This is a genomic window from Helicobacter pylori, from assembly GCF_006440215.1.
Taxonomy (GTDB): domain Bacteria; phylum Campylobacterota; class Campylobacteria; order Campylobacterales; family Helicobacteraceae; genus Helicobacter; species Helicobacter pylori_CS.
The window spans coordinates 114980-299607 of record NZ_VEZH01000001.1 but is presented as its reverse complement, the minus strand read 5'-3'; the positions used below and the strand labels follow the sequence as shown (position 1 = coordinate 299607).

Here is a 184628-nt window from a genome sequence, read left to right as displayed (position 1 = left end):
AAATATTTGCTGATATTAATAAAGAAATAAAAGTAGTTGCTAATACCGAGAAAAAAGCAGAAAAAGCGGGTTATGGTTATAGTAAAAGGGTGTAGCGCTTAAAAACATTAAGTTTTTAATTATCTGTCGGCTTTTGAGATCATTTTTTATGGTATTTTACAAATGGGAGGTTAAAACGCGCAATAAAACTCCAAAGAGCCGACTTTTTTAATCGTAATTTGCTTATGATTTAATAAAGTTTCTAAATGCTTAAAGGTGTTAGGATCTAGTATTAGGGGGGCTTCTTCTGCGCTTAAAGGACGCCTAGAAATTAAAGCGAGTAATTCGTCTATACCGCAAGAAATCAATTTTTTGGCTTGAGCAATAGATCGTTTGGGCAAACTCACGCAAAGCCCTTCAAAAAATAAAGAGCATTTTAATAATTCATCTTCGCTTAATTTAGGGGCTTTAAAGCTTGAGGGCCTGTCTATGGTGCTTAAATCCACTCTAGCGGTATTGATTTTTTTTAAAAAGTCAGCGATGAGTTTTAAGTTGTTCGCGCTATCATTCACGCCCTTAATCAACAGCACTTCAGCCACCAGTTGCCCTTGATAAATTTGAGAAAAGCTCAAAATCCCCTCTAAAATCTTGTCAATGTCTTTAGAATAGGGCTTATCCACTCTTTCAAAGGCTTTCAAATCAACAGCATCTAAAGAAAATTTAACGATGTCAAATTCCTTTAAGGCTTGCTGGACTTTTGGCTCATAAAAGAGTGAGCCGTTGCTTAAAATCAAAGTTTTAACGTCTCTTAAAAAAGGCTTGATGCTTTGGATAAGTTCTAATAAATGAGGGTATAGAGTGGGTTCGCCATTAGCGGTAATGGTTAAAACATCAATGGGGGTAGCAAGGTTGTTTAGGGCGTTTTGAATGGCGTTAATCAAGGTTTCTACTTTGATCACTTCTTCCATGCACTCAATGGGCTTGGCTTTACCCAACTCGCAATAAATGCAATTGTAATTGCATTGTTTTTTAGAGGGCGATAGATCCACGCCCAAAGACTTCCCAAAACGCCTGGATAAAACAGGCCCAAAAACGACAGGCGGATTTTCTTTAGCCATTATCTTCCTCTAAAAACACGCGCTCTTTGCATTGGATGCATTCATGCGCCTTTTTTTTGCGATAGATTCTTTCACTCATCAAATAATGGCATTTCTCGCAACGCTTATTGATGGGCTTATGGTTGGATAAAAAATTGCATTTAGGGTAATTGTTACAGCCATAAAACGAGCCTTTCTTGCTCCTTTTTAAGGCAATATCCCCCCCGCATTCTGGGCATTTCACGCCTTCTATTATTTCTTTTGCGTTAGGGGTGTTTTTTAACGATTTGGTGTTTTTGCATTCAGGGTAGTTGTTGCAAGCTAAAAACGCCCCGTTTCTGCTGAATTTTTGCACCATTTCCCCTCCGCATTTTTCACACAATTCTTGTTCGGCTTCATTATTAGCATTTTCAGTTTGTTTGACATATTTGCATTTAGGGTAATTGTTGCAAGCGATAAACTCCCCATAACGGCTATTTTTTTTGACTAATTCCCCACCGCATTTAGGGCATGATTCGCCGGTTTTTTCATGCACTTTTTGAGAGATGATATTCTTTTTCCCGGCTTCAATTTTATCCATAAAAGGGTAGTAAAAGTCCTTTAAGACTTGCTGGTAGTCGGCTTTATTTTGAGCGATATTGTCCAGTTCCTCTTCTAAAGAAGCGCTGAATTTGGAATCCACGATTTCTTCAAAATGCTTTTCTAAAATTTCTATCACCTTAAAAGCGCTCTCTAAAGCGCTGATTTGCTTTTTTTCTACCTTGATGTAGTCTCTGTTTTGTAAGAGGGAAATCGTTGGGGCGTAGGTGCTAGGCCTGCCTATGCCTAAACTTTCTAAAACTTTAATCAAGCTCGCTTCTGAATAGCGTGCTGGAGGTTCTGTAACATGGGCGTTGCTCTCTAATTTTTCTAATTTAATGGGGTCGTTTTCTTTCAAATTGGGGAGCAATTTGTCCTTATCGTCATTGCCTAAAATTTTATAATAGCCATCAAAAAGGAGTTTTCTGCCACTGGCTTTAAACTCGCCTTTTTCGCAAGCCACAACCACGCTTTGGCTTTCAAAAAGAGCGTCTTGCATTTGAGAAGCTAAGAAGCGTTTGTAAATTAAGGTATAGAGCTTTAATTCTTCAGGCTTAAGGTAGTCTTTTAAAGCGTTTGGCTCTAAAATAATAGAAGTGGGCCTGATCGCTTCATGGGCTTCTTGGGCGTTTTTATTCTTGCTAGAATAGACTTTGGCTTTAGGGGGTAAGTAGTCTTTGCCATAGTCTTTTAAAATCTTAGCCCTCGCTTCTTCTAAAGCCTCTTTAGCGATATTCAAGCTATCAGTTCTCATGTAAGTGATCACCCCCATAACCCCTTGCGGGGTGGCTACGCCCTCATACAATTTTTGAGCGATACTCATGGTTTTTGTGGGCGAAAAGCCTAAAAGACTGGAAGCGCTTTGCTGTAAAGTGGAAGTCATGAAAGGAGGCGGTGTGGGGGATTTTTTAGATTTTTTAACGATACTGGAAATAGCGTAGCTTTCTTTTTCTAATTCGTTTTTAATCTCTTGAGCTTTTTTTTCATCAATGAGTTCTTGGGCTTTGAGTTTGTTACCCTTATAGCTAATGAGTTGCGCTTCTAAATGCGACTCAAAATAAGCGTCTAGCGTGAAGTAGGTTAAAGGCTTAAAGGCTTTGATTTCCCTCTCTTTATCAACCACAAGCTTTAAAGCCGCGCTCTGCACCCGCCCAGCGCTCAAACCTTTAGTGATTTTTGATGAAATCAACGAGCTGAGCTTAAAACCCACGATCCGATCTAAAAAGCGTCTGGCTTGTTGGGCATTGACCTTAGACATGTCAATTTTTCGTGGGGTTTTTAGAGCGTTTAAAATCGCATTTTGCGTGATCTCATGAAAAACAATCCTAGGATAGCTCTCTAATTTCCCCCCAATCAAACATGCCACATGATAGCCTATCGCTTCCCCTTCTCTGTCTTCATCGGTAGCGATATAGGTGGTAGATGCCTTTTTAGAAAGCTCTATGATCTGTTTGACAAGCTCTTTATGGTCTTTATCCACGACATAGTTAGGAGTGAAGCCTGTTTCATCAATCTTAATGCCTAAAGCGAATTTGGATAAATCCCTAACATGCCCTTTAGAGGCGATGACTTCGTAATTTTTATCCAAAAAATTTTTAATGGTTTTGGCTTTTGCTGGGGATTCTACAATAATAAGGTGCTTCATTGAACGCCTTTAATGAAATGTTTATACCTATTAGTGAATGATTGTAGCACAGAATTTTGACTGAACGCCCTATTAAACCATAAAAACGATAGCGGCGCTAAAAATCAAAGAGTTGGAACACCCTTTGCTTGATTAACAGCAAATATCTATGCAAAGGATGCAAACATGAGTTTTAGGATAAATACCAATATCGCTGCTTTAACCTCTCATGCGGTAGGGGTTCAAAACAACAGAGACCTTTCAAGCTCGCTTGAAAAGTTAAGCTCAGGGCTTAGGATCAATAAAGCCGCTGACGATTCTAGTGGGATGGCGATCGCTGATAGCTTAAGGAGTCAAAGTGCGAATTTGGGTCAAGCGATCCGCAACGCTAATGACGCTATTGGTATGGTTCAAACCGCAGATAAAGCGATGGATGAGCAAATCAAAATCTTAGACACCATTAAAACCAAAGCCGTTCAAGCCGCTCAAGACGGGCAAACTTTAGAAAGCCGAAAAGCGCTCCAGAGTGATATTCAAAGGTTGTTAGAAGAACTAGACAATATCGCTAACACCACAAGCTTTAACGGCCAACAAATGCTTTCAGGAAGTTTTTCTAACAAAGAATTTCAAATTGGTGCGTATTCTAACACCACGGTTAAAGCGTCTATTGGCTCCACGAGTTCGGATAAGATTGGGCATGTGCGCATGGAAACCTCTTCTTTTAGCGCTGAAGGCATGCTCGCTAGCGCGGCAGCGCAAAACTTGACTGAAGTGGGATTGAATTTCAAACAAGTCAATGGCGTGAATGATTACAAGATTGAAACCGTGCGCATTTCTACGAGCGCTGGCACTGGGATCGGAGCGTTAAGCGAAATCATCAATCGTTTCTCTAACACTTTAGGCGTTAGGGCTTCTTATAATGTCATGGCTACCGGCGGCACTCCCGTGCAATCAGGAACCGTGAAAGATCTTACTATTAATGGCGTAGAAATTGGGACCGTGAATGATGTGCATAAGAACGACGCTGACGGGAGATTGATTAATGCGATAAACTCCGTCAAAGACAGGACCGGCGTGGAAGCGAGCTTGGATATTCAAGGGCGCATTAATTTACACTCCATTGATGGGCGTGCGATTTCAGTGCATGCAACGAGTGCGAGCGGTCAGGTTTTTGGGGGAGGAAATTTTGCAGGGATTTCTGGGACACAGCATGCGGTTATTGGGCGCTTAACCTTGACCAGGACCGACGCTAGGGACATTATCGTTAGTGGTGTGAATTTTAGCCATGTGGGCTTTCATTCCGCTCAAGGGGTGGCAGAATACACCGTGAATTTGAGAGCGGTTAGGGGCATTTTTGATGCGAATGTGGCTTCAGCAGCTGGAGCGAACGCTAATGGCGCGCAAGCTGAAACCAATTCTCAAGGTATAGGGGCTGGGGTAACAAGCCTTAAAGGGGCGATGATTGTGATGGATATGGCAGATTCTGCGCGCACGCAATTAGACAAGATCCGCTCGGATATGGGTTCGGTGCAAATGGAATTGGTTACAACCATCAATAATATTTCTGTAACCCAAGTGAATGTTAAAGCGGCTGAATCTCAAATCAGAGATGTGGATTTTGCTGAAGAGAGCGCGAACTTTTCTAAATACAATATTTTGGCGCAAAGCGGGAGTTTTGCTATGGCGCAAGCGAATGCGGTGCAACAAAATGTCTTAAGGCTTTTACAATAACAGCCTTTTTCATTCAAAGGGGCGTTAGCCCTTTTTATAAGCTATTTTTATAAGTTAGAATGATGGATATTTATCAAAAAAACTTACAAGCTCTTTTCAAAAAAGACCCTCTTTTGTTCGCAAAGCTCAAAGCCATTAAAGAAAACAAAAAATACGAAGTGTTTCTAGGGAATGATAGCGCGAATTTCAATCTATTAGATAAAGAAACGAACACGCCCTTATTTGAAAAAAGCCCGCTAGATTCAAGCTTAGAGCTATACAAAAATAGCGAAATTTACATGCTTTATCCTTATTTGTATTATTTTGGCTTGGGTAATGGGGTGTTTTATCGCTTGCTTTTAGGCAATGATAATTTAAAACGCTTGGTGGTCATTGAGCCTGAAATAGAGGTTATTTTCATTGTGTTGAATCTTTTGGATTTTTCCACTGAGATTTTAGAAAATCGTTTGATTTTATTGCATGCAAGTTTTTGCAATTACAACATGATCGCTTCATTATTTGATATGGATAAAAAGTCTCGTTTATACGCAAGAATGTATGATTTAAAACTTTTTAACGCTTATTATGAACGATATTCTGATCAAATGATAGGAATCAACCAGCATTTCATCCGCGCTTTAGAGCATGGCGCCATTAGCGTAGGCAATGACGCTAAAGACGCGCTTATAGGCATCAAACAGCATGCCGCTAATTTGCCTGAAGTCGTCAAAAGCCCTAGTTTAGTGGATTTTGTGAACGCTTTAAAAAACAGAGATACCGCTATTATTGTTTCAACCGGGCCCAGTTTGAACAAACAGCTCCCCCTTTTAAAAGAGATCGCTCCTTACGCCACGCTTTTTTGCATAGACGCTTCTTTCCCTATTTTGGCTAAAGCCGGTATCAAGCCTGATATTGTGCTGTCTTTAGAAAGGGTGGATTTAACGGCGAAATTTTACGAAGAAACCCCCTTAGATTTTCAAGAAGGCGTTATTTTTGCTCTGACTTCCATTGTGCATAAACGATTGATTCAAGCGATTAAAAAGGGGGTTAAGCAATTCAGTTTCCGCCCCTTTGGTTACACCAACCTTTTTGATTTGCACCAGTATGGTTATGTGGGCATAGGCATGAGTGCAGCGAACATGGCGTATGAATTAGTGGTGCATTCTCGTTTCAAAAGGTGCGTGTTTATTGGGCAAGATTTGAGCTTTTCACAAAGCGGTAACAGCCACGCTAGTGGGGCGATTTATGGCGATAAAGAGATCAAGCCTAAAAAAGATAAAGATAAGATTTTTATAGAAAAATACGGGGGTAATGGGGAAGTAGAAACCACTTTAGTGTGGAAACTTTTCTTAGAATTTTTTGAAAAAGATATTTTCAACACGCCCTATAAATTAGAAGTCATTAACGCTACTGAAGGGGGGGCTAGGATTAAAGGGACTAAAGAAATGCCCTTTAAAGAAGTGTGCGAAAGAATAGATAAATCCAAGCCAAAGTCTCCTATCAATCTTATTTATCCCACTCAATCAGAACAGGCTAAAAATTTAAAGATCGCCAAGCAAAAATGCGAAGAGATCATCAAATACGCCAATGAGAAAAAAACGCAAGTTGAAGGAGCGTTTTTAAAGGTGGCAGAATTTTTAGAAAAAGTGGAAAAGCTTCATGAAGAAAAAAAATTAGAAGAGTTGGATTTTAAGGAATTAGAAAATCTGAGCGCTGAAATTGATAACATTAAAGAGCTTTTTGATGACAAGCGATTCAATTCGTATTTTATGGATGCGATACAATCTTACATTTTCCACCAGGAATTGCATATCGCTGAAATCGTGTGCAAGAAAACGAGTAATGAAGACGAATTAAGGGCTAAGCAATTAGAATATATTTATGCGCACAAATATTGGCTTTTTAGTTTAGCGGGTGGGATGGATTGCGTGATAGAAGCGATCAAAATGGCTTTGAAGGAATGGTAAAACCCCTTTTTTTAAGCGTATGTGTCTAGGCTGGAATAAATTTCAGGGGTATTTTCGCCATCAATAAGGCTTTTTTCAACTTGGGATTTATCTTTAATCTCGCCGTCGTTATTGATAGCGTTTAAAGCTTGCAGTCGGTCAAAATTAGGGGCGTTTTGCGTATTGTCTTGGCTGAAACCATCTTGAACGCTGCTTTGTTGTAAATCTTGCTCTACTTGATTCCTGTCCTTTATGGTTGCATCATTATTGATATTGTTCAAGGTTTGGAGCTGTGTGAAATTAGGGGTGTAATGGGTGTTGATGGTCATGTTTTATCCTTTTTAGCTTTTTACACGCTCAATCGTGGATCATCATTATAGCAATAATCCATTAAATCGCCCAATCGTAAAACCTTGCATGAGTTTTCAATCAAATCAAAAACTTCCATGAGTTTAGAAAGCTCTCTGTGGTAGGCAAAAATCCCACACCCCTTAATGAAAACAAAATATTTTTTGCTCTCTTGTAATTGGCGTAAAATTTCTGTATCCGCTCTTTCTTGCCAGCTGTCATAGTCTTTGGGGTTAAAAATGGAAATTTCTTCACCCAAAGAACGATACCCTAAATAATCCCTAGGGAGCAATCGGTTGTGGCGCAAGGAATACGCCAAACTATAAGGAGGGCGCGCGTAAGCGATGAATTTAGCGTCCAAAAACTCCCGATACACGCTCGCATGAATGGGCGAATCCAGGCTCGCTTCTTTCCAGCGGTAATCTATCTTGTCATGCAAAACCAGTAAGGTGTTTTCATTCAATTGATCAAAAACAGCGTTTCTTTTGTTGATCACAAACTGGTTAGTGCCAATGCGCGCTGAAATAGAGCCTTGATAAAGCCCAAAAAAACCCTTTCTAAACATGGATAATGAAATGCTTTTGAGCGAATAAATCAGATTGCTGTCAATGCCTCTTGTGTGTGTGTTCATGTTTAGCATGATAACAAGTTTTTTTAATAAAAGATAGATAATAAAATAGTAAAGAGCTTGCGTCAAGCAAGCGATAACTTTACTAAAAAAGCGGTCTTCTTGGGTTAGGGGGATTTTAAGGGGGTTAAGGGGGGTGTTATCGCAAAATACCCCCCTATCCCCTTAAGAGAATGAGTTTCATTATAAAACAAAAAGGATTATCCATATTTAAATGAGATCAGATCTAAATTAAATCAATTCTATAAAAAATCCTAATTTAATGCTAGTAAATAAATTTAGTGATATAGACTAAACTTTAAAGAAAAATCGGATAATTTTTATCACTTTTTTAAAACAAGTGATAGATTATTAACTTTTTGCGCTATAATGCGAGAGTTCTTTCATCAAGAATGGTGATTGACGAGATTTTTCAAATAATGATGTTAAGAAGAATTAAAGTAGGTTCTAATTTGAATAAAAAAGAGAGTTTGTTAGATGCGTTTGTTAAAACCTATCTGCAGATTTTAGAACCCATTAGTTCTAAACGCTTAAAAGAGTTGGCAAACTTGAAAATATCTTGCGCGACGATCAGGAATTATTTTCAAATCCTTTCTAAAGAGGGCATGCTTTATCAAGCCCATTCTAGCGGTGCTAGATTGCCCACTTTTAAAGCGTTTGAAAACTATTGGCACAAGTCGTTGCGCTTTGAAGTTTTAAAGGTGAATGAAAAACGCTTAAAAGGTGCGAGTGAAAATTTTGGGCTTTTTGTGCTGTTAAAAAAACCCAGTTTGGAGCGTTTAGAAAGAGTCATTGAGTGCGAAAAACGCTTTTTGATTTTGGACTTTTTGGCGTTTTCTTGCGCGCTGGGTTACAGCGTTAGAATGGAGAAGTTTTTACTAGAGCTTGTGGGCAAAAGCGTTAAAGAAGTGCGTTCAATCGCTGCTTCTGTCAATGCGTTGAGTTTGGCCAGACAATTAGAGCGCTTGGAGTATTCCAACACGCAAATCACACGCTTTAATCTGATGGGGTTAAAAACGCTTTTAAACAGCCCTTTATTTTTTGACATTTTAGGGGGTAAGGTTTTAGAGCGTTTGAGTAAGGGTTTGCATTTTATAGAGCCTGATTGCATGCTAGTAACACGCCCCATAGAATTTCAAAACGAGCGGATGCAACTGCTTTGCGTGGGGAAACTAGAATGCGATTATGAAGGGTTTTTTCAAACGATTTCTAAGGAGGAATAATGAAAGATGAACACAACCAAGAACACGATTTAAGCCAAAAAGAGCTAGAGTCTTGTGAAAAGACCTGCGCTTGCAAAGAACAACAAGATGAAGAAATGCAAGAAGCGAGCGAAAAAGAATGCGAGATCAAGGAAGATTTTGAGCTTAAATACCAAGAAATGCGCGAAAAATACTTAAGAGCGCATGCGGATTTTGAAAATGTGAAAAAGCGCTTAGAAAGAGATAAGAGCATGGCGTTAGAGTATGCGTATGAAAAAATCGCATTGGATCTATTGCCGGTGATTGATGCGCTTCTTGGGGCTCATAGAAGCGCTATAGAAGTGGATAAAGAGAGCGCTTTAACCAAGGGCTTGGAGCTTACGATGGAAAAGTTGCATGAAGTTTTGGCAAAGCATGGCATTGAAGGGATTGAATGCTTAGAAGAATTTGATCCCAATTTCCACAATGCAATCATGCAAGTCAAAAGCGAAGAAAAAGAAAACGGGAAAATCGTGCAAGTTTTGCAACAGGGCTACAAGTATAAGGGTAGGGTTTTGAGGCCGGCAATGGTGAGCATTGCTAAAAACGATTAAAAACATTTATTTTAAAAGAAAGGATAACACATGGGAAAAGTTATTGGAATTGATTTAGGGACAACCAACTCCGCAATGGCGGTTTATGAAGGCAATGAAGCAAAGATTATTGCTAATAAAGAGGGTAAAAACACCACTCCTTCTATTGTAGCCTTTACGGATAAGGGCGAGATTTTAGTGGGCGAGAGCGCCAAAAGACAAGCGGTAACCAACCCAGAAAAAACCATTTATTCTATTAAAAGAATCATGGGCTTGATGTTTAATGAAGATAAGGCTAAAGAAGCCGAAAAACGCTTGCCTTATAAGATTGTGGATAGGAATGGGGCTTGCGCGATTGAGATTTCGGGTAAAGTTTATACCCCTCAAGAGATTTCAGCCAAAATTTTAATGAAGCTCAAAGAAGACGCTGAAAGTTATTTAGGCGAGAGCGTTACTGAAGCGGTTATCACGGTTCCGGCTTATTTTAACGACAGCCAAAGGAAAGCGACTAAAGAAGCCGGCACGATTGCGGGGCTTAATGTTTTAAGGATCATCAATGAGCCTACAAGCGCGGCGTTAGCTTATGGCTTGGATAAAAAAGAGAGCGAAAAAATCATGGTTTATGATTTGGGTGGGGGGACTTTTGATGTTACCGTTTTAGAAACAGGCGATAATGTCGTAGAAGTTTTAGCCACAGGGGGCGATGCATTTTTAGGGGGCGATGATTTTGACAATCGTGTGATTGATTTCTTAGCGAGTGAGTTTAAAAGCGAAACGGGCATTGAGATTAAAAACGATGTGATGGCGTTGCAACGCTTGAAAGAAGCGGCTGAAAACGCTAAAAAAGAACTGAGCTCTGCGATGGAGACTGAAATCAATTTGCCCTTTATCACAGCGGACGCTACCGGGCCTAAACACTTGGTTAAAAAACTCACTAGGGCTAAATTTGAAAGCTTGACAGAAGATCTCATGGAAGAAACGATTTCTAAAATTGAAAGCGTGATCAAAGACGCAGGGCTAACCAAAAATGAGATTTCAGAAGTGGTGATGGTGGGCGGATCCACTCGTATCCCTAAAGTCCAAGAAAGGGTGAAAGCGTTTATCCACAAAGAATTGAATAAAAGCGTCAATCCTGATGAAGTCGTAGCGGTGGGCGCGAGCATTCAAGGGGGCGTGTTGAAAGGCGATGTGAAAGATGTGCTTTTATTAGATGTTACGCCTTTAAGCCTTGGGATTGAAACTTTAGGGGGCGTGATGACTAAAGTGATTGATAGAGGCACGACTATCCCAGCGAAAAAATCTCAAGTGTTCTCAACCGCTGAAGACAATCAGCCCGCTGTGTCCATTATGGTTTTACAAGGTGAGAGAGAATTGGCAAGGGATAATAAATCGTTGGGTAAATTTGATTTGCAAGGCATCGCTCCAGCTCCAAGAGGTGTGCCGCAAATTGAAGTAACCTTTGATATTGACGCTAATGGGATTTTAACCGTGTCAGCGCAAGATAAAAATACCGGTAAAAGCCAAGAGATTAAAATTTCTGGCTCTAGCGGGTTGTCTGATAGCGAGATTGAAAAAATGGTTAAAGACGCTGAATTGCACAAAGAGGAAGACGCTAGGAAAAAAGAAGTGATTGAAGCGAGAAACCATGCCGATAGTTTGGCGCACCAAACCCAAAAGAGCCTTGATGAGCATAAAACGAATTTGAATGAAAACGACGCTAACGAGATCCAAAACGCCATTAACGCTCTTAAAGATTGCGTCAAAAACGATAACGCTACTAAAGCGGAGCTTGAAGACAAAACCAAAGCGTTAGCGCAAGCGGCTCAAAAATTAGGCGAAGCCATGGCGAATAAAAATAACGCCGAGCAGCCCAAGAAAAAAGACGACGATGTGATTGATGCGGAAGTGGAGTGAAGTGCTTTTAAAAACTTCTTTCAAGCGGGCGGTTTTAATGAAAACTCGCTTGCTTTTTGATATTCATTAATGGGATACTGATTGCGAAATCTAAAAAACACTCAAAGCGTTTTTTAATCCAAATACCAAAGCTTGATTTTAATCAAGCGATAGTTTTTTGATCCATCTTAATAAGCCAACATTTTATCCTAAACTTATTCCATTTAACGAGTTTAGGCATAATCGCAAAATTGAGTTATTGTTATAGGAGGAATGATGATTATCACCACAATGCAAGACGCTATAGGCCGCACTCCCGTTTTTAAATTCACTAGCAAGGATTACCCCATTCCCACAAAGTCTGCCATTTACGCCAAACTGGAGCATTTAAACCCGGGAGGGAGCGTTAAAGATCGCTTAGGCCAATACCTTATAGAAGAAGGGTTTAAAACAGGCAAAATCACTTCTAAAACGACCATCATTGAGCCTACCGCAGGCAATACCGGCATCGCTCTAGCCTTAGTGGCAATCAAGCACCATCTCAAAACCATCTTTGTTGTCCCGGAAAAATTCAGCACAGAAAAACAGCAAATCATGAGGGCTTTGGGGGCTAAAGTGATCAACACGCCTACTAGTGAAGGGATTTTGGGCGCCATTAAAAAAAGTAAAGAGTTAGCCGAAAGTATCCCTGATAGCTATTTGCCCTTACAATTTGAAAACCCTGATAATCCTGCCACTTACTACCACACCCTAGCCCCTGAGATTGTCCAAGAATTAGGCACAAACCTTACGAGCTTTGTAGCCGGGATAGGGAGTGGAGGCACTTTTGCAGGCACAGCCAGATATTTGAAAGAACGCATCCCTAATATTCGCTTGATTGGGGTGGAGCCGGAGGGTTCTATTTTGAATGGGGGCGAGCCTGGGCCTCATGAGATTGAGGGTATTGGCGTGGAGTTCATCCCCCCTTTTTTTGCAAACTTGGATATTGATGGCTTTGAAACGATCTCAGATGAAGAGGGTTTTAGCTACACTAGGAAGTTGGCCAAGAAAAACGGCTTATTAGTGGGGAGCTCTAGCGGGGCGACTTTTGTGGCAGCATTGAAAGAAGTGCAACGCCTCCCCGAAGGCAGTCAGGTTTTAACCATTTTCCCGGATGTTGCCGATCGTTATCTTTCTAAAGGTATTTATTTATAAATCCATAAAAAGGAAAAATCATGCGCATGCAAACAAAACTAATCCATGGGGGCATTAGTGAGGACGCGACAACGGGGGCGGTGAGCGTGCCTATTTATCAAACTTCCACCTACCGCCAAGACGCCATAGGCCGCCATAAGGGCTATGAATACTCTCGCTCAGGTAACCCCACGCGCTTTGCTTTAGAAGAACTCATCGCTGATTTAGAAGGGGGGGTTAAGGGGTTTGCTTTTGCCTCTGGACTAGCTGGGATCCATGCCGTTTTTTCCCTCTTGCAATCAGGCGATCATGTGCTGTTAGGCGATGATGTCTATGGGGGGACTTTTCGCTTGTTCAATAAAGTGCTTGTCAAAAACGACCTTTCTTGCACCATTATAGACACTAGCGATATATCCCAAATCAAAAAGGCTATCAAGCCCAACACCAAAGCCCTTTATTTAGAAACCCCTAGTAACCCCTTGCTTAAAATCACGGATTTAGCGCAATGCACTAGTGTTGCTAAAGATCATGGTTTGCTCACTATTGTGGATAACACCTTTGCCACCCCCTATTGCCAAAACCCGCTTCTTTTGGGGGCGGACATTGTAGCACATAGCGGCACCAAATACTTAGGCGGTCATAGCGATGTAGTCGCTGGGCTTGTAACCACCAATAATGAAGCGCTAGCCCAAGAGATCGCTTTTTTCCAAAACGCTATCGGTGGGGTTTTAGGCCCTCAAGACAGCTGGCTGTTGCAAAGAGGGATTAAAACGCTGGGATTGCGCATGGAGGCCCACCAAAAAAATGCCCTTTGCGTGGCTGAGTTTTTAGAAAAACACCCTAAAGTAGAAAAGGTTTATTACCCGGGTCTTCCCACTCACCCTAACCACGAACTGGCCAAAAAACAGATGCGTGGCTTTAGCGGGATGCTCTCTTTCACTCTCAAAAATGACAGCGAGGCGGTTACTTTTGTAGAAAGCCTTAAGCTATTCATTTTAGGCGAGAGTTTGGGCGGAGTGGAAAGTTTGGTGGGGATTCCAGCGCTTATGACCCATGCGTGTATCCCCAAAGCGCAACGAGAAGCTGCCGGGATTAGAGATGGTCTGGTGCGCTTGTCTGTGGGGATTGAGCATGAACAGGATTTGTTAGAAGATTTAGAGCAAGCGTTCGCTAAAATAGGCTAAAGTTTAACATTTATAAACTAAAGGAGTTAAAAACATGAAAACACCAAAAATGAATGTAGAGAGTTTTAATTTGGATCACACCAAAGTCAAAGCCCCTTATGTGCGTATCGCTGATCGCAAAAAGGGCGTTAATGGGGATTTGATTGTCAAATACGATGTGCGCTTCAAGCAGCCCAACAAAGATCACATGGACATGCCAAGCTTGCATTCTTTAGAGCATTTAGTCGCTGAGATTATCCGCAACCATGCCAGTTATGTCGTGGATTGGTCGCCTATGGGTTGCCAAACGGGATTTTATCTCACGGTGTTAAACCATGACAATTACACAGAGATTTTAGAGGTTTTAGAAAAGACGATGCAAGATGTGTTGAAGGCTAAAGAAGTGCCTGCCAGCAATGAAAAGCAATGCGGTTGGGCGGCTAACCACACTTTAGAGGGCGCACAGAATTTAGCGCGCGCTTTTTTAGACAAACGCGCTGAATGGTCTGAAGTGGGGGTTTGATTGGTGGGGGAATGATTTTTACCCCCCTACCCCCTTACCCATTTTGCCCATAAGCGTTAAATGCCAATCAAAAATCATCGCATCAGTGTTAATATTATGTAAAAATTAATGTTATGAATCTCTTTTATGGAAGGATTTCAATGAGAAAGTTAATTTTAGTCATCTTTTTAACGCTAACACTTTCAGTATCTGCAAAAGAAGTAAAAATAGTGTTTTTAGAAACTTCAGACATTCATGGGCGGCTTTTTTCGTATGATTATGCAATTGGCGAACAAAAACCCGATAACGGCTTGACAAGGATTGCGACTTTAATCAAAAAGCAAAGGGCTGAGAATAAAAATGTGGTTTTGATTGACAGCGGGGATTTGCTGCAAGGTAATAGCGCGGAGTTGTTTAATAATGAGCCAATTCATCCGCTAGTTAGAGCCGAAAACGATTTGAAATTTGATGTTCGTGTGCTTGGCAATCACGAGTTTAATTTCAGTAAAGATTTTTTAGAAAAGAATATTAAGGGGTTTAATGGCGATGTCGTGAATGCGAATATCATTCAAATTGCGGACAATAAGCCGTTTGTGAAGCCTTATATTATTAAAAAAATTGATGGCGTGAGGGTGGCGGTTGTAGGGTATGTGGTGCCGCACATCCCCACTTGGGAGGCCGCTACGCCTGAACATTTTGCGGGTTTGAAGTTTTTGGACGCCAAAGAAGCGTTAAAAAAGACTTTGAAAGAGTTGAAAGGGAAGTATGATATTTTGATTGGTGCTTTTCATTTGGGGCGAGAAGATGAGAAAGGAGGCGATGGGATACCTGATTTAGCAAAAAAATTCCCGCAATTTGACATCATTTTTGCAGGGCATGAGCATGCGGTTTATAACACTAAAATAGGAAAGGTGCATACCATTGAGCCTGGAGCGTATGGGGCTTATCTGGCAAAGGGCGTGGTGGTGTTTGACACCCAAACGAAGAAAAAAACCGTAACGACTGAAAATTTACCCACAAAAGGCGTGCCAGAAGACGAAGAATTAGCGAAAAAATACGAATATGTGGATAAAAAATCAAAAGAATACGCTAATGAAGTTGTCGGCGAAGTTACAAAAACCTTTATTGACAGGCCTGATTTTATCACAGGAGGAGAAAAAATCACTACGATGCCCACCGCCGCGTTGCAAGAAACACCGGTGATAGAATTGATTAATAAAGTGCAAAAATATTATGCAAAAGCCGATGTTTCAGCGGCAGCTTTATTCAATTTTGGCGCCAATTTGAAAAAAGGGCCTTTCAAAAGAAAAGATGTCGCCTATATTTACAAATTCGCTAATACGCTCATTGGAGTGCATATAACGGGTGAAAACCTATTGAAATACATGGAATGGTCATACCGATTTTACAACCAGTTGCAACCGGGGGATTTGACGATCAGTTTTAATGAAAACATTCGCGGCTATAACTTTGATATGTTTTCTGGCGTGAAATACCAAGTGGATGTTACAAAACCCGCCGGATCAAGGATTATTAATCCGACGATCAACAACAAACCCATTGACCCCAAAGCGCTCTATAAATTAGCGATCAACAATTACCGATTCGGGACATTATCCAAGACATTAAATTTGGTTACAGACGCTAATAGGTATTATAATTCTTACGATAAATTGCAAGATAACGGGCAAATACGAGATCTAATCATCAAATACATCACAGAAGAAAAAGGCGGGAAGGTAACCCCTGAATTGGAACATAACTGGGAAATCATCAACTATGATTTCAAAAACCCGTTGCTGGAAAAATTGAGAGAAAAATTAAAAGAGGGGGGCATCAAAATCCCCACTTCAAAAGACGGGAGGACTTTGAATGTCAAATCCATTAAGGAAAGTGAAGTTAAATAAGATTTTTTATTTTTATTATTTATTCTTTAAGTCTAATTTAAAAAAGGGTGTTCTATAATTTTAAGATTGTTTGTTATCTGTTTACAGTGGTTTTCAAACAACCGGGTTTTAATTTTGTTTTGTGCCACCACTCATTTTTCGGGGGGGGGGGGGGTGCATTTAGAAGCTAACTCTAAAATTAGGGTTTGACTTAAAAATGATTGATAGGAGATGAATGGTGTTTTTTTCAATGTTTTCTTCGTTGGGGACTCGTATTATGTTTGTCGTGCTAGCCGCTCTTTTAGGTTTAGGGGGGCTTTTTATTGGTTTTGTAAAGGTTATGCAAAAAGATGTGTTAATGCAACTCATGGAGCATTTAGAAACCGGGCAATACAAAAAGCGTGAAAAAACGCTCGCTTACATGACAGAGATTATTGAACAGGGCATTCATGAATATTATAAAAGTTTTGATAATGTTACTGCAAGAAAAATGGCGCTGGATTATTTTAAACGCATTAACGATGATAAGGGCATGATTTACATGGTGGTGGTGGATAAAAACGGAGTGGTGCTGTTTGATCCGGTCAATCCTAAAACCGTAGGCCAATCAGGGCTTGACGCTCAAAGCGTTGATGGGGTGTATTATGTTAGGGGGTATTTGGAAGCGGCTAAAAAAGGGGGAGGCTACACTTATTATAAAATGCCTAAATACGATGGAGGCGTGCCGGAGAAAAAATTCGCCTACTCGCATTATGATGAGGTGTCTCAAATGGTGATCGCAACGACTTCTTATTACACTGACATTAACACAGAAAACAAAGCGATTAAAGAAGGCGTAAATAAGGTTTTTAATGAAAACACCACGAAATTATTCCTTTGGATACTGACAGCGACAATAGCGTTAGTGGTTTTGACGCTCATATACGCTAAATTAAGGATCGTGAAACGCATTGATGAATTGGTTCTTAAAATCAACGCTTTCAGCCATGGGGATAAGGATTTGAGGGCCAAAATTGATGTGGGTGATCGCAACGATGAAATCTCGCAAGTGGGCCGTGGGGTCAATTTGTTTGTGGAGAACGCCCGCTTGATTATGGAAGAGATTAAAGGGATTTCCACCCTCAGTAAAACTTCAATGGATAAATTAGTCCAAATCACGCAAGAAACCCAAAAGAGCATGAAAGATTCATCAACCACCCTAAATTCCGTAAAAAATAAAGCCACTGATATAGCGGGCATGATGAATGCTTCCATAGAGCAGTCTCAAGGGTTAAGGAAGCGTTTGATTGAAACGCAAGCGTTTGTCAAAGAGAGCAAGGATGCGATTGGGGATTTATTTTCTCAAATCACAGAGAGCGCACACACTGAAGAGGAACTCTCTAGCCAAGTGGAGCAACTCAGCCGTAACGCTGATGATGTCAAATCCATTTTGGATATTATCAATGATATTGCCGATCAAACCAATCTTTTAGCCCTAAATGCGGCTATTGAAGCCGCAAGGGCCGGCGAGCATGGCAGAGGCTTTGCGGTGGTGGCTGATGAAGTTAGGAATTTAGCCGGGCGCACTCAAAAGTCTTTAGCCGAAATCAATTCCACTATCATGGTGATCGTCCAAGAAATCAATGCCGTAAGCTCGCAAATGAATCTCAATTCGCAAAAAATGGAGCGCTTGAGCGATATGAGTAAAAGCGTGCAAGAAACTTACGAAAAAATGAGTTCTAATTTAAGCTCAGTCGTGCAAGACAGCAATCAAAGCATGGACGATTACGCCAAATCCGGACACCAAATTGAAGCTATGGTAAGCGATTTTGTAGAAGTGGAAAAAGTGGCTTCTAAGACTTTAGCTGATTCTTCAGATATTTTAAACATCGCTACGCATGTGAGCGAAACGGCCATGAATTTAGACAAACAAGTGAATTTGTTTAAAACTTAATTGGGGGGTTTTATTAAAAAAGGGTTGGCTTGTTAAAAGTTTCTGTGATCACGGCGTGTTTTAACAGCGAAAAAACCATTGAAGACACCATTCTTTCCGTGCTTAACCAAACTTATAAAAACATTGAATATATTATTATAGACGGGGCTAGCACGGATAGCACTTTAGAAATCATTCAAAAATACAGAGGTAAAATCGCTTGCGTAATGAGTGAAAAAGATAAGGGCATTTATGACGCTATGAATAAAGGCATAAAGCACTCTAGTGGGGATATTATCGCTTTATTGAATAGCGATGATTTTTACAAAGATGAGTTTGTGATAGAAAAAGTGGTGCATGAATTTGAAAACAAAAAATGCGATAGCGTGTATGCGGATCTGGTGTTTGTCAAACCTGATTGTTTAGAAAAAGTGGTCCGTTATTATGAAAGCGGGGAGTTTAACCCTAAAACCTTGCTTTATGGCGTGGTGCCAGCGCACCCCACGCTTTTTGTCAAAAAAGCCATTCATGAACGCTATGGGCTCTACAAAACCGATTATAAGATTTCAGCGGATTTTGAGATGATCATCCGCTTGTTTGTGGTGCAAAAAATAAGCTTTTCTTATTTGAAAGAAGTGTTAGTCATCATGCGCACCGGAGGGGTTAGCACGAATGGGTTTAAAAGCCTTTTATTAAGGAATAAAGAAAATTTGAGAGCATGCCAAGAAAACGGCATTCAAGCGAATGCTTTTTCCATGCTTTTAAAATACCCTAGAAAGATCATGGGCTTATTTAAAAGGGAATCTAAAGGGAGTCTAAAACGAAACGATTAAAGAAAAATTAGCGTTAAATCGTGGTTTGAATCTTTCTTGATGGTTGTTGTAGGTGTAAAAAACATTCCTCACTAAGGGCACTTCAATCCCAAACTGCAAGGACAAATAGCCGATAAAATCCACGATAAAACCAAAACGAAAAGGGGCTTGGAAAAAGGTTTTTTTGGTTCTAGGAATGATTGTTGTGATAGCACCGGATTTAATCGTATCCACTAACAACACCCCTTGCTCTAAAGCGATTCCTAAATAACTCCTAAAACGATAGGTTTTTTTATCCACAAAAATCCAAGAAAAATCTAACGCGCCCCCATAATTTTGCACCATTAGGATTTGAGGATGAGAGAGCGAAACGGAATGGGAATAGTTATAGACGCTAAAGATTCTAAAACCAACTTTAGGGTGGTTTCTTAAAAAATGCTCCAAGCCCGTAGCGGTATTAAACCCTATGCTATTAGCCAGAAGAGTCAAGTTTTGATTAGTGGTTGAATAAGCGGCTTGCGAATAGTTGTATCCAAAAATAAAGAAAAATTTAAGGCTTTTTTCTAAAGCCCTTTTTAAGATTTCTTGGTTTTTGTCTAAAATTCGCTGTTTTTCATTGTTTTTATCAAGGGTTAGGGGTTTAGGTTTGTCGTCTTCATTCTTGTTTTTAAAATTCTCTAAGAATTGAGACCAAGTGATTTCTTTAGCTTCTAAAAAGAGTGGATTCAACGACAAAAAAAGATAAATACTAAATAGAGTTTTCAAATACAGCCTTAAATTTTTTGCGGCTATTGTGCCTAATTATCTTAAATTGATTTTAAATTACTTGTATGTTTTTACTATAACCCCCCCAACACGACCGCTTTTTTAAGAATTTATCGCTCAATTAAAGTTTGGCTTAGAGCAAATAAAACACCTTTTCTTCTTGAAAAATGCCTTTAATTTCCACAAAAAGGGTTTTTTCTATGCGTTCTTCTAGCACGATAATAGGGTTAATACTCTCGCTCCCGCTCACTAACGCCCTTAAAGACAACTCTTCTTCATAATTTAAGGGGTTAAGGTTTAACTCTTTTAAATTATCATAGTTTTTCGCCATAAGAGTGTTAAGGCTTTCTAAAGTTAAAAACAAGGTTTCATCTCTTTGGCTATAACCCACTAGCGCGCTTAAACGCTGGGAAAAAACCCACCTTAAATCATTAATCCTTACTTTAGCCTTACTTTTAGAGCGCGCTAGAATATAACAATTCAAGGGATTTGAATTTTTAGAAAGCCACACGCCCCCATTCAATAAGCGGTAAGTTGCGATCGTTTTTTGGGCTAAAAAAGGCTTATTGCCATTCTTTTTAGCCGCTTCTAATCCTCTAAAAACTTGCGTTCTTTCTTCAACGCTTGCGGGTAAAATCTGGCGTTTTAAAGGCGAGTAAAGCTCAAAGGGGCTTCTGTTTTGGGATTCTTTTTGGATTTTTAAAGCGAATTGGCAACCGCAATAATTTTGCCGATAAAGCTCATTTTCTCTCGCCAAAGCCTGCAAGTTTAAATCCAACTCGCTCTTAAAATGTTCAAAATTATCGTTTCTAAACACAACAAATTCCAAATTGTGCCTTTGCGCGATGTGTTGTCCCTTAGCGATGAGCTGGTTAGGGTCTTTTTTAGGGCTTGTGAGTAAGGTGGTGGTGAATTTTTCTTCCCCTAATTCAAAGGCTTTTAGAGCGCTCGCTTCCAAGCGTAAATCAAAGCACTCAAAACAGCGTTCGCTTTTTTCCCCTAACAATTCCTTACCCTTAGCTTTATCTAAAAATTTTTCTAATTCATAATCGCCCTCAAGCAATTCAATTTCTAGCATCTCACAAGTGCGTTTCACATCTTCTAAACGCAACAAGTATTCGCTATAAGGGTGGATATTGGGGTTATAAAAAAACCCTATTATTTTTTCACCCGCAAAAGCCTCTTTAGCCTTTTTTAAAAAATAGAGGTTATCCACTGAGCAGCAAATATGAATGAGCATTAAAACTGCTTTTTATTCACATCTTCTAAAATATCGTTAGAAACTTTGTCAATTTCTTGACTGATTTCTAAAGAATCGCTAGCGATTTTTAGATTGCCCTCAGTAACTGATCGTAAGGCTTCAATAGAAGCGTTGATTTCTTCTACTTCTTTAACCTGGTTTTTAATGCTCTCGCTCGTGTCTGAAATGCTTTGAACTAAAATATTAATATTGGCTTCAATTTCGCTGAGCGATTTTTGCGTCCTTTCAGCGAGCTTCCTCACTTCATCAGCCACCACCGCAAAGCCTCTGCCATGCTCGCCGGCTCTTGCGGCTTCAATAGCGGCGTTTAGGGCTAAAAGATTGGTTTGATCGGCAATATCTCTAATGATTTCTACAATGCTTTTAATGTCTTGGCCTTGTTCAATCATGGCTTCACTTTGAGAGCTCACGCCTTGAATGGAAGTGGTGATATTTTCTATCGTTTTAGAAGTTTCCATCAAGCTTTTGTGTTGGGAGTTTGAAGCCTTTTCTAAATTTTGCACGCATTCTTTTAAATTCGCGCTATCGTTGGCTAAATCTTTGGCAAAATTAGACGAAGTTTCTAGCATTTTTTGGATTTCTTGCCCTAAAGCGTTAGTAACCAATTCCACCCTACCCGAAGCGTTTTGGATCCGGCCTCTAAAATCCAAACCAGAATAGCTTTCAAAGATTTTGAAAATGCTTGGCATGTGAGTCCCTACGCTTTCTTGCAAATAATCCATGATCCCATTTAGCGCGTCTCTCAATTCTTTCAAATCAGGGCTTGCGGGCTCAGCCGTGATGCGCACCGCAAAATTCCCTTTTTTCACATCTGAAACCACTTTAATGGTGTCTTGGACGGCTTGCTTGTCTTCTTGCATGGTCTTTTGGGTTTGCAAGATATTTTTATTGATCGCTGTTTGCATGCGCCCTAATTCGTCATTAGTTTTCGCTTCAATCAATTTAATATCGCTGGAATTGGCTTGATTGTTCAATAATTTAAAGAAATGAGACAAGGTGCTAGAAACGACTTCCAAACGACTGCTCACGATCGCTCGCATGAGTAGAGTGATCGCTACAATCAAGGCTAACACCATGATAGTGCTCGCCACGATCACCACAAAACGCACCGAGCCTACTTGCTCATAGACCTTGTCTTTTTCAATGATTAAAGCGATCATCCAATTAAGATTGTCTTTACTTTCTGTTTTGCCTAGCATTCTAAAGGTTTCAACGGCTAAGAAATTTTCCTTATGGCTAAAGGGATCTAAGTATTCTAAAGTCGCTTTAGAGCCGTTTTCTAAAATAGCCATCACTTCGTTGGTGGCTTTAGGCACGCTCTTATAAATTTCGGCGATAGATTGGTCTTGCAAACTCTTATTCGCGCTCAAAAGCACCTTACCTTTAACGCCAATTAAAAACAAATCGCTCCTGTTTTTAGTGATTTCATTACTGAAGCTGTCAATGGAAAAGAAAATCATCAAAGCCCCTACAACCTCATTTTGCGTTTCACTCAATAAAGGTAAAAGAATATCAACCCCATAAACTTCCGCCCCATTAGGCATTTTCCTATAATAAGGCAAGCTTTTAGAAATTTCTTTATTCTTCATCACTTTTTGTGCTAAAGGGTTATTCCCTAATGACGGATTTTCTATTAGCTTAATCGTATCGTTATCCCTTAAAAGCGTTAATCTTAAATCTTCTCTGTCTTTAAAAAACACGCTCGCCCCAGCGACATGCGAATTGGCTAAAATGAAGTTTTTTAACAAGTGGATTTTGATTTCTCTTTTGGTGTCTTTAGGGAGCATTTCTTTGACAATGTCCATGCTCGTATAGGTGTTTTCCAAAACCCCTTGCACTTCCTTAACCTTAAAATGCAAACTATCTTGCATAGAACGCAAGGTGTTTTCTTTTAAAATCTCTTTCACCCTGCTGTTCAAGGACACCCCTAAAATGCTCACGCACACGATCACAATCAACGCCACCCACAATATGATTTTATTACCGATACTCAAACCTTTAGACAAAACACAACCTTAACTATGATGAAATTTTTTGCCCATTTGCGACAAAATTTTAAACCGCATTATAGTCTTATAAGCATAAATCCAAAATTAAACTGGATTAAAAAGACGATCAATCATTCTCATTAAAAACCATTTTAAGGTTGCATTCGCTCTTTTAGGGTATGCTATGGCTAAAAATTATGGTAAGGAAGAATAATGCCTTTTGTCCCCACGCGCTCTTTGAAAGAAAAAAAGATTGATTTTATTGAAGCAATATTAAACCCTAACGCCCCAAAAGGCGGGCTTTACACTTTAGAGCGTTTTGAAACATTAGAATGGCAAGATTGTTTGAATCTGAGCTATAACGAGCTAGTAGAATGCGTGTTTGAGCGGTTGGGATTAGAGATTCCTAAGGGTTTATTAACAAGCGCTTTAAAACGCTATGAAAATTTTGATAACCCTAAAAACCCGGCCCCTATTTTTGCGCTCAATGAAAGGCTTTTTGTCCAAGAGCTCTACCATGGGCCTAGTTTAGCGTTTAAAGACATGGCGTTGCAGCCTTTAGCGAGCTTGTTTTCTAATCTAGCGGTAGGAAAAAATGAAAAGTATTTAATGCTCGTTTCTACCAGTGGTGATACCGGCCCTGCGACTTTAGAAGGTTTGGCGGGCATGCCTAATGTTTTTGTGGTGTGTTTATACCCCAAAGACGGCACGAGTTTAGTCCAAAAACTCCAAATGGTTACCCAAAGCGCTAGCAATTTAAAGGTCTTTGGGGTGAGTGGGGATTTTGATGATGCACAAAACGCGCTCAAAAACCTTTTAAAAGACGATGATTTTAACGACGCTTTAAAAGCGCGCCAATTGAAATTAAGCGTGGCTAATTCCGTAAATTTTGGGCGCATCGCTTTTCAAATCGTCTATCATATTTGGGGCTTTTTAGAATTGTATAAAAAAGGCGCGATCAATTCTAAAGAAAAAATCACCCTAGCCATACCTAGCGGTAATTTTGGGAACGCTTTAGGGGCGTTTTATGCCAAAAAAATGGGCTTGAATATTGCTAAAATCAAGGTTGTAACCAACAGCAATGATGTTTTAAGGGAGTTTATAGAAACAGGGCGTTACGATTTAACCCATCGTTCTTTAAAGCAAACCTACTCGCCGGCTATGGATATTTTAAAAAGCTCTAATGTGGAAAGGGCGCTTTTTGATCTCTTTGGGTTTGAACGCACGCTAGAATTGATGCAAGCTTTAGAAGAAGAGAAGTTTTATGCATTAAAGCCTAAAGAACTAGCCCTTTTACAGGAGCATTTTTCTTGCGCGAGCTGCTCAGATGAAGCTTGTTTGAAAACAATCCAAGAAGTTTATGCAGAGCACCAATACCTGATTGACCCCCACACCGCCACCGCTTTAAACGCCAGCTTGAAAACTCATGAAAAAACCCTTGTTTCCGCCACCGCCTCTTATGAAAAATTCCCCAGAACCACCCTTTTAGCCCTAAACGAGCAAAAGAAAAACGATAACGACAAAACCGCCCTAGAAACGCTTAAAAACAGCTACAATACCCTAGATAGCCAGCGCCTTGATGATTTATTTGAGAAAGGAATCAAACACCAAGAAGTTTTAAAACTCAATGAGATCAAATCTTCTATCCTTTTGTGGTTAGAAAGCCTACATTAAATCTTTTTTAAGCTCTTGTTTTTAATAAAATCCCAATTTTAAGTCAAACTACACTATAATAAGGGAATTCTAAACGAAGATTAAACTTTGAATGAAAGGAGTTTGAATGAAAAGAATCGTTTTAGTAGCGATAGCCTTACTAATGGGTGCTTGTGCGAGCTATAAGATCACGCCTGAACATGTTACATCCTATAATAATGGGATTCAAGTGATGACTTCCACGCAAGCCAAATCTAAAGTCCAGCTAGAAATCGCTCAAAGCAAATTAAAAGGCTTGAGCGAATCCCCTTTAGTGCTGTATGTAGCGGCGCAAGTTTTAGAGGGAAATCCTGTGGCGTTTAGCCGTAAAGCCATTTCGGTGTCTATCAACCAAACGAATTTACCGGTCTTAAGCCTAAGACAGGTGATGAAATCCAGTTTTGATTTTGAGGGCATTTTACAAAGCTTTAATATCAGCGTGCCGACCGCCCCTATTGATAATGTCAATATGATCACCCCGCCTATGTTTTATTACGGGCAAGGGGGATTTTTAGCTTATGACATGATGTATGGGGGAATGGGCTTGTATGGGCCAGGCTTTGGCATGATGATGGTGGATGATGTGGAAGAGCAAGAAATCATGCAAGAAAGCCGCCAAGCTTTAAAAATCCTAGCGATCAATTACCTTAAGAAAAACACCCTTAATGTTGAAGGTAAGGCTAGAGGAGGGTTTGTGGTAGTGGATACCAAAAACCTTAAAACCCCGGGCGTGGTGGTGGTTAAAGTCTTTTTAGAAGATGAAATCCACACCTTTAAAATGGATATTTCTAAGATGTAACTATCCCCTTTAAAGCCTTTAGGTCAATCCACCTAAAGGTTTTTTCTTAATTTGGTTAAAAACCATTAAACCTTACTCCATTGTTTAGATTTTATCCCACTAGTGCGAAAAACTCTGTCCTTTAGGGTGCAAGATGTAAGTGCATAGCTGTTAGGCTGTATTCAAAGCTAAAAGAGAAGGGTAGGAAATATCCATGCAGACTTTAAAGAGCCTTTCGTGTTAGCATTCAATGGAATGCTTTAGTTAGGAAGCTCTTTTTTTTTAGAAAGGGGCACTCTCACGGCAAAAGCGGAGAAAAGCGGGGAGAAAAGCCCAACAATTAAACCCCTTTTTTTTGCGTTTATTTTTGAGAAGCTAAAAAATCCTGGATATTTTCTTTGGTTTTTTCTACTAAGGTTTTCAAGCTGTCGCTATACGCCCATGCGATATGGGGGGTTAAAAGCAATTTATTTTGGATTTTTGGGTTCAAAAACGCATGATCTTTTTCAAAAGGCTCTTTCACAAACACATCGCTCGCATAATACAAATCTTTGGTTTCTAAAATTTCAGCCAGATCCTTTTCATTCACAATGCCCCCACGCCCCACATTGATTAAAATCGCCCCATCTTTTAGGCTTTGCAATTCTTTGAGAGCGATTAAATCGCGCGTGCTTTCATTTAGGGGAGCATGAATGCTGATAATATCGCTTGTTGTGAGCAGATCTTTCAAATTCAAGCGCTCATACTCTTCTTTTTTCTCTTTAGGGGAATAATACACCACCTTTGCCCCAAAAGCTTGAGCGAGTTTGGCGACTCTTTTACCGATTGCACCTAAACCAATAACCCCCCATTGACCCCCTTTAATAAGCCCCATTTTCATACCGCTAATGTGCGTAAAAATATCGCTTTGACTATATTCCCCACTTTTGCAATAATGATCGTAATCATTGATCCTCCCCAACAAAGACAACGCGCACGCTAAAGTGTGCTGGGCTACGGATTCTGTAGAATAAGTGCTCACATTTTTGACTTCTATGCCTAAAGCTTTCGCGCTTTTTATATCCACATTATCCGTGCCTGTAGCGGTAATGCAAATGAGTTTGAGTTTAGGCAATTGGCTTAAAATTTCTTGAGTGATAACGACTTTATTCAGCACCACAATCTCAGCCTCTTTGCAGCGCTCAACCACTTGATTAGGCGAAGTGATCTCATAAAAATCAAAATTCGCCACTTCTTTTAAAACTTCTAGTGCTTTTAACCCCACGCTTTTAGCGTCTAAGACCACGCCTTTTTTGAATGTTTTCATCTCTTTACTCCTAGAATTGGTTTTAAAATTATATAATTAAACCACAAAATCTTTTTTAAAAGAAACTAAGCATGCCAAAACCCAAGAAAAACACTCTCCCATGTAGCCCTTCTATCAAAATGTCTTATTTCATGCGCTTTCTCATTAAATGGCGCACCCGCTCTTTAAGCCATAAAATGATGACTCTGATTCAAATCTTAAGCATTCTGGCTTTAGCGAGCAAGGCCAGTGAAGATTTAGAAGAGCAACTCAAAAAAATCAAAGATTACATTTATAGAACCCTAAACGCTAAAATCGCCTCTGATGTGTATAACCGAGTGCTTATTTTAGTGAATGAATATTGCGCTAATGAAGAATTATTTGATAAAGAGAGCGTTAAAATTTCAGATTTACTCATTCAAGACATCCAGCTTTACGCACTAGTAGATGAAATGCTTGAAGAAGATAAATACCAAGTCCAGCACACCATTTTAAAGGGCATCATCAAGCGCAAATACGATGAAGCCTACTCGCTCAATAGCGAAGACAGGATTCTTTTAGAATACCAAGAACGCTTGCTAGAACCCTCATACGCATCTTTTTCAAATAAAAAATTCAAATGATTTGAAAGCGTTACTTGCCCCACCTTTTAGGCTTTTATTGAAAAAGGGCTTTAAAATGAGCTAGAATTAGCGTTTTATTTGACAAATAAAGGGATTGAATGGCTTTTAAGGTGGTGCAAATTTGCGGGGGTCTTGGGAATCAAATGTTTCAATACGCTTTTGCTAAGAGTTTGCAAAAACACCTTAATACGCCTGTGCTATTAGATATTACTTTTTTTGATGGGAGTAATAGGAAAATGCAATTAGAACTTTTCCCTATTGATTTGCCCTATGCGAGCGCGAAAGAAATCGCTATAGCTAAAATGCAACACCTCCCCAAGCTAGTAAGAGATGCACTTCAATACATGGGGTTTGATAGGGTGAGTCAAGAAATCGTTTTTGAATACGAGCCTGAATTACTAAAGCCAAGCCGCTTGACTTATTTTTTTGGCTATTTCCAAGATCCACGATATTTTGACGCTATATCCCCTTTAATCAAGCAAACCTTCACTCTACCCCCACCCCCAGAAAATCATAAAAAAAAAGAGGAAGAATACCACCGCAAGCTTTCTTTGATTTTAGCCGCTAAAAACAGCGTGTTTGTGCATATAAGAAGAGGGGATTATGTGGGGATTGGCTGTCAGCTTGGTATTGATTATCAAAAAAAGGCGCTTGAGTATATGGCAAAGCGCGTGCCAAACATGGAGCTTTTTGTGTTTTGCGAAGACTTAAAATTCACGCAAAACCTTGATCTGGGCTACCCTTTTATAGACATGACCACTAGGGATAAAGAAGAAGAGGCGTATTGGGATATGCTGCTCATGCAATCTTGCAAGCATGGCATTATCGCTAATAGCACTTATAGCTGGTGGGCGGCTTATTTGATAAACAATCCAGAAAAAATCATTATTGGCCCTAAACACTGGCTTTTTGGGCATGAGAATATCCTTTGTAAAGAATGGGTGAAAATAGAATCCCATTTTGAGGTAAAATCCCAAAAGTATAATGCTTAAAGCGGCTTAAAAAAGGGGCTTATTGGAAATTCAAATCTTTGATTTTAGATCGGATTTCTTGATAGCGAGCGTCTAATTCTAATTTTCTGTTCATGGATATTTTGATAAATCCGCTTTCTTTTTCTATGCCGATAAATTGCCTTTTCAAAAGATTAGCCGCAATGCCTGTGGTAGAGCTTCCGCTAAAAGGATCGCCAATGAGGGAATTTTCACCGCTCGCCATTAAAAGTAGGCGCACTAATAAAGCGAGGGGTTTTTGAGTGGGGTGCTTGCCATTAACTTTTTCCCAAGGAGCGATCGCTGGGAAGCTCCACACATCGCGCATTTGTTTATCCTTATTGATCTTTTTTAAAACCTCATAGTTAAAAACATGCTTATGTTTGTGGCTTTTTCTCGCCCAAATGATTTGCTCAGCTGAATGCGTCAAATAACGGCAGCTGAAATTGGGGGGAGGGTTGGTTTTTTGCCAGGTGATGAGGTTTAAAATCTTAAAATCCAATTTTTGTAAAATACGCCCCAAAGAAAAAAGATTGTGGTAAGTCCCACTGATTAAAAGGCTTCCTGTGTTTTTTAAAGCCTTTTTGGCGTTGTTTATCCACTGGTAATTAAACGCATCAATATCATTAACGCTCTCTTCTTTATCCCAATCGCCCTTATTGACGCTCACGATTTTACCGCTCTGTATGCTTAAGCCGTCATTAGAAAGGAAATAAGGCGGATCGGCAAAAATCAAATCAAACTGATTTTCAAATTGGGGCAAAATCTCATTGCAATCCCCTTGATAAAGAGTGAAAAGCTGGTCTTGGCTTTTAAAAATGGGGCGTGCGATTTCATTAGAATGCGCGATTACCATTTTTGTGCCTTTGATATAAAACCATTTACATTGCTCAAATTGTAGATTTCTACAGATTTGTAAGCTTCTTGGAGTTTGCTTTTAGCGTCCAGCCAACCTATGCCATCGGTTATCCAAATAAATTCGTAATTGGGGAATGCTTCAAATTTTAAAGCTAAGTCTTGATAGGATCTTGAGACTTCATTAAGCTTACTCCCACTAATGGTATAAAAATTAGCTTCTATAAAATAAGTTTTATCTTTACCATAAACAACAAAATCAAATTTTTTAACATCATCTCCAAAAGCTTGGCATAAATCCTCAAATTCTCTAATATCCACTTGTTCTTTAAAATTTAATTGAGCTTGAAAAAAAAGACCGCTAAGATGATTTTCCATAGCCTTTCCGCTGCGATTTTTTCTCGCATTACTATCAAGTCCCACTTCTATACCAAAAACAAAATCATTTAAATCTTTAATATTTCTGTTACAAAAAATTTGCTCCAACCCCGTTTGACAGATGAATTGATAAACCTTTTCATCATTTTCAAGATAAGAATGTAGGGGGTAAAAATTGCCATCAGCATCAAGCACTACCTCATCTTTATTCCTCACAGCAATGAGAATATTTAAAACATTAAAAGCTTTGGGGTATTCTTCAAAGAGACTCTTAACGCAACTTTTAAGTTCTTGTGTGCATTTCCCCAACAAAAAATTCAAATGATTTAAAGCGATGCTTATTTCATTTTTATTTTTGAGGCACTTTTGCCAATCGGTGAAAAAGCCTAAATTCCTATTGCTTGTCTTAAGACTCTGCAAAAAAATATCAAAAGGCAGATGGTTTTTCATTTTTGCTCCGTTTTAATGTTTTTCTTTAATTATATATTTTTGCACTTTACAACCCTTATAGGGTTTAGGCTGGGTGTCTCTCTTCACCCAACCTAAAATTGTATTTGTAAAATCTGTAAAAGGAGTGTCGTAAAAGGAATGCTTAGAAACTATGGTGTCTCGTTAATACATTCTAAACAAAAAGTTTTTAAAGGCAAAAAGGCTGGCGGACAGGGAGGGATTCGAACCCTCGGTAACCTTGACGGCTACGCATCCTTAGCAGGGATGTGGTTTCAGCCAACTCACCCACCTGTCCTTTAAAAAGTAGAATTATAGTAAAAATAAGTTAAAATAAACCTTAAACTTTAATGGTTTCTAAACAAAACTAAGGGCTTTTATATTACAATCTTAAACTATGGATTAATAAAATTTAAAGGATAACACCATGCAATACGCGTTATTATTTCCAGGGCAAGGCTCACAATGTATAGGAATGGGAAAGTCATTCTATGAGAGCCACACCCTAGCTAAAGAATTGTTTGAAAGGGCTTCTAACGCGCTTAAAGTGGATATGAAAAAAACGCTTTTTGAAGAAAACGAGCTTTTAAAAGAGAGCGCTTACACCCAGCCTGCCATTTATTTAGTGAGCTATACCGCTTACCAATTGCTCAACAAGCAAGTAAATGGGGGGTTAAAACCCGTTTTTGCTTTAGGGCATTCGCTCGGCGAAGTGAGCGCGGTGTCTTTGAGCGGGGCGCTAGATTTTGAAAAAGCCCTTAAACTCACGCACCAAAGAGGCAAAATGATGCAAGAAGCGTGCGCGAATAAAGACGCTTCCATGATGGTCGTTTTGGGCGTTTCTGAAGAGAGTCTTTTGAGTTTGTGTCAAAGGACCAAAAATGTGTGGTGCGCGAATTTCAATGGCGGCATGCAAGTGGTTTTAGCCGGGATTAAAGACGATTTGAAAGCCCTAGAGCCGACTTTAAAGGAAATGGGGGCTAAAAGGGTGGTTTTTTTAGAAATGAGCGTGGCGAGTCATTGCCCTTTTTTAGAGCCTATGACTTTTAAATTCCAGGAATTGCTAGAAAAAAGCTTAAAAGATAAATTCCATTTTGAAATCATCTCCAATGCGACTAACGAAGCGTATCATAACAAAGCAAAAGCCGTTGAATTATTGAGCTTGCAACTCACTCAGCCGGTGCGTTATCAAGACTGCGTGAAATCCAATAATGACCGAGTGGATGTCTTTTTTGAATTAGGCTGTGGGAGTGTGTTAAAGGGGCTTAACAAGCGATTGAGCAACAAGCCCACCATAAGCGTGGGGGATAATAAAGGACTTGATGAAGCGATTGAATTTTTAGAAGAATACGTGTGATTGGGAGAAAATGGTGCAAAAAATTGGCATTTTAGGAGCGATGAGAGAAGAAATAACCCCTATTTTAGAATTGTTTGGCGTGGATTTTGAAGAGATCCCTTTAGGGGGGAATGTTTTCCATAAAGGCGTTTATCATAACAAGGAAATCATTGTCGCTTATAGCAAGATTGGCAAGGTGCATTCCACTTTAACCACAACGAGCATGATTTTAGCGTTTGGCGTTCAAAAGGTGCTTTTTAGTGGGGTGGCTGGAAGCTTGATTAAAGACTTAAAAATCAATGATTTGTTAGTGGCTGTTCAATTAGTCCAGCATGATGTGGATTTGAGCGCGTTTAACCACCCTTTAGGGTTCATCCCAGAAAGTGCGATTTTTATTGAAACGAGCGAAAGTTTAAACGCTTTGGCTAAAAAGGTCGCTAATGAGCAACATATCGCGCTCAAAGAAGGCGTCATCGCATCAGGCGATCAGTTTGTGCATAGCAAAGAAAGGAAAGAGTTTTTAGTTAGCGAGTTTAAGGCGAGCGCGGTGGAAATGGAGGGGGCAAGCGTGGCGTTTGTGTGCCAAAAATTTGGCGTGCCATGCTGCGTGCTAAGGAGCATTAGCGATAACGCTGATGAGGAAGCTAACATGAGCTTTGATGCGTTTTTAGAAAAAAGCGCTCAAACTTCAGCGAAATTTTTAAAAAGCATGGTGGATAAGCTTTAAGTTTGTTTTTACCAAGCGCAAACCATTAAAACCCTATTTTTAAAAAATGGGGTTTTTAAATTTTATTTTAAACTCATTTTATAATTAGAATTTAAGCTATTTTTTAGTAAAATAACAAAGGATTAGGTTTATCTTATCTTATAGACCTAGCTTTTGATTGAAAGCATGGGTTCTTATTTTATGGAGTGTCCAATGAAAAAGAAAGCTAACGAAGAAAAAGCCCCAAAAAAAGCCAAAACAGAAGCCACACAAGAAGTCGCACAAGAAAATAAAACTAAGGAAAACAATAAAGCCAAAGAGAGCAAAATTAAAGAAACTAAAACCAAAGAAAGCAAATTCAAAGAAATTAAAGCGAAAGAACCGGTTCCTGTTAAAAAGCTTAGTTTTAATGAAGCGTTAGAAGAATTGTTCGCTAATTCCTTAAGCGATTGCGTTTCTTATGAGTCCATCATTCAAATCAGTGCGAAAGTCCCCACTCTGGCCCAAATCAAAAAAATCAAAGAATTGCGCCAAAAATACCAAAAGAAATTGGTCAGCTCTTCAGAATACGCTAAAAAACTCAATGCGATTGACAAGATTAAAAACACCGAAGAAAAGCAAAAAGTTTTAGATGAAGAATTAGAAGATGGCTATGACTTTTTGAAAGAAAAGGATTTTTTAGAGTGGAGCAGAAGCGATAGCCCGGTGCGCATGTATTTGCGCGAGATGGGGGATATAAAACTTTTAAGCAAAGATGAAGAGATTGAATTGAGCAAGCAAATCCGCTTGGGCGAAGACATTATTTTAGACGCGATTTGCTCGGTGCCGTATTTGATTGATTTTATCTATGCGTATAAAGACGCTTTAATCAATCGTGAAAGAAGGGTTAAGGAGCTTTTTAGGAGCTTTGATGATGACGATGAAAATAGCGTGAGCGATTCTAAAAAAGATGATGACAGCGAAGAAGATGAAGAAAACGAAGAAAGGAAAAAAGTCGTTTCTGAAAAAGACAAGAAGCGTGTAGAAAAGGTTCAAGAAAGCTTTAAAGCCCTAGATAAGGCCAAAAAAGAATGGCTCAAAGCCCTTGAAGCCCCCATAGATGAAAAAGAAGATGAGCTAGTGCGTTTATTAACCCTAGCTTACAAACGCCAAACGCTCAAAGACAGACTCTATGACTTAGAGCCTACCAGCAAACTGATTAATGAATTAGTCAAAACGATGGAAACCACTTTAAAAAGCGGCGATGGTTTTGAAAAAGAGTTGAAACGCTTGGAATACAAACTGCCCTTATTCAATGACACTCTGATCGCTAACCATAAAAAAATCCTTACCAATATCACTAACATGACTAAAGAGGATATTATCGCTCAAGTGCCAGAAGCGACTATGGTGAGCGTGTATATGGATCTCAAAAAGCTTTTTTTGACTAAAGAAGCGAGCGAAGAGGATTTTGATTTAGCCCCTAACAAGCTGAAAGAAATTTTAGAGCAAATCAAAAGAGGGAAATTGATTTCCGATCGCGCTAAAAACAAAATGGCTAAATCCAATTTAAGGTTGGTGGTGAGCATCGCTAAACGATTCACAAGTAGAGGCTTACCCTTCTTGGATTTGATTCAAGAGGGCAATATCGGCTTGATGAAAGCAGTGGATAAGTTTGAGCATGAAAAGGGCTTCAAGTTTTCTACCTATGCGACCTGGTGGATCAAGCAAGCTATCAGCAGAGCCATAGCCGATCAAGCCCGCACTATCCGCATCCCCATTCACATGATTGACACGATTAATCGCATCAATAAAGTCATGCGCAAACACATTCAAGAAACCGGCAAAGAGCCTGATTTAGAAGTGGTGGCTGAAGAAGTGGGGCTTTCGTTAGATAAAGTGAAGAATGTGATTAAGGTTACTAAAGAGCCTATCAGTTTGGAAACCCCAGTCGGCAATGATGATGACGGCAAATTTGGGGATTTCGTGGAAGATAAAAATATCGTTAGCTCCATTGATCACATCATGCGAGAAGATTTAAAAGCCCAAATTGAAAGCGTTTTGGATCAGTTGAATGAGCGAGAAAAAGCGGTGATCCGCATGCGTTTTGGGCTTTTAGACGATGAAAGCGATCGAACTTTAGAAGAAATCGGCAAGGAATTGAATGTTACTAGAGAAAGGGTGCGCCAGATTGAAAGCTCTGCGATCAAAAAATTGAGAAGTCCGCAATACGGGCGCATTTTGAGAAACTATTTGCGCATTTGACATTGAGGTTCTCTAAAGCATGCGTTATTTTCTTGTAGTTTTCTTGTTTTTGTTTGTGGGTTGCATGAAAAAGGATTTCACGCTCAAAGATTTATCCTTGCCCCAAGAGGCTTCAAGCTATCTTGCAAGCCCTCAAAATGGCAGTAACAATATTGACCCCCAAGCGTTAAGAGAAAAATTAAAAGAGAGCTATCTCAAAGCGTGGTATTCCCCATGGCTAGATGCGAAAGTCAAAAGCAATAAAAAAGAAGTGTTTTGGATCCTTAAGGAGATGAATAAATCCACCGGTTATGGCGAAGATCTAAAACCCAACGCAAAAGCTTTCAATGATGAGCTTATTAAAAGCATGGATATTGAGCATTACCCGAGCGCTAAGATTAAGGCTGTTGTAGCGCGAGATAGCGATGTTAGGGCTGTGCCTACTAACAAACCTTTTTATCTTTCTCCAAAAGGCTACCCTTTTGACAGGTATCAAAATTCGCTGATTTTTCAAGGCACGCCGGTTTTAATCACGCATTTCAATACGGATAAAACTTACGCTCACATTCAAAGCAGTTTTGTTTATGGCTGGATCAAAGTCAGCGATTTAGCCTACATGCATGATAAAGACATAGAGCTTTTAACCCATCTTAAAGATTATGTCATGCCCATAAAAGATAAAATCCCCCTTTATACAGACTATGGGGATTTTTACACCAGTGCTAGGGTGGGCGAATTGTTCGCTCTCATCCCCCAAAGCCAAAAAACACCTCAAAAACCCCCAAAAAAGGAATTAAAAGCCTATGGTTTTTTGAGGGACGCTAATGGCTATGCGACTTTACAAAGCGTGATCTTAGAAGAAAAGGATTTTTTCGTTTTCCCTAAGGCTTTTAACAGCGAAAACATGGCGTATTTTATAGACACCATGCTAGGGCAAAAATACGGCTGGGGTGGGCTATTGGGTAACAGGGATTGCTCGGCTTTCACTAGGGATAGTTTCGCTAATTTTGGTATTTTGCTCCCCAGAAATTCCTACGCGCAAAGCCGTTACGCGAACAATTATGTGGATTTAAGCCCCATGAAAGCCAAAGAAAAAGAAGACTACATCCTTAAAAACGCCACGCCTTTTGGAACGCTCATCTATTTAAAAGGGCATATCATGCTCTATTTAGGCGCACACAACCATCAAGCGATAGTCGCTCACAGCATTTGGTCGGTGCAAACCCAAAAGCATTTTAAAACCTTGAGCCATAAAATAGGAGGCGTGGTGATCACTTCATTATGGCTAGCAGAAGAGCATAATGGGGCGTTTTCTAAAAAGAAATTATTGATTGATAGGGTGCTTGGAATGAGCGATTTGAAAGATTTCGTCAATAAAACTTCAAGCCCTTTGAATGCGAATTGATTTTCTTATATTATGATTACGATTCATTAATTTAAAACATTTGGAGAAAGACAATGAGTATGGAATTTGATGCTGTTATTATTGGAGGTGGGGTTTCAGGGTGCGCGACTTTTTATACTTTAAGCGAATACAGCTCCTTAAAGCGCGTGGCTATCGTGGAAAAATGCTCTAAATTAGCTCAAATCAGCTCCAGCACTAAAGCTAATTCTCAAACCATTCATGATGGCTCTATTGAAACGAATTACACTCCCGAAAAAGCTAAAAAAGTGCGTTTGAGCGCTTATAAAACCAGGCAATACGCGCTCAATAAAGGCTTGCAAAATGAAGTGATTTTTGAAACCCAAAAAATGGCTATAGGCGTGGGCGATGAAGAATGCGAGTTCATGAAAAAACGCTACGAATCCTTCAAAGAAATCTTTGTGGGGTTAGAAGAATTTGACAAACAAAAGATTAAAGAATTAGAGCCTAATGTGATTTTAGGGGCTAATGGCATAGATAGGCATGAAAACATTATCGGGCATGGGTATAGGAAGGATTGGAGCACCATGAATTTTGCGAAGTTGAGTGAAAACTTCGTTGAAGAAGCCCTAAAGTTAAAGCCTAACAACCAGGTGTTTTTGAATTTCAAAGTGAAAAAGATTGAAAAACGCAACGACACTTACGCCGTAATTTCAGAAGACGCTGAAGAAGTGTATGCTAAATTCGTGCTGGTCAATGCCGGCTCTTACGCTTTGCCTTTGGCTCAGAGCATGGGTTATGGCTTGGATTTAGGGTGCTTGCCTGTGGCGGGCAGTTTTTATTTTGTGCCGGATTTATTAAGGGGTAAGGTTTATACCGTTCAAAACCCCAAACTCCCTTTTGCAGCCGTGCATGGCGACCCTGATGCCGTCATTAAAGGAAAAACACGGATCGGGCCTACTGCTTTAACGATGCCTAAATTAGAACGCAACAAATGCTGGCTTAAGGGCATTAGTTTGGAATTGTTGAAAATGGATTTGAATAAAGATGTGTTTAAAATTGCGTTTGATTTGATGAGCGATAAAGAAATCCGTAATTATGTGTTTAAAAACATGGTTTTTGAATTGCCTATTATCGGTAAAAGGAAATTTTTAAAAGACGCTCAAAAAATCATCCCCTCTCTTAGCCTAGAAGATTTAGAATACGCTCATGGTTTTGGCGAAGTGCGCCCGCAAGTTTTAGACAGAACCAAGCGAAAGCTGGAATTAGGAGAAAAAAAGATTTGCACCCATAAAGGCATCACTTTCAACATGACCCCCTCTCCAGGCGCGACGAGTTGCTTGCAAAACGCCCTTGTGGATTCCCAAGAAATCGCTGCGTATTTGGGCGAGAGCTTTGAATTAGAACGCTTTTATAAAGATTTATCCCCAGAAGAATTGGAAAATTAAAAAACGCATGCCCAACGAACAAGAAGCCCGAGAAATCGCTAAAAAAGCTGTTAAAATCGTGTTTTTTTTAGGGCTTGTGGTGGTGCTTTTGATGATGATAAACCTTTACATGCTCATCAATCAAATCAACGCGAGCGCTCAAATGAGCCAACAAATCAAAAAGATAGAAGAAAGGCTTAATCAGGAGCGAAAATAAAGGCTTTTTGTATTTTTACGATCAAATAGTAAAAAGCTTGGTTTTTAATCAAGCGGTAATTTTTTAAGCGGTCTTTTTGGGTTAGGGGGTTTTTAAATTTGGGGTTGTAGGGGAGGTTATTCAAAATACCCTCCTATCCCTTTAAGAAAATGAGTTTTACAATAAAATCAAAAGCAATAAAACAAATTTTTTAAAAAACCCTATCTTCAAACTTTAAACTTTCCTTAAATTCAGCAATATTTAAGCTTATTTCCTTATAATGGGTGCTTTAATTTTATCAAAGGATTCTTATGACAAAGACCGCTAAAGTCAATGACATCGTTCGTGATTGGGTCGTTTTAGACGCTAAAGACAAAGTTTTTGGCCGCTTGATCACTGAAATCGCTGTGCTTTTAAGAGGCAAACACCGCCCTTTTTACACCCCTAATGTGGATTGTGGGGATTTTGTGGTGGTTATCAACGCTAATAAGGTTAAATTTTCAGGCATGAAATTAGAGGATAAAGAGTATTTTACCCATTCAGGCTATTTTGGCAGCACTAAGAGCAAGACTCTCCAAGAAATGCTAGAAAAAACCCCTGAAAAGCTCTACCACTTAGCCGTTAGGGGCATGCTCCCTAAAACGAAATTAGGGAAAGCGATGATTAAAAAACTCAAAGTTTATCGTGATGATAAGCACCCTCACACCGCACAAACTAGCAAAAAGGACGCTAAATGAGAAAAATCTATGCTACCGGTAAAAGAAAAACCGCTATCGCTAAAGTGTGGCTCACTCCGGGTAAAGGCGAATTGAATATCAATGAGCAAAGCCTGAATCAATGGTTAGGCGGGCATGAAGCCATTAAAATGAAAGTCATGCAACCCTTGCTTTTAACCAAACAAGAGCAGTCTGTGGATATTAAAGCGGTGGTTTTTGGTGGGGGCTACTCAGCGCAAGCGGAAGCCTTAAGGCATGGCATTTCTAAAGCTTTGAACGCTTATGATATTGCTTTTAGAGCCATTTTAAAACCTAAAGGATTGCTCACTAGGGATTCAAGGGTGGTTGAACGCAAAAAATATGGTAAAAGAAAGGCCAGAAGAAGCCCGCAATTCTCCAAAAGGTAATTTTTATTTCTTTTTGCCTCTCCTTTATTTCTTTTTGCCTCTCCTTTGGGGGGAGCTTTGGAAAGCTTTGGCTCTCTTTTATTTTTATTTTCTGCTTTTTTTCTCTCTTGTTTTATTAAAATTTCAAAATAATGTATAATAATCGTTCTCTATCAATTCGTTTTAAAAGGGCAAAGGGAATGAAATCTGCAAGAATTGGTTCTAAAATTGTCATGATGGTGTGTGCGGTTGTTATTGTCATTAGCGCTGTTATGGGCGTCATTATCAGCTACAAGGTTGAAAGCGTGTTGCAAAGCCAAGCCACAGAATTGCTGCAAAAAAAAGCTCAGTTAGTCAGTTTTAAAATTCAAGGCATTATGAAGCGTATTTTTATTGGCGTTAATACCCTTGAAAAATTTTTAAGCGATGAAAATAGCGTAATCAATGACACCCTAAAAAGGCGCATGCTCTCTGAGTTTTTGTTGGCAAACCCTCATGTGTTATGGGTTAGCGCGATTTATACGAATCATAATGAACGAGCCATCACTGCCATGAACATGGATTCAAAAATCGCCTACCCTAATACCACGATCAATGAAAACATGATCAATCAAATCCGTTCGCTCAAAGATATAACCCGTTCAGATCCCTATTATAAAGAGGTTAATGGCGATAAAATCTATGGCATGGATATTACCCTCCCCCTAATGGGTAAGAATCAAAATATTATAGGCGTGCTGAATTTCTTTTTAAACATTGACGCTTTTTATACCGATGTGGTAGGCAAGAAAAAGAGCAACACCTTTTTAATGGGGAAAGATGGCAGGCTTTTAATCAATCCTAATCGTGAGATCCAAGATAAGATTTTAAGCGCTATCAATCCGGATAGAAGAGTCGCTAAAGCTGTGGAGTATTACAATCAAAACGAAGCGGGCACTTTGAGCTACCATTCATTGAGCGGGAATACAGAAACCTTTTTAGCCATACAGCCCTTTGATCTTTTTGAAGAAAAAGGGAATAACGGCAATCATTGGCGTTGGGCAATCGGGAAATATGTCAATAAATCTTTAGTCTTTAAAGAAGCGACAAACACCAAATACATTATCATCACCACTTTGATTTTAGGCGTGCTGGTGTTAGCCTTTTTAGTCTTTATCATCATTTCTAATCTCATAACCAAACGCATCAGTAGGGTCAATAACACCCTAAATGATTTTTTCAACTTGCTTAATAACCCCAAAAATAACCATACCATAAGCCTAACGCCCCCAAGCGCTTATGATGAAATCGGGCAAATGCAAGCTTCCATTAATGAAAATATCCTTAAAACCCAAGAAAACATTCAAGCCGATAACAAAGCCATTCAAAACAGCATTGAAGTGGCTAATTTTGTGGAAAGTGGGGATTTCACGCAAGAAATCGCATGCGTGCCTAAAAACAAAGATTTGCAAGCTTTAAGAAACACGATTAATAGCATTATCCAGTATTTCCGCAACCAAATTGGCGCCAATATTGAAGCCCTAAATAACGCCCTAGAGCATTATAAAAACCTGGATTTCACCCACCACATCCAAAATCCTAAAGCCAACATGGAAAAAGCGCTCAACACTTTAGGGCAAGAAATTTCTAGCATGCTTAAAGCTTCTTTAGGGTTTGCGAATGTGCTCAATCATGAATCCAAAGATTTAAAAACTTGCGTGGATAACTTAACCAAAACCGCCCACAAACAAGAAAGGAGCCTGAAAAACACCACTCAATCCTTAGAAGAAATCACTAATATTATCACAACAATTGATTCTAAAAGCCAAGAGATGATCTCTCAAGGCGAAGACATTAAAAGCGTGGTGGATATGATTAGAGACATCGCTGATCAAACCAATCTTTTAGCCCTGAATGCTGCTATTGAAGCCGCACGGGCTGGTGAGCATGGCAGAGGCTTTGCGGTGGTGGCTGATGAGGTGCGAAAGCTCGCTGAAAGGACGCAAAAATCCCTCAGCGAGATTGAAGCCAATATTAATATTTTAGTTCAAAGCATTGCCGATAACGCTGAGTCTATCAAAATGCAAAATAAGGGCGTAGAAAACATCCACAACTCCATTAACGCCTTGCAACAAGATGTGCAAGATAATTTGACTATCGCTAATTATTCTTTACAAGTCAGCACTAAAATTGATGGGATCTCCCAAGATATTTTAGAAGACGTGAGCAAGAAGAAATTTTAATTTCTGCTTTTAATTTTGAGCGTCTAAAATATAAAACCGCCCAAAGCAAGGAGCTTTCTAATCGCCCTAACGAACGCTAATATAAAAGGCTCTTTTTAAAAGGGGTATTCATCGCAAAATATCCCCCTATTACCTTAAAAGAATCATTTTAGTGTGAAACCGCCCCTTTCTAAAGCAAGGAGCTTCCTAACTAAAGCATTCCATTGAATACTAACACGAAAGGCTTTGTTCTTTAAAGCCTGCATGGGCATTTTCTAGCCTAAAAAGAGGTGTTTTGTCATCTTTTAGCTTGGATAGAGCCTGACGGCTATGTGCGAACATTTTGCACCCTAAAGGACAGAGTTTTTCGCGCTAGTGGGATAAAAATATTCATTAAAGTTTTGGTTATCACTCTTTGATATTGGGGGGGTTAATCTCAATTCCCCATATCGCCCATATCGCCCATGTCTCCCATATCGCCACCCATATCGTCGTTCATATCCCCCATATCGCCCATGTCATCGTTCATATCGTTCGCGTTATTCATGTCATCGCCCATGTCGTTGCCGTTGCTCATGTCGTCATTAGTGTTACCCATATCATCGTTGCCGTTGTTCATGTTGCTCATATCATCAGTGTTACCGGTATCAGTGTTACCGGTATCAGTGTTACCGGTATCTGTGTTACCGGTATCTGTGTTATTCATATCACCGGTATTGTTCATGCCGCCAGCATCTTTATCGTCAGTGGGGGTGCCAGTGGTGCTGGCATCGTTTGTGGCGTTAGTGTCGGTGTGAGTATCGTCAGTGTGAGTATCATCGGTGTTAGTGGCACTATTAGGGTTTATGAGTGCGTTACTCCCTTGATCCTTGCTGTCATTTGCATGGGTGTTGGCCATGTTGCTAATAGGCGTTTGTTGCACAGGCTGTTGCATGGGGTTATTGATCGCATCATTCAAATCATCTCTATCGTCGCCATCAATTTTCAAACTCCCGTCTAAATAATTCCCCACCACATCGCTGCTATGGCTTAATTGTTGCACGCTGTCTAGGGCTTTATCCACTTGAGCTTGTTGCTCGCTTGAAAGCCCTTTTTGATCTTTTAAGTCATTGTCTAGCTGGTTTAAATTATTGTCTAATTTGTCCCTCACTTCCATAGCTTTATTGACAACTGAATCAATCTTATTAGGACTCGCCCCGTCTTGCTTCATTTCTTTGATTTGCCCCACTAAATGGTTAAGCTCTTTGGCTTGAGAAGTTATCGCATCCACGCTTTTAGTGGGCATGGCTTTAGTGTGGAAAAGCGAATTGTCTTTGAGCATGCGGCTGTTGTCTAAATTGACTAAAGCGCTATTCAAGCGGTTGGTTTGAATGCCTTTGCTGAATTTGGGATCACGATAAAAGCTCATAAGATTAGCCTGCTGTAAGGATTTATCGTCCTTATCGTCTCTGTCATCATCAGTAGGCGTATCAAGTTGATTAACAGAAGCGTCATGGTCTAAAATCTCTTCTTGATCGATCGCATACATATAATTTTCTAACATCAAGTAATCTTGAACTTGCATCATGAAGAACATGTTAGGGTAGAATCCATACATGCCATCATAAAAGTCGTAAAAATCATACATGCCCATGCCATACATTCCATACATGCCCATTCCATACATGCCGTAATAAGGGCTATAGTAAGAGTTGTAATAGTTATTGCTCCTGTAATAAGGGCTTTGAGCCTTTTCATTCTCTTGTTGTTTTTTAAGATACGACCCTACCACGCTCAAATCAGCGAGCATTTTCTGAGCCGTTTTTTGATCTTTTAAAGAAATGCCTAAGGGGATATAAATACCGGTGCGGTAACTATAAAAAGAATCCCTAGCGATAATTTTAAGGCAATATTTCAAATTCTTTTGCAATTTTAGGGCTTGCCTTAAATGCGCATGCGCTCTTAAATTCCCCAATATACCAGAGTTAAAACGCATTTTTTCCACTAGCGCGCTGAATTTTTTCGCATCGCCATTAGCCGCATTGATATAGTTTAAAGCCGTAGCCCCCCACTCTTCAGTGCTGCTTGTATAACCCCCAAAATTCACTATTTTTGGCGTCAATTCCCCTTTTAATTGCGAATCTTTTAAATCAAACAACGCCCTATTCACGCTAATAGCGTTCAAACTGAGTGTCATCATTAAAAGTATTTTTATAGTTTTCATTGATAACCTTAAAAAATATCTCTTGCGAGCATTATAGACTATTTTTAGAAATCAAAATGACTTTTGAAAACAACCAAAGTAAAAAATAAAACCTAAAAAACAAAAGGTTCTGTTTTAAGCGCTTCTTTAGTTTTTAAAAAACCCTCTTTCTCAAACAAAAACCTAACCCCCCCCCAACACCACAAAACAAATACCACAAAAAAAGAAAAAAGAAACCAACAGAGGGAAAACCCTCTATTGGAAAGAAGAGAAAGGCTTAGAAGTTGATCATGTAGTTAAAATAGATAGAGAAATTCCTTTTATAGAACACATCTACTGATCCATCTACGCCCCTTTCCTTATAGAATTGGTTGGTGAATAAAGGCAATTTAAAGCCCACTTCAATCCCGCTGTGTTTAGAAAAATTGCTCCTAAATCCAAATTCAACAGGCATTTGGAAGTAGCTTGTGTTCATGCTCGCTGAACAGCCGGCGGTGTTGTTGCAGATTTGCATTTGAGATTTCAAGTAGCTCTCTCCTTGAACGATAAACGAATCCCCTCCTAACCCAAAGCCCACGAACAACCCTGCTGTGTTATAGCCCTCTTTACTTTCATAGAAGTTATAGAGCGCATCAAAACCCACGCCATAAGTGAAGTTATTCACTTGAGACGCGCCCTCCATGATTCCAAGCTGGCTCCCCACAAAGCTTAAATTCGCATGGTTATAGCTGTAGTATCCATAAGACCTAAAGCCAAAGCGTTTGGTTTTGCCAAAGAACCACTTATACCCTGCCATTGCATCTACCCCATACATTTGCCCGTAATTATTGGTGTTAATCACGCTTGGCGTGTAGGTTGCTTGGGCTTGAGGGGCTGGAGCTGTTTGATTGCTGCCAAACATTGAAGTGTCTATCGGGGTGTTATTGTTAGCGCCTGGGGTGCGGGTGGTGTTTTGGTTTTCTAAATTAGAATATTGAAACCCTCCTCCTAAAAACGCGCCGCTTTTTTCTGCCATGGACACACTAAAGGCTAACGCCATACCTAAAAAAACCTTTTTCATTTAAAACTCCTTAATGTGAGAAATCCTAAGAATTTCTTTTTTTATTGCATTCTTTTATTGCATTCATGCTATGGCACAAAAATATAGGGAGCTATCAAAATTTGAGAGTTGTCCTTGAATACATTCGCTTCTACAGAATACAATTCGCTCTTACAAACATTGAGCTTTGGAGTTATATCACAAAAAAGTGAATTTTTTGTTAAGAATGGGTTAAATAAATCGTTTTATTTTTTAAAAATGTATTTATATATATAAAGAATTTAAAATTATATTTAACTAGATTTTATGGAAGCTCTTGCGCTGTTTTTGTGGGGCGAAAATTTAGAGCATGTTAGGGTTTTTGGTAGTAGCGGGTGGCTATCTTAAAAAAGGCTTGGGCGTTTTATCGCTTTTGTCGTATCGTGTAAAAATCTTATTCAAACTGGCTTTGGGCATGAGCGATTAAAGGGTTGATCACTTCATCTAAATTCCCTGAAAGCATGATTTCTTCTAAACTATACAGAGTTAAATTGATTCTATGTTCGCTCAAGCGGTTTTGCGGGTAATTATAGGTGCGGATTCTTTCACTCCTGTCCCCACTACCCACTTGCTCCTTTCGGTCTTTGGCGTTAGCGAGTTGCTGCTCTTCAATTTGTTTTTCATAAAGGCGTGCTTTTAGGATTTTTAGGGCTTTATCCTTGTTTTTATGCTGGGATTTTTCATCTTGCATGCTCACGCTGATATTGGTGGGGAGGTGCGTGATGCGCACCGCAGAGTCTGTAGTATTGACGCATTGCCCCCCATGCCCGCCAGCGCGAAACACTTCAATCTTTAAATCGCTAGGGTTGATAGAAACTTCCACATCATCCACTTCAGGCATGATCGCTACTGTGATAGCGGAAGTGTGGATTCGCCCTTGAGATTCTGTCTCGGGGACTCTTTGGACTCGATGCGTGCCTGCTTCAAATTTGAGCCTTGAATACACGCCCTTGCCCTTAATCAAAGCGATGATTTCTTTATAGCCCCCTACGCTGTTTTCGCTAGAGCTCACTATCTCTACTTTCCATTTTTTCAAATCCGCATAACGGCAATACGCTTTAAACAAATCCCCTACAAAAATGCCCGCTTCATCGCCCCCTGTGCCGGCCCTTAACTCTAAATAGATGTTTTTATCGTCATTAGGGTCTTTGGGGATAAGGAGTTGCTTAATGGCAGTTTCTAGCTCGCTTTTTTGGATTTCTAAAATTTTTAACTCTTCTTTAGCCAGTTCGCTCAATTCCTTGTCTTCTAAAAGCTCTTTATTTTCTTTGATATTTTCTAAAACGCTCAAATACTCTTTACTCGCTATGGAGATTTCTTCAATGGAGCTTTGCTCTTTGCTCAATTCGGTAAGTTTTTTAATATCGCTAATTACTTCAGTGCTAGAAAGCAACGCTGTGAGTTCGTCGTATCGTTTGAGAATGGAAGAAAGCTTTTCAGCTAGAATGGACATGCAAGACTACCTACCTATAAAAAGATGTAACTAAAAGACGCAACAATCTAAAAAACGCAAAAACTTAAAAAGAAGCCCAATAATAAAAACCCGTTATTGAGCTTAAAGAAGTCAAAAACGCCCCAAAACTAAGCGAGAGCGATTTTTTTCACTGAAGCGTTAAGCCTTGAGACTTTCCTAGAAGCGGTGTTTTTCTTTAAAATCCCCTTGCTGACAAATTTATGCAACTCTTTATTAGCGATTTTCAAACGCTCTTGAGCTTTTGCTACATCATTGATAGCGACCGCTTCACGCACGGCCTTAATGATATTTTTAACTTTGGTTTTATAGAACCTGTTGCGTTCGGTTCTTTTAATGGTCTGTCTGATTCGCTTTTCTGCGGACTTATGATTTGCCATAGCCTTGTTTTAATCCCTTTGTAATATAAAATTTGGCATAATTCTATCTAAAAATTGATTAAAAATAGTTTAAAAGGTATTTTATAACGATGAAAATTTTTGGGACTGATGGCGTGAGGGGTAAAGCAGGGGTGAAACTCACCCCCATGTTTGTGATGCGTTTGGGCGTTGCTGCCGGATTGTATTTTAAAAAACATTCTAAAACGAATAAAATTTTAATTGGTAAAGACACTAGAAAAAGCGGCTATATGGTAGAAAACGCTTTAGTGAGCGCTCTCACTTCCATAGGCTATAATGTGATTCAAATAGGGCCTATGCCCACCCCTGCGATTGCGTTTTTGACCGAAGACATGCGCTGTGATGCGGGCATTATGATAAGCGCGAGCCACAACCCTTTTGAAGATAATGGTATTAAGTTTTTCAATTCTTATGGTTATAAGCTTAAAGAAGAAGAAGAAAGAGCGATTGAAGAAATCTTTCATGATGAAGGATTGCTGCATTCCAGTTATAAAGTGGGCGAGAGCATCGGTAGCGCTAAAAGGATAGACGATGTCATAGGGCGCTATATCGTGCATTTAAAACACTCTTTCCCCAAACATTTGAATTTGCAGAGTTTAAGGATCGTGCTAGATACGGCTAATGGCGCAGCTTATAAGGTGGCTCCGGTCGTTTTTAGCGAGCTTGGGGCTGATGTTTTAGTGATTAATGATGAGCCTAATGGGTGTAATATTAATGAGCAATGCGGGGCTTTACACCCCAACCAGTTGAGCCAGGAAGTGAAAAAATACCGCGCGGATCTGGGCTTTGCTTTTGATGGCGATGCCGATAGGCTAGTGGTGGTGGATAATTTAGGGAATATCGTGCATGGGGACAAGCTTTTAGGGGTGTTAGGGGTTTATCAAAAGTCTAAAAACGCCCTTTCTTCTCAAGCGGTTGTCGCCACGAGTATGAGCAATTTAGCCCTTAAAGAATACTTAAAATCCCAAAATTTAGAATTGAAGCATTGCGCGATTGGGGATAAGTTTGTGAGCGAATGCATGCGATTGAATAAAGCCAATTTTGGAGGCGAGCAAAGCGGGCATATCATTTTTAGCGATTACGCTAAAACAGGCGATGGTTTGGTGTGCGCTTTGCAAGTGAGCGCGCTTGTGTTAGAAAGCAAGCAAGTCAGCTCTGTTGCGTTAAACCCCTTTGAATTATACCCCCAAAACCTAGTGAATTTGAATGTCCAACAAAAGCCTCCTTTAGAAAGCCTGAAAGGTTATAGCGCTCTTTTAAAAGAATTAGACAAGCTAGAAATCCGCCATTTGATCCGTTATAGCGGCACTGAAAACAAATTACGAATCCTTTTAGAAGCTAAAGATGAAAAACTTTTAGAATCCAAAATGCAAGAATTAAAAGAGTTTTTTGAAGGGCATTTGTGCTAAAAACCACCCAAAAAAGCCTATTGATTTTTATGGGGGTTTTTTTTCTTGTTTTTGGCGTGGATCAAGCGATTAAATACGCTATTTTGGAGGGGTTTCGCTATGAAAGTTTGATGATAGATATTGTTTTAGTGTTCAATAAAGGCGTGGCGTTTTCCTTGCTCAGTTTTTTAGAGGGGGGTTTGAAATACTTGCAAATCCTTTTGATTTTAGGGCTTTTTATCTTTTTAATGCGCCAAAAGGAGCTTTTTAAAAACCATGCGATAGAGTTTGGCATGGTGTTTGGCGCTGGGGTTTCTAATGTTTTAGACCGGTTTGTGCATGGGGGTGTGGTGGATTATGTGTATTATCATTATGGCTTTGATTTTGCCATTTTTAATTTCGCTGATGTCATGATAGATGTGGGCGTGGGCGTTTTATTGTTGAAACAATTCTTTTTTAAGCAAAAACAAAACAAAATTAAGGCATAATCACTCTTTTTAAAATAAAAGGTCGCGTAGCTCAGTTGGTAGAGCACTACCTTGACATGGTAGTGGCCGCTGGTTCAAGTCCAGTCGTGGCCACCATTATCACTCACTCCAATCCTAATTCTCATTTTTTTGCGAGTTTTTGATTTTATCAAGTGATTCTAAAGGGTATTAAACGCGCTTCTAATAACGCCTTGATAGTGCTTCAAAAGTATAACACTAATTTATTTTAAATAATAATTAGTTAATGAACGCTTCTGTTAATCATAGTAAATCAAAACATTGCTACAATTACTCCAACCTTGATTTCGTTATGTCTTCAAGGAAAAACACTTTAAGAATAGGAGAATGAGATGAAACTCACCCCAAAAGAGTTAGACAAGTTGATGCTCCACTACGCTGGAGAATTAGCTAAAAAACGCAAAGAAAAAGGCATTAAGCTTAACTATGTAGAAGCGGTAGCTTTGATTAGTGCCCATATTATGGAAGAAGCGAGAGCTGGTAAAAAGACTGCGGCTGAATTGATGCAAGAAGGGCGCACTCTTTTAAAACCTGATGATGTGATGGATGGCGTGGCAAGCATGATCCATGAAGTGGGTATTGAAGCGATGTTTCCTGATGGGACCAAACTCGTAACCGTGCATACCCCTATTGAGGCCAATGGTAAATTAGTTCCTGGTGAGTTGTTCTTAAAAAATGAAGACATCACTATCAACGAAGGCAAAAAAGCCGTTAGCGTGAAAGTTAAAAATGTTGGCGACAGACCGGTTCAAATCGGCTCACACTTCCATTTCTTTGAAGTGAACAGATGCTTAGACTTTGACAGAGAAAAAACTTTCGGTAAACGCTTAGACATTGCGAGCGGGACAGCGGTAAGGTTTGAACCTGGCGAAGAAAAATCCGTAGAATTGATTGACATTGGCGGTAACAGAAGAATCTTTGGGTTTAACGCGTTGGTTGATAGGCAAGCAGACAACGAAAGCAAAAAAATTGCTTTACACAGAGCTAAAGAGCGTGGTTTTCATGGCGCTAAAAGCGATGACCACTATGTAAAAACAATTAAGGAGTAAGAAATGAAAAAGATTAGCAGAAAAGAATATGTTTCTATGTATGGCCCTACTACAGGCGATAAAGTGAGATTGGGCGATACAGACTTGATCGCTGAAGTAGAACATGACTACACCATTTATGGCGAAGAGCTTAAATTCGGTGGCGGTAAAACCCTAAGAGAAGGCATGAGCCAATCCAACAACCCCAGCAAAGAAGAACTAGATTTAATCATCACTAACGCTTTGATCGTGGATTACACCGGTATTTATAAAGCGGATATTGGTATTAAAGACGGCAAAATCGCAGGCATTGGTAAAGGCGGTAACAAAGACATGCAAGATGGCGTTAAAAACAATCTCAGCGTGGGTCCTGCTACTGAAGCCTTAGCCGGTGAAGGTTTGATCGTAACTGCTGGTGGGATTGACACACACATCCACTTCATTTCACCCCAACAAATTCCTACAGCTTTTGCAAGCGGTGTAACAACCATGATTGGTGGCGGAACTGGTCCTGCTGATGGCACTAATGCGACTACTATCACTCCAGGCAGAAGAAACTTAAAATGGATGCTCAGAGCGGCTGAAGAATATTCTATGAACTTAGGTTTCTTAGCTAAAGGTAACACTTCTAACGATGCGAGCTTAGCCGATCAAATTGAAGCCGGTGCGATTGGCTTTAAAATCCACGAGGACTGGGGCACCACTCCTTCTGCAATCAATCATGCACTAGATGTTGCGGACAAATACGATGTGCAAGTCGCTATCCACACAGACACTTTGAATGAAGCTGGTTGTGTAGAAGACACTATGGCAGCTATTGCTGGGCGTACTATGCACACTTTCCACACTGAAGGTGCTGGCGGCGGACACGCTCCTGATATTATTAAAGTAGCCGGTGAACACAACATCCTGCCCGCTTCCACTAACCCCACTATCCCTTTCACTGTGAATACAGAAGCCGAACACATGGACATGCTTATGGTGTGCCACCACTTGGATAAAAGCATTAAAGAAGATGTTCAGTTCGCTGATTCAAGGATCCGCCCTCAAACCATTGCGGCTGAAGACACTTTGCATGACATGGGGATTTTCTCAATCACTAGTTCTGACTCTCAAGCTATGGGTCGTGTGGGTGAAGTTATCACCAGAACTTGGCAAACAGCTGACAAAAACAAAAAAGAATTTGGCCGCTTGAAAGAAGAAAAAGGCGATAACGACAACTTCAGGATCAAACGCTACTTGTCTAAATACACTATTAACCCAGCGATCGCTCATGGGATTAGCGAGTATGTAGGTTCTGTAGAAGTGGGCAAAGTGGCTGACTTGGTGTTGTGGAGTCCAGCATTCTTTGGCGTGAAACCCAACATGATCATCAAAGGCGGATTCATTGCGTTAAGCCAAATGGGCGATGCGAACGCTTCTATCCCTACCCCACAACCAGTTTATTACAGAGAAATGTTCGCTCATCATGGTAAGGCTAAATACGATGCAAACATCACTTTTGTGTCTCAAGCGGCTTATGACAAAGGCATTAAAGAAGAATTAGGGCTTGAAAGACAAGTGTTGCCGGTAAAAAATTGCAGAAACATCACTAAAAAAGACATGCAATTCAACGACACTACCGCTCACATTGAAGTCAATCCTGAAACTTACCATGTGTTCGTGGATGGCAAAGAAGTAACTTCTAAACCAGCCAATAAAGTGAGCTTGGCACAACTCTTTAGCATTTTCTAGGATTTTTTAATTTTCTAAGGTTTTAGGAGTGCGTTCCTCCTTAAATCTTAGGTTGTAGGCTCTCTAACTTTTTTATTAAAAGTTAAGAGCTTATTTTTTTGTTTTATTTTTTGTCAATTTACTATTTTTCTTTATGATTAGCTCAAGCAACAAAAGTTATTCGTAAGGTGCGTTTGTTGTAAAAATTTTTGTTTGGAAGGAAAAGGCAATGCTAGGACTTGTATTGTTATATGTTGGGATTGTTTTAATCAGCAATGGGATTTGCGGGTTAACCAAAGTCGATCCTAAAAGCACTGCGGTGATGAACTTTTTTGTGGGCGGACTTTCCATTGTTTGTAATGTGGTGGTCATCACTTATTCCGCGCTCCACCCTACAGCCCCTGTAGAAGGTGCCGAAGATATTGCTCAAGTATCGCACCATTTGACTAGTTTCTATGGGCCAGCGACTGGGTTATTGTTTGGTTTTACCTACTTGTATGCGGCTATCAACCACACTTTTGGTTTGGATTGGAGGCCGTATTCTTGGTATAGCTTATTCGTAGCGATCAACACGGTTCCTGCTGCGATTTTATCCCACTATAGCGATATGCTTGATGACCACAAAGTGTTAGGCATCACTGAAGGCGATTGGTGGGCGATCATATGGTTGGCTTGGGGTGTTTTGTGGCTTACCGCTTTCATTGAAAACATCTTGAAAATCCCTTTAGGGAAATTCACTCCGTGGCTTGCTATCATTGAGGGTATTTTAACCGCTTGGATCCCTGCTTGGTTGCTCTTTATCCAACACTGGGTGTGAGATGATCATAGAGCGTTTAGTTGGCAATCTAAGGGATTTAAACCCCTTGGATTTCAATGTGGATTATGTGGATTTAGAATGGTTTGAGACGAGGAAAAAAATCGCTCGCTTTAAAACCAGGCAAGGCAAAGACATAGCCATACGCCTTAAAGACGCTCCCAAGTTGGGTCTTTCTCAAGGGGACATTTTATTGAAAGAAGAGAAGGAAATTATCGCCGTTAATATCTTGGATTCTGAAGTCATTCACATCCAAGCCAAGAGCGTGGCAGAAGTAGCGAAAATATGCTACGAAATAGGAAACCGCCATGCGGCTTTATACTATGGCGAGTCTCAATTTGAATTTAAAACACCATTTGAAAAGCCCACACTAGCGTTACTAGAAAAGCTAGGGGTTCAAAATCGTGTTTTAAGTTCAAAACTGGATTCCAAAGATCGCTTAACCGTGAGCATGCCCCATAGTGAGCCTAATTTTAAGGTCTCACTGGCGAGCGATTTTAAAGTAGTCATGAAATAGAAAAATAACAAATGGATAAAGGAAAAAGCGTGAAAAGCACTGAAAAAAGCGTGGGTATGCACCCAAAAACTCCAAAGACAGACAACGATGCTCATGTGGATAATGAATTTCTGATCTTACAAGTCAATGATGCGGTGTTCCCCATTGGATCTTACACGCATTCTTTTGGGCTAGAAACTTACATCCAGCAAAAAAAGGTTACTCATAAAGAAAGCGCTTTAGAATATTTAAAAGCCAATCTCTCTAGCCAGTTCCTTTACACGGAAATGCTGAGTTTGAAATTAACCTATGAAAGCGCCCTCCAACAAGATTTAAAAAAGATCTTGGAGGTTGAAGAAGTTATTATGCTCTCCACAAGCCCCATGGAATTGCGATTAGCCAATCAAAAGCTAGGCAATCGCTTCATTAAAACCTTACAAGCCATGAACGAATTAGACATGGGCGCATTTTTCAACGCTTACGCTCAAAAAACCAAAGATCCAACCCATGCCACTAGCTATGGCGTTTTTGCGGCGAGTTTAGGGATTGAATTGAAAAAGGCTTTAAGGCATTATCTTTATGCGCAAACTTCTAACATGGTGATCAACTGCGTTAAAAGCGTCCCACTATCTCAAAACGACGGGCAAAAAATCTTATTGAGCTTGCAAAGTCCTTTTAACCAGCTCATAGAAAAAACCCTAGAACTAGACGAAAGCCACCTATGCGCAGCAAGCGTTCAAAACGACATTAAGGCGATGCAGCATGAGAGTTTATACTCGCGTCTCTATATGTCTTGAATTTTAATCTCAAATTGAAAGGAATTTTATGGTAAAAATTGGAGTTTGTGGTCCTGTAGGAAGCGGTAAAACCGCCTTGATTGAAGCTTTAACGCGCCACATGTCAAAGGATTATGACATGGCGGTTATCACTAATGATATTTACACTAAAGAAGACGCAGAGTTTATGTGTAAAAATTCGGTGATGCCACGAGAGAGGATTATTGGTGTAGAAACAGGAGGCTGTCCGCACACCGCCATTAGAGAAGACGCTTCTATGAATTTAGAAGCCGTAGAAGAAATGCATGGCCGTTTCCCTAATTTAGAATTGCTTTTGATTGAAAGCGGAGGCGATAACCTTTCAGCGACTTTCAACCCAGAGCTAGCGGACTTTACGATTTTTGTGATTGATGTGGCTGAGGGCGATAAAATCCCTAGGAAAGGCGGACCAGGAATCACGCGATCAGACTTGCTTGTCATCAATAAAATTGACTTAGCCCCCTATGTGGGAGCGGACTTGAAAGTCATGGAAAGGGATTCTAAAAAAATGCGCGGCGAAAAGCCCTTTATTTTTACGAATATCCGCGCTAAAGAAGGCCTAGATGATGTGATCGCTTGGATTAAGCGCAACGCTTTATTGGAAGATTGATGAACACTTACGCTCAAGAATCCAAGCTCAGGTTAAAAACCAAAATAGGGGCTGACGGGCGGTGCGTGATTGAAGACAATTTTTTCACGCCCCCCTTTAAGCTTATGGCACCTTTTTACCCTAAAGACGATTTAGCTGAAATCATGCTTTTAGCGGTAAGCCCTGGCTTAATGAAAGGCGATGCGCAAGACATGCAATTAAGCATCGGTCAAAATTGCAAGCTAAGGATCACTTCGCAATCCTTTGAAAAAATCCATAACACTGAAGACGGGTTTGCTAGCAGAGACATGCATATTGTTGTAGGGGAAAACGCCTTTTTAGACTTCGCGCCTTTCCCGTTAATCCCCTTTGAAAATGCGCATTTTAAGGGCAACACCACGATTTCTTTGCACTCTAGCTCTCAATTGCTTTATAGTGAAATCATTGTCGCCGGGCGAGTGGCACGCAATGAGTTGTTTAAATTCAACCGCTTGCACACCAAAATCTCTATCTTACAAGATGAGAAACCCATCTATTATGACAACACGATTTTAGATCCCAAAACCACCGACTTAAATAACATGTGCATGTTTGATGGCTATACGCATTATTTGAATTTGGTGCTTGTCAATTGCCCCATAGAACTCTCTAGTGTGCGAGAATGCATTGAAGAAAGCGAAGGGGTGGATGGAGCCGTGAGTGAAATCGCTAGTTCTCATTTATGCGTGAAAGCTTTAGCGAAAGGATCAGAACCCTTATTGCATTTAAGAGAAAAAATCGCTCGCCTCACCACGCAAACCATCACGCAAAAGGTTTAAAAGCGCTTCAAAAAGATTAAATTCTTTTAGTCTTTTTAACCCCCCTTTTTTGACCCTATAAACTGAAAGGCCTGAATTCAGTATAGCTGTCTTTAGAAGTGTTTATCAGGCGTGCATTGAGTTCGTGTAGCTTTTGTTCGCTTTTAAGAACACTCAAGTTCTCACCATTGCACTTAAAGGCCAAGCGTTGTTTGAAGTGGTTGTTTAACAATTCTTTTAACTTGCTATCGTAATTAGCATGAATTTGTTTGAGGTCATGCACAAAGATGATGCAATACCGCTCGTTGTCTGTGGCTTTTTCTAAAAACGATCTTAATTTTTCCACCCCTATTTTTTATCGTGCAACTCTTTGGCTTCGTTTAAATTGTCTACCATCAGCACGCTATTAGGATTCATAGCGGTGTCTAAAACGCTCCCTAGAGGGCCTTGCATGGGCGTGATGTGGTGTTTTTTTAACTCATCAAGTTCTCTCACAAGGCGTTTTTCGGCGTTGTAGAAGAGCAACTCTTTGTTGGCAGTCTTGAAATTTTGAGCGAAAAGCTTCATCAAGGCGATGCGAGCGTTTAAATCTTGGCTCACCACCAACAAATGCGATTCGTTACTTTCAAACCCAACTATCAAGTCCTTTTGCTCATAATCCGCTTCTTTTCCCAGATGCAAACGCATTTCATTAGCCTTAAGAGTGTTGGGCATTTCTAAAGGCTTCTCGCCATTATAGATTTTATGCTCTATGGGCGCAAGATTTCTTTGGTTAAAATCTCTATGGATTTTTTTGATAAAAGGTTTGAAATCATCAGGGGCTTTAAGGATACTCATCTTGGTGTGGTATTTTTGATGCCCCCCATTGTTATTGAAAATGACTTCTGGCCTGACAAGCTCACAAGCCGCATCGTCATTATTCAAAATACTATTGCTGTCTTCTGCGTCCATAGCCAAAGCGATGCGGTTGGCGATTTGAGCCATAATGCTTCTATTAATGTCAGTGCTGCACATGGTTTGAGTGGCTAAAATTAAATGCACCCCATAGCTACGGCCCTTTTTAAGCAGAGTGTTTAAAGACTGACCCACGCTCTCTTTCCCTTTAGAGGAGTTGTCGCTAAAAAGCACCTGAAATTCATCAATCACCACGATTAGTCTGGGCATTTCGCCGTGCTTTCGGTAATCGCTCAAATCTTTCATATTGAACTGCTTGAACAGCTCGGCTCTTTTTTGCATTTCTTTACAAAGCCAATTTAAAAAACTCATGCCATAACCTACCGAACTCGCCACGCTCACCAACCTCGCATGCTCTAAAATCGGATCTGTGTATGCGTTAAATTCCACCCCCTCTTTATAGTCTAATAAAAAGAGTTGGACTTCATTGGGCACGTAGTAGAAGGCTAAATTTTGGATCAACACATGCAAGAAATTGGATTTCCCGCTCCCGCTGCACCCGCAAATGAGCGTGTGGTTTTGCGCTTCACCGATCTCAAAACACACCTCTTTGTGGTTAATATCCTACCCCACCGGCACATACACTTTAAACTGAGAGCTTTCAGTCCAAAATTTTTCGTCTTTTTGTAAGTCTTTCAACTCCCTTTTAACTGCTTTCTTTTTCTCGTAATACGCTTTAATTTTAGTAGCGAAGTCTTGCATGTGCTTAGATTGGATACCATGATCGTTGATCACTTCTATGTTAAGATATTTTAAGCGTTCAAAACCTGTCCTGTCTTTAAAAAACTCCGCATAGCGTTTCAAATCTTCTGTGGATTTATTATTTTTTTCGCTCTCCAAATTAACAAAGCTCAAAACCCCATTTTTAGAGCCAAAACGCATGATTTTTTCCAGATAATAAAGTGCGTCTTTACTCAAGGCATCTACCCCGCTTAAAAAAAGCGCTTTTAAAAGCAAGGGATCTTTCTCGTTTTCATTATAATGCGCAAAATCTCTAAAGCCGGCTAATTTTTCTTGCAAATTAACCTTTAAATATTCATACAAATGCTTTAGGGCTTCTTCTATTTCCTTGCTTTCGGTTAAAATCCTTTGTTGGTAAATAAAGTCATTGTTTTTATCTAAAAGCCTTCTTGCCAGATTGAAAATGCCCCCCAAACTCAGTGCATCAACCAAGATCACTTCTAATTGCACCAAAGGCGTGCTGGATAGTAAGTGCATGAGCATTTCTCTTAAAAACTGCCCGTCTTTTTCATGCTCTATATACAAACTTTTAGGGGGGAAAGGGTAAACTTTAGGCAAGCAAAAATCCATATTAGCGCCATTTTTGCCTTTAATTTCCAATAAACCACAGCTTAAAAATTGTGGGTAAGCGCCTATTTCATTGGATTGCGGCATGTCTGTGAATTGTGCTTGAATTTGCCTGACACTCTTTTGATATTCCTCTATTGGTGAAATGATCGGCTTGAGAAAACTCTCTGGCTCTTTTTTAGCAACAACCTTATCTAAGGCGTCGTCCAATTCTTTTAATAAACCATTCACATCAATCATTTTTATCCTTAGATTTAAGATATTCATCATATCTTTTACTAGCTTCTCTTTCATGCTCTTTGGCTTCACGCACAAGCTTATCAATTTCGCTTGATGAATGGAAATTCATATCAATTTTCTTCATCAAAGATTTGGCTTCTTCAATTTGCTCGTTGATTTTTTTTCTTTGGTATTGGGTGTCATCTTCTAAATTTTCTAAATCATGCGCGATTTTTAGCATGTCCTCTAGCACCTCACTTTTAAGTTTTTGCCCTAAATCATCTTGCATGGCATTTTCTGCAAAATCATCGCAAATCTTTTTTAATTCAAGGGTGCAACCCTCCAAATAAACTTCATGAGAAAACATTTTAACCCCTTGATTCCAGTTTTTTTAAAAACATTTTAAGGTGTAACAGCACATGTTTTGAGCTATCATCAGTGTCTAAAAACAGCACCACATCGCTAGTCGTATTCAAAAGATAATACCCCCCATACCCGTCATTAGCGAAGATGATTTCTTCAGGCTCTAACCATTCTTTTAAGCTCTGCATAAAATCAACAAATAAGCCCTTGCCCTCTAAGTTGAAATTCAAAACATGTTTGAACGTGTAAGACTTATTGCCCACCATAAAAGATCGCCACTGGCTAAAACCATAATTTGATCGTTTGATAAAGTCCTTAAACGCATCGCTCAACCCCATTTTTAATTGATCTTCTAACCCACTCAATGCATTGTCATTGAGCGGCTCTACAAATTCCCAATTCAGTTCTGAGTTTGTAGGAATTGTTTCCATAGTGAATATCCTTTCGTGTGTTTCACGCTTAATAATAACTCTTCTTTTACCAACGCCAAGTTCCCTAAGACATTCGCGTCAAAATGCCACAAATACCCCCTAGGAATGAATCCTTTTGCGATCTGTTCTAATTCTGTCGCATCAAAGCCCAAATCCCTATTTTTAAGCGCGGCTTCTAAAGCCTTTAGGGCATGATGAGCGCATGCGGTTTTGTCTAAATCCTCTAAAGGCACAATAACGCTAAAAACGCTCTCAAACTCCGCTAAATGCAACTCATTGAAGCGGACTTCTTCCGGATAGGGGTTTTGCTCATCTACCATAAAGCCCTCTTTTTCTTTTTCTAAAAACTCGCCATAACCCAACGCATGGTGCTTATCATTTTCATACCGCTCTAAGACGGGCGCTATTTTTTGGCTCAAATTTTCTGTAGCGCGCTCTAACTCTGTTTCTAGGTTATTAAAAGCTTCGTTTATAGCGTTCAAATCGTTGGGGGATTTTTTGATTTTTTCGCCAAAGTCTTTTAAAGCTCCCTTGAAGTTTTTAACGCCATTCTTTTTGGCTAATGACAAATCTCCATCAAAAGAATACGCGCCGCTCATCAAATCTTTTCCATGATCTCTAGGCGCTTTAGCGTGATCTAACCCACCGCTAGAGCTACGCTGAAACCTGTCTTTCAAATCAGCGTATAAAGAAAAGCTAAAATTCTCCCTTAAATCTTTTAAGCGCTCATCATAAACGCTTTTTTTAGGCCTATAAACAATCGTAGGGCTTTCAAAATCGCGCTCTTTTAAAATTTCTGGGGGCTCGATATTGTATTCGCTATCTATCGCTTCATTCGCTTGATTCAAACGCTTGATAAATTCCTGGTGTTTATCAGTATAAAAGTCCAACGCTTTTTTAACGCCCTCCCAAGCTCCCCTAACAAGTTCCACGCTCGCTTTGGCTTGAATGGAGTAGATTTCAAGCGCTTATTCTAATAACTTCACATTCTTTTCGTATTTTTCTGTGTTTTCTTTCATAAGATTTAAAGCCTTATCACAAGCTTTAACACCCAGTTCAGCAAGTGGGATAACCCTCGAGGTCATACTACAAATATCTCTCACACCCTCTAAAAGGAAACTCCAAAAGCCATCTTGATCTTTTTTGGCTCTTCTTAATCCTTCTATAGCGCCTTGCAACTGGAGTTCAATTTTTTTGCATTCTAGTAGGATTTCTTGTGCGTATCCATCAAGGTTTTTGATGAATGGAGCACATCTTTCTTCTTGCAAGGATCCTTTAAAATCCCTGCATTTTTTAACGATTTCTTTGACTTCTTCTGTGTCCGTTTTCCATTCAGCTATGAATCATCCTTAATAATCCTCTTCTAAAACCCTAATCCTCTCTTTAAGCCATGCGATTTGCTCTTGCGCGGCTTCATCAAACTCGTTGAAAGTGCTTCTCAAGTTGTCTAACACTTCGCTGAATTTGTCTCTTCTAGCGTCTTGCCATGAATCCAAACTATGGAAATGGCTGCTCAAGCCATTCACTTCATCATTCAATAACTCTTTAAAGCGTTCTAAATGATCCACAAACTCCCTGACCTCTTCGGTATCCATTTGCACTCTGCTCATCTGTTGTCCTTTCTTTTAAAAATTTTCTTCATCAAAATCAGGCTTTTTATCGCCGCTGATTCTAATGCTTCCACCCCCATAGCTAGGGGGTGTTTCTACTTCTTTTGCTTGGCCTCTTTCTCTTTTATATTTTTCTTGCTGGCTTTGGTGGTATGTTTTCATGCTGTCTATCACGATTGCTTTATGGTTGCTACCTAAATCAGCGTTGGTGAGCAATTTTTTGGCGCCATTACCCAAGCTGTTAGAACGCTTGTCTTCTATTTGGAGCGACAAATTACAATCCTTAAACCCCTCTAAAGCCTCCACTAACGCTACCACAAGCTTCCTGTCCCAGATGGAATTTTTCAAATCCTTACACAAGGAAAAAACCTCGCTTGAACATTGATAATCATACAAAAACAAAAGGTCTAAATTTTCTAAAAATTCCAAATTGCAACGCTCTTTAAAATTTTTCAAAAAGCCCTCTTTTAAAGGCAAAAAGCCTTCAGTGATAGGGATTAGCCCCTTATCTTTGGTGTGTTTGAACACCATAACGCTTTCTTCAATCACGACAAACGCATACGCATTCTTAGTCATCATAATTTTTCTACCTCGCTTTCATAGATTAATTGATCGCCTTTAAACAGCCCCACTTTAATGCTTTGTGAATCCACACAGCACACCTTCACATCCATTTCTTCATGCTCTTCTAGTGCTATAAAAATGAGTTGTGCGTCTTGAATGTTTAAAGTGTTGGTGTTGGCTAAGGGTTTGTCGCTGTATCGTATCTCTAACTCACCAAAGCCTCCCCATTCCTCTTTAGTTTGGAAAATCTGGTATTCATCAGGCTTTAAAGAATCCCGACTGATTCTAGAGTGGAATTTCCCTTCTCTCTCAATGCCTAAATCGTATTTAAACACAGGATTGGAATTTATAAAGGGCATTTCAATCCCGCCTGCTTTGGGTCTGCTTTCTAAAAGCCCGAAAGCCACACCGGTTTTGCAAGTGGTCTTCAAATAAACCGGAATCTTAGAAACGTCTTCTCCTGTCAGCTCTAAAATCTGTTTGTCTGATGCTTCTGTGCCTAGCGGCTCATAAAGAATGAATGCAAAATCCTCTTTAGAAGTCTTTTGCTTGTAATCTTTGAGCTGCTTTTCTTTGGCGTTTTCAAACGCTTGTTTGACTAACACCGAACGGCTCGCATTCTCGCCTAAGAAAATATGAAACGCCCGACACTGATCATCAATGTTTTCAGCCATCACTTTAGAAAATCCGGCAAAGAAGTTGGCAACGCCTTCATTGATCTTGTCTTTTAAAAGGTTTAAAAGCTCTTTGCAATCAACTTTAAGATCGCATTCCGTTTCTACCCCATTCCTATCCAACAGCATGGTTTTAAAATCCTTTTCAAAACCCTCTATGTTAAACTCTTCATTTTCTTCTATCGCTTCTATAATATCAGCGTCTAGATTTTCTAAAAAAGGGCGTAATTTAGAAGCGATCGTTTGCAAATTCAAGCGCGCTCCACTAGAGTTTTGCATAAACGACCCAAAGCGTTGCGTATCAATCCTGTCATAGTTGGGCTTAGCGATGACAATGTCTTTTGCTTTCAGCTCTTGGAAATTTTTGGCATACACTTCCCAAGCCAATAATTCCAATAAATTTTCACCGCCTAAATACTTATCCCCCCCACTGCTAAAATGCGTCATTTTGTAAGCGAACTTAGGATTAGCGCTTTTTTCCCATTTGCCAAAGTCAAAATCCGTCGTCCCGCCCCCAAAATCAAACACCCCGTAATAAACCGGCTTGTCTAACTTCTCTGATTTAAAAAACCCATAGCTTTTTAAAGCGCTAATGGCATACGCGCAAGGCTCGCTCACTCTCAATTCCACTTTGAAAGTTTTAGCCGTTTTTTCATCGTCAAAAACATGCCTGGGTAAAGATTTTTTCAAGCCTTTTTCAAAACTCTCTCTGATTTTTTCAGCCTGATGCTTTTCATACTTGATGGGGTAGGATAAAAAGTATTTCAAAAACACGCCATTTTGCATGTTGTTGATGCAGCGGCCGATGCAGTAAGCATAGATTTCTATAGGGTTAAAATCCGTGCAATTAGCGAAGCTTTCTAAAGAAAAATCCTCCTTAAAATCCCTAAAATCCCGTTTTTTATCCGCTCCAGCCCATTGCTTCAATTGAGAAAAAAACCGATACAAATCATTATCTTGAGCATCATTTCTTTAAACGCTTCAAAATCCACATCCACATCGCTATAAGAAACGATTTCTAAGGTTTTTTCTACAAGCTCATTAGTGATCTTTTCAGCTTGCGCTAAACTCTCCATGAATTTTTGATTGTCATCAGAAAGATACCTTAAAGAAGTCTCATTATTGACAATCGCATGAAGCACTCTTAACGCTTGCTTGAACTTGATTTTCTCTTCTTCTGACACTTCTTTTTTGAAATCAATCGGAGCTTCTTCATTGAATGCGGCTTATCTTTTAAAGACAGCTTGCACAAAATCTCTACTAACGGGTGGCCAATCGGCAACCTTAAACTCTGTAAGGGTGTTACCATGATATTCTCCTTTAATATTGTTTTGGTTGTTTTTTAGGGTTGCTCTTTCAAGCCATCAACCCTCTCTTTGAGCACGATATTCTCTTCTTCTAATTTTCTGTTTTGGCGTTTGAGATCCTCTATCGCGCTTTTAAAACGCCAATTTTGCAAGTCCAGATCGCTTTTGTCTGTGGCTTCTAAACTCTTCAAGTGCGCCATTTCTCGCTCCAATTCTGTTTTTTCTTCGGTTATGTTTTCTTTAGCCTGTAATAGCTGATCGTTAGAATTTTCTAAATTTTTTTGAGCACTTTCTAACTTTTTGAGTTTGTCGGTTAGGTGTTGGTTGTCTTTTTCTAAATCAGCGCATAATTCTTCTAAAAGTCCATGCGTATCTTGCAATTGCGCTCGCTCATATTTTAGGCTATCTTGCTCTTTAGTGAGTGCGATAACTTGGTGGTTGAGCTTGTCGTTTTCGGTTTTCAGATCGGTGTTTGCTTTAGTTAGATTTTCTTTTTCTTTTGATAACTCGGTTTTTTCAGTTTTTAAAACTTGCTGAGATTGTTCTAAATCTTTCACTTGCTTTTGTGATGCATTAAACTGATTGTTTAGATTGTCTTTTTCTGTAGTTAGAGATTTATTTTTTCAGCCAGATCTGTATTTTGACTAGCTAACTTATCTTTTTCTCTAGTTAGATCATTTCTTTCTCTATCTGGTTCGGTGTTTGCTTCTTTTAGTTTGGTGTTTTCTTCTTGGACTTCTTTAAGCGTTTCCTCTTTTTTTTGAGCGTCTTTTGAGTTTTCTTGGGTGTCGTTAGAGGATTTTCTAAAAAAGCAGCCTATGCAACGAGAGATTTTTACAAAGGGTTCAAGGTCTTCTAATTTGTTTTCTAATTTTTTAAAGCCATCTTTAAGATCTTCAACAGATTTTAAAAGCTCTTCATTATTGGGGGGGTGGAAGCAGTCGTTTTTGAAATATTCGTGTTTTCTACACTATGAGCACCACTCATAAGAATATCTCCTTTTATCTTATATCAATGTTAAAAATGTGGTTATTGTAATTTGAGAAAACTTAAAATGAGCTTTATTATCCCCCCCTTTTTCGCCCCCCTCTTAAAAACCCCTAGAATGTAGAATCCCAGTGGTTTAAATTAGAAGAATAAGGGTCAAAAAAGCCCTTAGGCGTGTATTGCGCTTCTTTTTTTGTAGAAGCGTCTTTTAAAGAATGGTCTTTAGGAAGACAAGCGAAACGCTGAGTATCAAAGCTAGAACAACCGCTCAATAACAACGCACCGAGTGTGCCAATCATAATACCATTTTTAATTGTTTTCATTTTATATCCTTTGTTTTGTAAAATTTGTTGTAAATCCGTTTAATTTAAAATCGTTTAATTGAATAAGCTAAACTTTAAATTACACGGCGAGAATGATAAAATTCATTTTTAAACGAAAAGTAAACGAACTTTTTAAACGATAAAAAATTCCTCTAATTTTTGTCGTAAGCGGTAAATAATTACCACTTTTAAAAAAATCAATTTTAATAATTAAATTCATTTAGTATAAAAACAACCACAAATTAAAAATCATTATTAAAAATGACCGCTTAAAAACCCACTTAAAACATGCTACAATCAAGCCAAATTCTTAAATAAAAGGTAAGCTCATGCAAAAAATCATTGACGATTCATTAGAATTAGCCAAAAAACTGCAAGATAGTATCAGTAACCATTTGAGCGAGCAAGAAAAAGCGTTCCACTCTAAAATGCAAAAGCTTTTAAACAACCCTGAAAACAAAGTCATGCTTATAGAACTTATGGATCGGAGTTTTAGATGCCTGGACAATAAAGCCCGCTTTGAAATGATTGAGCATGTTTTAGACAAATACAAAAGCCGTGAGATTTTTTCTTCATTTGAAAAATTGCTTTTAATGGGGTTTTTGAGCTTTGGGAAAATGCTCCCTGATATGAGCGTGCCTTTCTTTGTCAATAAAATCAGAAGCGACACAAAAGCGATGGTCTTGGATCAAGAAGAAAGCCAATTAAAAGAGCGGATTTTAAAAAGAAAAAATGAAAAAATCATTTTGAATGTGAATTTTATTGGCGAAGAAGTTTTAGGCGAAGAAGAAGCTAGTGCGCGTTTTGAAAAATACTCTCAAGCCCTAAAATCCAACTACATCCAATACATTTCCATTAAAATCACGACGATTTTTTCTCAAATCAATATCCTTGATTTTGAATACTCTAAAAAAGAGATTGTCAAACGCCTAGACGCTCTTTATGCCCTAGCTTTAGAAGAAGAAAAAAAGCAAGGCATGCCTAAATTTATTAATTTGGATATGGAGGAATTTAGGGATTTAGAGCTCACGGTGGAGTCTTTTATGGAATCCATCGCTAAATTTGATTTGAACGCCGGTATTGTGCTGCAAGCCTATATCCCTGATTCTTATGAATATTTGAAAAAACTGCACGCTTTTTCTAAAGAAAGGGTTTTAAAAGGGTTAAAGCCCATTAAAATCCGCTTTGTTAAGGGAGCGAACATGGAGAGCGAAGAGACGATCGCTTCCGTGAAAGACTGGGCGTTACCCACATTTTCTAGTAAGCAAGACACCGATTCTAATTACAATAAAATGCTGGATTTTGTTTTAGAGGGCGATAATTATAAATACATTCATATTGGCGCAGCAAGCCACAATATTTTTGAAATCGCTTATGTCTATACGCGCATCCATGCCCTTAACGACCCTGTTGTGTTAGAGCATTTTAGCTTTGAAATGCTAGAGGGCATGAGCTTGCAAGCGAGCCAGGAACTAAAAGAGATGCACCAACTCATTCTTTATGCGCCGGTGTGCGATGAAGCGCATTTTAACAATGCGATCGCTTACTTGGTGAGGAGGCTAGATGAAAATACCTCAAGCGATAATTTCATGAAAGCTTTTTTTAACCTCAAAGTAGGCACGAGCGAATGGAAAGATCAAGAACAACGCTTTTTAAACAGCCTTAAAGGAATCGCCACTTTAGACAATGCCACCCACAGGACTCAAGACAGGAACGCCAAACAAAGCGGGCATACCACCTACCCAAACCACTCCTTTAAAAACGAAAGCGATACCGATTTTATTTTAAAAGCCAACCGAGAGTGGGCTAAAAAAGTGCGCGAGAAAATGCATAACGCCCCTATTTTAGAGCTTTACCCAGAAATAGATGGGAGGTTTGAAGATCCTAATTTAACCCCTTTAGAAGTCTTTGATAAAATCCATCATAAAAAAATCGCCAGCGTGCATTTAGCGGATAAAGAAGCGATTTTAAAAGCCCTAGAAGTGGCTAAAAGCGATAAGAGTCATTTCAGTCAAAAAAGCTTCACAGAAATCCATGCTTTATTGAGTCAAACCGCTCAGCTTTTTAGAGAAAGAAGAGACGATTTAATAGGGATTTCGGCTTTAGAAGTGGGTAAGACTTTCGCTGAAACGGACGCTGAAGTGAGCGAAGCCATTGACTTTTTAGAGTTTTACCCTTACAGCTTAAGGGTGTTACAAGAGCAAAATAAAAAAACCCAATTCACCCCCAAAGGCGTGGGTGTGGTCATTGCCCCATGGAATTTCCCTGTGGGCATTTCTGTAGGCACTATCGCTGCCCCCCTAGCCGCTGGCAATCGGGTGATTTACAAGCCCTCAAGTTTGTCTAGCGTAACGGGCTATAAGCTTTGTGAGTGCTTTTGGGATGCGGGCGTGCCTAGAGATGCGCTCATTTACTTGCCCTCTAAAGGGAGCGATATTAGCGAACACCTTTTAAAAGATGAAAGCATCCGGTTTGCCATTTTAACCGGGGGCGAAGACACCGCTTACAAAATGCTAGAAGCTAACCCCACTCTAGCTTTGAGCGCTGAAACGGGCGGCAAAAACGCCACCATTGTGAGCAAAATGGCAGACAGAGACCAGGCGATTAAGAATGTCATCCATTCAGCTTTCAGCAATTCGGGGCAAAAATGCTCTGCCACTTCGCTTTTAGTGTTAGAAAAAGAAGTCTATGAAGATGAGAACTTTAAAAAGACTTTGATAGATGCGACTCTAAGCCTTAGCGTGGGCGATCCTTTTGATTTCAAAAACAAAATCGGCACTCTAGCGGACAAGCCTAATGAAAAGGTCATCAAAGCCATAGATGAATTGAAAAGCTATGAAAATTACGAAATCCCGGCAAGTTTTGTTGATGATAACCCCTATTTGATGAAGCCAAGCATCAAATACGGCACTAAAAAAGGCGATTTCACGCACCAAACTGAGCTTTTTACGCCCATTTTATCCGTGATGAAAGCGCAAGATTTAGACGAGGCGATAGAGATAGTCAATTCTACCGGTTACGGGCTGACTAGCGCGTTAGAGTCTTTGGACGAAAGGGAGTGGGAGTATTATTTAGAACGCATTGAAGCCGGTAATATCTATATCAACAAACCCACCACAGGAGCGATCGTTTTGCGCCAGCCTTTTGGGGGGGTTAAAAAATCCGCTGTGGGGTTTGGGAGGAAAGTAGGTATTTTTAACTATATCACGCAATTTGTGAATATCCATCAAGGTGAAGAAGATGAACACGCCCTAAAAAACCCCTTAAGCGAAACTTTAGAGGGCTTGACTCAAAAAGGCTATGATGAGCATACGCATGAGTTGAAGCGCGCGATTTTTATGGCAAAGAGCTACGCTTATCATTACAAACATGAATTCAGCCAAGCTAAAGACTATGTCAAAATCAGAGGCGAAGACAACCTTTTTTCCTACACTAAAGTTAAAAGCGTGGGCTATCGCATCACCGAAAAGGACACTTTAAGCGATATGTTAGGCGTTGTTTTGGCATGCTTAATTTCTCAAATCCCTTTAACGATCAGTGCAGAAAGCGAACGAGCGAACAAAGATTTAACATTCTTCTTAGAATGTTTAAAAGCGCTCCAAGCAAACGCCCCTATTGTTTATGAAAGCTTGCAAAAATTTAGCGAAAAATTGCATGCTTTCAATCGTATCCGTTATTTAAAAAGCAGTTTGGATTTATTGCACGAACAAGCGAGCGCTTTAGGGATGGTTTTAGCCACGTCTAAACCCTGCTTGAACGGGCGTTTTGAATTGCTGTATTACCACTTAGAGCGATCGGTTAGCATTTCTTATCATCGTTATGGGAATTTAGGCTCAAGGGTTTTAAGGCGACCAACTTGCCACAAATCATGCTGTGCTGAAAAATAAATATTGTTTTAAATAAGGAGATCAAAATGGGACATGTTGTTTTAAGCACCCCTATCGTTACGATGTTTATCGTTTATTCGCTGTTAATGCTCTATATTGGTTTTTATTTTTACAAACAAAATGAAACGACTGAAGATTATTTCTTAGGCGATCGTTCCATGGGCCCTGTGATTAGTGCTTTGAGCGCGGGGGCGAGCGATATGAGCGGGTGGCTTTTAATGGGATTACCTGGAGCTTTATATGTGGGGGGTTTAATCAACTCACACATCGCCATAGGCTTGAGTTTGGGCGCCTTGATTAACTGGGTTTTTGTGGCTAAACGCTTGCGCATTTATACGAGCGTGATCGCTCATTCCATCACCATTTCAGATTATTTTGAAACGCGCTTTAGCGATGATAAACACATCTTGCGCTTGATTTCAGCTTTTGTGATTTTAATCTTTTTTATTTTTTACATTTCATCAGGACTGGTGAGTGGGGCTAAACTCTTTGAAGCGACCTTTGGCATTCAATACAACTACGCTTTAAGCATTGGCACGCTGATCATTGTCTCTTACACCTTTTTAGGAGGGTATAAGGCGGTGTGTTGGACGGATTTGATTCAAGGGCTTTTGATGATGAGCGCTTTAATCGTGGTGCCGATCGTTATGATAATCCATCTTGGAGGGATTGGAGAGGGGATTAAGATCATTAGAGAAATCAAGCCTGAAAACCTTTCTTTCTTGCAAGGCTCTAGCGTAGTCGCCATTATTTCAAGCCTTGCTTGGGGGTTAGGCTATTTTGGGCAACCCCATATTTTAGTGCGTTTCATGTCTATCCGCTCCATTAAAGATGTCCCTAAAGCGACCATTATTGGGATTTCTTGGATGGTTATTTCTTTGATTGGGGCATGCGTTATGGGGCTTTTAGGCGTTGCGTATGCGCATAAATTTGATTTGAGCTTAGAAGACCCTGAAAAGATTTTCATTGTGATGAGTCAATTGCTCTTTAACCCTTGGATCACAGGCGTTTTATTGAGCGCGATTTTAGCGGCGGTGATGAGCACGGCCAGTTCGCAACTGCTTGTAAGCTCTTCTACCATTGCTGAAGATTTCTATGCGACAATTTTCAATAAAAACGCCCCCCAAAAATTAGTGATGGTTATTTCCAGGCTTTCGGTTTTAGGGGTGGCTTGCATCGCTTTTTTCATTTCAACGGATAGAAACGCCAGCATTCTCAGCATCGTGAGTTACGCATGGGCTGGCTTTGGCGCGAGTTTTGGATCTGTGATTTTGTTTTCACTTTTTTGGTCAAGAATGACACGCATTGGCGCGATTGCTGGCATGCTCTCTGGGGCTAGCACGGTGATTTTATACGATAAATTTGGCAAAAGCTTTTTGGATATTTATGAAATCGTTCCGGGCTTTATTGTAGCGAGCATAGCTATTGTGGTGTTTAGTTTGTTTTCTAGCGTGCGAGCAGGCACTAAAGAGGCTTTTGAAACCATGCTTAAAGAAATTGAGAGCTTGAAACATTAATGCTTCAAATGAGTTTAATTTAATCCTTAATTCCCCTATGCTCTTTAATCAAACCTTAACCTATATTTCTTTATTTTCTGGGGCAGAAGTGGGGTGCTATGGGCTTTTAGAAGAGGGGTTTGAATGCGTTGCTACCAATGAAATTTTAGATAGCATTCTAAAACCTTTAAACAAAAACTAATGAGTGTTATTTTATAATCCTTTTAAAAAATGAAAGGTTATTGTTGCTTGTTTCTTGCTTTTTAAACGCTATTGACCCCTTTAATTTAGGGGTGTTGTTGAGCCGTTTTCAAATTAAAAATGATCGTATTTATGGAGTGTGTTCTTACAAGTCTTCAAAATTTGTCCCTGACTATGAAAAAAGCAAAGTGCAGGTTTTAAACGCTCTCAACACTTTAAGCACGCATCCAATTTGGCAATCCAATCAAGAAAGCGTTACAAAAATCAAAGGAACTTTTGTTTTCATTTTAGAAAACGACTTGCATTTAGACGAAAACTCTTTTTATAAGAAACTTTTAAACTCGCTCATAGACAACGACTTTTTTAACCGCTCTAATTTAATGAATTTAATGACCCCCAATCAAAAACGCTTTTTAAGCGGCTTTTTTGAAAGCAGGGGCAGCATTGATACGCAACGAAATTTTTTAACTTTAGATTACTTCTTTCATAGCCCTTTAGAATTTAACAAGTTCCATTATTTAATCGATCTTTTCATTATCCCTAGCGAAGCACTGAATTTCAATTTTAGGGAATTACAACCTGAACACGCGCAAGGCATTAACCAACGAAACGCTCAATTCAGGATTTATTTGGATTGGTATTTACACCATATCGGTTTGTTTAACCCTTATAAAGTGCGAATCGCTGAGCATGTTTTTAAAACCACTCTTATTTATGATGGTATTTATCATAAATTAAGCTACCCACCAACAACAAAGTATCATGGTAATAGCTTTACAGAACGCGCTCATTTTTATTTGAAGAATGTTTATCAACAAGATTTAGATAAAAAAAGAATTAAAGAATTAAGGGAACAGTTAGGCTTTATTCAAAATAGTGAGGAGTTTAAACGAGATAGCAAAATCATCAATTTTTACCGCCTTTCAACGCCTAATGTTTGCAGCGCATGCTGCGATGATTATGACATTAAAGAAAGAAGCTTTCTTTCTTTACCTTTATATCAAATCACTCAAAATCCCAATTCCTACTACACTGAAATCCACCATGTGATTTCTTTAGGCAAAAACCAAGAATTAGATGTTTTAGAAAATCTCGCTAAACTTTGCCCTACTTGTCATAGGGCTTTAAAAAAGGGGGCTAGCGCAGAAGGGTTTCAAAAACGCTTGATTAGAAACATTCTAAATCACAATAAAGGTAATTTGGAGTTCGCAAAATTGCGTTTTGAAACCGATGATTTTTTAACGCTTATTGATAAGATTTAGCTTGAAATGAATTATAAAATTTTAGATTTATTTTGTGGGGCTTGGGGTTTTAGTGCTGGGCTAGAATATTTAAAGGAGTTTGACGCTTTAATAGGGCTAGATTGCGATAAACAAGCCCTAATCACTTTTGAAAACAACCATAAAAACGCCATAGGTGTTTGTGGGGACATCACTCAAACCGACATTAAAGAAAAAGTCATTAAGCTAGCTCAAAAATTAGAAATCAACATGATCATTGGCGGGCCTCCATGTCAAGGCTTTTCTAATAAAGGGAAAAATTTAGGGCTAAAAGACCCTAGGAATTTTTTATTCTTAGAATATTATAGAAATAGTCAAAGCCATAAAACCAGAAATTTTTATCATTGAAAACGTGAAAAACATAATCTCTTGCGCTAAAGGCTATTTTTTAGAAGAAATCAAAGAAAGATTGAACGCTTTAGGGTATCAACTAAGCTATCAAATCCTAAACGCTAAAGATTATGGCGTGCCTCAAAACAGAGAGAGGGCTTTTATTGTAGGGGCTAGTCGTTTTAGTTTTGATTTCAATCTTTTAGAGCCTTCTCAAAGCGTGAATATTCAAGAGACCATAAGCGATTTGGCTTATCTTTGTTCTAATGAGGGGGCGTTTGAGAGCGATTATTTAAACCCTATCCAATCAAGCTATCAGGCTTTAATGCGAAAAGATAGCCCTAAATTATACAACCATCAAGCCACCAACCACTCGCAAGCCGCATTAGAGAAATTAAAGCTCATCAATAAAGAGCAAGGCAAAGAATGCTTGCCTAAAAACTTGCATGGCAAACAGCAATTCAAAAGCACATGGGGGCGCCTGAATTGGAATAAAATCAGCCCCACCATAGACACACGCTTTGACACCCCGAGTAATGGCACCAACTCCCACCCCGAATTGCACCGCTCTACCACGCCCAGAGAAGCCGCCAGGATACAGAGTTTTAGCGGTAATTATATCTTTTATGGCAATAAAACGAGCGTTTGTAAGCAAATCGGTAACGCTGTGCCTCCTCTTCTAGCCCTAGCCTTAGGCAAAGCGATCTTAAAAAGCTTAAGAAAATGATACAAATTTATCACGCTGACGCTTTTGAAATCATCAAGGATTTTCACCAGCAAAATTTAAAAGTGGATGCGATCATCACAGACCCTCCTTACAACATTTCGGTTAAAAACCATTTTTCCACCCTAAAGAGCGCTAAAAGGCAAGGCATAGATTTTGGGGAATGGGATAAAAATTTCAAGCTTTTAGAATGGATCAAGCGCTACGCCCCCTTAGTCAATCCAAACGGCTGCATGATTATTTTTTGCTCTTACAGGTTTATAAGCCATATCGCTGATTTTTTAGAAGAAAACGGCTTTGTAATCAAAGACTTTATCCAATGGGTTAAAAGTAATCCCATGCCAAGAAATCTTAACCGGCGCTATGTCCAGGACACGGAATTTGCCCTGTGGGCGGTTAAAAAGAAAGCTAAATGGGTGTTTAATAAACCCGAAAATGAAAAATATTTACGGCCCTTGATTTTAAAAAGCCCTGTGGTGAGCGGAATTGAAAAAACCAAACACCCCACGCAAAAAAGCCTGGCTTTAATGGAAAAAATCATTTCCATCCACACAAACCCTAATGACATCGTGCTAGATCCTTTCATGGGGAGCGGCACCACCGGCTTAGCGTGTAAAAATTTAAAACGGAATTTTATCGGTATAGAGTTAGAAAAAAAATATTTTCAAACCGCCCAAAAGCGTTTGAATTTGTTTTAAAAACGCTATTTGAATGAGATTGTGTTATAGTTATTTAAAAGGATATTTTGAATGAAAAGAATGTTAGCGGAGTTTGAAAAAATCCAAGCGGTTTTAATGGCGTTCCCCCATGAGTTTGGCGACTGGGCGTATTGCATCAAAGAGGCTAGGGAAAGTTTTTTAAACATCATTCAAACCATAGCCAAACACGCTCAGGTGTTAGTGTGCGTCCATACTAGCGATGCTATCGGCTATGAGATGCTTAAAAACTTATCTGGTGTAGAAATCGCAAGAATTGACACTAACGACACATGGGCTAGGGATTTTGGAGCGATCAGTATTGAAAACCATGGCGTTTTAGAGTGCTTGGATTTTGGCTTTAACGGCTGGGGGTTAAAATACCCATCCAATTTAGACAATCAGGTGAATTTCAAACTCAAAAGTTTAGGGTTTTTAAAACACCCTTTAAAAACGATGCCCTATATTTTAGAGGGCGGGAGTATAGAAAGCGATGGGGCCGGGAGTATTTTAACCAACACCCAATGCCTATTAGAAAAAAATCGTAACCCCCATTTGAATCAAGATGAAATAGAAGACATGCTTAAAAAGGAATTAGGGGCTAAACAAGTGCTGTGGTATTCTTATGGCTATCTCAAAGGCGATGACACCAATAGCCATACCGACACGCTCGCTCGCTTTTTAGATAAAGACACCATCGTTTATAGCGCATGCGAAGATGAAAACGATGAGCATTACACGGCCTTAAAAAACATGCAAGAAGAATTAAAAACCTTTAAAAAACTGGATGGAACGCCCTATAAACTCATCCCCCTAGAAATCCCCAAAGCCATTTTTGATGAAAACCAACAACGCTTGCCGGCGACTTATGCGAATTTTTTATTGTGCAATGACGCTCTTATTGTGCCCACCTACAACGACCCTAAAGACGCACTCATTTTAGAAACCTTAAAACAACACACGCCCCTAGAAGTGATAGGGGTTGATTGCAATACTTTAATCAAACAGCATGGAAGCTTGCATTGTGTAACGATGCAACTTTATTGAATAAAATCACGCTTTTTGGCGTGGTTCAAGGCGTGGGCATGCGCCCTTTTATCTATACCCTAGCTCAAAAATTAGAGCTTGTAGGCTTTACGCGTAACACCCAAGCGGCTTTAGAAATCGTCTTACCCGCTCATAAAACAGAGTCTTTTTTAAACGCCCTGAAAAAAGGGTTGCCCCCTTTAGCGTTGGTTGAAAAAATCATTATTTGCCCTTATGATAAGGCGTTCAGATTCAATGATTTTAGGATTTTAGAAAGCAAGAACCACTCTTTAAATTTGCTCAGCCAAATCCCTAAAGATTTAGGCGTGTGCAAGGATTGCTTGAGAGAAATCAGAGATAAAAACTCCCCCTATTTTCATTACGCTTTCAATTCTTGCGCGAAATGCGGGGCGAGATACAGCCTTTTAAACGCCCTACCCTATGATAGAGAAAACTCCGCCCTAAAACCTTTCAAACTCTGCGGGTTTTGCGCTTCTGTCTATCAAGACCCTACCAATAAGCGCTTCCACATTCAAGGCATCAGCTGCAAAAAGTGCGGTATTACGCTCAATTACAAGCGATTCAAAAATGATGACGCTCTTTTAGAATGCACTAAAGACATTCAAAAAGGTAAAATCATCGCTCTTAAAGGTTTGGGAGGCTTTGCCCTCTTGTGCGATGCGAGGAATTTTCAAACCATAGAAAGATTACGGCTTTTAAAAAACCGCCCCCTAAAGCCTTTCGCGCTCATGTTTAAAGATCTAAACACAGCCAAACAGCATGCGTTTTTGAATGCATTAGAATGCGAGAGCTTAAATTCTACAAGCGCCCCCATTCTTTTAGCGCATAAAAAACCTGACACGCAATTAGCCCCCAATATCGCTAAAAACTCCCCCTTTTATGGCATCATCTTACCCTATACCCCCTTGCATGCTTTATTACTGGATTTATTGGATTTCCCCATTGTGTTCACGAGCGCGAATTTCAGCTCTCTCCCTTTAGCGAGCGATGAGGCTGAGATTGACGCCTTGAGTTTCATTTTTGATTTTAAGCTCACGCACAATCGCGCTATCATCCACAGGATTGATGACAGCATCGCGCAATGCATAGACAACGCCATTCGCCCCATGCGTTTGGCTAGGGGGTTTGCCCCACTTTATCTCACTTTGCCTAAACGCTCTAATGATTCGCAAAAAAAGATTTTAGCGCTTGGAGCGGAGCAAAAAGGGCATTTTAGCTTACTAGATAGTGGAACTTCCATTCTTTTACTCTCGCCTTTTTGTGGGGATTTGAGCGTTTTAGAAAATGAAAAGCACTTTAAAGAAACTTTGAATTTTTTCTTAAAAACCTATGATTTTAAACCCACCATCTTAGCTTGCGATAAGCATAAAAACTACACCACCACCAAAATGGCTTGTGATTTTAATACGCCCTTGTTGCAAGTCCAGCACCACCATGCCCACTTTTTAGCGAGTGTTTTAGATGCGTTGTTACAAGATTCGCATTTAAACAACCCTTTTATAGGCATCATCTGGGATGGGAGTGGGGCTTATGAAAATAAGATTTATGGGGCGGAGTGTTTTGTGGGGGATTTGGAGCGCATTGAAGAGGTGGCTAGGTTTGAAGAATTTCTGCTTTTAGGGGGGGAAAAAGCGATCAAAGAGCCTAAACGCCTGGTTTTAGAAATCGCTTTAAAGCACCAACTCAACAAGCTTTTAAAGCGCATTCAAAAGTATTTTAAAGAAGACGAATTAGAAATTTTCCAACAAATGCATGACAAAAAAATTCAAAGCGTCGCCACCAATTCCATAGGGCGTTTGTTTGATATAGTAGCGTTTAGTTTGGATTTAGTGGGAACGATTAGTTTTGAAGCCGAGAGCGGGCAGGTTTTAGAAAATCTAGCCCTACGAAGCGATGAGATCGCCTTTTACCCTTTTACAATCAAAAACAGCGTGGTGTGTTTAAAAAAATTTTATCAAGCGTTTGAAAAGGATTTGGGCGTTTTAGAACCCAAACGCATCGCCAAGAAATTTTTTAACAGCCTAGTAGAAATCATTACCGCTTTGATTGCGCCTTTTAAAGAGCATGTCGTGGTGTGCAGTGGGGGCGTGTTTTGCAACCAATTATTATGCGAACAATTAGCCAAACGATTGAGGGGGCTAAAGAGGCAGTATTTTTTCCATAAGCATTTCCCTCCTAACGATAGCAGTATCCCTGTCGGTCAAGCCTTAATGGCGTATTTCAACCCTACAATCATCAAAAAAGGATAAAAATGGATAGCATAACTCTAGCATGCGGGAACGGAGGGAAAGAAACAAACGCTTTGATTGAGCGAGTCTTTATGCCCTATTTAAAAGAATGGATTATTGCGTTTGATGAAGACGCCCCTAAATTTGAAGCTAGTGGGGAATATTGCGTGAGCACGGATAGTTTTGTCATCACGCCCTTAGTTTTTAATGGAGGCGATATAGGCAAGCTTTGCGTTTGCGGGAGTGCGAATGACGTGAGCGTGCAAGGGGGCGAACCTTTGTATTTGAATATGGGTTTTATTTTAGAAGAAGGCTTAGAAATCCCTCTTTTAAAACAAATTTTACAATCCATACAAAAAGAATTGTTTAAAGCCAATCTAAGACTCCTCTCCCTAGACACTAAAGTCGTGCCAAAAGGGAGCGTGGATAAGCTTTTTATCAACACAACCTGTATTGGTAAAATCATCAAGCCAGGGATTTCTTCGCGCCATTTACAACCAGGGCAAGCCATTATCCTAAGCGACACTATCGCCAATCATGGGGCAAGCTTGTTTGCGATGCGTCATGAAATCAAGCTTAAAACGAATCTAGAAAGCGATTGCCAACTGCTCTATCCCTTATTAAAACCCCTATTTTTAAGCGATCTCAAAATTGATGCTTTAAGAGATGCGACTAGGGGCGGGTTAGCGAGCGTGCTGAACGAATGGGCGAACAGCTCTAGAGTGAAAATCGTCATAGAAGAAGAAAAAATCCCCTTAAAAGAAGAAACGAAAGGGATTTGCGAGATTTTAGGGCTAGAACCCTACACGCTAGCCAATGAGGGGGTGTTTGTTTTAGCGCTCAATCAAAAAGACGCCCCTAAAGCCTTAGAAATTTTAAAAAGTAATGAGAAAGCTAAAAACGCTTGCGTGATCGGCAAAGTGTTTGAAAACCCCTATCCTAGCGTGGTTTTAAAGAACGCATGGGGTTTTGAAAGGATTTTAGAGATGCCAGAGGGCGAATTGTTGCCTAGGATTTGTTAACACGCCGTCATTTTTTAATCGTTTTAAGCCTGCCCTAAAAATAGTTTAGAGTCTGCCTAAGCTAAGTCTAAGTCTACTAAACTCAAGCTATTTGAAAGAAAACTTACAATAAGAGGGTGTTAGTGGCGGGTTATAAAAAAGCGGGCTTGGTATTAGCAGTCATTTTTGGGTTTGCTGTGTTTTTTGTGGAGTGTAGTGGTAGTGAAAAACCACCAATAGACATAGAAGTAACTTTTAGGAACAGCCTTTATTGGATAAGCATCATTTCAAATGTTGATAGTATCACTATATTGAGCGCAAAAATCAATCGTGGGAATTGTGATAACGATGGACTTCCTTATTTCAAGATTAATAAAACGCTAAGATTTGGTGATAGCTATCAATTTTATATACTTCGTTATCAGCATATAAAAGAAGTCAGTATAGAGACTGATAAAGGGACTTGGGATTTTGGAAAGTAAAAACCAACTAGCAATCATCTCTAAAAACAGACAGCATAAAAATCCAAAACATTCAATTCAATAGAGGGAATTGCCTGCTCATATAAAAGATAAATCTCATGCCAATCGTAGCTACTGGTTGTAAAATACAAGTTTTGATTTAAAGCAAGCAGTGGTTAATCTCATAAAAAAAGCCCCCACTTCCCCCACTCCCTAGCTCTTTATGAAAAATTAAAATACCAACACGCCTTGCTTTTTGAAAGCGCTTGAGATTGAGAGCGAAGCGACCAAACCCCCATTAATGGCTCAAGCTTTTTGAAGCGAATTGATAAGCACAATATCGTAAAACCGCTAGCCTAACACCTAATGGCAAAGCGTTTTTAAACTCTATAAGAGCCTTGATTTTATTTCAAACCTCTAAAAGTTTCAAATAATACTCATAAGCTTCTTTAATGCCCTGCTCTAAAGGGATTTCTAATTCCCATTTTAAAGCCTTTTGTTTGGAAATATCCATAAGCTTTTGTTGCATGCCCACTGGTTTGGATAAATCCTTAACAAACACGCCCTTATAGTCTAAAACCTGAGCGACCATTTCATAATACTCTTCAATGCTGTAATCCACGCCAGAGCCAACATTCATCACGCTAGGGATTGAAGCGATATTCTCATAAGCTAGAGAAATGAACCTGGCTAAATCTTTAGCGTTTAGATATTCTCTCCTGGCCGTGCCATCGCCCCACATCACAAACTCTTTTTCATTTTTCAATTTAGCGGTGTGCATCCTAGCAATAAGCCCTGGTATCATGTGCGCTATTTTTTCTTCAAATTTGTCAAACTCGCCATAAAGGTTGCAAGGCACTAGGGTTTTATAAAAAACGCCCTTTTCAGCGCTCACATACTCGCAATACTTCATCACAGAGAGTTTGGCTAAAGCATAGCCCTCGTTGGTTGGCTCTAAAGAGCCGTTCAATAAATCGCTTTCTTTTAAAGGGTTAGGGGCGAATTTAGGATAAGCACAAGAGCTCGCTAGATTAATGGCTTTTTTAACGCCCAAATCCAAAGCGCTAGAAAAGAGGTACAAGCCCATCAGCAAATTCTCAACCATGTAAGTTGAAAGATCGTTCATGTTAGCGACAATGCCCCCCACTCTCCCGGCGCAATGGATAATGCCTGTAGGCTTGTATTCTTTCAAATAAGCTTGAACATTGTCTTTATCCAATAAATACAATTCGCTCTTTTTAGGGGTGAGTAAAGTAACATCAGGCTTATTTTTTTTAAAATACAACGCCGTGTTCTGCCCCACCATGCCATAAGCGCCGGTGATTAAAATAATCTCATTCATAAAAATTCCTTAAAATATAGCCCCCATCTTGCAAGTAAAGGTTTTTCTGGCATTCTTTTAAATCGTATTCTAACATGTCCTTAACCAACTCTTTTAAATCGTATTCCCTAACCCAGCCTAGCTCTTTTTCTGCCTTAGTGGGATCGCCTAAGAGCAAATCCACTTCAGTAGGCCTGAAATAACGCTCGTCTATGCGCACCACGATTTGGCCTTTTTTTAAATGGCTTAAGTTCAATTTTAAAGCGTTCGCTCTTTTTTCATCAACGCTTTTAATCAAACCGATTTCTTTAATCCCTATATTTTGAAATTCTAGATCAATACCGATAAATTCAAAGCTCATTTTCACAAAATCGCGCACGCTCGTGGTCTTTCCTGTCGCGATCACATAATCTTTGGGAATGGGCGCTTGGAGCATTAAATGCATCATTTTCACGTAATCTTTGGCATGCCCCCAATCTCTTTTAGCGTCTAAATTCCCTAAATACAAGCAATCCGTTAAGTTATACGCTATCGCGCTAGCGGCTCGTGTGATTTTACGGGTTACAAAAGTTTCGCCCCTTACTTTACTTTCATGGTTAAAGAGAATGCCATTAACCGCAAACAAGTTATAGGCCTCTCTGTAATTTTTGGTGATGTAAAAGGCATACATTTTAGCGACCGCATAGGGGCTTCGTGGGTTAAAGGGGGTGTTTTCATTTTGTGGGGTTTCTAAGACTTCGCCATACAATTCGCTCGTGCTGGCTTGATAAAATCGTGTTTTCTTTTCTAAACCTAAAATCCGCATGGCCTCTAAAATCCTTAGCGTGCCAATACCATCAGCGTTAGCGGTGTATTCTGGGGTTTCAAAAGAGACTTTCACATGGCTTTGAGCGGCTAAATTATAAATCTCTGTAGGCTTAGTGGTAGCGATTAGATGGATGAGGTTAGAGCTATCGGTCATATCCCCATAGTGTAAGAAAAAACACCTTTTATGATCGCTATGCAAATCTTCATACAGATGATCGATCCTAGAAGTGTTGATGCTAGAAGAGCGCCTTTTTAACCCATGCACTTCATAACCTAAATTGAGCAAGTATTCAGCCAGATAGCTCCCATCTTGCCCGGTAACCCCGGTGATTAAAGCGATTTTTTCTTTCATTATTTTTCCTTTATTAAATTTTCTTTATTAAATTTTTTCATTAGGCGTTTTGATTTTGTCTGCTAAAATCATCATCAATCCGCACAATATCGTCTTCGCCGACATACTCGCCCACTTGAACTTCTATGATGATTAAAGGGATTTTGCCGTAATTAGCCAGGCGGTGTAGGGTGTTTTTAGGGATATAAGTGGACTCATTAGCTTGCAATTCAAACGATTGGTGATCCAATTCCACGCTCGCCATCCCGCTAATCACCACCCAGTGTTCGCTCCTGTGGAAATGCTTTTGCAAAGAAAGCCTAGCGTTTGGTTTGACTTCTAAAATCTTAACCTTATAACAACCGCTCTCATGCAAGACTTCATAACTCCCCCAAGGGCGATAGACTTTAGTGTGCGTTTGCAACAATTCTTGGTTGTTTGTTTCTATCTCGCTCACTAGAGCTTTTAAATCTTTAGCCTTGTCTTTATGAGCGATTAAAAGAGCGTCTTTAGTGTCAATAATTGCTAAATTCTCAACGCCTAAAAGAGCGCTCACTTTATGAGAAAACACTAAATTATTTGCACTCTCTTTGGCAAAAATAGGCGTTTGATTCAGGCTGACATTTTCTTTAGACTCGTTAGCCACTTCTTCAAAAAGAGCGTTAAAATTCCCTAAATCGCTCCATTTGGCGTTTAATCCTACCATTTTGATTTTGTGGCTTTGTTGCATTAAAGCAATATCCACGCTCATGTCTTCTAAATCTTGCATGCTCTTTTCGCTCAAACGAGCGATCTTTTGTTCAAAAAAATGCGTGTTTTCTAACGATTCAAACGCTCTTTCGCACCCCTTTAAAATAGTAGGGGCATGCTTTTTCAATTCGTCTAAAAAAACGCCCGCTTGGAAAACAAACATGCCGCTATTGAAATAAAAACCCCCGCTTTTTTGAAGCTCTATCGCTTTTTCTAGGCTTGGCTTTTCAATGAAGCGCTTGACATCTAAACCATTAGGGCTTTCAATATACCCAAATTCCGTGTTGGGCTTTTCAATACTGATCCCAAAAGTGACTAAAAAGCCTTTTTGGGCTAAACCAACCGCTTTTTTGATTGCATTTTCATACGCTTGAAGGTCTTTAATCAAATGATCGCTTGGCGTAACGATGAGTAAATCTTCCCTCTCGCTCATTAAAGCGCTCAAAGCAATGGCGTTAGCGGTGTTTTTACTCAAGCTCTCTAATAAAAAACCCACGCTTTTGTTTTTAATTTCGCTTTCTATTTCTTCTAGGGCTAAAAAATAATGCTTTTCGTTGCACACAATGAGCGTTTCATCCACTAAAGAAGCGTTTCTTTTAAAACTCAATTTAAACAAGCTTTCATTGCCAAAAAGCTTTAAAAATTGCTTAGGGTATAGGCTACGGCTTAAAGGCCATAGGCGTTTGCCGCTCCCCCCACTCAGTAAGATATTTTTAACTTTCATGCGTTTTCTTGTTAGGCTCTCTTTTGTTTTTTAGGGTTATTATAGCGTTTTTAATCGGGCATTTTTGAGTTACTTCAAAAACTCAGCGATGACTTCATTCTCTCTAGGTATAGGAAAGAAGATGTCAGTATTGGGCGAAATGAAGACCCTACTCCCCTCTCTAACCACCACAATAGGAGCGATTTTGCTCTTGTCTCTTAAAATTTGATTGACCACTTGATTGATCCCCATGCCGCTTTGCCTCATCAATTGCAATAAAAGATAATCCCCAAAGAAATTGGTCACCTCTTCTTTATTGCCCCTGTTGTTTAAAGCCGAAGTGATCCCAATCAACAAGCCGTTAGTGAGCGTAGAAAGCAGTAACGGCACGCCATAGCGCTGGAAATTCCTTTCAATCAATTCCCCCACCAAGCCGTTATAGCCTTTAATGTCCGCCCCTTTAGCGTTAGTGAGCATGATATTGATGCCATGGGGGGTGATGATGCGGCTCCATACAATATCTAGGCGGTATTCGCCCATTTTGTTGTTGTTGCTGTAATAGCCTATGACTTTAGAACCTTTGGGGATCAAGACGGCCTTGCCCATGCTCGCAAAAATATCGCTCTCCACTTGCGCGATGACTTTACCAGCGATCTGGCTAGAAATAGGCGTGATGAGAAAGGCGGGTATCATCTTATCGGCTGTAATGGTGCGTAAAAGCTTGTTTTCATTAGTAGCGATGTCTTTTTCTTTAAGGTTAGTGAAACCATCAATGCCCTTAGGGTTATCCATGGGGAAAATCAGGTTTTCTTCGTAATTTTTAGGGCTTTGTTTGAAAGGGGTGATGCGAGCGGCTAATAAATCTAATTGCTTTGAAGAGAAGTCTTTTTTAGGAGGGGTTGTGTTTGCTTTTAAATCTATGGGAGGGTTAGTAAAAGTTTCTTCTTTAGAGTGGTTCATTTCTTTGGAATTTAGGGCTTTTAAAGCGGCTTTTAGCTGTTCTTGTAAGGCTTTGATGGTAGCGTCTTTAGAGCTTTCTGTGTTAGTTGGCTGTGGGTTTTGAGTGAAAGTGTAGTCTTGTAAGGGGTATTTCACCTCATCGTCATTCAAAAGATTGGGTTGGTTATTTAAGGGGGCTTTTGGCTTTTGATGGTAGATTAAAGAAATGGTTATAATCGTTGCAAAACCCCCCACAAAAACAAGCGCCCCCTTAATCCACTTATTCATCTTTACCCTTTTTGACAAAACGGATACACAAATAGTCCTTGCCCAGTCTTAAAGTCCATTTAGCCGAAACGTCTTCAGCGATAATGTAATCGCCCACAATCCTAGTATTCACCGGGTTATCATAGCCATCAACGACTTTATAAATCACCGGGAATTTAGAGAGCGCTAATTTTTTGTCAAATTTGAAATAAGTGAATTGCTTGTCGTTAAAGATTTCTTCAGGCATCAAAGAGGGTTTGGATTTTTTAGAACAAATCCCTAAACAATACCATTTCCTTTGAGAGCTTTTTAAAGCCCTATAGCCTTTTTGAATGTCTTTTTTAACGATTTTCATGGCGTTAGTGTTATCGCCAATAGTTATAGTCTCTTCTTCTTTGGTTTCTTCTTTTTCTTCTTTTAAGGGTTTGTTGTTTGTGGGGGCATTTTCAAGGGTATTTTCTTTATTTTCTTTATTTTGCGGCTTCATAAAAGCGTTGGAGTAATAGTTTTTATCTTCTATGAAAACCTGTAAATTAGGGTGTTTGGAGCTAGTGAAAGTGGTAGAAAACACATAGAAAGAAAAAATCTTATCCTCATTATCAATCACGCTGATATTAGAATCCACGCCAATTTGTAGGGGTTTGATGAGCAAAATGCGATCGTTACTTTCTAAGATTTTCGCATCAAAGCCCACCTTATCCCCTAAAACAAAATCGCTAATAGGTTTTGAAAAAAACAATAAGGTCGCCATCGCATAACGCAAGCGGATTTTATAAGTTTGCCCCTGAAAGTAATCAATGTTCAAAGTGTTGGACATTTTTGAGCGGTTTTTGTCAAAAAAGCTCCCTTGAATGGCGTTTAAATCCTGCATGGGGTGGTTTAAATTCGTTGGGGCTGTTTCGTTAGCTTCTTCTAAAAAATCATCGGCTCTTAAAGTGCTAAAAGCCAACAAAAAGCCCATGAGAGCGTATAAAACCTTACGCATCAATCGCCCCTATTAGTCGGCACGATTTCAGTGATGCTGTAGCGGGTGATTTTAAAGCCGGTAGGGTTTTTAGGCATGGAAGCGTAATCAAAATCCGGGGTGTCAAACAAATAACTCAGCACGATTTTATAACGCTTTTCATACACCAGCTTGTTTTCATTCATGAGTTTAGCGGCAATGGAGACGCTCGCAATGGGGTTATTGTCTTGCTGATAGATCGCAATATTGACGATATGGACTTCTCTTTCCAAATGGCTTTGCGCATAAATGCTGTTTTGCGTTTTAATCAAATCTTCAAAGCGTTGCCACACTTTAGAACTGCTTTGCAAGCGCACCAATTCATAGCGCGATTTATCGTCAATGCGGTTAATGCTCTCTCGGTTTAACACATACGCCCCTATAAGCGAACGAGCCAACGCTTCATTACCAGAAATGCTTTTATCCGCTCTTTGGATAATGGCGTAATGCTTGTCCTGGTTTAAAAAATCCACGAAATGGTGTTCGGTTTTTTGTAAGGGTAGAACACTGATTAACACGATCGCTAAAACAAGAGCGATAAAACTCATCAAACCTAAGAGTTTATAAGCGATTTTCAAGCGGTTCCTCTCCAGTCTAAACACGCTTTGCATGTCCAAATCATTCACCGAAAAACCAGAAAGCTTGTTTTCTAAATGCTTTTCTTGGTGGCTTAAAAGCTCTTCTAAATAGATCAATTGCTCGCTATTGAAAGGCTTTTCTTTCATGCGAGATTCAACCTGTTTTCATACAATGTGCAAGGGCTTTTTTTCATCTCATGCACCTTACTGGTGCAACCAAAAAACACAAGTCCCATAATAACAAAAAAAATTCTCATTAAATTCCTATTTATTTAAATTTCATTTTTTGTATTTATTGTATCCTTTTTAACCTTTTTTTGCTTGAAATTTGGGATTTTTACATCTAATTGAGTGGTTTCTACCTTAAATGTGGGGGAATGCGTTTCTTTTTCTTTAGAGACGCTTTCACTCCTAGAAGAAGAAACGCTAGAGGGAGCGGGTGGGGTCGTGATGTATTGTAAGGAATTGAGGGCGTTTTGGCTGAGATTAGCGCTCAAATTGGTGGCGAGTTTGTAAGTTTCTTTAAGGCTGTTTTGCACCCTAAACAAAGCGTTGATGAAAAAAGGCACGCCTATGATAAAAACGCAACACAAAAATAACGCTACCACCAACAAAAGGCTTAAGTCTTGTTTTTCTTGCATGTGAGCGTCTATTAAAGCCTTAGTAACCGACACATTCAAAAACCCCACCAGCAACAAAAAAGGCTTGTAAAACCCAAGAGCGAAGCATTTTTTTAGACACGCAACCACAACGCTCCTCCAGGTTTTAAAAAACCCAAACGCTAAAAACAGCACCCCTAAAGAGCACCACACATGCACTTCTAAGTACACTAAAATGATGATCGCAAACAGCACGCTCAAAAAAAGCCCTTGCAAAATGCTTAAAAAAAGCCACACAGACATTTCATTATGGCTCAAATCGCTGATAAAGCTAAGGGCATAAAAGCCATGATTAAAGATAAAATCTAAAGAAAGCGCATGGTTAGAAAAGTTACTCAAGCTTTGAGAGAGGCTTTGTGTGATCATGTTAGGCGCAATAAAAATAGCGTTTTGGAAAAATTCATAAAAATGCAAAGGATTTTTTAAAGTGTAGTTAAAAAGCGCAAAAAACCCCACAAACAATAACGCTTCTGTTAGCGTGCTAGCGCTGAAGAAATTCTGTTCTTTCAAACTCCTATAAGCAAAGAGCATGAACGCCAAAGCGACCACGCTATTAAACACCAATTGCGCATGCAAAGTGTAGAGAAAAAATTCAGCGAAACGCCCTAAAATCGCCGTGAGAGGCGTGATAAACCAAGAAAGAATGATCTCATAAGCGTCATTTTTCATCAATACTTCAACGGACTTTAATGTAAAATTCAAAGCCTTTACGCCAAACTAATAATTCAATTTTAGGCGCGCTTAACGCTTCTCTTAAAGCCTTCGGGTTAAACGCCACATTTTTACGATTCACCCACAAAATCCTATCCCCAAGCTTTAAAAAATCCAAGCCTTTGGGTAAATGACTGCCTATTTTAGTGATAATAAAACGCCTATCTAAAGCGATGCCATAGCGCTCTAAAAAAGTGTCTTTGAGCAAAAACCCCCCATAACGCTTATTGACTTTAAGCGTTACTTCTTTGGTTTTATGGTTTCGTTTGATTTTCACTTTTGCAAGGCTTTGGTATTTAAGATTGCTCACCACCCATTCAAACTCCGCTAACGAGTGGATCTTTTGATGGTTGATCGCTAGGATTTCATCGTTTTTTAAAAAAGGGTTTTTAGGGAAAAAGGGATCAAATTGCGCTATTACTAAACGCTTATTATATTCTTCTAAACGCACCCCAATATCCCCATAATAAGGCTCTTGCTGGTTTAAAAAACGCTTGATAAATTTCGTTTCTATAAAGCCATTCCCCCCTACCCCTAGCCCTAACATTTGATAGCAAATATTGCTGATAACGCCATTTTTTTGAATCTTTTGTGAAATTTGAGCGTAGTGCTCATAGCCTTTTTGCTTGAAAAGCAATCGCACTTCTAGGGCTTCTTTATCCCCTACACTGGCCATTGGCCTTATCAGGGCGTCTTTGTCTAAATCCCTTAAGGTATAAAAATACTCGCTTGGTGCGCTTTGCAACAAATACAACCCTACAAAGGGATCGGATTTGATGACTTTGGCGTGTTTGGGGTAGGTTTTGGAATAATACAAATACACGCCTTTAGGTAATTCTTTTAAAGCCACGCCCCCTTTTTGAAGGCTCGCTTTTTTAAAAAAAGCCTGACAATGCTTGAAATCATAAGCCCCTAAGCCATTCAAAAAAAACCATAGAACGATAAGGGCTTTGCAAAACATCACAATTTAGCAAAATTCCCCAGCATATTAAAAGCTAAATTTTTTCGGTTTTCTTCTACGGCTTTATACCCGTCATTCAAAGCGCTCATCAAATAGATTTGCATCGCTTCTTTATCTTCTAACAGGCTGTCATCAATTTGCAAATCCACTAACTCCCCCACCCCATTAAAACTCACGCTCACCATTCCCCCACCGCTTTTGGAAGTGTGGATCGTGGTTTTATTCTTTTCTTCTAGTTGGGAAAACTCTTTTTTCATGCCGTCTAATAACCCGCCCAATTGGCTAAAATCCATCTCTAACCCCTTATTTTTCTAAAATTTCATTCTTTTCATCCACTAGCACGATGCATGGCTTGTGCCCGTTGATTTCATCTTCATTCATGCTCGCATAAGCTAAAATGATCACCACATCACCTATGGCTACTTTTCTGGCCGCTGCGCCATTGACGCAAATTTCGCCCCTTTTTTTCCCTAAAATCACATAGGTACTGAAGCGTTCGCCGTTATTGACATCCACGATTTCTACTTTCATGCCCTCTCTGAGCTTAGCGAACTTGGCTAAATCCTCATCTATGGTGATCGAGCCTACGTAATTGAGATTAGCGTCTGTGATAGTAGCCCTATGGATTTTACTATAAAGCATTTCAAAAGTCATTTTCTTTCACCTTTTGCAAGCACTTGATTTCTTTTAAAACCAATTGGTTTTTTTCTAGCAAGCAAGCGATCTTACAAGGTTTTTTAAGCGATTGCAAGAGCAGTATATCGCTTAATCTAGTTTTGATTTCATTATGAATGATTTTTTTAATTTCCCTCGCTCCTAAAGTCGTTTGGTAGCTTTTTTGCGCGATGAATTTCACAACTTCTTTATGGAATTTTAAGGTTATGTCTTGCTCTAGCGCTAGGGCTTTTAATTTGTCTAATTCCACAGAAACAATGCGTTCAAAATCCTCCAAACTGAGCGCATTAAACGGCACGATCGCATCAATCCTGGAGCGTAATTCAGGGGTCAAAAGCTCTTTAACGGCTTTATCATACTTGGTATTTTTAGCGCTAAAAAACCCTAGCGTGTCCTTATCCTTACTCCCCACATTTGAAGTCATAATCAAAATCACATGCTTAAAACTCGCCTGATTGCCTAAATTATCGCTCAAAGTGGCGTTATCCATCACTTGCAACAACAAATCATACACATTAGAATGGGCTTTTTCTATTTCATCTAAAAGCAGCAAACAATGCGGGTGTTTTTTAATCGCATTCACCAATAACCCCCCTTGCTCAAACCCCACATAACCGCTAGGACTCCCGATGAGCTTTGCCACGCTATGGGCCTCTTTGTATTCGCTCATGTCAAAGCGTTCAAAATGCAAATTCAAATTCAAGGCCAGCTCTTTAGCCAATTCTGTTTTCCCCACCCCACTAGACCCCACGAATAAAAAGCTCCCCACAGGCTTATTTTTTGCAGAAAGCCCGCAATACTGGATTTTAATCGCATTGCTGACAAGATTGATCGCTTCGGTTTGGGCAAAAATCTTATTTTTAAGCGATTTTTCCAAGTTCCTTAAAAGAGCTTTTTTATCGCTGCTCAAACGCATTTTAGGGATTTTAAGCTTGAGAGCGAGCGTTTCTTTCACGTCATCAACGCCGATTTTTTTGCCCTTTTTAGGGCTGATTTTTTTCCTCGATCCCACCTCATCTAATAATTCAATCGCTTTATCCGGCAAGAATTTATCATGCATGTAATCACTCGTTAAATCCACGCATGCCTTAAACACGCTCTCATCATAACGCACCTGGTGGTGTTCTTCATAAAGGGGAGCGATCTTTTTTAAAATCAAGTAACACGCTTCTTTAGAAGGCTCTTCAACTTTTATGACTGAAAAGCGCCTATTAAAAGCCTTGTCTTTTTCAAACACGCTGCGGTATTCTTCAAAAGTGGTCGCCCCTAAACATTTCAAGCTCCCATCCGTTAAAACCGGTTTTAATATATTCGCCGCATCCAAGCTCCCAGCGTTACTGCTCCCTGCACCTAAAAGGGTGTGGATTTCATCAATGAATAAAATGATGCGGCCGTTTTCTTGGATTTCTTTGAGCGTTTTTTTCAAGCGTTTTTCAAAATCCCCTCTGTATTTTGCTCCAGCCACCATTAAAGCCAAATCCAAAGAATAGACTTCATATTCTTGCAAAAACTCCGGCACTTCTTTTTGAGTGATTTTTAAAGCCAAAGCTTCAGCGATGGAGGTTTTCCCTACACCCGCTTCGCCAATTAAAAGCGGGTTATTCTTTTTTCTGCGCCCTAAAATTTCTATCACTCTTAAAATCTCTTCTTCTCTGCCAATGACTGGATCTAAAGCGTTGTCTTGGGCTAAAGCGCTCAAATTTTTAGCGTATTTTTTTAGGGGAGTGTTTTTGGGTGCTTCTTCATTATCATTAATGTCATTAGGAATACCATGGTTATCCAAATCCAATAAAGCAGGATTAGAATACAAACGAGCGATGCCAAAACTATCCATGAGTTTTGAAGCATAACAATCGGGGTGATCCAGCATTAAAATAAGCAATTCTTCCACGCCCACGCTCTCAAAACCACTCGCATACATTCTTTTAAGCATTCTTAATAGCACAAAACTCCTAGCAGGCATTTTGGCTGGATCGCTCTTTAAAGGCACATATTGCAACAAATAGTCTTTAAGGATTTGTTTTAATTTATCATAGTCATCTCTTTCTAAAGTGCCAATAATCTTTTCCCCGCTCTCATGTTCTAAAATGACTAGTAGCACATGCTCTGTGGTGCAAAGGGCGTGGTTAAGATCCAGGGCTAAATTTAAAGCTTGGTTTAGAACTTCATTGAGATCTTGATTGAATTTAGCCATTATTTTATCTCTTCTACCAATAATTTTAAAGGGAGATCTAGCTCTCTGGCTTTATCCCTAACCCATGCTGCCCTATGCCTGGCAATATCATAAGGATAGACGCCACAAACCCCCTCGCCATCACGATGGATGCTTGATGTGAGGGCTTTGGCCTCCTCTAAAGACTTGTCAAAAAAATCTCTTAAAGCAGAGATCACAAATTCCGCTGTCGTAATGGGGTCATCAACCATGATCACTTGCGCCATGGTGGGGGTGGGTATGTTATACATTTTCATGCCGCTTATCCATGCTACTTGGCTACTTGGCGATCACAACAGGGATACTGGATTGTTCAACCAAGCTATTTTGGTGCGAAATGAACAAACGATACAACAAATTAGACTCGCTCGCCCCGATCAATAACAAATCATAATCCTTAGCCATTTCTAAAACCACATCAATCAAATCGCCGCTTTTTAGAACGCTCTCGCACTCTATGTTTTCTTTTTTGAAAGCGTCTTCAAATTGCTTTAACAAAGCCTTAGCTTTTTCTTCTTCTAAGGCTTCTGTCTGGCCGTAATCCATCATTCCGCTTTCGCTATAAATAAACACTTCCATGCTCACATGCAACAAGGTGAAACGGACCTCTTTAAGCGAATGGGCTAATTTGACAGCGAATTTAATAGCGTTATAACATTCTTGCGTGTCGCTAATCCCAAATAAAATATTCATAAGAACCAACCTTAAATGAAGTTTTGGTATTATACCAAATAAACCCTAATGACCCGCTGAAAGCTCAAAGATAAAGCGTTATAATCTCGCTTAAAGAAAAGGACACAAAATGCTATTGAATTACGACTTTTTAGAATTTGTTGATGATGAACCTAAAAGACACACTTCTTTGACAAGTATGATTGATAAGGCTATGGCGGACAAGAAATTAGCTAGACAAAATAAACCTAGAGTAAAGATAAAAGACAATTTATCTTTAAGAGCGACATTAGATGCGTTTGGTGAGGAACTCTCACGACTTAAAAGAGAACAAAACACAGAGACTATTAAAGGCTCTACCATTGAGAGCGCTAATCTCAATAGCATTGTCAATAAAATTAAAAGCGGACTACCTTTTGGGACTATCTCTGCGTTTAGACCTTTTAAAGACGCTTTTATTAAAGACTTTACTGAAAAGGAACGAGAATTATTGATAGAAGCTTATAAGAGCGGTTATAAGGCATCTCAATTAGACAAAGTAGCTAAAAATTGGAATAACGACCCTAACCCCATAGACGCTTCTTATCTTGCTGATGCCTTTTTGAGAGAGTATAGGACTATCGCTCTTAAACTATCCACAGCATTAGGTAAGTCTTTTGTTAGTAAATTCTTAAACCCTAAAAGTGAAACCACAATGAAAGACCTTATGTCTAGTAAAGAATTTGTTGAGAGATACCGCTACACTCAAAAAGACAATATGGAAAGGACACAACAGCTAAAAAGACTATTGGATAATAAGAGAGACTTCATTGGTTATATTCAAGTAATCGGTTATTGGAAAGACAATCTCGAGGACGCCCTAATACCTGATAAAGAGACTAGCTTTTTTGTGTTTGTCAATGAACCTAGTAGCACATTTTATTTAAGAAACCATTTGTTATTATGGGCGAGACAATTCAATCAAGCGGCGATTTGTTATTGTCAAAATAGTGTCTATAATAATAAAGACAGATATTATGTGGAATTGGTAAGTGCTGAACCAAAGAGATTTGGTAAGGTAGATGCTAAATTCACCGACATCACATTCTCTATCCCTAAAGAATTACCACACTCTCTCACAAGATTACAGAACAAAGTCTATACATTCTTTGAGAAAAACCCTGAAAAAGACAATTATGGTATAGCTTTTAAAGACATTGTCAAGACACAAATCAAAGCAACTTATATGCCCCACAATATTGGCAACCTTACAGACACATTTGAAAATGAAATTAAAGGATTTATTAAAAGGACACAAAGTAGGGTTCGTGCGTATGGGTATCCAAAGACTTTCAATATTGATGAGATAGAAAATTGGGAGCAACAAGCAATTAAAACAAGAGAACAACGAAAATGCGCTATGAGTAAAAGCTTTAAAGCAAGCTACAACCACAACATTAAAGTCAATAACCTTGTTAAAGCTATGCGACAAGGCAAAAAAGTGAGTAGGACATTGATTGCTAAAGTGCTTGCTAACACCATAGACACCGATGCGGGTTATTGCTTTATTTCACCGACAGATTTAGCGACACAACTTAACAACATCAGCCCTAGACTATCTAAAAGCATCGTTACCGCCATAGAGCAAGCAGAGGGCGTTAGACTATCGTATGCGTTAATTGACAAGATTACCTACAATTCGCTCCACAATATCTTAAGTTTCATTTTTGATATTGATAACCCTTTAAGCGACCAATCGTTAAACCAATTGGTAATTGAAGTCCCAAGAGAAGCACTAAAAAATGTGAAGTTACCACAAATCAAAAATGTATTGACCGCTCAAATCTTTGAGGGCGCTTACCACTTTAAAAGTTAAACCATGCTCTTTATCAGCGCGACTAACACTAATGCCGGCAAAACCACATGCGCTAGGCTATTAGCCCAGTATTGCAACGCTTGTGGCGTTAGAACGATTCTATTAAAGCCCATTGAAACGGGCGTTAATGATGCGACCAACCCCTTTAGCGACGCGCATCTATTCTTGCAAGATAACCGCCTTTTAGATCGCTCTTTAACCTTAAAAGACATTTCATTCTATCGTTACGCTAAAGCTTCAGCCCCCCTCATCGCCCAACAAGAAGAAAACCAAAACGCCCCCATTGACACCAATCATTTAATCCAACGCCTCCAAAATTTCACCAAAACTTACGATTTAGTCATCGTTGAAGGGGCTGGGGGGCTATGCGTGCCTATCACTTTAGAAGAAAACATGCTGGATTTTGCCCTAAAATTAAAAGCCAAAATGCTTGTGATTAGCCATGACAATTTGGGCTTGATTAATGATTGTTTGCTGAATGATTTTTTATTGAAATCCCACCAATTGGATTATAAAATCGCTATCAATTTGAGAGAAAACAACACCGCTTTTCACAGCATCAGTTTGCCCTATATTGAGCTTTTTAACGAACGCTCCAATAACCCCATTGTGGTTTTCCAACAAAGCCTAAAAGATTTAATGAGCTTTGCTCTTAAATAAAGTGCAGACAGAACGCGCACTGATAAAAAAGCCCACTAACAGCAAAGCGTATAAAATCCAGCTAAAAATGGGTTTTGAAATGTCAGCACTCTCTTTTAAGGGCTTTAAAAAAATCACATTAGGGAACATGTTAAACAAATTGATCCGCCAGCCATAGTATTGCACCTCCACTTGCTGGTTGACTAAACTTTGAGCGAGGGCTGAAATATCAGCCGAATTAAACTTAAAATAAAAAGGGAAGCCAAAGCGCGTGTCTTCGTTACGATAAACGGTTACGCTTTTTTTATCCTTAGGGTCGTAAGTTTGCACAAAATAGACATCTCTAGCAAGGGTTTTTACTTCCTTATTATTGGGCGTGTTTTCATTTTCATTCATTCTTTTGACTTCCACCCCGCTAATAACAGCCGCACTATAATGAGGCATGCAATAGCTCACTAAAAGCATGAGCACTAAAAAGATCGCTGTTAAAATGAACAAAACTACATTACGCACAAATTTTATCAACTTCATTCCTTATGATAGTATTAGCCTTTTTTCGCATTCAAACACCAGAGCTTAAAAAACGCTCTTTCACATGTTTTCAATCATCACGCTAGCGAATTCAGAGCATTTCACTTCTTTAGCCCCATCCATCAAACGAGCGAAATCATAAGTTACTTTCTTGCTTTTAATCGCTTTTTCCATAGCAGAGACGATCAAATCAGCCGCTTCCACCCAACCCATATGCCTTAACATCATTTCCGCGCTCAAAATAATAGACCCCGGATTGACTTTATCCAGCCCAGCGTATTTAGGAGCGGTGCCATGGGTGGCTTCAAACATGCCCACTGTGTCATTGAGATTAGCCCCAGGAGCGATACCAATGCCCCCCACCATCGCCGCTAACGCATCAGAGATATAATCCCCGTTCAAATTCATGGTCGCAATGACGCTGTATTCGCTAGGGCGTAAGAGGATTTGTTGCAAGAACGCGTCAGCGATCATGTCTTTAATGATGATTTCTTTACCGGTTTTAGGGTTTTTCAAAGAACACCATGGGTCTTTATCAATGACTTGAGCGTTAAATTCTTTTTGAGCGAGCGCATAGCCCCATTTCATGAACGCCCCTTCGGTGTATTTCATGATGTTACCTTTATGCACAAAAGTGACGCTTGGCTTGTCGTTATCAATAGCGTATTCAATCGCTTTTCTCACTAGCCTCTCTGTGCCTTCCTTACTAATGGGTTTTACCCCTATGCCGCTGCTTTCAGGGAAGCGGATCTTTTTAACCTTTAATTCATTTTGTAAAAAATGGATGAGTTTTTTCGCTTCCGCGCTGCCTTCTTGCCATTCAATGCCCGCATAAATGTCTTCAGAATTTTCTCTAAAAATCACCATATCCACTTTTTGTGGTTCTTTAACCGGACTCGGACTCCCATACCACCTTACCGGTCTCAAGCACACATACAGATCCATTTTTTGGCGTAACGCTACATTCAAAGATCTAAACCCCTCACCAATAGGCGTGGTCAAAGGCCCTTTAATAGAAACTTTATAATGGTTGATCGCTTCAATAGTGTCCGGTAACAGCCATTGCTCTTCTGGGCTTAATTCTTTGTGATCTTTAAATTTTTGATAGCATTTTTCGCCCACAAACACCTCATACCATGCGATTTTTTTCTCGCCTTTATACGCTTTTTGAACCGCGCTATCCACGACTTTAATCATCGCAGGGGTAATATCCGATCCAATGCCATCGCCCTCAATGAAAGGGATAATGGGGTGGTTTGGCACATGCAATTTCCCATCTCTAATTGTAATTTCTTCGCCCTCTTTAGGCTTTTGTAAAATTTTAGGGTTGTAAGCCATCTCTTTGTCCTTTTTGTAAAATTTGAGTAACTATACTAGCGCAAAAATACTATATAACCCCTAAAAATCTTTTTTTTGAATGCGTGTTTAAAAGTAGCGGTTGGAAATAACTTGAAAAAACGCAATGTTTTTAAAAAGAAATCATTTAATTTTTTGGCTTATAATGGAGTGCTGTCATTCTAAAAACTTAAGGAAGTCAAATGTCTGTTACTTTAATCAATAATGAAAATAATGAACGCTATGAATTTGAAACGATTGAAAGCACTCGTGGGCCTAAAGCGGTGGATTTTTCCAAGCTTTTTGAAACGACCGGGTTTTTTTCTTACGATCCAGGGTATTCTTCCACCGCCGGGTGCAAATCCACGATAAGCTATGTCAATGGCAAAAAAGGCGAATTGTATTACAGAGGGCATAGAATAGAAGATTTAGTCGCCAAATACAAATATGTAGATGTGTGCAAATTGCTCCTCACAGGGGAATTGCCCAAGAATCAAGAAGAAAGCTTGGAGTTTGAATTGGAATTGCGCCACAGAAGTTTTATACATGAGAGCTTGTTAAACATGTTTTCAGCTTTCCCCACTAACGCCCACCCTATGGCGAAACTCTCTAGCGGCGTGTCTATTTTATCCACCCTTTATTCCACGCACCAAAACATGCACACTGAAGAAGATTACCAGACTATGGCCAGAAGGATTGTCGCTAAAATCCCCACGCTTGCGGCTATTTGCTATCGTAATGAAGTGGGAGCGCCCATCATTTATCCGGATATTGCGCGCTCTTATGTGGAAAATATCCTTTTCATGCTGAGAGGGTATCCTTACAGCCGTTTAAAACACACCACTCAAGGCGAAGTGGGAATCACGCCCCTAGAAATAGAAGCCTTTGATAAAATCCTAACCTTGCACGCTGATCACAGCCAAAACGCCTCTTCTACCACGGTAAGGAATGTCGCTAGCACCGGCGTGCATCCTTATGCCGCCATTAGTGCGGGTATTAGCGCTTTATGGGGGCATTTGCATGGTGGGGCGAATGAAAAAGTGCTTTTACAATTAGAAGAAATTGGCGATGTGAAAAATGTGGATAAATATATCGCACGAGTGAAAGACAAAAACGACAGTTTCAAACTCATGGGCTTTGGGCATAGGGTGTATAAAAGCTACGATCCGCGCGCAAAAATCTTAAAAGGCTTGAAAGACGAACTGCACCAAAAAGGCGTTAAAATGGACGAGAGGTTGAGCGAAATCGCTGCGAAAGTGGAAGAAATCGCGCTAAAAGACGAGTATTTCATTGAAAGGAATCTCTACCCTAATGTGGATTTCTACTCCGGCACGATTTTAAGGGCTTTAAAAATCCCGGTGCGTTTTTTCACGCCGGTGTTTGTCATTGGCCGAACCGTGGGCTGGTGCGCTCAGCTTTTAGAGCATGTCAAAAGCCCGCAAGCTAGGATCACGCGCCCAAGACAAGTCTATGTAGGGGATTAAGGCTTTGTTTGAATAAAGCGTGATTAGAGCGTTGGTTAAGCTTTAAGAAACGCTTCAAAGCCTTGTTTAAAAGAATGGGCGTTTCGTACCAAGCAAGCAAATCCATCAATAACCGTATGCAAACGCCCCCAAACTCAAGGATAACTCCACTTTTACAAACAAACCCTTGAGTCGGGAATGATTGCAAAACACTTCTCTTAAGAAAATTTAAGAAATCATTCTTACAATTTAAGAAATCATTCTTGCAACAAACCCAAAACAATCCAAGTTAAAACCCCCTTTTTGATAGCTACCCCTATTCAAATAACCTCATTTCTTTTAAAATGACCTTTATTGGTTTAATATTTGTTTAGAAACACCACAAAAACCTTTTTTTTTTTTTTGAAAGGGTAAAAACGCCCAATTAATATCAAAATCCCATTAATTTATACTATATTAACGAAAGCTTGCGGTATGTTCTTACTTAAAGACACACTTCCGCAAGGTTTACGGACAAAATCAATCTTATTTCAAGTCATAAAAGGAGAAAACATGAAGAAAAAATTTCTGTCATTAACCTTAGGTTCGCTTTTAGTTTCCACTTTAAGCGCTGAAGACAACGGCTTTTTTGTGAGCGCGGGTTATCAAATCGGTGAATCCGCTCAAATGGTGAAAAACACTAAAGGCATTCAAGATCTTTCGGATAGTTATGAAAGATTGAACAATCTTTTAACGAATTATAGCGTCCTAAACACTCTTATTAGGCAGTCCGCCGACCCTAACGCTATCAATAACGCAAGGGGCAATTTGAACGCGAGCGCGAAGAATTTAATCGATTATAAAAAGAATTCCCCGGCGTATCAAGCGGTGCTTTTAGCCTTAAACGCAGTGGTAGGGTTTTGGAATAGTATCGCTTGGAATGTGCAATGCGGAGGTTATACTGAAGCAAATGGAGTGAAAACAACAGGCAGTGAAACCTTTAACAACCAACCGGGACACAGTTCAGATCACATTACTTGTGGTGGTAGTGGTCTAGATCCGTATAAAGCCGGAATCAGTGGTCCTCTATCCATTGAAAACTTTAAAAAACTCAATGAAGCTTATCAAATCATTCAAACGGCTTTTAAGGGCAATCCTAAAGAAGGGCTTCCCGTTTTGAGTAACACAAATACAACAATGGAAGTCAAAATAATCACAAAAAATAATAATAGTCAAAATCAAAATACTAATGAGACTAAGAATGTTACTAATAATGCCCACAATCTTTTAACTCAAGCTCAAACGATAATGAATGTTCTCACGCAAAATTGCCCATGGGTCAATAACAGAGAGGGTGAATTAGGCGGTGCGTCGTGGAGCATTAAAAAAGGTGGGAATGCGTGTCAGATTTTTGACACTGAAATCAGTGCGATTCAAGACATGATCAAAAACGCTACAATAGTCGTAGAGCAATCCAAAATCGTTGCTGCAAACGCGCAAAACCAGCACAACCTGGACACCGGGAAAACCTTCAACCCCTATAAAGACGCCAACTTCGCCCAAAGCATGTTCGCTAACGCCAAAGCGCAAGCGGAGATTTTAAACCGCACCCAACAAGTGGTGAAGGACCTTGAAACTATTTCTCAAACCTTTAGAGATGAATTTTTGGCATCATGCTATAAGCCCTATAATGGTGGCACATACGGCACACCGCTAGGCACAGTAACTAAAGACACCTTCGCTACAGGCTGCGCGTATGTGGGAGAGACCTTAACGAGTCTAAAAGACAGCATCGCTCATTTTGGCACTCAAGCCGAGCAAATCCATAACGCGCGCAACCTCGCCTACACTTTAGCGAATTTCAGCGGCCAGTATAAAAAGCTAGGCGAAATTATGACAGCATCACAGCAGCGCTCTCTAGCTTGCCTGACGCTCAATCTTTACAAAATGTGGTGAGCAAAAAGACTAACCCTAACAGCCCGCAAGGCATACAGGATAACTACTACATTGACTCCAACATCCATTCTCAAGTGCAATCCAGGAGTCAGGAACTTGGCAGTAACCCTTTCAGACGCGCCGGTTTAATCGCCGCTTCTACCACCAATAACGGCGCGATGAATGGGATCGGCTTTCAAGTGGGCTATAAGCAATTCTTTGGGAAAAACAAACGATGGGGCGCAAGATACTACGGCTTTGTGGATTACAACCACACCTATAATAAATCCCAATTTTTCAACGCTTCTTCTGATGTTTGGACTTATGGCGTGGGGAGCGATTTGTTAGTGAATTTCATCAACGATAAAGCCACTAAACACAATAAGATTTCTTTTGGCGCGTTTGGCGGTATCCAACTAGCGGGGACTTCATGGCTTAATTCTCAGTTCGTGAATTTAGCGAATGTGAACAATTACTATAAAGCTAAAATCAACACCTCTAACTTCCAATTCTTATTCAATCTGGGCTTAAGGACCAATCTCGCCAGGAATAAGAGGAGAGGCGCTGACCATAGCACGCAACATGGCATGGAATTAGGCGTGAAGATCCCCACGATCAACACGAATTACTATTCTTTGCTAGGCACTACCTTGCAATACAGAAGGCTTTATAGCGTGTATCTCAACTATGTGTTTGCTTACTAAAAGCTTAAAACTCCCTTTTTAAGGGATTTCTTTTTTAAACCCTCTTTTTAGGGGGTTTAATCTTTTTACGCTGACTTCCCACTCGCTTTTTAACTTTTCATAAAGCTTTTATTTTTCTAAACTTTTTTAATTTTTTCCACCAAACAAAGTTTTTTGACTTCAAGCGTTAATCACAAAAAATACTCAAAGGCGTTTTTTACAATCTAAATAAAAATCAGCGTTATTCAAGCGATCCTTTTTATAACCCAATGAAAACGCCCCAAAGTCAAGGACAAACCCACCCACAAGCAAACCCCTAAGCTTTTTAGGCTTAGGGAACGCTCTTAGAAATCAGCGTTTCATCAAAAACACTACCTTAAACCAAGAAAAAGAAATTTCAAGGCATAATCGTTTGAAAGAGCGTTTGCTATTTTTACGCTTCCCACTTTTAGCTTCATGGCATGCTTTCTTATTTGCCCCACACCCTAACTATGGGGCGTGGTGAAATCCTACAACAAACACGCTTTAAAACTCTTAAATGCAACCACCCTAAAAAAAGCACTTTCCACTTTAAAATAAACCATAAAATCCCCATACCTACGGTATAATCCTAAGATCGATTGATTTTAGGGGCGTGTTTGGCATCATTATTCCATCTGAAGTTTTTAAAACCCCTGAGTTGTCTGCAAGCCGGTTTGCTCTATAGTCTTATTTTTGGCGTTTTATACCATTTCCCTTTGTTCGCTTATGTCTATAAAGAAAGCAACCAAGTCAGTTTTATAGCCATGATGGTTGTGGTGCTTTTTTGCGTTAATGGCGCTCTTTTTTTGGGATTAGGTTTGATCTCTATTCATTTGATGCGCCTAAGTGCGATGGTTTTTAGTTGGCTCAATTCCATCGCTTTCTATTTCATTAGCGCTTATAAGGTGTTTTTAAATAAGAGCATGATGGGTAATGTCTTAAACACCAATACGCATGAGATTTTAGGCTTTTTGAGCGTTAAGTTATTCATTTTTATCGTTGTTTTTGGGGTGTTGCCTGGCTATGTCATCTATAAAATCCCCCTTAAAAATTCTTCTAAAAAAGCGCCCTTTTTAGCGATCTTAGCGTTAGTGTTTATCTTTATCGCTAGCGCTTTAGCTAACGCTAAAAATTGGCTGTGGTTTGACAAGCATGCGAAATTCATAGGGGGCTTAATCTTGCCCTTCGCTTATAGCGTGAACGCTTTTAGAGTGAGCGCTCTTAAATTTTTCGCCCCCACTATCAAGCCGCTCCCTCTTTTTTCGCCCAATCATTCCAATTCGTTTGTGGTGCTGGTCATTGGCGAAAGCGCTAGGAAGCACAATTACGCCCTTTATGGCTATCAAAAACCCACCACCCCAAGATTAAGCAAGCGTTTAGCCGATAACGAACTCACTCTTTTCAACGCCACTTCTTGCGCCACTTACACGACAGCGAGTTTGGAATGCATTTTAGATTCTTCTTTTAAAAACAACGCCTATGAAAATTTGCCAACTTACTTGACTAAAGCCGGTATCAAAGTCTTTTGGTATAGTGCGAATGACGGCGAAAAGAATGTTAAGGTTACAAGCTATCTTAAAAACTATGAATTGATTCAAAAATGCTCCAATTGTGAAGCGATCGCTCCTTATGATGAATCCTTACTCTATAATTTGCCTAACCTTTTAAAAGAACACTCTAATGAAAATGTCTTACTCATCTTACACCTTGCCGGCTCGCATGGCCCCAACTACGACAACAAAGTGCCTTTAAATTTTAGGGTGTTTAAGCCCTATTGCTCAAGCGCCGATCTGTCTTCTTGCTCCAAAGAAAGCCTGATTAACGCCTATGACAACACCATTTTTTACAACGACTATCTGCTAGACAAAATCATTAGCATGCTCAAAAACGCCAAACAGCCCGCCTTAATGATCTATTTAAGCGATCATGGCGAGAGTTTGGGCGAAGAAGCGTTCTATTTGCATGGCATTCCTAAAAGCATCGCCCCCAAAGAACAATACGAGATCCCCTTTATTGTTTATGCCAACGATCTTTTTAAAGAGAAGCATTCCATCATTCAAACCCAAACCCCCATTAATCAAAACGTTATTTTCCATAGCATTTTAGGGGTGTTTTTGGATTTTAAAAACCCTGGTGCTGTTTATCGCCCTTCTTTAGACCTGCTTAAACACAAAAAAGAGTAAAATAACACTCATGAAAAAATTCTTATTTAAACAAAAATTTTGTGAAAGCCTGCCCAAAAACTTTTCTAAAACTTTGTTAGCGCTCAGTTTGGGCTTAATTTTACTGGGCATTTTTGCACCTTTCCCAAAAGTCCCTAAACACCAAAGCGTGCCTTTGGCGCTTCATTTCACCGAGCATTACGCGCGCTTTATCCCTACGATTTTATCTGTGGCGATTCCCTTGATCCAAAGAGATGCGGTAGGGCTTTTTCAAGTCGCTAACGCCTCTATCGCTACAACCATTCTCACGCACACCACTAAAAGAGCCTTAAACCATGTAACGATCAATGATCAGCGTTTGGGCGAGCGCCCTTATGGGGGTAATTTCAACATGCCAAGCGGGCATTCGTCTATGGTGGGTTTGGCGGTGGCGTTTTTAATGCGCCGTTATTCTTTTAAAAAATACTTGTGGCTCTTACCCCTAATCCCTTTAACCATGCTCGCTCGCATTTATTTAGACATGCACACCATTGGCGCGGTGTTGGCCGGGCTTGGCATTGGAATGTTATGCGTGGGTCTTTTTACAAGCCCCAAAAACCTAAATTAAAAGCCTAAATTAAAAGCCTAAATTAAAAACCTAAATTAAAAACCTAAATTAAAAGCCTTAATTAAAGCTCTAATTCCTATTTTTGTAATCTTCATAAGAAAAGCTTTTGAGGATCTTAAAACCTTGCGAGTCTATTTTAGCCAGGCTTGGCAGTGGCACGCCATTAAACGAGTTGTTTTTGACGATCGTATAATGGAGCATGTCTTGAAACACGATTTTATCGCCCCTTTTTAAAGGCGTTTCAAAGCTAAAACTCCCCATAAAATCCCCCGCTAAACAAGTGGGGCCGCCTAAAAAGTAAGAAAACGCCCCTTGATTTTCGCCCTTTTCAACTTCAATAATTTCTTCATCGTTTTCTACAGAAACCTTAAGAATACTAGGGCGATAAGGCATTTCTAGGCAATCGGGCATGTGAGCGCTGAAAGAAGCGTCTAAGATCGCAATTTCTTGATCGTTTTGAACGATGTCTATCACGCTTGCGATTAAAAACCCGCATTGCCACCCTATGGCTTCCCCAGGCTCTAAGATCACTTCTATATCATGATAACGCTTTTTAAAATCCTCAATCGTTTGGATGAGCAAATTCACATCATAATCGCTCCTGGTGATATGATGCCCCCCACCAAAATTCACCCACGCCATGTTTTCTAAATAAGGCTTGAAATGCCTTTCCACATGCTCTAAAGTCCGGCACAAAGCGTCGGCGTTTTGCTCGCAATGCGTATGGAAATGCAACCCGCTCACCCCCTCTAAGCCATGCTCTTTCACCCCCTTTTCAAATTCGCTAGGCGTAATCCCTAACCGGCTCATTTTAGAGCATGGGTTATAAATCGCTGGGGTTACTTCGCTATAAAGGGGGTTAATCCTCAAACCCATTTTAATGGGGCTTAAGCCCAAGTTTTCTAATTGCTTGTTTTTGTCTAAAATCCTGTCTTTGTAGGTGGCGTATTGGTGAAAAGAGTTGAAAATAATGCTTGTCGCTAGGGGTAAAATCGCGCTCATTTCAGCCTCTTTAAAAGCCGGGCTATAAACGCAAATTTCCTTATGGCTCTCTCGCCCCCCAAATTCTTCAAAAGCGAGCTTAGCCTCATAAAGACCGCTCGCACAACACCCGTTCAATTTTTGCCTCAAAATCCCAAACTCACGCCAAAACGCATACCCTTTTAAAGCGAGCAAAACCTTTGCCCCGCTTTGCTGGCGCACGATTTCTAAAATCTTGGCGTTTTTTTCTAAGCGTTCGCTCTCTAGCGCATAGCAAGGGGTGGGGATAGCACTGTATTTTTTCATGCTAATTCCAAAAATTGCTTAACCACCCGCTGGATGTCTTTGGGGTTAGACTTGGAGATGAAATCATCGGCCTTTAAGCTCCTGGCCATGTCTTCATTAGAGCTACCGCTCATAGAAGAATTGACCACGATAGGGATTTTTGAAGTCAAAGGATTGTTTTTAACCTGCTTGATCACTTCAAAACCGCTCGCTTCTGGCATTTCTAAATCGGTAATGATCAGGCCAATATTACTCACATCGGTTGTGGGGTTGAACAAATGCTCTAATAAGGTTTTACCATTGATAAAATCTATGTGCTTGACGCCCAGCTTGTCTAAAATCATTTGCATGGTTTTTAAAACGCTTGGGGAGTCATCAGTGAGCAAAACGCATTGGTTAGAATGGATTTTAGAAAGCGTCTCTAAATCGTTGTGTTTTTCATCTTCAATCCAAGGGAACACATCTATAAGCATTTTTTCAATATCCACCACTTGCACCAAGCGCCCGTCAAAATAGCGCGTGCGGCTCACGAGCTTGTTATTGCCTGCAGATCCCCCTAACCCAGCGCTTTGCTCCATTTCAGTCCATTTCTTGCTCAAAATCCTATCCGCTTCATAGATCCTAACCCCTATGGTCCAGCGAGAAAACTCACAAATCATGACAATATCGTCTTCACCTTTTTCTTTTTCTACCCTGTAAGGGCGTAAATCTTTGCTCTTGTTCTGGCTGTCATAATAAAACCATTTTTTCATGTCAATCAAAGGAATGGTGAGCTCTCTTATAATGATCAAGCCCTCAACGAGCGAATTGTTTTCGTGGCTGATGATGGTGAGATTGCCATGGTATTTCACCACTTCACGGATCTTAAAAACATTGACCGCATACAAATCCTTGTTTTTACCCAGCCTAAAACACAACAATTGCAACTCGTTATTTTTATGCAAACTCGTAACTTGATCAATGCCCGCTAAACTATCAGCCATGACTTCCCCTTAATTTAGGTTTTCGTATCGTTTTATAATTATATCGTGTTTGTGTTTAATGCCAACGACACTTAAAAACTAAAAATTCCTTTGGGGGGTTTTGGAATCATTTTAAATGACTCAAAACAAACCCGTTTTTAAAGCTGCGCACATATAAAATATTATGGCGGTTAGAGCAAAAGACTTGTGGGGCTGTTACAAACCCAGAAAGCAATTCCCTAGCGTCAATGATTTTAGGGCTTTCAAGCGATCTTTTACAAGGCTTTAATGAAAACGAAAAAGCGTCAATGGAATCGGCTCGAACTTCATAACTTTCAAAGGCTTTATTTTTGATGCGCATGAGGTAGATTTTATGGGCAAAAATGCTCGTGTTTCTGGTGTCGGCAAAGGTGCTAACACCTGAATACAACGAAGTTACTAGCCCTCCAACAAACCCCAAATAATAATTCGCCACCGCTTGCATGCCCACCTTAAAAGTAGCCGATAAAATGGCTCTAGTGATAATATAGGGCAATTGCTTCCTAAACTCGCTAGCGACCACTGCATCTATTGAGGCTAAAGTGTCAAAGGGCGTTACTTTTTCTCCGTCTTTGAGGGTGAAATTTTGATAAAACGCTTCCCCTTTTTCTAGCTTGGGCAAAGCCACACTCACATTATAAACCGAATCGATCATAAAAATAGGCACATCAATTTTAAATTCGCTTTTTTGCGGCTCTTTACCATCTTCAATGATGATCCAAGTGAAATGGTTTCTATTAGGGTTTTTGAAAAAAACCAAGTCTTTAGCCACGAAAGGGCTTTGACTGATCCCATAGGCTTCATTAAGATAGCCTAACCCCTTATTTTTATCCCCATTTAAAGCGTAAAACAACCCTGAAAGATACGAAACCGCCGGGTTAAGCAAGCCTTGATAAGCTTCGTATTTGTCTAAATTAGAATAAGTGTTGTTTAAAATCTCGCTCACTTCTACCCTAGAGCGTTCCATATTAATATTATGCTTTTTGCTAGAATCGATCTCTTTAATGGCTTTTTGAACTTCCTCATAATAAAATTCTTTAGCCCTGCGCTGGCGTTCATTCGCGCGGTTGAATTGCACCCTAGCGTTCGCGCTATCGTTTAAAAGCATGTAGTCTATCGCTTTGTAATAATTGATTAAAACGCTCTCATAAATATTCCCCCCATAAGCGCGCACATTATCATTAATCATGGTAGCGCCCACATAACCAGCCCCTCTTGTAAAAGCGCTTTGCGTTTTATCAAAGCGTTGCTCAGCTTGTTCTAATACCCCTAAAGAAGTTTCGTAATCTCTTGCGTATAAAGCGCTCAAGCCGTTTTGCAAATCCCATAAAAGAGCGTTCTTTTTTTTCTTAGTGAATTGTTTGGAATATTCATAAGCTTTTTTAGGGCTTTCTTCATAATAGAGCGTGTTAAAATGTTCTAAGTCCATACGATAGCCTATGCAACCTGTTAATGATACTCCTAAAATTACCGACATCAACAGAACGAATATTTTCAATCTAACCCTTTTAATTGGCATTTTTTTGCTTGACTATTTGAGCGTATCATAACATTTTTAATGAAAACATAAGCTTTTTATGGTTAAAATGATCCTTAAGCTCTTATTTAGACCTATGCAATAGGATTTTAGGGTAACGCTTCAGGGTAGGAATACAGCAGAGTCCCCTAATTTCTTGTGTGCCTTAGCCATCTGAATAGGAGTCTTCAAAGTGATATTGACTTTTTAAAACAAAACTAACTTTTTAAAACTAGCTCTTCAAAAGTTTCTCACGCCACTCTTTAGGGTAGTCTTTTTGTAACGCTTTCACTTTATTCACATGGCTAGAGTCTGAATTAAAGATTTTCAAATAACGCCCCAAACCCTCCAAACTCACATCAATCATGTTAGAACTCCCGTTGCCTAGATTTTTGACTAAAACCTGCCTGGCATACAAAGGGGTATTTTCTAAAAAAGAAATTTCAGTTTCGCTCAAAGGCACATTGAAGTTGTGTTTCAACTCCCTAGCGTTTTTTTGCGGGTACAAAATAAGAGTCCCCATGTTGCTTAAAAAACTATGGGCGTTTTTAACCCCGCTTAATTGGTAAATGTCTTGCAAAGCCAACACCACCACGCCATTAGCCTTTCTGGCTTGCGTGATTAAAGCGTTAATTTTAGCGTTCAATAAATCGTTTTCCACATAGGATTTAAACTCGTCTAAAAAAACCAAAAAACCGCTGTCGTTTTTCCTGGATTCTTCTAAGATTTTATAAAACAAATAATAGGCTAAAAGCCCTAAGTCTTTAGGGTTTTGGGTGATGGCATCTAGGTTTATCACATTTAAAAAAGCGCTTGAGTTGAACGCGTCATCCAAAGCGTTAAAAAGGGGGTTATTCAAATACGGCTCTAAACTCAAGCCCAATTGGTTAGATGAGGTTCTTTTAAGCGTTTCTTTAAAATCTAACAAACTAAAAGCTTTAGGGTATAAGGTCTCATAAAGGCTCTTAATCGCGCTCAAAATCGCATTCATGTCTTCTAAGGCTTCTTTATCCCTTGAAGGGGCAAGATCAAACATGCTCAAAAAGAAGGATTGCAAAAATTCTAAATTCTGCAAATTAGGCTCTAAACAAAAGGGGTTGATGCTAAAAGATTTGCCGTCATGGTAATGCCCTTTAAAAAATTTTGTGAAAGAATACAGCCCTTGCATCCTATCAAATGCTAAAAGGCGCATGTTTTGGTATTTCAAAGCGCTCATCATTAAAAAGCTAATCAGCGTGCTTTTACCGCTCCCGGTAGCCCCTATGATTAAGGTATGCCCATTCACTCTGGCGATTTCTTTAGCGTTGTTGTGGCTCACTTCTTGGTTGTGGAAATTGAATAAAAAAGGGGAATAATCCAAATTTTTAAACACACTCAAAGGGCTATTCCCCCATGAATTAGCCTTAAAACCTAAATTTTGCCTTTCAAACACCATTAAACACGCTAGGGCTTTAGAGGTTAAAAAACGCAAGCGGTGGTTTAAATGGATGCGTTCAGGGAAAAAGGAAAAATACCCCCCTTTCAAGCCAAAAGTTTCTATAACGCCCACTAAGTTTTCTTTAAATAAAAGCCCTAAAACTAAGCTTGTTTGAGTATCTAAATCCTCTAAACTAGGGGCTTTGATAAGAATGTTTAAGGCGAATTTTTGCATGGATAGGCGTTTGGTTTTGACCAGTTCTTGGTATTCTAGCAGCTCGTTTTTAACGAGATTGGACATGCTGAATTTGGCCCGTTCTTTTAAAAAACTCAGCGTTTTATTGACGCTCATAGGCTCTATAGAAAAGATAATATCTAGTGGCGTCTCTTGGTATAAAAGCGCTCCGATCGCTATAGAAGTGATGCGCTCGCTCTCATAAGCTTTAATGCCAATCAAGCGGTTATAGGTTTTTTGATTAAAGCTTTCTTGAATGAAATAATCTTTTTCAAAAGTGATAGAACTAGCGATATAGCTGTCGCTCAAATACCCCCCCACTAAGGGCTTTAAAGGGAGATCAAACCCGTTAATGTATTCCGCATAAAAATTCAAAACCTCTTTGGAGCTTAAGAGTTTGGGGGCATAGTTTTTGAGCTGGATTTCTAAGCTTTTTAAAGTTTCTTGCAAAAAATGCGCTTTATAAGAGAGAATGTCCTTAAAATTTTCCCTATTAGCATGCATGAGAGATTTTTTCTTATGCTCCAAAACACCTTGTAAAGAGTGAGTGCTTTCTAAAACTAAAAAATACTGATTCTCATACACTTCTTTGTTTTCAAATTGATTCAAGATCGCTTGCAAGTATTTAGAGTCAGATTGGATATTTTGTTGGTGATCAATTTTACGCCTTTTAACCACGAGGCGCGCCACGACTTTTTCTAAAGAATCCAACGCCATCTGGCGCTCGGTGAAAAGATCTTGCAATTGCTCTGTGCTTAAATGGGTGTAGCTCACTCCCTCTAAACGGAGAATGCCCACTAAGTTTTCGTTTTTAGTGAGCAAGAAATGTTCATCATACAAGCCTAAAAGGTTGTTTTCTTCGCTCATAGAATAGCTTTTAGGCAAAACCCCTAAAAAATAGTTTGAAACTTTTTGTTTGATAGCGCTCAAAAGCTTTTCTAACATTCTACGCTCTATAACATTTGGTTTTAGTTTTTATTTTGCTTTTAGCCACAATAATATCTGCAATATCTTCATCAAAAAATTCCAGCACGCTAAAGAGTGCTAAAAACCCTAAATACAACAAAAAAGCGCTCAACAAATCAATCCAAGGGAGCAAGATAAAAGGCGCAAAAACCGAAATCAAATAAGACTTAGCGTTCAGCCATAAAAATTTTTCTTTAACCGAAATTTCACGCAAATTCTTCACGCTCGCTGACAGGATAATCATTAAAAAATTCCCATAAACCAATTCGCCAAACTCGGGGCCTTAAAGAATAAAAAAATCCCAAACACCACGCCAAGGATCGTGAATAAAATCTCTTTCCACCGGTCTAAATTCCTCCACACATAAATAGCGATCCCTATGAAAATCACCATTAAAATCCCCTTAGCGATGGGGCTTTTGAGCTGGGCTTCTAGAGCGTTAAAAAACCCTTCTAATCCTTCAGCGAACAAACTTGAAACGCACATGCCTACTAAAAAAATGATTTTTAAAAAATGAGCGGACATCAAAACCCCTTTTGTTTAATTTTAATTAACTTTATAAGTCTTTATTATCTCAAAAAAACCATAAAAACCCTCTAAAAAGGCTCAAAAAGGGTGTATTTAATCTTTAAAGGGGTAAAAAAGCAAAGCTAAAGAGGTAAAAGCCTTACTATTCTACGATTTGATAGACATAAGAAAGATTAGCGTGTTCTTTGGCTTGTAGGGCGTCCTCTTCTAAGAGGTTTTGAATCTTTTCAAAACTATATTGCAAATGGTTGTAAGCGACAATCACCACCTCATCGCCTTTTTGCAAAAAATGCTCTTGCGCAAAGGGCATATAAGGGGTAGCTCCAATCGCAAAAATCATTTTAGTGGGGAAATTATGGCGCTCTAAAAAAGGTCTTAGAGCCTCTAAAGAGTCGCCATCTTGTTGGTGGTTTAGTTGGTCTTTGATCCAATCTAAAAGCTTTTGATAAAAAAACTCGTATTTGAGCAATTTGCTGTTTTCCCCATAAATGTGCCAAACATTATCGTATTTCAAAAAAGACGCGATAGAGAAATTGTTGCACACCCCCCCATAAACAAACCTGTCAATGGGCAATTTCTGCCCTATGCCTTTAGAAGCTGGTGAAAAATTCTTTTTTTGGGAGAGTTTTGCGGCGTCTAAATTACGCACAGAAGCGTCGTTAAACGCCATGAAAAAATTAGGCACAAGCTTGGTTACCAAATGTTTTTCATCGTATTTAACATCGCATTCTAAAGCGATTTCTGGCTCTGCTTGCACCCTTAAATTGGGATCATTAGGCAAAATAATCTTATGGTTATCAATGCAACAACGCCCCAAATAGCAATTCTCATACGGGATATAAAAAGGGAATAACCCCTTAGGAGCGTCCTTTTCTTCGCTTTTCATGTTAATAAAACTATGACTCTCTCCTGCTTGTTCCAAATGCCCTGCAAAATTCCCCACCACACCAAAACCTAAAAACTCTTGCATGCAAACCTCCTAAAAAACAGCCTAACGCTGATTAGAGCTTTTTTCATTATAGCATAAAAGAAAACCCCTAAAATTCTCAAAAACTCCCTTTCAAGCGAACAAATACTCCCTAGCGTTCTCTTTATCCAAAGGGTAAAGCTCACGCTTTTCGTTCCCTATTTGAATGAGGTAAGCTTGATTTTTTAAAGTCTTAGCATAGCCTAAAGCGATACGGCCGGCCAATTCTTTATCTTCTTGGCTGGCGTTTTTATCCACTAAACTCAAAGGGCCTTTACAGCTTAGTAATTCAATCTTATCCATTAAAGGGTGCTGAATGTCTAGCTTGTGGTTTTCTTCTTCATTCCTTGCCACCACCAAACGAGCGTTATGGGGTAAGACAAAATAACGCCCGTTTTTGACAATCACGCTGTCTTCAAACACCATTTCTCTGTATTCTTTCAGATTCTTAATCTTATTACTCACTTGAATGTCCGTAAGCAAGCACCCCCCACCTGGCTTTTCGTAATATTTCAAGCCGTAATCTTTGATCATTTGCAATTGCCTGCTCCGCCCCCTACCGCTCACATCTAAAAGTTTTTCTCTATCAACCCAACCCTTTTTTTCCATGAAAGTAGGCTCTAAGAGTTTAGCGCTCATGGGCCGCAATAACAACTCATCTAAAAATTGCGGTTTTTCATCGCCTGCTTGTGTTCGGTCTAAAACGGGATCAAAACGAGCCTCTTCGCCCACCTCTCTGACTAATTTCCTCACCTGATTGAGCGCTTCTTTCCTTTGGGATTTAGGGCGTTGCCCTAGCACTTCCCCGCTCAAAACAAAATCCGCGTTCAATTCAAGCATCTTGTAAAAAGCGTTCCTAAACATATTGGCATGGCAGTCAATACAAGGGTTAAAATATTTCCCATAGCCGTATTTGGGCTTGAACAACACATCGTTAAAAAACTGCTCTCTAATATCGCACACCAAGAGCTTAGCCCCAATTTGCGCGGTGGCGTTTTCAAAATACTCTCTTTTATCTTTATTCCCCCCAAACCCTATATTGAAGTGTAAAGCGGTTACTTCAATGCCTTGATCGATGAGTAATTTCATGGACAACAAACTATCCAACCCCCCACTGAATAAGGCTAAAGCTTTAATCTTTTTCATATGGCGACTAATTCTCCTTGTTTTAATTTCATAATGGCCTGACGAGCCTTTTTTAAAAAAATCATTTTTTCGCTAAAAGGGAGCGAGCTTTTAGGGATTTCTTTGAGTTGGCGCTCAAAATAGCGCAAAATCAACAAACGCAATTCCTTTTCAAAACCCCCTTTTTTTAGGGGTAAATCCGCGTCTAATAATAACGCAACTAATTTAGGGTCGTCCAATTTTTCTTGACACAAAGCGTCAAATTCTTGCTTTTTATGCAAGAACACCCCACTATGGATATAACCCACCGCCAAATCCAACAAGCTTCTGTCTTCTAAAAGATAGCGGATCACTAATTTTTCTAAAAATTCCAAACTCATCGTGTTAGGAACATGAGCGAACTTTTGAGCAAGATTGGGTTTTTCTGTTTGGGGGTAAAAAGGCTGAAAAGAGGCTGGCTCTCTAATCCCTAAAACATGCAAAGGCGCTTGCAAAAGAGAAGCGATTAAGGGCTTGTATTCGCTTTGTAAAAGCAAGGAAAAGTTTTTTAAAAACCCTAACATTTCTTTAAGAGCCTTATCTTTTTCTAAAGGATCGTCTAAAAAATAGGAACCCGCCATGTGTTTTAAAACAAATTCAATAAAAGCCATGGGGCGCGATAGCCAATTTTTTAGGGTTTCAATCTGATTATTAGCGATCATATCCGCTGGATCCAGGTTGTTTTCAAATAGAATCACCCCCCCCCTCCTTTGCTCTTTAGCCAACATCAAGCTCGCTTTATAGGCTGCGTTTCGCCCTGCCTTATCCCCATCATAGCTCAAAAGAATTTCGGGATCGCCTTTTTTAAGCAAGGGCAAATGCGATGGCGTTAAAGCTGTCCCAAGCGTGGCTATGGCGTTTTTAAAACCCGCTTGGTGCAATAAAATCACATCCAAATACCCCTCTGTTACAATGACCTGCTTTTGTTTATAGATGTGTTCTTTAGCCAAATGATAGCCATAGAGCAAACTGGATTTATCAAAAAGCTTACTTTGGGGCGAATTGATATACTTGGCCGCTTTTTCTTTTAAGGTGCGCCCTCCAAAACCCACCACTTGAGCGCTAGGGCTATAAATAGGGAACATGATGCGATCCAAAAAGCGCAAATAGGTTTTATCCTCTTTATCGCTCTTGCCTAGCACGCCTAATTCAATGAGCTTGTCCCTATTCAAGCCTTTATTTTCAATACCGTAATCAATTCTATTCGTGCATAACCCTAATTTAAACGCTTTGATGCTCTCTATGCTAAGCCCTCTTTTTTGCAAATAATTCAAAAAAAACGGGGCGTTAAAAAGCTCTTCTTGATACAACGAACTCACCATTTCTAAAAGGTGGTAGTCTTCTTTATGATCGTAATAAGCGCTTTTGTCATACTCTAAAGCTACATTGAATCGGTGGGCTAATTTCTCAAGCGCTTCCACAAACGAAAGTTTTTCAAACGCCATCACAAATTTAATGCTATCCCCGCTCGCCCCACACCCAAAGCAATGGTAAAACCCTTTAATTTGATTGACGCTAAAACTCGCGCTCCTTTCTTCATGAAACGGGCAACAAGCCATGTAATTCGAACCTGATTTCCTCAAATCCACATAAGAGCTAATGACTTCTACAATATCTATCGTTTGCAAAAGGCGATCAATGGAACTTTTAAGAATCATTTTTCATGCTTTCTTCAAATGGGCTTTTTTGGTTTGACTTTCTCAAAAGGGATTATACTCAATAAATAAAATCTTTGTTGATAACGCCCCTTTTTCTAATCCTTATATTTTTAAACTAATAAAACCTTATACAAATAGACTTAATAATCCTTATAATTATAATCTTAGCTTTGGTTTTATGGCTTGACTTATCCCTAAAAATGCGCTATAGTTGTGTCGCTTAATAACAATAAGCGCTAAATTTCTATTTTATTTATCAAAACTTAGGAGAACTGAAATGAAGTTTCAACCATTAGGAGAAAGGGTCTTAGTAGAAAGACTTGAAGAAGAGAACAAAACCAGTTCAGGCATCATCATCCCTGATAACGCTAAAGAAAAGCCTTTAATGGGCGTAGTCAAAGCGGTTAGCCATAAAATCAGTGAGGGTTGCAAATGCGTTAAAGAAGGCGATGTGATCGCTTTTGGCAAATACAAAGGCGCAGAAATCGTTTTAGACGGCACTGAATACATGGTGCTAGAACTAGAAGACATTCTAGGTATTGTGGGCTCAGGCTCTTGTTGTCATACAGATAATCATGACCATAAACATGCCAAAGAGCATGAAGCTTGCTGTCATGATCACAAAAAACACTAAAAACATTAATATTTAAGGATACAAAATGGCAAAAGAAATCAAATTTTCAGATAGCGCAAGAAACCTTTTATTTGAAGGCGTGAGACAACTCCATGACGCTGTCAAAGTAACTATGGGGCCAAGAGGCAGGAATGTGTTGATCCAAAAAAGCTATGGCGCTCCAAGCATCACCAAAGACGGCGTGAGCGTGGCTAAAGAGATTGAATTAAGTTGCCCAGTGGCTAACATGGGCGCTCAACTCGTTAAAGAAGTAGCGAGCAAAACCGCTGATGCTGCCGGCGATGGCACGACCACAGCGACCGTGCTGGCTTATAGCATTTTTAAAGAAGGTTTGAGGAATATCACGGCTGGGGCTAACCCCATTGAAGTGAAACGAGGCATGGATAAAGCCGCTGAAGCCATTATTAATGAGCTTAAAAAAGCGAGCAAAAAAGTAGGCGGTAAAGAAGAAATCACCCAAGTGGCGACCATTTCTGCAAACTCCGATCACAATATCGGGAAACTCATCGCTGACGCTATGGAAAAAGTGGGTAAAGACGGCGTGATCACCGTTGAAGAAGCTAAGGGCATTGAAGATGAACTAGATGTCGTAGAGGGCATGCAATTTGATAGAGGCTACCTCTCCCCTTACTTTGTAACCAACGCTGAGAAAATGACCGCTCAATTGGATAACGCTTACATCCTTTTAACGGATAAAAAAATCTCTAGCATGAAAGACATTCTCCCGCTACTAGAAAAAACCATGAAAGAAGGCAAACCGCTTTTAATCATCGCTGAAGACATTGAGGGCGAAGCTTTAACGACTCTAGTGGTGAATAAATTAAGAGGCGTGTTGAATATCGCAGCGGTTAAAGCTCCAGGCTTTGGGGACAGAAGAAAAGAAATGCTCAAAGACATCGCTATTTTAACCGGCGGTCAAGTCATTAGCGAAGAATTGGGCTTGAGTCTAGAAAACGCTGAAGTGGAGTTTTTAGGCAAAGCCGGAAGGATTGTGATTGACAAAGACAACACCACGATCGTAGATGGCAAAGGCCATAGCCATGATGTCAAAGACAGAGTCGCGCAAATCAAAACCCAAATCGCGAGCACGACAAGCGATTACGACAAAGAAAAATTGCAAGAAAGATTGGCTAAACTCTCTGGCGGTGTGGCTGTGATTAAAGTGGGCGCTGCGAGCGAAGTGGAAATGAAAGAGAAAAAAGACCGGGTGGATGACGCGTTGAGCGCGACTAAAGCGGCTGTTGAAGAAGGCATTGTTATTGGCGGCGGTGCGGCCCTCATCCGCGCGGCTCAAAAAGTGCATTTGAATTTACACGATGATGAAAAAGTGGGCTATGAAATCATCATGCGCGCCATTAAAGCCCCATTAGCTCAAATCGCTATCAATGCCGGTTATGATGGCGGTGTGGTCGTGAATGAAGTAGAAAAACACGAAGGGCATTTTGGTTTTAACGCTAGCAATGGCAAGTATGTGGATATGTTTAAAGAGGGCATTATTGACCCCTTAAAAGTAGAAAGGATCGCTTTACAAAATGCGGTTTCGGTTTCAAGCCTGCTTTTAACCACAGAAGCCACCGTGCATGAAATCAAAGAAGAAAAAGCGGCCCCAGCAATGCCTGATATGGGTGGCATGGGCGGTATGGGAGGCATGGGCGGCATGATGTAAGCCCCCCCTTGCTTTTATCTTTTCTTAATAAAAGCCCTTTTTTGGGGGCTTTTATTTGACAAACCCCCATTTTAACCCCCTTTTAATATTGAGAATGTTTCCAAAACACCAAAAAACCTTTTTTTTTTTTTTTTTTTTTGAAACAACAAAATGCCAAATTAGTGCAAAAATCTTATCAGTTCATACTATAATTAACGAAATCTTGTGATAAGATCTCATTCTTATTACAAAACTCATCTAACCATTTTAATTTCAAGGAGAATATTTATGAAAAAAACCCTTTTACTCTCTCTCTCTCTCGCTTCATCGCTTTTAAACGCTGAAGACAACGGCTTTTTTATAAGCGCGGGCTATCAAATCGGTGAAGCCGCTCAAATAGTGAAAAACACCGGCGAATTGAAAAGACTTTCGGACACTTATGAGAATTTGAGCAATCTTTTAAACAATTTCAACAACCTCAATCAGGCGGTAACGAATGCGAGCAGCCCTTCAGAAATCAATGCTGCGATCGATAATTTAAAAGCCAACACGCAAGGGTTGATTGGCGAAAAAGACAATTCTCCGGCGTATCAAGCGGTGTATTTGGCGTTGAATGCGGCGGTGGGGCTGTGGAATGTCATCGCCTATAATGTTCAATGCGGTCCTGGCAATAGTGGACAACAAAGCGTAATTTTTGATGGCCAACCAGGACACAATTCAAGTTCCATTAATTGCAATTTAACCGGTTATAATAACGGAGTTAGCGGCCCTTTATCTATTGAGAATTTTAAAACGCTTAATCAGGCTTATCAGGTTCTCCAACAAGCGTTAAAACAAGGGGTGCCTGTCTTGAATAACACGACTCAAAAGATAGAAGTCAAAGTAACAACGCAAACTAATGGGCAAACTAGTAAAGAAACTACTACTACTACTACTACTACTACTAACGACGCTCAAACCCTTTTGCAAGAAGCCAATAAAATGATAAGCGTCCTCACTACAAACTGCCCATGGGTCAATCACAATCCAGGACAAAATGGGGGCGCACCGTGGGGTTTAGATACAGCCGGGAATGTGTGTCAGGTTTTTGCCACGGAGTTTAGCGCCGTTACTAGCATGATCAAAAACGCGCAAGAAATCGTAACGCAAGCTCAAAGCCTTAACGCTCAAAACAATCAAAACGCGCCACAAGATTTCAATCCTTACACCTCTTCTGATAGGGCTTTCGCTCAAAACATGCTCAATCACGCGCAAGCGCAAGCCAAGATACTTGAACTAGCCGATCAAATGAAAAAAGACCTTGACACTATCCCAAAACAATTTATCACAAGTTACTTGGCAAGCTGCAAAACAGATGGCACAACACCCAGTCAAGGGGTTACTTCTAACACTTGGGGAGCCGGTTGCGCCTATGTAGAAGAGACGATAACGGCTTTAAATAACAGTCTTGCGCATTTTGGCACTCAAGCCGAGCAAATCAAGCAATCTGAGTTGTTGGCGCGCACTATACTTGATTTTAGAGGCAGCCTTAGCAATTTAAACAACACTTATAACAGCATCACCACGACCGCTTCAAACACGCCTAATTCCCCATTCCTTAAAAATTTGATAAGCCAATCCACTAACCCTAATAACCCCGGGGGCTTACAGACTGTTTATCAAGTCAACCAAAGCGCTCATTCGCAATTATTAAGCGCCACGCAAGAATTAGGGCATAACCCTTTCAGACGCGTTGGCTTAATCAGCTCTCAAACCAACAACGGTGCGATGAACGGGATCGGCGTGCAAGTGGGCTACAAGCAGTTCTTTGGGCAAAAAAGAAGGTGGGGGTTAAGGTATTACGGCTTTTTTGATTACAACCATGCTTATATCAAATCCAGCTTTTTCAACTCCGCCTCTGATGTGTTCACTTATGGGGTAGGAACAGATGTCCTCTATAACTTCATCAACGACAAAGCCACCAAAAACAATAAGATTTCTTTTGGGGTGTTTGGGGGGATTGCGTTAGCGGGCACTTCGTGGCTTAATTCCCAGTATGTGAATTTAGCGACCTTCAATAATTTCTATAGCGCTAAAATGAATGTGGCGAATTTCCAATTCTTATTCAACTTGGGCTTGAGAATGAACCTCGCTAGGAATAAGAAAAGAGCGAGCGATCATGCAGCTCAGCATGGCGTGGAATTAGGCGTGAAGATCCCCACGATCAACACGAATTACTATTCTTTGCTAGGCACTCAACTCCAATACCGCAGGCTTTATAGCGTGTATTTGAATTATGTGTTTGCTTACTAGGCTTTTTGTGAAACTCTCTTTTTAAGGGATTTCTTTTAAAGCCTTTCTTTTTTTGGGGGTTTAATTTTGAAGCCTTTGTTTTGAACCCTTGTTTTGAAACTCTCTTTTTTAAAGTCTTTCTTTTAAACTCTCTTTTTTTTAAACTCTCTTTTTTTTGGGGGTTTTTTAAATTATTTTTTTTGAACCCTTTGTTTGGGGGTTTCTTTTTTAAACTCTTTCTTTTTTGGGGGGGTTTGATGAAAAAATCCTTTTTAGCGTTTTTTAGTCAGTGGAAAACCTAATTCAAGCGATAATCTTTTAAACCCCAATAATATTATCTTGATAAAAACAAAGCTTTTTAAAACCCCTAAAACAAGACTAACCAACAACAAAACGCATGGAGTCTGTTGCGATCCTTATAGCGTTAAAGCGCAAACCAAGTTTTTATTTAAATAAAAGCGGTTGCCCGTGCTGTTTTAAGAGCGTTTCGTTTCTGTAAAAACCGCAATATTTTTCAATTATTCTTGACAAGCGTTAAAAAAAATTGTATCATTATCTTTTTGTGAGACCCGTTAGCTCAGCTGGTAGAGCAATTCCCTTTTAAGGAATGGGTCGTTGGTTCAAATCCAACACGGGTCACCATGAGCATCGTGGCTCCTTCATCTAGTGGTTAGGATACCACCCTTTCACGGTGGTTACAGGGGTTCAAATCCCCTAGGAGTCACCACTCTTTTATACGGGTTTAGTTGGATTCTATCTCAATATTTTGGTCGCTTAGCTCAGTTGGTAGAGCGCTACCCTTACAAGGTAGATGTCATAAGTTCGAGTCTTATAGCGACCACCATGACTAAAGCATGCGTTTTTAGGCTATGGAGTTTGGATAGGGAGCGGTAGTTCAGCTGGTTAGAATATCTGCCTGTCACGCAGGGGGTCGCGGGTTCGAGTCCCGTCCGCTCCGCCACCAAGTGCTTTTTAAATCATTTTCTACGCTTTATTTCCAATATAATAGTCAATCGTTAAAAATGACCCTTTCATCTAGTGGCCAAGGATACCACCCTTTCACGGTGGAAACGGAAGTTCAAATCTTTCAAGGGTCGCCACAAAAATTTCAAACTACACCCATAAATTATCTAAAAGCCTGGTTTTACCCACACGAGCCGCCACTAAAACCAGCGTGTTGGTTGGCTCTATGGTTTTTAAAGGCTCTAGCTTGTGGTTACAAAATTCCAAATAATCCACTTCCAAGGTTTCTAAAATTTCAAGCCCTAGTTTTTTCAGTTTTTCGCACGCTTTTTCGCCCTTATCTATGGCTTGCTTGATACTTTCTAGAGCTTTTGGAATGGCTAGGGCTTGTTTTCTTTCTATCGCATTCAAATACACATTCCTAGAGCTTAAAGCCAAATTATCGCTATCGCGCACGATCTCGCATGGCGCTATTTCAATGTCTAAAAGCAAATCTTTGACTAAATGCTGAATAATCAAAAGCTGTTGGGCGTCTTTTTTACCAAAATACGCTCTAGTGGGATTAACAAGATGAAACATTTTTAACACGACCTGAACAACCCCATCAAAATGCCCTTTACGCATGGCTCCCTCTAAAGAATGGGATAAAAATTTAGGGGCGTGGAGCTTTAGGCGTTGCTCTATTTCATAGGGATACATTTCATTCATTTTAGGCAAAAACACCGCATTAACACCCAATCCTTCACACAAAGCCAAATCCTTTTCTAATGGGCACGGGTAAGCGTTAAAATCTTCGTTAGCCCCAAATTGCGTGGGATTGACAAAAACGCTCACAATCGTGTGGGAATTTTCTTTCAAACTCCTTTCTATCAAGCTTTGATGCCCTTTGTGTAAAGCCCCCATAGTCGGCACAAACCCCACGCTTTCTTCCAAACTTTTACGATATTCTCTTAAAGCAGCAATCGTTTCTAGCACTCGCATTCAACAATCCTTTAAAAGCTCTAAAACCACTTCTCTAGGCTCTTTAGCCTGATAAATGGGGCGGCCCACCACGATAAAATCGCTCAAATTTTGCTTAGCCTCTTTAGCGTTCGCCACTCTTTCTTGATCCTCTTTATCATTTTTATCCAGCCTTATGCCAGGGGTTAAAGTCAAAAAGTTTTTACCTAAAGCCTCTTTAATCGCCAAACTTTCAAACACCGAACACACCACCCCATCAATCCCGCTCTCTTTACCCATAGCGCTTAATTTGATCGCTTGCGTTTTTAAAGGGGCGTTATACACCATCAAAAATTCCTCTTCGCTAAAGCTGGTTAAAGCGCTCACGCCCATGATTAAGGGGCGTTTTTTAAGAGCGTTCAAGCGTTGCATTAAAATGGTTAGCGCGCTTTTAGCGCTGCTTAAATGCACGGTGAGCATGTCAATTTCTAATTTCGCACATTCTAGCGCAGCATTTGCCATCGTATAAGGAATATCATAGAGCTTCAAATCCAAAAAGATCTTAAAATTTTCATCAATCTTTCTGATTTCATCTAAAAAAACAGCCCCATCCCTTATAAAAGATCTAAGCCCCACCTTAGCCCATAAATCTAAGCCCTTCAATTCTTGCAATAAAGAAAGATTGTCCTCTTTTTTTTCTAAATCCAATGCGACACATAATTGCATGAAAGCCCTTTAAAGTGTAAAATAACGCCATTATAACAAAAAGAAATGCAAGATTTTTAGCTATGATAAGCGTTTTAAAAACAAACGAATTTTAATCAAATGAGATTTAAGGGTTAAAGAGTGGAAGCGTTTTTAGGAGCGTTAGAGTTTCAAGAGAATGAATATGAAGAGCTTAAAGAGCTTTATGAGAGCTTAAAGGCTAAGCAAAAGCCCCACACTTTGTTCATTTCTTGCGTGGATTCACGAGTCGTGCCTAATCTAATCACTGGCACCAAGCCGGGCGAATTGTATGTGATTCGTAACATGGGCAATATAATCCCCCCTAAAACAAGCTATAAAGAGTCCCTTTCTACTATTGCGAGCATTGAATACGCTATCATGCATGTGGGCGTTAAAAATTTAATTATTTGCGGGCATAGCGATTGTGGGGCTTGCGGGAGCGTTCATTTAATTGATGATGAAACCACCAAAGCTAAAACCCCTTACATTGCCAACTGGATACAATTTTTAGAACCTATTAAAGAAGAATTAAAAAACCACCCGCAATTCAGCAACCATTTTGCCAAGCATTCATGGCTTACAGAGCGTTTGAATGCGCGCTTGCAACTCAACAACCTCTTAAGCTATGATTTCATTCAAGAAAGAGTGGTGGATAACGAATTGAAAATTTTTGGTTGGCACTACATCATAGAAACAGGCAGGATTTATAATTATAATTTTGAAAGCCATTTTTTTGAGCCGATTGAAGAAACCATTAAACAAAGGAAAAGTCATGAAAACTTCTGAAACAAAAACCCTTAAATCCGTTTTAATCGCCGGGCCATGCGTCATTGAGAGCTTAGAAAATCTAAGAAGTATCGCTACTAAATTACAACCCCTAGCCAACAACGAGCGATTGGATTTTTATTTTAAAGCGAGTTTTGATAAGGCTAACCGCACGAGTTTGGAGAGTTACAGAGGGCCTGGTTTAGAAAAAGGCTTAGAAATGTTACAAATTATCAAAGAGGAATTTGGCTATAAGATTTTAACCGATGTGCATGAGAGCTATCAGGCAAGCGCAGCGGCCAAAGTAGCGGATATTTTACAAATCCCGGCGTTTTTGTGCCGCCAAACGGATCTGATTGTAGAAGTGAGCCAAACTAACGCTATTGTCAATATCAAAAAAGGGCAATTCATGAACCCAAAAGACATGCAATATTCTGTCTTAAAAGCCCTTAAAACAAGGGATAGTAGCATTCAAAGCCCCACTTATGAAACAGCGTTAAAAAATGGCGTGTGGCTGTGTGAAAGGGGGAGCAGCTTTGGGTATGGGAATTTAGTGGTGGATATGCGCTCTTTAAAAATCATGCGAGAGTTTGCCCCTGTGATTTTTGACGCTACTCACAGCGTGCAAATGCCAGGGGGAGCGAATGGGAAAAGTTCAGGAGACAGCTCTTTTGCTCCCATTTTAGCCAGAGCGGCGGCGGCAGTGGGGGTTGATGGGTTGTTCGCTGAAACGCATGTTGATCCTAAAAACGCTCTAAGCGACGGGGCGAACATGCTAAAACCTGGCGAGCTAGAACATTTAGTAGCTGACATGTTAAAAATCCAAAATTTATTTTAAAGGAATTCCATGCGAATCATAGAAGGGAAATTGCAATTACAAGGGAATGAAAGAGTCGCTATTCTAACATCGCGCTTCAATCACATCATCACAGACAGATTGCAAGAAGGGGCGGTTGACTGCTTTAAAAGGCATGGGGGCGATGAGGATCTTTTAGACATCGTGCTGGTGCCTGGGGCTTATGAATTGCCTTTCATTTTAGACAAATTGTTAGAGAGTGAAAAATACGATGGCGTGTGCGTTTTAGGAGCAATCATTAGAGGAGGGACTCCGCATTTTGACTATGTGAGCGCGGAAGCGACTAAGGGCATTGCCAATGCGATGCTCAAATACAGCATGCCTGTAAGCTTTGGCGTGCTGACCACGGACAATATTGAGCAAGCGATTGAAAGAGCGGGCAGTAAAGCCGGTAATAAGGGCTTTGAAGCGATGAGCACTCTCATTGAATTATTGAGCTTGTGCCAAACTCTCAAGGGTTAAAATGGCGACACGAACTCAAGCCAGGGGGGCTGTGGTTGAATTGTTGTATGCGTTTGAAAGCGGTAATGAAGAAATTAAAAAAATCGCTTCCAGCATGCTAGAAGAAAAAAAGATTAAAAATAACCAGCTGGCTTTTGCCTTAAGCCTTTTTAATGGCGTGTTAGAAAAAATCAATGAAATTGACGCTCTCATTGAACCGCATTTAAAAGACTGGGATTTCAAACGATTGGGGAGCATGGAAAAGGCGATTTTACGCTTAGGGGCGTATGAAATTGGCTTCACGCCCACACAAAACCCCATCATCATCAATGAATGCATAGAGCTTGGCAAACTCTATGCTGAGCCTAACACCCCTAAATTTTTAAACGCTATCTTGGATTCTTTGAGCAAAAAGCTCGCTCAAAAACCCTTGAATTGAGGGCGTTTTATGCTTAAATTTAAAAAATGGTGTTATAACCGCTTTATTTTCTTTTTAGCCGTTATTTTATTAGTTGTTTTTTATAAAAAGAGAACATTATTCGAGCAATAACCAAAGAATTTTAAAGCATGAAGTCTATAGAGCTAAAAGCGTTGGGCTTTTGAGTTCAAGCCTTTTTAGAATATTAAGTGTAGTTTTAGACAAATGATATTAAAATCAGTAACCACTTTAAAAAAAACAGCGATGGAGTGCGAAAAGTCGTTTGTTTTTAACAAGTGATAAAACAATATAAAGGAATAATATGGCATACAAATATGATAGAGACTTGGAATTTTTAAAGCAATTGGAATCTAGTGATTTATTGGATTTGTTTGAGGTGCTTGTTTTTGGTAAAGACGGCGAAAAAAGACACAATGAAAAACTGACAAGCTCCATAGAATACAAAAGGCATGGCGATGATTACGCTAAATACGCAGAAAGAATCGCTGAAGAGTTGCAATACTATGGGAGCAATAGTTTTGCGAGTTTCATTAAAGGCGAAGGAGTCTTATACAAAGAAATCCTATGCGATGTGTGCGATAAATTAAAAGTCAATTACAACAAAAAAACTGAAACGACTTTGATTGAACAGAACATGCTTTCTAAAATCTTAGAAAGAAGTTTAGAAGAAATGGATGATGAAGAAGTGAAAGAAATGTGCGATGAATTGTCCATAAAAAACACCGACAATTTAAACAGACAAGCCTTAAGTGCGGCGACTTTAACGCTGTTTAAAATGGGAGGCTTTAAATCTTATCAATTGGCTGTCATTGTTGCGAATGCGGTCGCAAAAACCATTCTAGGGCGTGGTTTATCGCTTGCGGGCAATCAGGTGCTTACAAGAACTCTGAGCTTTTTAACAGGCCCTGTTGGCTGGATCATTACAGGCGTATGGACGGCGATTGATATTGCGGGACCGGCTTATAGGGTAACCATACCGGCATGCATTGTGGTTGCCACTTTACGCCTAAAAACACAGCAAGCCAGCGAAGATAAGAAGTCGTTGCAAATAGAATCCATTTAAGCTTTTTTTAGGGGAAAAGGTATAGAATGGAAGCCCAGATGCGAAAGTGCATCTAGTTTTTATTTTAATTTAAAGGGGACAAAATGAGTAACAGTTGCAGCAATCAACACCACAATCAAAAAGGTGACGCTAAAAATCAAAACAACGAAAGTTGTCAAAAAAATAGCCAAAACCAAGCCAATCAATGCAACGCTAACCACGAGCATAAAAACGATAAAAAGTAAGGGTTAGAGGGTTAAAGGAGGGGGTTTTGTGCCAAAAATCAAAGTAGCGTTTCATTAAATTAACCCTAAAGAAAAAATCAATAGTTTCCTACTTTCAAACCAGATTTATCGTATCCAAAATGATAAGCGTATCAAAATATTTTAATCATTATCATCATTCTCTGGTTGTAAAAAATTAATAGAGCTCATTAGCTTCTGTAGCGCTATCTTTGTGTGCAGTTAGCGGGTGTGTTTAGCCTTTTAGGGCGTTAAACATGATTTTAAAAAATAATGCACTAACCACTAATCACTAAAAAGGGGGTTGGTGGGATTTGAGCGAGCGGTAGAAGTAAAGTTAAAGGAATTGCATGGCATACAGATACGATAGCGATTTGGAATTTTTAAAGCGGTTAAGCTCTAGCGATTTGAAAGATTTGTTTGATGCACTTGTTTATGATGAAGATGGCGAAAAAAGATTTACTGAAGGATTAACGCTTTCAGAAGAATACAAAAGGCATGGCGATGATTACGCTAAATACGCAGAAAGAATCGCTGAAGAGTTGCAATACTATGGGAGCAATAGTTTTGCGAGTTTCATTAAAGGCGAAGGAGTCTTATACAAAGAAATCCTATGCGATGTGTGCGATAAATTAAAAGTCAATTACAACAAAAAAACTGAAACGACTTTGATTGAACAGAACATGCTTTCTAAAATCTTAGAAAGAAGTTTAGAAGAAATGGATGATGAAGAAGTGAAAGAAATGTGCGATGAATTGTCCATAAAAAACACCGACAATTTAAACAGACAAGCCTTAAGTGCGGCGACTTTAACGCTGTTTAAAATGGGAGGCTTTAAATCTTATCAATTGGCTGTCATTGTTGCGAATGCGGTCGCAAAAACCATTCTAGGGCGTGGTTTATCGCTTGCGGGCAATCAGGTGCTTACAAGAACTCTGAGCTTTTTAACAGGCCCTGTTGGCTGGATCATTACAGGCGTATGGACGGCGATTGATATTGCGGGACCGGCTTATAGGGTAACCATACCGGCATGCATTGTGGTTGCCACTTTACGCCTAAAATTAAAAGCGAAATAAGAAGCAAAACAGAAAGCAGAACGAGAAGCAAATAAAACTAAAAAAATGTGGTATCTAGCTATTACCTTTCTCGTTGGTCTAGCTATTTTAGCTGTTTTTTTCATCAAAAGAGAACACCAATCAAGCAATAACCAGCCCCAAGTGCTATCCAAAAAATTGACGCCAAAAATCCCAACTCCAAGAACCACAAAAAGAGTAACAACCGCTCCAAAACATAAAACCACCCCAAGCACAAAAACAACAAGGGAGCAGAGGTTAAAGAGCGTCAAGGAGAGTAAAATCCCCTTTTAGCGTTTGAGGGAATTGACGGTTTGGAGCATGGCATCAGCGGTTTGAATGCTTTTAGAATTGGCTTCATAGGCCCTTTGAGCGGTGATTAGATCCGTCATTTCTTCTACCAATCTCACATTGCTAAGCTCCAAAAAGCCTTGCCTTAACTTGCCTAAGCCTTGAGAATCCGGATTACCCACAATCGCATCGCCGCTAGCGTTGGTGATGGAAAATAAATTGTCTCCCATAGAATGAAGCCCCGCCGGGTTGACAAAATTAGCCAAAGTGATTTGCCCGATCACATTAGAAGTCGTTTGCAAGCCTTGAGTCACGCTCACCGTGCCATCCACACCGATGTTTACTTGCGTGGTGTCTTCGGGTAAAGTGATTTGAGGGATGAGAAGATAGCCCTCGCTTGTTACAAGATTACCCTGCTCGTCTAGCTTGAAATTCCCGCTTCTTGTGTAAGCGGTGGTGCCATCAGGCAGTTGGACTTGAAAAAAGCCTTTACCCGTAATAGCAATATCTAAATTATTTTCCGTTTCTTTAGGGCTGCCTTGCGAAAACATTTTAGTGATTGCGCTAGGGCGCACGCCTAAGCCCACTTCCATGCCATCTGGCGATAAAGTCGTGTTGCTTGTGTTGGTGCCGGCGTATTGCATCGCTTGGTAAAACAAGTCGTTAAAATCCGCACGAGATTTTTTAAACCCAGTGGTATTGACATTGGCGATGTTGTTTGAAGTGGTGTCAATATGCGTCTGTTGGGCGAGCATCCCTGAAGTGGCACTATAGAGAGAGCGGAGCATTTTTTCCCTTTAAACTAAAACTTAATGACCTAGAATTGTAACCAAAATAAGATTAAATTTGACTAAAACGGACTTTTTTAACACCCTCTTTTTTAAGCTCTTGCCTCAAAATAACCGATACTTGACGATATTGATAAATTTTAGGGCGTTTGATTACGCGCTTTCTTTTCGCACCCATTCACTCAAAACTTTTTAACAGCGTTCTTGGCGAAATGTTGGTCTTTTCTAAAGGGACAAAGCGCTTTTTTTGATAAGCTTCTAGGCTGGATCGCCCTATCATGGCGGCATTGTCGCTGCAAAATTCTAAAGGGGCTAAAACAAGCTTGCAATCAAACTCAGCGCACAAGTTTTCAAACGCCTTTCTTAAAGCAAGATTTTGGCTCGCTCCCCCCACAATGCCAAAAATTTTAGGGCGTTTGATTTTAAAATAGCGTTTAGTCTGCTGGATTAAATGCTCAATCGCTGCGCTCTGAAAGTGGTAGGCAATCTTTTGTTTGATCGCTTCGTTCAAATTGGGGGCGTTTTTTTCAACCTCCAAACGCACCGCGTTTTTTAAACCTGAAAAACTAAAAGCCAGATTCGGGCTGTTTTTTAAAGGGATAGGGAACATTAAAGGCTCGTTTTGATGCGCGTAATCAAGGGCTAATTTTTCCACTATGGGGCCTCCTGGATAACCTAAATCAAGCATTTTGGAAACCTTATCAAAACTCTCCCCAAAGCTATCGTCTAAACTCGTGGCAACGATTTTAATGTCTTCATAATCTCTAGCCTCTAAAATCAAAGAATGTCCCCCAGAGACTAACAGAACGCTTAAAGGCATGCAGGTTTGTTTTTCATTGATAAAGAGCGAATACACATGCCCTCTCAAATGATCTTCTAAAATCAAGGGCAAATTCAAAGACAAGCTCAAGGCTTTCGCCATCATCAAACCTTCTATTAAAGTAACACTCAAACCTGGCTGATTCGTGATAGCGATGGCTTTGAGCTTGGAAAAATCCTTATTCAAGCTGATTTTAATGCGTTCTAGTAAGAGCGGCAAATTCTCAGCATGCAAGCGCGATGCAAGCTCAGGCACAACGCCCCCATAAGAGCTGTGGTGCTTTTCTTGAGAGATTTTAAAATGAGCGATGAGTTGAGCGTCCTTTATTCTTGTAAGGGCTAAAGAGCTGTCATCGCAAGAACTTTCAATGCTTAAAATCATGCCTTTATCTTTGGGTGGTGTTTTTGCTTGAATGATACTTTGTTGGCGTGTATTTTAAAATCTTTAAGCCAAATATTGGATCGCATTCAAATAGCTTTTGTTGTCCGCTTTGCTTTGATAAGCGATATCAAACGCTGTGCCGTGGTCAGTGGAAGCGCGTAAAATAGGAGCGTTCAAACTCACATTGATGCTTTCATCAAAATAGAGCGCTTTTAAAGGGGCTAGCCCCACATCATGGCTCATGCTCACATAAAAAGGGGTTATTTTGCGCTTATTGGGGGCAAAAGCGCTATCAGCAGGCAGTGGCCCTAAAAAGCATTCAAAGCCCAGTGTTTGGTTGCTCTTTTGAATGGCTTTTAAAATCTTTTCATCTTCTTCCCCAAACAAACCCTCTTCGCCCGCATGGGGGTTAAAACCACACACTTGAACGATTTTGGCTTGAGTGCTTTTTTGAAACGCTAACAAAAACTTGACTAACGCTCCCACTTGAATGAGTTGGGAAACCGCTCCTAAAGGCACATGGTCGCTAAACAGCCCCACAAAGAGTTTAGAACACCCAAGCATCATGATGATTTGATGATCTTTATAGCGTTGTTTTAAAAAATCGGTATGCCCCACAAAAGGGATTTGAGCTTGTTGCCATGCGAGTTTGTTGATAGGCAAAGTGCAAATGCCATCCACTTCTTTACTATCCGCTAACTCGCAAGCCTTTTTAAAACTCTCAAAACTATACGCCCCGCTTTGAGCGCTGACTTTGCCTATCGTGCCAGAATTTAATAAGGGTAAGGGGGAATTGATAGCGATCGCATTAAGCGTTTTAACTTCATAAGCGTTATGAAGCAATTGATTGGCCCGCTCTAAAAGTTCGCCATCAATGAGATACAACGGCTCACAAATCGCGCTCACTTCCTTATGGCTTTTTAAAATCAATTCTAAGCCTACGCCCTGAATATCCCCACAACTGATCGCAATTTTCTTTTTAGCCATTTTACCGCTTGATGAGTTGCGCCATTTCTAAAATCGCTTTTTCCAAGCCCACAAAAACCGCTTTTGAAACCACGCTATGCCCGATATTAAGCTCTCTTAAAGAGGGGATTTTTAACAATTCTTTCACGTTAGAATAATTCAACCCATGCCCTGCGCACGCCGTGATACCCATAAAAAACGCTTCTTTACTCATTCTTCTTAATTGCAAAAAAGCGTTGTGCAATTCTTCTTTCAGCTCTTTAGGGCTTTTGTCTTTGAGTGCGCTAATGGCATGGATTTGGTTGTTAGCGTTAGAATACAGAGCGTTGTGCAAATTCGCATACACCCCAGTGTGGAACTCCACTTGCTTGACTTGATGCTCCTTTGCAAAATGCAGGGCGTCTTTTAAAGGATCAATAAACAAAGACACTTCAACGCCTTTATCGTGATACGCTCTAATCACCTCTCCTAAACCCTTTAATGAGCAATCCAACCCCCCCTCTGTCGTAACCTCATTTCTGTTTTCAGGCACGATTGTAACCTTACTCGGCTTATTTTTCAAAGAGCATAAAAAATCAGTGATTGTTGCATTAATAGAGCATTCAATATTGATAGGCAAAGGGCTTATTTCAAGCAGCCTCAAAACATCTTCATTTTGAATGTGCCGTTTGTCTTCTCTCAAATGAATGGTGATTAAATCCACTTTATGGGTATTTTTAGCGATGAATAGAGCTTCTAAAATCTCAGGCTCATAAGTTTTTCTTATCTCTCTTAAAGTAACAATGTGATCAATATTCAATCCAAAACGCATGACTATCCTTTATTTTATAATAATGATTTTTGAAATTGTAACATAAAACCCACCTCTTACGCCTATAAGATTTTATCATCAAGCTATCTTTTGCTATAATACCCAAAACAAAATGACAATTAAATCCAATAAAAAGTGTTGTGGGTGCTATATTTTCTAACCAGTCTCTTCATTTGCTCTTTGATTGTTTTGTGGTCTAAAAAATCCACGCTCTTTGTGGATAACGCTAATAAAATACAAGGCTTTCATCATGCAAGAACCCCACGAGCCGGGGGGCTTGGGATCTTTCTTTCTTTTGCGTTGGCTTGTTATTTTGAACCTTTTGAAATGCCTTTTAAGGGATTTTTTGTTTTTTTGGGGCTATCGCTAGTGTTTTTAAGCGGTTTTTTAGAAGACATTAACCTTTCACTCAGCCCCAAAATACGCCTTATTTTGCAAGCTGTAGGGGTCGTTTGCATCATCTCATCAACGCCTTTAGTGGTGAGCGATTTTTCGCCCCTTTTTAGCTTGCCTTATTTTATCGCTTTTTTATTCGCTGTTTTTATGCTGGTGGGTATCAGTAACGCTATTAATATTATTGACGGGTTTAACGGGCTTGCGTCAGGGATTTGCACGATTGCGCTTTTAGTCATTCATTATATAGACCCTAGCAATTTGTCTTGCTTACTGGCTTACATGGTGCTTGGGTTTATGGTGTTAAATTTCCCTTTAGGAAAGATTTTTTTAGGCGATGGAGGGGCGTATTTTTTGGGCTTAGTGTGCGGGATCTCCCTTTTACATTTGAGTTTAGAGCAAAAAATCAGCGTGTTTTTTGGGCTCAATTTAATGCTTTATCCGGTCATAGAGGTGCTTTTTAGTATCCTTAGACGCAAAATAAAACGCCAGAAAGCCACCATGCCAGATAATTTGCATTTGCACACCCTTTTATTTAAATTCTTGCAACAACGCTCTTTCAATTACCCTAACCCTTTATGCGCGTTTATCCTTATTCTATGCAACCTGCCTTTTATTTTAATTAGCGTCTTATTCCGCTTAAATTCTTACGCGCTCATTGTCATTGGCTTAGTCTTTATCGCATACTATTTAATGGGTTATGCTTATTTGAATAGGCAAGTTTGCGCTTTAGAAAAGCGAGCGTTTCAATGAAAAAGCTCAAAGGTCTTTTTTTGAGCCTGCTCTTATGGGTATATCCTTTAAGGAGTGAGCCGATCAATGAGGGGGCATACATTTTAGAAGAGATTGGCGATGTGCTTAGGTTTTTGCCTATTTTTGTAGGCACAGTCAGTTTGGCGATGCGCGATTATAGAGGTTTAGGGGAATTAGCGGTCGGCACATTAGTCACTCAAGGAGTGATTTATGGCCTTAAGGGAGCTTTTAGCACCGCCCATAAAGATGGGGCTAGAGTGGAATTTGCCAAACGCCCATGCTGTAATTCCTGGAGAGGCATGCCAAGCGGGCATGCTGGGGGGGTGTTTAGCGCGGCTGGGTTTGTGTATTACCGCTACGGGTGGAAACCGGCTCTTCCTGTGATCGCTCTTGCAATCCTCACTGACGCTAGCAGAGTGGTGGCAGGACAACACACGATCTTGCAAGTTACAATCGGCAGTCTTATCGCATGGGGGTTTGCCTATTTATTCACTTCACGCTACAAACCCAAGCGATGGATGCTCTATCCTGAAATCTCTAGCGACTTTAAAGGCAGTAGCCGCTATGGGGTGAGCTTTTCTTATCAATGGTAAAGGGATAAAATGCTAAAAAAGTTATTGCTCATTTCACTATTTTTAGGGTTTTTAAGAGCAGAGGGCGAACATTATGAAATCATCGCTGAACTTTCCAAGGCTTTTTTGAAAGCCAAAGAGGTTTTGACTGCGATCAATAAAACCTATAAAACCTGTATTGAAACCGGGCATGATCGCACCCAAATACGCCTTCAAAGCGCTTTCTTAGAGAACTTGTCTCAAACAGAACAGCAATTTGATGATTATTTTGAGAAGGATTTTAAAAGCGTAGAAGTTTTAAAAACCTTGCTTAAAGACATCCAATCGTTAGAAAAAACTTCCAACAAGCTTGCATGCATTACCCCAAAAAACGCTAAAAATTTTGAAATTTTAGAAGGAGCGATAACGCAAATCATAGACTTAGAAAAACAGATGGATAAATTTATCAATAAAAACTAACATAAGCTATGATATAGTTTATTTTCACAAAATCTCCAAGGAAAATTGATGCAACATGAAATCCCTATTGCCTTTGCCTTTGATAAAAACTACCTAAAAACAGGGGCTGTGGCTCTCTACTCTTTATTGCATGCCCATCGTGCAGTTGAAGGGGTATTTTTCAGTATCTATGTATTCTATAGCGGTTTGAATGAAGATGATTTAAACAGACTCCAAGAAACTATCAAGCCTTTCAAGCATTTTGCCACTTTAAAATGCCAAGATATTAGCGCCACTCTTGATTCTTTGCCCACCATCATGGATAGCGCATGGGTTAATCGCTATTCTAGAATGATTTTGGTCAAATACCTTCTCCCTAGTTTATTCCCCCAATATAACAAAATGATTTGGTCTGATGTGGATGTGGTGTTTTGCAGAGCTTTCGCTGATGATTTTATCGCTTTAGACACAAGCGAATCTTTTCATTTGAGTGGTGTGATAAGTTTAGTATCACAATCAGTTACAGAGGGGTTTTGGTTTTGCAATTTGGATTACATGCGAGAGCACTCTTTCACCCAACAGGTCTTAGAAAAATTTAAAATTCAAGTAATGCGTCCATATTTTAAAGAACCTACATTAATACACCATTTGCATGCTTATATTAAAGAACTTCCCTTACACTATTGTGTTTTGCCTTATTACTATCAAGAAGAACTTAATGATTTGAGACATAAAGCTTCCTTACCCATTCGGTTTGAAATCATCCACCAAGACAAACCCAATGAATTTATCTATCGCCAGCAAATCCCCTATGAGATCTCTCAAATTCAAGACATTCTTTCAAACCCTATTATCATGCACTATGAATCTGATAAAGATGCCCTTGGAATCTACAATGGCAAACCTTGGGAGTTCCCTTTGGGGAATCAATACCACCTGTGGTTAGAGATGCTTGCACACACTCCATTTTGGAAAGACTTCACTCTGGAAATGCAAAAAAAACGCATAGAATACCGAGATATTGCTCAAAAAATCCATTATTTTTCTCAAGACAAGCATCTCTATGAAGTGAGCATACGCTCCATTAAAGTTTTTGCATCTCATTACTATAATTTAGTAATTAAAGAACGATGGTCTAAACCGATAAAAACTTTCTTTCAAAAAAATTTTTTTCAAAAAAAGTTCTAATTTGTTGGAATCACAGGGCGAAACCAAATCCCTAATACTTATGCTTTCTTAGGCGTTTCACCACATAATCCCCCACGCTTTGAATGATTTGCACTAAAACAATAATCACAACCACCGCATAAAAAAGCACATCGCCCCTATAACTTTGATAGCCAATCCTAATGGCTAAATCCCCCAAGCCCCCAGCCCCTAACGCTCCTGCCATAGCCGAATAGCCTATTAAAGAAATTAAGGTGATGGTGATGTTATTCGCTAAAGAGGGCAGGCTCTCTAAAAGCATCATTTTAACGACTTCCAAACTAGACGCTCCCAAACTTAAAGTGGTTTCAATCTTGCCATGCTCTACTTCCATTAAAGAATTTTCAAAAAGCTTTGCGACAAAAGGAATGGCTGAAATGGCTAGCGGGATAATGCTTGCGCTAGAGCCAATGCTTGTGCCAATCAAAAAACGCGATAAAGGCAGGAGCAAAATAATGAGAATGATAAAAGGGAAAGAGCGAGTCATATTGATAGAAGTGTCTAAAATTTTATGCAAAAGAGGCTTGTTTAACAAATGCCCTTTTTTACTCACTAACAATAAAACCCCCAAAGGCAAGCCAAAAACAACCGCCAAAAAGCTCGCTACAAACACCATATAAAGCGTTTCTAGCGTGGCTTGAATGAGCATTTGAGAAATCATTTTAATCCTTTAATTTTTCCACTTGTAAGCCTAAAGCGTTTAAATACTCTAAAGCCCTTTGAGTCTCTGCAACACTGCCTAAAAACCGCACCACTAAATACCCTATATCTTTAGTCGTAAGCTCTTCAATATTGCCTGAAATGATGCTCACATCTATTTTAAAACGCCTGATCAAATTAGAAATGATCGGCTCGTCTAAATGCTCCCCTAAAAACACGATGCGATAAACGTCTTGCGATTTTTGATCCCCATGCTCGTTTTTGATGCCAAGCAATTCCTTAGTAACGGCATGTTTAGGGTTAGCAAAAATTTCTTCCACCGAGCCTCTTTCCACAATTTCGCCGCTGCTGATCACACACATTTGATTGCACAATTCTTTAACCACTTCAATCTGGTGCGTGATGAAAACGATACTCAAATCAAGCTTTTTTTGAATGCCGCTCAAAAGCGTTAAAATAGAATGCGTGGTTTTAGAATCCAGTGCGGATGTGGCTTCATCGCAAAGCAATAAATCAGGGCAATTCGCTAAACTCCTAGCGATCGCCACTCGTTGTTTTTGCCCACCGCTGAGCTGTTTAGGATAAAAATGCATTTTATCTTCTAGCCCCACTAATTCCAACAATTCATGCACTCTTGATTTAATCTTAGTTTTTTCCCATCGGGCGATTTCTAAAGCGAAAGCGACATTTTCAAACACATTTTTAGCACTCAATAAATTGAAATGCTGGAAAATCATGCCTATTTTCTGGCGCGCTTTTTGCAATTCTTTAGGCCTTAATTTTAACAGATTGACCCCATTGACTAAAACTTCGCCAGAACTGGGGCGCTCTAAGCAATTGATTAGGCGAATGAGCGTGGATTTCCCCGCCCCTGAATAGCCTATCACGCCTAAAATATCGCCTTTTTTCAATTCCAAATTCACGCCTTTTAAAGCATGAAACCCGTTTTCATAAATCTTTTCAATGTTTTTTAATTCTACTACCATCGTTTTAACTTTGTATTTTGCTCACTTGGACATTTGCGCGTGATTTTCCACGCTATTGAGCCATAAAAACACTTGCACCACGCTTTCATACAATTCTTCAGGTATCGCGCAATCTAATTCAACCTTTAAAAGCGAATCCACTAGCATGGGGTTAGAAAAGAGCGCTATATCGTATTCCTTAGCTTTTTGAATGATCCTTTTAGCCACTTCGCCCACCCCGCTTGCGATCACTTTTGGGGCATGATCTTGCCCCATGTTATAGGCTAGAGCGGCGGCTTTTATGGTTTTATTCATCTAATACCCTAAAGTCAAAGAATCCGCATCATTCCAAGAGAAATTTTTTTCAAAACCTTTTGTTTTTTTCAAAATAGACGCAACGCTGCGAACCAACATGTCCGTTTCAATATTCACGCGCCGTTTGAGTTTATAAGTCTTAAAAAGGGTGTTCTCTAAAGTGTAAGGGATAATCGTTAGCCAAAACCCCTTTTCTTCTACCTTGCTTAAAGTCAAACTCACCCCATCAATGGCGATAGAGCCTTGCTCAACGCACAATAAAAGCGTTTCTTTAGAGGCACTGATGAAAAAATCCACTTGATTAGCGTTGTGAATGATTTTTTCAATGACCCCGATAGCGTCAATATGCCCTTGCACAAAATGCCCATCCAAACTCGCATCGGCTTTTAGAGCTGGCTCAATATGGACTAAATCCTTGTAATTTTCTAACGCTACGCTGTTTTGGGTTTTCTGGCTCAATTCCACGCTAAAATGCGTTTTTGAACTTTCTATGGCGGTCAAACATGCCCCATTAATCGCAATGCTGTCGCCAAGCTTGGGATTGAGATCGCTCTCTATGCTTAAAATATTGTTGTGGAAACTTTTCACTCTAGCTATTTGATAGATTAGACCACTGAACATCGTTAATGATTATTTTCCTTATGTTAGAATGCTTAAGTATTGTAACATATTAAATAAAACCACAGGATAAAAGCATGTTTATTGATACGCATTGCCATTTGGATCACAAGGATTATGAAAACGATTTAGAAGAAGTGTTAAAAGAAAGCCTAGAAAAAGGCGTTACTCAGTGCGTGATTCCGGGTGCGGACATGAAAGATTTGAAGAGAGCGATAGAGATTAGCGAAAAATTTGAAGGCGTGTTTTTTGCCATAGGCGCCCACCCTTATGATGTGGAAAGCTTTGATGAAAGCCTGTTTGAAAAGTTTGTTGGGCATCAAAAATGCGTGGCGATAGGCGAATGCGGATTGGATTACTACCGCTTGCCCGAATTGAATGAAAGAGAAAATTATAAAAGCAAACAAAAAGAAATTTTTACCAAACAGATTGAATTTTCTATCCAACACAACAAGCCCTTGATTATCCACATCAGAGAGGCGAGTTTTGATAGTTTGAATATTTTAAAAAGCTATCCTGAGGCTTTTGGGGTGTTGCATTGCTTTAACGCTGATGGCATGCTTTTGGAATTAAGCGATCGTTTTTATTATGGGATAGGAGGGGTTAGCACTTTTAAAAACGCTAAAAGACTGGTGGAGATCCTCCCTAAAATCCCTAAAAACAGGCTTCTTTTAGAAACAGATTCGCCCTATTTGACCCCACACCCTTTTAGAGGCACCAGAAATAGCCCTACTTATATCCCTTTAATCGCTCAAAAAATTGCCGAAATCATCAACATAGAAACTGAAGAGCTCGCTTCTTTAAGCACGCATAACGCCCAAACGCTCTTTAGTTTCCCCTGAAAATAAGGCTGTATTTAAAAAAAGTATTATTCAAGTTTGGTTATAATTAGAGCCATTATTGAACTTATCAAATGATTAGGATTTTAAAAAAGAATGAAATATTTTAATACCAAATGGTTGTTTTTTTTAATGACTCATTGGTTCTTACTGACTTCTTTAAGCCACGCTAAGATTGCTTTTGAGTCTAATATTGACACCAAAGCGTTGGAGGCTTTTGGGGTTAATGCGGGCTTTTTATCCCAAATGCCAAACGCTTTAAAAAAAATGAATAAAGAAGAAGAGTGGAAAAAGTTAGTCAAAAGATTTGATGTGAATTACCAGTTCATCCCCATCATTAAAAACATGCTAATAGAAGCGAGTGTGCCGCAAGAATTTTTATTTTTGGCCATGGCAGAGTCTAAATTTTCATCAAGGGCTTATAGCAGGAAAAAAGCGGTAGGGATTTGGCAATTCATGCCAAGCACGGCTAAAGAATTAGGGCTTAAGGTCAATCATTACATTGATGAAAGAAGAGATCCCATTAAAAGCACTCAAACGGCGATCACTTACTTGAAACGGCTCTACAAACAAACCGGAGAGTGGTATTTGGTCGCTATGGCGTATAATTACGGCTTGCGCAGGGTTCAAAACGCCATCAAAGCCGCCGGCACTTCGGACATTAAAATTTTGCTAGATGAAGATAAAAAGTATCTCCCTAAAGAGACACGAGAGTATATCCGCTCCATTCTAAGCCTGGCGTTAAAATTCAACAGCCTAGACAACCTCAAAGATAAAGAATACTTGCTCAATCGGGGGGCGAGGGTGAGTTTAGTGGGCGTCCCGTTTAAAAGGCACACTTCTTTAGTCCAAGTGGCTAAAAATTTAAACTTGAGTTTGGAAACCTTAAAATCCTACAACCACCAATTCCGTTATAACATTCTGCCTTCTAAAGACCCCACCTACACCATTTATATCCCTTATGAAAAACTCGCTCTTTTCAAACAACGCCAACTCAAACAAAATAAAAACATTCAAGCCAGTTCAAAAAGCCCTTTTATCACCCATGTGGTCTTGCCTAAAGAAACCTTATCTTCTATCGCTAAACGCTATCAAGTCAGTATTTCCAGTATCCAATTAGCCAATAACCTCAAAGATTCTAATATTTTTATCCACCAGCGTTTAATCATTCCTACCAATAAGAAATTGATCGCTACAAGGGAATTTTAATGGGTTTGGCGTTAAAAAAAGTTTGTTTTTTAGGCGTTATTTTTTTGATTAGCGCTTGTGCGGTTAAAAAAGAGGTGGTAAAGAATTTGTCTTACAAGCATGAAAGCTTGCGCGCTTATGAAAACGCTAAAGACTATGACCCAACAACCAAAAAAGCCACCTATAAACGCAATTTTTTTGAACGCCATTTCAAACACCATTCCAATTCGCAAGATAGCAACACAAAAGATCAACCGCTAGATAACGGCATGCGCGATTCTAGCGCGATCCAAAGAGCCACCATGCACCCTTATCAAGTGGGGAACAAGTGGTATTACCCCACTAAAGTGGATTTGGGCGAAAAATTTGATGGCATTGCGAGCTGGTATGGCCCCAATTTCCATGCCAAAAAAACCAGTAATGGGGAAATTTATAACATGTATGCCCACACCGCTGCGCACAAAACTTTACCCATGAACACCGTGGTGAAAGTCATCAATGTTGAAAACAATTTAAGCACCATTGTGCGCATCAACGATAGAGGGCCTTTTGTGAGCGATCGCATCATTGATTTGTCTAATGCGGCCGCTAGGGATATTGATATGGTTAAAAAAGGCACAGCCAGCGTGCGTCTTATTGTTTTGGGTTTTGGTGGGGTTATCTCCAAGCAATACGAACAATCCTTTAACGCCAGCTCTTCAAAGATCTTACACAAGGAATTTAAAGTCGGCGAGAGCGAAAAAAGCGTGAGCGGAGGGAAGTTTTCTTTGCAAATGGGGGCTTTTAGAAACCAAATAGGCGCTCAAACTTTAGCGGATAAATTGCAAGCAGAGAATCCAAATTACAGCGTCAAGGTTGCTTTTAAAGACGATTTGTATAAAGTTTTAGTTCAAGGGTTTCAAAGCGAAGAAGAGGCTAGGGATTTTATGAAAAAATATAACCAGAATGCGGTTTTAACGAGAGAATGATTAAATTATTGCTTTTAGATGTGGATGGCACGCTCACAGACGGATCGTTGTATTTTGATGAAAATTTTCACGAGTTCAAGGCTTTCAATGTCAAAGACGGGCTTGGCATGGCACTATGGCAAAAATTAGGCAAAAAAATCGCTATCATTACAGGAAGAACTTCAACAATGGTGAAAAAACGCATGGAGAGTTTGGGCGTTCAGTTTGTTTTTATGGGCGTTGAAAATAAAAGCGTGGTTGTGGAGCGGCTCAAAAAAGACTTGCAATTAAACGCACAAGAAATCGCATGTGTAGGCGATGATTATAACGATTTAGGCATGTTTAAGGCATGCGCTTTGAGTTTCGCTCCTTTTGATGCACACCCCTTGCTTAAAAGCAAGGCCTATAAAGTGTTGCAAAATTCAGGGGGCAAGGGGGCCGTTAGGGAAGCGATTGATTATCTTTTAACATTAGAAGGCTTGCAAGATGAAGCGCTCAAGCTTTACCTCTAATAGCGTTTTAAACTTTTTTGTGGTTTTGTCTTTCATCACGATAGGGTTAGTTTTTTTCTTTTTGCGTTCCCAACCCACTAGCGTGGTCTCTAAAGAAAATATCCCTAAAATTGAATTAGAAAATTTTAAAGCGTTTCAAATCAACGATAAAATCCTTGATCTGTCCATAGAGGGTAAAAAAGCTTTACAATACGATGATCATGAAATCTTTTTTGATTCCAAAATCAAGCGCTATGATGAAGACACTATTGAAAGCGTTGAATCCCCTAAAGCCAAGCGGCAGCAGGATTTGTATTTCTTCCCCAATGGGGTTACTTATAAAAGAAGCGACGATTCTAGTTTTTGGAGTGAAACAGGGATTTACAACCATAAAGAGCAAAATTTTAAAGGCAAGGGCCGTTTCATTCTCACTTCAAAGGACAGCAAGATTGAAGGGCTTGACATTTCTTATTCGCATGCTTTAGCCATTATTGAAGCTCAAAGCATTCAAGCGCATTTATTTTTAGATGAAATCAAACAAAGCCAGAAAGAAAAGAAAAAATTCCCCACTTTCAAAGGAGGGTTTTAATGCGTTGGTGGTGTGTTCTTGTGTGTTGTTTTGGAATTTTAAGCGTGATGAGCGCTCAAAAAACAGATAATAAAGGTTTGAAAAAAGAAAGAGAACTTTTAGAAATTACTGGCAACAAATTTGTAGCGAACGACAAAACCAAAACCGCCGTTATTCAAGGCAATGTGCAGATCAAAAAAGGTAAAGACCGGTTGTTTGCGGATAAGGTGAGCGTGTTTTTAAACGATAAACGAAAGCCAGAGCGCTATGAAGCCACAGGGAACACGCATTTTAACATCTTTACAGAGGATAATCGTGAAATCAGCGGGAGCGCTGACAAGCTCATTTATAACGCGCTGAATGGGGAATACAAATTATTGCAAAATGCGGTGGTTAGAGAAGTGGGGAAATCTAATGTCATCACCGGCGATGAAATCATTTTAAACAAAACTAAGGGTTATGCTGATGTGTTAGGGAGCGCGAAACGGCCCGCTAAATTTGTGTTTGATATGGAAGACATTAATGAAGAAAATCGTAAGGCCAAATTGAAGAAGAAAGGCGCTAAGGAAAAACCATGATCGCCATTAAAGACGCTCATTTTCTCACTTCTTCTAGCCAACTTTCGCAATGCCCTGCAAGCTTGACTTCTGAAATGGTCATTTTAGGGCGCAGCAATGTCGGTAAAAGCTCGTTTATTAATACCTTGTTAGGAAAAAATCTCGCCAAAAGTTCAGCAACGCCTGGAAAAACCCGTTTAGCGAATTTTTTTTCCACCACTTGGGAAGATAAAGAAAACGCCTTAAGGGCCACTTTTAATGTGATTGATTTGCCTGGGTTTGGCTACGCTAAAGTTTCTAAAAGCTTGAAAAAAGAATGGGAGGGGTTTTTATGGGAATTGTTGAGCGTTAGGGTTTCTATCAAACTTTTTATCCATTTAGTGGATGCGCGCCATTTGAATTTAGAGATTGACAAAAACGCTAAAGAAAATATTCAAGCCCTTTTAAGGCCCGATCAAGCCTACCTTTCTCTTTTTACGAAATTTGACAAGTTGAATAAAAACGAGCAACACCGCCTTTTTTTAAACGCTCCTAAACCTTTTTTAATCAATACCGCCCATTTTAACGCTCTTTCTTCAAAATACCCAACCCTTGAAATAGTGCGCCAAACCCTTTTGAAATACTTGCTCACTAACCCTTTATAAACCGCAAAAACCATGCTCTCTTTAAAACAAGATTCCTTTTTTTTCTTATGTTTAGGGATCTTTGGTTTTTATTTTTATAGCCTTTTGAAGGATTTAATGCCTTTTTTACCCCCTATGATTGGGTTTTTATTCTTGTTTTATACGAAAAAATACGATCATTTTTTGCCCAGTTTGAGCGTGTTTGGCTGTTTGTTTTGGTTTGAAAGCATGCATTTAAAGACTTTAGGCGTTTTGGCTTTGCTGTTTTTAATCTACCATCAAATCGCCTATAAAAACTCTTTAAAGCTTTTTAATGACGGCTTTTTATTCAAAACTTTGCATGTTTTTTTGGTTTATTACCTTTATTTATCGCGCTTTTTTTCTGTGTCTTTGAGTTTGAAAATACTCGGCTTTCTCGCTCTTTTTGCTTTAATAGAGAGCGCTTTGTGGGGTTTGTATGAAAAATCTTCGCTATAAGCTTTTGCTCTTTGTTTTTATAGGGTTTTGGGGGTTATTGGTTTTAAATTTATTTATTTTAAGCGTTAAAAATCAAGAATACTATGAAAAATTGGCCGAACGCAACATGACTAAAAAGGAATTTCTAGTCCCTACAAGGGGCGATATTACAGACAGAAATGATGAGTTTTTAGCCACTAACGAATTGGTGTTTGGCGTGTTTTTGCCCAGCGGATTGAAACAAAAAGAACTTTTGGAAAAAATTGGAATCATCCAAAAGTTTTTCCCTAACTTTTCTAAAGAAGTGCTTTTAAACAATTACCAAAAAGAAAATTCGCTTTATAACCATAACCTCATTAAAGTGGTTGGCTTCATTCCTTATATCGCCATGCAACCTCTTTATGCCAAACTCATCCAAACTCAAGGCATTTTTGCGCTTCCCTTAGACAAGCGCTACTACCCTAATAACGCTTTAGCTTCGCATGTTTTAGGCTATGTGGGGGTGGCAAGCTTGCAAGATCTAAAAGACGATGAAGAGAATCAATACAGCCAGATTGTGGGTAAAACCGGCGTTGAAAAAGAATACAACAAGCTCTTACAAGGCAAGGTGGGCTATAAAATCATGCGCGTCAATGCGCTCAATCAAGAATTAGCCACCTTAGAAGTAGTGCCGCCAAGCACTAACAACCACTTGCAATTGAGTTTAGACAAACGCTTGCAAAAAGAAGCGGACAAGCTCTTTGAAAATAAAAGGGGGGCTATTTTAGTGATGGATGCAGAAAATGGGGAATTGCTCGTTGCAGGAAGTTACCCTGAATACAATTTGAACGATTTTGTGGGTGGGATCAGTCAAGACAAATGGCAAAAACTTCAAGATGATATTTATAACCCCCTACTAAACCGCTTCGCTAACGCCTTGTACCCACCGGGATCTGTGGTTAAAATGGGCGTGGGCTTGAGCTTTTTAGAAAACCTTAATATCACAGAAAACACCACCATACCCACCCCGCCTTTTATTGAAGTGGGCAAGCGCAAATTCAGAGACTGGAAAAAAACAGGGCATGGCAATTCTAATTTGTATAAAGCCATTAGGGAGTCCGTGGATGTGTATTTCTATAAGTTTGGGCTTGAAATCTCTATAGAAAAACTCTCTAAAACCTTAAGGGAAGTGGGCTTTGGGGAAAAAACGGGCGTTGATTTGCCGAATGAATTTGTGGGGATTGTGCCGGATAATTTGTGGAAACTCAAACGCTTCAATCAAGATTGGCGCGTTGGGGACACGCTCATTACCGCTATTGGGCAAGGCTCTTTTTTGGCTACGCCCTTGCAGGTTCTCGCCTACACGGGACTCATTGCTACAGGCAAACTGGCAACGCCTCATTTCGCTATCAACAACCAACAGCCGCTCAAAGATCCCCTAAATAGCTTTCAAAAAAAGAAGCTCCAAGCCTTGAGAGTGGGCATGTATGAAGTGTGTAACCATAAAGACGGCACCGCTTATCATTCCACAAGGGGTTCTAAGGTTACTTTAGCGTGCAAAACCGGCACCGCGCAAGTCGTGGAAATCGCTCAAAACATCGTCAATCGCATGAAAGAAAAGGATATGGAATATTTCCATCGATCCCATGCGTGGATTACCGCATTCTTGCCTTATGAAAAACCCAAATACGCTATCACCATTTTAGTAGAACATGGGGAAGGGGGCTCAAAACTAGGGGGCTTGTTAGTGAAAATGAGCAATAAACTCTATGAACTTGGCTATCTTTAATAAAATTCTAAATCTTTTCAAAAACGCAACCTTTTAAACGCTAAAGACCATCAGCCAACTTGCTTCCAACTCATTCTACCGCTCTATAACTCAGTCTAACGGGTGGTTTAAAACTGCTCTTTATTGTGGAGAAAATTATAAAAGCGTAACTTTAATCAGATTCAGACTTGCTGTATTTTTGGCCTTTTCTAACCGCATATTGACAGCTAAAGTCTTGTTTAATGTTTTTAAAAAATGGGGTTTTAGTTATTTTTTTGTTTTAGATTTTATCATTATTTTCTTAAAGAGATAGAGAGGGTTATTTTGTGCCATTCCCCCCCTTAAGAAATAACGCTTTTTAAGAAATTATCGCTTGATTAGCGCAAGCTCTTTTCGTTTTGTTTTAAAAATACTTTTAGCGTTTTTAATGCTCAATGAGAAAAGAGTTTTTTTATTAGCGTCTAAAAGCACCCCCCATTCATTTTAAAGATGAATGTTATCCAAATGGCTTAAAAAGCCGGGATAATCGCTCCCTTATAGGTATCCAAAATAAATTTCCTGGTCTTTTCACTCTGCAAAGCTTCAATCAGCACTTTTATGGCTTCATCTTGCGCGTTATCCTCACGAGCGGCTATTAGATTGGCATAAGGCGAGTCCTTGTCTTCTGAAAATAAAGCTCCGGTGAGTTTTGCTTGCAAGGCGTAATTCCCTGTTACAATAGCCCCATCCACATCCCCTAAAACTTTAGGCAATAACGCGGCTTCTAAAGGCTTGATTTTGATGTTGTAAGGATTTTTGACAATATCAAACTCCGTAGCGTATAGATTGCTTGGATCTTTGAGAGCGATAAGGCCTTGCTTATGCAGTAAAATCAACGCCCTGCCTTGATTGGCCGGATCATTTGGTACAGCAATCACTGAGCCTTTTTTAAGGTTTTTAATGTCTGTGATTTTTTGAGAATAAAATCTTAAAGGCTCCACATGGATATTGGCCAAACCAACAAGGTGCATTTTTCTGTCCAAATTAAACCGATCCAAATAAGGGCGGTGCTGGAAGTAATTCGCGTCTAAAGAGCCGTCATTGAGCGCTAAATTAGGCAACACATAATCCGTAAAAGACACGATCACTAATTTGATCCCTTTCTCTTTCAAATCGTCCACGACTGATTGCAAGATTTGTGCATGCGGCACAGGGTTAGCGCCCACTTTAAGCTCACGAGTGATTTTGTGGTCTTCTTTTTTTTCTTTGTGGTGTTTGGCGTCCAAAAGGTTAAAAAAACCTAAAACAATAGTGGTTACGCAAATAATACGCTTGAATATGTTCATAAAAAACCCTTTATTAAAAAAAATAATTCAAAAATGATAAAAAGATAAAACGATACGGAAACTTTAAAACTAAGCGAAGAATCAAAAAGAAAGGATTTGACCAAGAAAAACGGAGTTTCTCTTGGTCAAACAGCAAAAAACCATTAAAGCTTAATGGAATTTTCTTTAAGATACTCTGCAACGCCTTGGTGAGTCGCTTTCATACCTTTATCGCCTTTTCTCCAGCCTGCTGGGCATACTTCACCATGTTCTTCAAAGTGTAAGAGAGCGTCTACCATGCGAAGCATTTCATCTGCATTCCTACCTAATGGCAAGTCATTGATCACTGCGTGTCTTACTTTCATGTTTTTGTCAATCAAAAAAGCACCTCTCAAAGCGATCGCTTCTTCAAACAGCACATCGTAATCTCTAGAAATGCTCTTAGTAATATCAGCCACCATAGGGAAAGACACTTGACCAATACCGCCTTTTTCCACAGGGGTGTTTTTCCATGCGAAATGCACTTGTTCGCTGTCAATAGACACGCCAATCACATTAAAGCCTTTTTCTTGGAAGTCTTTCACTCTTTTGTCAAACGCAATGATTTCTGTAGGGCATACAAAAGTAAAATCTTTTGGCCAAAAGAAAAGGATTACACCATTTTTGCCTAAATTTTTAGAAAGCTCAAAGTGTTCATCAACCTCATTGTTTCCTAAAACGGCAGGTGCTTTAAAGTCTGGGGCAAGTTTTGTAACTAACATATACAACTCCTTAAGTGTTTTAAAATTTTGTTGGATCAAAATTAAACCTAAAACAGATTTAATTTATTATGCTTTCCACTCAACCAGCGGAAACATGGTGGAGTATAATCTTAAAAAGTTAATGAAAAAATATTTTCTTTAATATTTTAGGATTTTGTGAAAAATAGTTTCATTTTTACTGCTTGTATTTCCTTAATAGTGTTATAATCGCTTCATAAATCATACGAAAGGAATTGTCATGCTAATCGCTCGCTTTAAAAAAGCTTTAATCTCTTATTCTTTAGGTGCACTCATTGTTTCATCTTTATTAAGCGTGGCTAACGCTTCTAATCAAGAAGTCAAAGTCAAGGATTATTTCGGGGAGCAAACTATCAAGCTTCCTGTTTCTAAAATAATCTACTTGGGTAGCTTTGCAGAAGTGCCTGCCATGTTCAATACTTGGGATAGGGTCGTGGGCATTTCGGATTACGCTTTTAAATCTGATATTGTTAAAGCCACTCTCAAAGATCCTAAACGCATTAAATCCATGAGCAGTGATCATGTGGCGGCATTGAATGTGGAGCTTTTAAAAAAACTCAGCCCTGATCTTGTGGTAACCTTTGTGGGAAACCCTAAAGCGGTAGAGCATGCGAAAAAATTTGGGATTTCATTCCTTTCTTTCCAAGAAAAAACCATTGCAGAAGTCATGGAAGATATTGACGCTCAAGCTAAAGCCTTAGAAATTGACGCTTCTAAAAAACTCGCCAAAATGCAAGAAACTTTGGATTTTATCAAAGAGCGTTTGAAAGATGTCAAAAAGAAAAAGGGGGTGGAGCTTTTCCATAAAGCCAATAAGATCAGCGGCCATCAAGCCCTTGATTCAGACATTTTAGAAAAAGGGGGCATAGACAATTTTGGCTTGAAATACGTCAAATTCGGGCGCGCTGACATTAGCGTGGAAAAAATCGTTAAAGAAAACCCTGAGATTATCTTTATCTGGTGGGTAAGCCCACTCACGCCTGAAGATGTGTTAAACAACCCTAAGTTTTCCACTATCAAAGCCATTAAAAACAAGCAAGTTTATAAGCTCCCCACAATGGATATTGGCGGGCCTAGAGCCCCACTCATCAGCTTGTATATCGCTTTAAAAGCCCACCCTGAAGCGTTTAAAGGCGTGGATATTAACGCAATCATCAAAGACTATTACAAAGTGGTTTTTGATTTAAACGATGCGGAAATTGAACCCTTTTTATGGCATTGATTTTTAAAAAGGGTTAATCTTTTTAGCCTTTCGTGTATCGCGCTAGGCTTAAAACAAGCCCTATAGCGATACAATTCGCTAAAAGCGAACTCCCTCCATAGCTCAAAAACGGCACCGCTAGACCTTTAACCGGAAGAATCCCGCCCACCCCAAAGGCGTTGATCACCAAAGAAAAACTAATAAGCAGCACCACGCCCACGCAAAATAGCGAATATTTTGGCTCTTTCAAGCGGTTAGCGATCCTAAAAATCAAAACAATCAAAACAGAAAACAAAATAAAACAAACACATAGCCCCAAAAACCCCCATTCTTCAGCGATCCCAGCTAAGACCATGTCCGTATGCACTTCGCTCAAAAACCCAAGCTTGATTTGCCCAAGCCCAAGCCCTTGCCCAAACAACCCCCCATTATGCATGGCATTGCCTGCATGAAAGACTTGATAGGATTCAGGCAAGTCGCTTATTCTAAGAGCGTTCGCTAATTTATCCGGCAAGAGCGTGAAAAGCGAATTTTGCAAATTAGACCACCACAATTTTAGGCGCAAAATCCTATGAGTGCTTGTAACAATCGCTAAAACGCTGATCGCAAACGCCCCTGAAACAATCAAGCCAAACAAATGCACGCTCCCCCCAGAAAAAACCAATAACACCGCTAAAACCGCCCCCAAAAGAACGATCTGCCCCAAATCGTTTTGCAAAACCCCCACCCCAATCGCTAATGCCACAAACACCACCGAATAAGGCACAAAAGTGATGAGTTCTTCTTTAACATTAGCCTTTTCTTTTGCCACAAAGGTGCGAGACAAACTCCACGCAAGAAAAAAGGTGAAACCAACCTTTAAAAACTCCAAAGGCGCTAGAGAAAAAAACCCCAAACGAATCCATCGCTTCGCCCCCCCAGCGCTACTAGAAAGGCTTTCTGGCAAAAAAAACATGCCAATAATGAGTAATGGTGGGACAAAAAGAAGAAAAAACCCCAAACGGCTAAACCACTTGCTAGGATCAACCCTAGACAACCCCCACATGATAACAATCCCCATGATCGCACTCGCAAGCTGGCGTATGAAAAAATGGAATTCCCCATAATGATACAGCACCACTGTGGTATAAGTTGAGAGCGAATAGCTCATCAATACCCCCAAAAAAATCAATAGCGAAGTGCAAAAAAACAGGTTTCTGTCTGTAGTCATTAGGATTTCCTTATTTTTGGTTTTTGAATAGGCGTTCTCTTAAGGTATTTTATGGGTATTTTACACTATAATGACCTTGAATTGGCTTATCGCTCAAGCTTAAGCATGCTTTGGAATTGATCGCATTCTTTAATGAAAAAGCGAGCCGATTTTGGAATGCTTTTTGCATGCTATAGATTTGCAAGGGTTTAAAAAAGGGGTTTTGATGGATTTTTCTAAAGCGTTTGATCTAGTTTATAAGGCGTTGGATTATCGGTCTTTAAGGCAGGATATGATCGCTTCTAACATTGCTAATGTGGACACCCCCTTTTACAGGCCAAAGGATTTGGATTTTGAAAGCGTTTTAGCGGAGAAAAAAGCGGAAATTTTTGAAAACCAATCCAGTAAAGTTTTGCCTTTAGCCCACACTAACCCTAGGCATTTAGACTTTGAAAATAGCGCTAAAGATGGGGCAAGCCTTTTTTTTAGAGACGGGCATTTGGCTAAAAATGATGGCAACAGCGTGGATTTAGACATAGAAACGAGTGAAATGGGCAAGAACTCTACCATGTATTTAGCCTTGAGTTCAGCCTTAAAAAAGTATCGAGGCGTGATCAATTACGCCATTGATTCCAGTAAGAATTTATAGTTAAGGGAAAGCATGTTTTTATCTTCTTTTGATATTAGCGGTTATGGTTTGTCCGCCCAACGCTTAAGGGCTAATTTGATTTCTTCTAATATCGCTAACGCTAACACCACGCACACGAGCGAAGGAGGCCCTTATAGGAGACAAGAAGCGGTGTTTAAGGCTTTTGATTTCAATGAGATTTTAAACCAAAAAATCGCTCAAAACCATCAAATTACCCCCTATGAAGACCCCTTAGATGAAGGCGATGACAACCCCTTAATCCCTATCACAAGCGTGGTGGTGGATAAGATTGTGCGCGATGATAGCGAGCCTTTGATGAAATACGATCCCAGCCACCCTGACGCTAACGCTCAAGGCTATGTGGCTTACCCCAATGTGAATGCGGTGGTTGAAATGGCGGATTTAGTGGAAGCGACTAGAGCTTATCAGGCTAATGTTGCAGCCTTTCAAAGCGCTAAAAACATGGCGCAAAATGCGATCGGCATGTTACAAACATGAACGATTTTCAACAATTTATGGTAGTATAAGAAAATTTAGGTAGTATTAGCCAAAGATCAGTAGAATACAGAAATGAATAAGATATTTAATAAGATATTTAATAGAGTTAAATTTTTAAAAAAGAGCTTAAGGAGGTTCTATGCAAGCCATACACAATGATAAAAGCTTATTGAGTCCTTTCTCTGAGCTTAACACGGACAATAGGACTAAAAGAGAAGAATCGGGTAGCACCTTTAAAGAACAAAAAGGTGGGGAGTTTTCCAAACTCTTAAAGCAATCCATCAATGAGCTTAACAACACTCAAGAGCAATCTGATAAAGCCTTAGCCGACATGGCGACAGGGCAAATCAAAGACTTGCACCAAGCGGCTATCGCTATAGGGAAGGCTGAAACAAGCATGAAACTCATGCTTGAAGTGCGCAACAAAGCGATCAGTGCTTATAAAGAGCTTTTAAGAACGCAGATCTAGTCTCTTAAGTGGCTTCTCTTTAAATGATCGCTTGGTCCTTTTTAAAGAGAGGGTTTGTTGTTGCTACACCCCCTTTTAACGGATTTTACCATCAAAAATTCATGCTCTCATGCGTTGTGAAAATCCAACGCTACGCCATTTTCAAGTAAGCGTTCATGGATAATAAAAACATTGATCCTAACTTCAACCCAGAGCAGTTTTTAGAAACCCAAAAATACAAGGGCTCTATTACGGCATTAATCTTTTTATTGCTTTTTATCGTTTTTTTAATGGTGGCTTTTAAAAAAGCTTTTTTTGCCCAAGCCAACATGCCCACTCTGGTGATGAGCAAACAAGACACTGCGACTAGGGGGACTATCTATAGTCAAGACAACTACAGCTTGGCCGCTTCGCAAACCCTTTTCAAACTGGGCTTTGATACAAGGTTTTTAAACCCGGATAAAGAAGATTTTTTCGTTGATTTCCTTTCTATTTATAGCAATATCCCTAAAAAGTCCTTAAAAGACGCCATTAATACGAAAGGCTATATTATTCTAGCCTATGATCTCACGCCCAATACCGCTGCTAATCTTAGGGACTTGAATAGAAAATTTTTAACCTTTGGGGTTTTTCAAAATTTCAAAGACGCACACGATAAGGTGTGGCAAAAGCAAGGGCTAAACATTGAAGTGAGCGGCGTTTCTAGGAATTACCCTTATCAAAATAGCCTAGAGCCAATCATTGGCTATGTGCAAAAACAAGAAGAAGACAAACTCACTTTAACTACCGGTAAAAAAGGCGTTGAAAAATCTCAAGATCACTTGCTTAAAGCCCAACAAAATGGCATAAGAACAGGCAAAAGAGATGTGAGTTTTAATTTTATTCAAAACCACTCTTACACAGAGGTTGAAAGGCTTGATGGCTATGAGGTGTATTTGAGCGTTCCTTTAAAACTCCAAAGGGAAATTGAAACCCTATTGGATAAAACTAAAGACAAACTCAAGGCTAAAGAAATCCTAGTGGGTATCATTAACCCTAAAAGCGGGGAAATCTTATCACTGGCTTCAAGCAAGCGCTTCAATCCTAATACGATTAAAACCAGCGATTATGAAAGCTTGAATTTGAGCGTTGCCGAAAAGGTTTTTGAGCCAGGCAGCACGATTAAACCCATTGTTTATTCCTTGCTGTTAGACAAGAATTTAATCAACCCCAAAGAACGCATTGATTTAAACCATGGCTATTACCAATTAGGAAAATACACCATTAAAGACGACTTTATCCCTAGTAAAAAAGCCGTTGTTGAAGACATTTTGATCCAATCTAGCAACGTGGGCATGATAAAAATCAGCAAAAATCTCAACCCGGAGGATTTCTATAACGGGCTTTTAGGCTATGGATTTTCTCAAAAAACCGGCATTGACTTATCCTTAGAAGCCACAGGAAAGATCCCTCCTTTGTCCGCTTTCAAGCGTGAAGTGTTAAAGGGGAGCGTTTCTTATGGCTATGGGCTGAACGCGACTTTTTTGCAGCTTTTAAGGGCTTATGCGGTGTTTTCTAATGAAGGCAAATTGACTACCCCCTATTTAGTGCAACGAGAAACCGCCCCTAATGGCGATATTTACATCCCTAGCCCCAAACCCACTTTTCAAGTCATTAGCCCAAAAAGTGCTAGGAAAATGAAAGAAACCTTAATCAAAGTGGTGCGTTATGGCACAGGCAAAAACGCTCAATTTGAAGGGCTATACATAGGGGGCAAAACAGGCACGGCTAGGGTCGCTAAAAACGGGAGTTATAGCGTGCAGTCCTACAACAGCTCTTTTTTTGGGTTCGCTGAAGATGAAAGGCAGGTTTTTACTATCGGCGTGGTTATCTTAGGCTCGCACGGCAAGGAAGAATATTACGCCAGCAAGATTGCAGCCCCTATTTTTAAAGAAATCACTGAAATTTTAGTGCGTTACAATTACCTATCGCCCTCCATTGCGATTCAAAATGCGCTGGAGAAACGGTGCTTTAAAATTAAGTAAGAATAGTAGGGTAAAATTAGCGTAACTATACCGATGATCTAGTGGCATCAATTCAAGCTAACTAAAAGGCGAATTTAAATGATTAAAAGCATAGAGATTGAAAATTACAAAAATTTCAAGCATCTTAAAATGGAAAATTTTAAACTCATCAACTTTTTTACCGGTCAAAACGATACAGGCAAAACCAATCTTTTAGAAGCCCTTTATATCAACACGGGCCTTTGTGATTCTGCCGTTCAAGTCAGTCTTCCCCCTGAACATGTGGTACTTGTTAGTGAATTTAGGAAAATCAAGCTCAATAACGACAACCTAAAAACCTTCTTTTACCAAGAGAATACCGCTAATCCCATTAGCATCCGCACTGAGTTTGAACATGCCACTATCCCTCTTACTATCCAATACCCCACACAAACCAGTTACAGCAAAGACATCAATTTGAATAGCGATGACATTCATATGACAAACCTTATAAGCAAAACAATAACGAAGCCACAGCTCCAATTTTTCTACAATCCATCTTTTTCCCCCATGACAATGACTTATGAATTTGAAAGACAAAACTTAAGCTTAATCCATTCTGATTTAGATAAGATCGCTCAAACCTATAAAGAAAATGCAATGTTTATTCCTGTGGAATTATCTATTGTTAATTCTCTTCAAGCATTAGAAAATTTACGATTAGCGAGTAAAGAAAAAGAATTAATGGAAGTCTTAAAATATTTCAACCCTGATATTTTAGACGCTGATACCATAAGAAAGTCTGTCTATATCCAAATCAAAAATGAAAACACACCCCTAAAAGAAAGCCCCAAAAGGCTTTTAAATTCGTTTGGTTGGGGGTTTATCAAATTTTTTATCATGGCGAGCATTCTTATAGATAATCGTGTTAAGTATCTTTTTATTGATGAAATAGAAAGTGGTTTGCACTATACAAAAATGCAAGAGTTTTTAAAAGCTCTGTTTGAGTTAGCTCAAAAATTACAGATTCAAATTTTTGCCACCACGCACAACAAGGAATTTTTATTGAACGCTATCAACACCATGCCCAATAATGAAACGAGAGTTTTTAAAGATATAGCCTTGTTTGAGTTTGAAAAAGAAAGTGCTTTTGGCTTTATCAGACACAGCTATTCTATGCTAGAAAAAGCGCTTTATAGGGGTATGGAGGTTAGAGGCTGATGCGAGAAAAGATCGTCTATGTGGAAGGCGAATCAGACAAAATCTTTTTAACGATTTTAAATGAGGTTAAAAATTTAGGCCTTAAAGATTCTAATATTATCAATTGTGGGAGCAAGGATAAGCTTTCTAAAGAAGCCGAGAGTATTAAAGAATACCTAAAGGCTAAGGATATTTACATCGTTTTTGATTCAGATAACCAAACAAAAGAGACTAAAATTCAAGAAATAAAAAAACAACTCCAAGAAAACCCAGAAGAAGAACACCGCTTAAATAATGAAGAGTTTAACCAAATTAAGATTTTTTTATTGCCAGAAAATGATGAGACTGAACACGACCCCAATTAGAACATTTGTTAGAAAAAATGGCAAAAGAAAGTGAAAATAAAGCGTTTTATGAAGTTTTTTGCGAGTCCTACAAGGAGTTCTTTAACAAAATCAAACAAATCAAACCTATTCAATCAGAACAAAAAAAACGTGCTAAATGTTGGCTACAACCCTATATCACGCTTTCTGTTTGTTTAGAGAGAGGTTTTGTTCCTTGTGGGTTAAACGATCTAGATCCTGTTACTGCAACCGCTAAAATGCTAGATAAGCCAAAAAATACAGAAATTCTTGAAAAATTTTTTAATTTTGATTCAAAGGAACTTCAAGCATTGATTGATTTTTTAAAATAAACCCAATAAAAACCCTTGATTTTTACGAGTATTAACTTTCTCAAATTGAGTTTAAACCACTCAAAAAGCTTTGTAGCCATAAAATCCTAAATAAAGGTTGTTTTGAAAACACCATTCAAACAACCCACCATGGATCAAAAATCATAAAACCATGCCCTCCCCCCTTTTTTAATTCAATGCACTTCGCTCCAAACTTTTCTTTTCCACGCATAAGCCAAGAACGACAGCACCGCAAAGAAAATCATGATTTTTATCCCTAAGGTATTCCTTTCATGTTTTTTCCTATCGCCTGCTTTTTCCAAATAAGAGATGACTTGTTTTTGAGCCTGTTCACTCAACCCCACTCTAGGCATAGCCGTGCCAGGCAAAAGCTTTTGCGGATCGTTGATGAAAATATTCAAGCCATGTTCGCCTTTAGCCCTAATCATCATGGACAAATCAGGCACATGAGAGCCTAAATAATTGGCTAAATCTTTAGGATCGCTAAAGGCCTTATCTTTAGCATAATCCAGGCTATGACACCTTTGACAGCTTTGTGCAAACACTTCCTTATCGCTCAAATTTTTAGGCAAAATAGAAGTGAGATACGCCACAATATCGCTCAAATCTTGATCGCTAAATTGAGAAAACGCCGGCATAGGATAGGGCCTTTCATCGTTGAATTTATGGCTCAATTTCGCCGTTTTCACGGGGTCTTTAATGAAGTGGGCTAAGAAATTCGCGTTCAAAACCCCCGCCACATGGCTTAAATCCGGTGGCACAACCCCAAAAGAGTTGCTCGCGCTAAGGCTATCCATAGGGGCTGGAATGTTTTGGGATTTAATGCCATGGCAAGCGGTGCAATTTTCGGCTACAAGCTGTTTGCCCTTATTAGCGTCGCCATTTTTTAAATCCATCGGCTCTAAATCCTTGAAAGCAAAATCTGCCGGAGCGACTTTAGGGTGCATCACCGAATGCGCATAAGGCTCAACCCCATAATAAATCACGCCTACCACCACAATAAGGATGATTAGAATCTTAAATTCTTTCATCTAACACCCCCTTGTTTTTTCCTTTCAGCGATAGTGATAATGGGCAATACCACAAAGAAAAGGGCTAAAAAAGTGATTGAACCCGCTAAGCCAATGTATTTACCAATCCCAAGCGGAGGCAATTTGCCATAGATCGTTAAAACAATCATATCAATGATCAAAAGCCAAAACCACACCATAAACGCCGGCCGTTTGTGCGCGGGAGCGACCACAGGGCTTCTGTCTAAAAAGGGCAGTAAGAAAAAGATCACTTGCGCCACGCCAAAGGCCATTAGCCCTAAATCAGCGCTAAAGAAAAAGCCCCTTAAGACTTCATAGCTCCATAAGAAATACCATTCAGGGTAAATGTGAGGCGGCGTTTTAAGGCTGTTAGCCCTTTCAAAGTTGATAGGATCCATCGCAAAATCATAGTGGTAACACACCAAGTAAAAGAAAAAGACCATGAACGCGCAAACCACAAAAATATCTTTAGACAAGAATACCGGCCAAAAAGGAATGACTTTGGATTCTTTTTTCTTGCCTTCAATGAATTTCTTTTCTTCTGATTCAAAGTCAATCTCTTCGCCTTCTTGGTTATTGACATGCGGGATGCGTAAAGAATAAAAATGCACCCCAACAAGTAGAATGATCGCAATGGGCAGTAAAAACACATGGAGCATGAAAAAGCGCGTTAAAGTGGAATCCGCCACAACATAATTGCCCCTAATCCACTCTACCACATCAGCCCCAATGAAAGGAATGCCCCCAAATAAATTCGTGATAACCGCTGCCGCCCAATAGCTCATCTGCCCCCAAGGCAGCATATACCCGCTAAAGGCTTCCGCGCTAAAGACCACAAACAAAATCATCCCGCTAATCCAAATCATCTCACGACCCTTTTTGTAAGAGCCATAATAGATGCCGACAAACATGTGGATATAAATGATGACAAAAATCATGCTCGCTGCCGTGGCATGCATGTGGCGCCAAAGCCAACCATAAGCCACTTCTTGCATGATGGTGAAATTCACGCTATCAAACGCCATTTTCGCATCAGGCTTGTAATACATGAGCAAGAAAATCCCTGAGATCACAAGCACGCCAAAAAGGGTCAATAAAATCACCCCCATAGCCCATAAGAAATTGATGTTTTTAGGGATCCAATATTCTGTCATCAGCACTTTAACAAGCTTGTTAGTGCCAAGACGCATGTCTAGCCATTCGCCTAAATTCTTCGCTTTTTTTATCTCTGCCATGGAACTCTCCTTACGCTTTAGCCATCATTTTCTTGTATTCAGCCCCGGCTTCACCAAAAGTGATCTTAGTGCCTTCAATTTTAAAAGGCGGAATATCAAAAGGGCGTGGAGGGGGAGTGCCGGCAATATTCACGCCATCAGAAGTGAAACGCCCCCCATGGCATGGGCATAAAAAGCCTTTTTCTTCATCTTGATAAGTGGGGATACACCCTAAATGCGTGCAAATTTGAATGGCTGTGGTAAAAACGCTCCCGCCAACTTTAAAATCGCGCTTTTCATTAAAGCTCTCTTTTTTAGAACGCTTGAGAATATAGACCGGTTTCCCACGCCACTCCACCGTGGAAAACTGCCCTTCTTGCATGTTCGCCACATCTATGGTCGTAAAACCAGCTGAAACAACGCTTGGGAGCGGATCCCAAGTCTTTTTCATCGCTACTAGACTCGCTATAGCCCCTATAGCTGTAACACTAGCAAGGCTCATTCCTAAAAAATCACGCCTTTGAATATCTGCCATGATTAAAAAACTCCTTAATGATAATTACCTTTTAACGACTAAAGGCATAGCAAATCCCTATTCTACAACAAACTCTCTTAATAATCTTTTTAAAATAACAAAATTAACGCTAAAATCAAACGCTTTTAGTGCCGCTTTAAAGAAATTTGAGCGTGCAAATGTTTCAAAAGGGTTTCTAAAATATCGTTATCGTCTTTGCTTGGGGCTTTTAGGCTTTCTTTCTTTTCATCGCTATAAGTAATGGTGATGTTTTGATTGAAATTAGAAAGTTTAATGATGCCAAGCTGGTTGGCTAGAATTTTAAGCGTAATGATTTGCAAAAATTGAGCGCTCAAATCGTCTATTTTGCCAAACCTGTCTTCTATTTCTTCATGGATTTGCCCTACCTCATCTACATTTTCACACAAACTCAAACGGCGATACAAATCCAATCTCAAACTATCGCTTGCGATGAGTTCAGGGTTTAAAAAAGCGCTCACGCCAAGTTGGATTTCTACGCTTTTTTCAAGCCTTTTCTTCCCCCCACTCAATTCATAAATCGCGTCTTCAAGCATGCGCGTATAGAGTGCATAACCGATATTTTTAATATGCCCGCTCTGATCTTGCCCGAGCAAATTCCCGCCCCCCCTGATTTCTAAATCATGATAGGCGATACTCTCCCCACTGCCTAAATACGAATTTTTTTCTAAAGCGAGCAAGCGTTTTAGGGCCTGTTCATTCAAACTTTTTTGATCTTCTATGAGGAAATAGCAAAAGCCTTCTTTTTTGCCTCTCCCCACACGCCCTCTTAATTGGTGCAAATCAGCCAGCCCAAAATTTTGCGCGTTATCTATAATAATCGTGTTAGCGTTAGGCAAATGAATCCCTGATTCCACAATAGAAGTGCATAATAAAACCTGATAGTTTCCCTTAGCAAACTCTAGCATGATTTCTTCGCTCTCATGAGCGCTAATTTGGGAATGCAAAATGGCGATTTTGAGTTTAGGGATTAAATCTTCTAGCTTGGTTTTGACTTTTGAAATGCTAGCGATGTGGTTATGGATGTAAAAAATTTGCCCGTTACGGCGTAATTCTCTATGAATAATCTCTTTTAAGAGTTCGTCATTCTTTTCTTTCAAAAAAGTGCGGCTGGGCTTCCTGTCTGTGGGAGGGATTTTTAAAGAGCTAATGCCTTTAATTTGAGAGAGTGCCATGTTTAGAGTGCGTGGGATAGGCGTAGCGGACATGCTTAAAAAATGCACGCTTTTACTCAATTCTTTTAAAGCTTCTTTTTGTTTCACGCCAAATTTATGCTCTTCATCCACCACCACTAAGCCCAAGTTTTTAAATTTCGCGCCCAAAATCGCATGCGTGCCTACAAGCACATCAATTAGCCCTAATTCCACCGCTTTTAAAAGCTTGTTTTTTTCGCTCGCATACCTGTCCAAACGAGCCACTTTAACGCCAAAATTTTCAAAACGCGCCCTTAAAGTCTCAAAATGCTGGTGTGCTAATAAAGTGGTAGGCACAACTAGAGCGCTTTGAAAGCCGTTCAAAAACGCGCAAAAAATCGCATGCATCGCTACTTCTGTTTTCCCAAAACCCACATCCCCACTCAATAATCTGTCCATCACTCTCTTAGAGCTTAAATCCTTTGAAATTTCAGCGATGGCTTTTTCTTGATCGCTTGTGTATTCAAACCCCGCATGCGATTTAAAAACTTCCAACTCCGCTAAATGCGTGTCCATCTTTTTACCCAAGATCAAATTGCGTTCAGCCGCTAATTCAATGATCTTGCCTGCAATCTCTAAAAGCTTATTTTTAACTTTAGCTTTCAGTTTGAGAAAACTCCCTTTCCCTAGCCGGTCTTTAATTGGCACGCTATCGCTTTGTGCCACATAGCGAGCGATTAGATGCAAATTTTCTACCGGTAATAGCAGTTTGTCTTCGCCCAAGTAAGCGATTTCTAAAAAATCCCTCTTGCTCCCTAAAACGCTGTGTTGGACTAATTGAGAAAACACGCCCACCCCATAATCATCATGCACCACCCATTCGCCCGCATTCAATTCATTCAAAGCGAGCTTGGATTTTTGGCGTTTTTTCTTCCTTTCAAAAGAATTGAGCGAAATAAAAATCCCATCAGGGGTTTTAAAATTTAGCACAAAGGGGGCGATGACGCATTCAATATGGCTTTTTTCAAGCGCGCTTATCGCATTGTCTAAAATCGTTTTATTAGGGGCTAGGAGCGTGATTTTACGATTTGAATGCAAAGCTATAAAGCTTTCTAGGGCATGCGCATGGATTTCTAAATCTTCATAGCCTTGCGGGTTTTCTAAAACCTTTAAAAATTTGAAACGCTCACCATCCAATTCGTTTAAGCTCGCTAATTCTTGGATTTCTTCTAAAGCTTTAGGGCTTATAACGCTTTTATAGGCTTGCAGCAAATCGTTTGCTTTTTCCCCTAAAAACCACAGACCAAAACTGGTTAAATCTTTAGAAAAGCTATTTAAGGGGCTTTGCTCCACTTTGGTTTTCAGATCCTTATAAGATTGTTCGTTCAAACTAAAAAGCGTGGGGGGGATTTCAATTTCTAACAAATCTTCTTTGAGACTCATTTGAGTGGTGGGGTCAAATTCCTTAATGCTCTCACACTCCGTATCAAAAAAACTCAAGCGATACGCTTTAGAATTGGGCACATAAATATCCACAATATCCCCCCTAAAGCTCGCTTCGCCTTCCACTTCCACTAAGTCTAAAATTTCATAACCATAATAAAAGAGCTTGTCTTTTAAATCTTTAAGGTTATATTTTTCTAAAAGAGTGATTTTAAAACTTTCTAAAAGTTCTTTTTTAGGCAAAGGGTGCAATAACGCACTAATAGGGGCAATGATGATCGCTTCTTGCTTGTTTTCTAAAGCTTGATAAAACTCCCTTAAACCCCCTAAAAGCTGTAAAAATTCTTCAAAAAACGAACGCAAATCGTCGTTTTTTTTAGCCCTAAACTCCGGGAAAAGAATGGCTTTGGTATTTGGCTTAAAATAGCTTATGACTTCTTTAGCGAGCTCGGACTCTTTAAAATCCTTACAAGCGAGTATTTGATAATCAAAGCCTTTGTTTAAGGCTCTATAAAGGCTAGATTGGATCATTCCCTATTTATTTTCAATTTTCTTTTCTTGCTCATTGATTAACAACGCCCCCCCTTGAAGGTTTTTAGGGCGCGTTTCCCCAATCAAAATCCCCTTTCTTTCCACCACAAGCTCTTGGCTAGAGATTTTACCATCAAGGCGTCCTAAAGGCATGATTTCTACCACTTCCGCTTCCACCGTGCCAGTAAATTTGCCATTGACCACTAATTTATTAGCGAAAATCTCACCCACTACCGAGCCGGTTTGCCCGATCACCACCGCACTTTTAGAATGCACCACCCCTTCTAATTCGCCATCTATGTGCAAATGGCAATCCAAATGAAGCTCCCCCTTTATTTTTGTGCCTTGAGCGATGATAGTCGCTGGTCCTGTTTTTGCATTAGCTGATTTATTATTGTTATCAAAGATTGCCATCTGATTCTCCTTTCTTTATTGAAAACTTCTTCAAAATCTTTCATGTTCCATTTGGTGAAACTCATGGGGTTTATGGGTTGATCTAAAAACCGCACTTCATAATGCAAATGCGGCCCTGTGCTCATCCCTGTATTACCACTATACCCAATCAACTGCCCTTTTTTGACAAATTCGCCCGTTTTTACGATGATTTTATTCAAATGGGCGTAGTAAGTCTTAAAACCAAAAGGGTGGAAAACTTTAATCAAATTCCCATACCCCCCATTCCACCCCTTGCTCGCTAACCCCACTACCCCGCTTGCGCTCGCATACACAGGGGTGTTAATAGCGGTGCTCAAGTCAAGCCCGGTATGGTTGTGCAACACATGCAAAATAGGGTGGATTCTTTTATTAAAGGCGGCTGAAATGCGCCGATAGGATTCTAGTGGGTAGTCATTAGGGATAAGGCGCATGATAAAGCTTTTTTGAAGTCCAGTAATCCCAGCGACATCCAGGCGGCTGGAAAAATTGCCTTCTTCTTTTTCTTCAGGCCTATTCACCCCCACCACTTCTTCTAAATCGTTGATGCGCTCCCCTGAAAGTTGCAAATCGTCTAAAAATTCATCCATTTGCAAGGAAAGTTTTTCATTCGTTTCTTTTTTTTTCTCAAATTCCTTAGTGATTAAGGCATGCTGCTTGTCAATGTTTTTAATTTCTTTATTTAAAACCAGTAGCGAAATGCCTAAAAACAATAAAGATCCCACAACGCTCAAAAGCGCATACAAGCCAATTTGACGAAATAGTATATGAACATTAATATAACGGCTCCCTTTAGAGTCCGTAACCATCACAATCAAACGCCTGTCTAAAAACACTAAAATCCTTATTGGCTTATGAGCGCGTCTTTATCCACATGCTCTTGGAGCTGGACAATGTCTTCTAAAACCCAAAACAAATTCTTCCATTCAATAAATTTATTTTCTTCTAAAGCGCTTTGAAAATGATCTAAATCCCATGCTAGAAATTTTTGTGCGTCTAAAATTTTACCCAAAAAGCGCACTTCATAATGCAATTTTTCGCCGCCACTATTACCGCTCTTCCCGCTATAGCCAATCAACTGCCCTTTTTGGATAAAGCTTTTGGGTTGCACATTGACATGATCTAAATGCGTGTAAATGGAGCTAAAACCAAACGCATGTTCAATGCGCACCAAGTTCCCATACCCCACATTAGAATTGGTTTTCACAAAATCCACAATCCCATCAGCGCTCGCATAAACAGGCGTGTTTAATGGCGCGATAAAATCAATCCCGGATTCAACGCCCTTAATTTTTTTAATGGGGTGATTCCTTTCTTTGGTGGGTTTGATAGCGCTATAAGTTTTCAAGGGCATGCCATTAGGAATGAGCATGAGCGCTAAATGTTTTTGAGCCAGATTCAAATTTTCTAAATCCACTTCATCATAAAGATGCACGCCCCCATTAGCCCCTCTTTTGACTTCAATCAAGGATTCTATCGTGCGAATCTTTTGCCCCACAATAAAAAGCTCTTCTCGCTTGTTTTTAATCTCTTTTGTTAAAGTGTAATTTTTTTGATACAAATCTCTAAAATCCCTTAAAACCGCATTCCTTTCTGCTGTCATCGTATCCATTTTAGCGATTAAAAATTTTAAAAAACCCACGCCAAGCCCCACGATCAACAAAAAAATAACAACAGAAATGATGAGGTTGCGTTTTAAATTTTTAGAAAATTTGAGCTGTTTAGAGCCTGATTCATCAATGATGGTGATCATAAGCTGGTTTTGTGGCATCAATCCCTCTTCTTTTGATAGCGCCTATAAAAAGCGTTGGCTACCAGAAATGAGCCATACACCAAATAATTTTCATTTTCTTTCAAATCTTCAAACAAAGCGTATTCTAACCCTAAAGTTTCTAAAATCCCTTTAAGCTTTTCTAACTTGATAACCCTTTCTTGATGCAATTCTAAAATCAAAACCTTTTTAACCACAGGCTTTAAAATTTCTAGCACCAACAAAGCGTCCTTATCTTGATAGCAATTATAAATTAAAATGATTTTAGCGTTAAAAATGCGTTTGATTTCTTCTTTTAAGGCTTTGGCGCTATGGGGGTTATGCCCCACATCTATTAAGATATTAGGGCTTAAAAGCTCGCAACGGCCGATTAAATTCAAGGGCTTTAGGTTTTTTAAAACTTCTTGTTCTTTGCATGGCATAAGCGTTTCAAACGCTTTTAGAGCCACTTCTAAATTCATCGCTAAAAAACGGGCTAAATGGTGGCGTTCAATATAATCCCTGACTCCTTTTGAAATTTCATTTTGGACTAAAATCAATTTTGCGTGTTTTTCTTTGGCGATTTTTTGAGCCACACTTAAAACCAGTTCTTGTTGGGGAGCGATGATGTTAAGAGAGCCCATCGCTTTTAATTTAGTTTGCGCAATGCTTTCTAAACTATCCCCTAAAAATTCCTTATGATCATAATCAATGGGGGTGAAAATGCTTAGGGTTTTTTCTAAAGCGTTCGTGCTGTCAAACTCCCCCCCAAGCCCTGCTTCTAAAACCAAATAATCGCAATCTTTAGCGAGCATGACGGCCAATAAGGTAGCGTATTCAAAATACGAGCAAGCACTGCTGAAAGCGTGTGGTTGCAATTGCTGGTGGGCGTTTTCTAAAACGCTTTCTTCAACAACAGAACCATTCAAAAAAAAGCGCTCCCTAAATTCAAAAACATGAGGGGAGGTGAAATGCAACACCTTAAAATTTTGATCGGCTAATAAAAGGGTTAAAAACCGCCCCGTGCTGCCCTTACCATTAGTCCCTACAACATGAATGACTTTCGCTTGAATCTCAAAAAAAGCGTTTTTAAAATCTTTATAAATTTGGATGAAGCGGCTAGGGTCAAACTTGTGGTATTCTTTAGGCTTTGTTTCTAAAAACGCCTTTAATCCATTCAAAGGGCTATTTTTCATTATTGAATTTCCCCTCATAAGCGATTTGAGCCACAAATTTAGTCAAAGTTTGTTCCACAGCCTGATTGATAGCATAATAGCGGTTCTGGTAGGTGTTAAGGGGGTCTTGCAAATTCACAGCGTAATTATAATACCCGCTATCTTGAAAAGTCTTTTGTGTGCCTCTTTTATTATCGTAGGTGTAATTCACAGACACGGTTGCGCGATAGAAAGTCGTAAAGCCTTCTTTATTTTGCGTGATACTCGTATCGGTTACATTCGTGATTTCTATAATAATGATAGAATCCGCATCCTTTTCACTCGCTAAGCGGCTTTGGAAGCGTTGCGCGACTAAACGATTCATCAAATCCTTAAACTCTACAGAGTTTTCAGGGTTAGGCAAATTCACAATGAGTTTCACATATATGCTATCGCCTAAAGCGTTTTGAGCGTAAGCGGCGATGGGCTTATACCCACAGCCCTTGAACAAAAGCAACAAAATAAAAAAAAGTAAAGCTCTCATGCGATAACAAAATTAACAAGCTTATTGGGCACATAAATTTCTTTTTTAACGCTCGCATTTTCTAAATATTTCTCTAATTCTTTTTTAGCCAAAATAATAATTTCTTCTTTATCGGCGTTAATATTGACTTTCAATTCCGCGCGCCTTTTGCCATTAATGGTAAGCCCTAAAGTCATAAAGTCTTCCACTAAAGCGCTTTCATCGATCGCTATAGGCTTAAAATTCTCTCTCTTAAAAAGCCTCTCGCTCAACTCCCATGCCGTGTGCGGGATAATAGGCTCTAAAATTTGCAACAACACAAAATAACCCTCGCATAAAATCCGCTCATTATTTTGCGCACTCAAAGCGTTTAAAGCCTCCATGCAACTTGCGATCAAAGTGTTAAACGCATAAGCGCTTTCAGCCTTATTGAAAATTTCATGCGATTTTTTTAACGCTTCATAGACTTTTTTACGCCCTAATTTTTCCGCTTCATTCAGGCTATCTCCTTTAAATTCAGGCTTAGAAGTAGTAGGGTTAATAGCACTCGCTTTGTCGTATAAACGCTTGATGAACCGGTGCGCCCCTTCTAAAGCGTTGTCATTCCATTCTAACTCTTTAGCCGGTGGGGCAGCAAAAAGGATAAAAAGCCTCGCCGCATCAGCCCCGTATTTTTTAAGTATCTCTTTAGGGCTAACGACATTGCCTTTAGATTTGCTCATCTTAGCGCCATCTTTTAAGACCATGCCTTGAGTGATAAGCTGTTTAAAAGGCTCATCTAAATTAAGATAACCCAAATCCCTTAAAGCCTTAGTGAAAAAGCGTGCGTATAACAAATGCAAAATCGCATGCTCAATGCCGCCAATGTAAGTATCCACTGGCATGAAACACTTCAAGTAATTTTGATCAAACGCTTGATTTTCACGCTGATTTTTGGGCGTGGTGTAGCGCAAGAAATACCAACTGGATTGGATGAAAGTGTCCATGGTGTCTGTTTCTCTTAAAGCGTTTTTGTAGCATTTAGGGCATTGAGTGAATTTCCAACTCGCATGCTTTTCTAACGGATTGCCCTCCCCATCAACCACAATGTCTTCAGGTAAAGTTACCGGCAGTTGGGTTTCAGGCACAATCCCGCAATTTTTGCAATGAATCATGGGAATAGGCGCTCCCCAATACCTTTGACGGCTCACTCCCCAATCTTGCAAGCGGTAGTTGATCACCCTTTTACCGAGATTTTCTTTTTCAAAATAAGCGATGATTTGCTCTCTGGCCACCGAGCTAGAAAGATCGCTCCACTCCCCGCTATTTTTTAAAACCTCTTCTTTGGTGTGAGGCAAATTTTGAGGGCTTTGAGTGATCACTTTAATAGGGATATGATAAAGATTAGCGAATTCAAAATCCCTTTCATCGCAGGCTGGCACGCCCATTAACGCCCCAGAGCCATAATTAGCTAGGGCGAAATTAGCCACCCAAACAGGGATTTTTTGCTTTGTTAAAGGGTGGATAGCGTAAATGCCTAAAAACACCCCTTTTTTCTCTAAAGCTCTTTCTCTTTGAGTCGTGTTTAAAATCGCTTTAATCATCTTTGAATCTTCTTGGCTCACTTGCTTAATGGCATGCTCTACTAAAGGGTGTTCTGGGGCGATGGCGATGTAAGTTACGCCATAAATGGTGTCCACTCTTGTGGTAAAAACTTCAATTTCTTGAATGCCATTGCAAGCTTTCAAGCACTCATCAGCGATTTTAAAACCAAATTGCAACCCGCTAGATTTCCCTATCCAGTTTTTTTGCATAATTAGGACTTGAGAAGGCCAATGGTTTTCTAAAGCCTCTAAGTCTTTGAGCAATTCTTCAGCGTAATTTGTGATCTTCAAATAATACTGATAGAGTTCTTTTTGAATAACTTCTGTATCGCAACGCCAACACCTCCCATCAATGACTTGCTCATTAGCTAAAACGGTTTTATCGTTAGGGCACCAATTGAGCATGGCTTTCTTGCGATAGACGAGCCCCTTTTCCCACAAGTCAATGAAAAATTGCTGTTCAAATTTCGTGTAATCCGGATCTGAAGTGGCAAATTCCCTATTTTTAGAAAAAGAAAACCCTAAAGCTTCAAACTCTTTTTGCATGGATTCAATGTTTTCATAAGTCCAGGTTTTAGGGTGGATACCATGCTTAATGGCCGCATTTTCTGCAGGCATTCCAAAAGAATCAAACCCCATAGGGTGTAACACATTGTAATGGTGCAAACGATAATAACGCGCCAAAGCGTCGCCAATAGTGTAATTGCGCACATGCCCCATGTGGATTTCCCCACTAGGATAAGGCAACATGCTTAAAATGTATTTTTTAGGGAGGTTAAAATCGTCTTTAGGCTCAAAACTCTTATTTTTCCACCAAAATTCTTGCCATTTTTTTTCTATACTCACAAAATCCATCATTACCCCTTAATCCGTTTCGCTCGTTACAACGCTTTCAATCAACAAAAAGATGAGACTGAAAGCGTTACTGATCAACGCCCCAATCATCAGCATGTAAGCGGTAACCAAATTATTTAAAATCTGTAAAAACACAAACGCCGGTATGAGGTGCAACACGGTAGCTAAAGAGCTGGCCAACAGCTCTGAAGCGAAACGCTTACACACCCCAATTTTGAGCGTAACAGAAATAAGGTTTAAAGCTAACGCTACAAACAACACCACCGTGTTAGGCTCATACAAAAACCCTGCAATGGTGGTTAAAGAAATAAGGCTGAACAGCACATGAACGACCCGACCCCAATCCATAGAAACTCCTTAAACTTGACCGCCCTCATACAAACGGCGCATTTTTTCTTTCTCTTGAGCTTTTTTGATTTTTCTAGCCTCATTCTCATAATATTTATGCATATCAAAGCCTAACAATAACGCTACTTTAGGGGCGATGAAAATAGAACTATAAGTCCCTACAATCGTGCCTATTAGCATGGGCAATGAAAAGCCAATAATGATCTTACTCCCAAACACGCACAAAATCAACACCACAAAAAACACGGTTAAAGAAGTTAGAAGCGTGCGCGTGAGCGTGCTAGAAATGGCTTCATTAATGGCTTGAATGGCATCTTTGGTTTTTTGAGAGAGCATCTCTTCTCTGATCCTGTCAAAAATAATGATCGTATCATTAATGGAATACCCGATCAAAGTGAGCAAGGCCGCAATCACTTCCAAATTCATATCAATCTTAAAAACAATCACTGAGCTTGCCACTAAAATCACATCATGCACAAGCGCAACAACGCTCGCTAAAGCAAAACGCCATTCATAGCGGAAACTCACATAAACCATGATCGCTATTAACGCTAAAATCAATGACAAAATGCCCTTTTCTTTCAATTCGCTCCCCACTCTAGGGCCCACGGTGTCAAATTTACGGATTTCAAAATCGCCACTGGGTTTTAGAATGTTAGCCACGATAGCGTTCAAATCTTCATTTTCAGCCGTTTCTACAAAAGGGAATTTGATTAAAATTTCTTCTTTAGAGCCAAATTCGCTCACTTGCACGCCTTTAAAGCGAGCTTCTTTTTCAAAAAGATCACGCACTTCTTTAATAGGAGCGTTTTGGGTGTAACGCACTTGCACCAAACTCCCCCCCGCAAAATCAATCCCTAAAGAAAACCCTTTGAAAAACAAAAGCCCCAACGCCAGAAGCACTAAGATCGCTGAAACAACCACCCCATAATTGGAATAACGCATGAAGCTTAAGATTCTAGTTTGTTTGAATAATTCCATAAAATTCTCCTAAGCTCTTTTATTCACGCCAAACCAAAAATAAAGGCTTTTTGTTTGGGTGAGTTTAGGCAAAAGGGCTTGATAAATCCCTTGCGTGCCTACAATAGCGGTGATAATAGAGGCTAAAATCCCAATGCCTGTGGTTAGGGCAAAGCCCTTAATCGCTCCTGTGCCATAAGCGTATAACAACACTGAAGCGATCAAAGAAGTGATATTAGAATCAAAAATCGCCCGGCTCGCATTGATATAGCCTAAACGGATCGCCTTAGCGATACCCTCATTCTCTCTTAAAACTTCTCTAATGCGCTCGTTGATAATGATATTAGCATCCACAGCAATCCCCACGGTTAAAACAATCCCCGCCATTCCCGGTAAAGTCAGCGTCGCTCCAAAAATCGCCATGACCGCCACAATCAAAAAAAGATTGACCACTAACGCCATGCAGGCGATCACTCCCGCCATGGAGTAATAAAGCACCATAAAGCCCATCACCAAAATAAAGCCCCCAACTAGAGCGATAATGGAAGTTTTAATGCTGTCTTTCCCTAAACTCGGGCCTATAATTCTTTTTTCTAAAACCTGAATGGGAGCGCTCATCGCCCCACTCCTTAAAGCGATCGCTAAATCGCTCGCTTGAGCCACGCTAAAATTCCCGCTAATTTGCCCGCTCCCCCCGCCAATACGCTCCCTAATCACCGGGGCTGAATAGACCTTATTGTCTAAAACAATCGCCATGCGTTTGCCCACATTCGCACCTGAGAAATCCCCAAAAATCTTAGCCCCTTGCGCATCTAGCGTGAAGCTCACCACCGGCTGGTTGTTTTGATCATACACCACTTTCGCATCCGTAAGCATTTCGCCATCTAAAATGGGGATCGCTTTGAGCAAGATTTTACCCCCCATTTCCACATCTGATAACAACACGCTGCCTAATTTTTGAGCCTCTAAATCCGTCATTGTCATCGCATCTTTATTGTGCTCTTCATCCACTGCCATCATCTGCAAATGAGCGGATCGAGAAATCAACTCTTTAGCGCGCCGTTCTTCTTCTAAAGTCTTAATGCCGGGCAATTGCACCGAAATTTCTTCTCGACCTTGCTGAATGACTACAGGCTCTGCCAAACCAAATTGATCCAAGCGGTTACGAATGATCCCTATCACTTGCAAAATCGTGTTTTTACGCAATTCTTCTTGCTCTAAAGGGGTGAGCTTCACGCTATAAAACTCCGCTTCTTTTTTGATTTCAAACTGGCTATGGCCTTGCAATTCCAATAAAAGCGCGTCTAATTTTTTCGCTTCATCTTCATCTAAAAGCTCAAAACTGATCCCTTCTAAGCTGGATTTAATGTCTTTAAGCAAGATATTTTGCTTTTTAGCGTTGTATTCTAAAGCGGACGCTAGGCTTAAATACTTGTTTTTTAAAGCCTCATCGGTTTGTACCCCTAAAAGCATGTTCAACCCCCCCCTTAAATCCAAACCTAAAGTGATTTTAGGGCCTTTAGTCTCTAGTAAAGAAGGCACAGAAAACCCTACCCCTAAAAGAAGCGCACAAATAAAAACGATCAAACGAGGGTTAAAAAGTTTCATTAGTTGTTATTTTGCGCCACTTCTTCGTCTAATTTGAACGCTACATAGTTTTTAGAAAGTTTAGCGGTGGTGTCATCATTGAGCTTCACGCTAAAAAAATTCGCTTCCGCTTTAAGCACCTCAACGATGAGCCCTCCTTGAGTAACAATTTTATCGCCCTTAGTCAAGCCCTCTATCATTTCTTTATGCTTTTTTTGTTGCTGGCGTTGCGGGCGAACGATCAAAAAATAAAAAATAAGAAACAACACCACAAGGGGTAAAAGCGTCGTTAGAATGTCTTTAATTTGTCCCATTTAATTTCCTCAAAAGATGTTTTAATCTCAAATTATAGCATTTTTAACTATTTCTTTAAAGCCGCTTTTTTGTCTAGTGCGAATAAATACAAAGCCCCTATGATCCCAGAAATCAAAGATCCGAGTAAAATCGCAATTTTTGCCACTTCCATAGCGTCCTTATGCTCGCTTGTGAAAGCCAGATTAGAAATAAACATAGACATGGTAAAACCAATCCCTGCTAAAAGCCCAGCCCCTAAAATATGCCACCAGCTGATGCCTTTAGGGCGCGCGGTGATTTTAAGCTTTTCGCTTATAAAAGTGATTAAGAAAATCCCTAGAGGCTTACCCAAACAAAGCCCTAAAATAACCCCTAAAAGCACCTTATCCACTTCTAAATTGATGCTAGAATCAACGCTCACCCCAGCGTTTGCAAACGCGAATAAGGGCATGATGAAATACCCGCTAATGGGGGCTAAAAAATGCTCCAATCTTTCTAGGGGGCTTTGTAAAGCGCTCGCTTTTTCTTCAATAGAATGCAAGATTTCTTGCTGCTCTTTGGTTAAAAGCACCCCTGAACTCGTCTCTGCGTATCGTTTGCCTAATTCCAAAAGCTCTACATTTTTAGAATCTTTAGGGATCTTCACCGGTATCATAAAAGCTAGAACCACTGCAGCGATTGTCGCATGGATACCGCTTTGATGCACGCAAAACCAAAGCAACACCCCTAAAAGCAAGTAAGGGACAAGCGAGCGGATATTCAGACGGTTCAATACGGCTAAAATCAGAACCACCCCTAAAGCCCCTAAAAGCCATGCGAATTTTAAATTCGTGGTATAAAAGAGCGCGATCACCACAATAGCCCCCAAGTCATCAGCCACCGCTAGAGTGATTAAAAAAACCTTTAAGGCGGTTGGCACCCTCTTGCCTAAAAGCATGATCACGCCTAAAGCGAACGCAATATCTGTCGCCATAGGGATCCCAAAACCATGCTGAGAAGGCGTGTCAGCGTTAAGGAAAAAATAAATCAATCCTGGGGCTATCATGCCCCCAAGAGCCGCAATCACAGGAAAAGAAGCTTTTTTGAAACTGGATAGCTCTCCAAACAGCAATTCTCGCTTGATCTCTAATCCTATCATTAAAAAAAATAACGCCATTAAAACATCATCAATCCAGTGATGCAAACTAAAGCCGATGAAAAAATCCCCTATTTGAAACCCAAAAGGGGTGTGCCATAGCGCAAAATAACTTTCTTTTAAAAACGAATTAGCCACCACCATCGCTAAAACAGCGTTTAAAAAAAGGAAAATCCCCCCAAAAGACTCGCTTTTAATGAAGTTTTTAAGCGTCAAACTGAGCGCGTTTTCTGTTTTTTTGAGATTCATAGACAACCTTAAAATTTTTAATTTCAGACCCATAATTTTTCAAGCAGTCTTTTATGAGCGTAAATAATGCCTGCTTGTATCTTAAAATGGGGGGCTTGAGTTTTTAAAAACTCAGCGTAATGAGACACTTGAGCCTTATGGCTTTGTTGGTAATTTTGAGAGCTTTTATAATCTAAAACACACAAATTTTGCCCCCTATCCCACAACAAAACATCAATCCTAGATACAACTCCTTCAAATAAAAAAGCCGCTTCACCCCTTAAGGCATAATTTTTAAAAAGAACTTGTATCTCTGCATCGTTTTCAAAAAGCTCTAAACTCTCTTCTAACGCTTGGTAATCCAAACCATAAAAACCATGATGGTAGTTTAAATATTCTAAAACGCTTTTTTTAGGAATGTTGTAAGCGTATTGGTATTCTAATCCCTTGTGCAAAGCGATACCAAAATTGATCGCTTCCTGGTCGTTATTCTTTTCATAATCGCTATCTGGCTCTTCTTCTATCTCTTGGACTTGCTCGCCATAGGCATGGGGCTTGATGAGAGCGCTTGTAATTAAAGGCTCTTTTTGAGGAGAAATAACCGGCGTAATTTCTCCCTCTTCTAAAGGCGCAAGATCCAATTTTTCGCGCATTGTTTTGTTTTTGCTTTCTTTTTTGTCTTTGGCCACGACAATCAGCCCTAACTCAGCCCTAGTGAATGCGACATAATACACATTGGTTTCTTCATGATTTTTAGCCGCTTCTTCTTTGTCTAAAGCCCTAGCGTAATCTTTATCTACGACCTCACGATTTTTCATTCTGTAATAAAGGCGTGCAAGCTCTGCGCCGTCATATTCTTCAAGGAGTTGATTGGAGTGATTTGATTTAGGATTGCCCAAGCGTTCGCACACGATCACATAAGGGAATTGCATGCCTTTAGATTTGTGGATGGTCATGATCTGCGCGCCTTTTGAATTGAAAGAAGCGATCGATTTAGCCTCTAATTTTTCTAAAAATCCATCGGCGTCTTCGCACCCAACCGCCAACTCCAAACAGCTTTGTGCAGGCTCTCCATAAAGCTCAAACAATTCCATAATTTTCCACACAAAGCCTGCCACGCTCTCTTTTTTAGGGTTAAAACCAGCTAAAGCGATCACATCATCATGCAAGTATCCAGCGAGTTTTAAAACGCTGTGCTTATAAAAGGGCTTGTAAGGTTCTTCCGCTAGAGCGTATTCTAAAGCGTTCTTAATGATTTTAGACTCTACAAATTGAGACAATCTCGCGCTAGATTCCGTGCTTGGGTGAATTTCGCTCAAACGCTCTTGCAAATAATTTTTGATTTCTAAAGCGTCCTTATTAGTGGCGCATAAAATGGTAATGTTTTTAGGATCAATACGATGATCTAAAAGGTTTTGAGCTTCTTGTAAGATTTGTTCTAACAACAATTCTCTTTCATCAGCCACTAAAGAGACTTTAACATAGCCACCTGTAACATGTTTATTTTGAGAAGTTTTAGGGTATTTTTGCTCCAAATAAGCGGTGGGGGAATTTTGATAAGCTTTTTTAAAAATGGTGTTCACATAATTAATAATCAAGGGCGAACTGCGGTGGTTGAACTCCAAATTATCGTGGTAAAAATCCTTAGAAACACTTTCAAACAAGGAGCTAAAACTCCCCCTAAAACCATAAATACTCTGCTTGACATCGCCCACAAAAAACACGCTCCTGTGCCATTTAGCTTGCCCTATCCCGGCCTTAATCTCATCAATAAAAGGGGCTAAAATCTTATAATCGTTCAAGCTCGTGTCTTGAAATTCATCAATCAAAATGTGCGCAATCTTGCTGTCCAACCTGAAATAAAAAAACTCCGCCGGCATCTCTTCATAACCATTCAACAAGGCATGGACTTTATCTTTAATCGCATCAAAATCTAGGGCTTGGATTTTAGAAGTGGCTTTATCATAAAGCTGGATGAATTTAGGGAATTTTTTAAATATTGCGGTTTCTTTGGCTTCATAATAGCGTTTTAAATCGTTTTCAATCTCTTCGCATTCGCTCTCTAAAGTGGGGATTTCATTTTTGAGTTTTTTAAAATAGCGGTACTCGCTCTTTTTTTCAAGCCAAGTTAAAGAGCTGTTTAAAAATCCCCTAAAATCATCGCATTTAATGGCTGTTTTAGCCTTATCTGACGCCGTTTCTATGCTTTGAATTTGTTGGTTTAAGCTTCTTAGTTTTTCTAAAAAACCCTCTTCATCAAATGCAGGCTCTTTCTTATTAGGATCAAATAAATAGAGCTTGTTTTTTAAAAAACGCAACCGCTCTAAAATGGAATCGCTTGTGTAATTATCATAACTCAAGCATTGAGCGATAAAAACGCTCAATTCCTCAAGCTGTTCGCTATTTAAAGCGCTCAAAAAACCCTCATTAAGCTGTTGTTGGTGCGCTTTTGTGTCTTCATTGACTTCAAAATTTGCGCTCAACCCCACAAACCAGCAAAACTTCCTTAAAATGCTTTGGAAAAACGCATCAATAGTGCTGATTCTGATTTCGGCGTTTAAAAAGCGTTGGTAAATTTCTTGAGCCCTATTTTGCACAAAACTAGGGTTTAAGCGGTATTTTTCTTCTAATTCTTTTAGGATATTTTGGGATTTTTCTTTTTCTTTTTCATCTTCAAGGTTTTCTTTTTGCAAGATTTTTAAATAGTCTAAAATGCGCTCTTTCATTTCGGCGGTGGCTTTTTTAGTGAAAGTGAGCGTTAAAATCTCGCTAGGATTAGCCCCCTTAAACAATAGGGCCAAAAACCGCACGCTCAAAGCGAAAGTCTTCCCGCTTCCTGCTGAAGCCTTTAAAGCCATGCATTGTCTTTTTGTATCCATTAGGTCTATCCTAAAATTCTGTTTTGTCTTTATTATAACCTAAAAGCCTTTTTTACTTAAGCTAAAAAACCCTAATCTTTTGCTATAATCATAGGGTTTTGTCGTTTTTCTATCATTTTTATAGGAATTTTATAGGAATCAAAGGCAAAGACAGCGTCAAATTCACACATGCTAATCCTTGTATTTAGGTGTTCTTAAGAAATTTAAGAATCAAATGAGCATGGAGGAAGAGAACCAAAATAACTTTAAGGAGAATATTCTCATGGTAACCATGAAAGATTTATTAGAATGCGGTGTGCATTTTGGACACCAAACAAGGCGTTGGAACCCTAAAACCAAAAAATTCATTTTTGGCGTTAGGAAAAATATCCATATTATTGATTTGCAAAAAACTTTGCGCTATTTTAGATACACTTATAACATCGTGCGCGATGCGAGCGCTCAAGGCAAGAGCATCATGTTTGTAGGCACTAAAAAACAAGCCAATGAAACTTTGAAAGAATTTGCTGAAAGCATTCAAGTCCCTTATGTCAATTACCGCTGGCTTGGTGGCATGCTGACTAATTTTAGCACCATCAGAAAATCAGTGAGGAAATTAGAAATCATTGAAGAAATGGAAAATAGCGGTCAAATTGATTTATTGACTAAAAAAGAAAAGCTCATGATTTTAAGGAAAAAAGAAAAGCTGGATAAGTATCTTGGCGGGGTGCGCCACATGAAAAAAATCCCTGATATGATTTTTGTGATTGATGTGGCTAAAGAAAAAATCGCTGTCGCTGAAGCCAGAAAACTCCATATCCCTATCGTGGCTCCCTTAGACACTAACTGCGATCCTGATTTAGTGGATTACCCCATTCCTGGAAATGACGATGCGATCCGCTCTATTAGATTGTTCTGTAAAGAAATGAGCGAAGCGATTTTAGAGGGGCGAGAACTCATGCAAGAAGAAATTGTCCATGCGGATGAAAATAGCGAAGAAATAGAGTTCGTGAGCAATGAAGAAAAAGAAGAAATGCTCGCTGAAATCCAAAAAGAAATCACTCAAGGAGCCGAATAATGTCAGAAATTAGCGCTCAATTAGTCAAAAAATTAAGGGACTTAACCGATGCGGGCATGATGGATTGCAAAAAAGCCCTTGTGGAAGTGGCTGGGGATTTGCAAAAGGCCATTGATTTCTTGCGCGAAAAAGGCTTGAGTAAAGCCGCTAAAAAAGCCGATAGGATCGCTGCTGAGGGCGTAGTCGCTTTAGAAGTCGCGCCTGATTTTAAAAGCGCAATGATGGTGGAAATCAATAGCGAAACGGATTTTGTGGCTAAAAATGAGGGCTTTAAGGAATTGGTTAAAAAAACTTTAGAAACGATCAAAGCCCATAATCTCCATACCCCAGAAGAGTTGCTTAAAAGCCCGTTAGACAACAAGCCTTTTGAAGAATATTTGCACTCTCAAATCGCTGTGATCGGTGAAAACATTTTAGTGAGAAAAATCGCTCATTTAAAAGCCCCTAGCTCTCATATCATCAATGGTTATGCGCATTCTAACGCTAGAGTGGGCGTGTTAATCGGTATAAAATACGATAATGAGAAAAACGCTCCAAAAGTGGTGGAATTAGCCCGAAACATCGCTATGCATGCCGCAGCGATGAAACCTCAAGTGCTAGATTGCAAAGACTTTAGCCTTGATTTTGTCAAAAAAGAAACTTTAGCCTTGATCGCTGAAATTGAAAAAGACAATGAAGAGGCTAAACGCTTGGGCAAACCTTTAAAAAACATCCCCGCTTTTGGGAGCCGCATTGAATTGAGCGATGAAGTTTTAGCCCATCAAAAGAAAGCTTTTGAAGATGAACTAAAAGCACAAGGCAAGCCTGAAAAAATCTGGGATAAAATCGTTCCTGGAAAAATGGAAAGGTTTATCGCTGATAACACCCTTATTGATCAACGCCTGACCCTTTTAGGGCAATTCTATGTCATGGACGATAAAAAAACTATCGCTCAAGTGGTTGCTGATTGTTCCAAAGAATGGAATGACGATTTAAAAATCACTGATTATGTGCGTTTCGAATTGGGCGAGGGCATTGAGAAAAAGGCAGAAAATTTCGCTGAAGAAGTGGCTTTGCAAATGAAATAGGGTTTTAAAGCGCGTTTTTGCGCTTAAAATCTCTCATAACTTAACCATCAATAAACTAACATGCCTTACAGACTAGAGAAAACTTCCAAGACTTAATCGCTAGTAACAACAACATTCAAAAAGATATTTGTTCTATTTTAGAAATAGATTATAAGGATTTTAAGCTTTTAAGAGAGGACGCTTACATCAATGGCATTACAGCAGACTTCACACTTTTTGAAAGAAATAAAGTTAGAGCCATTATGGAGTGTAAGGGCGGAGCTATCGGGGTGAGCGAGTATGTGCGTGGTATCGGTCAAATTTTTCAATACGAATATTTTTTTGAAAATCATCTAAGCCTTAAAAATTATGCCTTTTGCCAAAATTTTAATAGCGTGTTGGTTTTTCCTGAAAGCGTGTTGAAAAACAACGACTTTAATGTGGGGCTTTTCAAATACCCTAAAAGCAAGAAAATTTTAGAAATCAATTCGCATAATTTAGCCGTTAGATGCATTAATGATAGCGAATTGGAAAAGTTAAGAGAGACAAAACACAGGGATTTTAAAGTGATCTCGCCTTATTATGTGCGTGATATTAGATTTTTTGAAGTGTATTTTTTGCTCCAAGTTTTAGCTATTTTTAAATTTAAAAACAAATTAGTGCATCGTAAAAACATAGAAGAAACGATTTTAAAAATTTATGAAGAATTAGGCTATCGTGTAAAGTTTAAACCACCCAAGCAGAAATCCCAAACATCTTTAGTGTTTGGGATGAATGCCACTAATTTGTAGTATGATACCCCCATACATTTGTATCTAGCATAGGAAGTGCGCAAAGTTACGAGCAACGCCCCATGTAACCATACCGGGCTTATTAGTTCCACAAACGCAAAATTACGATGAGTGCGAAGTAACCGATAAAATCAAAATAATAGGCAACATTCAAAAGTATCAAATGGACATGTTAAAATTTCACCCCTAATCAAACCCACTTAAACAGCGTTCGTTTAACTGGTTGCTTTTATGATATTGAACAAACCCTTTGTCCTTTCAAAAAGAGAAAACGGCGATGGAGTCTCTTGGTGTCTGGCTCTTGGGGGTCTTTTGATCAAAGTGTTAGCGCATTTGGAAAAATCAATCAAATCCATTGTCGTTTTGATGTAACTGGGCAAGTTTAACAAGCATATTTCAAAGAGTTTATAGCTCGCTAAAGCATCCGCATAGGCTCTGTGGCTGACTTCTATACCAAACCCTAAAAGCTCTTTTAAAAAGCTCAAAGAATAACGCATGGACAAAATAGCGCGTTTGGATAAATCCAAAGTGCAAAGCTTTAAATTCAATAAGGGGCAATGCAATTTTTCTACAAAATAACGCCCTAAAAAGTTGTAATCAAAATTAGCGTTGTGGGCTACAAACACGCTATTGCCTAAAAAAAGCCGTAATTCTTGCAAAGCTTCATGCACGCTTGGGGCGTTTAGGGTGTCTTCATAAGTGATGCCTGTAAGCTCAGCGATATAATCAGGAACGCTTTTGACTTTCACAAGGGTTTCAAAACGATTGATAATTTCTCCCCCCTTCACTTGCACGGCCCCGATTTCTAAAATCTCATGTTTTAGGGGGCAAGAGCCGGTAGTCTCTAAATCAATAAAGGAAAAAACCTCATCTTTAAGGGGGGTTTTAAGGTTTTTGAGCGTGATTAAATTTTCACTCGTTTCTATGAAATTAAGCCCGCACGCTTTTAAATATTCCAAATTGATTTCATCATAAATAAGGCGAGAGAGCGATTTTTCTAGCATGCCCAAGCTTAAATCCTGGTGCTTTAAGCGAGCGATTAGGGCTTGAATGTCTTTATGCAAGAGGCTGTCTAGCATTCTGTAAGCCTTCAATAGCCAGCTTACGATCTTTAGATTTAAAAATATAACTCCCTGAAACCACCACATCCACGCCCGCTTGTTGGAGTTCAAAGATATTTTTATCATTCACGCCCCCATCCACTTCTAAAAGACAGCTAGGGTTGTAGCGTTTGATCAATTCTTTAACTTTTAAGCATTTTTCTAGCACCAGATCTAAAAACTTCTGCCCGCCAAAGCCCGGATTCACGCTCATTAAAAGCACTAGTCCCACGCTTTCTAGCAAGTATTTAAGGCTTTCTTCATGCGTGTGGGGGTTTAGAACAACACCTGGCGTGATGCCTGAATTTTTAATGAGTTGCAACACCCTATGGGGGTGTTTTTCATTTTCTGCATGAATGCTGATGATTTGCGGTTTTAAAGGGGCGAATAATCCCACAAAAAAGCTTGCGCTTTCTACCATTAAATGCACATCTAAAGGCACTTGGCTCATTTGAGTAACGTTCTCTAAAACCACAGGCCCCATGGTTAAATTAGGCACATAATGCCCATCCATCACATCCACATGCAAAAAATCAGCGTTACTCACGCTCTCTATCTCTTTGGCTAAATGCATAAAATCAGCGCTCAAAAGGCTCGGAGCTACTTTCAAAATACTTCCCTATTTTCAATGTTTTCAAGTAAAATATTAGCATCTTTAATCAAATCATAAAAGGGTTTTTATGGATTACAAACATTTTAAATGCAAGCATGCAAACATTGTTATAGAAATCATCAGTCTTTTAGAAAAAGGGGTTAAAAAAGCCCAAGAAATTTTAGAAAAGCCAGACGCTGGGAGTTATACTAAGTTAGAAAACAGCAGCGGGGATACGCCTATTAAAGCGGATTTAGCCCTAGACAAATTTTTAGAAGAAACTTTTTTGAGTTTAGAGAATGTGAAAAGCGTTTTTAGCGAAGAAAAAGAAACGCCCGTTACTAAAGAAAACGGCTCTTATTTGATCGCTTATGACCCCTTAGACGGGAGCTCAGTGATGGAGGCGAATTTCTTAGTAGGCACGATTATAGGGGTTTATGAAAAGGATTATAAGGCACAAAATTTAGTCGCAAGCCTTTATGTGGTTTTTGGGCATAAAATTGAATTAGTGGTGGCTTTAGAAGAAGTTTATCGTTACGCCTTTTATCAGAACAAGTTTCATTTTATAGAAACCATCGTTTTAGAAAATAAGGGTAAAATCGTCGCTAGCGGAGGCAATCAAAAGGATTTTTCTTCGGGCTTAAAAAAGGCTTTAGAAGGGTTTTTTGCAGAAAATTACCGCTTACGATACTCAGGATCTATGGTGGCTGATGTCCATCATGTGCTCATTAAAAAAGGCGGAATGTTTTCCTACCCGCAAAAGAAATTGCGAAAGCTTTTTGAAGTCTTCCCTTTAGCCTTGATGGTTGAAAAAGCTAAAGGGGAAGCGTTTTATTTTGATAAGGGGGTTAAAAAGCGTTTGTTAGATCAAGGCGTAGAAAATTACCATGAAAAAAGCGAATGCTATTTAACTAGTCAGTATGAATCTCACATTTTAGAAAAATATTTAAAGGGAGAATGATGCAAAATAGCGCTAAAAAATTAGAATATGAAGAGCGTTTCAATGACGCTCTTTTGAAATTACAAGCATGCCAAGAAGAAAAGCAAGTAGCGAGTTGCTTGAAATGCGAGAAGGTTTTAAAATGCGAAATCCGCAACAGCTATGTGGATGCGGCTTATGAAAGCATGAGTTTAGGCGAAGCGGGCGGGTTTGATTTCAATTAACCATCAAATATGCATAAGCCTTATTTAATGTTCAATATTTAATTTTATTTTTATATTATTTAAAGAATTTTATCAATAAATACAAAAAGAGTAAAAACAGCTACAAAAATATAGTTTTTGGTTTCAAACTATCTAAAAATCTTTTAACTTCCTTAGCAATCGCGCTGGATAAAGCGATAGGCACAGCATTGCCCACTTGTTCGCAACGCTCGGTGTGTGAGCCAAAAAATTTGTAAGAAATAGGAAAGCCGGTAATGGTTGCTGCTTCTCTAATAGTGATGCTTCTATGCTCTGTCGGGTGTAAGGGGAAATTACTATGCCCTGGCACTAAAGTAGGAGCTAGGGCGTCCATTTTTAAACGCATGGTATTGCCTCTAGAATAGAATTTAGAGATTTGTAAATGCTTAGGCAAACTCTCAATGCATTCTTGGATGTTTTTGCCTTCTTGTATGTATTTAAAACGCTCAATTGTTTTAGGGTTGTGTTGCATGGGCAAATTGTCTGTATCGTCTGAATTGGAATAATCAATCAAATTAAAAGCATCTCTAATCAAAAAAGGTTTTCTAAAACTTGTGGGTAAGTCTTTAAAATCTAGCTTAGTATTGATTTCATCGCTTAAATGGGTGGGTTTAGGGAATGTAAAATTAAAGGGCAATAAATTAGCCATTGTTGTTTCCTTTGCTTATAATCTAACTTTAATCACATAGCAGTCTTTAAAGATTGTCTGCGTTGGATTGTTTGTATCAAATACGATTTGCTGACCCTCTATTACATTGCTTCTTAAAGATACTTTTTGACTGCCAAAACTTTCTACGCTACCTGTTTCTAAAGTAAAGCACTGATTGGTTTTATTCCAACTGATAAATTGCCTACTTGCTTGCCCTAGAAAACTTAAATCGCATGGCAAGAACACTTCCACACCGCTACCAATCTCGGCTACATAGCTTGTTTGTGTTGGGCGTAATGTTCCATTTTCATTTGTAGCAAGATTGCCAATAAAAATACCATTTAGAATCTCATTTGTTTCTATAGGCGTTTCACTAATCTCTAATATATCTTGATCTATTCTTGCCAAACTGCTTTTTAGTATGGCACTGATTTTGAGTGTTATCGGTTGCCCTACTAGTAAAGTTTCACTAGTGTTATTGACTGCAGTGAGTAAATTATCTAAATATTTTTGATGCGTTAAGAAACCTGCGATTGGTTTATTAGTTATCTCTGAATTAAAATGCCAATTATAGTTAGTTGTCGCATTAAAATTAAATCCCATGTTTTACTCCTTTTAAATTTTTTTCAAGGCTTATGCTATCTCTAAATCTTACCCATCCATTTACATTAGCATAGCGTTTGCTTTGTGTCTCTTTTTCGTAGCCTTTTTCACTCTCGTCTGCTTCTACTCGCACGAGGTTTTCTTTGTCTTTTTCAATATCTTTTTTGATGGCTTCACTCATAGCTTTTTTGTCTTTGTCTAGTGTTTCTAATGGTGCGTTCATTGGTGTGTCCTTTGTGTCAATTTCGCTTCGTTTTAACTCATCGCTGTCTTGCTTGTCTTTTTCAATTTCGCCCTTTAGGTTTTCTTTTTCATCTTGTCTTTCCTTTGCTTCGTTTTTGTCTTTGATATTATAATCAAAAAAGTTCGGTATGCCTTTGTTTAGATAACGATAATCATCCACTAAACATGGGCTGATACTGTTGTCTTGTAACGCTTGCTTCATTTTGCTGTCCTTTAAGTCTAGTATGTTTATCTTGCTGTTGTCAATAGAGTTTCTGTCTTTTTTATCCCTAAAGAGCGTTTTATAGTCAACTTTAGAGAGTCTTTGCTATATGCTCTTAAAGTTATAGCTTCCATTAACATAGGTTCTACAATATCATAAATATAATAGTAAGTCAACATAAAAAATATTTTTATGTTTATTGTTTAAATTATTTTAATAGCAGAAAAAAAGTATAAATATAATAATTGAGTAAAACCTACATCAAGTCCTACTTAAACCAAATTAAAAAAATCCATTTAAGTTATCTTAACCCTTTAGTTTAACCCTACCCCACAATATCCAGCAAATGCTCTTCATGCCACAATTCAATTTCTTCTTCTTCCAAGCCAAACGCCTTATCCCTTTGGCTGTTTGGATAGCGGTTTTTGGAACCTTCTTTAGGATCTTTATCGCTAATGGCTTGCATGTTTTCTAACGCCCTTGTTTCTTGGGCTAATTCAAGCTTGCTTTGAAAGCTTTGCGCTAAATCCAGCATATCACTTCTCGCACCCTGTTGGATAGCAGAATTTAAAGGAGCGTTTTGGTTGATATAAGTTACATTGCCTAAAGCTGAAACACCCATGCTAACCTCCTTAGAATGTTTAAGTGTCCTTTAGACTAATAGTTCGGTATTTTGAGTAAATGACATTAGCTCCTTTGATGATTTTGACAAATTTTCGTTGCGTGTAGTCAATTTCGTAACCATTAAATGCATCTTTTTGCATTTTAATCAACATTTTGGCTAATTCCATAATGACATCATCTTTAGGCGCATTCTTTTGGCAAAAAACGATCAAATGCGATCCAGGAATGTCTCTTACATGCATCCATAAATCATTCGCTCTTGCGTCTTGTAAAAGCTTGATATTTTCTTTTTGGTTTTTCCCTAAACCGATTTTAAAATCCTTATAATACAGCACTTCATACCCACTCATCGGGCGTTTGATTTTAGAATTTTTAAAGGGCATAAACATTTCTAAAACGCTTTCTTCTTGCACTCCTTTAACATAGTTGATTTGATTTTCTTTAAAAGCGATTTTTTCTTTTAGATTCTCTTCTTCTAAATACAAGAATTGCGATTTTTGTTTCTTTTTTTTGCTGAGAGTGAATTTTTTATTAATGAAAGCGTTTAAGGGCATGCTCCTATCAATTTCAATCGCACACTCCTTATCTTCAAAATCCTTTAAAACCACGCGGCTTTCATGCTTATGGATTAAATGCTGGTAAGTGAGCAACAATGAGGCTTGAGTTTGCAATTCTTTCGCTTCCAGCTGTAAATTTTTAGGATCTTCTAATTTTTCTAATTTTTCTTTCAAGCGTTCTTTTTGAATATTTAATCGCTTGATGATTTGATTTTTTTTGTGTTCCAATTCTTTATGCTGATAGGATAAAAAATCTTTTTCTAATATTTCTAACAATCCCTTAAAATCCAAATCCTCTTCTTGATGCTCGTAAATATTAGGAGGCAACGCCCATAAAATATCGTTTTTAGCGACCCTGTCATTAAAACGAAAGGCTTCTATCACGCATTTTTCTTTATCTAAAATCATGAGATTGGCTTTTTTAGGGATCATTTCTAAACGCAAAATAAAATTTTCACTCTTATAAGCCAAATCTTTAGCGCCTGTGATTTCTAAAATCCGATCGTTATCAATGATGTTTGCTTGTAAAATTTTGGCGTTTTTAGTGAATTTGTTCAAACAAAAATCTAACGCTAGGGTGTTTTTTAAAACGCTCTCTGGGGGTTTTTTGGACAAACCGATATAGGGCACATTCAAATCTACAACAAAGGCGTGTTTTTCTTTAGAAAAAGTCTCTAATAAAAAGCTAGACGCGTTCAAGCGTTTGAGGCTAAAATGCGTTTGAGCGTTTAAAAATTCGCTGAATTTCTTTAAAAGAAAAAATTTCATTCTTGTGCCTTTAATTTTTCCTTAGCGAAAGAAATCGCACTCTCTATATTCTCGCTCCCCCCTATCATGCGCGCGATTTCTAAAACCCTTTCTTCGTTATTAAGGGTTTTTGCAAGGCTTTTGTGGTTTTCTTTGAAGACTAAAATATGGTTTTTAGCGAGTGCTGGGATATGGACTTGGTGCGAAATGGCAAAGATTTGTGAATGGCTGCTTAAGGTTTCAAGGGCTTTAGAGACCGCTAAACTCTCTTCGCCACTCAAATTGGAATCCATTTCATCTAACACCAACACGCCTTTAAAATCCTTTAAAAACTCCATTTCTAAAAGCATGAACGCCAACCTCAAACGGCTGTATTCTCCAGAGCTTAAGGTTTCTAATTGGGAATTTTGCAAATTCAAAACGAGTTTTTGAGCGCCTTTTTCGCTCATGGGGGCTTCTTCTAAAACCAAACTAGGGCTTTTTAAGAGCAAATCTTTCGCTTTAGCGCTTAAAAGAGCGTTAAAACCGGCTAAATATTCTTTTCTAAAGCCGCTTATTTCTTCGCACAATTTCAAGCATTCGGTTTTTAATTGTTCTATTTCTTTGTGGTAAGTTTCGCAATGATGGTCAATTTCTTTTAGGCTATGCAATTCGTTTTTAACATGCCCCAATCGTTCTTTAGCATGCGCAATGCTCCCGTAATCCTTAATGATCCCGCTTAACATGCCAAGCCTTTCTAGCACTTTTTCAATATCCAAACGCTCGCACTCTTCTAATTTAGCCTGCTCTTTTTCCAATAGAGTGCTCGCTTCTAATAAAGCGCTTTTTAAAAACTCCGCGCTATGGCCCACGCTCTCTAAAGCATGCGTGATTTTATGGGTATTTTCTAGCACCTCTAGCGCCAGAGCGATTTTATCGTTCAGTTTTTCCTTACTAGAGAGTAATTTTTTTTGCTCTAAAAGGCGTTCGTATTCGTCTTCTTTTAAATCCAGCCTCTCTAATTTCATTTTTTCAAAATTCAAACGCTCTTCTAAATCCTTTTGGAAACGCTTTTTATCCTCTAACGATCGCCTTTCTTTTTCTAGCTTTTCTAAATGGGTGAATTTTTCTTCAAGCGCGCCTAAAAGGGGGCTAAACGCCTTGTTTTCGTTTTTAATATAGCCATCTAATAAGGAGAGCATTAAAATATCGTTGAGTTCATTCTGGCTGAATCTATCGTTAGATAAGCGTTTGATCAAACCTTTTAATAACGCTTTGAGCGTGTTTTTAGACAGGCTTGTTTGGTTTAAAAAATAGCGCGTTTTTTCTTTTTTAATCACGCTGATGACTAAGGGTTCATGTTCATCTTCTCTAAAAATGCCGTATTCTTCAGTGTCTAAAAAAGGCGCAATCAATTCCACTTCAATGTTTGAAGCGTTGCTCTCTTTAAGCCCAAACGCCCCTAAAAGGCTCGCAATAAGAACGCTTTTTCCCACCCCACTAGCCCCACTAATCGCACTCAATCCGTCTTTAAACTCCAGATCCAATTTTTCAAAAACAGCATTTTGACGCACTTTTAAGCGTGTGATTTGAGCGTTATTGAAATCTCGCATTTTTTACCCTTTTTATCTTTTTTTGCTAGGGCTTTCCCCCCATAAGAGCTTTTCTTTAAGCACTTTAAAATAATCCCTTGAATTTTTTTGTAAGAGTTTGGTAGTCGTGGGGCTTTTTTGAATGTATAGGGGTTGGTTGGCTTTTAAATCATAGGTGGCTTGCCCATCAATGACCACAAGAGCGTCTTCATGAGCGCAAAAGTTCAAACAAAATTCCGCTCCTAACACTAAAGGGCGTTGCGTTAAAGAAAAATCGCACAAGGGCGTTAAAATATAGCTCTGGCTTAAAGCATGCACAATCGGCCCATGAGCGCTCAAATTATAAGCGGTCGAGCCTAAGGGCGTGGCAATGATAAGCCCATCGCCTTTATAGGTGTTAAAGGGCGTATGGCCTGCATAAGCTTTGATGTCTAAAACCCCTAAAGCTTTTTTTTTGGCGATCACAATTTCATTGATCGCATAAAAAGAGGTTTTTCCAATGCAGCCCTCCAAAGCCAAATGCTCTTCTAATTTGATCCTGTTGTGCTTGAGATCTTGTAAGAAATCTTTCAAACCATTCAATTCAACCGCGCTCAAAAACCCTAAATTCCCTATTCTAACCCCAAAACATGGCTTATTGTAAGAATGCGTCATTCTTAAAGCCCCTAAAATCGTGCCATCGCCCCCTAAACATAAAAACGCATAGGCTTTTTCTATCAATCGTTCATCTTTTGCTCCATCAAGGCTATCAATCATAAAGCTTTCAAACCCCTCATCTTCTAAAAGCTTTAAAACCCATTCTTTAGCTCGCTCTAGCTCTTCAAAAAGGGGGTTTTGATAATGGGTGGGCCGCACAAACACGCCGATAGTTTGATGTGAATCTTTCATGCGTATATTGTAGCTTAAAGCTTGAAACAAAATTTTAAAAAAGTGGGTTTTAATTGCTTTTTTATCATCTTATGTAAAATTCATGAAAGGTTTTTATTTTTATTAATGTTTCATTCTTTAATCGTTTTTAATTGTTTTTTGGGTATTCTTTTTAAGAATGTAAACATTATGTTAAGGAATCACACATGAAAAAATTTTTTTCTCAATCTTTGTTAGCTTTGGTTGTTTCTGTCAATGCGCTACTGGCCATGGATGGTAACGGCGTTTTTTTAGGGGCGGGTTATTTGCAAGGACAAGCGCAAATGCATGCGGATATTAATTCTCAAAAACAAGCCACTAACGCTACCATCAAGGGGTTTGATGTGCTTTTAGGGTATCAATTTTTCTTTGGGAAATACTTTGGCTTGCGCGCTTATGGGTTTTTTGACTACGCCCACGCTAATTCTATTAGGCTTAAAAACCCTAATTATAACAGCGAAGCGGCGCAATTGGCGGGTCAAATTCTTGGGAAACAAGAAATCAATCGTTTAACGAGCCTCGCCGATCCCAAAATTTTTGAGCCAAACATGCTCACTTATGGGGGGGCTATGGATGTGATGGTTAATGTCATCAATAACGGCATCATGAGTTTGGGGGCTTTTGGTGGGGTGCAATTAGCCGGCAATTCATGGCTTATGGCGACGCCAAGCTTTGAGGGCATTTTAGTGGAGCAAGCTTTGGTGAGCAAAAGAGCCACTTCTTTCCAATTTTTATTCAATGTGGGGGCTCGCTTAAGGATCTTAAAGCATTCCAGCATTGAAGCGGGCGTGAAATTCCCCATGTTAAAGAAAAACCCCTATATCACCGCAAAAAATCTGGATATAGGGTTTAGGCGCGTGTATTCATGGTATGTGAATTACGTGTTCACTTTCTAGGGGCGCTTCCCTAGAGCGTTAGAACGCTCTCAATGATTTTAATCAGCTCTTCTTTTCTTTTTTCTAAGCTTTTGGGCGTCCATTCTGTGTATTGTGCAACATCTATGGTCATCTTATAACAAGTCATCACCCTAAAAGGTTTTTTCTTACCTAGCTTGTCCTTACCTAGCTTGACAGCGTTTCCCATATAGATTTCTTTTTTCTCTTTGAAATCCAAATTTGAAGCTTGACCGTTTTTCGTGCCCCCTAAAAGCGTGAGGTTGGCTAAAGAATGCGTGTATAATCCTCTTTCTTCTTCGCTAAAGTCTTTCATCCACTGGCTTGAAAGATCGGGTTTTTGGGGTAAGATGTGTTCAACATGAAAATCGTTCTTTTCAATGCGTTTAGGTCTAGGATCATCGCTCATGAAATATTCCACCAAAATGAGAATGGGTCTGAGCCATGAATTTTTTGAAGCCCTTTTGTGGTTTTCATACAAATGGTCATCTTTTAGTTTTTCTCTAAAGTTTTGTGTTATCTTATTATTGTCATCATCTAAATATTCTTTCACAATAGAAGCGATGTTCTCTACGCTTTGCTTTTCTTTTAGGGCTTTAATAATGTTGCAATTAGTTTGTTTTTTAGGTTCTGTTTGCTCTGCAACCCAATTTTGGTAGTAAAACTTGACCAACAACTCCTTTAAAGCCTCTATGTCTTGAGGGCTATAATGGTGCAATATGCTAGTGCACAAAATAACGCGCCAAAAATCAGAAGCTAGATAAGAAAGCAAATGAGCGTGTCGGTCTTGCATTTCTAACATCTCACCATAAGCGTTATAGAAATTTTCTATGCCCTTAAGGTATTCTAATGGGGGTTTATTAAGCCTTTCAAACTGATCGGCAAGTCTTTCTTCCATGTTTTTCCCACTAGTTACCGGATTGAGATAGGCTAAATACCAACTGAATAATATTTCTGCAGCGTTCTTCTCTCGCTTGTTCTCTTTTCTCTTTGGAAATTTTGACTCATTCTTTGAGCATTTTTGACACAATGCATTCCAACGAGACATAAACTCTTCTTGATCCTTTTTGTTAGCGAGTTTTTTTAGCAACTCCACTTTAAAAATATCTATCGCATGCAAGGGCAAACCCCTAGCGTTTAAAACACTAAAAATCCTTAACGCCATACTTACATTGGGGCAAGTGGTTTTGATAAATACGACCTTAAAATACAGCCACTTAATAAAATCGTTAATGTTTTCAATCTCTTTTTTTTTCAAGATAGTTTTTTAAACAAATCGCATTTTTCAAGTAGTTGTTCTTACTCTTGCTTGAGCCGTTGCTCTTGCTATCCTTACCCTTGCTTGCATCAAGATCGTCAAAAAAATCTAAGGCATCTTGAAAATCATCTTTAGCGTTAAGCCCTATAGTATTAAAAGTCAACCGCTTTCTTTTTTCTCCATCAGTATCGCCCAAACTCTTTTCTAAAAAATTTTTGCTAGTTTTATTGTTTAAAACTTCATTATTATAGAGAGTGGCTAAAACTTTTGCGAGCAGAATGAAAGTGCTTAAGCGTTGCTGGCCATCTACAACATCATAGGTTTTGGCGTTGGTTGCAGAATCTGTGCCAATTGCGATTAAAACTAATGAGCCGCAAAAATAATCGCTTTCTTTATAACATTCATAGCTAGAAAGCAAATCGTCTAAAAGCTTTTTGCAGTTTTCTTCTGTCCATTGGTAAGGGCGTTGGTAGATCGGAATTTGGTAATAAGTCTCAAATTCTGTAGCTAAAATATCTTTTAATTGATAAGCTTCGCCTTCAATGCTTTCGTTTGCCATAAAAACCCCTTGTATGATTTAGGATAGATTATAACATTAAAAAGTGTTTTTTTTTTTTTGAAATATTTCTACATATTAAGACGCATGGTTTATCGCCATGCCCTTTTTAAAGCTCGCTTCAAAGTTCCTTTAAAACCTCTAAAGGCGATTTGAACGCTAGATTGAAAGCTTTAGCGATGCCTTCTTGGGTGATATAGCCGTTATAAGCGCTCAAGCCTCCAAGGGTGTTCGCCACGATTTTAGTGTTGGCTTTTAAAAAGCCCTTCAAGCCATGCTCTAAATAATACAACAAATACGGCGCGCTCGCATGGCTATAAGCCACAGAGCTTGTTTTAGCGGCAATCCCTGGCATGTTCGGCACGCCATAATGCAACAAACCCTCTTCCACATACACCGGGTTAGAATGGCTTGTCTGGTGTATGGTTTCTATGCACCCCCCTAAATCGCAAGCCACATCTATCACTACCCCTTGTTTTTGCATGCGTTTTAAATGCCTTCTTAAGATCACTTTAGGGGTTTG

General features: G+C 39.5%; 166 protein-coding genes, 7 tRNA genes, 1 other RNA gene and 10 pseudogenes (1 of these 184 cut by a window edge). 95 read left to right on the top strand and 89 right to left on the bottom strand.

Annotated elements, in window-relative coordinates:
* Nucleotides 1-95: DUF874 family protein (locus FIM44_RS01460; protein WP_140578728.1), on the top strand; the 95-nt coding region annotated here is incomplete at its 5' end.
* A 75-nt stretch (nucleotides 96-170) separates the two neighbouring features.
* Here FIM44_RS01460 and FIM44_RS01455 read toward each other — a convergent pair.
* Entirely contained in the window at nucleotides 171-1097 is a 927-nt protein-coding gene (locus tag FIM44_RS01455) for a radical SAM protein (RefSeq protein WP_140578726.1), read from the bottom strand.
* A complete protein-coding gene (gene topA, locus FIM44_RS01450; RefSeq protein WP_140578724.1) occupies nucleotides 1090-3300 on the bottom strand; it encodes a type I DNA topoisomerase in 2211 nt (736 codons plus the stop codon). Before topA ends, FIM44_RS01455 begins: the two co-directional genes overlap by 8 nt.
* Before the next feature lie 165 nt (nucleotides 3301-3465).
* Here topA and FIM44_RS01445 point away from each other — a divergent pair, with 165 nt between their 5' ends.
* Both FIM44_RS01445 and FIM44_RS01440 read left to right on the top strand, forming a co-directional pair.
* A complete protein-coding gene (locus tag FIM44_RS01445; RefSeq protein ID WP_000009993.1) occupies nucleotides 3466-5010 on the top strand; it encodes a flagellin B in 1545 nt (514 codons plus the stop codon).
* A gap of 62 nt (nucleotides 5011-5072) precedes the next feature.
* Nucleotides 5073-6956, top strand: a complete 1884-nt coding sequence (locus tag FIM44_RS01440) for a motility associated factor glycosyltransferase family protein (protein ID WP_194148166.1) — start codon at nucleotides 5073-5075, stop codon at nucleotides 6954-6956.
* Between the two features lie 11 nt (nucleotides 6957-6967).
* Here FIM44_RS01440 and FIM44_RS01435 read toward each other — a convergent pair whose 3' ends face one another.
* Together FIM44_RS01435 and FIM44_RS01430 are read right to left on the bottom strand one after the other, a co-directional pair.
* Entirely contained in the window at nucleotides 6968-7264 is a 297-nt protein-coding gene (locus FIM44_RS01435) for a hypothetical protein (protein WP_140578720.1), read from the bottom strand.
* Between the two features lie 20 nt (nucleotides 7265-7284).
* Nucleotides 7285-7914 carry a class II aldolase and adducin N-terminal domain-containing protein gene (locus tag FIM44_RS01430; RefSeq protein ID WP_180633026.1) on the bottom strand — a complete coding sequence of 210 codons (630 nt, stop codon included), beginning with the start codon at nucleotides 7912-7914 and terminating at the stop codon, nucleotides 7285-7287.
* A 389-nt stretch (nucleotides 7915-8303) separates the two neighbouring features.
* Here FIM44_RS01430 and FIM44_RS01425 point away from each other — a divergent pair, with 389 nt between their 5' ends.
* From FIM44_RS01425 to FIM44_RS01385, 9 genes are all read left to right on the top strand, one after another.
* Nucleotides 8304-9134 (top strand): HrcA family transcriptional regulator, encoded by an 831-nt coding sequence (locus FIM44_RS01425; protein WP_140578718.1) that lies wholly within the window; start codon nucleotides 8304-8306, stop codon nucleotides 9132-9134.
* Nucleotides 9134-9706: a nucleotide exchange factor GrpE gene (grpE, locus tag FIM44_RS01420; protein WP_140578716.1), complete on the top strand. Its 573-nt coding sequence runs from the start codon at nucleotides 9134-9136 to the stop codon at nucleotides 9704-9706. The genes FIM44_RS01425 and grpE overlap by 1 nt, the downstream gene beginning before the upstream one ends.
* Before the next feature lie 30 nt (nucleotides 9707-9736).
* A complete protein-coding gene (dnaK, locus tag FIM44_RS01415) occupies nucleotides 9737-11599 on the top strand; it encodes a molecular chaperone DnaK (RefSeq protein ID WP_140578715.1) in 1863 nt (620 codons plus the stop codon).
* Nucleotides 11600-11854: 255 nt separating this feature from the next.
* Nucleotides 11855-12772 carry an O-acetylserine-dependent cystathionine beta-synthase gene (locus FIM44_RS01410; RefSeq protein WP_194148668.1) on the top strand — a complete coding sequence of 306 codons (918 nt, stop codon included), beginning with the start codon at nucleotides 11855-11857 and terminating at the stop codon, nucleotides 12770-12772.
* Between the two features lie 20 nt (nucleotides 12773-12792).
* Nucleotides 12793-13935 (top strand): cystathionine gamma-synthase, encoded by a 1143-nt coding sequence (locus tag FIM44_RS01405; protein ID WP_140578711.1) that lies wholly within the window; start codon nucleotides 12793-12795, stop codon nucleotides 13933-13935.
* Between the two features lie 34 nt (nucleotides 13936-13969).
* Entirely contained in the window at nucleotides 13970-14437 is a 468-nt protein-coding gene (locus FIM44_RS01400) for an S-ribosylhomocysteine lyase (RefSeq protein WP_001920463.1), read from the top strand.
* Between the two features lie 140 nt (nucleotides 14438-14577).
* Nucleotides 14578-16323 (top strand): bifunctional metallophosphatase/5'-nucleotidase, encoded by a 1746-nt coding sequence (locus FIM44_RS01395; protein WP_140578709.1) that lies wholly within the window; start codon nucleotides 14578-14580, stop codon nucleotides 16321-16323.
* A gap of 214 nt (nucleotides 16324-16537) precedes the next feature.
* Nucleotides 16538-18235, top strand: a complete 1698-nt coding sequence (tlpB, locus tag FIM44_RS01390; protein WP_140578707.1) for a methyl-accepting chemotaxis protein TlpB — start codon at nucleotides 16538-16540, stop codon at nucleotides 18233-18235.
* Between the two features lie 29 nt (nucleotides 18236-18264).
* Nucleotides 18265-19047, top strand: coding sequence for a glycosyltransferase family 2 protein (locus FIM44_RS01385; protein WP_140578705.1), 783 nt, complete (start codon nucleotides 18265-18267; stop codon nucleotides 19045-19047).
* Here the strand turns inward: FIM44_RS01385 and FIM44_RS01380 are convergent.
* The 3 genes from FIM44_RS01380 to tlpA all read right to left on the bottom strand — a co-directional run bounded on the left by FIM44_RS01380 (nucleotide 19030) and on the right by tlpA (nucleotide 23058).
* Nucleotides 19030-19791, bottom strand: coding sequence for an outer membrane beta-barrel protein (locus FIM44_RS01380; protein ID WP_140578703.1), 762 nt, complete (start codon nucleotides 19789-19791; stop codon nucleotides 19030-19032). The genes FIM44_RS01385 and FIM44_RS01380 overlap by 18 nt on opposite strands.
* A gap of 133 nt (nucleotides 19792-19924) precedes the next feature.
* Nucleotides 19925-21031 carry an epoxyqueuosine reductase QueH gene (locus FIM44_RS01375; protein ID WP_140578702.1) on the bottom strand — a complete coding sequence of 369 codons (1107 nt, stop codon included), beginning with the start codon at nucleotides 21029-21031 and terminating at the stop codon, nucleotides 19925-19927.
* A complete protein-coding gene (gene tlpA / locus FIM44_RS01370; protein ID WP_140578700.1) occupies nucleotides 21031-23058 on the bottom strand; it encodes a methyl-accepting chemotaxis protein TlpA in 2028 nt (675 codons plus the stop codon). Before tlpA ends, FIM44_RS01375 begins: the two co-directional genes overlap by 1 nt.
* Before the next feature lie 195 nt (nucleotides 23059-23253).
* On the opposite strand from tlpA, the gene thrC reads away from it, so the two are divergent.
* Both thrC and FIM44_RS01360 read left to right on the top strand, forming a co-directional pair.
* Nucleotides 23254-24714 carry a threonine synthase gene (gene thrC / locus FIM44_RS01365; RefSeq protein WP_140578698.1) on the top strand — a complete coding sequence of 487 codons (1461 nt, stop codon included), beginning with the start codon at nucleotides 23254-23256 and terminating at the stop codon, nucleotides 24712-24714.
* Between the two features lie 106 nt (nucleotides 24715-24820).
* Entirely contained in the window at nucleotides 24821-25531 is a 711-nt protein-coding gene (locus FIM44_RS01360) for a hypothetical protein (protein ID WP_140578696.1), read from the top strand.
* Between the two features lie 340 nt (nucleotides 25532-25871).
* On the opposite strand, the gene FIM44_RS01355 is transcribed toward FIM44_RS01360, so the two are convergent.
* Nucleotides 25872-26816, bottom strand: a complete 945-nt coding sequence (locus FIM44_RS01355) for a D-2-hydroxyacid dehydrogenase (RefSeq protein WP_140578694.1) — start codon at nucleotides 26814-26816, stop codon at nucleotides 25872-25874.
* Between the two features lie 71 nt (nucleotides 26817-26887).
* Between FIM44_RS01355 and FIM44_RS01350 the strand changes: the two genes are divergently transcribed.
* Both FIM44_RS01350 and FIM44_RS01345 read left to right on the top strand, forming a co-directional pair.
* A complete protein-coding gene (locus tag FIM44_RS01350) occupies nucleotides 26888-27418 on the top strand; it encodes a hypothetical protein (RefSeq protein ID WP_140578692.1) in 531 nt (176 codons plus the stop codon).
* Nucleotides 27419-27516: 98 nt separating this feature from the next.
* Entirely contained in the window at nucleotides 27517-28410 is an 894-nt protein-coding gene (locus FIM44_RS01345) for an alpha-1,2-fucosyltransferase (RefSeq protein WP_140578690.1), read from the top strand.
* Between the two features lie 19 nt (nucleotides 28411-28429).
* On the opposite strand, the gene FIM44_RS01340 is transcribed toward FIM44_RS01345, so the two are convergent.
* From FIM44_RS01340 to FIM44_RS01330, 3 genes are all read right to left on the bottom strand, one after another.
* The gene (locus FIM44_RS01340) at nucleotides 28430-29263 is read right to left on the bottom strand and encodes a DNA-methyltransferase (protein WP_140578687.1); all 834 of its coding nucleotides are present in this window, start codon (nucleotides 29261-29263) and stop codon (nucleotides 28430-28432) included.
* A complete protein-coding gene (locus tag FIM44_RS01335) occupies nucleotides 29257-30090 on the bottom strand; it encodes a type II restriction endonuclease (protein ID WP_140578686.1) in 834 nt (277 codons plus the stop codon). The genes FIM44_RS01340 and FIM44_RS01335 overlap by 7 nt, the downstream gene beginning before the upstream one ends.
* A gap of 203 nt (nucleotides 30091-30293) precedes the next feature.
* Nucleotides 30294-30385 (bottom strand) — tRNA-Ser (locus tag FIM44_RS01330).
* A gap of 129 nt (nucleotides 30386-30514) precedes the next feature.
* Between FIM44_RS01330 and fabD the strand changes: the two genes are divergently transcribed.
* The 10 genes from fabD to tlpC all read left to right on the top strand — a co-directional run bounded on the left by fabD (nucleotide 30515) and on the right by tlpC (nucleotide 40662).
* Entirely contained in the window at nucleotides 30515-31444 is a 930-nt protein-coding gene (fabD, locus tag FIM44_RS01325) for an ACP S-malonyltransferase (RefSeq protein WP_121048260.1), read from the top strand.
* Between the two features lie 10 nt (nucleotides 31445-31454).
* Nucleotides 31455-32150: a 5'-methylthioadenosine/adenosylhomocysteine nucleosidase gene (locus FIM44_RS01320; protein WP_050851727.1), complete on the top strand. Its 696-nt coding sequence runs from the start codon at nucleotides 31455-31457 to the stop codon at nucleotides 32148-32150.
* Nucleotides 32151-32315: 165 nt separating this feature from the next.
* On the top strand, nucleotides 32316-34373 hold the full coding sequence (gene rpoD / locus FIM44_RS01315) for an RNA polymerase sigma factor RpoD (protein WP_194148667.1): 2058 nt from the start codon (nucleotides 32316-32318) through the stop codon (nucleotides 34371-34373).
* A 19-nt stretch (nucleotides 34374-34392) separates the two neighbouring features.
* Entirely contained in the window at nucleotides 34393-35757 is a 1365-nt protein-coding gene (locus FIM44_RS01310) for a C40 family peptidase (RefSeq protein WP_140578682.1), read from the top strand.
* Nucleotides 35758-35810: 53 nt separating this feature from the next.
* Nucleotides 35811-37163, top strand: a complete 1353-nt coding sequence (locus FIM44_RS01305; RefSeq protein WP_140578680.1) for an FAD-dependent oxidoreductase — start codon at nucleotides 35811-35813, stop codon at nucleotides 37161-37163.
* 7 nt (nucleotides 37164-37170) lie between these two features.
* A complete protein-coding gene (locus tag FIM44_RS01300) occupies nucleotides 37171-37359 on the top strand; it encodes a DUF5408 family protein (protein WP_001132409.1) in 189 nt (62 codons plus the stop codon).
* A gap of 290 nt (nucleotides 37360-37649) precedes the next feature.
* Entirely contained in the window at nucleotides 37650-38075 is a 426-nt protein-coding gene (gene rplM, locus FIM44_RS01295) for a 50S ribosomal protein L13 (protein WP_000167675.1), read from the top strand.
* The gene (gene rpsI, locus FIM44_RS01290) at nucleotides 38072-38461 is read left to right on the top strand and encodes a 30S ribosomal protein S9 (protein ID WP_001227262.1); all 390 of its coding nucleotides are present in this window, start codon (nucleotides 38072-38074) and stop codon (nucleotides 38459-38461) included. The genes rplM and rpsI overlap by 4 nt, the downstream gene beginning before the upstream one ends.
* Nucleotides 38415-38600 carry a hypothetical protein gene (locus FIM44_RS08535; protein ID WP_140484323.1) on the top strand — a complete coding sequence of 62 codons (186 nt, stop codon included), beginning with the start codon at nucleotides 38415-38417 and terminating at the stop codon, nucleotides 38598-38600. The genes rpsI and FIM44_RS08535 overlap by 47 nt, the downstream gene beginning before the upstream one ends.
* A gap of 40 nt (nucleotides 38601-38640) precedes the next feature.
* A complete protein-coding gene (gene tlpC, locus FIM44_RS01280) occupies nucleotides 38641-40662 on the top strand; it encodes a methyl-accepting chemotaxis protein TlpC (protein WP_140578678.1) in 2022 nt (673 codons plus the stop codon).
* 415 nt (nucleotides 40663-41077) lie between these two features.
* Here tlpC and FIM44_RS01275 read toward each other — a convergent pair whose 3' ends face one another.
* From FIM44_RS01275 to rpsT, 4 genes are all read right to left on the bottom strand, one after another.
* The gene (locus FIM44_RS01275) at nucleotides 41078-42844 is read right to left on the bottom strand and encodes a dentin sialophosphopreproprotein (RefSeq protein ID WP_140578677.1); all 1767 of its coding nucleotides are present in this window, start codon (nucleotides 42842-42844) and stop codon (nucleotides 41078-41080) included.
* A 256-nt stretch (nucleotides 42845-43100) separates the two neighbouring features.
* Complete coding sequence (locus FIM44_RS01270; RefSeq protein WP_082221817.1) at nucleotides 43101-43883, bottom strand: outer membrane protein; 783 nt, start codon at nucleotides 43881-43883, stop codon at nucleotides 43101-43103.
* A gap of 412 nt (nucleotides 43884-44295) precedes the next feature.
* The gene (gene prfA / locus FIM44_RS01260; protein WP_033762781.1) at nucleotides 44296-45354 is read right to left on the bottom strand and encodes a peptide chain release factor 1; all 1059 of its coding nucleotides are present in this window, start codon (nucleotides 45352-45354) and stop codon (nucleotides 44296-44298) included.
* Nucleotides 45355-45482: 128 nt separating this feature from the next.
* Nucleotides 45483-45752, bottom strand: coding sequence for a 30S ribosomal protein S20 (gene rpsT / locus FIM44_RS01255; protein ID WP_001273627.1), 270 nt, complete (start codon nucleotides 45750-45752; stop codon nucleotides 45483-45485).
* Between the two features lie 89 nt (nucleotides 45753-45841).
* On the opposite strand from rpsT, the gene glmM reads away from it, so the two are divergent.
* From glmM to FIM44_RS01205, 10 genes are all read left to right on the top strand, one after another.
* Nucleotides 45842-47179 carry a phosphoglucosamine mutase gene (gene glmM, locus FIM44_RS01250; protein ID WP_140578676.1) on the top strand — a complete coding sequence of 446 codons (1338 nt, stop codon included), beginning with the start codon at nucleotides 45842-45844 and terminating at the stop codon, nucleotides 47177-47179.
* Complete coding sequence (gene lspA / locus FIM44_RS01245) at nucleotides 47173-47646, top strand: signal peptidase II (RefSeq protein ID WP_140578674.1); 474 nt, start codon at nucleotides 47173-47175, stop codon at nucleotides 47644-47646. Before glmM ends, lspA begins: the two co-directional genes overlap by 7 nt.
* Nucleotides 47647-47666: 20 nt before the next feature.
* A tRNA-Val gene (locus tag FIM44_RS01240) sits at nucleotides 47667-47742 on the top strand.
* 254 nt (nucleotides 47743-47996) lie between these two features.
* Nucleotides 47997-48713, top strand: a complete 717-nt coding sequence (gene ureA / locus FIM44_RS01235; RefSeq protein ID WP_000779222.1) for an urease subunit alpha — start codon at nucleotides 47997-47999, stop codon at nucleotides 48711-48713.
* 3 nt (nucleotides 48714-48716) lie between these two features.
* Nucleotides 48717-50426: an urease subunit beta gene (gene ureB, locus FIM44_RS01230; RefSeq protein WP_000724308.1), complete on the top strand. Its 1710-nt coding sequence runs from the start codon at nucleotides 48717-48719 to the stop codon at nucleotides 50424-50426.
* A gap of 208 nt (nucleotides 50427-50634) precedes the next feature.
* Complete coding sequence (gene ureI / locus FIM44_RS01225) at nucleotides 50635-51222, top strand: acid-activated urea channel protein UreI (RefSeq protein ID WP_000901267.1); 588 nt, start codon at nucleotides 50635-50637, stop codon at nucleotides 51220-51222.
* A gap of 1 nt (nucleotide 51223) precedes the next feature.
* Nucleotides 51224-51736, top strand: coding sequence for an urease accessory protein UreE (gene ureE / locus FIM44_RS01220; protein WP_140578672.1), 513 nt, complete (start codon nucleotides 51224-51226; stop codon nucleotides 51734-51736).
* 11 nt (nucleotides 51737-51747) lie between these two features.
* Nucleotides 51748-52512, top strand: coding sequence for an urease accessory protein UreF (locus FIM44_RS01215; protein WP_140578671.1), 765 nt, complete (start codon nucleotides 51748-51750; stop codon nucleotides 52510-52512).
* A gap of 28 nt (nucleotides 52513-52540) precedes the next feature.
* Nucleotides 52541-53140, top strand: a complete 600-nt coding sequence (gene ureG / locus FIM44_RS01210; RefSeq protein ID WP_000238762.1) for an urease accessory protein UreG — start codon at nucleotides 52541-52543, stop codon at nucleotides 53138-53140.
* The gene (locus FIM44_RS01205) at nucleotides 53140-53937 is read left to right on the top strand and encodes an urease accessory protein UreD (protein ID WP_140578669.1); all 798 of its coding nucleotides are present in this window, start codon (nucleotides 53140-53142) and stop codon (nucleotides 53935-53937) included. Before ureG ends, FIM44_RS01205 begins: the two co-directional genes overlap by 1 nt.
* 55 nt (nucleotides 53938-53992) lie before the next feature.
* Here FIM44_RS01205 and FIM44_RS01200 read toward each other — a convergent pair.
* The 9 genes and pseudogenes from FIM44_RS01200 to FIM44_RS01155 all read right to left on the bottom strand — a co-directional run bounded on the left by FIM44_RS01200 (nucleotide 53993) and on the right by FIM44_RS01155 (nucleotide 62656).
* Nucleotides 53993-56418 (bottom strand): annotated as a pseudogene (locus FIM44_RS01200) (FtsK/SpoIIIE domain-containing protein).
* On the bottom strand, nucleotides 56411-56764 hold the full coding sequence (locus FIM44_RS01195) for a hypothetical protein (RefSeq protein WP_140578667.1): 354 nt from the start codon (nucleotides 56762-56764) through the stop codon (nucleotides 56411-56413). The pseudogene FIM44_RS01200 and the gene FIM44_RS01195 overlap by 8 nt, the downstream one beginning before the upstream one ends.
* Nucleotide 56765: 1 nt before the next feature.
* The gene (locus FIM44_RS01190) at nucleotides 56766-57191 is read right to left on the bottom strand and encodes an SMI1/KNR4 family protein (protein ID WP_140578666.1); all 426 of its coding nucleotides are present in this window, start codon (nucleotides 57189-57191) and stop codon (nucleotides 56766-56768) included.
* Nucleotides 57161-58531 (bottom strand): annotated as a pseudogene (locus tag FIM44_RS01185) (HNH endonuclease). Before FIM44_RS01185 ends, FIM44_RS01190 begins: the two are co-directional and overlap by 31 nt.
* Nucleotides 58532-58540: 9 nt before the next feature.
* Nucleotides 58541-58801, bottom strand: a complete 261-nt coding sequence (locus FIM44_RS01180) for a hypothetical protein (RefSeq protein WP_000092089.1) — start codon at nucleotides 58799-58801, stop codon at nucleotides 58541-58543.
* A gap of 15 nt (nucleotides 58802-58816) precedes the next feature.
* A complete protein-coding gene (locus FIM44_RS01175) occupies nucleotides 58817-59380 on the bottom strand; it encodes a hypothetical protein (RefSeq protein ID WP_140578664.1) in 564 nt (187 codons plus the stop codon).
* A pseudogene (locus tag FIM44_RS01170) lies at nucleotides 59377-61348 on the bottom strand (hypothetical protein). Before FIM44_RS01170 ends, FIM44_RS01175 begins: the two are co-directional and overlap by 4 nt.
* 33 nt (nucleotides 61349-61381) lie before the next feature.
* Nucleotides 61382-62022: pseudogene (locus FIM44_RS01165) on the bottom strand (hypothetical protein); the annotation flags it as partial.
* 424 nt (nucleotides 62023-62446) lie between these two features.
* Complete coding sequence (locus FIM44_RS01155) at nucleotides 62447-62656, bottom strand: hypothetical protein (RefSeq protein WP_000849008.1); 210 nt, start codon at nucleotides 62654-62656, stop codon at nucleotides 62447-62449.
* 329 nt (nucleotides 62657-62985) lie between these two features.
* Between FIM44_RS01155 and FIM44_RS01150 the strand changes: the two genes are divergently transcribed.
* From FIM44_RS01150 to FIM44_RS01105, 10 genes and pseudogenes are all read left to right on the top strand, one after another.
* A complete protein-coding gene (locus FIM44_RS01150; RefSeq protein ID WP_140578662.1) occupies nucleotides 62986-66543 on the top strand; it encodes a bifunctional proline dehydrogenase/L-glutamate gamma-semialdehyde dehydrogenase in 3558 nt (1185 codons plus the stop codon).
* A 26-nt stretch (nucleotides 66544-66569) separates the two neighbouring features.
* Nucleotides 66570-68060, top strand: coding sequence for a sodium/proline symporter PutP (gene putP / locus FIM44_RS01145; RefSeq protein WP_140578660.1), 1491 nt, complete (start codon nucleotides 66570-66572; stop codon nucleotides 68058-68060).
* A gap of 37 nt (nucleotides 68061-68097) precedes the next feature.
* A pseudogene (locus FIM44_RS01140) lies at nucleotides 68098-68220 on the top strand (DNA cytosine methyltransferase); the annotation flags it as partial.
* Nucleotides 68221-68284: 64 nt separating this feature from the next.
* The gene (locus FIM44_RS01135) at nucleotides 68285-69502 is read left to right on the top strand and encodes an HNH endonuclease (RefSeq protein ID WP_140578656.1); all 1218 of its coding nucleotides are present in this window, start codon (nucleotides 68285-68287) and stop codon (nucleotides 69500-69502) included.
* A 6-nt stretch (nucleotides 69503-69508) separates the two neighbouring features.
* Nucleotides 69509-70577 (top strand): annotated as a pseudogene (locus FIM44_RS01130) (DNA cytosine methyltransferase).
* The gene (locus tag FIM44_RS01125; protein ID WP_140578654.1) at nucleotides 70574-71272 is read left to right on the top strand and encodes a DNA-methyltransferase; all 699 of its coding nucleotides are present in this window, start codon (nucleotides 70574-70576) and stop codon (nucleotides 71270-71272) included. The pseudogene FIM44_RS01130 and the gene FIM44_RS01125 overlap by 4 nt, the downstream one beginning before the upstream one ends.
* A gap of 51 nt (nucleotides 71273-71323) precedes the next feature.
* Entirely contained in the window at nucleotides 71324-72316 is a 993-nt protein-coding gene (locus FIM44_RS01120; protein WP_140578652.1) for an agmatine deiminase family protein, read from the top strand.
* Complete coding sequence (gene hypF, locus FIM44_RS01115; RefSeq protein WP_194148670.1) at nucleotides 72313-74565, top strand: carbamoyltransferase HypF; 2253 nt, start codon at nucleotides 72313-72315, stop codon at nucleotides 74563-74565. The genes FIM44_RS01120 and hypF overlap by 4 nt, the downstream gene beginning before the upstream one ends.
* Nucleotides 74566-74567: 2 nt before the next feature.
* Nucleotides 74568-75566: a hydrogenase expression/formation protein HypE gene (gene hypE / locus FIM44_RS01110; RefSeq protein ID WP_140578648.1), complete on the top strand. Its 999-nt coding sequence runs from the start codon at nucleotides 74568-74570 to the stop codon at nucleotides 75564-75566.
* Nucleotides 75567-75742: 176 nt separating this feature from the next.
* On the top strand, nucleotides 75743-76027 hold the full coding sequence (locus tag FIM44_RS01105) for a hypothetical protein (protein WP_120927544.1): 285 nt from the start codon (nucleotides 75743-75745) through the stop codon (nucleotides 76025-76027).
* A 388-nt stretch (nucleotides 76028-76415) separates the two neighbouring features.
* Here FIM44_RS01105 and FIM44_RS01100 read toward each other — a convergent pair whose 3' ends face one another.
* The 14 genes from FIM44_RS01100 to FIM44_RS01035 form a co-directional block, all read right to left on the bottom strand.
* Nucleotides 76416-77348 (bottom strand): GDP-L-fucose synthase family protein, encoded by a 933-nt coding sequence (locus FIM44_RS01100; RefSeq protein WP_140578646.1) that lies wholly within the window; start codon nucleotides 77346-77348, stop codon nucleotides 76416-76418.
* Nucleotides 77341-78486: a GDP-mannose 4,6-dehydratase gene (gene gmd / locus FIM44_RS01095; protein WP_140578644.1), complete on the bottom strand. Its 1146-nt coding sequence runs from the start codon at nucleotides 78484-78486 to the stop codon at nucleotides 77341-77343. The genes FIM44_RS01100 and gmd overlap by 8 nt, the downstream gene beginning before the upstream one ends.
* A 40-nt stretch (nucleotides 78487-78526) precedes the next feature.
* Entirely contained in the window at nucleotides 78527-79939 is a 1413-nt protein-coding gene (locus FIM44_RS01090) for a mannose-1-phosphate guanylyltransferase/mannose-6-phosphate isomerase (protein WP_140578642.1), read from the bottom strand.
* Between the two features lie 69 nt (nucleotides 79940-80008).
* Nucleotides 80009-81145, bottom strand: a complete 1137-nt coding sequence (locus FIM44_RS01085) for a DNA type IV secretion system protein ComB10 (protein ID WP_140578640.1) — start codon at nucleotides 81143-81145, stop codon at nucleotides 80009-80011.
* Nucleotides 81138-82109, bottom strand: a complete 972-nt coding sequence (locus tag FIM44_RS01080) for a TrbG/VirB9 family P-type conjugative transfer protein (RefSeq protein WP_140578638.1) — start codon at nucleotides 82107-82109, stop codon at nucleotides 81138-81140. The genes FIM44_RS01085 and FIM44_RS01080 overlap by 8 nt, the downstream gene beginning before the upstream one ends.
* On the bottom strand, nucleotides 82109-82852 hold the full coding sequence (locus FIM44_RS01075; RefSeq protein WP_140578636.1) for a VirB8 family type IV secretion system protein: 744 nt from the start codon (nucleotides 82850-82852) through the stop codon (nucleotides 82109-82111). Before FIM44_RS01075 ends, FIM44_RS01080 begins: the two co-directional genes overlap by 1 nt.
* Nucleotides 82849-82962, bottom strand: a complete 114-nt coding sequence (locus tag FIM44_RS01070; protein ID WP_001217873.1) for a hypothetical protein — start codon at nucleotides 82960-82962, stop codon at nucleotides 82849-82851. The genes FIM44_RS01075 and FIM44_RS01070 overlap by 4 nt, the downstream gene beginning before the upstream one ends.
* Before the next feature lie 15 nt (nucleotides 82963-82977).
* A complete protein-coding gene (locus FIM44_RS01065; protein WP_140578634.1) occupies nucleotides 82978-84033 on the bottom strand; it encodes a type IV secretion system protein in 1056 nt (351 codons plus the stop codon).
* Nucleotides 84034-84040: 7 nt separating this feature from the next.
* Complete coding sequence (locus tag FIM44_RS01060; protein ID WP_140578632.1) at nucleotides 84041-85036, bottom strand: PDZ domain-containing protein; 996 nt, start codon at nucleotides 85034-85036, stop codon at nucleotides 84041-84043.
* Complete coding sequence (locus tag FIM44_RS01055; RefSeq protein WP_000347921.1) at nucleotides 85036-85329, bottom strand: YbaB/EbfC family nucleoid-associated protein; 294 nt, start codon at nucleotides 85327-85329, stop codon at nucleotides 85036-85038. The genes FIM44_RS01060 and FIM44_RS01055 overlap by 1 nt, the downstream gene beginning before the upstream one ends.
* Nucleotides 85330-85339: 10 nt before the next feature.
* The gene (gene panD / locus FIM44_RS01050) at nucleotides 85340-85690 is read right to left on the bottom strand and encodes an aspartate 1-decarboxylase (RefSeq protein WP_121294108.1); all 351 of its coding nucleotides are present in this window, start codon (nucleotides 85688-85690) and stop codon (nucleotides 85340-85342) included.
* A complete protein-coding gene (locus tag FIM44_RS01045) occupies nucleotides 85680-87905 on the bottom strand; it encodes an AAA family ATPase (protein WP_140578630.1) in 2226 nt (741 codons plus the stop codon). Before FIM44_RS01045 ends, panD begins: the two co-directional genes overlap by 11 nt.
* Nucleotides 87905-88180, bottom strand: a complete 276-nt coding sequence (locus tag FIM44_RS01040; protein ID WP_000784907.1) for an ATP-dependent Clp protease adaptor ClpS — start codon at nucleotides 88178-88180, stop codon at nucleotides 87905-87907. The genes FIM44_RS01045 and FIM44_RS01040 overlap by 1 nt, the downstream gene beginning before the upstream one ends.
* A gap of 22 nt (nucleotides 88181-88202) precedes the next feature.
* Nucleotides 88203-88616 carry a universal stress protein gene (locus FIM44_RS01035; protein WP_001023008.1) on the bottom strand — a complete coding sequence of 138 codons (414 nt, stop codon included), beginning with the start codon at nucleotides 88614-88616 and terminating at the stop codon, nucleotides 88203-88205.
* A gap of 109 nt (nucleotides 88617-88725) precedes the next feature.
* Between FIM44_RS01035 and FIM44_RS01030 the strand changes: the two genes are divergently transcribed.
* Nucleotides 88726-90450 carry a hypothetical protein gene (locus tag FIM44_RS01030; protein WP_140578628.1) on the top strand — a complete coding sequence of 575 codons (1725 nt, stop codon included), beginning with the start codon at nucleotides 88726-88728 and terminating at the stop codon, nucleotides 90448-90450.
* Nucleotides 90451-90453: 3 nt separating this feature from the next.
* The gene (gene bioD / locus FIM44_RS01025; protein ID WP_052936673.1) at nucleotides 90454-91110 is read left to right on the top strand and encodes a dethiobiotin synthase; all 657 of its coding nucleotides are present in this window, start codon (nucleotides 90454-90456) and stop codon (nucleotides 91108-91110) included.
* On the opposite strand, the gene FIM44_RS01020 is transcribed toward bioD, so the two are convergent.
* Together FIM44_RS01020 and icd are read right to left on the bottom strand one after the other, a co-directional pair.
* Nucleotides 91087-91614 carry a DUF1523 family protein gene (locus tag FIM44_RS01020; protein ID WP_162979250.1) on the bottom strand — a complete coding sequence of 176 codons (528 nt, stop codon included), beginning with the start codon at nucleotides 91612-91614 and terminating at the stop codon, nucleotides 91087-91089. The two genes, bioD and FIM44_RS01020, sit on opposite strands and share 24 nt — an antisense overlap.
* Before the next feature lie 66 nt (nucleotides 91615-91680).
* Nucleotides 91681-92958 (bottom strand): isocitrate dehydrogenase (NADP(+)), encoded by a 1278-nt coding sequence (gene icd / locus FIM44_RS01015; RefSeq protein ID WP_140578626.1) that lies wholly within the window; start codon nucleotides 92956-92958, stop codon nucleotides 91681-91683.
* A 200-nt stretch (nucleotides 92959-93158) separates the two neighbouring features.
* On the opposite strand from icd, the gene FIM44_RS01010 reads away from it, so the two are divergent.
* From FIM44_RS01010 to lpxE, 4 genes and pseudogenes are all read left to right on the top strand, one after another.
* Entirely contained in the window at nucleotides 93159-94439 is a 1281-nt protein-coding gene (locus FIM44_RS01010) for a citrate synthase (RefSeq protein ID WP_140578624.1), read from the top strand.
* Between the two features lie 531 nt (nucleotides 94440-94970).
* Nucleotides 94971-97036: pseudogene (sabA, locus tag FIM44_RS01005) on the top strand (Hop family adhesin SabA/HopD).
* Between the two features lie 617 nt (nucleotides 97037-97653).
* Nucleotides 97654-99219 (top strand): phosphoethanolamine--lipid A transferase EptA, encoded by a 1566-nt coding sequence (gene eptA, locus FIM44_RS00990; RefSeq protein WP_140578622.1) that lies wholly within the window; start codon nucleotides 97654-97656, stop codon nucleotides 99217-99219.
* A 49-nt stretch (nucleotides 99220-99268) separates the two neighbouring features.
* Complete coding sequence (gene lpxE, locus FIM44_RS00985) at nucleotides 99269-99805, top strand: lipid A 1-phosphatase LpxE (RefSeq protein WP_238699880.1); 537 nt, start codon at nucleotides 99269-99271, stop codon at nucleotides 99803-99805.
* A 69-nt stretch (nucleotides 99806-99874) separates the two neighbouring features.
* Here lpxE and nspC read toward each other — a convergent pair whose 3' ends face one another.
* The 3 genes from nspC to FIM44_RS00970 all read right to left on the bottom strand — a co-directional run bounded on the left by nspC (nucleotide 99875) and on the right by FIM44_RS00970 (nucleotide 103591).
* Complete coding sequence (gene nspC / locus FIM44_RS00980) at nucleotides 99875-101092, bottom strand: carboxynorspermidine decarboxylase (protein ID WP_120860881.1); 1218 nt, start codon at nucleotides 101090-101092, stop codon at nucleotides 99875-99877.
* On the bottom strand, nucleotides 101089-102054 hold the full coding sequence (gene cheV1 / locus FIM44_RS00975) for a chemotaxis protein CheV1 (protein ID WP_140578619.1): 966 nt from the start codon (nucleotides 102052-102054) through the stop codon (nucleotides 101089-101091). Before cheV1 ends, nspC begins: the two co-directional genes overlap by 4 nt.
* Before the next feature lie 106 nt (nucleotides 102055-102160).
* Entirely contained in the window at nucleotides 102161-103591 is a 1431-nt protein-coding gene (locus tag FIM44_RS00970; protein WP_194148666.1) for a COG3014 family protein, read from the bottom strand.
* A gap of 83 nt (nucleotides 103592-103674) precedes the next feature.
* Between FIM44_RS00970 and ffs the strand changes: the two genes are divergently transcribed.
* Nucleotides 103675-103772: signal recognition particle sRNA small type (gene ffs, locus FIM44_RS00965), an RNA gene on the top strand.
* A gap of 48 nt (nucleotides 103773-103820) precedes the next feature.
* On the opposite strand, the gene FIM44_RS00960 is transcribed toward ffs, so the two are convergent.
* The 6 genes from FIM44_RS00960 to dnaG all read right to left on the bottom strand — a co-directional run bounded on the left by FIM44_RS00960 (nucleotide 103821) and on the right by dnaG (nucleotide 110522).
* Complete coding sequence (locus tag FIM44_RS00960; protein WP_140578615.1) at nucleotides 103821-106184, bottom strand: VirB4 family type IV secretion/conjugal transfer ATPase; 2364 nt, start codon at nucleotides 106182-106184, stop codon at nucleotides 103821-103823.
* Nucleotide 106185: 1 nt separating this feature from the next.
* Nucleotides 106186-106449: a hypothetical protein gene (locus FIM44_RS00955; RefSeq protein WP_000584956.1), complete on the bottom strand. Its 264-nt coding sequence runs from the start codon at nucleotides 106447-106449 to the stop codon at nucleotides 106186-106188.
* Complete coding sequence (locus FIM44_RS00950; protein WP_001272686.1) at nucleotides 106449-106730, bottom strand: TrbC/VirB2 family protein; 282 nt, start codon at nucleotides 106728-106730, stop codon at nucleotides 106449-106451. The genes FIM44_RS00955 and FIM44_RS00950 overlap by 1 nt, the downstream gene beginning before the upstream one ends.
* Nucleotides 106731-106875: 145 nt before the next feature.
* Nucleotides 106876-107703 (bottom strand): DUF5718 family protein, encoded by an 828-nt coding sequence (locus FIM44_RS00945; RefSeq protein ID WP_140578614.1) that lies wholly within the window; start codon nucleotides 107701-107703, stop codon nucleotides 106876-106878.
* A 90-nt stretch (nucleotides 107704-107793) separates the two neighbouring features.
* A complete protein-coding gene (locus tag FIM44_RS00940; RefSeq protein ID WP_140578612.1) occupies nucleotides 107794-108846 on the bottom strand; it encodes an MnmA/TRMU family protein in 1053 nt (350 codons plus the stop codon).
* A complete protein-coding gene (gene dnaG / locus FIM44_RS00935) occupies nucleotides 108843-110522 on the bottom strand; it encodes a DNA primase (protein WP_140578610.1) in 1680 nt (559 codons plus the stop codon). Before dnaG ends, FIM44_RS00940 begins: the two co-directional genes overlap by 4 nt.
* A gap of 277 nt (nucleotides 110523-110799) precedes the next feature.
* Here dnaG and groES point away from each other — a divergent pair, with 277 nt between their 5' ends.
* The 8 genes from groES (at nucleotide 110800) to FIM44_RS00890 (ending at nucleotide 116172) form a co-directional block, all read left to right on the top strand.
* On the top strand, nucleotides 110800-111156 hold the full coding sequence (gene groES, locus FIM44_RS00925; RefSeq protein ID WP_000671931.1) for a co-chaperone GroES: 357 nt from the start codon (nucleotides 110800-110802) through the stop codon (nucleotides 111154-111156).
* 25 nt (nucleotides 111157-111181) lie between these two features.
* Nucleotides 111182-112822 carry a chaperonin GroEL gene (gene groL / locus FIM44_RS00920; RefSeq protein ID WP_001040293.1) on the top strand — a complete coding sequence of 547 codons (1641 nt, stop codon included), beginning with the start codon at nucleotides 111182-111184 and terminating at the stop codon, nucleotides 112820-112822.
* Nucleotides 112823-113089: 267 nt separating this feature from the next.
* Nucleotides 113090-115093 (top strand): Hop family adhesin HopZ, encoded by a 2004-nt coding sequence (gene hopZ, locus FIM44_RS00915; RefSeq protein ID WP_140578608.1) that lies wholly within the window; start codon nucleotides 113090-113092, stop codon nucleotides 115091-115093.
* Nucleotides 115094-115638: 545 nt separating this feature from the next.
* Nucleotides 115639-115714 (top strand) — tRNA-Lys (locus FIM44_RS00910).
* A gap of 10 nt (nucleotides 115715-115724) precedes the next feature.
* Nucleotides 115725-115799, top strand: a tRNA-Glu gene (locus tag FIM44_RS00905).
* A gap of 41 nt (nucleotides 115800-115840) precedes the next feature.
* Nucleotides 115841-115916 (top strand) — tRNA-Val (locus tag FIM44_RS00900).
* A gap of 40 nt (nucleotides 115917-115956) precedes the next feature.
* Nucleotides 115957-116033, top strand: a tRNA-Asp gene (locus tag FIM44_RS00895).
* Nucleotides 116034-116096: 63 nt separating this feature from the next.
* Nucleotides 116097-116172: transfer RNA gene (locus FIM44_RS00890), tRNA-Glu, on the top strand.
* 13 nt (nucleotides 116173-116185) lie between these two features.
* Here the strand turns inward: FIM44_RS00890 and panC are convergent.
* Both panC and pyrF read right to left on the bottom strand, forming a co-directional pair.
* Complete coding sequence (panC, locus tag FIM44_RS00885) at nucleotides 116186-117016, bottom strand: pantoate--beta-alanine ligase (RefSeq protein ID WP_140578606.1); 831 nt, start codon at nucleotides 117014-117016, stop codon at nucleotides 116186-116188.
* The gene (pyrF, locus tag FIM44_RS00880) at nucleotides 117017-117700 is read right to left on the bottom strand and encodes an orotidine-5'-phosphate decarboxylase (RefSeq protein WP_121298923.1); all 684 of its coding nucleotides are present in this window, start codon (nucleotides 117698-117700) and stop codon (nucleotides 117017-117019) included. It abuts the gene before it with no gap.
* Nucleotides 117701-117820: 120 nt separating this feature from the next.
* On the opposite strand from pyrF, the gene FIM44_RS00875 reads away from it, so the two are divergent.
* The 7 genes from FIM44_RS00875 (at nucleotide 117821) to FIM44_RS00850 (ending at nucleotide 122561) form a co-directional block, all read left to right on the top strand.
* Complete coding sequence (locus FIM44_RS00875; RefSeq protein ID WP_140578605.1) at nucleotides 117821-118486, top strand: carbonic anhydrase; 666 nt, start codon at nucleotides 117821-117823, stop codon at nucleotides 118484-118486.
* Nucleotides 118473-119303, top strand: coding sequence for a 3-deoxy-8-phosphooctulonate synthase (gene kdsA / locus FIM44_RS00870; protein WP_140578603.1), 831 nt, complete (start codon nucleotides 118473-118475; stop codon nucleotides 119301-119303). Before FIM44_RS00875 ends, kdsA begins: the two co-directional genes overlap by 14 nt.
* Nucleotides 119304-119312: 9 nt before the next feature.
* Nucleotides 119313-119783, top strand: a complete 471-nt coding sequence (gene ribH / locus FIM44_RS00865; RefSeq protein ID WP_140578601.1) for a 6,7-dimethyl-8-ribityllumazine synthase — start codon at nucleotides 119313-119315, stop codon at nucleotides 119781-119783.
* Nucleotide 119784: 1 nt separating this feature from the next.
* Nucleotides 119785-120201, top strand: coding sequence for a transcription antitermination factor NusB (nusB, locus tag FIM44_RS00860; RefSeq protein ID WP_000235739.1), 417 nt, complete (start codon nucleotides 119785-119787; stop codon nucleotides 120199-120201).
* A 301-nt stretch (nucleotides 120202-120502) separates the two neighbouring features.
* Nucleotides 120503-121264 carry a YaaW family protein gene (locus FIM44_RS00855; RefSeq protein WP_000323696.1) on the top strand — a complete coding sequence of 254 codons (762 nt, stop codon included), beginning with the start codon at nucleotides 120503-120505 and terminating at the stop codon, nucleotides 121262-121264.
* Between the two features lie 83 nt (nucleotides 121265-121347).
* The gene (locus FIM44_RS08450; protein WP_000071314.1) at nucleotides 121348-121488 is read left to right on the top strand and encodes a hypothetical protein; all 141 of its coding nucleotides are present in this window, start codon (nucleotides 121348-121350) and stop codon (nucleotides 121486-121488) included.
* A 347-nt stretch (nucleotides 121489-121835) separates the two neighbouring features.
* Nucleotides 121836-122561: a YaaW family protein gene (locus FIM44_RS00850; RefSeq protein ID WP_140578600.1), complete on the top strand. Its 726-nt coding sequence runs from the start codon at nucleotides 121836-121838 to the stop codon at nucleotides 122559-122561.
* A gap of 287 nt (nucleotides 122562-122848) precedes the next feature.
* On the opposite strand, the gene flgG is transcribed toward FIM44_RS00850, so the two are convergent.
* The 4 genes from flgG to pdxJ form a co-directional block, all read right to left on the bottom strand.
* Nucleotides 122849-123637, bottom strand: a complete 789-nt coding sequence (gene flgG / locus FIM44_RS00840; RefSeq protein WP_000946433.1) for a flagellar basal-body rod protein FlgG — start codon at nucleotides 123635-123637, stop codon at nucleotides 122849-122851.
* Between the two features lie 178 nt (nucleotides 123638-123815).
* Entirely contained in the window at nucleotides 123816-124838 is a 1023-nt protein-coding gene (tsaD, locus tag FIM44_RS00835) for a tRNA (adenosine(37)-N6)-threonylcarbamoyltransferase complex transferase subunit TsaD (RefSeq protein WP_140578598.1), read from the bottom strand.
* Nucleotides 124839-124901: 63 nt separating this feature from the next.
* Nucleotides 124902-125825 (bottom strand): 4-hydroxythreonine-4-phosphate dehydrogenase, encoded by a 924-nt coding sequence (gene pdxA / locus FIM44_RS00830; RefSeq protein ID WP_140578596.1) that lies wholly within the window; start codon nucleotides 125823-125825, stop codon nucleotides 124902-124904.
* Between the two features lies 1 nt (nucleotide 125826).
* Complete coding sequence (gene pdxJ, locus FIM44_RS00825) at nucleotides 125827-126615, bottom strand: pyridoxine 5'-phosphate synthase (RefSeq protein WP_140578595.1); 789 nt, start codon at nucleotides 126613-126615, stop codon at nucleotides 125827-125829.
* A 135-nt stretch (nucleotides 126616-126750) separates the two neighbouring features.
* On the opposite strand from pdxJ, the gene wecA reads away from it, so the two are divergent.
* Genes wecA through FIM44_RS00805 form a run of 4 tightly spaced genes read left to right on the top strand, consistent with a single transcriptional unit; the run spans nucleotide 126751 to nucleotide 129959 of the window.
* On the top strand, nucleotides 126751-127761 hold the full coding sequence (gene wecA, locus FIM44_RS00820; protein WP_140578593.1) for an undecaprenylphosphate N-acetylglucosaminyl transferase WecA: 1011 nt from the start codon (nucleotides 126751-126753) through the stop codon (nucleotides 127759-127761).
* Nucleotides 127758-128354, top strand: coding sequence for a lipid A 4'-phosphatase (gene lpxF / locus FIM44_RS00815; RefSeq protein ID WP_120927257.1), 597 nt, complete (start codon nucleotides 127758-127760; stop codon nucleotides 128352-128354). The genes wecA and lpxF overlap by 4 nt, the downstream gene beginning before the upstream one ends.
* A gap of 9 nt (nucleotides 128355-128363) precedes the next feature.
* Entirely contained in the window at nucleotides 128364-128792 is a 429-nt protein-coding gene (locus FIM44_RS00810; RefSeq protein WP_140578591.1) for a hypothetical protein, read from the top strand.
* A 48-nt stretch (nucleotides 128793-128840) separates the two neighbouring features.
* Nucleotides 128841-129959 carry a glycosyltransferase family 8 protein gene (locus tag FIM44_RS00805; protein ID WP_140578590.1) on the top strand — a complete coding sequence of 373 codons (1119 nt, stop codon included), beginning with the start codon at nucleotides 128841-128843 and terminating at the stop codon, nucleotides 129957-129959.
* A gap of 31 nt (nucleotides 129960-129990) precedes the next feature.
* Here FIM44_RS00805 and FIM44_RS00800 read toward each other — a convergent pair whose 3' ends face one another.
* The 4 genes from FIM44_RS00800 to ribE are packed head-to-tail and all read right to left on the bottom strand — an operon-like array spanning nucleotide 129991 to nucleotide 132538.
* Nucleotides 129991-130638, bottom strand: coding sequence for an ABC transporter permease subunit (locus FIM44_RS00800; RefSeq protein WP_140578588.1), 648 nt, complete (start codon nucleotides 130636-130638; stop codon nucleotides 129991-129993).
* Between the two features lies 1 nt (nucleotide 130639).
* On the bottom strand, nucleotides 130640-131623 hold the full coding sequence (locus FIM44_RS00795) for a methionine ABC transporter ATP-binding protein (RefSeq protein ID WP_140578586.1): 984 nt from the start codon (nucleotides 131621-131623) through the stop codon (nucleotides 130640-130642).
* Nucleotides 131624-131644: 21 nt separating this feature from the next.
* Nucleotides 131645-131917 carry a FlhB-like flagellar biosynthesis protein gene (locus tag FIM44_RS00790; protein ID WP_108268156.1) on the bottom strand — a complete coding sequence of 91 codons (273 nt, stop codon included), beginning with the start codon at nucleotides 131915-131917 and terminating at the stop codon, nucleotides 131645-131647.
* Complete coding sequence (gene ribE, locus FIM44_RS00785; protein ID WP_140578584.1) at nucleotides 131918-132538, bottom strand: riboflavin synthase; 621 nt, start codon at nucleotides 132536-132538, stop codon at nucleotides 131918-131920.
* 74 nt (nucleotides 132539-132612) lie between these two features.
* Here ribE and FIM44_RS00780 point away from each other — a divergent pair, with 74 nt between their 5' ends.
* The 9 genes from FIM44_RS00780 (at nucleotide 132613) to mrdA (ending at nucleotide 139972) form a co-directional block, all read left to right on the top strand.
* A complete protein-coding gene (locus tag FIM44_RS00780) occupies nucleotides 132613-133377 on the top strand; it encodes a TatD family hydrolase (protein ID WP_140578582.1) in 765 nt (254 codons plus the stop codon).
* A 93-nt stretch (nucleotides 133378-133470) separates the two neighbouring features.
* On the top strand, nucleotides 133471-134583 hold the full coding sequence (locus FIM44_RS00775) for a lytic transglycosylase domain-containing protein (RefSeq protein WP_140578581.1): 1113 nt from the start codon (nucleotides 133471-133473) through the stop codon (nucleotides 134581-134583).
* Nucleotides 134583-135530 carry a septal ring lytic transglycosylase RlpA family protein gene (locus FIM44_RS00770; protein ID WP_140578579.1) on the top strand — a complete coding sequence of 316 codons (948 nt, stop codon included), beginning with the start codon at nucleotides 134583-134585 and terminating at the stop codon, nucleotides 135528-135530. The genes FIM44_RS00775 and FIM44_RS00770 overlap by 1 nt, the downstream gene beginning before the upstream one ends.
* A complete protein-coding gene (locus FIM44_RS00765; protein WP_140578577.1) occupies nucleotides 135527-136021 on the top strand; it encodes a KdsC family phosphatase in 495 nt (164 codons plus the stop codon). Before FIM44_RS00770 ends, FIM44_RS00765 begins: the two co-directional genes overlap by 4 nt.
* The gene (locus FIM44_RS00760) at nucleotides 135996-136589 is read left to right on the top strand and encodes a hypothetical protein (protein WP_000831002.1); all 594 of its coding nucleotides are present in this window, start codon (nucleotides 135996-135998) and stop codon (nucleotides 136587-136589) included. The genes FIM44_RS00765 and FIM44_RS00760 overlap by 26 nt, the downstream gene beginning before the upstream one ends.
* Nucleotides 136589-137146, top strand: coding sequence for a lipopolysaccharide transport periplasmic protein LptA (lptA, locus tag FIM44_RS00755; protein WP_001267836.1), 558 nt, complete (start codon nucleotides 136589-136591; stop codon nucleotides 137144-137146). The genes FIM44_RS00760 and lptA overlap by 1 nt, the downstream gene beginning before the upstream one ends.
* Nucleotides 137143-137769 (top strand): ribosome biogenesis GTP-binding protein YihA/YsxC, encoded by a 627-nt coding sequence (gene yihA, locus FIM44_RS00750; RefSeq protein WP_000560445.1) that lies wholly within the window; start codon nucleotides 137143-137145, stop codon nucleotides 137767-137769. Before lptA ends, yihA begins: the two co-directional genes overlap by 4 nt.
* A 12-nt stretch (nucleotides 137770-137781) precedes the next feature.
* Nucleotides 137782-138225, top strand: a complete 444-nt coding sequence (locus FIM44_RS00745; RefSeq protein ID WP_140578576.1) for a hypothetical protein — start codon at nucleotides 137782-137784, stop codon at nucleotides 138223-138225.
* Nucleotides 138206-139972 carry a penicillin-binding protein 2 gene (gene mrdA, locus FIM44_RS00740; protein WP_140578574.1) on the top strand — a complete coding sequence of 589 codons (1767 nt, stop codon included), beginning with the start codon at nucleotides 138206-138208 and terminating at the stop codon, nucleotides 139970-139972. Before FIM44_RS00745 ends, mrdA begins: the two co-directional genes overlap by 20 nt.
* 488 nt (nucleotides 139973-140460) lie before the next feature.
* On the opposite strand, the gene FIM44_RS00735 is transcribed toward mrdA, so the two are convergent.
* Both FIM44_RS00735 and FIM44_RS00730 read right to left on the bottom strand, forming a co-directional pair.
* Entirely contained in the window at nucleotides 140461-141276 is an 816-nt protein-coding gene (locus FIM44_RS00735; RefSeq protein ID WP_140578572.1) for a MetQ/NlpA family ABC transporter substrate-binding protein, read from the bottom strand.
* A 143-nt stretch (nucleotides 141277-141419) separates the two neighbouring features.
* On the bottom strand, nucleotides 141420-142016 hold the full coding sequence (locus FIM44_RS00730; protein ID WP_140491132.1) for a peroxiredoxin: 597 nt from the start codon (nucleotides 142014-142016) through the stop codon (nucleotides 141420-141422).
* Between the two features lie 238 nt (nucleotides 142017-142254).
* Between FIM44_RS00730 and FIM44_RS00725 the strand changes: the two genes are divergently transcribed.
* Complete coding sequence (locus tag FIM44_RS00725) at nucleotides 142255-143256, top strand: ABC transporter substrate-binding protein (protein WP_140578571.1); 1002 nt, start codon at nucleotides 142255-142257, stop codon at nucleotides 143254-143256.
* Nucleotides 143257-143278: 22 nt separating this feature from the next.
* On the opposite strand, the gene FIM44_RS00720 is transcribed toward FIM44_RS00725, so the two are convergent.
* Nucleotides 143279-144445, bottom strand: coding sequence for an FtsW/RodA/SpoVE family cell cycle protein (locus FIM44_RS00720; protein WP_140578569.1), 1167 nt, complete (start codon nucleotides 144443-144445; stop codon nucleotides 143279-143281).
* Nucleotides 144446-144650: 205 nt separating this feature from the next.
* Between FIM44_RS00720 and flgB the strand changes: the two genes are divergently transcribed.
* The 7 genes and pseudogenes from flgB (at nucleotide 144651) to FIM44_RS08445 (ending at nucleotide 149895) form a co-directional block, all read left to right on the top strand.
* Complete coding sequence (gene flgB / locus FIM44_RS00715) at nucleotides 144651-145073, top strand: flagellar basal body rod protein FlgB (RefSeq protein ID WP_000347735.1); 423 nt, start codon at nucleotides 144651-144653, stop codon at nucleotides 145071-145073.
* Nucleotides 145074-145085: 12 nt separating this feature from the next.
* Entirely contained in the window at nucleotides 145086-145571 is a 486-nt protein-coding gene (flgC, locus tag FIM44_RS00710; protein ID WP_128075396.1) for a flagellar basal body rod protein FlgC, read from the top strand.
* Nucleotides 145572-145710: 139 nt separating this feature from the next.
* Nucleotides 145711-146040, top strand: a complete 330-nt coding sequence (gene fliE / locus FIM44_RS00705) for a flagellar hook-basal body complex protein FliE (protein ID WP_001147918.1) — start codon at nucleotides 145711-145713, stop codon at nucleotides 146038-146040.
* A 23-nt stretch (nucleotides 146041-146063) separates the two neighbouring features.
* Nucleotides 146064-146189: a transcriptional regulator gene (locus tag FIM44_RS00700; RefSeq protein WP_080006034.1), complete on the top strand. Its 126-nt coding sequence runs from the start codon at nucleotides 146064-146066 to the stop codon at nucleotides 146187-146189.
* A 6-nt stretch (nucleotides 146190-146195) separates the two neighbouring features.
* The gene (locus FIM44_RS00695) at nucleotides 146196-148043 is read left to right on the top strand and encodes a peptidoglycan D,D-transpeptidase FtsI family protein (protein WP_140578567.1); all 1848 of its coding nucleotides are present in this window, start codon (nucleotides 146196-146198) and stop codon (nucleotides 148041-148043) included.
* Between the two features lie 78 nt (nucleotides 148044-148121).
* A complete protein-coding gene (locus FIM44_RS00690) occupies nucleotides 148122-149222 on the top strand; it encodes an AAA family ATPase (protein WP_140578566.1) in 1101 nt (366 codons plus the stop codon).
* Nucleotides 149222-149895, top strand: a pseudogene (locus FIM44_RS08445) (DUF3226 domain-containing protein). The gene FIM44_RS00690 and the pseudogene FIM44_RS08445 overlap by 1 nt, the downstream one beginning before the upstream one ends.
* A 173-nt stretch (nucleotides 149896-150068) precedes the next feature.
* Here FIM44_RS08445 and FIM44_RS00675 read toward each other — a convergent pair.
* From FIM44_RS00675 to FIM44_RS00595, 16 genes are all read right to left on the bottom strand, one after another.
* On the bottom strand, nucleotides 150069-150926 hold the full coding sequence (locus FIM44_RS00675) for a cytochrome c1 (RefSeq protein WP_140578560.1): 858 nt from the start codon (nucleotides 150924-150926) through the stop codon (nucleotides 150069-150071).
* A complete protein-coding gene (locus tag FIM44_RS00670; RefSeq protein ID WP_140578559.1) occupies nucleotides 150923-152161 on the bottom strand; it encodes a cytochrome b in 1239 nt (412 codons plus the stop codon). The genes FIM44_RS00675 and FIM44_RS00670 overlap by 4 nt, the downstream gene beginning before the upstream one ends.
* A gap of 10 nt (nucleotides 152162-152171) precedes the next feature.
* A complete protein-coding gene (gene petA, locus FIM44_RS00665; RefSeq protein WP_140578557.1) occupies nucleotides 152172-152675 on the bottom strand; it encodes a ubiquinol-cytochrome c reductase iron-sulfur subunit in 504 nt (167 codons plus the stop codon).
* Nucleotides 152676-152800: 125 nt separating this feature from the next.
* Nucleotides 152801-155800, bottom strand: a complete 3000-nt coding sequence (gene mfd / locus FIM44_RS00655; protein ID WP_140578553.1) for a transcription-repair coupling factor — start codon at nucleotides 155798-155800, stop codon at nucleotides 152801-152803.
* 3 nt (nucleotides 155801-155803) lie between these two features.
* The gene (locus FIM44_RS00650) at nucleotides 155804-156214 is read right to left on the bottom strand and encodes a bactofilin family protein (RefSeq protein WP_014533566.1); all 411 of its coding nucleotides are present in this window, start codon (nucleotides 156212-156214) and stop codon (nucleotides 155804-155806) included.
* Nucleotides 156133-157068, bottom strand: coding sequence for a peptidoglycan DD-metalloendopeptidase Csd1 (gene csd1, locus FIM44_RS00645; RefSeq protein ID WP_140578552.1), 936 nt, complete (start codon nucleotides 157066-157068; stop codon nucleotides 156133-156135). Before csd1 ends, FIM44_RS00650 begins: the two co-directional genes overlap by 82 nt.
* Nucleotides 157069-157076: 8 nt before the next feature.
* Entirely contained in the window at nucleotides 157077-158003 is a 927-nt protein-coding gene (csd2, locus tag FIM44_RS00640) for a M23B family cell shape-determining DD-metalloendopeptidase Csd2 (protein ID WP_001135954.1), read from the bottom strand.
* Entirely contained in the window at nucleotides 158003-159178 is a 1176-nt protein-coding gene (locus tag FIM44_RS00635; RefSeq protein WP_140578550.1) for a Mur ligase family protein, read from the bottom strand. Before FIM44_RS00635 ends, csd2 begins: the two co-directional genes overlap by 1 nt.
* Nucleotides 159168-159680, bottom strand: a complete 513-nt coding sequence (lptE, locus tag FIM44_RS00630; RefSeq protein WP_017283040.1) for an LPS assembly lipoprotein LptE — start codon at nucleotides 159678-159680, stop codon at nucleotides 159168-159170. Before lptE ends, FIM44_RS00635 begins: the two co-directional genes overlap by 11 nt.
* Complete coding sequence (leuS, locus tag FIM44_RS00625) at nucleotides 159677-162097, bottom strand: leucine--tRNA ligase (RefSeq protein WP_140578548.1); 2421 nt, start codon at nucleotides 162095-162097, stop codon at nucleotides 159677-159679. Before leuS ends, lptE begins: the two co-directional genes overlap by 4 nt.
* Nucleotides 162098-162106: 9 nt before the next feature.
* Nucleotides 162107-162445 carry a DUF6394 family protein gene (locus FIM44_RS00620; RefSeq protein ID WP_000383774.1) on the bottom strand — a complete coding sequence of 113 codons (339 nt, stop codon included), beginning with the start codon at nucleotides 162443-162445 and terminating at the stop codon, nucleotides 162107-162109.
* A gap of 9 nt (nucleotides 162446-162454) precedes the next feature.
* On the bottom strand, nucleotides 162455-163426 hold the full coding sequence (secF, locus tag FIM44_RS00615; protein ID WP_140578547.1) for a protein translocase subunit SecF: 972 nt from the start codon (nucleotides 163424-163426) through the stop codon (nucleotides 162455-162457).
* 9 nt (nucleotides 163427-163435) lie between these two features.
* Nucleotides 163436-165013, bottom strand: a complete 1578-nt coding sequence (gene secD, locus FIM44_RS00610; protein ID WP_140578545.1) for a protein translocase subunit SecD — start codon at nucleotides 165011-165013, stop codon at nucleotides 163436-163438.
* Nucleotides 165013-165306, bottom strand: a complete 294-nt coding sequence (yajC, locus tag FIM44_RS00605) for a preprotein translocase subunit YajC (protein WP_140578543.1) — start codon at nucleotides 165304-165306, stop codon at nucleotides 165013-165015. The genes secD and yajC overlap by 1 nt, the downstream gene beginning before the upstream one ends.
* Before the next feature lie 47 nt (nucleotides 165307-165353).
* On the bottom strand, nucleotides 165354-166670 hold the full coding sequence (gene nhaA / locus FIM44_RS00600; protein ID WP_140578542.1) for a sodium/proton antiporter NhaA: 1317 nt from the start codon (nucleotides 166668-166670) through the stop codon (nucleotides 165354-165356).
* Nucleotides 166671-166693: 23 nt separating this feature from the next.
* On the bottom strand, nucleotides 166694-169528 hold the full coding sequence (locus FIM44_RS00595) for a RecB-like helicase (RefSeq protein ID WP_140578540.1): 2835 nt from the start codon (nucleotides 169526-169528) through the stop codon (nucleotides 166694-166696).
* 262 nt (nucleotides 169529-169790) lie between these two features.
* On the opposite strand from FIM44_RS00595, the gene rpsB reads away from it, so the two are divergent.
* From rpsB to FIM44_RS08530, 3 genes are all read left to right on the top strand, one after another.
* A complete protein-coding gene (gene rpsB, locus FIM44_RS00590) occupies nucleotides 169791-170585 on the top strand; it encodes a 30S ribosomal protein S2 (RefSeq protein WP_000258276.1) in 795 nt (264 codons plus the stop codon).
* Nucleotides 170585-171652, top strand: coding sequence for a translation elongation factor Ts (tsf, locus tag FIM44_RS00585; RefSeq protein WP_140578538.1), 1068 nt, complete (start codon nucleotides 170585-170587; stop codon nucleotides 171650-171652). Before rpsB ends, tsf begins: the two co-directional genes overlap by 1 nt.
* A 242-nt stretch (nucleotides 171653-171894) precedes the next feature.
* Complete coding sequence (locus tag FIM44_RS08530) at nucleotides 171895-172422, top strand: hypothetical protein (protein ID WP_238699605.1); 528 nt, start codon at nucleotides 171895-171897, stop codon at nucleotides 172420-172422.
* Between the two features lie 215 nt (nucleotides 172423-172637).
* On the opposite strand, the gene FIM44_RS00575 is transcribed toward FIM44_RS08530, so the two are convergent.
* Nucleotides 172638-173501 carry a 3'-5' exonuclease gene (locus FIM44_RS00575; protein ID WP_140578536.1) on the bottom strand — a complete coding sequence of 288 codons (864 nt, stop codon included), beginning with the start codon at nucleotides 173499-173501 and terminating at the stop codon, nucleotides 172638-172640.
* Complete coding sequence (gene rpe, locus FIM44_RS00570) at nucleotides 173479-174132, bottom strand: ribulose-phosphate 3-epimerase (protein ID WP_140578534.1); 654 nt, start codon at nucleotides 174130-174132, stop codon at nucleotides 173479-173481. Before rpe ends, FIM44_RS00575 begins: the two co-directional genes overlap by 23 nt.
* 70 nt (nucleotides 174133-174202) lie before the next feature.
* On the opposite strand from rpe, the gene FIM44_RS00565 reads away from it, so the two are divergent.
* Nucleotides 174203-175075 carry a class 1 fructose-bisphosphatase gene (locus tag FIM44_RS00565; RefSeq protein ID WP_140578532.1) on the top strand — a complete coding sequence of 291 codons (873 nt, stop codon included), beginning with the start codon at nucleotides 174203-174205 and terminating at the stop codon, nucleotides 175073-175075.
* A complete protein-coding gene (locus FIM44_RS00560) occupies nucleotides 175075-175278 on the top strand; it encodes a hypothetical protein (RefSeq protein WP_001900028.1) in 204 nt (67 codons plus the stop codon). The genes FIM44_RS00565 and FIM44_RS00560 overlap by 1 nt, the downstream gene beginning before the upstream one ends.
* A 100-nt stretch (nucleotides 175279-175378) precedes the next feature.
* Here the strand turns inward: FIM44_RS00560 and FIM44_RS00555 are convergent.
* From FIM44_RS00555 to FIM44_RS00525, 7 genes and pseudogenes are all read right to left on the bottom strand, one after another.
* A pseudogene (locus FIM44_RS00555) lies at nucleotides 175379-175939 on the bottom strand (DNA cytosine methyltransferase); the annotation flags it as partial.
* 21 nt (nucleotides 175940-175960) lie between these two features.
* Nucleotides 175961-176548: a hypothetical protein gene (locus FIM44_RS00550; protein ID WP_140578528.1), complete on the bottom strand. Its 588-nt coding sequence runs from the start codon at nucleotides 176546-176548 to the stop codon at nucleotides 175961-175963.
* On the bottom strand, nucleotides 176538-176993 hold the full coding sequence (locus FIM44_RS08435; RefSeq protein WP_194148665.1) for a hypothetical protein: 456 nt from the start codon (nucleotides 176991-176993) through the stop codon (nucleotides 176538-176540). The genes FIM44_RS00550 and FIM44_RS08435 overlap by 11 nt, the downstream gene beginning before the upstream one ends.
* Nucleotides 176994-177318: 325 nt before the next feature.
* Nucleotides 177319-177615 (bottom strand): hypothetical protein, encoded by a 297-nt coding sequence (locus FIM44_RS00540; RefSeq protein WP_127980289.1) that lies wholly within the window; start codon nucleotides 177613-177615, stop codon nucleotides 177319-177321.
* Between the two features lie 19 nt (nucleotides 177616-177634).
* Complete coding sequence (locus FIM44_RS00535; RefSeq protein ID WP_140578526.1) at nucleotides 177635-178942, bottom strand: putative RqcH family protein; 1308 nt, start codon at nucleotides 178940-178942, stop codon at nucleotides 177635-177637.
* Nucleotides 178939-180513 carry a DNA repair protein RecN gene (locus FIM44_RS00530; protein WP_140578525.1) on the bottom strand — a complete coding sequence of 525 codons (1575 nt, stop codon included), beginning with the start codon at nucleotides 180511-180513 and terminating at the stop codon, nucleotides 178939-178941. The genes FIM44_RS00535 and FIM44_RS00530 overlap by 4 nt, the downstream gene beginning before the upstream one ends.
* A gap of 12 nt (nucleotides 180514-180525) precedes the next feature.
* On the bottom strand, nucleotides 180526-181380 hold the full coding sequence (locus FIM44_RS00525; RefSeq protein WP_140568852.1) for an NAD(+)/NADH kinase: 855 nt from the start codon (nucleotides 181378-181380) through the stop codon (nucleotides 180526-180528).
* Nucleotides 181381-181565: 185 nt separating this feature from the next.
* On the opposite strand from FIM44_RS00525, the gene FIM44_RS00520 reads away from it, so the two are divergent.
* Entirely contained in the window at nucleotides 181566-182294 is a 729-nt protein-coding gene (locus FIM44_RS00520) for an outer membrane protein (RefSeq protein WP_140578523.1), read from the top strand.
* A 10-nt stretch (nucleotides 182295-182304) separates the two neighbouring features.
* Here the strand turns inward: FIM44_RS00520 and FIM44_RS00515 are convergent.
* Together FIM44_RS00515 and FIM44_RS00510 are read right to left on the bottom strand one after the other, a co-directional pair.
* Nucleotides 182305-184108: pseudogene (locus FIM44_RS00515) on the bottom strand (DUF262 domain-containing protein).
* Between the two features lie 118 nt (nucleotides 184109-184226).
* Nucleotides 184227-184628 carry the final stretch of an alanine dehydrogenase gene (locus FIM44_RS00510; protein WP_140578521.1) on the bottom strand. 741 nt of this gene lie beyond the right edge of the window, so only the last 402 of its 1143 coding nucleotides appear in the window; the start codon falls outside the window, past its right edge — the gene reads right to left on this strand; its stop codon occupies nucleotides 184227-184229.

Excerpts from the sequence above, each read along its gene's own strand:
- FIM44_RS01455 (WP_140578726.1), bottom strand. The coding sequence starts at position 1,097 with ATGGCTAAAGAAAATCCGCCTGTCGTTTTTGGGCCTGTTTTATCCAGG.
- topA (WP_140578724.1), bottom strand. The coding sequence starts at position 3,300 with ATGAAGCACCTTATTATTGTAGAATCCCCAGCAAAAGCCAAAACCATT.
- FIM44_RS01445 (WP_000009993.1), top strand. The coding sequence starts at position 3,466 with ATGAGTTTTAGGATAAATACCAATATCGCTGCTTTAACCTCTCATGCG.
- FIM44_RS01440 (WP_194148166.1), top strand. The coding sequence starts at position 5,073 with ATGGATATTTATCAAAAAAACTTACAAGCTCTTTTCAAAAAAGACCCT.
- FIM44_RS01435 (WP_140578720.1), bottom strand. The coding sequence starts at position 7,264 with ATGACCATCAACACCCATTACACCCCTAATTTCACACAGCTCCAAACC.
- FIM44_RS01430 (WP_180633026.1), bottom strand. The coding sequence starts at position 7,914 with ATGAACACACACACAAGAGGCATTGACAGCAATCTGATTTATTCGCTC.
- FIM44_RS01425 (WP_140578718.1), top strand. The coding sequence starts at position 8,304 with ATGGTGATTGACGAGATTTTTCAAATAATGATGTTAAGAAGAATTAAA.
- grpE (WP_140578716.1), top strand. The coding sequence starts at position 9,134 with ATGAAAGATGAACACAACCAAGAACACGATTTAAGCCAAAAAGAGCTA.
- dnaK (WP_140578715.1), top strand. The coding sequence starts at position 9,737 with ATGGGAAAAGTTATTGGAATTGATTTAGGGACAACCAACTCCGCAATG.
- FIM44_RS01410 (WP_194148668.1), top strand. The coding sequence starts at position 11,855 with ATGATTATCACCACAATGCAAGACGCTATAGGCCGCACTCCCGTTTTT.
- FIM44_RS01405 (WP_140578711.1), top strand. The coding sequence starts at position 12,793 with ATGCGCATGCAAACAAAACTAATCCATGGGGGCATTAGTGAGGACGCG.
- FIM44_RS01400 (WP_001920463.1), top strand. The coding sequence starts at position 13,970 with ATGAAAACACCAAAAATGAATGTAGAGAGTTTTAATTTGGATCACACC.
- FIM44_RS01395 (WP_140578709.1), top strand. The coding sequence starts at position 14,578 with ATGAGAAAGTTAATTTTAGTCATCTTTTTAACGCTAACACTTTCAGTA.
- tlpB (WP_140578707.1), top strand. The coding sequence starts at position 16,538 with ATGGTGTTTTTTTCAATGTTTTCTTCGTTGGGGACTCGTATTATGTTT.
- FIM44_RS01375 (WP_140578702.1), bottom strand. The coding sequence starts at position 21,031 with ATGCTCATTCATATTTGCTGCTCAGTGGATAACCTCTATTTTTTAAAA.
- thrC (WP_140578698.1), top strand. The coding sequence starts at position 23,254 with ATGCCTTTTGTCCCCACGCGCTCTTTGAAAGAAAAAAAGATTGATTTT.
- FIM44_RS01360 (WP_140578696.1), top strand. The coding sequence starts at position 24,821 with ATGAAAAGAATCGTTTTAGTAGCGATAGCCTTACTAATGGGTGCTTGT.
- FIM44_RS01355 (WP_140578694.1), bottom strand. The coding sequence starts at position 26,816 with ATGAAAACATTCAAAAAAGGCGTGGTCTTAGACGCTAAAAGCGTGGGG.
- FIM44_RS01350 (WP_140578692.1), top strand. The coding sequence starts at position 26,888 with ATGCCAAAACCCAAGAAAAACACTCTCCCATGTAGCCCTTCTATCAAA.
- FIM44_RS01345 (WP_140578690.1), top strand. The coding sequence starts at position 27,517 with ATGGCTTTTAAGGTGGTGCAAATTTGCGGGGGTCTTGGGAATCAAATG.
- FIM44_RS01340 (WP_140578687.1), bottom strand. The coding sequence starts at position 29,263 with ATGGTAATCGCGCATTCTAATGAAATCGCACGCCCCATTTTTAAAAGC.
- FIM44_RS01335 (WP_140578686.1), bottom strand. The coding sequence starts at position 30,090 with ATGAAAAACCATCTGCCTTTTGATATTTTTTTGCAGAGTCTTAAGACA.
- fabD (WP_121048260.1), top strand. The coding sequence starts at position 30,515 with ATGCAATACGCGTTATTATTTCCAGGGCAAGGCTCACAATGTATAGGA.
- FIM44_RS01320 (WP_050851727.1), top strand. The coding sequence starts at position 31,455 with ATGGTGCAAAAAATTGGCATTTTAGGAGCGATGAGAGAAGAAATAACC.
- rpoD (WP_194148667.1), top strand. The coding sequence starts at position 32,316 with ATGGGTTCTTATTTTATGGAGTGTCCAATGAAAAAGAAAGCTAACGAA.
- FIM44_RS01310 (WP_140578682.1), top strand. The coding sequence starts at position 34,393 with ATGCGTTATTTTCTTGTAGTTTTCTTGTTTTTGTTTGTGGGTTGCATG.
- FIM44_RS01305 (WP_140578680.1), top strand. The coding sequence starts at position 35,811 with ATGAGTATGGAATTTGATGCTGTTATTATTGGAGGTGGGGTTTCAGGG.
- FIM44_RS01300 (WP_001132409.1), top strand. The coding sequence starts at position 37,171 with ATGCCCAACGAACAAGAAGCCCGAGAAATCGCTAAAAAAGCTGTTAAA.
- rplM (WP_000167675.1), top strand. The coding sequence starts at position 37,650 with ATGACAAAGACCGCTAAAGTCAATGACATCGTTCGTGATTGGGTCGTT.
- rpsI (WP_001227262.1), top strand. The coding sequence starts at position 38,072 with ATGAGAAAAATCTATGCTACCGGTAAAAGAAAAACCGCTATCGCTAAA.
- FIM44_RS08535 (WP_140484323.1), top strand. The coding sequence starts at position 38,415 with ATGGTAAAAGAAAGGCCAGAAGAAGCCCGCAATTCTCCAAAAGGTAAT.
- tlpC (WP_140578678.1), top strand. The coding sequence starts at position 38,641 with ATGAAATCTGCAAGAATTGGTTCTAAAATTGTCATGATGGTGTGTGCG.
- FIM44_RS01275 (WP_140578677.1), bottom strand. The coding sequence starts at position 42,844 with ATGAAAACTATAAAAATACTTTTAATGATGACACTCAGTTTGAACGCT.
- FIM44_RS01270 (WP_082221817.1), bottom strand. The coding sequence starts at position 43,883 with ATGAAAAAGGTTTTTTTAGGTATGGCGTTAGCCTTTAGTGTGTCCATG.
- prfA (WP_033762781.1), bottom strand. The coding sequence starts at position 45,354 with ATGTCCATTCTAGCTGAAAAGCTTTCTTCCATTCTCAAACGATACGAC.
- rpsT (WP_001273627.1), bottom strand. The coding sequence starts at position 45,752 with ATGGCAAATCATAAGTCCGCAGAAAAGCGAATCAGACAGACCATTAAA.
- glmM (WP_140578676.1), top strand. The coding sequence starts at position 45,842 with ATGAAAATTTTTGGGACTGATGGCGTGAGGGGTAAAGCAGGGGTGAAA.
- ureA (WP_000779222.1), top strand. The coding sequence starts at position 47,997 with ATGAAACTCACCCCAAAAGAGTTAGACAAGTTGATGCTCCACTACGCT.
- ureB (WP_000724308.1), top strand. The coding sequence starts at position 48,717 with ATGAAAAAGATTAGCAGAAAAGAATATGTTTCTATGTATGGCCCTACT.
- ureI (WP_000901267.1), top strand. The coding sequence starts at position 50,635 with ATGCTAGGACTTGTATTGTTATATGTTGGGATTGTTTTAATCAGCAAT.
- ureE (WP_140578672.1), top strand. The coding sequence starts at position 51,224 with ATGATCATAGAGCGTTTAGTTGGCAATCTAAGGGATTTAAACCCCTTG.
- FIM44_RS01215 (WP_140578671.1), top strand. The coding sequence starts at position 51,748 with ATGGATAAAGGAAAAAGCGTGAAAAGCACTGAAAAAAGCGTGGGTATG.
- ureG (WP_000238762.1), top strand. The coding sequence starts at position 52,541 with ATGGTAAAAATTGGAGTTTGTGGTCCTGTAGGAAGCGGTAAAACCGCC.
- FIM44_RS01205 (WP_140578669.1), top strand. The coding sequence starts at position 53,140 with ATGAACACTTACGCTCAAGAATCCAAGCTCAGGTTAAAAACCAAAATA.
- FIM44_RS01195 (WP_140578667.1), bottom strand. The coding sequence starts at position 56,764 with ATGTTTTCTCATGAAGTTTATTTGGAGGGTTGCACCCTTGAATTAAAA.
- FIM44_RS01190 (WP_140578666.1), bottom strand. The coding sequence starts at position 57,191 with ATGGAAACAATTCCTACAAACTCAGAACTGAATTGGGAATTTGTAGAG.
- FIM44_RS01180 (WP_000092089.1), bottom strand. The coding sequence starts at position 58,801 with ATGAGCAGAGTGCAAATGGATACCGAAGAGGTCAGGGAGTTTGTGGAT.
- FIM44_RS01175 (WP_140578664.1), bottom strand. The coding sequence starts at position 59,380 with ATGATGACTAAGAATGCGTATGCGTTTGTCGTGATTGAAGAAAGCGTT.
- FIM44_RS01155 (WP_000849008.1), bottom strand. The coding sequence starts at position 62,656 with ATGAAAACAATTAAAAATGGTATTATGATTGGCACACTCGGTGCGTTG.
- FIM44_RS01150 (WP_140578662.1), top strand. The coding sequence starts at position 62,986 with ATGCAAAAAATCATTGACGATTCATTAGAATTAGCCAAAAAACTGCAA.
- putP (WP_140578660.1), top strand. The coding sequence starts at position 66,570 with ATGGGACATGTTGTTTTAAGCACCCCTATCGTTACGATGTTTATCGTT.
- FIM44_RS01125 (WP_140578654.1), top strand. The coding sequence starts at position 70,574 with ATGATACAAATTTATCACGCTGACGCTTTTGAAATCATCAAGGATTTT.
- FIM44_RS01120 (WP_140578652.1), top strand. The coding sequence starts at position 71,324 with ATGAAAAGAATGTTAGCGGAGTTTGAAAAAATCCAAGCGGTTTTAATG.
- hypE (WP_140578648.1), top strand. The coding sequence starts at position 74,568 with ATGGATAGCATAACTCTAGCATGCGGGAACGGAGGGAAAGAAACAAAC.
- FIM44_RS01100 (WP_140578646.1), bottom strand. The coding sequence starts at position 77,348 with ATGAATGAGATTATTTTAATCACCGGCGCTTATGGCATGGTGGGGCAG.
- gmd (WP_140578644.1), bottom strand. The coding sequence starts at position 78,486 with ATGAAAGAAAAAATCGCTTTAATCACCGGGGTTACCGGGCAAGATGGG.
- FIM44_RS01090 (WP_140578642.1), bottom strand. The coding sequence starts at position 79,939 with ATGAAAGTTAAAAATATCTTACTGAGTGGGGGGAGCGGCAAACGCCTA.
- FIM44_RS01085 (WP_140578640.1), bottom strand. The coding sequence starts at position 81,145 with ATGAATAAGTGGATTAAGGGGGCGCTTGTTTTTGTGGGGGGTTTTGCA.
- FIM44_RS01080 (WP_140578638.1), bottom strand. The coding sequence starts at position 82,109 with ATGCGTAAGGTTTTATACGCTCTCATGGGCTTTTTGTTGGCTTTTAGC.
- FIM44_RS01075 (WP_140578636.1), bottom strand. The coding sequence starts at position 82,852 with ATGAAAGAAAAGCCTTTCAATAGCGAGCAATTGATCTATTTAGAAGAG.
- FIM44_RS01070 (WP_001217873.1), bottom strand. The coding sequence starts at position 82,962 with ATGAGAATTTTTTTTGTTATTATGGGACTTGTGTTTTTTGGTTGCACC.
- FIM44_RS01065 (WP_140578634.1), bottom strand. The coding sequence starts at position 84,033 with ATGAAAAATGACGCTTATGAGATCATTCTTTCTTGGTTTATCACGCCT.
- FIM44_RS01060 (WP_140578632.1), bottom strand. The coding sequence starts at position 85,036 with ATGTTTTGCAAAGCCCTTATCGTTCTATGGTTTTTTTTGAATGGCTTA.
- FIM44_RS01055 (WP_000347921.1), bottom strand. The coding sequence starts at position 85,329 with ATGGATTTTAGCCAATTGGGCGGGTTATTAGACGGCATGAAAAAAGAG.
- panD (WP_121294108.1), bottom strand. The coding sequence starts at position 85,690 with ATGACTTTTGAAATGCTTTATAGTAAAATCCATAGGGCTACTATCACA.
- FIM44_RS01045 (WP_140578630.1), bottom strand. The coding sequence starts at position 87,905 with ATGGCTAAATTCAATCAAGATCTCAATGAAGTTCTAAACCAAGCTTTA.
- FIM44_RS01040 (WP_000784907.1), bottom strand. The coding sequence starts at position 88,180 with ATGAAAATGTATAACATACCCACCCCCACCATGGCGCAAGTGATCATG.
- FIM44_RS01035 (WP_001023008.1), bottom strand. The coding sequence starts at position 88,616 with ATGAATATTTTATTTGGGATTAGCGACACGCAAGAATGTTATAACGCT.
- FIM44_RS01030 (WP_140578628.1), top strand. The coding sequence starts at position 88,726 with ATGCTATTGAATTACGACTTTTTAGAATTTGTTGATGATGAACCTAAA.
- bioD (WP_052936673.1), top strand. The coding sequence starts at position 90,454 with ATGCTCTTTATCAGCGCGACTAACACTAATGCCGGCAAAACCACATGC.
- icd (WP_140578626.1), bottom strand. The coding sequence starts at position 92,958 with ATGGCTTACAACCCTAAAATTTTACAAAAGCCTAAAGAGGGCGAAGAA.
- FIM44_RS01010 (WP_140578624.1), top strand. The coding sequence starts at position 93,159 with ATGTCTGTTACTTTAATCAATAATGAAAATAATGAACGCTATGAATTT.
- nspC (WP_120860881.1), bottom strand. The coding sequence starts at position 101,092 with ATGAAAAAATACAGTGCTATCCCCACCCCTTGCTATGCGCTAGAGAGC.
- cheV1 (WP_140578619.1), bottom strand. The coding sequence starts at position 102,054 with ATGGCTGATAGTTTAGCGGGCATTGATCAAGTTACGAGTTTGCATAAA.
- FIM44_RS00970 (WP_194148666.1), bottom strand. The coding sequence starts at position 103,591 with ATGCCAATTAAAAGGGTTAGATTGAAAATATTCGTTCTGTTGATGTCG.
- FIM44_RS00960 (WP_140578615.1), bottom strand. The coding sequence starts at position 106,184 with ATGTTAGAAAAGCTTTTGAGCGCTATCAAACAAAAAGTTTCAAACTAT.
- FIM44_RS00955 (WP_000584956.1), bottom strand. The coding sequence starts at position 106,449 with ATGATTATCCTGTCAGCGAGCGTGAAGAATTTGCGTGAAATTTCGGTT.
- FIM44_RS00950 (WP_001272686.1), bottom strand. The coding sequence starts at position 106,730 with ATGTCCGCTCATTTTTTAAAAATCATTTTTTTAGTAGGCATGTGCGTT.
- FIM44_RS00945 (WP_140578614.1), bottom strand. The coding sequence starts at position 107,703 with ATGCAAGAGTTTTTAGGTTTTGGTGTGGTGGGGAATTTTGCAGGGCAT.
- FIM44_RS00940 (WP_140578612.1), bottom strand. The coding sequence starts at position 108,846 with ATGAAAAAGATTAAAGCTTTAGCCTTATTCAGTGGGGGGTTGGATAGT.
- dnaG (WP_140578610.1), bottom strand. The coding sequence starts at position 110,522 with ATGATTCTTAAAAGTTCCATTGATCGCCTTTTGCAAACGATAGATATT.
- groES (WP_000671931.1), top strand. The coding sequence starts at position 110,800 with ATGAAGTTTCAACCATTAGGAGAAAGGGTCTTAGTAGAAAGACTTGAA.
- groL (WP_001040293.1), top strand. The coding sequence starts at position 111,182 with ATGGCAAAAGAAATCAAATTTTCAGATAGCGCAAGAAACCTTTTATTT.
- hopZ (WP_140578608.1), top strand. The coding sequence starts at position 113,090 with ATGAAAAAAACCCTTTTACTCTCTCTCTCTCTCGCTTCATCGCTTTTA.
- panC (WP_140578606.1), bottom strand. The coding sequence starts at position 117,016 with ATGCGAGTGCTAGAAACGATTGCTGCTTTAAGAGAATATCGTAAAAGT.
- pyrF (WP_121298923.1), bottom strand. The coding sequence starts at position 117,700 with ATGCAATTATGTGTCGCATTGGATTTAGAAAAAAAAGAGGACAATCTT.
- kdsA (WP_140578603.1), top strand. The coding sequence starts at position 118,473 with ATGAAAACTTCTGAAACAAAAACCCTTAAATCCGTTTTAATCGCCGGG.
- ribH (WP_140578601.1), top strand. The coding sequence starts at position 119,313 with ATGCGAATCATAGAAGGGAAATTGCAATTACAAGGGAATGAAAGAGTC.
- nusB (WP_000235739.1), top strand. The coding sequence starts at position 119,785 with ATGGCGACACGAACTCAAGCCAGGGGGGCTGTGGTTGAATTGTTGTAT.
- FIM44_RS00855 (WP_000323696.1), top strand. The coding sequence starts at position 120,503 with ATGGCATACAAATATGATAGAGACTTGGAATTTTTAAAGCAATTGGAA.
- FIM44_RS08450 (WP_000071314.1), top strand. The coding sequence starts at position 121,348 with ATGAGTAACAGTTGCAGCAATCAACACCACAATCAAAAAGGTGACGCT.
- FIM44_RS00850 (WP_140578600.1), top strand. The coding sequence starts at position 121,836 with ATGGCATACAGATACGATAGCGATTTGGAATTTTTAAAGCGGTTAAGC.
- flgG (WP_000946433.1), bottom strand. The coding sequence starts at position 123,637 with ATGCTCCGCTCTCTCTATAGTGCCACTTCAGGGATGCTCGCCCAACAG.
- tsaD (WP_140578598.1), bottom strand. The coding sequence starts at position 124,838 with ATGATTTTAAGCATTGAAAGTTCTTGCGATGACAGCTCTTTAGCCCTT.
- pdxA (WP_140578596.1), bottom strand. The coding sequence starts at position 125,825 with ATGGCTAAAAAGAAAATTGCGATCAGTTGTGGGGATATTCAGGGCGTA.
- pdxJ (WP_140578595.1), bottom strand. The coding sequence starts at position 126,615 with ATGCGTTTTGGATTGAATATTGATCACATTGTTACTTTAAGAGAGATA.
- lpxF (WP_120927257.1), top strand. The coding sequence starts at position 127,758 with ATGAAAAAGCTCAAAGGTCTTTTTTTGAGCCTGCTCTTATGGGTATAT.
- FIM44_RS00810 (WP_140578591.1), top strand. The coding sequence starts at position 128,364 with ATGCTAAAAAAGTTATTGCTCATTTCACTATTTTTAGGGTTTTTAAGA.
- FIM44_RS00805 (WP_140578590.1), top strand. The coding sequence starts at position 128,841 with ATGCAACATGAAATCCCTATTGCCTTTGCCTTTGATAAAAACTACCTA.
- FIM44_RS00800 (WP_140578588.1), bottom strand. The coding sequence starts at position 130,638 with ATGATTTCTCAAATGCTCATTCAAGCCACGCTAGAAACGCTTTATATG.
- FIM44_RS00795 (WP_140578586.1), bottom strand. The coding sequence starts at position 131,623 with ATGGTAGTAGAATTAAAAAACATTGAAAAGATTTATGAAAACGGGTTT.
- FIM44_RS00790 (WP_108268156.1), bottom strand. The coding sequence starts at position 131,917 with ATGAATAAAACCATAAAAGCCGCCGCTCTAGCCTATAACATGGGGCAA.
- ribE (WP_140578584.1), bottom strand. The coding sequence starts at position 132,538 with ATGTTCAGTGGTCTAATCTATCAAATAGCTAGAGTGAAAAGTTTCCAC.
- FIM44_RS00780 (WP_140578582.1), top strand. The coding sequence starts at position 132,613 with ATGTTTATTGATACGCATTGCCATTTGGATCACAAGGATTATGAAAAC.
- FIM44_RS00775 (WP_140578581.1), top strand. The coding sequence starts at position 133,471 with ATGAAATATTTTAATACCAAATGGTTGTTTTTTTTAATGACTCATTGG.
- FIM44_RS00770 (WP_140578579.1), top strand. The coding sequence starts at position 134,583 with ATGGGTTTGGCGTTAAAAAAAGTTTGTTTTTTAGGCGTTATTTTTTTG.
- FIM44_RS00765 (WP_140578577.1), top strand. The coding sequence starts at position 135,527 with ATGATTAAATTATTGCTTTTAGATGTGGATGGCACGCTCACAGACGGA.
- FIM44_RS00760 (WP_000831002.1), top strand. The coding sequence starts at position 135,996 with ATGAAGCGCTCAAGCTTTACCTCTAATAGCGTTTTAAACTTTTTTGTG.
- lptA (WP_001267836.1), top strand. The coding sequence starts at position 136,589 with ATGCGTTGGTGGTGTGTTCTTGTGTGTTGTTTTGGAATTTTAAGCGTG.
- yihA (WP_000560445.1), top strand. The coding sequence starts at position 137,143 with ATGATCGCCATTAAAGACGCTCATTTTCTCACTTCTTCTAGCCAACTT.
- FIM44_RS00745 (WP_140578576.1), top strand. The coding sequence starts at position 137,782 with ATGCTCTCTTTAAAACAAGATTCCTTTTTTTTCTTATGTTTAGGGATC.
- mrdA (WP_140578574.1), top strand. The coding sequence starts at position 138,206 with ATGAAAAATCTTCGCTATAAGCTTTTGCTCTTTGTTTTTATAGGGTTT.
- FIM44_RS00735 (WP_140578572.1), bottom strand. The coding sequence starts at position 141,276 with ATGAACATATTCAAGCGTATTATTTGCGTAACCACTATTGTTTTAGGT.
- FIM44_RS00730 (WP_140491132.1), bottom strand. The coding sequence starts at position 142,016 with ATGTTAGTTACAAAACTTGCCCCAGACTTTAAAGCACCTGCCGTTTTA.
- FIM44_RS00725 (WP_140578571.1), top strand. The coding sequence starts at position 142,255 with ATGCTAATCGCTCGCTTTAAAAAAGCTTTAATCTCTTATTCTTTAGGT.
- FIM44_RS00720 (WP_140578569.1), bottom strand. The coding sequence starts at position 144,445 with ATGACTACAGACAGAAACCTGTTTTTTTGCACTTCGCTATTGATTTTT.
- flgB (WP_000347735.1), top strand. The coding sequence starts at position 144,651 with ATGGATTTTTCTAAAGCGTTTGATCTAGTTTATAAGGCGTTGGATTAT.
- flgC (WP_128075396.1), top strand. The coding sequence starts at position 145,086 with ATGTTTTTATCTTCTTTTGATATTAGCGGTTATGGTTTGTCCGCCCAA.
- fliE (WP_001147918.1), top strand. The coding sequence starts at position 145,711 with ATGCAAGCCATACACAATGATAAAAGCTTATTGAGTCCTTTCTCTGAG.
- FIM44_RS00700 (WP_080006034.1), top strand. The coding sequence starts at position 146,064 with ATGATCGCTTGGTCCTTTTTAAAGAGAGGGTTTGTTGTTGCTACACCC.
- FIM44_RS00695 (WP_140578567.1), top strand. The coding sequence starts at position 146,196 with ATGGATAATAAAAACATTGATCCTAACTTCAACCCAGAGCAGTTTTTA.
- FIM44_RS00690 (WP_140578566.1), top strand. The coding sequence starts at position 148,122 with ATGATTAAAAGCATAGAGATTGAAAATTACAAAAATTTCAAGCATCTT.
- FIM44_RS00675 (WP_140578560.1), bottom strand. The coding sequence starts at position 150,926 with ATGAAAGAATTTAAGATTCTAATCATCCTTATTGTGGTGGTAGGCGTG.
- FIM44_RS00670 (WP_140578559.1), bottom strand. The coding sequence starts at position 152,161 with ATGGCAGAGATAAAAAAAGCGAAGAATTTAGGCGAATGGCTAGACATG.
- petA (WP_140578557.1), bottom strand. The coding sequence starts at position 152,675 with ATGGCAGATATTCAAAGGCGTGATTTTTTAGGAATGAGCCTTGCTAGT.
- mfd (WP_140578553.1), bottom strand. The coding sequence starts at position 155,800 with ATGATCCAATCTAGCCTTTATAGAGCCTTAAACAAAGGCTTTGATTAT.
- FIM44_RS00650 (WP_014533566.1), bottom strand. The coding sequence starts at position 156,214 with ATGGCAATCTTTGATAACAATAATAAATCAGCTAATGCAAAAACAGGA.
- csd2 (WP_001135954.1), bottom strand. The coding sequence starts at position 158,003 with ATGCCACAAAACCAGCTTATGATCACCATCATTGATGAATCAGGCTCT.
- FIM44_RS00635 (WP_140578550.1), bottom strand. The coding sequence starts at position 159,178 with ATGAAAAATAGCCCTTTGAATGGATTAAAGGCGTTTTTAGAAACAAAG.
- lptE (WP_017283040.1), bottom strand. The coding sequence starts at position 159,680 with ATGAGAGCTTTACTTTTTTTTATTTTGTTGCTTTTGTTCAAGGGCTGT.
- leuS (WP_140578548.1), bottom strand. The coding sequence starts at position 162,097 with ATGGATTTTGTGAGTATAGAAAAAAAATGGCAAGAATTTTGGTGGAAA.
- FIM44_RS00620 (WP_000383774.1), bottom strand. The coding sequence starts at position 162,445 with ATGGATTGGGGTCGGGTCGTTCATGTGCTGTTCAGCCTTATTTCTTTA.
- secF (WP_140578547.1), bottom strand. The coding sequence starts at position 163,426 with ATGGAATTATTCAAACAAACTAGAATCTTAAGCTTCATGCGTTATTCC.
- secD (WP_140578545.1), bottom strand. The coding sequence starts at position 165,013 with ATGAAACTTTTTAACCCTCGTTTGATCGTTTTTATTTGTGCGCTTCTT.
- yajC (WP_140578543.1), bottom strand. The coding sequence starts at position 165,306 with ATGGGACAAATTAAAGACATTCTAACGACGCTTTTACCCCTTGTGGTG.
- nhaA (WP_140578542.1), bottom strand. The coding sequence starts at position 166,670 with ATGAATCTCAAAAAAACAGAAAACGCGCTCAGTTTGACGCTTAAAAAC.
- FIM44_RS00595 (WP_140578540.1), bottom strand. The coding sequence starts at position 169,528 with ATGGATACAAAAAGACAATGCATGGCTTTAAAGGCTTCAGCAGGAAGC.
- rpsB (WP_000258276.1), top strand. The coding sequence starts at position 169,791 with ATGGTAACCATGAAAGATTTATTAGAATGCGGTGTGCATTTTGGACAC.
- tsf (WP_140578538.1), top strand. The coding sequence starts at position 170,585 with ATGTCAGAAATTAGCGCTCAATTAGTCAAAAAATTAAGGGACTTAACC.
- FIM44_RS08530 (WP_238699605.1), top strand. The coding sequence starts at position 171,895 with ATGGAGTGTAAGGGCGGAGCTATCGGGGTGAGCGAGTATGTGCGTGGT.
- FIM44_RS00575 (WP_140578536.1), bottom strand. The coding sequence starts at position 173,501 with ATGCTAGACAGCCTCTTGCATAAAGACATTCAAGCCCTAATCGCTCGC.
- FIM44_RS00565 (WP_140578532.1), top strand. The coding sequence starts at position 174,203 with ATGGATTACAAACATTTTAAATGCAAGCATGCAAACATTGTTATAGAA.
- FIM44_RS00560 (WP_001900028.1), top strand. The coding sequence starts at position 175,075 with ATGCAAAATAGCGCTAAAAAATTAGAATATGAAGAGCGTTTCAATGAC.
- FIM44_RS00550 (WP_140578528.1), bottom strand. The coding sequence starts at position 176,548 with ATGGGATTTAATTTTAATGCGACAACTAACTATAATTGGCATTTTAAT.
- FIM44_RS08435 (WP_194148665.1), bottom strand. The coding sequence starts at position 176,993 with ATGAAGCAAGCGTTACAAGACAACAGTATCAGCCCATGTTTAGTGGAT.
- FIM44_RS00540 (WP_127980289.1), bottom strand. The coding sequence starts at position 177,615 with ATGGGTGTTTCAGCTTTAGGCAATGTAACTTATATCAACCAAAACGCT.
- FIM44_RS00535 (WP_140578526.1), bottom strand. The coding sequence starts at position 178,942 with ATGAAATTTTTTCTTTTAAAGAAATTCAGCGAATTTTTAAACGCTCAA.
- FIM44_RS00530 (WP_140578525.1), bottom strand. The coding sequence starts at position 180,513 with ATGCGAGATTTCAATAACGCTCAAATCACACGCTTAAAAGTGCGTCAA.
- FIM44_RS00525 (WP_140568852.1), bottom strand. The coding sequence starts at position 181,380 with ATGAAAGATTCACATCAAACTATCGGCGTGTTTGTGCGGCCCACCCAT.
- FIM44_RS00520 (WP_140578523.1), top strand. The coding sequence starts at position 181,566 with ATGAAAAAATTTTTTTCTCAATCTTTGTTAGCTTTGGTTGTTTCTGTC.